General features: G+C 57.8%; 182 protein-coding genes and 24 pseudogenes (2 of these 206 only partly in view). 120 read left to right on the plus strand and 86 right to left on the minus strand.

Annotated features, from left to right (window positions below; genetic code table 11):
• The 17 genes and pseudogenes from J5278_RS18540 to J5278_RS18615 all read left to right on the plus strand — a co-directional run.
• Positions 1 to 1,010: the 3' end of a carbohydrate-binding protein gene (locus J5278_RS18540; protein WP_209185959.1), read on the plus strand. It extends 1,678 nt beyond the left edge of the window; only the last 1,010 of its 2,688 coding nucleotides appear in the window; the start codon falls outside the window, past its left edge; the stop codon is at positions 1,008 to 1,010.
• 4 nt (positions 1,011 to 1,014) lie between these two features.
• Entirely contained in the window at positions 1,015 to 3,270 is a 2,256-nt protein-coding gene (locus tag J5278_RS18545) for a trehalase family glycosidase (protein WP_142831795.1), read from the plus strand.
• 347 nt (positions 3,271 to 3,617) lie between these two features.
• On the plus strand, positions 3,618 to 4,694 hold the full coding sequence (locus J5278_RS18550) for a PotD/PotF family extracellular solute-binding protein (protein ID WP_209185958.1): 1,077 nt from the start codon (positions 3,618 to 3,620) through the stop codon (positions 4,692 to 4,694).
• Positions 4,684 to 5,598 carry an ABC transporter permease gene (locus J5278_RS18555; RefSeq protein WP_142831793.1) on the plus strand — a complete coding sequence of 305 codons (915 nt, stop codon included), beginning with the start codon at positions 4,684 to 4,686 and terminating at the stop codon, positions 5,596 to 5,598. The genes J5278_RS18550 and J5278_RS18555 overlap by 11 nt, the downstream gene beginning before the upstream one ends.
• 14 nt (positions 5,599 to 5,612) lie before the next feature.
• Positions 5,613 to 6,392 (plus strand): ABC transporter permease, encoded by a 780-nt coding sequence (locus J5278_RS18560; RefSeq protein ID WP_142831792.1) that lies wholly within the window; start codon positions 5,613 to 5,615, stop codon positions 6,390 to 6,392.
• Positions 6,379 to 7,428, plus strand: a complete 1,050-nt coding sequence (locus tag J5278_RS18565; RefSeq protein ID WP_142831791.1) for an ABC transporter ATP-binding protein — start codon at positions 6,379 to 6,381, stop codon at positions 7,426 to 7,428. The genes J5278_RS18560 and J5278_RS18565 overlap by 14 nt, the downstream gene beginning before the upstream one ends.
• Complete coding sequence (locus J5278_RS18570) at positions 7,428 to 8,027, plus strand: cysteine hydrolase family protein (RefSeq protein ID WP_142831790.1); 600 nt, start codon at positions 7,428 to 7,430, stop codon at positions 8,025 to 8,027. The genes J5278_RS18565 and J5278_RS18570 overlap by 1 nt, the downstream gene beginning before the upstream one ends.
• Positions 8,028 to 8,082: 55 nt before the next feature.
• Positions 8,083 to 8,565 (plus strand): MarR family winged helix-turn-helix transcriptional regulator, encoded by a 483-nt coding sequence (locus tag J5278_RS18575; RefSeq protein WP_142831789.1) that lies wholly within the window; start codon positions 8,083 to 8,085, stop codon positions 8,563 to 8,565.
• A gap of 51 nt (positions 8,566 to 8,616) precedes the next feature.
• On the plus strand, positions 8,617 to 10,986 hold the full coding sequence (locus J5278_RS18580; RefSeq protein ID WP_142831788.1) for a glycoside hydrolase family 3 C-terminal domain-containing protein: 2,370 nt from the start codon (positions 8,617 to 8,619) through the stop codon (positions 10,984 to 10,986).
• A gap of 396 nt (positions 10,987 to 11,382) precedes the next feature.
• Positions 11,383 to 11,674, plus strand: a pseudogene (locus tag J5278_RS18585) (integrase core domain-containing protein); the annotation flags it as partial.
• A 167-nt stretch (positions 11,675 to 11,841) separates the two neighbouring features.
• Entirely contained in the window at positions 11,842 to 12,252 is a 411-nt protein-coding gene (locus J5278_RS18590; protein ID WP_142831787.1) for a SyrB-like regulator, read from the plus strand.
• 141 nt (positions 12,253 to 12,393) lie between these two features.
• Positions 12,394 to 12,996, plus strand: a complete 603-nt coding sequence (locus tag J5278_RS18595; RefSeq protein WP_142831786.1) for a hypothetical protein — start codon at positions 12,394 to 12,396, stop codon at positions 12,994 to 12,996.
• A 27-nt stretch (positions 12,997 to 13,023) separates the two neighbouring features.
• On the plus strand, positions 13,024 to 13,611 hold the full coding sequence (locus J5278_RS18600; RefSeq protein ID WP_142831785.1) for a hypothetical protein: 588 nt from the start codon (positions 13,024 to 13,026) through the stop codon (positions 13,609 to 13,611).
• A 609-nt stretch (positions 13,612 to 14,220) separates the two neighbouring features.
• The gene (locus J5278_RS30990; protein WP_257623450.1) at positions 14,221 to 14,355 is read left to right on the plus strand and encodes a hypothetical protein; all 135 of its coding nucleotides are present in this window, start codon (positions 14,221 to 14,223) and stop codon (positions 14,353 to 14,355) included.
• Between the two features lie 35 nt (positions 14,356 to 14,390).
• Positions 14,391 to 16,427, plus strand: a pseudogene (locus J5278_RS18605) (Ti-type conjugative transfer relaxase TraA); the annotation flags it as partial.
• An 8-nt stretch (positions 16,428 to 16,435) separates the two neighbouring features.
• Positions 16,436 to 17,179 (plus strand): DUF6118 family protein, encoded by a 744-nt coding sequence (locus J5278_RS18610; protein ID WP_209185955.1) that lies wholly within the window; start codon positions 16,436 to 16,438, stop codon positions 17,177 to 17,179.
• 39 nt (positions 17,180 to 17,218) lie between these two features.
• The gene (locus J5278_RS18615; RefSeq protein ID WP_209185954.1) at positions 17,219 to 17,506 is read left to right on the plus strand and encodes an integration host factor subunit beta; all 288 of its coding nucleotides are present in this window, start codon (positions 17,219 to 17,221) and stop codon (positions 17,504 to 17,506) included.
• A 100-nt stretch (positions 17,507 to 17,606) separates the two neighbouring features.
• Here the strand turns inward: J5278_RS18615 and J5278_RS31615 are convergent, their stop codons facing one another.
• Both J5278_RS31615 and J5278_RS18620 read right to left on the minus strand, forming a co-directional pair.
• Positions 17,607 to 17,945, minus strand: coding sequence for a hypothetical protein (locus J5278_RS31615; protein WP_374109201.1), 339 nt, complete (start codon positions 17,943 to 17,945; stop codon positions 17,607 to 17,609).
• Between the two features lie 681 nt (positions 17,946 to 18,626).
• Positions 18,627 to 19,595 (minus strand): LysR family transcriptional regulator, encoded by a 969-nt coding sequence (locus J5278_RS18620; RefSeq protein ID WP_219258871.1) that lies wholly within the window; start codon positions 19,593 to 19,595, stop codon positions 18,627 to 18,629.
• 131 nt (positions 19,596 to 19,726) lie between these two features.
• Here J5278_RS18620 and J5278_RS18625 point away from each other — a divergent pair, with 131 nt between their 5' ends.
• From J5278_RS18625 to J5278_RS18720, 21 genes and pseudogenes are all read left to right on the plus strand, one after another.
• Positions 19,727 to 20,341, plus strand: coding sequence for an FMN-dependent NADH-azoreductase (locus tag J5278_RS18625; RefSeq protein WP_142831779.1), 615 nt, complete (start codon positions 19,727 to 19,729; stop codon positions 20,339 to 20,341).
• 515 nt (positions 20,342 to 20,856) lie between these two features.
• A pseudogene (locus J5278_RS18630) lies at positions 20,857 to 21,422 on the plus strand (nitrilotriacetate monooxygenase); the annotation flags it as partial.
• A gap of 316 nt (positions 21,423 to 21,738) precedes the next feature.
• Entirely contained in the window at positions 21,739 to 22,323 is a 585-nt protein-coding gene (locus tag J5278_RS18635) for a TetR/AcrR family transcriptional regulator (RefSeq protein WP_142831778.1), read from the plus strand.
• A complete protein-coding gene (locus J5278_RS18640) occupies positions 22,320 to 22,922 on the plus strand; it encodes a 2-hydroxychromene-2-carboxylate isomerase (protein WP_142831777.1) in 603 nt (200 codons plus the stop codon). The genes J5278_RS18635 and J5278_RS18640 overlap by 4 nt, the downstream gene beginning before the upstream one ends.
• Positions 22,923 to 22,981: 59 nt before the next feature.
• Positions 22,982 to 23,731: a sulfurtransferase gene (locus J5278_RS18645; protein ID WP_209185952.1), complete on the plus strand. Its 750-nt coding sequence runs from the start codon at positions 22,982 to 22,984 to the stop codon at positions 23,729 to 23,731.
• Positions 23,728 to 25,104: an FAD-binding oxidoreductase gene (locus J5278_RS18650; protein ID WP_142831775.1), complete on the plus strand. Its 1,377-nt coding sequence runs from the start codon at positions 23,728 to 23,730 to the stop codon at positions 25,102 to 25,104. The genes J5278_RS18645 and J5278_RS18650 overlap by 4 nt, the downstream gene beginning before the upstream one ends.
• 43 nt (positions 25,105 to 25,147) lie before the next feature.
• Positions 25,148 to 27,466: a molybdopterin guanine dinucleotide-containing S/N-oxide reductase gene (locus tag J5278_RS18655; protein WP_209185951.1), complete on the plus strand. Its 2,319-nt coding sequence runs from the start codon at positions 25,148 to 25,150 to the stop codon at positions 27,464 to 27,466.
• A 220-nt stretch (positions 27,467 to 27,686) separates the two neighbouring features.
• The gene (locus J5278_RS18660) at positions 27,687 to 29,339 is read left to right on the plus strand and encodes an ABC transporter substrate-binding protein (RefSeq protein WP_209185950.1); all 1,653 of its coding nucleotides are present in this window, start codon (positions 27,687 to 27,689) and stop codon (positions 29,337 to 29,339) included.
• A 38-nt stretch (positions 29,340 to 29,377) separates the two neighbouring features.
• Positions 29,378 to 30,388 carry an ABC transporter permease gene (locus J5278_RS18665; RefSeq protein ID WP_209185949.1) on the plus strand — a complete coding sequence of 337 codons (1,011 nt, stop codon included), beginning with the start codon at positions 29,378 to 29,380 and terminating at the stop codon, positions 30,386 to 30,388.
• Positions 30,385 to 31,233, plus strand: a complete 849-nt coding sequence (locus J5278_RS18670; RefSeq protein WP_209185948.1) for an ABC transporter permease — start codon at positions 30,385 to 30,387, stop codon at positions 31,231 to 31,233. The genes J5278_RS18665 and J5278_RS18670 overlap by 4 nt, the downstream gene beginning before the upstream one ends.
• Positions 31,212 to 32,942, plus strand: a complete 1,731-nt coding sequence (locus tag J5278_RS18675; protein WP_209185947.1) for an ABC transporter ATP-binding protein — start codon at positions 31,212 to 31,214, stop codon at positions 32,940 to 32,942. Before J5278_RS18670 ends, J5278_RS18675 begins: the two co-directional genes overlap by 22 nt.
• Entirely contained in the window at positions 32,939 to 34,030 is a 1,092-nt protein-coding gene (locus J5278_RS18680; protein ID WP_209185946.1) for an LLM class flavin-dependent oxidoreductase, read from the plus strand. Before J5278_RS18675 ends, J5278_RS18680 begins: the two co-directional genes overlap by 4 nt.
• A 168-nt stretch (positions 34,031 to 34,198) precedes the next feature.
• Positions 34,199 to 35,302: an LLM class flavin-dependent oxidoreductase gene (locus tag J5278_RS18685; RefSeq protein WP_219258873.1), complete on the plus strand. Its 1,104-nt coding sequence runs from the start codon at positions 34,199 to 34,201 to the stop codon at positions 35,300 to 35,302.
• A 119-nt stretch (positions 35,303 to 35,421) separates the two neighbouring features.
• Positions 35,422 to 36,603 carry an acyl-CoA dehydrogenase family protein gene (locus J5278_RS18690; protein WP_209185944.1) on the plus strand — a complete coding sequence of 394 codons (1,182 nt, stop codon included), beginning with the start codon at positions 35,422 to 35,424 and terminating at the stop codon, positions 36,601 to 36,603.
• A gap of 12 nt (positions 36,604 to 36,615) precedes the next feature.
• Positions 36,616 to 37,587, plus strand: a complete 972-nt coding sequence (locus tag J5278_RS18695) for a ketopantoate reductase family protein (protein WP_209185943.1) — start codon at positions 36,616 to 36,618, stop codon at positions 37,585 to 37,587.
• Positions 37,588 to 37,633: 46 nt separating this feature from the next.
• Entirely contained in the window at positions 37,634 to 38,596 is a 963-nt protein-coding gene (locus J5278_RS18700; protein WP_247749390.1) for a C-terminal binding protein, read from the plus strand.
• Positions 38,597 to 38,726: 130 nt separating this feature from the next.
• A complete protein-coding gene (locus tag J5278_RS18705) occupies positions 38,727 to 38,927 on the plus strand; it encodes a type II toxin-antitoxin system VapB family antitoxin (RefSeq protein WP_142831764.1) in 201 nt (66 codons plus the stop codon).
• Positions 38,924 to 39,306: pseudogene (locus J5278_RS30995) on the plus strand (type II toxin-antitoxin system VapC family toxin). The gene J5278_RS18705 and the pseudogene J5278_RS30995 overlap by 4 nt, the downstream one beginning before the upstream one ends.
• Positions 39,307 to 39,575: 269 nt before the next feature.
• Complete coding sequence (locus J5278_RS18710; protein WP_209185941.1) at positions 39,576 to 40,649, plus strand: ATP-dependent endonuclease; 1,074 nt, start codon at positions 39,576 to 39,578, stop codon at positions 40,647 to 40,649.
• On the plus strand, positions 40,633 to 41,376 hold the full coding sequence (locus J5278_RS18715) for a hypothetical protein (protein ID WP_209185940.1): 744 nt from the start codon (positions 40,633 to 40,635) through the stop codon (positions 41,374 to 41,376). The genes J5278_RS18710 and J5278_RS18715 overlap by 17 nt, the downstream gene beginning before the upstream one ends.
• A 544-nt stretch (positions 41,377 to 41,920) precedes the next feature.
• A pseudogene (locus J5278_RS18720) lies at positions 41,921 to 42,394 on the plus strand (FCD domain-containing protein); the annotation flags it as partial.
• Between the two features lie 122 nt (positions 42,395 to 42,516).
• Here the strand turns inward: J5278_RS18720 and J5278_RS18725 are convergent.
• From J5278_RS18725 to J5278_RS18735, 3 genes are all read right to left on the minus strand, one after another.
• A complete protein-coding gene (locus tag J5278_RS18725; RefSeq protein ID WP_209185939.1) occupies positions 42,517 to 44,394 on the minus strand; it encodes an ABC transporter ATP-binding protein/permease in 1,878 nt (625 codons plus the stop codon).
• 74 nt (positions 44,395 to 44,468) lie between these two features.
• Positions 44,469 to 44,975 carry an RES family NAD+ phosphorylase gene (locus J5278_RS18730; protein WP_142832248.1) on the minus strand — a complete coding sequence of 169 codons (507 nt, stop codon included), beginning with the start codon at positions 44,973 to 44,975 and terminating at the stop codon, positions 44,469 to 44,471.
• Positions 44,972 to 45,457, minus strand: a complete 486-nt coding sequence (locus tag J5278_RS18735) for an antitoxin Xre/MbcA/ParS toxin-binding domain-containing protein (RefSeq protein ID WP_142832247.1) — start codon at positions 45,455 to 45,457, stop codon at positions 44,972 to 44,974. Before J5278_RS18735 ends, J5278_RS18730 begins: the two co-directional genes overlap by 4 nt.
• A gap of 359 nt (positions 45,458 to 45,816) precedes the next feature.
• Between J5278_RS18735 and J5278_RS18740 the strand changes: the two genes are divergently transcribed.
• The 9 genes from J5278_RS18740 (at position 45,817) to J5278_RS18780 (ending at position 55,892) form a co-directional block, all read left to right on the plus strand.
• Entirely contained in the window at positions 45,817 to 47,784 is a 1,968-nt protein-coding gene (locus J5278_RS18740) for a methyl-accepting chemotaxis protein (RefSeq protein ID WP_209185938.1), read from the plus strand.
• Complete coding sequence (locus J5278_RS18745) at positions 47,784 to 48,254, plus strand: chemotaxis protein CheW (RefSeq protein WP_209185937.1); 471 nt, start codon at positions 47,784 to 47,786, stop codon at positions 48,252 to 48,254. The genes J5278_RS18740 and J5278_RS18745 overlap by 1 nt, the downstream gene beginning before the upstream one ends.
• A gap of 328 nt (positions 48,255 to 48,582) precedes the next feature.
• Entirely contained in the window at positions 48,583 to 49,509 is a 927-nt protein-coding gene (locus J5278_RS18750; RefSeq protein ID WP_142832245.1) for a LysR family transcriptional regulator, read from the plus strand.
• Positions 49,510 to 49,817: 308 nt separating this feature from the next.
• Entirely contained in the window at positions 49,818 to 50,972 is a 1,155-nt protein-coding gene (locus J5278_RS18755) for a TIGR03364 family FAD-dependent oxidoreductase (protein WP_142832244.1), read from the plus strand.
• Complete coding sequence (gene phnX / locus J5278_RS18760) at positions 50,969 to 51,790, plus strand: phosphonoacetaldehyde hydrolase (protein WP_142832243.1); 822 nt, start codon at positions 50,969 to 50,971, stop codon at positions 51,788 to 51,790. Before J5278_RS18755 ends, phnX begins: the two co-directional genes overlap by 4 nt.
• 106 nt (positions 51,791 to 51,896) lie before the next feature.
• The gene (locus J5278_RS18765; protein ID WP_247749406.1) at positions 51,897 to 53,039 is read left to right on the plus strand and encodes an ABC transporter substrate-binding protein; all 1,143 of its coding nucleotides are present in this window, start codon (positions 51,897 to 51,899) and stop codon (positions 53,037 to 53,039) included.
• A gap of 5 nt (positions 53,040 to 53,044) precedes the next feature.
• Positions 53,045 to 53,962 (plus strand): ABC transporter permease, encoded by a 918-nt coding sequence (locus J5278_RS18770; protein ID WP_161991026.1) that lies wholly within the window; start codon positions 53,045 to 53,047, stop codon positions 53,960 to 53,962.
• A complete protein-coding gene (locus tag J5278_RS18775; protein ID WP_209185935.1) occupies positions 53,950 to 54,858 on the plus strand; it encodes an ABC transporter permease in 909 nt (302 codons plus the stop codon). The genes J5278_RS18770 and J5278_RS18775 overlap by 13 nt, the downstream gene beginning before the upstream one ends.
• Positions 54,855 to 55,892, plus strand: a complete 1,038-nt coding sequence (locus tag J5278_RS18780; protein WP_209185934.1) for an ABC transporter ATP-binding protein — start codon at positions 54,855 to 54,857, stop codon at positions 55,890 to 55,892. The genes J5278_RS18775 and J5278_RS18780 overlap by 4 nt, the downstream gene beginning before the upstream one ends.
• A 767-nt stretch (positions 55,893 to 56,659) precedes the next feature.
• Here the strand turns inward: J5278_RS18780 and fhuB (J5278_RS18785) are convergent.
• The 6 genes from fhuB (J5278_RS18785) to J5278_RS18810 all read right to left on the minus strand — a co-directional run bounded on the left by fhuB (J5278_RS18785) (position 56,660) and on the right by J5278_RS18810 (position 63,915).
• Positions 56,660 to 58,624 (minus strand): Fe(3+)-hydroxamate ABC transporter permease FhuB, encoded by a 1,965-nt coding sequence (gene fhuB, locus J5278_RS18785; protein WP_209185933.1) that lies wholly within the window; start codon positions 58,622 to 58,624, stop codon positions 56,660 to 56,662.
• Positions 58,621 to 59,505 carry an iron-siderophore ABC transporter substrate-binding protein gene (locus tag J5278_RS18790; protein WP_209185932.1) on the minus strand — a complete coding sequence of 295 codons (885 nt, stop codon included), beginning with the start codon at positions 59,503 to 59,505 and terminating at the stop codon, positions 58,621 to 58,623. The genes fhuB (J5278_RS18785) and J5278_RS18790 overlap by 4 nt, the downstream gene beginning before the upstream one ends.
• Positions 59,506 to 59,518: 13 nt before the next feature.
• A complete protein-coding gene (locus J5278_RS18795) occupies positions 59,519 to 60,295 on the minus strand; it encodes an ABC transporter ATP-binding protein (RefSeq protein WP_247749392.1) in 777 nt (258 codons plus the stop codon).
• Positions 60,296 to 60,327: 32 nt separating this feature from the next.
• Complete coding sequence (locus tag J5278_RS18800) at positions 60,328 to 61,257, minus strand: alpha/beta hydrolase (protein ID WP_374108303.1); 930 nt, start codon at positions 61,255 to 61,257, stop codon at positions 60,328 to 60,330.
• 135 nt (positions 61,258 to 61,392) lie between these two features.
• Positions 61,393 to 63,528 (minus strand): TonB-dependent siderophore receptor, encoded by a 2,136-nt coding sequence (locus tag J5278_RS18805; protein ID WP_209185930.1) that lies wholly within the window; start codon positions 63,526 to 63,528, stop codon positions 61,393 to 61,395.
• A 51-nt stretch (positions 63,529 to 63,579) separates the two neighbouring features.
• On the minus strand, positions 63,580 to 63,915 hold the full coding sequence (locus J5278_RS18810; protein WP_209185929.1) for a hypothetical protein: 336 nt from the start codon (positions 63,913 to 63,915) through the stop codon (positions 63,580 to 63,582).
• A gap of 186 nt (positions 63,916 to 64,101) precedes the next feature.
• Here J5278_RS18810 and J5278_RS18815 point away from each other — a divergent pair, with 186 nt between their 5' ends.
• Complete coding sequence (locus J5278_RS18815) at positions 64,102 to 65,241, plus strand: hypothetical protein (protein ID WP_209185928.1); 1,140 nt, start codon at positions 64,102 to 64,104, stop codon at positions 65,239 to 65,241.
• Here the strand turns inward: J5278_RS18815 and J5278_RS18820 are convergent, their stop codons facing one another.
• The 4 genes from J5278_RS18820 to J5278_RS18835 are packed head-to-tail and all read right to left on the minus strand — an operon-like array spanning position 65,242 to position 69,944.
• Complete coding sequence (locus J5278_RS18820) at positions 65,242 to 66,768, minus strand: sugar ABC transporter ATP-binding protein (RefSeq protein WP_209185927.1); 1,527 nt, start codon at positions 66,766 to 66,768, stop codon at positions 65,242 to 65,244.
• Positions 66,768 to 67,727: a sugar ABC transporter substrate-binding protein gene (locus J5278_RS18825; protein WP_209185926.1), complete on the minus strand. Its 960-nt coding sequence runs from the start codon at positions 67,725 to 67,727 to the stop codon at positions 66,768 to 66,770. Before J5278_RS18825 ends, J5278_RS18820 begins: the two co-directional genes overlap by 1 nt.
• A 22-nt stretch (positions 67,728 to 67,749) precedes the next feature.
• Entirely contained in the window at positions 67,750 to 68,736 is a 987-nt protein-coding gene (locus tag J5278_RS18830; protein WP_219258877.1) for an ABC transporter permease, read from the minus strand.
• 8 nt (positions 68,737 to 68,744) lie between these two features.
• Positions 68,745 to 69,944, minus strand: coding sequence for an ROK family transcriptional regulator (locus tag J5278_RS18835; protein ID WP_209185924.1), 1,200 nt, complete (start codon positions 69,942 to 69,944; stop codon positions 68,745 to 68,747).
• Positions 69,945 to 70,055: 111 nt separating this feature from the next.
• Between J5278_RS18835 and J5278_RS18840 the strand changes: the two genes are divergently transcribed.
• Positions 70,056 to 71,297 (plus strand): amidohydrolase family protein, encoded by a 1,242-nt coding sequence (locus J5278_RS18840; RefSeq protein ID WP_209185923.1) that lies wholly within the window; start codon positions 70,056 to 70,058, stop codon positions 71,295 to 71,297.
• A 102-nt stretch (positions 71,298 to 71,399) separates the two neighbouring features.
• On the opposite strand, the pseudogene yghX reads toward J5278_RS18840, so the two are convergent.
• From yghX to J5278_RS18860, 4 genes and pseudogenes are all read right to left on the minus strand, one after another.
• A pseudogene (gene yghX, locus J5278_RS18845) lies at positions 71,400 to 72,286 on the minus strand (YghX family hydrolase).
• Between the two features lie 110 nt (positions 72,287 to 72,396).
• Positions 72,397 to 74,373, minus strand: a complete 1,977-nt coding sequence (locus J5278_RS18850) for an alpha/beta hydrolase domain-containing protein (protein WP_209188153.1) — start codon at positions 74,371 to 74,373, stop codon at positions 72,397 to 72,399.
• A 261-nt stretch (positions 74,374 to 74,634) separates the two neighbouring features.
• Positions 74,635 to 75,777, minus strand: coding sequence for a mandelate racemase/muconate lactonizing enzyme family protein (locus J5278_RS18855; RefSeq protein ID WP_209185920.1), 1,143 nt, complete (start codon positions 75,775 to 75,777; stop codon positions 74,635 to 74,637).
• Positions 75,774 to 77,087, minus strand: coding sequence for an MFS transporter (locus J5278_RS18860; protein ID WP_209185919.1), 1,314 nt, complete (start codon positions 77,085 to 77,087; stop codon positions 75,774 to 75,776). The genes J5278_RS18855 and J5278_RS18860 overlap by 4 nt, the downstream gene beginning before the upstream one ends.
• A 111-nt stretch (positions 77,088 to 77,198) precedes the next feature.
• Here J5278_RS18860 and J5278_RS18865 point away from each other — a divergent pair, with 111 nt between their 5' ends.
• A complete protein-coding gene (locus tag J5278_RS18865; RefSeq protein ID WP_209185918.1) occupies positions 77,199 to 78,098 on the plus strand; it encodes a LysR family transcriptional regulator in 900 nt (299 codons plus the stop codon).
• Positions 78,099 to 78,308: 210 nt separating this feature from the next.
• On the opposite strand, the gene J5278_RS18870 is transcribed toward J5278_RS18865, so the two are convergent.
• Complete coding sequence (locus tag J5278_RS18870) at positions 78,309 to 78,977, minus strand: GntR family transcriptional regulator (RefSeq protein ID WP_247749393.1); 669 nt, start codon at positions 78,975 to 78,977, stop codon at positions 78,309 to 78,311.
• A gap of 128 nt (positions 78,978 to 79,105) precedes the next feature.
• On the opposite strand from J5278_RS18870, the gene J5278_RS18875 reads away from it, so the two are divergent.
• From J5278_RS18875 to J5278_RS18905, 7 genes are read left to right on the plus strand one after another with little or no spacing between them, the layout of a single operon-like run.
• Entirely contained in the window at positions 79,106 to 80,023 is a 918-nt protein-coding gene (locus J5278_RS18875) for an oxaloacetate decarboxylase (protein WP_209185917.1), read from the plus strand.
• A gap of 16 nt (positions 80,024 to 80,039) precedes the next feature.
• Positions 80,040 to 82,682 carry an aconitate hydratase AcnA gene (gene acnA / locus J5278_RS18880; protein WP_209185916.1) on the plus strand — a complete coding sequence of 881 codons (2,643 nt, stop codon included), beginning with the start codon at positions 80,040 to 80,042 and terminating at the stop codon, positions 82,680 to 82,682.
• On the plus strand, positions 82,679 to 84,085 hold the full coding sequence (locus J5278_RS18885) for an MmgE/PrpD family protein (protein ID WP_209185915.1): 1,407 nt from the start codon (positions 82,679 to 82,681) through the stop codon (positions 84,083 to 84,085). The genes acnA and J5278_RS18885 overlap by 4 nt, the downstream gene beginning before the upstream one ends.
• Positions 84,079 to 84,282, plus strand: a complete 204-nt coding sequence (locus J5278_RS18890; RefSeq protein ID WP_209185914.1) for a hypothetical protein — start codon at positions 84,079 to 84,081, stop codon at positions 84,280 to 84,282. Before J5278_RS18885 ends, J5278_RS18890 begins: the two co-directional genes overlap by 7 nt.
• Positions 84,279 to 85,178: an ornithine cyclodeaminase family protein gene (locus J5278_RS18895; RefSeq protein ID WP_209185913.1), complete on the plus strand. Its 900-nt coding sequence runs from the start codon at positions 84,279 to 84,281 to the stop codon at positions 85,176 to 85,178. Before J5278_RS18890 ends, J5278_RS18895 begins: the two co-directional genes overlap by 4 nt.
• On the plus strand, positions 85,163 to 85,699 hold the full coding sequence (locus J5278_RS18900) for a tripartite tricarboxylate transporter TctB family protein (protein WP_209185912.1): 537 nt from the start codon (positions 85,163 to 85,165) through the stop codon (positions 85,697 to 85,699). The genes J5278_RS18895 and J5278_RS18900 overlap by 16 nt, the downstream gene beginning before the upstream one ends.
• Positions 85,699 to 87,045 (plus strand): tripartite tricarboxylate transporter permease, encoded by a 1,347-nt coding sequence (locus J5278_RS18905; protein ID WP_209185911.1) that lies wholly within the window; start codon positions 85,699 to 85,701, stop codon positions 87,043 to 87,045. The genes J5278_RS18900 and J5278_RS18905 overlap by 1 nt, the downstream gene beginning before the upstream one ends.
• Here J5278_RS18905 and J5278_RS18910 read toward each other — a convergent pair.
• Positions 87,028 to 88,107, minus strand: a complete 1,080-nt coding sequence (locus tag J5278_RS18910; RefSeq protein ID WP_111223089.1) for an IS630 family transposase — start codon at positions 88,105 to 88,107, stop codon at positions 87,028 to 87,030. The two genes, J5278_RS18905 and J5278_RS18910, sit on opposite strands and share 18 nt — an antisense overlap.
• Before the next feature lie 92 nt (positions 88,108 to 88,199).
• Here J5278_RS18910 and J5278_RS18915 point away from each other — a divergent pair, with 92 nt between their 5' ends.
• The 5 genes from J5278_RS18915 (at position 88,200) to J5278_RS18935 (ending at position 92,611) form a co-directional block, all read left to right on the plus strand.
• Entirely contained in the window at positions 88,200 to 88,367 is a 168-nt protein-coding gene (locus J5278_RS18915) for a hypothetical protein (protein WP_209186719.1), read from the plus strand.
• Between the two features lie 22 nt (positions 88,368 to 88,389).
• Positions 88,390 to 89,244: a tripartite tricarboxylate transporter substrate binding protein gene (locus J5278_RS18920; protein WP_209186720.1), complete on the plus strand. Its 855-nt coding sequence runs from the start codon at positions 88,390 to 88,392 to the stop codon at positions 89,242 to 89,244.
• 9 nt (positions 89,245 to 89,253) lie between these two features.
• The gene (locus J5278_RS18925; RefSeq protein ID WP_209186721.1) at positions 89,254 to 89,391 is read left to right on the plus strand and encodes a hypothetical protein; all 138 of its coding nucleotides are present in this window, start codon (positions 89,254 to 89,256) and stop codon (positions 89,389 to 89,391) included.
• Between the two features lie 127 nt (positions 89,392 to 89,518).
• Positions 89,519 to 91,198 (plus strand): thiamine pyrophosphate-binding protein, encoded by a 1,680-nt coding sequence (locus tag J5278_RS18930; RefSeq protein ID WP_209186722.1) that lies wholly within the window; start codon positions 89,519 to 89,521, stop codon positions 91,196 to 91,198.
• Between the two features lie 39 nt (positions 91,199 to 91,237).
• Positions 91,238 to 92,611, plus strand: a complete 1,374-nt coding sequence (locus J5278_RS18935) for a DHA2 family efflux MFS transporter permease subunit (RefSeq protein WP_209186723.1) — start codon at positions 91,238 to 91,240, stop codon at positions 92,609 to 92,611.
• A gap of 337 nt (positions 92,612 to 92,948) precedes the next feature.
• Here the strand turns inward: J5278_RS18935 and J5278_RS18940 are convergent, their stop codons facing one another.
• The 7 genes from J5278_RS18940 to J5278_RS18970 form a co-directional block, all read right to left on the minus strand.
• Positions 92,949 to 94,070: a tyramine oxidase subunit B gene (locus J5278_RS18940; protein ID WP_209186724.1), complete on the minus strand. Its 1,122-nt coding sequence runs from the start codon at positions 94,068 to 94,070 to the stop codon at positions 92,949 to 92,951.
• A 21-nt stretch (positions 94,071 to 94,091) separates the two neighbouring features.
• Entirely contained in the window at positions 94,092 to 95,405 is a 1,314-nt protein-coding gene (locus J5278_RS18945) for an enolase (RefSeq protein ID WP_209186725.1), read from the minus strand.
• 1 nt (position 95,406) lies between these two features.
• Positions 95,407 to 96,816, minus strand: coding sequence for a glycerate kinase (locus J5278_RS18950; protein ID WP_209186726.1), 1,410 nt, complete (start codon positions 96,814 to 96,816; stop codon positions 95,407 to 95,409).
• A 185-nt stretch (positions 96,817 to 97,001) separates the two neighbouring features.
• Complete coding sequence (locus tag J5278_RS18955) at positions 97,002 to 98,066, minus strand: ABC transporter ATP-binding protein (protein ID WP_209186727.1); 1,065 nt, start codon at positions 98,064 to 98,066, stop codon at positions 97,002 to 97,004.
• Between the two features lie 12 nt (positions 98,067 to 98,078).
• Positions 98,079 to 98,912 carry a carbohydrate ABC transporter permease gene (locus J5278_RS18960; protein WP_209186728.1) on the minus strand — a complete coding sequence of 278 codons (834 nt, stop codon included), beginning with the start codon at positions 98,910 to 98,912 and terminating at the stop codon, positions 98,079 to 98,081.
• Between the two features lie 2 nt (positions 98,913 to 98,914).
• Positions 98,915 to 99,838 carry a carbohydrate ABC transporter permease gene (locus tag J5278_RS18965; RefSeq protein WP_209186729.1) on the minus strand — a complete coding sequence of 308 codons (924 nt, stop codon included), beginning with the start codon at positions 99,836 to 99,838 and terminating at the stop codon, positions 98,915 to 98,917.
• A gap of 149 nt (positions 99,839 to 99,987) precedes the next feature.
• A complete protein-coding gene (locus tag J5278_RS18970; protein ID WP_209186730.1) occupies positions 99,988 to 101,244 on the minus strand; it encodes a sugar ABC transporter substrate-binding protein in 1,257 nt (418 codons plus the stop codon).
• Between the two features lie 195 nt (positions 101,245 to 101,439).
• Between J5278_RS18970 and J5278_RS18975 the strand changes: the two genes are divergently transcribed.
• The 4 genes from J5278_RS18975 to J5278_RS18990 all read left to right on the plus strand — a co-directional run bounded on the left by J5278_RS18975 (position 101,440) and on the right by J5278_RS18990 (position 106,346).
• Complete coding sequence (locus J5278_RS18975; RefSeq protein ID WP_209186731.1) at positions 101,440 to 103,422, plus strand: cellulase family glycosylhydrolase; 1,983 nt, start codon at positions 101,440 to 101,442, stop codon at positions 103,420 to 103,422.
• Between the two features lie 86 nt (positions 103,423 to 103,508).
• Positions 103,509 to 104,228: a GntR family transcriptional regulator gene (locus tag J5278_RS18980; RefSeq protein WP_209186732.1), complete on the plus strand. Its 720-nt coding sequence runs from the start codon at positions 103,509 to 103,511 to the stop codon at positions 104,226 to 104,228.
• 58 nt (positions 104,229 to 104,286) lie between these two features.
• On the plus strand, positions 104,287 to 105,456 hold the full coding sequence (locus tag J5278_RS18985; protein WP_257623451.1) for a PLP-dependent transferase: 1,170 nt from the start codon (positions 104,287 to 104,289) through the stop codon (positions 105,454 to 105,456).
• 95 nt (positions 105,457 to 105,551) lie between these two features.
• Positions 105,552 to 106,346, plus strand: a complete 795-nt coding sequence (locus J5278_RS18990) for an aldolase (RefSeq protein WP_209188236.1) — start codon at positions 105,552 to 105,554, stop codon at positions 106,344 to 106,346.
• A 527-nt stretch (positions 106,347 to 106,873) separates the two neighbouring features.
• On the opposite strand, the gene J5278_RS18995 is transcribed toward J5278_RS18990, so the two are convergent.
• Together J5278_RS18995 and J5278_RS19000 are read right to left on the minus strand one after the other, a co-directional pair.
• Positions 106,874 to 110,041: a PAS domain-containing protein gene (locus J5278_RS18995; RefSeq protein WP_209185870.1), complete on the minus strand. Its 3,168-nt coding sequence runs from the start codon at positions 110,039 to 110,041 to the stop codon at positions 106,874 to 106,876.
• A 147-nt stretch (positions 110,042 to 110,188) separates the two neighbouring features.
• Complete coding sequence (locus tag J5278_RS19000; protein WP_209185869.1) at positions 110,189 to 110,590, minus strand: response regulator; 402 nt, start codon at positions 110,588 to 110,590, stop codon at positions 110,189 to 110,191.
• A 266-nt stretch (positions 110,591 to 110,856) separates the two neighbouring features.
• Here J5278_RS19000 and J5278_RS19005 point away from each other — a divergent pair.
• The 5 genes and pseudogenes from J5278_RS19005 to J5278_RS19025 all read left to right on the plus strand — a co-directional run.
• Positions 110,857 to 111,270: pseudogene (locus tag J5278_RS19005) on the plus strand (helix-turn-helix domain-containing protein); the annotation flags it as partial.
• Positions 111,271 to 111,595: 325 nt separating this feature from the next.
• Positions 111,596 to 113,248, plus strand: a complete 1,653-nt coding sequence (locus J5278_RS19010) for a bifunctional diguanylate cyclase/phosphodiesterase (RefSeq protein ID WP_209185868.1) — start codon at positions 111,596 to 111,598, stop codon at positions 113,246 to 113,248.
• A 109-nt stretch (positions 113,249 to 113,357) separates the two neighbouring features.
• A protein-coding gene (locus J5278_RS19015; RefSeq protein ID WP_209186540.1) for an IS630 family transposase occupies positions 113,358 to 114,304 on the plus strand; the annotation gives its coding sequence in 2 pieces (ribosomal slippage) (positions 113,358 to 113,697 and positions 113,697 to 114,304; 948 coding nt in all).
• A gap of 959 nt (positions 114,305 to 115,263) precedes the next feature.
• A complete protein-coding gene (locus J5278_RS19020) occupies positions 115,264 to 117,225 on the plus strand; it encodes a methyl-accepting chemotaxis protein (RefSeq protein ID WP_209186935.1) in 1,962 nt (653 codons plus the stop codon).
• Between the two features lie 156 nt (positions 117,226 to 117,381).
• Positions 117,382 to 119,394: a diguanylate cyclase gene (locus J5278_RS19025; protein WP_209186934.1), complete on the plus strand. Its 2,013-nt coding sequence runs from the start codon at positions 117,382 to 117,384 to the stop codon at positions 119,392 to 119,394.
• 258 nt (positions 119,395 to 119,652) lie between these two features.
• Here the strand turns inward: J5278_RS19025 and J5278_RS19030 are convergent, their stop codons facing one another.
• The 3 genes and pseudogenes from J5278_RS19030 to J5278_RS19040 all read right to left on the minus strand — a co-directional run bounded on the left by J5278_RS19030 (position 119,653) and on the right by J5278_RS19040 (position 122,686).
• A complete protein-coding gene (locus J5278_RS19030; RefSeq protein ID WP_209186933.1) occupies positions 119,653 to 120,117 on the minus strand; it encodes an exopolysaccharide biosynthesis protein in 465 nt (154 codons plus the stop codon).
• Between the two features lie 9 nt (positions 120,118 to 120,126).
• Positions 120,127 to 120,397 (minus strand): annotated as a pseudogene (locus tag J5278_RS31000) (transposase); the annotation flags it as partial.
• A gap of 1,434 nt (positions 120,398 to 121,831) precedes the next feature.
• Entirely contained in the window at positions 121,832 to 122,686 is an 855-nt protein-coding gene (locus tag J5278_RS19040) for a chemotaxis protein CheB (RefSeq protein WP_219258879.1), read from the minus strand.
• Positions 122,687 to 122,867: 181 nt separating this feature from the next.
• Between J5278_RS19040 and J5278_RS19045 the strand changes: the two genes are divergently transcribed.
• The 9 genes and pseudogenes from J5278_RS19045 to J5278_RS19085 all read left to right on the plus strand — a co-directional run bounded on the left by J5278_RS19045 (position 122,868) and on the right by J5278_RS19085 (position 133,890).
• Entirely contained in the window at positions 122,868 to 123,371 is a 504-nt protein-coding gene (locus J5278_RS19045) for a MarR family winged helix-turn-helix transcriptional regulator (RefSeq protein ID WP_209186929.1), read from the plus strand.
• Positions 123,368 to 125,104 (plus strand): FAD-dependent monooxygenase, encoded by a 1,737-nt coding sequence (locus J5278_RS19050; RefSeq protein WP_209186928.1) that lies wholly within the window; start codon positions 123,368 to 123,370, stop codon positions 125,102 to 125,104. The genes J5278_RS19045 and J5278_RS19050 overlap by 4 nt, the downstream gene beginning before the upstream one ends.
• 526 nt (positions 125,105 to 125,630) lie before the next feature.
• Positions 125,631 to 126,002, plus strand: a complete 372-nt coding sequence (locus J5278_RS19055; RefSeq protein WP_209186927.1) for a hypothetical protein — start codon at positions 125,631 to 125,633, stop codon at positions 126,000 to 126,002.
• Between the two features lie 229 nt (positions 126,003 to 126,231).
• Positions 126,232 to 127,620, plus strand: a complete 1,389-nt coding sequence (locus tag J5278_RS19060; protein WP_247749920.1) for an MATE family efflux transporter — start codon at positions 126,232 to 126,234, stop codon at positions 127,618 to 127,620.
• 243 nt (positions 127,621 to 127,863) lie between these two features.
• Positions 127,864 to 128,727, plus strand: coding sequence for a site-specific integrase (locus J5278_RS19065; RefSeq protein ID WP_111220930.1), 864 nt, complete (start codon positions 127,864 to 127,866; stop codon positions 128,725 to 128,727).
• Between the two features lie 4 nt (positions 128,728 to 128,731).
• Positions 128,732 to 129,766, plus strand: a pseudogene (locus J5278_RS19070) (IS91 family transposase); the annotation flags it as partial.
• A 221-nt stretch (positions 129,767 to 129,987) separates the two neighbouring features.
• Positions 129,988 to 131,541: an IS21 family transposase gene (gene istA / locus J5278_RS19075; RefSeq protein ID WP_111221723.1), complete on the plus strand. Its 1,554-nt coding sequence runs from the start codon at positions 129,988 to 129,990 to the stop codon at positions 131,539 to 131,541.
• 11 nt (positions 131,542 to 131,552) lie between these two features.
• Complete coding sequence (istB, locus tag J5278_RS19080) at positions 131,553 to 132,329, plus strand: IS21-like element helper ATPase IstB (protein WP_111221724.1); 777 nt, start codon at positions 131,553 to 131,555, stop codon at positions 132,327 to 132,329.
• Between the two features lie 603 nt (positions 132,330 to 132,932).
• Positions 132,933 to 133,890, plus strand: a protein-coding gene (locus tag J5278_RS19085) for an IS630 family transposase (protein ID WP_209230095.1) whose coding sequence is annotated in 2 segments (ribosomal slippage) — positions 132,933 to 133,274 and positions 133,276 to 133,890 — 957 coding nt in all. Because the reading frame shifts where the segments join, the coding sequence is not laid out codon by codon here.
• A gap of 12 nt (positions 133,891 to 133,902) precedes the next feature.
• On the opposite strand, the gene J5278_RS19090 is transcribed toward J5278_RS19085, so the two are convergent.
• Positions 133,903 to 134,982: an IS630 family transposase gene (locus J5278_RS19090; protein WP_111223089.1), complete on the minus strand. Its 1,080-nt coding sequence runs from the start codon at positions 134,980 to 134,982 to the stop codon at positions 133,903 to 133,905.
• A gap of 637 nt (positions 134,983 to 135,619) precedes the next feature.
• On the opposite strand from J5278_RS19090, the pseudogene J5278_RS19095 reads away from it, so the two are divergent.
• Positions 135,620 to 136,742 (plus strand): annotated as a pseudogene (locus tag J5278_RS19095) (IS5 family transposase).
• Between the two features lie 411 nt (positions 136,743 to 137,153).
• On the opposite strand, the gene J5278_RS19100 reads toward J5278_RS19095, so the two are convergent.
• The 6 genes from J5278_RS19100 to J5278_RS19125 all read right to left on the minus strand — a co-directional run bounded on the left by J5278_RS19100 (position 137,154) and on the right by J5278_RS19125 (position 144,731).
• Positions 137,154 to 137,807: a TetR/AcrR family transcriptional regulator gene (locus J5278_RS19100; protein WP_209187012.1), complete on the minus strand. Its 654-nt coding sequence runs from the start codon at positions 137,805 to 137,807 to the stop codon at positions 137,154 to 137,156.
• A 58-nt stretch (positions 137,808 to 137,865) separates the two neighbouring features.
• Positions 137,866 to 139,425: a DHA2 family efflux MFS transporter permease subunit gene (locus tag J5278_RS19105; RefSeq protein WP_209187013.1), complete on the minus strand. Its 1,560-nt coding sequence runs from the start codon at positions 139,423 to 139,425 to the stop codon at positions 137,866 to 137,868.
• The gene (locus tag J5278_RS19110; RefSeq protein WP_209187014.1) at positions 139,422 to 140,567 is read right to left on the minus strand and encodes an HlyD family secretion protein; all 1,146 of its coding nucleotides are present in this window, start codon (positions 140,565 to 140,567) and stop codon (positions 139,422 to 139,424) included. The genes J5278_RS19105 and J5278_RS19110 overlap by 4 nt, the downstream gene beginning before the upstream one ends.
• A 541-nt stretch (positions 140,568 to 141,108) precedes the next feature.
• Positions 141,109 to 141,348, minus strand: a complete 240-nt coding sequence (locus tag J5278_RS19115; protein ID WP_209188262.1) for a flagellar hook protein — start codon at positions 141,346 to 141,348, stop codon at positions 141,109 to 141,111.
• Between the two features lie 60 nt (positions 141,349 to 141,408).
• The gene (locus J5278_RS19120; protein ID WP_209229499.1) at positions 141,409 to 142,644 is read right to left on the minus strand and encodes an HlyD family secretion protein; all 1,236 of its coding nucleotides are present in this window, start codon (positions 142,642 to 142,644) and stop codon (positions 141,409 to 141,411) included.
• A complete protein-coding gene (locus tag J5278_RS19125) occupies positions 142,641 to 144,731 on the minus strand; it encodes a peptidase domain-containing ABC transporter (protein WP_209207899.1) in 2,091 nt (696 codons plus the stop codon). Before J5278_RS19125 ends, J5278_RS19120 begins: the two co-directional genes overlap by 4 nt.
• A 514-nt stretch (positions 144,732 to 145,245) precedes the next feature.
• Here J5278_RS19125 and J5278_RS19130 point away from each other — a divergent pair.
• Entirely contained in the window at positions 145,246 to 145,629 is a 384-nt protein-coding gene (locus tag J5278_RS19130; protein ID WP_209207646.1) for a hypothetical protein, read from the plus strand.
• A gap of 23 nt (positions 145,630 to 145,652) precedes the next feature.
• Here the strand turns inward: J5278_RS19130 and J5278_RS19135 are convergent, their stop codons facing one another.
• The 9 genes from J5278_RS19135 to J5278_RS19175 form a co-directional block, all read right to left on the minus strand.
• Positions 145,653 to 148,787 carry an efflux RND transporter permease subunit gene (locus tag J5278_RS19135; RefSeq protein ID WP_209207645.1) on the minus strand — a complete coding sequence of 1,045 codons (3,135 nt, stop codon included), beginning with the start codon at positions 148,785 to 148,787 and terminating at the stop codon, positions 145,653 to 145,655.
• Between the two features lie 4 nt (positions 148,788 to 148,791).
• Entirely contained in the window at positions 148,792 to 149,970 is a 1,179-nt protein-coding gene (locus J5278_RS19140; RefSeq protein WP_209207644.1) for an efflux RND transporter periplasmic adaptor subunit, read from the minus strand.
• 200 nt (positions 149,971 to 150,170) lie between these two features.
• Positions 150,171 to 150,710, minus strand: a complete 540-nt coding sequence (locus J5278_RS19145) for a DUF3313 domain-containing protein (RefSeq protein ID WP_307877478.1) — start codon at positions 150,708 to 150,710, stop codon at positions 150,171 to 150,173.
• A gap of 375 nt (positions 150,711 to 151,085) precedes the next feature.
• A complete protein-coding gene (locus J5278_RS31620; RefSeq protein WP_374108323.1) occupies positions 151,086 to 151,328 on the minus strand; it encodes a cupin domain-containing protein in 243 nt (80 codons plus the stop codon).
• 251 nt (positions 151,329 to 151,579) lie between these two features.
• Positions 151,580 to 152,155 carry an isochorismatase family protein gene (locus tag J5278_RS19155; RefSeq protein ID WP_209188325.1) on the minus strand — a complete coding sequence of 192 codons (576 nt, stop codon included), beginning with the start codon at positions 152,153 to 152,155 and terminating at the stop codon, positions 151,580 to 151,582.
• Positions 152,156 to 152,340: 185 nt separating this feature from the next.
• Positions 152,341 to 153,705 carry a HAMP domain-containing sensor histidine kinase gene (locus J5278_RS19160; protein WP_209186828.1) on the minus strand — a complete coding sequence of 455 codons (1,365 nt, stop codon included), beginning with the start codon at positions 153,703 to 153,705 and terminating at the stop codon, positions 152,341 to 152,343.
• The gene (locus J5278_RS19165; protein ID WP_247749527.1) at positions 153,702 to 154,436 is read right to left on the minus strand and encodes a response regulator; all 735 of its coding nucleotides are present in this window, start codon (positions 154,434 to 154,436) and stop codon (positions 153,702 to 153,704) included. Before J5278_RS19165 ends, J5278_RS19160 begins: the two co-directional genes overlap by 4 nt.
• Positions 154,437 to 155,133: 697 nt before the next feature.
• The gene (locus J5278_RS19170; RefSeq protein WP_209186827.1) at positions 155,134 to 155,613 is read right to left on the minus strand and encodes a hypothetical protein; all 480 of its coding nucleotides are present in this window, start codon (positions 155,611 to 155,613) and stop codon (positions 155,134 to 155,136) included.
• A gap of 135 nt (positions 155,614 to 155,748) precedes the next feature.
• Entirely contained in the window at positions 155,749 to 156,444 is a 696-nt protein-coding gene (locus J5278_RS19175; RefSeq protein WP_209186826.1) for a hypothetical protein, read from the minus strand.
• A gap of 494 nt (positions 156,445 to 156,938) precedes the next feature.
• Here J5278_RS19175 and J5278_RS31625 point away from each other — a divergent pair.
• Both J5278_RS31625 and J5278_RS31005 read left to right on the plus strand, forming a co-directional pair.
• Positions 156,939 to 157,097, plus strand: a pseudogene (locus J5278_RS31625) (MFS transporter); the annotation flags it as partial.
• A gap of 139 nt (positions 157,098 to 157,236) precedes the next feature.
• Positions 157,237 to 157,494: a hypothetical protein gene (locus J5278_RS31005; RefSeq protein ID WP_247749506.1), complete on the plus strand. Its 258-nt coding sequence runs from the start codon at positions 157,237 to 157,239 to the stop codon at positions 157,492 to 157,494.
• A gap of 388 nt (positions 157,495 to 157,882) precedes the next feature.
• On the opposite strand, the gene J5278_RS19185 is transcribed toward J5278_RS31005, so the two are convergent.
• The 10 genes and pseudogenes from J5278_RS19185 to J5278_RS19230 all read right to left on the minus strand — a co-directional run bounded on the left by J5278_RS19185 (position 157,883) and on the right by J5278_RS19230 (position 167,369).
• On the minus strand, positions 157,883 to 158,356 hold the full coding sequence (locus tag J5278_RS19185; RefSeq protein WP_247749507.1) for a hypothetical protein: 474 nt from the start codon (positions 158,354 to 158,356) through the stop codon (positions 157,883 to 157,885).
• 58 nt (positions 158,357 to 158,414) lie between these two features.
• The gene (locus J5278_RS19190) at positions 158,415 to 159,512 is read right to left on the minus strand and encodes an N-acetylglucosamine-6-phosphate deacetylase (protein ID WP_209186824.1); all 1,098 of its coding nucleotides are present in this window, start codon (positions 159,510 to 159,512) and stop codon (positions 158,415 to 158,417) included.
• Positions 159,509 to 159,706, minus strand: a complete 198-nt coding sequence (locus J5278_RS19195) for a hypothetical protein (protein WP_209186823.1) — start codon at positions 159,704 to 159,706, stop codon at positions 159,509 to 159,511. The genes J5278_RS19190 and J5278_RS19195 overlap by 4 nt, the downstream gene beginning before the upstream one ends.
• The gene (locus J5278_RS19200; RefSeq protein WP_209186822.1) at positions 159,707 to 160,627 is read right to left on the minus strand and encodes an ROK family protein; all 921 of its coding nucleotides are present in this window, start codon (positions 160,625 to 160,627) and stop codon (positions 159,707 to 159,709) included.
• Positions 160,624 to 161,832 (minus strand): phosphosugar isomerase, encoded by a 1,209-nt coding sequence (locus tag J5278_RS19205; RefSeq protein ID WP_247749509.1) that lies wholly within the window; start codon positions 161,830 to 161,832, stop codon positions 160,624 to 160,626. Before J5278_RS19205 ends, J5278_RS19200 begins: the two co-directional genes overlap by 4 nt.
• Positions 161,780 to 162,944 (minus strand): annotated as a pseudogene (locus J5278_RS19210) (ABC transporter ATP-binding protein). The gene J5278_RS19205 and the pseudogene J5278_RS19210 overlap by 53 nt, the downstream one beginning before the upstream one ends.
• 72 nt (positions 162,945 to 163,016) lie before the next feature.
• The gene (locus tag J5278_RS19215) at positions 163,017 to 164,042 is read right to left on the minus strand and encodes a Gfo/Idh/MocA family protein (protein ID WP_209186821.1); all 1,026 of its coding nucleotides are present in this window, start codon (positions 164,040 to 164,042) and stop codon (positions 163,017 to 163,019) included.
• Between the two features lie 29 nt (positions 164,043 to 164,071).
• Complete coding sequence (locus J5278_RS19220; protein ID WP_209186820.1) at positions 164,072 to 164,905, minus strand: carbohydrate ABC transporter permease; 834 nt, start codon at positions 164,903 to 164,905, stop codon at positions 164,072 to 164,074.
• A 1-nt stretch (position 164,906) separates the two neighbouring features.
• Entirely contained in the window at positions 164,907 to 165,827 is a 921-nt protein-coding gene (locus J5278_RS19225) for a carbohydrate ABC transporter permease (protein ID WP_209186832.1), read from the minus strand.
• Between the two features lie 78 nt (positions 165,828 to 165,905).
• Positions 165,906 to 167,369 (minus strand): annotated as a pseudogene (locus J5278_RS19230) (ABC transporter substrate-binding protein).
• Positions 167,370 to 167,734: 365 nt separating this feature from the next.
• Between J5278_RS19230 and J5278_RS19235 the strand changes: the two are divergent.
• A complete protein-coding gene (locus J5278_RS19235; protein WP_209186831.1) occupies positions 167,735 to 168,937 on the plus strand; it encodes an ROK family transcriptional regulator in 1,203 nt (400 codons plus the stop codon).
• A 105-nt stretch (positions 168,938 to 169,042) separates the two neighbouring features.
• Here J5278_RS19235 and J5278_RS19240 read toward each other — a convergent pair whose 3' ends face one another.
• Entirely contained in the window at positions 169,043 to 170,785 is a 1,743-nt protein-coding gene (locus tag J5278_RS19240) for a sensor domain-containing diguanylate cyclase (RefSeq protein ID WP_209186819.1), read from the minus strand.
• Positions 170,786 to 171,763: 978 nt separating this feature from the next.
• Here J5278_RS19240 and J5278_RS19245 point away from each other — a divergent pair.
• The 4 genes from J5278_RS19245 to J5278_RS19260 all read left to right on the plus strand — a co-directional run bounded on the left by J5278_RS19245 (position 171,764) and on the right by J5278_RS19260 (position 175,331).
• The gene (locus tag J5278_RS19245; RefSeq protein WP_209186818.1) at positions 171,764 to 172,600 is read left to right on the plus strand and encodes a glycosyltransferase family 25 protein; all 837 of its coding nucleotides are present in this window, start codon (positions 171,764 to 171,766) and stop codon (positions 172,598 to 172,600) included.
• A 735-nt stretch (positions 172,601 to 173,335) separates the two neighbouring features.
• Positions 173,336 to 173,785, plus strand: a complete 450-nt coding sequence (locus J5278_RS19250) for a hypothetical protein (protein ID WP_209186817.1) — start codon at positions 173,336 to 173,338, stop codon at positions 173,783 to 173,785.
• 114 nt (positions 173,786 to 173,899) lie between these two features.
• The gene (locus J5278_RS19255; RefSeq protein ID WP_209186816.1) at positions 173,900 to 174,079 is read left to right on the plus strand and encodes a hypothetical protein; all 180 of its coding nucleotides are present in this window, start codon (positions 173,900 to 173,902) and stop codon (positions 174,077 to 174,079) included.
• A gap of 220 nt (positions 174,080 to 174,299) precedes the next feature.
• Complete coding sequence (locus J5278_RS19260) at positions 174,300 to 175,331, plus strand: ABC transporter substrate-binding protein (protein WP_209186815.1); 1,032 nt, start codon at positions 174,300 to 174,302, stop codon at positions 175,329 to 175,331.
• 522 nt (positions 175,332 to 175,853) lie between these two features.
• On the opposite strand, the pseudogene J5278_RS19265 reads toward J5278_RS19260, so the two are convergent.
• Positions 175,854 to 176,202, minus strand: a pseudogene (locus J5278_RS19265) (transposase domain-containing protein); the annotation flags it as partial.
• Between the two features lie 250 nt (positions 176,203 to 176,452).
• Positions 176,453 to 177,066: pseudogene (locus J5278_RS19270) on the minus strand (C39 family peptidase).
• A 1,243-nt stretch (positions 177,067 to 178,309) separates the two neighbouring features.
• Between J5278_RS19270 and J5278_RS19275 the strand changes: the two are divergent.
• The 3 genes from J5278_RS19275 (at position 178,310) to J5278_RS19285 (ending at position 182,633) form a co-directional block, all read left to right on the plus strand.
• The gene (locus J5278_RS19275; protein WP_209186814.1) at positions 178,310 to 178,747 is read left to right on the plus strand and encodes a VirK family protein; all 438 of its coding nucleotides are present in this window, start codon (positions 178,310 to 178,312) and stop codon (positions 178,745 to 178,747) included.
• A 234-nt stretch (positions 178,748 to 178,981) separates the two neighbouring features.
• Entirely contained in the window at positions 178,982 to 180,241 is a 1,260-nt protein-coding gene (locus tag J5278_RS19280) for a cytochrome P450 (RefSeq protein ID WP_209186813.1), read from the plus strand.
• 274 nt (positions 180,242 to 180,515) lie between these two features.
• Entirely contained in the window at positions 180,516 to 182,633 is a 2,118-nt protein-coding gene (locus J5278_RS19285; RefSeq protein WP_209188311.1) for a S9 family peptidase, read from the plus strand.
• On the opposite strand, the gene J5278_RS19290 is transcribed toward J5278_RS19285, so the two are convergent.
• Together J5278_RS19290 and J5278_RS19295 are read right to left on the minus strand one after the other, a co-directional pair.
• A complete protein-coding gene (locus J5278_RS19290) occupies positions 182,634 to 183,713 on the minus strand; it encodes an IS630 family transposase (protein ID WP_111223089.1) in 1,080 nt (359 codons plus the stop codon).
• 248 nt (positions 183,714 to 183,961) lie between these two features.
• Positions 183,962 to 184,960: pseudogene (locus J5278_RS19295) on the minus strand (IS5 family transposase).
• 96 nt (positions 184,961 to 185,056) lie between these two features.
• On the opposite strand from J5278_RS19295, the pseudogene J5278_RS19300 reads away from it, so the two are divergent.
• A pseudogene (locus J5278_RS19300) lies at positions 185,057 to 185,188 on the plus strand (IS5/IS1182 family transposase); the annotation flags it as partial.
• A complete protein-coding gene (locus J5278_RS19305) occupies positions 185,158 to 185,382 on the plus strand; it encodes a hypothetical protein (RefSeq protein WP_209186524.1) in 225 nt (74 codons plus the stop codon). The pseudogene J5278_RS19300 and the gene J5278_RS19305, both read left to right, overlap by 31 nt.
• A gap of 307 nt (positions 185,383 to 185,689) precedes the next feature.
• Here J5278_RS19305 and J5278_RS19310 read toward each other — a convergent pair whose 3' ends face one another.
• From J5278_RS19310 to J5278_RS19325, 5 genes and pseudogenes are all read right to left on the minus strand, one after another.
• The gene (locus J5278_RS19310) at positions 185,690 to 186,463 is read right to left on the minus strand and encodes a cyclase family protein (protein ID WP_209186525.1); all 774 of its coding nucleotides are present in this window, start codon (positions 186,461 to 186,463) and stop codon (positions 185,690 to 185,692) included.
• A gap of 780 nt (positions 186,464 to 187,243) precedes the next feature.
• Positions 187,244 to 187,771, minus strand: a pseudogene (locus tag J5278_RS19315) (glutamate dehydrogenase); the annotation flags it as partial.
• 20 nt (positions 187,772 to 187,791) lie between these two features.
• Positions 187,792 to 187,881 (minus strand): annotated as a pseudogene (locus J5278_RS31015) (transposase); the annotation flags it as partial.
• Between the two features lie 357 nt (positions 187,882 to 188,238).
• Entirely contained in the window at positions 188,239 to 190,014 is a 1,776-nt protein-coding gene (locus J5278_RS19320) for an ABC transporter ATP-binding protein (RefSeq protein ID WP_209186527.1), read from the minus strand.
• Between the two features lie 92 nt (positions 190,015 to 190,106).
• The gene (locus tag J5278_RS19325; RefSeq protein ID WP_209186528.1) at positions 190,107 to 190,760 is read right to left on the minus strand and encodes a TetR/AcrR family transcriptional regulator; all 654 of its coding nucleotides are present in this window, start codon (positions 190,758 to 190,760) and stop codon (positions 190,107 to 190,109) included.
• A gap of 1,590 nt (positions 190,761 to 192,350) precedes the next feature.
• On the opposite strand from J5278_RS19325, the gene def reads away from it, so the two are divergent.
• From def to J5278_RS19355, 6 genes and pseudogenes are all read left to right on the plus strand, one after another.
• A complete protein-coding gene (gene def, locus J5278_RS19330; protein ID WP_209186529.1) occupies positions 192,351 to 192,839 on the plus strand; it encodes a peptide deformylase in 489 nt (162 codons plus the stop codon).
• 149 nt (positions 192,840 to 192,988) lie between these two features.
• Positions 192,989 to 193,401 (plus strand): annotated as a pseudogene (gene dnaE2 / locus J5278_RS19335) (error-prone DNA polymerase); the annotation flags it as partial.
• Positions 193,402 to 193,508: 107 nt separating this feature from the next.
• A pseudogene (locus J5278_RS19340) lies at positions 193,509 to 193,850 on the plus strand (LysR substrate-binding domain-containing protein); the annotation flags it as partial.
• A 181-nt stretch (positions 193,851 to 194,031) separates the two neighbouring features.
• Positions 194,032 to 194,244, plus strand: coding sequence for a DUF982 domain-containing protein (locus J5278_RS19345; RefSeq protein WP_209186530.1), 213 nt, complete (start codon positions 194,032 to 194,034; stop codon positions 194,242 to 194,244).
• Between the two features lie 373 nt (positions 194,245 to 194,617).
• Positions 194,618 to 194,911, plus strand: coding sequence for a hypothetical protein (locus J5278_RS19350; RefSeq protein ID WP_209186531.1), 294 nt, complete (start codon positions 194,618 to 194,620; stop codon positions 194,909 to 194,911).
• A gap of 72 nt (positions 194,912 to 194,983) precedes the next feature.
• Positions 194,984 to 195,214: a hypothetical protein gene (locus tag J5278_RS19355; protein ID WP_209186532.1), complete on the plus strand. Its 231-nt coding sequence runs from the start codon at positions 194,984 to 194,986 to the stop codon at positions 195,212 to 195,214.
• 5 nt (positions 195,215 to 195,219) lie between these two features.
• Here J5278_RS19355 and J5278_RS31020 read toward each other — a convergent pair whose 3' ends face one another.
• Positions 195,220 to 195,354, minus strand: a complete 135-nt coding sequence (locus J5278_RS31020; RefSeq protein WP_257623452.1) for a hypothetical protein — start codon at positions 195,352 to 195,354, stop codon at positions 195,220 to 195,222.
• Between the two features lie 306 nt (positions 195,355 to 195,660).
• Between J5278_RS31020 and J5278_RS31630 the strand changes: the two are divergent.
• The 5 genes and pseudogenes from J5278_RS31630 to J5278_RS19375 form a co-directional block, all read left to right on the plus strand.
• Positions 195,661 to 195,810, plus strand: a pseudogene (locus tag J5278_RS31630) (hypothetical protein); the annotation flags it as partial.
• 45 nt (positions 195,811 to 195,855) lie between these two features.
• Entirely contained in the window at positions 195,856 to 196,293 is a 438-nt protein-coding gene (locus J5278_RS19360) for a TetR/AcrR family transcriptional regulator C-terminal domain-containing protein (protein ID WP_257623453.1), read from the plus strand.
• 57 nt (positions 196,294 to 196,350) lie between these two features.
• A complete protein-coding gene (locus J5278_RS19365; protein WP_209186534.1) occupies positions 196,351 to 196,965 on the plus strand; it encodes an O-methyltransferase in 615 nt (204 codons plus the stop codon).
• Positions 196,966 to 197,337: 372 nt separating this feature from the next.
• Positions 197,338 to 198,060, plus strand: a complete 723-nt coding sequence (locus J5278_RS19370) for an alpha/beta fold hydrolase (protein ID WP_219259165.1) — start codon at positions 197,338 to 197,340, stop codon at positions 198,058 to 198,060.
• A gap of 247 nt (positions 198,061 to 198,307) precedes the next feature.
• A protein-coding gene (locus J5278_RS19375) for an IS3 family transposase (RefSeq protein ID WP_219258329.1) occupies positions 198,308 to 199,497 on the plus strand; the annotation gives its coding sequence in 2 pieces (ribosomal slippage) (positions 198,308 to 198,560 and positions 198,560 to 199,497; 1,191 coding nt in all).
• Positions 199,498 to 199,976: 479 nt separating this feature from the next.
• On the opposite strand, the gene J5278_RS19380 is transcribed toward J5278_RS19375, so the two are convergent.
• From J5278_RS19380 to J5278_RS19395, 4 genes are all read right to left on the minus strand, one after another.
• Complete coding sequence (locus tag J5278_RS19380) at positions 199,977 to 200,618, minus strand: NrsF family protein (protein WP_247749522.1); 642 nt, start codon at positions 200,616 to 200,618, stop codon at positions 199,977 to 199,979.
• On the minus strand, positions 200,615 to 201,199 hold the full coding sequence (locus tag J5278_RS19385) for a sigma-70 family RNA polymerase sigma factor (protein WP_209186535.1): 585 nt from the start codon (positions 201,197 to 201,199) through the stop codon (positions 200,615 to 200,617). The genes J5278_RS19380 and J5278_RS19385 overlap by 4 nt, the downstream gene beginning before the upstream one ends.
• A gap of 293 nt (positions 201,200 to 201,492) precedes the next feature.
• Positions 201,493 to 201,756, minus strand: coding sequence for an inositol monophosphatase family protein (locus J5278_RS19390; RefSeq protein ID WP_257623454.1), 264 nt, complete (start codon positions 201,754 to 201,756; stop codon positions 201,493 to 201,495).
• Between the two features lie 489 nt (positions 201,757 to 202,245).
• A complete protein-coding gene (locus J5278_RS19395) occupies positions 202,246 to 203,460 on the minus strand; it encodes an IS701 family transposase (protein ID WP_219258769.1) in 1,215 nt (404 codons plus the stop codon).
• A 113-nt stretch (positions 203,461 to 203,573) separates the two neighbouring features.
• Between J5278_RS19395 and J5278_RS19400 the strand changes: the two genes are divergently transcribed.
• Together J5278_RS19400 and J5278_RS19405 are read left to right on the plus strand one after the other, a co-directional pair.
• Positions 203,574 to 204,352 (plus strand): IS5 family transposase gene (locus tag J5278_RS19400; RefSeq protein ID WP_374108320.1). Its coding sequence is split into 2 segments (ribosomal slippage): positions 203,574 to 203,916 and positions 203,916 to 204,352, totalling 780 coding nucleotides; the frame shifts between segments, so codons are not numbered across the junction.
• Between the two features lie 45 nt (positions 204,353 to 204,397).
• Complete coding sequence (locus tag J5278_RS19405) at positions 204,398 to 205,612, plus strand: IS701 family transposase (RefSeq protein ID WP_219258769.1); 1,215 nt, start codon at positions 204,398 to 204,400, stop codon at positions 205,610 to 205,612.
• A gap of 289 nt (positions 205,613 to 205,901) precedes the next feature.
• Here J5278_RS19405 and J5278_RS31025 read toward each other — a convergent pair whose 3' ends face one another.
• The 4 genes from J5278_RS31025 to J5278_RS19420 form a co-directional block, all read right to left on the minus strand.
• The gene (locus J5278_RS31025) at positions 205,902 to 206,144 is read right to left on the minus strand and encodes a hypothetical protein (protein ID WP_307877484.1); all 243 of its coding nucleotides are present in this window, start codon (positions 206,142 to 206,144) and stop codon (positions 205,902 to 205,904) included.
• A gap of 367 nt (positions 206,145 to 206,511) precedes the next feature.
• Positions 206,512 to 206,634, minus strand: a complete 123-nt coding sequence (locus tag J5278_RS31030; protein ID WP_257623455.1) for a hypothetical protein — start codon at positions 206,632 to 206,634, stop codon at positions 206,512 to 206,514.
• 9 nt (positions 206,635 to 206,643) lie between these two features.
• Positions 206,644 to 207,522 (minus strand): nucleotidyl transferase AbiEii/AbiGii toxin family protein, encoded by an 879-nt coding sequence (locus tag J5278_RS19415; RefSeq protein ID WP_209186735.1) that lies wholly within the window; start codon positions 207,520 to 207,522, stop codon positions 206,644 to 206,646.
• Entirely contained in the window at positions 207,515 to 208,135 is a 621-nt protein-coding gene (locus J5278_RS19420; protein WP_209186736.1) for an AbiEi antitoxin N-terminal domain-containing protein, read from the minus strand. The genes J5278_RS19415 and J5278_RS19420 overlap by 8 nt, the downstream gene beginning before the upstream one ends.
• 666 nt (positions 208,136 to 208,801) lie before the next feature.
• Between J5278_RS19420 and J5278_RS19425 the strand changes: the two genes are divergently transcribed.
• From J5278_RS19425 to modA, 4 genes are all read left to right on the plus strand, one after another.
• The gene (locus tag J5278_RS19425) at positions 208,802 to 209,860 is read left to right on the plus strand and encodes an ABC transporter substrate-binding protein (protein ID WP_209186737.1); all 1,059 of its coding nucleotides are present in this window, start codon (positions 208,802 to 208,804) and stop codon (positions 209,858 to 209,860) included.
• A gap of 77 nt (positions 209,861 to 209,937) precedes the next feature.
• Positions 209,938 to 210,891 (plus strand): iron ABC transporter permease, encoded by a 954-nt coding sequence (locus tag J5278_RS19430; protein ID WP_257623480.1) that lies wholly within the window; start codon positions 209,938 to 209,940, stop codon positions 210,889 to 210,891.
• Positions 210,888 to 211,661, plus strand: a complete 774-nt coding sequence (locus tag J5278_RS19435) for an ABC transporter ATP-binding protein (protein ID WP_209186739.1) — start codon at positions 210,888 to 210,890, stop codon at positions 211,659 to 211,661. Before J5278_RS19430 ends, J5278_RS19435 begins: the two co-directional genes overlap by 4 nt.
• Positions 211,662 to 211,674: 13 nt before the next feature.
• On the plus strand, positions 211,675 to 212,481 hold the full coding sequence (modA, locus tag J5278_RS19440; RefSeq protein WP_209186740.1) for a molybdate ABC transporter substrate-binding protein: 807 nt from the start codon (positions 211,675 to 211,677) through the stop codon (positions 212,479 to 212,481).
• Between the two features lie 409 nt (positions 212,482 to 212,890).
• Here modA and J5278_RS31635 read toward each other — a convergent pair whose 3' ends face one another.
• Entirely contained in the window at positions 212,891 to 213,082 is a 192-nt protein-coding gene (locus tag J5278_RS31635) for a DUF1543 domain-containing protein (RefSeq protein WP_374109202.1), read from the minus strand.
• Between the two features lie 314 nt (positions 213,083 to 213,396).
• Between J5278_RS31635 and J5278_RS19450 the strand changes: the two genes are divergently transcribed.
• The 4 genes from J5278_RS19450 to J5278_RS19465 all read left to right on the plus strand — a co-directional run bounded on the left by J5278_RS19450 (position 213,397) and on the right by J5278_RS19465 (position 216,659).
• Positions 213,397 to 213,921, plus strand: a complete 525-nt coding sequence (locus J5278_RS19450) for a transporter suffix domain-containing protein (RefSeq protein WP_209186742.1) — start codon at positions 213,397 to 213,399, stop codon at positions 213,919 to 213,921.
• Between the two features lie 64 nt (positions 213,922 to 213,985).
• Positions 213,986 to 215,101 carry an HlyD family secretion protein gene (locus J5278_RS19455; RefSeq protein WP_209186743.1) on the plus strand — a complete coding sequence of 372 codons (1,116 nt, stop codon included), beginning with the start codon at positions 213,986 to 213,988 and terminating at the stop codon, positions 215,099 to 215,101.
• On the plus strand, positions 215,091 to 216,143 hold the full coding sequence (locus tag J5278_RS19460; RefSeq protein ID WP_209186744.1) for a DUF2955 domain-containing protein: 1,053 nt from the start codon (positions 215,091 to 215,093) through the stop codon (positions 216,141 to 216,143). Before J5278_RS19455 ends, J5278_RS19460 begins: the two co-directional genes overlap by 11 nt.
• Positions 216,144 to 216,194: 51 nt before the next feature.
• Complete coding sequence (locus J5278_RS19465; protein WP_209187829.1) at positions 216,195 to 216,659, plus strand: DUF2721 domain-containing protein; 465 nt, start codon at positions 216,195 to 216,197, stop codon at positions 216,657 to 216,659.
• Positions 216,660 to 216,706: 47 nt separating this feature from the next.
• Here the strand turns inward: J5278_RS19465 and J5278_RS19470 are convergent.
• A pseudogene (locus J5278_RS19470) lies at positions 216,707 to 217,926 on the minus strand (alpha/beta hydrolase).
• Positions 217,927 to 218,476: 550 nt separating this feature from the next.
• Positions 218,477 to 218,580 (minus strand): annotated as a pseudogene (locus tag J5278_RS31035) (IS6 family transposase); the annotation flags it as partial.
• 377 nt (positions 218,581 to 218,957) lie between these two features.
• Here J5278_RS31035 and J5278_RS19475 point away from each other — a divergent pair.
• From J5278_RS19475 to J5278_RS19485, 3 genes are all read left to right on the plus strand, one after another.
• Positions 218,958 to 219,383, plus strand: coding sequence for a TadE/TadG family type IV pilus assembly protein (locus J5278_RS19475; protein WP_209186746.1), 426 nt, complete (start codon positions 218,958 to 218,960; stop codon positions 219,381 to 219,383).
• The gene (locus J5278_RS19480; protein ID WP_209186747.1) at positions 219,383 to 221,128 is read left to right on the plus strand and encodes a pilus assembly protein TadG-related protein; all 1,746 of its coding nucleotides are present in this window, start codon (positions 219,383 to 219,385) and stop codon (positions 221,126 to 221,128) included. Before J5278_RS19475 ends, J5278_RS19480 begins: the two co-directional genes overlap by 1 nt.
• Positions 221,129 to 221,196: 68 nt before the next feature.
• Positions 221,197 to 223,503, plus strand: coding sequence for an EAL domain-containing protein (locus tag J5278_RS19485; protein ID WP_257623481.1), 2,307 nt, complete (start codon positions 221,197 to 221,199; stop codon positions 223,501 to 223,503).
• Between the two features lie 157 nt (positions 223,504 to 223,660).
• Here the strand turns inward: J5278_RS19485 and J5278_RS19490 are convergent, their stop codons facing one another.
• A complete protein-coding gene (locus J5278_RS19490) occupies positions 223,661 to 224,785 on the minus strand; it encodes an IS5 family transposase (protein WP_219258890.1) in 1,125 nt (374 codons plus the stop codon).
• Positions 224,786 to 225,276: 491 nt separating this feature from the next.
• Here J5278_RS19490 and J5278_RS19495 point away from each other — a divergent pair, with 491 nt between their 5' ends.
• The gene (locus tag J5278_RS19495) at positions 225,277 to 225,879 is read left to right on the plus strand and encodes a PAS domain-containing protein (RefSeq protein WP_247749843.1); all 603 of its coding nucleotides are present in this window, start codon (positions 225,277 to 225,279) and stop codon (positions 225,877 to 225,879) included.
• A 31-nt stretch (positions 225,880 to 225,910) separates the two neighbouring features.
• Complete coding sequence (locus J5278_RS19500) at positions 225,911 to 226,303, plus strand: response regulator (protein WP_247749304.1); 393 nt, start codon at positions 225,911 to 225,913, stop codon at positions 226,301 to 226,303.
• A gap of 241 nt (positions 226,304 to 226,544) precedes the next feature.
• Here the strand turns inward: J5278_RS19500 and J5278_RS19505 are convergent, their stop codons facing one another.
• The 4 genes in view from J5278_RS19505 to J5278_RS19520 are tightly spaced (at most 53 nt apart) and all read right to left on the minus strand, a layout consistent with a single transcriptional unit that may run on beyond the window.
• Positions 226,545 to 227,354, minus strand: coding sequence for an ATP-binding cassette domain-containing protein (locus tag J5278_RS19505; protein WP_209185906.1), 810 nt, complete (start codon positions 227,352 to 227,354; stop codon positions 226,545 to 226,547).
• 53 nt (positions 227,355 to 227,407) lie between these two features.
• Positions 227,408 to 229,372, minus strand: a complete 1,965-nt coding sequence (gene fhuB, locus J5278_RS19510; protein WP_247749302.1) for a Fe(3+)-hydroxamate ABC transporter permease FhuB — start codon at positions 229,370 to 229,372, stop codon at positions 227,408 to 227,410.
• 11 nt (positions 229,373 to 229,383) lie between these two features.
• Positions 229,384 to 230,268 carry an ABC transporter substrate-binding protein gene (locus J5278_RS19515; RefSeq protein WP_247749301.1) on the minus strand — a complete coding sequence of 295 codons (885 nt, stop codon included), beginning with the start codon at positions 230,266 to 230,268 and terminating at the stop codon, positions 229,384 to 229,386.
• Between the two features lie 5 nt (positions 230,269 to 230,273).
• Positions 230,274 to 230,686 carry the final stretch of a TonB-dependent siderophore receptor gene (locus J5278_RS19520; protein WP_209185900.1) on the minus strand. 2,053 nt of this gene lie beyond the right edge of the window, so the window shows 413 of its 2,466 coding nt (coding positions 2,054-2,466); the start codon falls outside the window, past its right edge — the gene reads right to left on this strand; its stop codon occupies positions 230,274 to 230,276.

The raw sequence follows: 230,686 nt of genomic DNA on the forward strand, positions 1-230,686 counted from the left end.
TAAGCGAGCGTGATGTCGCCGATGCAACATTTGAACACGGGTGCCTGCTCGCATCCGGTCTTGCTTTCGACGCGGTTGTCTTGCCGTCCACCACCGTGGTGCAATCGGCAGCGACGATCGAGAGGCTCGATGCATTCCGGAATGCCGGCGGCCAAGTGTGGTCGTCCGGCGAAAGGCTGTCAGGGGTCTGCGCCGGGCAGCAGGCGGTGGGTCCCATCGAGGCAAGCAGGCATCTGGAGGCCATGCCGGATGCGGAGGCAATGTCCGCGCTGCTCTCGACCATCGCTTCATCAGGCCCACAGATACAGGGTGGCAAACCAAGGCACTGGGTCGGCTACGATCGGGAAGGCTGGTGGCGGATGGTTGTCTTCAACGATGGCACGCAAGAGATGCGTTTTGAGATCGCGCTTGGTGAGGGCTTCGCCTACCAAACATGGGATCCGGAACAAGGCGCTGCGGAGACGTTCGCTGGCGTCCGGCGCCTGGCTGTCCTTCTTGAGCCGCACGAGGTCCGTTGCATCCGCCTTTGCGCAGCTTCGCAGGCGGTTGCCGGATCTGGCCGGCTATCGAGCCAGCCGCCGCTTGACCGAAGCCGGACAGTCGCCTTGGCAGCCGGATGGACGTTCTCGGCCGGGCAAGGCCAGGATTTCATATCCATATCCGTCGAAAGCGGCTGGGAGGTGCAAGGCTTTGAGGCCTTCAGCGGAACCGGCATCTATCGCCTCTCCTTCAGCGTGGACGACGAAGGCGACTGGATACTGGAACTGTTGGCGGTGCATACGGTCGTAACCGCTTATCTCGACGGAGCCCAAGTGGGACGGCGCGGATGGCGGCCCTATCGCTTTTCGCTTAGTCGCCTTGCCGCCGGCAGGCATCAACTCGAGCTTCATGTCGCCAATACGGCGGCAAACCGCTACTACCACAACACACCCTATCTCGGCAGCACCCTGGACAAGAGCGGGTTAAGCGCCCCGCCTCGCCTCGTGCCGCTGCGAAACCGACCGGAATGAGATCATGCTGAAACACTCGACAGTTCCCCTGATGCGCGCCTGGAATAGCTGGTCAGACAGACCCGCAGAAATGGTGTTCCTGCCGCTCGGCGTGCGCATCACGCCCGTTCTCTATTCCACGCGCAGCCGCACAACATCCATCATCGAGCCGCGGCGTGACCCCGTGCGCCTGGGCCGCCACGCGCTCGATGGGTCGTTGATCGAGCTGGAAACCGACCACAGCGGCACGACCGTCGCGTTCAGGACCGATAAGGCCGATCCTTTCGCGGTTCGCGGCAGCTGGGAGGGCAAGGCTGCGGGTGAATGGGGCCTGCGCTTCTGGTTGACGCTGGCAGTCTCGGCCGATAGCGGCGAAATGGTCACTTACGAGGCAGTCCGCGGCATTACCCTCGTCAAGATCGGCACGCGCTTCGTGGCAGTCGCCACTGCGGAGGCGCCGGTGCATGTGACGGGCCATGACACAGTAGAGGCGCTCAGGGCCGATTTTGAGGCGAACGGTTATTTCTACACCGCGAGCCGGAAGAACGTTGCGCCTGTCATCGGCCTGCGCTTCAATCTGGAAATGATGCGCCAGGGCGCCTATGCCGCCGCAGTGGCCGACAGTGCGGAGCTTGCCATCGCAAAGGCCGAGGCTTGCCTCGCCGCCGGAAAGGCGGCCGCCGCTTCAAGCGCCCATGACGGCAACTATGAAGGATCGCTCGATGCGATCCGCGATGTGGTTGCCTGGAACACGATCTGGGACGAGACCAATGCGCGGCCCTACACGGCCGTGACACGCATCTGGAATCTCGGAAAATTTGCAGTCTGGTACAACGACCAGCTGTTTGCGGCACTGCTCGCCGGCGTCTTCGATGCCGATCTGGCGCGCGAGAACATGGCGACGGCAATGGCGAGCGCCACGCCCCAGGGCAACATCGCCTGCATCGTCACCTCGAACGATGCCTGGGTGGATCGCAGTCAGCATCCGAACGGCGCGCTCGTCGCCTGGCAGCTCTACCAGCGCACCGGCGAACGCTCGCTGCTGGCCGCAAGCTACGACGCGCTGGCCCGCAATCAACGCTGGTGGCGCGAGCATCGCGATCCCGATACGTTCGGGCTGCTGTCCTGCGGCACATCCGATGTCGGCGAAGGTCTCTATAAGGGCACGCATTTTGCCGCGCGCAACGAGACCGGCATGGACAATTCCTCCACCCATGACGAGGCCATCTACGATCCCGTCACCCGCACCCTGTCGACATTCGATCTGGGGCTGAATTGCGCCGCGGTGCTCGATGCCGAAATGCTGGCGAAAATGGCCGTGGTTCTCGGCAATGATGACGATGCCCGTGAATTCGGAGAGATTGCCGAGCGGTGCCGGAAGCTGATCTCGGAGCATCTGTGGGACGAGAGCAGAGGCATATTCGCCAACCGCCAGCGCCACGGCGGCTTCGTCCGCTCACTTTCGCCCACTAGCTTCTATCCCCTCCTGTGCGGCGCGGCCAGCCCGGAGCAGGCCGAGCGGCTGCTTGGGCACCTCAATGACGAGAGCACCTTTGGCGGCGACTACGTCCTGCCGAATGCGACGCGCGACGACCCGGCGTTTACCGACAACGTATACTGGCGCGGCCGCATCTGGCCGAACGTCAACTACATGGTCTGGCTCGGCCTGCGCCGCTACGGTTTTGCGGCCGAGGCAAGCAAGCTCGCGCGTCAGAGCTATGAACTCTTCATGAAGAACTGGAGCAAGAACCGTATCGCGTCGGAAAACTACAATGCTGTGACCGGCGAGGCGATGGACCAGGGCGATACAGATCCCTTCTATATCTGGGCAGGCTTGCTGCCACTGATGGCCGTCGGTGAGATTGTCGACTTCGATCCGTGGACCGGCTGGACACTGCACAACACGCGTGCCGATCTTTCGATCGGGCCGATGCTGTCTCCTTCCGGCATGATGTCGCTATCTGTTGCCGGCGGCCTGCTGGAGATGACGCTGGACGGACGCCTGTCGCTCACGACCGATCTCCAGACCACCCTGTCGCAGATCGCCTTCAGCAACGCACGTTTTGCCTGCACGATCGGACCGGTGGATGGCGCCGGTTTCATCAGCCTGCCGCACGTCGCTACCGGCAGCATCGTGGCGGCGCGGCTAGGTGGCGAGGAGCTCGCTTTCGAGGCGGTTGCGGACGACGTCCGCGTCGAAATTTCGCCATGCGCCCTAGGCCGGAAATTGAATCTCTTTTTTTTGACAGCGCGGGCGTCAATGGCAGTTGATGGAACTTGACATGTGACAAATACGCATATTACTTTGCATACAAAGTAAAAAGACTGCCGAAAGAGCAAGAGGGTTGAACGGAAGTCTGCGCATCGGGGCGCTATGCTCGTGATGGAGACATCCTACTGACTGTGGCTGATTGATTGCGTTATTTTGGTGCTGTTGCGAACGGCGCTGCGACGACGCTTGCCTTCAGAGACGCATGCCCAGGTTGTTCGCCTCTCCTTTATTAGTTTGTATACAAATCATATGGCGCGTTTTGTGAAACGCGAATTGCCTTTGATTTTTATATCGCTTGGGTCGTCGGCTTCGGCCGTGGACACTGAAAACAGAGAATTTTCATGAGGGGTTACACAATGACTGAAATCACAAGACGCAACGCGCTGAAGCTAATGTCCGGCGCAATGATTGCCGGTGCAACATTCTCGGGCCTGCCGAGCCGTGCCTTTTCGGCCGGCAAGATCACGGTTCTAAACTGGCAGGGCTACGGCACCGACGAAGCTTGGTCGATCAAGGCCTTCGCCGAAAAGACCGGCATCGAAGTCGTCCACGACTACTACAGTTCGGAATCGGAAATGCTGACCAAGCTGCGCACCAATCCGGGCGCCTACGACATGGTCATCCTGAACGCCGCCCGCTGCGCGCAGGCAACGGCGGAAGATCTGCTGCAGCCGATCGATTTCAGCAAGGTTCCGAACGCCGCCACGATCGATCCCAACCTCCGCTCAAACGTCAACTTCCTGAAGGACGGCAAGGGCTATGCGGTTCCGTGGGTCTGGGGCATGACCTCGCTGGCGATCCGTGACGGCATGCCTGTTCCGGACAGCTACAAGGTCTTGGCTGATCCGGCCTACAAGGGCCGCGTTGCCATGGACGACGACGCGATCATCTGCGTTGCCGCCGGCGCGCTGATGACCGGCCAGGACATTAACAATCCCAAGGATCTAGGCGCCGTCCGCGATGCGCTGAAGTCCATCAAGCCGAACGTAAAGCTGCTTTGGTCGACGGAAGACCAGTGGAACAAGTCGTTCGCAGCCAAGGAATTCGACCTCTCGCTGTTCTGGTCGGGTGGCTCCGTGCGCTCAAAGCGCAATTCGAAGCTGCCTGTAGATTTCGTCGTTCCCAAGGAAGGCGGCATCGGCTGGGTGGACGGTCTCGGCATTCCGGCATCCGCGCCGAATGCGGAAGGCGCATTGGCCTTCGCAAACTGGCTGATCGACCCGACCTTCCACCTTGAATGGGCGACCAAGGTCGGCGCGCCGGCATCGTCCAACTCGGCAGCACTGGCCGCTCTTCCGGCCGACGACCTGAGCCGCCAGGTTCACAAGCCGGAATACCTCAAGACCATGGGCATCATGTCGGCTCTCCCGGATGATCGCCGCGAAGCATTCAACAACCTGTGGCAGGAAGTGAAAGCCTTCTATGCGGAATGAGACCGGTACACTGACGTCGGAGCGCAGACCCTCGGGTCTGCGCTCAAGACGCGCCCTTCCATCCTGGGTTTCGACGACGGCCCTGCTGATGCCGACCTATGGCTGGCTGACCCTCGCTGTTTTCCTGCCGTTGCTGACCATGCTGGTCTTCAGCTTCATGTCGGCCACTCCGATGGGCAAGGCGCCAATCGTCTTCACCCTGAAACAGTACCGGGCCTTCATCGACCAGCCCTATCTGGTCGGCATTGCTGTCACGTCGCTGCTGATCGGCTTCTGGACGACGCTTTCCTGCGCCGTGATCGGTTTTCTGGCGGCTGTCGCGCTCACCCGCTCCACCTTCGGCAAGACGCGCGAAATGCTGCTGATCCTCATCCTCCTGCCGTTCTGGACCAACGGTTTGGTTCGCGTCTTTTCCTGGACGATGGTGCTGCGCGAGAACGGCTTCCTCGACACGCTGTTCCACATCGTCTTTCCCGAGGCCGGCTCGATCGGCTTTCTCTACAGTCGTTACGCGATCGTCGTCGGCCTGGTACATGGCTACCTGCCCTACATGATCCTCACCTGCTACATCGCGCTGGTGACTATCGATGAGGCGATCATCGAGGCTGCCTCCAGTCTCGGTGCGCGCTGGTGGACCATTCTCTTCAAGATCCTCGTGCCTATGGCAGCACCCGGCCTTGTCTCGGGCGCCGTGCTGACCTTCATTCCGGTGATCGGGTCCTTCATGGAACCTCGCATTCTCGGTGGCCGCGTCGGCGTGACGATGGGCACGGTCATCGAGGACCAGTTTACGCAGGCCTTCAACTGGCCGCTTGGCGCCGCGTTGTCTTTCACGCTGCTTGCCGTCGTGCTGGCTATCTTTGCAACGTTCTCGGGCGTCCTGCGCCGCGGCACCACAGCCTAGGGAGGAGACACCGAATGAAATCGCTTGGCCGTTTCTATCTGATCGCCATCCTTGTCTTCCTCTACACTCCGATCCTCGTGATGATGGCCATGGGCTTCAACGCCTCGCCGCTCTACGAACTGCCCTTCACCTTCTCCACCCGCTGGTATGAGGCGCTCTGGAACAACAGCATCCTGCTGACCGCAGGCATGAACAGTATCATCATCGCCGTCATCACCGCTATTTTGGCGACCACGCTCGGCACGATGGCATCGGTTGCCCTATCGCGCAGCACGTTCCGCGGCAAAAGCTTCCTGCAGATCATGCTGCTGCCGCCGATCGCCATTCCGTGGCTGATCACCGGCACGGCCATGCTCATCTTCTTCTACTGGACCGGTATCGGTCGCGGCATGCATGCGATCATCATCGGCCATGTCGCCCTTGCCATCCCCTATGTGGTGCTGGTGGTCGGAACGGGCTTCCGGACGATCCGGGCCGACCTCGAGGAGGCCGCCATGAGCCTGGGCTCCACGCCCGTCCATGCCTTCTTCTCGGTGACCCTGCCGCTGCTCTATCCCAGCATCCTGGGGGCTGCCCTGTTCGCCTTCGCGGTCTCGCTCGACCAGTTCGTGATCTCTTATTTCCTCGCAACACCCGGCTTCACAACATTGCCGGTTCAGATTTACTCCTCGATCCGCAAGGGCTTCACCCCTGAAATCAATGCGATCTCGACTGTTCTTCTTCTCGGTTCGATGACCGTGATCCTGATTTTTGCGCGCTTCGCCAAGCCCGGAGACACAAGTGACAAACGTTAACGTCCATTCCGTTGCCAAGACCTACGGCACAACGCCTGTTCTCGCCGATATCACCACCGAATTCCCGGAGGGCTCGTTCACCAGCCTTCTCGGACCGTCCGGCTCCGGCAAGACGACGCTCCTGCGCATCATCGCCGGCTTCATCAAGCCCGACCAGGGGGTCGTGACCATCGGCAGCAAGGATGTCACAAACGTGCCCGTCTGGGGACGCAACATTGGCATGATGTTTCAGTCCTACGCGCTGTTTCCGCACATGACGATCGCCCAAAACGTGGCTTTCGGTCTCGAGCGCCGCGGCATCAAGGGTGCGGTGGCGCGCAAAGAAGTCAATCGCGCCCTCGACATGGTGCGCCTGCCCGGTTTTGCCAACCGCATGCCGAAGCAGCTCTCCGGCGGCCAGCAGCAGCGTGTTGCGCTGGCACGCGCCATTGTCATCAAGCCGAGCGTGCTGCTGCTCGACGAGCCGCTGTCAGCGCTCGACCGCAGGCTTCGCCAGGAGATGCAGGTCGAACTGCTGCGCATCCAGCGCGAGAGCGGGCTTACGACAATTTTCGTCACCCACGACCAAGAGGAAGCCCTGACCCTGTCCGACAAGGTCGCCATCCTCGACAAGGGCCGCATCATCCAGATCGGCGCGCCCGACGCTGTCTACGAAAAGCCGCTGACGCGCTTTGCCGCGGAGTTCCTGGGCGATTCCAACTTCCTCACCGGAACCGTCGAGGACGGCGGAGTTAAGCTCCCGGATGGCACAATTGTGCGCAGCGCCAGCCCCCTGCCGGCCAACGGCACCAAGGCGACGCTGGCAGTCCGCCCCGAGAAGATGTTCATTGCCGCCGGCAATGGCGAAGGCAACAACCTGACGGCACGCATCACGACGGTGATCTATGCCGGAGCGGTGCTTTCCTATCTGCTGGAAACAGCCGATGGCATCCCTCTCAAGCTCTTCGTGCAAAACAGGGACGGCACCTTGCTCAGCGAAGGCGATACGGTGACACTGAACTGGTCGCCGGAACACACCGTCAGCGTACTGGATTGATGATGACGGGCGCGCCGCTGTCCGGCAACGTGTCGCTTTTCATCATCGACATGCAACGGCTCTTTGCCGAAGAGACGGCCTGGTTCACGCCTGGCCTCGCCGCCATCGTGCCGAATGTGTCGAAGCTTGCCGAAGCGCAGCCGGACAGGACGGTATTCGCCCGGTTCGTCGTGCCCCAACAGCCGGCGGATGCGAGGGGACAATGGCAGAGCTACTACGAGCGTTGGAAGGCAGTGACGCTGGACGAACTCGATCCGGCAATGCTGGACCTCGTCGCGCCGCTGGCGTCGCTGGCACGGCCGGGTTCGATCGTCGACAAGAAGACCTATTCTGTCTTCGAGACTCCGGGCTTCGTGGAGCGCCTGGATGCACAGGGTATAGATACGATCGTCTTCACCGGTGTCGAGACGGATGTGTGCGTCTATGCCAGCGCGCTCGATGCCGTGGACCTCGGATACAAGGTGATCCTTGCCAGCGATGCCCTAGCCAGCGGCGACATGGTCGCCCATGAAATGGTGCTGACGCGGCTGGCGCCGAGGTTCTCGGAGCAGATTGAAATTTTGACGACGGACGCCATTCTGGATTGGTGGTCCGCATGACGGCTTTTCATGGGTCGCCGACTTTCGGCAGCCATGAGCCAGGTTGAGAGAGAAGATGGACATTCCACTCAAGGGCAACGCCCGGGAATCGGACGGTACAGCAGCGCCAGCGGCGAAACGCGACCAGGCGCAGTATACGCTGGGCGAGCAGATCGGCTTCTTCCTGCGCCAGGCCAACCAGCGCCACGTGTCGATTTTCGCCAACCTGATCGCCGAGAAGCTGACGACCACCCAGTGGGCGGCGCTCGTCAAGCTCAAGGACCTGCAACCTTGCTCGCAGGGCAATCTCGGCCGCGAGACGGCGATGGACATGGCGACCATCAAGGGCGTCGTCGACCGACTCGTGAAGCGCGGCCTGGTGCATACGGCGCCTGACGCGGCGGATGCGCGGCGTCTCGTGCTGACGCTGACCGAAGAAGGCCGGGCTATGGTCGAGCGCAATCTTTCCATCGCGCTGGAGATCTCGCAGCAGACCCTTGGCCCGCTGACGGCCGCAGAACGCATGATGCTGATGGAACTGCTCCAGAAGATCTGTTGACGGGACTCGCGCGGTCCTTCCCTCCAGCATGCCGACAAAGGAAAATCCGCCATGTCTCCCGCTGACGAAAAGGAAATCCGCTCGCTGGTCGCGGCGATGACGCCGGCAGAGAAGGTCGAGCTCGTCAGCGGCTGCGGCCTCTGGAGGACAGCTGCAATCGACAGGCTGGGGATAAAATCCATCCTGATGACCGATGGAACCTATGGCGTTCGCTACTCGACGACACAGATCGATGCCGGCGACGACGCGGAGAATGGCCTTGCCGCATTTCTGGATGTGGTGAACCAGCAAGCCGACGACACAGCCGGCATGTTCGGCACGACACGCCCTGCGACCTGTTTTCCCAACGGAAACCTTGTCGGCTGCTCCTGGGACCTCGACCTGCTCTACCGGATGGGCGAGGCACTGGCGCGCGAATGCCGAAGCCTCGGCATCCATCTCCTCCTCGGCCCCGGCATCAACACGCGGCGCACGCCGCTTGCCGGACGGGCTTATGAATATTACTCGGAAGATCCGGTGATCAATGGCGAGCTTGCCGCCGCCCTGATTTCCGGCTTGCAGGACAATGGCATCGGCGCATCGCTGAAGCACTTCGCCTGCAATAATTCCGAGATCGAGCGGACGACGACCAGTTCCGACGTGGACGAGCGAGCCTTGCGGGAAATCTATCTCGCGGGTTTCGAACGGGCGATCGCAAAAAGCGCCCCGTGGACGGTCATGAGCGCCTATAACCCGGTCAATGGCGTCCAGGCCGCGGAGAACCCCTGGCTTTTGCAGCACGTGCTGCGCGACGAATGGGGCTATGATGGCCTCGTCTTGTCCGACTGGCACGCCATCAAGGACCGGCCCGCATCTCTGGTAGCCGGCAGCGACCTCGACATGCCGGAAAGCAAGCCCCGCAAGGCCCGCCTTCTCGCCGCCATCGAGGCTGGAAAAGTCGACGAATCCAGACTCGACGAGGCCTGCGCGCGGGTTATCGGCCTCGCCCATCATTGCCAAGCTGGCGCACAGCCGGCTGTGCCGGCGGACCTCGATCTCCACCATGCCCTCGCCCGCCAGATCGCCGCAGAATCCATCGTGCTGCTGCGCAACGAGCATCAGACCCTACCACTCGATGCGACCGCTTCCGGCGATATACTGGTCGTCGGGGACGGCGCCCTACTTCCGACGATCCAGGGATCGGGCTCCGCGACGACCAACCCATTTCGGGTCGACAGCCCGTTCACGCAAATCGCCGCGCGTGCTTCCCCTGATCTGACGGTGCGTCACGTTGCCTTTCCGGGGGCGGAGGACGCGACGCTGGGGTTTGCAACGCAGGCCGTCCTCGCGGCCGCCTCTTCGGCCCAGGTGGTCATCGTCTTTGCCGAGAACGAGAAGGCCCGCAATGGAGAGGGCAACGATCGCGACAGCCTCAGACTGGCCGCCGGCCATGACCAACTCATCCGCGCCCTCGCCGATGCCCGACGGAAGGTCATCGTCGTTCTCACCATGCCGGATGCGGTCGAGATGCCGTGGCTCGATCGCGTCGATGCCATTCTTGCCTGCTTCTACCCCGGACAGGGCGGCGGCGAGGCCGTTTCGCGGGTGCTGTTCGGCGAACAAAATCCGTGCGGGAAACTGACGACGACAATGCCTGCGCGCCTGGAGGATATCCCCGGCTGGCACACCTACCCCGGCGAAAATAGTCGGCATCTCTACAGCGAAGGAACATTCGTCGGCTACCGCTTCTATGACCTCAAGGCCATGCCGCCGCTTTTCCCGTTCGGCCATGGCATGAGCTACACCCAATTTTCCTACGAGGAGATGGTGCTGGACAGACAGGACATCGGTCCCTCGATGACTTGTACGGCCAGCATCACCATCCGCAATTCGGGATCAGTTGTCGGCAAGGAGATCGTCCAGCTATACGTCCGCCCCGTAAAGCCGGGCCTCAGGCGGCCCATCCGGGAACTCAAGGCATTTGCAAAGATCGCGCTCCACCCCGGCGAGGTCACCGTTGTGGCCCTGCCGCTCGCCCCGCGCGATTTCCAGTATTTCGATGTTTCCCGCGGCACTTGGGTGCTCGAAGCGGAGGCCTTTGTGATCGAAGCAGCCGCGTCCTCCCGCGACATCCGCCTGGAATGCCGCCTTGGCTGCGTCTCCGAGACCTTTCCCCCGGTGCCGCTATCGACGCTATCGCCACCGTCGCTTGTCTTTGCAAACGCAAAAGCCTCCCCGGCGCTGACGGCACTGCTGATGGCAAAACTCGATATGTCCGAGCCAAATGCCACTGCGCTCCTGAACAAGCTCGACGGATCGTTCCTCGGCTTCTATGACACGTTGAGTTGGTACATCGGCGACGAAATCGCCGAAGCAGATATCGAGGCACTCTTCACGGCGTTGAATGAGGGCGAACTGGAGGTGCCCAAAACCGGCGTTTAATGAGGCGGCTATGCGAGCAGGCATGTTGTCCCAACAGCGGCCCTTCTCGAGGTGGTCAGCGGAAGTACTCTGACATGGCCATTACGATGTGCCTAATCGTCAACCCGCGATCTTATGGCAACACGCTTTGGCGAGACTGTGGAGGTCATTATTCCGCCGCCCAAGACGGCAGTTCAAAGCTCCTAATCAGCGTTAGAACCATTGATACGCGATCGCCACATCACCGAAATCGAGACCGGAGGCCGGATGGCCTGGCAGTAATCCACTGGCTGTAGAGCCTTAATCAGACGGGCACGTCTAGACCCAACCGATGATGGCTGGACGCCTGAAGATATCAACGCCATGCGCCGGGACAATCTGCCATTTCGCTGCCATCCGTTCGAGTTGGCCTGTGCTGATCTCGAAATAGAACATCGGCTGACCAAACCTCGACATCCATGGACCAACGGCCAAGTCGAGCGGATGAACCGTACCATCAAGGATGAAACGCTTCCACTACGACAACCACGATCAGCTACGTCATCATCTCATGGACTTCATCGATGCCTACAACTTTGGCCGACGACTAAAGGCCCTTCGAGGCCTTACGCCATACGAATTCATCTGCAAAATCTGGACAACCGAGCCGCGGAGGTTCACGATTAATCCAATCCATCAAACCTACCTAAAGAAGCAAGATGTCCCTTAAGCCAGGATGCAATCGCGGCCTACCACCCCTTGTGAAGCAATTCTGCAGATGCGAAATTTCGCTAGATTTCTGCCTCATTGATTGAAACAGACGGTAATGAAGTGCAGTTCTGTTGACACCAGCCGTTCTGAAGTCGAAAAGAATCTCACCCGCTCATGGAGATAGCAATGACTGACGAAACCGAAACAGGCGCGCAGATTGATGTTGTAGCACCGGATGCTCCGCCAGAAGCGCCTAAATCTAAAAAACAGCGCGCGCCTCGTCGTTCTAAGGCCGAAATTGAAGCCGCTACAGCTGCAAAGACACCGAAGGTCCGCCAGATGCGGATTGGCAAGGCTGAAGGCGGACCAGTGCGCGGGACAACTACCGTATCCGCTGCGACGACGAAGACAGAGGCCAAGGGTCCAGCAAATCCCAAGCCTGTCAGGCAGCCGGCAACACCGCCAGCACCTCTCACCGCTAGTGATGACATGGCTGATCTTCTTCAGCTTGAGGAAGACAACAAGAAACTTCGTCACGCCTTGGCCGAAAAGTTGCGCGCTGAAAATGCTGATCTGCGCAAGCGCCTCGGCGTTTGATCTCGCTTCAACTTTGCTCGCTGTTCGCGCAATCTATCTCCGTAACCATCAAATATCTTAGCTTTTAAAATATCTTGGCTCGATTTCGAGCCGGGACGGAGCTGTCAGAATTGTCACATCTGCGGCTCAGAAAGAAGTCCTATGAAACCACCTTGGAAATATCTAGCGCAGCTGCTGTCTCGGCAAAAATCCTCCGAGACAGCAAACGAAGCAGGCGCGCCTGACAGCGCTCAAAAGCTTGTCGAAATAGAACTGCGGCCAACTGCGACTATCCTGCTCTCGTCCCAGGAGGCAATCTCTGGAACCGTGCAAGTGAACGAGGGCAAGCATGAAGACCTAGCACCGGCGCTGGCGGCGATTGAGAACGAAATCGTTCCTGAGACGCCCGATCTGAAATTGGACTACCCCGAAACAGCTAAGGCCGAGGTGACTAAGGAGAAAGCGCAGTCCAACTCCGATCTGTTAGAAGAGCGGCTAGAGGTAGAGGCTGCTGCACAGTCGCCGAAGCTTCGGCAGGCGAGGTTGAAGTCCGCAACGAAAGTCCGCGTCGGCTCGCCAGATGAAATTCCTGGTGCCATCGCGGACTTGCCCATTAATGCCGCATCTTCGACCGCGGACCCTTTTTTTGAGACCCCGACAAGCCTGGATGAAGACATCAAACACCTCAAGGATCTGCTGGCGCAAAAGCTACGTATTCAAAATGCCCAGCTCAGAGAAATGCTCAAGCGCTTCGAACGCTCCTGAGTACGTAGACCACAGTCAGAGAAAAATATGAGAACACAGCAGCGCAGTTTCGTCGTCGAAATCAAATCGGCACGCCGGCGACTAAAAACACAGCCGAAATCCATCTGGGGCAACACCGATTTCGCGGCTCTGGTGAGAGATACCGAGGCAACCCTGCCGTTTCTGCACAACGCCAACTCGGAAACCCCGATCAGTTGTGAGAACCTGCCAACCGACCTGGAAAAGCAGATCGAAGTCGCCGATGTCAGCAAGGTCGGTGGAGAAACGCACAGTCTGTTGCCGGCAATCGATTCCGACCAGATTGAGCGAAATCATCAAGATGCGGTTCCAAATAATAGTCAGGTCGTGAAGGTGCCGGCCAGTGAGCCGACACGCCAGACAGTAAAGGCGCTTAAGCGTCGTTACACACGTCGGAGGTCTGTTGCCAAGGATGCAATCGCAGCGCCTTCTGTCGCGATGGCGGTCGACGTAGTCGAGACCCACTCCGATGACTTGGCATTGCTTTCTGCCGAAAACCTCCGCCTGAAGCGGCTCCTCGCGGAACAACTGAGGCACCAGAATGCACAGCTTAGGCAGATGTTGGAACGTTTTGGGATCGCCTCACGGGCAAATTGAGACCGTGTCGCAGTGCAGTCTTGTTTGGCGCATTAGGGAAATGGTCTTCAAGCACCCGCCGCTGTGACAGCGATCGAGCCATTGCTCTCGCCGGCTCGGGAGGTAGTAGATACAGACGGTAGCGACCCACGATTCTGCCTACGCTTATCCATCAAAGCAGGTTTCAAGGATGATGAATGCCGTATTTCCTGGTCTCCTACACCGCGCTAGTCGAGGCGGATGATGAAGCAACCGCTGCCCAAAAAGTTTATGGAGAAATTTGCGATAACGAAAACATAACCTTCACTGTTACGGCCGATGAGAGCGTCAGGACGAAAATCACGATCCCCACGCGCACGAGTCTAACTCGATGCCTAGCCGCCTTCTAAGAAGCCGCTAAAGGCCGGTAAGCCGGGGCTGGCCAAGGCAGTAGTCGCGTGGGATCCTGATTAACTATCAACAAGGATCCGGTAGCATTTCAAAACGCGTTTGCGTCCTTGATGGACCGCCTGTTCTCATCGAGTTGCAAGCGACGCGGACTGACTTGGCGACGGGGAGATCGCCCTTCCGCGGTTTTCGACGCGCGAAATGGTCGATGTCGAGCACGCCATGGCCTGCCGGGCGGAGGTCTTGAAACATGCACGGAGCCATGGCGTCGACCGACATCATGTCGATCGTGCAATAGACAAGCAGGATATGGCGATCCGCACAAGTCTCATCGGCAACACGGCCGGCAAGATCGAGTGGGCCAAGATGGATCGGTAGATCGCGACCGGCGCCTGGAGACGGCGCATCTTTCCGATGAGCAGCGCGAGGCCTCGGTTGCCTTTGCCACTCATCGCACAGTGGACGGTCTGGCTACCTATCGGGACAACGGCAAGGTTTCGTTCAGCGAGACGCGCGAGGCGGCACGCGCCGAGATCGTTCGCGACTATCTTGCCGATCGGGAGCAGCGGCCGGACGGCAGCCGTGTGGCGATGGCGCATCGGCGTGTCGATGTTCGCGCCATCAACGATGCAATCCGAAGCGAGCTGCAGGCGCGCGGCGCGCTTGCCAAGGTTCGCGACAGTGGCGATCTTATGGAACGAGAGCGTTCCGCCCAGGAGCAGGAGCGGCCGAAGGCCTTCACCTATCAGACCAATGATGGCCGCCGCGATTTTGCCGAGGGAGACCGGCTGGTCTTCCTGGAGAACGATCGCGATCTCGGCGTGAAGAATGGCATGCTGGGGACAGTAAAGGCCGTCGAGCCCGACGCACTACATGTGGAGCTCGACGGCAGTGTACTGTCGCCAGGGGATGGAGTTGGCCTGGTAAGGATAGACACAAATTCCTACCAAAGTTTTGATCATGGCTATGCGACGACGATCCACAAGAACCAGGGTGCGACAGTGGACAGGGCGTTCGTCATGGCGTCCGCGACAATGGACCGGCATCTGACCTATGTCGCCATGACCCGCCATCGCGACGGGGTGCAGCTTTATGGGAGCCAGGACGAGTTCAATCGCAATGGAGGTCGCCTGGTCGCGCATGGCGTTGCGCCGTTCGAACACAAGGCCGGTAACCGCGACAGCTATTTCGTGACGCTGGAAAACGATCGAGGCGAGAAGCACACGACCTGGGGCGTCGATCTCGGTCGGGCAATGGCTGAGGCGAAGCCGGAGATCGGAGACAGGATCGGGCTTGAGCATCGCGGATCGCAGACAGTGCACCTTCCAAACGGCACGACGGCCGAGCGCAATTCCTGGAAAGTCGCTGGCGCTGGCGAACTTGCCTATCGACAGATGGAAAGCCGGCTCAGCCGCTCCGGCGCCAAGGAAACCACGCTCGACTATACCAGGGACTTTGCCGAGCGCCGTGGCGTCGCGCAGCATTTTGGCATCAGAAGCGAGATTGATCTTGCTCCTGCCCCAAAGCTTGTCCAAGAACTGGTCTCCCGTGCGGACCATCCGGCACGGGAGGTTCAGGACCGGTCGGCACTGCGTGCCTCTGATGAGGTGCGACCCCCAATGCAGGCCGGTCCTGAACGCGATCCCGCTCGGGCTGTTTCCGACCACCAGCAGGCTCCGCGTCGCAGCGCATTTGCTGGCTTGAAGCTCGGGCACAGGGGAGCGTCGCAACCCCAGCCATTGCAAGATCGTCCCAAAACGGCGGAGGAGCGCCCTCCGCAGGCGGCGAGCTCGAAGCGCAGCATCTTTGCCGGCTTGAAGCTGAATGCTGCCGCCAGGGAGCGTGAGCCGCTGGACAGGCCAGATATTCCACGATCGCCTGAGGCATGGCGGCGGCCGTCGCAGTTCGAGCAGGCGGTCGACCGGTATGCCCGCGCCTTCACCGCTGCAGCGAGGATGCAGGATCAGGGATTGCCCATTCTTGCGAGCCAGAAATTGGGACTGCATGAAGCCGGCCGGCAGATGGAGCGGGCGCAGCCTGGATCACCGGCACTCATGGCCTCAGCCGCCCGATATGATCCGGATATCTTGAAAGCTATGCGAGCATATACCGGCCGCGAGCGCGTCAGTCATTTGATCGCTGGCATGGAGAAGGAAAAGGCTTTGCAGGCCGATCCAAACGTTCGGGCCGACCGGCTGATCAATCGCTGGCAGGAACTACAGACGGAGCGCCAGGGCCTTCGCGGCTGGACCTATGATGAGGCCCGCGGCAAGGTTGAGGGGCAAATGCGCCAGGTATCTGCTCAGATCGAAAAGGATCCACAGGTGGAGGCTATCGTGCGCAGCCGCGCCCAGGAGCTCGGCATCGGCAATATCCGCCAGGAACAGACTATCGCCCGCGAGATGGACCGACAGATTTCCCGCGGGCGTAGCCAAGGGCTTGAACGATAGGAGTGCCTATGACTGACAGCACCGACGATCAGGAGCGGGGGATGCCCTCCGAAATCGATGAGGCGACCGAAGCCTTCGAGGCCTTGCGCCGGACCGTGGAGAAGCTCGCCCGCGATCTCGGTGGCGAAATGGTGGTCATTCGCAAGGGCGTGGAGGCCGCCTTCGAACGGTTCGGGACGTTCCAGCAGCCGACCGACCACAGCGTAGATATCGGCCAGATCGCCGAGAGCCTGATGCTGATCGGCAAGCACCTGATGGTGATCCAAAAGTCTCCGGCCCTGAAGAACAGCCCCGAACATTATGCCCGGTTGATCGAAATCGCCGCTGATCGCATTTCGGCCAACGCCGTTCGGACGCTGGAGAACCGGGAGCGTGGTCTACAGCGGGTAGAGGCCGATATCAGAGAGGTCGTCAGCGGTGTCCGCGACCGGCAGACCCAGGATCGCTGGCTGCTCGGCGCCCTGGCCGTCGGCATCGTCATGGGCGGAGTGTCCCTGACCCTTGGGCCGCGCCTGCTACCGGGATCGATCGACAAGGCGATTGCCGCCACGGTCATGAATGCCGATCGCTGGGATGCGGGGATCGCCCTGATGCAGTCGGCGAGCCCCGAGGGATGGCGTGGTATTGCCGATGCCAGTGCTCTCGTGCGTGCCAATCAGCAGGCGCTCACGACCTGCGCTGAAGCGGCCGCAAAGGCCAAAAGCGAGCAGCGTTGCGTAATCACAGTTGCCGTGCCAGCTTCCGACAAGTAACCAACATTCGTTCAGCCACCAGATTTTACAGGCCACACAATGACAAGATCGGAACTCGTCCAAATCGTCGCGGCGTGCAATCCCCACCTCTACCACAGAGACGTCGAGCGGATCGTCGACATCATTCTCGAGGGAATTACCGAGGCCCTGGAAAAGGGCAACCGGGTCGAGCTTCGTGGGTTCGGGAGCTTCTCCGTGCGACACCGCCCGCCGAGATCCGGGCACAACCCGAGAAACGGGGAAACCGTCTTTGTCGATGACAAATGGGTGCCATTTTTTAAGGCCGGAAAGGAAATACAAGAGCACTTGAATTCCGGGAATTCGTAAGCCGGGAACGTATCGCGAAGCGAACCGAAGGTCTTATTGCAAGCTATGTGGCGTGCCCAAAAGATCGGCATTAGGCTCCCCTAGGCAGCCGAGCGGTACGTTAAATCGCGTCAAGCGCCCAGGTTTTATCGGCTTGGTAGGCGATGCACCGTTCAGATCCATTCGAGGGTCTCGGCACCAGACCGGGGGATGAAGGCCTGAACTGGATGACAGCCCAAACGATGCCAGCTTCATCGACAATCTCAAACTGCTGACCGCCAACAGGTTTTCCAGACGCGCTACAATCCGCAACGATCTCCTTTACGGATCGTTGCGCGTCGTCGATAGCCGCTTCAAGATCCTTAACTATACTTCCTTCCAAATCCTGGAAGAAGATTAGCCCGTTCCGAACGTGGAAGAAATATCGTTTCATCTTGAGTATGTACCGCCGGGGGATCATAAATCAATAGTTGCATGTTGCGATGATGCAATCAACCTAGATAGCAAGGTTGGATAAGCCCCTCAATTCGCTGGGGACTGAAGGTCTGGGTGGTTGCGCCATTAACAAGAGTTGGACACGATCAAGGCTCGTTAATTGAGAGATACATAATGCGTTTCCATGCGCCCGCCATTTCACGAGCCCGCCTTGAGCAGTTGCTTTCTCTCAACGCTCATTCCAAGCCGATTTCGCCTGGAGTCGACCTGAGAAGCCCCGAGCCAGAACAAACAAGCCTAAACGTTTCCCATCCAACGGAAAAAACCTCGCGCTAAGAGTGAGACGTTTTCCAAGCAATATCATGGAGTTGGCGCGTAAGGGTGATTTATGGAACTTTTGGATTGGTAATGTTGATCGGGCCGCAAAAGTTTACTCATCAGTTGGCGAACCTCGGTTGCGCTGTGTAGATCCTCTGACCCTACTGCACTCATCGCAGAAGGCTAAGTAGGTGGCCGAGATTTACTCCGCCGAAGTGGGACTATCCCGCCACCACCGTGGCCGACTTTTGCACCGCCGTTCTCATCGCTGACCTGAAAAGCGCCAAGATCGAAGATGTCAGCGTCATCGCCATCGGTTTTCACACCTTCAGGCTGGTGCTGTAGAAGCCAAGCGTCGAATCATCCGATGGGCGCCTATGGCGTCCATTCATTCCGCGGCGATGGCGTCTTCCGGCTTGTCAAAGGGCATCCGGCCTTCCATGAAATCGATGCGGCTCGGGCAGGTGGTCAGCCGCGAGCGAAACGCATCGACCATCCAGACGGTCGCCGGACCCGGCGGATGGGCAAGCTTGTGGATCGCATAGATCGGGTATTCGCCCTGCTCGTAGGCTTCAAGGTCGAGATGAACCAGGCGGCCGCTCAAAAGGTACTCGCGGATCAGCGACGCCGGCAACCCGCCCCAGCCCAGGCCGCCCCGCACCAGATGATGCTTGGTGGCGACGTCGCTGACGCGCCAGGTCCGGTAGGACAAAACGTTGAAATCACGACCCTTGGTCATCGCCGTGGAATCGGTGACAACAAGCTGCACCTCTTCGCGGACATCGGCGATCGTCAACGGCCGGTCGATTGCGGCGAGCGGATGATTGGCAGCGGCGACCGGCATCATGAAGGAATGGCCGATGCGCTCGACTACCAACGAATCGTCCTGCTTGAAGATCGCACCGCCGATGCCAATCGTCGATTGACCGCTGGAGACTAGTTCCATGACGGCTCCGAGTTCGCCGACATTGAGACGCATAGAGACGGACGGATAACGGTCGCGGAACTCCCGCAGCACTTCGACCATCAGGCCGGTCGGCACCATGACGCTGATGGCCGCGGCGACCTCGGCCTCGATCCCTTCCTTGAGACTGCCGACGCGGGCGCGCATGACCTCCAAATCGGAGAGGATGCGGCGGGCATCCCCGAGCATGGCCGCACCGGCATCGGTCAACTTCGCCTGGCGGGCGCCGGAGCGTTCGAACAGCCCGACTTGAAGCTGTGCCTCCAGATTGGCGATCGTATAGGAAATCACCGACTGGGCGCGGTTTAGGGAGCGTGAGGCGGCTGAGAAGCTACCAGCCTCGGCGACAGCCAGAAATACCTGCAATTGGTCCAATGTCGGGTTAGGCAGCACGATCCATCCACTTCATCGATAACTGCGATCCATATTATCACAGTTTTTTCGATAGTCATGCTGGCCTATCTGTTCGGGGAACGGCATCGATTGCTGACTGAACCGCCGCCTATCGAAAAAGGAAATGCCTCATGTCCTCCATCCTTCTCCTTACATCCAGCCCACGCTCCGATTCTCTCTCGACCCAGATCGCCACTGAACTTGCCGAAAAGCTCAAGGCACAGACGCCCGGCGCAACGCTTGTGCACCGCGACTTGACCGCGACGGCGCTGCCGCACATCGACGAAGTGTTCACAACCGCCATTCGCACGCCAGCCGACGGCCGCACAGCCGAGCAGAATGAAGTGACGAAGACGTCAGACATGCTGACCCAAGAGCTTCTTGCCGCCGACACGCTGATCATCGGTACCGGTATGATCAATTTTTCCATCTACTCGTCACTGAAGAGCTGGATCGACAATATCGCCCGTGCCGGCCTGACCTTCAAATATGGCGAGACCGGCCCGATTGGCCTGACCAGCGGCAAAAAGGCTTATATCGTGCTTGCCTCCGGCGGGATCTATTCGACCGGCCCGGCCGAGGCGCTGAACCACGCCACGCCGTACCTGAAGTCGATTCTCGCCTTCATCGGCGTCACCGACGTCGAGACGGTGGTGGTCGAAGGCCTCGCCTATGGTCCTGAAGCGGCTGAGAAAGCCATTGCAGCTGCCCGCACCCGTTCTGACGAACTGGCGGCTGCTGCCTGATCCATAGCATTGTTGTGACGAGGGAGCGGCCGGAAACGAATCGGCCGTTTTCTATTGGGCCGCGTCTGACTTGGACCAGTTATTTTTAGCAACTTGCCTTTAATCGTATCCAAAATTTCTTCCGGCAACGCGGGGGGCATCAAGCGGCCTTCTTCGCCGGCCCAAAAGGATGCATCCAATCGCAGCGACCTGTATTGCCGCTGCGCAGAGGAACAGCAAGGTTGATCCGGCGGCATAGACACCGTCAGCCCCGCAGCAGACCAAAAGCTGCCGGCGCAAAGGCATGACCAGCCTAACCGATGGCGACCATCAGCGGCACCACGCGCGCGGTCTCTGCTGGGGGAACTCCTGCTGTGCGATGAGTAGCGGTAGCGATGTGGCGTTTCCAACTCCCAACCCAAACAGCGCGATGCCGAGAAAAAGCCACGGCCCACTGTTACCTACAGCAATAATGACCAGTACCGAACCGATTACCTGCACGCCGTAGCTGGCACAGGCGACAAGCCGGCGGCCGACTGAAGGCACGCGTTGTTGCCTTCGGACGCCGGCCGGAAGACGTGGCCGTGATGCCAGATTTCCTGGCGGTGATCGGCCGCACCTCGACCGAGGCAGCCGAAAAGCGGGCTGGGCTCGATCAATGGACGGACATCAAGAGCGCGATGCCGCGTCTCGAGGAACGGCTGGGCCATAGTCTGGCAGGCCGCGATCTCGATGCTCCCCTGCCCGATCTGCCGATCTCGGATCAGCCGCGCAGCCGCGCCGAATTGCTGACCGAACTGGCGAAGCGGGAAAAGCTGACCATCCGTCAGTTGGCGCTGCGGGTTGCTGCAGGACGCGGCCATAACATGCTGGTCGGAACGCCGGTCGAGATTGCCGACCGGATGCAGCAGTGGTTCGAAGCTGGCGCCGCCGAAGGGTTCAATGTCATGCCGCCCTTCTTTCTGCAGGGACTGGAAGATTTCACCCAGTTGGTCGTGCCCATCTGCAGGAGCGCGGCCTGTTCCGATTGGACTACAGCGGTTCGACGCTGCGAGACCATCTCGGCCTCGATCAGCCCGCACTCCTTGCTGCTGCAGGGTGATAAACCGGAAACGTAGCGCGCCGCAGGTGGCCAAGGCGTTTTCGACTGACGCCGGCAATAGCGCCCCGACGCCGCAGCTTCGACCGAGCAAAACCATTTCCTTAAGGCAGGAAGAAAAAGAACAACCTGTCTTTCTCTGTTGCCGTTTCACGCTTAGATGCATTGCTCTATCCGCGGCGGGGTCATTCGTGAAGCGCGCACCATGCAAATCGATTTGCCCGGCGGCTGGACACGACAAACTCGTATCTACAGGCACGGCAGGCGGATCGACCGGTCTGCCAGACACTATCAACCCCCTCCAGCCCGAAGTCGTTTCATGAAAGAGCCAATATCCGACCAGATTCTCACCGCGGTGGGAGCGCTATTTTATCGCGAGGGCATACGTGCCGTTGGCATTGACCGAATCATCGAGGAGGCCAAAGTTGCCAAGGCCACACTGTATCGGCATTTCCCTTCAAAGGACCATCTTGTCGCCGCCTATCTCGAAGATCGCCACCACCGCGTCATCCGATCGCTTCGAGAGGTTCTTGACGAGGCGAAGACGCCACGGGATCAGATCCGAATGATTTTCGAGCAGCTGCACCAGAAAGCCGACAGTCCGGAATTCCGCGGCTGTGCATTCGCGCTCGCCGTTGCCGAACATGGCGATTCGGTGCGCGTCACGACGGTCGCGCGTATGCACAAAAAGACGGTGAAGGATATCTTCCGCGCCGTCATGGCAAATTCCGATCTGGGCTCCGAACCGGCGGCAGCACATCTTTCCCTTCTCTACGAAGGCGCGCTGGCAACGGTCGCCGTCGAACGCGATCCCGGTGTGGTTCTCATCGCGCGCGATTGCGCCATCGCCGTCTTCGACACGGCCCTTCATTCGAACAGAAAAGCTGCAAAGAGCATTCCATGACCAAGAACATCGACTATTTTTTCGGCATTGGTTCGCCCTGGGCTTTCATCGGCCTTGAGGCCTTTACGGCGCTTGCCGCCAAACACGGCGCCTCGATCCGCCCCTTCGTGATTCCGCTCGTTGAGGACAACGGCGCCATCTATTCGCGCAACCGACCGGAAGCCCGCCGCGCCTACTGGATTAAAGACCTGAAGCGCTGGGCAGCCGTCCGCGGCAAGACCCTAGATTTCGACAACCGCTCCACTCTCTCCGATCCCACGCCGGCCGGTTTGATGGTCATTGCCGCAATCGAGCGTAGCGACAACTGGTTGAAGCTGACGGCCGCGCTACAGGCGGCGTTCTGGGAACGAGGAGAGGATATCGGTCAATCAACTGTCCGCGTTGCCATTGCCGATGCTGCCGGGCTCGATGGCACTGCATTGGAGCAACGGGCCCAGGCCGAAGACGTCAAGGCCACCTGGGAATCAAACCTCGAGACGGCAAGAGCGGGCGGCGTCTTTGGCTTTCCGACCTTCCGCTACGATGGTGAGCTCTACTGGGGGCAGGACAGCCTGCCATTCCTCGACCGGCATCTGAACGGCGACAAGATCGTCGCCTGACGGGTGATGCGGCATGGCTGCCGCCACCCCCTCACCAACAGCACTGCTGGGAGCAATCCATGTCCGCTACATTGCCAGGTTCGCTCGTGTCCACCGAATGGCTGTCGGCCCATCTCTACCATGGGACGCTTCCCCACATGCTACCGTCCAGTGCGGCGTTCGAGCGCCATGCCTCGGATCTCGGCATCGCCAACGACGGCGTTGTCGTGATCTACGACACGCCCGGCCTGATGTCGGCGGGACGGGTCTGGTGGACGCTGCGGACCTTCGGCCACGACAGGGTCGCCATCCTCGACGGCGGACTGAAGAAATGGCTGAGCGAGGCAAGGCCGGTGACCGACGAAGTTACCCGTCCGGCCAGCACCTCGTTCCGTGCCAAATTCGCGCCGGCTGCCGCCCGCTCAAAGGCGCAGCTTCTCGACAATCTGACGAGCCATGCGGAGCAAGTCATCGATGCCCGATCGGTCGGCCGTTTCACCGCAGAGGAAAAGGAGGCGCGGCTCGGTCTGCGATCAGGACATATTCCCGGAAGCCTCAATCTGCCCTTCAACGCGCTGACCGATCCGCAATCCGGCGAAGTCCGCCCGTTGGCTGAGATCCGCGCGGCCTTCGAGGATGCCGGTCTCGATTTCGCCGAACCCGTCATCGCAAGCTGCGGCTCCGGCGTTACCGCGGCGGCACTCGCCTTTGCGCTGTATCTCGTCGGCAAGCAGGACGTCGCGATCTACGACGGCGCCGCGACCGAGTGGGGACAGCACGGCGACACACCGGCCGCCACCGGCGCGGCAAAAACCGGAGGCGGCGAATGACGCACCTCTCGACAGAACTTTCCGACAAACTCCGCGCCATTTTCGGCGATCGCTTCTCGACTTCGCCTGCCCTGCGCGAGCAGCATGGCCGCGGCGAATCCTACCATACGGCAGCGATGCCGGACGGCGTCGTATTTGCGGAACACACTGACGAGGTGGCGCAGACCGTCCGGCTATGTGCGGCCGAAGGCGTGCCGGTAATCGCGTTTGGGGCGGGCACCTCGCTGGAGGGGCATCTGACGGCGATATGCGGCGGCATCTCCATCGATCTTTCGCGCATGTCGCTGATCGTCCGGGTCGGCGCCGAAGATCTCGATTGCACAGTCGAAGCCGGCGTCACCCGCGAGCAGCTCAACACCCATCTGCGCGACAAGGGACTTTTCTTCCCGATTGATCCCGGCGCCAACGCCTCGATCGGCGGCATGGCGGCGACACGCGCCTCGGGCACCAACGCCGTCCGTTATGGCACGATGCGCGAAAACGTCCTGTCGCTGACCGTCGTCCTGCCGAGCGGACAGGTCGTGCGCACCGGCGGACGGGCCCGCAAATCCTCGGCCGGCTACGATCTTACTCGGCTGTTCATCGGCTCGGAAGGGACGCTCGGTATCATCACTGAGGTGACACTTCGACTCTACGGCATTCCCGAGACAATTACGGCGGCGCTGTGCTCGTTTGCGAGCGTCGAGCAGGCGGTCGACACAGCGATCGCTGTCGTCCAGCTGGGCATCCCCGTCGCCCGCATGGAACTGATGGACCGTGGGCTCATCGCTGCGGTCAACGCCTATTCCAACCTGACGCTGAAGATCGAGGACACACTTGCCTTTGAATTCCACGGCTCTCCCGCTGCCGTACAGGAGCAGGTCGACATGGTGGCGGCGATCGTCGACGAGCATGGCGGCCGGGATTTCGAATGGGCCAACGCAGCGGAAGATCGAAACCGGCTGTGGAAGGCGCGTCACAACGCATTCTATGCAGTGGTTTCACAGCGTCAGAATGCCAAAGGCTGGTCGTCAGACGTCTGCGTTCCCGTCTCGGAACTGAGCGACTGCATTCTGAAGACGCGCGCACTGCTGCAGGGCTGCAGCGTCCCGGCCGCCATTCTCGGCCATGTCGGCGACGGCAACTATCACGTCGTCTTCGCCGTCGATCCGGACAACAGGGCAGAGCTCGACGAGGTCGCGGCGATTAACAAGGCGATGGTTCTGCACGCACTCTCGGTCGGCGGCACGTCGACCGGTGAACACGGCATAGGAACGGGCAAGATCGACTACCTGCGCCGCGAACACGGCGATGCCGTCGATCTGATGGCCGTGATCAAGGCCGCGATCGATCCCATGAACATCATGAACCCGGGCAAGATTCTGCCGGAATGAGTTTCTTGGCCTCCGCTGCGTGAAGAATGAAGAGGTATTCCCGATGAACGACTTCCAGACTCACAGCTCTCATTGGGGCGCTTTTTCGGGGCGCTATCGCGACGGCACGCTTGAAATTCGACCCCATCCGGCCGACCCGCATCCCTCGCCTCTGCTTTGCAATCTGCCGGCTGTCGCCGACAGCCCGATGCGCATCAAACGTCCGGCCGTGCGGCGCGGCTGGCTGGAGGGCAAGAAGGGCAATGCGCTGGACCGTGGCGCCGACGACTATGTCGAGGTGAGCTGGGCGAGGGCAATCGAGCTCGTCGCGGCTGAGCTCGAGCGGGTCTATGGCGACTTCGGCCCGACGGCCGTGTTCGGCGGTTCCTACGGCTGGTCGAGCGCAGGCCGCTTCCATCATGCCCAGAGCCAGGTCCATCGCTTCTTGAATGTGCTCGGTGGTTATGTCCGGTCCGTCAACACCTACAGCTCCGGCGCCGCAATGGTGATCATCCCTCATGTGCTCGGACCCTACGATCACTTCGACCGCAAGAGTGTCACCTGGGACGCGATCGAGCGGAGCAGCGAACTGATTGTCGGCTTCGGCGGCATGGCCATCAAGAATTCGGACGTCCATGGCGGCGGTAACAGTCAGCACATCGTGCGTGACAAGCTGATGGGCGCCAGCACGCGCGGCGCGCGTTTCGTCCTCGTCAGTCCGTTGCGAGACGACTTTCCCTTAGAAGCCAACGCGGAATGGCTGTCCATCACGCCGGGCACCGATGTCGCGCTGATGCTCGCCCTTGCCTATGTGCTTGCCACGGAAGGGCTGCACGACCGCGACTTCCTTGATCGCTATGCCGTCGGTTACGAGTGCTTCGAGGACTATTTGTTTGGCCGCAGCGATGGCCAACGGAAAAGCCCTGGATGGGCGTCTGCCATTTGCGGCATCGATGCAGGCGTCATCGAAGAGCTGGCACGGGCAATGGCGGGGGCAAGAACACTGATTACCGTTGCCCACGCCCTCCAAAGAGCCGATTATGGCGAGCAGCCGGTTTGGATGGGCATTGTGCTGGCCGCGATGCTCGGCCAGATGGGCCTCGACGGGGGCGGCTTCTCCTATTCGCTGGGCGCCCTGGGCAACAACGGCAAGCAGCAACTGGCCGTGCCGCTGCCGACCTTCAACCAGTTCCGCAATCCTGTGGCGGATTTCATTCCCGTCGCCCGAATTGCCGACATGCTGCTCAATCCGGGCGAGGCATTTCAGTACAACGGCATTGATGCGCACTATCCCGATACCAAACTGGTCTACTGGGCAGGCGGAAATCCGTTCCACCATCACCAGGATCTCAACAGGCTGCGCGAGGCCTTTCGCCGGCCGGAAACCATCATCGTGCACGAGACGGCGTGGACCGCCTCGGCCCGCCACGCGGACATTGTCCTGCCGGCGACGACGACACTCGAGCGCGAGGATATCGGCGCTTCAGCCGGTGATCCGCTGATGGTGGCGATGAAGCGCCTGATCGAACCGGTGGGCGAGTCGCGCGATGACTACGAGATCTTCGCCGCGATAGCGGCACATCTCGGCAAGGCGGAGGCCTTCACGGAAAACCGATCGTCGCGAGAATGGCTCGCCTTCCTGTATGAGACCACCCGCACGGCGCTGAAGGCCGGCGGCCACGAGGCTCCGGACTTCGAGGAATTCTGGCATCGTGGAGAAATCCGCCTGCCGCTGAAAGCAGACATGGGCGGTCCGGCGCGGGCCTTCCGCGACGATCCGCTCGCATCGGCCCTGCCGACGCCTTCGGGGAAAATCGAGATCTTCTCCGAAACTGTCGAAGGCTTTGGCTACCCCGATTGCCGTGGCCATCCGCGATGGTACCCGGCCCGGCACGCAGGCGACGACCGCTATCCGCTGCACCTCGTTTGCAACCAGCCGCATCAGCGCCTGCACAGCCAGCTCGACTACGGCGATTTCAGCCGTTCGACGAAGATCAAGGGCCGTGAACCGGTCCGCATTCACCCGGCCGACGCTGCCGAGCGCAGCATCGTCGATGGGGACATCGTGAGGCTGTTCAATGACCGTGGCAGCTGCCTTGCCGCCGCGATCCTCAGCCAGGAGCTGCGGACAGGCGTTATGCAGCTTGCGACCGGCGCGTGGTTCGAGCCGGACGACCGGAGCGCCGATAAAGCCATGTGCGTGCACGGCAATCCCAACATTCTAGCACATGATGTCGGCACCTCAAGATTGGCGCAGGGCTCGACCGGGCAAATAACCCGCGTGCAAGTCGAACGATTTCACGGCGACCCGCCCCCAGTTCGAATATTCGAAGAAATGAAGTTTACAGATGGCGCTCATGGCCCCGAGATGAAGAGGGATTGACAGCAATCACCCACGCTTCCTTGCCATCGATTGAAGCTGCCGTCCCGTAGGTCTGATCGCCGCCAATATCGGCGCCCGAAAAAAGCTGACCCCTGCGCACCTCGAAACCGAACAAAATAATCCATTAAATTGATAGAAAAAGAACAACTGGTCTTTCTCCGGTCAGCTGCCCTGCATACTCTAAGCGTATTGATCCGCTTGGAAAAATACAGGACACGATATGACCGAACGCTCCGCTTTCTTTTCCCTTTCCCGACGTCGTCTGCTTGTCGGCACGTCCGCGCTGGTAGCAACTGCGTTTGTGGCGACGGTAGGCTTGACCCCGACTCTGGGTGCCGAAAGCCCGCGTGAAGGCGGCGACATCACCTTCCTCATAGATTCGCTTGGTGACACCTGGATTCCCAATAATAGCGCGATTTCCAGCTTCCAGGGCCATATCTGGGGTCATGTGACGGACAAGCTCATCTACGTCGATGCTGAAGGCAAGGTGAGCCCATGGCTGGCCGAAAAATGGGAGCAGAACGATAAGGCCACCGAATTCACACTTCACCTGAAGAGCGGCGTGACCTTCTCCGACGGCACCCCGCTCGACGCAGCGGCTGTCGTCGCCAACCTCGACATCTGGTACGCCGGCCGGAAGAAGGAAGGCATAAACCCGATCGGTCTCTTCCCCAAGACCTACGATCATTCCGAGGTCGTTGACGCCGCCACGGTGAAGGTCGTTTTCAAGAAGCCAACGCTCGGCTTCATCCCGACTCTTGGCTACCACGGCTCGATCCTGATCTCTCCGAAGACGATCGCGCAGCCGGCAACCGACCAGGCTGACCTGAGCAAGACGTCAGGCAGCGGTCCCTATGTGGTCGACTCCTGGAAGGAAGGTGACTTCGTCAAGCTGGTGAAACGCAAGGATTATAACTGGGGACCTGCCGCCGTCGGTCACAGCGGCCCGGCCTATATCGACTCAATTACCTACAAGCTGGTATCCGAGCAATCGCTGCGGATTTCCGCCGTCCAGTCCGATCAGGCCGAAATTGCCTATAACGCTTCGCCGCAGGAGCTTCAGTCTCTCAAGGCGGATGGCTTCACCGTTTCGACGCCGCGCTATCTCGGCTTCGTCAACGGCTGGGCCGTCAACACCAAGCTTGCACCCTATGATGACGTCAAGGTACGCCAGGCTCTTCAGGCTGGCATCAATCGCCAGGAAATCATCGACACCGTCTATACGCCGGACTGGAAGCTCGCGACGTCCTTCATCCAAAGCAACGTGCCCGGCGCGACCGACCAGAGCCCGCTGCTGGCCTATAATCCGGACAAGGCCGCAAAGCTCCTCGACGAAGCAGGCTGGGTCAAGGGCGCCGACGGCATCCGCGCCAAGGACGGCAAGCGGCTGGTGCTGACACTCTATTCAAACCCCTATCTCGCAACATCGAAGTCGATCGACGAACTGATCGCCCAGCAGCTCGGCAAGATCGGCTGGAAGGTCGATATCCGCGCCTACGACGTGGTCACGTTCGGCCAGAAGGTCGCATTCGGCGGTCCGGCCGTGCCGGCTTACGAGGTGACGCGCAGCTTCATCGATGCGGGAACAGTCGCCAGCATCCTCACCAACGCCAACAACGGCGAGAACTGGTTTGCGCTCGACGAGCGCGACACGAAGCTTAACGATCTGCGTGACAAGATCGCGGGTGCCGCCACCGTCGAAATTCGAAAGCCGCTCCTCGACGAACTGCAGAAATACGTTCTGGAGCAGGGCTACTTCATCCCTCGCACCCAGATGGTCCAGCGCATCTACGTGCAGTCTCCGAAGCTGAAGGGCGAGACCTACAACGGCGTCGCCTATGCCAGTTACTACACGGCTTCGCTGAGCGAATAGCGGTTAACGCAAGTCATGAACGTGAGGATATCAGGCGCATGAGCAACCCCTACCTGAATTACGCTTCAAAGCGCCTGATCCAGGCCGTCGTCGTCGTCCTGCTGGCCTATGTCTTCACGTTCATCGTCGTCAGCATCCTGCCGGGCGACGCGATCACCAACGTTCTGCGCAACCCCCAGAACGGCTTCACCGAGGGCGAGATCCAGGAGATCATCGCAGCCCAGGGTCTGGACAAACCAGTGCTGGTGCAATTGTCCAACTCCTTCTCGCATTTCATCATTGGCGACCTCGGTATCTCGATGAGAACCAACCGGTCCGTATCGATCCTGATCGCCGATGTGCTGCCTTCGACGCTGATCCTTGCGTTCACCGGTCTCGTCGTGGCGCTGTTACTGGCGATAACCATTGCCTATGGAACACGGTTTCTTCGAAAGGAATTTGGCCAGGGGCTGCTTCGCGGCTTTCCATCCCTATTCCTGTCAGTGCCCAATTTCGTGATCGGCCTGGTGCTCATCCACATCTTCGGCTTCCAGCTGGGGCTTTTCCGAGTAATCAAGCCGGACAGCTTCTGGGCGACCTTCTTCGCAGCCCTTGCGCTCGGCATTCCCATCTCGGCACAGATCGCGGAAGTGCTCATCGCCAACCTCGATCACGAGGCCGGGCAAGAATATGCCGCGGTCGCCCGCAGCCGTGGTCTGAGCCAGATGCGGCTCTTTGCCAAGCACCTGCTCAAGCCCTCCTCTCTGCCGGTCGTGACGGTCATCGCGCTGACCATCGGCGAACTGCTCGGCGGCTCGCTGATCACCGAAGCGGTGTTTGGCCGCAACGGCGTCGGCAGCCTTGTCCAGCGCTCGGTCAGCACGCAGGACCTGCCGGTGCTGCAGGCAATCGTCTCGCTGGCGGCAGTGGTCTTCGTGGTCGTCAATCTGCTGGCCGACCTTGCCTACCCTCTGCTCGATCCCCGCGTGAAACTGCTCGGCCCTGCCGAACGGCGGCCGGTCACCGCCGACGACAATTCGGCTGTTCTTTCTCAAGCGGTGAAATCATGACCTTTGTTTCCGGCTATTCCAGTCCACGTTTCACCATGGCTGCTTGGCTGACATCCATCCGGGTGCCGGCGACCGTGGTGTTATCCTTCGCAATCGTCGCGCTGGTGCTCGCGTGGTCACTCGCCCCCGGCCTGTTCACAAGCGAGAACCCGGCCATCGGAACGCCTGCCCACAAGCTACTTGGCCCCAGCGCCGCGCACTTGTTTGGAACCGACCAGCTGGGTCGCGACCTCTATACGCGTGTTGTCTACGGCGCAGCCTCTTCCGTCAGGAGCGCGCTTATCGCTGTCGTCATCGGCGTTTTCGCCGGTGGTTTCATCGGGCTCCTCGGCGGCTTCTTCGGCGGCCGGCTGGACACCCTGCTCGCCCGCATGGTCGACGTGCTGTTGGCGATACCGAAATTCCTGCTCGCCGTCATCGTGGTCACCGCAATCGGCTTCGACACCACCAACGCTGCGATCGCCACCGGCGTCTCGGCCGTGGCGATGTTCGCCCGTGTCACGCGGTCGGAAGTCATCAAGACCCGCCAGGCGACCTTCGTCGAGGCATCTTTTCTGCTCGGCGGCTCGCGCTGGCACATCCTCTGGCGCCATGTGCTGCCAAATGCCTCGCGTTCGGTTTTCCCGCTGGCAGTGCTGCAATTCGGCGATTCCATCATGCTGATCGCCGGTCTTGCCTTTCTAGGATATGGCGACCCGCCACCTGCCTCGGACTGGGGCCTGCTGGTGTCGATCGGCAAGGATTACCTGAAATGGCCGTGGCTGGTGTACGCGCCCGCCTTCGTCACGATCGCGACCGTCCTCTCTATGAACAGGATTAGCCGATGGCTCCGCAAGACAGACTAGCTGCGGCACTCAGCCGTGCCGATACCTCTCCACTGACGTTGAAGCGTCCAACTCCGCTGCTGCAGGCCGACGGGCTTTCGGTTTCCTACGGGCAGAAGGAAGTCGTCTCAAGCGTCGGTTTCGAACTTGGTCGCGGCAAGAGCCTTGCGCTCATCGGTGAATCCGGTTCGGGCAAATCAACCATCGCGCGCGCTGTGCTTCGGCTGCTGCCTAATGGCGGGCGAGCCAGCGGTCGCATCGCGTTCGAAGGCCAGGAAATTCTCGGTCTGCCCGAACGTCGCTTCCGGCCATTGCGCGGGCGGGCCATCGGCTTCGTTCCCCAGGATCCGGGCAATTCGCTGAACCCGGTGCGAACTATTGGTGTCCAGGCAATGGAAGCGGCCGCTCTCCTCGATGAGCCCGACAAGGCCATCCGCAAGGCTCTGGTCCTCGATACCTTCGCGCAGGTCGGGCTTGACAATCCACAGCGTGTCTTTGACTCCTACCCGCATCAGCTGTCCGGCGGCATGCTGCAGCGCGTGCTGATCGGCCTAGCCGTCCTGCCTCGCCCGGCATTGCTGATCGCCGACGAGCCGACGTCCGCGCTTGATGTCACCATCCAGAAAAAGATCCTCGATCTTCTCTCACGGCTGCAGCGCGAGCTGGACATGAGCCTGCTGCTGATCACCCACGACCTGGCGATTGCAGCCGAGCGAACCGATGCTCTGGTGGTGCTGAAGGACGGCGTCGTGCAGGAGGCCGGCAGCACCACCGCCGTCTTCTCTTCACCGACATCGGCCTACACGAAGAAACTGCACGCGGATGTGCCTGTTCTTAATCCAAACCGGTATGCCGCGCTGCGCGACCCCGGTTTCCGGATGCTCAAGGCTGTTGGCGGCAAGTCCTCCAAGATCGAGGTCAGTGCCGTCACGAAGAACTTCACCGTCGGTAACAAGGTGGTGACGGCTGTCGACAAGGTTTCCTTCAGCGTTCCGGCCGGCACCACGCATGCGCTGGTCGGCGAGTCCGGCTCGGGCAAGACAACGACGATCCGGCTGCTGCTTGGGCTGGAGCAGCCCGATATCGGCCAGATTTGGGTGTCCGGCGAGGAACTCACGGGGCGTTCTCAGGCTTCGCTGCGCTCAGTTTGGCGCCACCTGCAGATCGTCTACCAGAACCCTTTCACGTCGCTCGACCCGTCCTGGAAAGTCGAGGAGCTGGTTCGTGAGCCGCTCGACCGGTTCAAGATTGGAACACGCAAGGAGCAGGTCGAAAGGGTTCGCGAAGCGCTGAAAGATGTCGGGCTGGCGGAAGACTTTCTTTCCCGCAAGCCAGGTGCGCTCTCAGGTGGCCAACGCCAACGTGTGGCGATTGCTCGCGCGCTCGTTCTGAAGCCGGACGTCATCGTGCTCGACGAGCCCACCTCCGCACTCGACGTCAGCGTCCAGGCCGGTATCGTCGAGGTGCTGCTCTCGCTGCAGGCCAAGCTGGGCCTGACCTATGTCTTCGTGTCGCATGACCTGGCCCTCGTGCGCCAACTCGCGCACACCGTCTCGGTCATGCAGCGCGGGCGGATCGTCGAACACGGGACTGTCGCCGACATCTTCGACAATCCCCAACAGCCTTACACTGTGTCTCTGCTGGAAGCGATCCCGTCCGGCGCTGCAAATATCGCGCCGGTTCCGCATGTGGAACCGCGACGGGCCTTCCAAAAGGAAAATATCGCATGAACATCACCGTGCCCTCCAGCACTCTGCCAGCATCATTCCGAGCGAAGAAGCGGCTTGGCTTCAACACCAGGGTGTCTTTCAACGACAACGCCGGCCCGGCACAGGGGCTGCGCGACGGGATCGAGCTGTTTAAGGCAGCCGAGCGACTAGGCCTGCAGTCCGGCTGGGCCTACCAGCGGCACTTCGACCACTATCTCTCCTCGCCGCTGCCATTTTTTGCCGCAACCGGCCAGCACACCTCCCATATCACGCTTGGCTCGGCCGTCATCCCCATGCGCTACCAGGATCCGATCCTGCTTGCAGAGGCCGCGGCCACGACCGATCTCCTGATCGATGGCCGTCTGGAGCTTGCCATCTCGACGGGTGCGAACGCCGCGTTCGACGCCGTATTCGGCACGGTCGATACCGACGCCCGCACCGAGGCAAAGCGCCGCCAGTCCCGTTTTCTCGCCGCACTTTCGGGCGAGATCCTGCACACCGTTACCGAGCCGGGCCTTGGTGCGCCGGAAGGCGCCGAACTGCGCGTCACGCCCCACAGCCCGACGCTGCGTTCGCGCATCAGGCAGGGCTCGGGCAGTTTTTCATCCGCAGTGCAAGCTGCGGAAATCGGTATCGGGCTGATCTCAGGCACCGTCCTCCACGACCACGAGGAGGGCGAAACCTTCAGCGAATATCAGGCGCGCAGCATCACGGCTTACCGCACCCACTGGCGCAAGATATGGGGAACGGAGCCGCCACCGGTGATCGTGGCCGCATCCATCCTCGTCGGCAATACCGCGGACTTACGGGAGAAATATGCCGCCTACGACCTGGAGCGGCGCACGCTTGGCATTGCCGCCTCCCGTCCTAAGGGTGCACTTCAGCCCACCGAGCACGTCAACCAGCCGCCTGGAACACAGATTTCCCCCGTATTCCACGGCGGCCCCAACCAGGTTCTCGAAGCGATCTACAACGATCCCGGCCTCAGCGCCGCCGATGAAGTCATTCTTTTTCTGCCGCCGGCATTTGGCCTGCAAGAGAATATCCGGTTGCTCGCCGACTTCACGGACACTGTGGCTCCAAGCCTCGGCTGGTCTCCCAGCTTCTGATCCCAAAGCCTGACCCGACGCAGCGTCGGAATGCCGATCAACTCGATACCGGTGTCCTAGCGCGAATATTTTCTACAGTTTCTATGGAATAAGAATGACCTGTCTTCCTCCCCAGCTTGGCAGGTTCTACTTTTCACCTACCGATAACCCTCAGGGAGACAGGCTCACATGGCCGCAGAATTCATCAGCGTCACGTTTCCAAACGAATCCAACGATCTCAATCCCATTCCCGATGCACCGGTGGATCCGCTCTTCCTCGAGCGCTATGCCCGCTCCCTCGACGATTATGGCTTCAACTATACCCTGATCCCCTACTCATCGTCATCTTTCGATCCCTTCACCATTGGCGCGACCATCCTCGCCCATACGAAGAATATCAAGATCATCGTCGCCCTTCGGCCCAACACCGTCTATCCGACAGTTGCGGCGAAATCGCTCGCGACGCTCGATCAGCTGAGCGGCGGGCGCGTGGTCGTCCACTTCATTGCCGGCGGTAATGATGACGAGCAGGCGCGCGAAGGCGATTTTCTCAACAAGGAAGAGCGTTACGAGCGGCAGGAAGAATATATCCGCATCCTGCGACTGGTCTGGACATCGACCGAGCCTTTCGACTTCGATGGCAAATACTACCAGTTTAAACAGTTCCGCAGTGCCGTGCGCCCGACGAAGGGCCTCATTCCCATATCGCTCGGCGGTTCCTCCGATGCCGCCTACCGGATCGGTGGTTCGCTGGCCGATATCTTTGGCCTCTGGGGCGAGCCGCTGGCCGAAACCAAGCAGCAGATCGATCGGATCTATGCCGAAGCCGCAAAAGCGGGCCGGGTCGATCGTCCGCGCATCTGGGTCACCTTCCGACCGATCGTGGCCGAGACCGATGAACTCGCCTGGGTGAAAGCACACAAGGTCCTTGATTGGCTTAACGAGAACCGCGAGAAGGGTCTCAGCCGCTCTCCACTTTCGGCTCCGCGCCCCGCCAATGTCGGCTCGCAGCGGCTGTTGGACATTGCATCCCGTGGCAATGTCCAAGATCGCGCCCTTTGGTATCCGACGGTGACCGCCACCAATGCAAGCGGGGCCACCACCGCGCTCGTCGGATCGCCGCAGACCATCGCCGATTCCATTCTCGATTACATCGATCTTGGCGCCGACCTGATCTCGATCCGCGGCTATGACAACTACAACGATGCCGTCGATTATGGCCGCTACATCCTGCCACTGGTGCGCGAAGGCATTCGTGATCGGGAAGACTCGAAGAAGAAGGCGGCCGCCTGAATTCTTCGTCAGGCGCGCACAGACGTTTCGCATACCAAGCTTTTGCGCCGAGCGATCGGCGCAATCTGTCTCGCGGCAGAGAAGGCCGCGCTTATCCCATAGTCAGAAGGCCCCAGCCCATGCCCCATGATACAAGCAGTCTCGACGCAACGGTTCGGATTGTTGCAGAAGCCGCTCCCGATGCTGATCGCAGCGGCTCGTTTCCTTGGGCAGGCATTCGCGCCGTTCATGAAAGCGGCCTTCTGGAAACCACCGTCGGCACCCGCTTTGGCGGCAGGGGCGGCAGCCTTTACGATGCTGCCCAGATTCTGGCAGCGCTCGGGCGCGGCGATCCGTCCGTGGCGCTGATCACCGCCATGACCATCTTCAACCATCTTGGCCAGGCCACCAGAAACAATTGGCCGGAAGATCTCTACAAGCGCCTGCTGGAAGAGGCAAAGGACCGCCCGCTGCTGCTGAACGCCGCCCGCGTCGAGCCGGAACTGGGCTCGCCAGCGCGCGGCGGCCTGCCGGCGACCCTCGCCCGCCGAACCCGGAATGGCTGGGCGATCAACGGCCACAAGCGTTTCGTTACCGGTGCCCATGGGCTTACACACTTCCTGGTTTGGGCGCGCACCGACGAAACGACGACACGCGTTGGAACCTTCATCGTGCCAAACGGACTGCCCGGCATCGAGGTGATCGAGAACTGGAACAGCCTGGGCATGCGCGCCTCAGGCTCTCACGACGTCAAATACCATGATGTGGAAATCCCGGCGGAAAACGTGCTGGACCTCGTCGATCCTTCCGTGGCCCAGCAGGACAATCGGGCCCACGCGGCCATGACGCTGGCACTGACCGCGATCTATCTGGGCGTTGCCGAAGCGGCCCAGGCCGAGTTCATCCGCTATGCCCACGAGCGCGTACCGACCAATCTCGGCCATCCCATTGCTCGCACGGAGCGGTTCGTCAACCTCTCAGGAGAAATCGACCTGCTCGTTTCCGGTGCCCGCCATATCATCTTCGACTCGCTCGAAAGCGGCCAGGGCGACCCGGAACGGCTGATCCGCGCCCGGATCATAGCCGGTCGGCAGCTGCGCGATGCGGTCCAGATCGCTGTGCGAAGCCTTGGTAATCCGGGTCTCGGTGGCGATCTGGGGCTTGAGAGGCATTTTCGCGACATCCAGGCCGTTCTCGTCCACGCTCCGCAGGAAGATACATGCATGTCCATCCTCGGGCGCTCAGCTTTTGATCGATGGAGACAGGGCCAGGCCGCCGTATCGCAATATTCCACGGACATCCCCGTCCTCAAGACAGCCTGAAGCAGACGCACAATGAAACGCTACATCATCGTCGGCGCTGGCGCGGTTGGCGCAAGTCTCGCCGCCCAGTTCGAGATCAACGACATTCCTTATGTCCTGGTGGGACGCGGGGCGCAGATATCGCATATCGCGCTTCATGGCCTGTCCTATCGCAGGCCCAGGGAAACGGGAATTGTCCGGCTTAACGCGGTCGATACCACAACGCCGCCCGACCTCTCACCGGACGATATCCTTCTCCTGACGATGAAGGCGCAGGATGTCGAGGCTGCAACCAATTTCTGGGCGTGGCGCGATGTAGAGGGAGGCGGGCTTGCATCGGAACTGCCCCTGGTAACATTCCAGAATGGATTGGCCGCCGAGGACATCGCGCTTCGACGCTTCAGCCATGTCTATGCGGCGAGCATTCTCATTCCCGCACGCTATACCGTTACCGGCGAGGTTGTCGTTGGCGGTGAGCCTAATATCGGCGTGGTGACCCTTGGACGCTATCCGCATGGCCTCGACAACACAGCATCGGCCATCACCTCTGATCTGACGAAGGCGGGATATCCGGCAGAGGCCCGGGCCGACATCCGGCGCTGGAAGGCCGCGAAGCTGGAACACAATGTCACCAACGCCGTCGAGCTTTTTGCTGGAGCACCGGAGGCCCGCGCCAGAGCCGCTACCGATCTCGCAAGTGAAGCACGCACCGTGTTGGAGGCCGCGGGATATGACCCCGCTGCATCTTCGGAACGCGTTGTCGATATATCCGGCTGGCGGGTCGCGCAAGGCAGCGGCATCGAGCGCGGCCAGCAATCGACGTGGCAAAGCTTCGTGCGCGGCACATCGAGCGAAGTCGATTATCTGAACGGTGAGATCGTGCGCCTCGGGCGCCTTCACGGCGTAGCCGCACCGATCAACGCCGCCTTTCAGCAGGCGGTGGCGAAGCTTGCTCGCGATGGAGCACTGCCGGGTTCGGTGGACGTCGCCACCGTATTCGGTTGAAACAATGGGACAGCTGAAGAAATATGTAGTTGGAATTACCGACCACATGATCGGCGCGCCCGATCTTGAGGCGGAGGTCCTGGGAAGCGATGTCGAAATCGATTTCTTCGGCACCACCGACGAGATGCTTTTCGATCCGAACCGTCTGGCCAGGCTGGACGCTCTGATGGTCTGGGGCGCGCGATTGGGTACCCGAAGTATTGCCCATCTGGCGCGCTGCCGAGGCGTCGTGCGCTACGGCGTCGGCTATGAAAAGATCGATCTTTCGGCTTTGGACAGTGCCGGCATCCCCTTCGCGAACAATCCCGACTATGGCACCGAGGAAGTCGCTGACCATGCGATCGCCATGATCATGTCCCTGCACAGGCGGCTATGGGAGCATGATGCCCGCGCTCGCGGCTATACGTCCGGATGGCAGATCCACAGCCTGACACCTCTTTCGCGCTCGAATGAGGCCACCGTGGGTGTCGTAGGGGTAGGGCGAATAGGCACCGCGGTCGTCAATCGACTGAAGCCATTTGGCTTTCGGGTCCTTGGCTACGATCCCGGCCAGGCGCCCGGTCATGAGAAGGCGGTCGGGTACCAGCGCGCCCAAAGACTGGATGATCTGCTGGCGCAATCCGATATCGTTACGCTCCATTGTCCCACGACAACAGAGACGCGCGGCATGCTAGATGCCGACGGGCTTGCCCGGCTCAAGCCGGGGGCAATTCTGGTCAATACGGCCCGGGGCGAACTGCTTGATGACTTCGACGCGCTTGAAGCGTCGCTCAAAAGCGGCCGCCTAAGAGCGGCAGCGATCGACACGCTGGTGCAGGAACCGCCTCGCGACCATCCGCTGCTGTCGGCGTGGCGCAACCGTGAAGACTGGCTCGCGGGACGCTTGGTGATAACGCCGCACAAGGCTTTCTATTCAGACCATGCCGCCATCGAGATGCGACACAACGCAGCGCAAACTGTCAAATTGTTGCTTGAAAATGGGAAACTTCGAAATCAAGTAACGGACTAATGCGGCTCGCATCCAGATGGCTCGCGCTTGAAGGGATCCGGATTTAAGGCCCTGGATTATCGCGCTAGTGAGGCATGGATTTTAGCACCAAATGGTGCTAATTATCCGGTTCGAAGATAGGAGTCAGAGCATGCGATCCACTATCAATCTCGATGATAACCTCATGGAACAGGCGAGGTCCCTGACTGGAACAAAGGAAACAGCCGCACTTGTCCGCCAGGCCTTGGAGACACTTGTGCGGGTCGAATCCGGAAAGCGTCTCGCTGCTCTCGGGGGTACCATGCCAGATGCAGAGGCAGCCCCTCGCCGCCGGAGCGAAGCGGCGAAGTGATATTGGTAGACACCTCGATCTGGATTGATCATTTCCGCCATGGTGACGTGGAGTTGCGCAAAGTTATCGCGGACGACCGGCTACTCTGTCACCCCGTCGTTGTCGGAGAATTGGCGCTCGGCAGTCTTCGCGACCGTGGGGCCGTCATGGCGTTTTTTCGGCGCAGAGAGAGGCACTAGTCGCTAGCCATTACGAAGTAATAACGATGATCGGTCGGCACTCGATTTTCAGCATGGGGATCGGGTACACGGATGCACATTTGCTGGCTTCGATACTGCTCGATAGGCGATCGTTGCTATGGACCAGAGACAAGCGTTTAGCTGCCGCGGCACGAAAAGCGGGTGCCTCACTGTATGCACCCACGAGCGCGCCAAACTAAAATTCGGAAGGATGGCATCCGAATACGTACGCCTTGAAGGGATCTGAACCAACGACCCTGTTATTTGAATAGAGCTAACGCGCTGAGATGCCACAGCGGGGAAAGTCGTTTGACTTAAGGGAGAAAGGCTGATTTTGGGGCCGAGAGTTGACTGTCCGGTTTTAAGCGACTGGACTGCGAAATCTGCCGTTCTACTATTGATACTATTGCGATCGTAAATCATCTCTGCGACGAGCGCTAAAGGCAGACTTCGATCCCGAGAGGTTCCCGTGTCCGACGAACCCGTAGTACGTACCCATTCGACCGCCCCTGCCGCTCCGACCACGGACGTCGCGATCCCGCTCGACGTCATAACGGGAAAGTCCGGCGGCACGGTCACGATCCGCTCCGGCATCACCACCCTTGTCGGGCCCAACGGCAGCGGCAAGACGCGGGCGTTACGGTCCATCCAAAAGGCGCTTCGAAGTCGCGGCGCGGAGGCCGCCCATGTCCGTTTTCTACCCACAGGTCGCACCGGACCGGTCGAGCGGTACCGAGCGGCCACCGATTCACCTGGGGTGGGATCAAGTGCAGGCGAGGCGTTTTACGGACACGTAAGCTATCGTCCCAATTGGCACCAAATCGAGAGCGTTGTTGGCGACGTGATGAACCTCGAGCAGCGCGCGGATTTGCGGATCAAGGTCGAAATGCGGCTGCAACAGCTCTTCGAACGGGGAATCGACTTCCAGTGGAATCAGAATGGGCTCGCGATGTCCTTCACCGCCATGTCCGACAGCGCTCGCTATCAGTCCGGGCTCGAGGCAAGCGGGATCACCCAGCTCGTTTCGCTGCTTGCCGCGATCTACGATGACACGATCGGAACTCTCATCATCGACGAGCCCGAAATCTCGCTTCATCCCCAGCTCCAGGCGTTCATTCTCGAGGAGATGGAAACGATCGCCGGCGACTGGGTCGATTCTGGCAAAAAGCGGATCGTCATCTCGACCCACTCCCCGTCGTTCCTGCTCCTTAGTTCGCTCGCCGACCTTTCCGGCATCGTCTTTTTCGGCGGCAATGCCGATTGCCGCCAGATTCATCCCGCCGACGGCCTGCTTCAATCGTCGAAGCTTAAGGAATTCGTCGCGCGGATCAGCCTGTCTCATCGGCAGGCGCTTTTCGCCGAGCGCATCCTGCTCGTCGAAGGGCCAAGCGACGAGATCGTCGCGGCACGCACCGCCCGGCGTCTCGGCCTTAAAATCGAGGCGCGCAACACCCAGATTCTCCCCGCACTCGGCAAGGGCGAGTTTCGCGAGGCAAGGAAGCTCTTTACGGCAATTTGGTATGCGAGTGACTGTACTTGCTGATCTCGATGCACTCGCCGACGACAACCGCATTGTGAACGACTTCAGCGCAGCGGACGGCGCGAATGCGATCGCAAACGCTATGGGCCATCCCTCGCTTATCGACCTCGACGGCAAACTGCGGTACGAACTCGCCGGGCTGATCGCCGAGAACACCGCGACGATTGACGCGGCGGTCGGGGTGTATCCCTACTGGTCGGACAAGCAGGACCCAGATGTAAAGCGTCGGCGCTGTACGCTCGCCTTGCTCCTGACTGACCCCTCCACATTTACTGGTGAGCTTGGGGTCAAGTTGACGGCGCTGGCCACTCGCTACCGCGTGCTGCTCGACGGGCTCGAACGGCTCGGCTGCTTCTTTCTCCGCCGTGGCGCGATCGAGAACTACTACGCCGACACCTCTACCGGAACACGCAAGCCCGCACGCGCGAGCGCCGAGGCCGATCGCCTAGGCACGATGACGCCCGCGCAGTTGACGGACGAGTATCCCGAACTCGTCCGCGCGCTGCACCCGGACGCGACATTGATGAGAGCGTACTCCTACGCGGCAAGCTGGTGGCGGCGCTGGGCGCCATTTTCCAGTCTATGGAACCTGGCTCGAGCGATGCTCAGATCGAAACCATGGCGATCTCAGTCCCACCGGCAATCGAAGGACTTTTCACCTTTCACAACGCTTCGAGTGTCAACCAGCCTGCGGTGCGCGTCGAACTCCGTTCGAAGATTTTCAACCTGACCGGATTTCCCCTGACGGTTGCGAGGAAGGACAACCTCAACGAAGCGGTCGGACAGATCCAACCCGGCTGATCGTCCGCTCAGTGGCGCTCCTTCTTCATCTCGTGGCCATAGATCGCTCCCAAGCCAAGTTGTTCAAGGTGACGTAGTTGCCGGTTACTGGCGGAGGACAGATGAAACGGGAATAGAAAACCTTATTGCGGTCCACGCTCGGCCAAGTGAACGGCAGCCCTTGGGAAGAGGTAGCACCCACCCGAACGACGGAGATGAAGGCGCAAAGCTGCCATCGGCAACAGCCCTTGTTGAGCAAAAGGTGGAACCAAGATTTCAGGTCTTGAACCAGTTCGAACCACCGACCCGTCAATTCTGAGCACCGAGAACAAGGCCAGCGAGTTGGTAGTTGCATACGCAGCTCAGCGGGGCGTGGCATTAATTACCGGTTCGCGGGTGTCGGAAGTTCTGCCAACACAACTGCTTGCAGTAAAATCTATAAAGCGGCGGACCGCAGCAACGACCCGCTCGTCGAACAGAATGGCAGCTGACCAGAGCCGAGTATCGAGCAGGCAAAAAGCCTGTTCGAGGCACGCCGCAAGATCGAGGGGATGCTGCTTGATTTCGTGGTGGAGCGGACGACGGACGAGCAGCTCGATGCACTGCAGAGGCTGACGGATGAGGAAGAGCACATCCATCATCATGGCGATGAGAAATCCAAGACCGTGCTGTCCGGCAAGTTCCACATCGCCTTGGCGGAAATCGCCGGCAATGCAGTCCTGACCGAGATGCTGGCAAAGATTGTCGCGCGTCTCTCGCTGGTCATGGCCCTTTACGAGGAAGACCGGAAGGACGATTGCGGCGCGGACCATCACCGCATAATCGTGGCGGCGGTCAAGGCCAAGGACGCCGCAAAAGCGAAGCAACTGATGGACTGCCATCTCGCCGACATCGAGGGACGCGTTAAACTGACAGAGGGACAGGGCGACCGGCATACGTTTCTGGCGGTGCTTGAACACTTCTCCTGAGCTATGTCTTTAGCGTTGGTTCTGATGACCTGCTGCAAATTGCTGAAGTCGACGACCTGCCAAAAATGCAAGTGCCCCAAAATATCAACATAGAATGCTTATGGTGATGCCGTGTGAACTCGTCAAATTTTCCGCCTCCTCCCCTGTCGCGCGAGAAGGTTTGATATTACGTACCTTTTGCGGGCAAACGGAGCCAGATCAACATCGCTAACAAGCCGAGCCCCCCCTTCCCGTTTTTCCAGAGTGATTTTACGGCTGTGGAACGCCTCTAGTTCCACCCTGTGGGCCACGCTTAGCACAGTAGCATTCGGCAGTTCATCGATCATCATCTGCATCATCTTGTCCTGCGTTTTCTCATCCAACGCCGACGTTGCCTCATCAAGGACGATGATATCAGGTTTATTCAGGAGAAGACGGGCGAACGCCAGCCTCTGTTTTTCACCGCCTGAAAGGGTGTGATCCCACGGTGCTTCTTCCTCAATCTTCTCACTCAGGTGACCAAGGCCAACCTTCTCCAAGGCAGAATTAATGTCATCAGCCGTCCAGTTGTCTGCAGCTTTGGGATAGGCAACAGCCCTACGAAGGGTTCCCGATGGGATATAGGGCTTCTGCGGGAGCATGAAAAATTCCCTATTGTCGCGGAATCTGACGCTCCCCCCGCCCCAAGGCCACAGACCAGCGATGGCCCGAACAAGGGTACTCTTGCCGGAGCCGGACTCTCCAGACACGAGAACGCGTTCACCTGGCTCTATCTCGACCTGGGTTTCCTTCACCACAGCGGTACCGTCCCCGAGGGATACCGAAAGATCATTCAGGCTAAGCATCGTGTCGCCTTGCGTCTGTCCGCGCTTGATCCGTCCAACATCTTCACTCTGCTCAGCCTGCTCAAGTCCGTCCAGGGAGACCATTAATGAGGCCACTCGACGGGCGCAGGCATTCCAATCGGCAAGCCGTGGGTAGTTATCGACCAACCAGCCGAAAGCACCTTGGACGATGGTAAATGCTGACGCCGCCTGCATGACCTGCCCGAGAGACATGCTGCCGTCCAGAAACTTCGGCGCGCATAGCAAAACGGGCACGACTGGCGCAATCAACATCGACCCTTGCGAGACAAGGGTTGTGCGCATGTGTTGGCGCGCAAGCTGTCGCCATTGCTCTCGAACATTTTTGAAAGTGCGGTCCAGATCGTTGCGCTCTTCCTCCTCGCCACCGAGAAGGGCAATGCTCTCGCCATTTTCCCGAACGCGGGTCAGAGTGTAGCGAAACTCCGCTTCGATCTGGTTTTTTGCCTCTGAGACTTTTACGAAATTTCGACCGATAAACGCGATCGAACTGGATGTAATTGTCGCGTAAACGACTGCGGCAATGACCAGGAACCCCGGGATAGTGACGTAGGCGCCGAACAGCGGGAGCGTCAACGCCCCGCCGATCGACCAAAGAACGACGATGAAGGTCGATGCTGAGACAAAGGCCGAAATCACACCGGCTGTAAAATCCACCGGCGCTTCGGTTGCAATACGCAAATCTTCCGAAATGCGGGCTTCAGGGTTCTGATGATCCCCGCCAATAAGGTTGAGCTGGTAGTATCGTCCATTGGTGAGCCACCGTGCAACGAGCGATTTTGTCAGCCAGGAACGCCAGCGGCGCTGCATCAGCATACGCCCATAGACTTGGACGGTAACTAGAAAGACACTTCCAATCACAAGTGGAGGGAACAAGGCGCCCAAGGAATAGACCTGGCCGGCATTGCGCTGCTCGATCGCATCAAAAAGTTTCCGGTTCCAAACGTTAATCCCGTATTGAAATGCGACATTGAAGCCAATGAGAGAAAGAAGTGCAATCGAGCAAAACCATGCGAGCCTGTCGCCATCACGGCCCCAATAGCCGCGCGCACTGCGCCAAAAACGCTTGAGGAGATAAGCGCGACGCGCCTGTTCGGCTTGTTCAGGCGTCAGTTCCACCGACGGTTTCGGCTCGTCGGGCAATGCGGCTTCTATCATAGATACTCCAAGTGAATTTGCGTGCTGTATAGCGCAAATGATGCCAGGGCGAGAGTGTTTCAGGCCAAAAATGATTATGCTGAGGGTGGGTGTAGCCTCGTGTCGAGCGCGAACGCCTCTTGAAATTTCGGCTCATAATAGCCCGTGGCAAAGGTTGCCACGAAAATAAAGTTCCAACTATGAGAGGAGACTGCGCTTGGGATGGCGACAAATCGGTGCCGTTGCAAAAGATCGTCGCCAAATGCTTGTTGACCGGCGCTTGGAATACCCGGCCGGAGCCAATTTGGATTCGGAATGTCAGCGGGCTCAACAACGTGAACCGCGGAGACGTCTGTGACAACGGCACCCGTAAGGACATGTGGGACGGTATCGAGCGCTCGAAATCCCTTATGAACTGCAACCTCGAGGATTGCGGTAGCTGGGTCGATGGAACAGTATACCGCACGAATGCCCCTACTATTCCACCGGCCACCAACCCGGTATGCGCCTTCGCCGCTGTCCCACGTCGATGCGAACGCCGCCTGATCGAGCCGCCATGCGATTAGCTCGGAGCCTCCAAGCGAGATGGGCAAAAACGTCATGCATAGACGCCGTATTCTAACCGCTGGAGATAGTCCTCGACAAGCTCAACACCGGCGGGCGTCCCCAAAAGGTCGATCGGGCAACGCTGGTCCAGCCCGATTGCCGGACGCTCAAGCCATTGCTCGGCCTCTCCCTGGGTTCCCAGGAGATCAGTCGCCTTTGCCAGTATTTCAGCAAACTTCCATGCCCGTCCGCTTTGTTCCTGGCTGAGCGGCTTTGAAGGCGCATCCTTGCGCCGTTGCCAAGTCCGCAAACTCATGCCGACGGCCTTCTCAAGGGATTGGCTTTTGCCGATAAAGACCAAGTTCCCTACTAGGTGATCGACCGCCGATGCGGGCAAACCGTGGAGCAACAGCTCATGGGCATCCAGCGCGCTGGTTAGGCGTCGCGATAAAACACGCGTTCCGCCGAGTAGGGCCGACACCTTTTGCAGTGCTCCACTTGCTCCATCTTGAATACCCCCTTGGGCCACAATAACCATAGTGCGTCTCCTGCGTCAGATGTCGCGCACAATGTGACAGTTGTCGCATTGCTTTTCAATAGGTTTGAATCGGCGGGGCAATTGCAAATGCGCTTGATCAGATCTGGCCTCTGTCTGCGCGTCCACTTCTGCAGCTACACTCGGGGCGCATGTTTCGCTTTCCTCTGCCATTGCTCTTTCCATATCGGTATAGATTTTGTCGAGGGCGAGACAGCGGACGTCAATTTCACACACGCGCATTTTGCAGCTTTGTATCGTCTCCGTACATTCGCTGTTAAGCACCGGTACAAGGCATCGGGAACCAGATCCACACTCGAGACTTTTGGGTCCGAAAATTAAACCCCCGCTGGATCACGTCTATGAAAAACATACCAATCGTTGGAAAATTCTTAACTATCATGGCGCTGTTCGGCGTCTTTGCGCTTGGAGTTGCAGGCTACGCCGGAACGCGTATTCTAAGCATCGATACGTCCTACAGCAATCTTCTCTCCAACGACGCAGCCGCAGCAATCGCGCTCGCCAGGGCGAACCGTACTCTTCAAGGCGCGCGCACTGCCATTGCCGAACTGACCATCGCGCGCACCGACGCGGATACCGCGAGTTCTGCCAAGGAACTTGAGGCTTCGCGCGCCGTCTTCGCAAAGTTCATGGATGCCGCAATCGCCGGGGCTCCACAGCGCTCCGATCTTGGCGCCATAAAAGCGGAAGGCCTGCGCATTCTCGACACGACTTGCGCGAACACCATCGCGCTTGGCAACGCCAGCCGCTCGGACGAAAGTGCTGCGCGCGCGCAGAAGACTTTCATCGATGAATGCCAGTCGTCGTTCCGCGCCATCACCCCGAAATTCTCGCAGATCGTAGAGGAGGTCAACAAGGGCGCCAACGACAAGAGCGATGAGTTGACTATTGACTCCTACCACACGGCAACGGTGACCGTCGGCGGCATTATCGCCGGTCTTTTGATCGTGCTCGCAATCGGCTTTGTTGCAATCCGTTCTTGGCTGGTCAAGCCTATCCGCGGCATTGCAGACACGATGCAGCGTCTCGCCGATGGCGATCTTAGCGTCGATGTGGCTGGAACGGACCGCAAGGATGAAGTCGGCAGCATGGCTAAGGCCGTCCAGGTCTTCAAGGAAAATGGCCTGCGCTCCCGCGAGCTTGAGCAGGAGGCAGTCAGCATTCGCAACGCCAGCGAGGCGGAACGGGCCCGTGTCGCTGATCTCGACCGCAAGCGGGCAGAAGAGATGGCCGAAGCCACATCCGGCCTGGCAGACGGCTTGAAGCACCTGTCGAACGGAGATCTCAACTTTCGCCTCGGCACGCCCTTCGCCTCTGACTTTGAAAGCCTGCGCGGAGATTTTAACGCAGCCGTCGTACAACTCTCTGAAACCTTAGGCGCCGTTGCCGAAGCCACAGGCGCGATCGATAGCGGATCGCGTGAAATCAGCCAGGCCGCCGAGGATCTCTCCAAGCGGACCGAGCAGCAGGCAGCTTCCCTGGAGGAGACGGCCGCAGCGCTCGACCAGATCACCACGAACGTGGCGAACTCTTCCAAGCGTGCCGAAGAAGCCCGTCACGTGGCGAAAGAGGCCAACCAGTCTGCCCGTCAGTCTGGTGAGGTGGTTTCGAATGCTGTGGACGCCATGCAGCGCATCGAACAGTCGTCGAGCCGGATCTCGAACATCATCGGCGTGATCGACGAAATCGCCTTCCAGACCAACCTTCTGGCGTTGAATGCCGGCGTCGAGGCGGCGCGGGCCGGTGAAGCGGGCAAAGGATTTGCGGTTGTCGCCCAGGAAGTGCGTGAACTGGCGCAACGCTCGGCCCAGGCAGCTAAGGAAATCAAGGAACTGATCCGCAACTCGGCTGGCGAAGTCAGCAACGGTGTGACGCTGGTGCGCGCGACCGGTGATGCTCTGAAGGCGATCGAAGGCCACGTCGTCACCATCAATGTCCAGCTGGATGCCATTGCCCTGTCATCGCGAGAACAGTCTGTCGGTCTCTCCGAGGTCAATATCGCGGTCAACCAGATGGACCAAGTGACCCAGCAGAATGCGGCGATGGTCGAGCAATCGACTGCCGCAAGCTCGTCACTGGCGTCAGAAGCCGTTCGCCTACGCCATCTGATATCGCAGTTTCAGATCGGTTCCGCGCAGGGCAATTCAGGCAATGGCCTCGGGAAGGCCGCTCGGACCCAAAGCAAGCCGACTGTCGTCGGCGAACAGCACAGGCCGGTTGCCTCGCCAGCACGGCGGATGGTGGCGCAAGTCGTCCGGGCCGTGAGTCAGCAGGCGGCCGCAAAGGCCGACAACTGGGAGGAGTTCTGATGCCGAATAATTCAGCCAATCCCGCATCTCTCGAGATCCTTGCCTTTCGGCTGCACGGACAGGAGTTCTGCGTCAGGACAACGTCGATCCGCGAAATTCGCGGATGGGCACCTGTGACGCCGCTGCCTCAGGCGCCAGACGAGGGCGTCGGCGTGATCAACCTCAGGGGAACCGTCATTCCCATCGTTGAGCTTGCCATCAAGCTGGGCATGGACGGTACCCAGGCGAACGAGCGCAGCGCCATTGTCGTTGCTGAGGTCAGCAACGGTGTTGTTGGCCTGTTGGTGGATGCCGTGTCAGACATTCTCACCGTACCCGCCGACCTTCTGCAGCCAGTTCCTCCTGCCACTGATATTGGTGCCGACTATTCCGATGGCATCATCGTCCAGGGCGCAGACATGGTTTGTTTTTTAAATCTCGACCGGATGTTTGTGCGGGATAAGCCCGAACAGTGGTCGGTGGCCGCCTGATACATAGCTTTATGGTACAGGGTCGAGGTTGCGTCTGCACGCCAGCCTCGACCCCATTCGTGAACGGTACCGCGCATCTTGCGCAAACGAAATTGAGAACGGGGCATATAATATTAGCATGCTATAAATCTTAGCGTCTAACTAAAAACGACGCCAACACAACTGGTGGAGGTCGCCTTGGACTGTGTTAAATTGCATAAGTCGCTTGAAGAAAAGATCTAAAAGCTGGTACGTAAGCGACACTGTCATAATTGATAACCTTCAGGTTCCCGCCCCAACGAGCACCGGAAACGCCGCGGGCATTTGCCGATATTGAGGGGTTCTTGCGATGGCGTCTGTCACATTGGCTCAGATGCGAGCCGTCGATGCGTTGGCTCGCACCGGAAGTTTTTCACGCGCTGCTGCGGCGGTGGGTGTCAGTCAGCCCACGGTTTCAACGCAAGTTCAGGCTTTTCAGGATCTCTGCAGCTCACGTATTTTCATCCGTGAAGGTCACGCGATACGGGTCACTCCGGATGGGGAGGCGCTTCTTGCGAAAATCCGAGTTGCGCTTAATTGCGTCGATGAGGTCGATCGGGCCCTTGGTGACAGCGGTCGCCTGGTCGGTGGACAGTTGTCGATCGGCTTCAGCGCCCACAGGCTGATCATGCCGGCACTGGCCACCTTCGTGCAGGCCTTTCCGAAGATGCGGCTGAGTACGCGTGGCGGACCATCGCTGGAACTTGCCGCTGCGGTCTTCAAAGGCGAGCTGGATGTTGCCTCGGTCTCGCAAGCGGGCCCCGATCCGCGCTTTGAAAATCTGGAACTCCGCCGGTGCGGCATCGTCATCTATGGGAAAAAGGGCCATCCGCTGCTCTCAACCGGCACGATTGCCGTTTCCGATCTGCACAGGCAGGACATGATCCTGTGGAACCGTGCGTCCGGTACCCGAATGAAGGTAGAAGCGCTGGCAGCCCAACATGGCGTTATCCTCAAGCCCGTGGTCGAGGTGGCAACGCTCGACGTCGCCTATGCGGCGGCAGCAGCAGGCATGGGTCTCGCCGTGGCGATCGAAGGGGAGGTGTCACAGGACGAGTATATCGACATCGCCCTCCTGTCCGACGCCGCGGCCAATATCGGCCACTATATCATCGCGCTGCCGAGTTGCACGGATCACCTAGCAATCGCCGCCTTTCTCAAGATTGCCGCCCAGCATCGTTTCGTCGCATCCGGCGCAACGCCCCGTGCGCAGGAGCGCGCACGCCCGAAACTGTGAAGGCGTGCGTGGTAGCGGCGCTCAATAGACACAAACGGGAATGATATAATTATAGGTTATATCTATATATATTGCTCATTATTAAAACTGTCACATAATCTGGCTAGCGTGGGTGCACTGCCAGATCAGAGCGGGATCGGACGCCCGGAATAGCGCTCCACCCGCTTCTGGCGAGCGAATATCAAATTTAGTCAGCTTGCGGCCTTTGTTTTTCAAGATCGCGCGCCTTGCGGTACGCGGTGATCGCGCAACCGTGCCGGCGCTGCGCTTACGATGACGGGTCGAATGAGATTTTCAAGGAGCCGTGTGTGCCTTATTCGTATGACGTTGCCGTTGTCGGCGCTGGAATTGTAGGACTTGGGGCAGCCTTGGCCGCTGCCGCACAGGGCCGAAAAGTTGTCGTGATAGAGCGCAACCCGGCCGCAGTGGGCGCATCCATTCGCAATTTCGGCTTCGTCACGGTTACCGGGCAGCAGGCCGGCGCCCACTGGGCGCGGGCGATGCGAAGCCGCGACATCTGGAAAGACCTCGTCGTGCAGGCCGGCATCGCCGTGCATCATCGCGGCCTTGTCATGCCGGCCCGGCGAGCAGAGGCCGCTGCCGTACTCGAGGCTTTCCTGGCGACGCCGACGGGCGAGGATTGTCGCATGATCGGCAAAGCGGAGGCGCTGGATATCGTGCCGTCGCTGCGTTTGGACGGGATCGAAGCGATCCTCCACAGCCCGCATGAGCTGCGCGTCGAATCCCGCGAGGCCGTTGCCAAGGTCGCAGCCCATCTCGAGAATGCGTATGGCGTCGATTTCCTTTGGGGAACGGCGGCCCGGGCGGTGAGCGACCACGGCGTCGAGACCAGTCGCGGCATGGTCAGCGCAGATGCCGTTGTCGTCTGTCCAGGCGACGATTACTCCGGCCTCTATCCCGAACGGATCGCCGCCTACGGGCTCGATGTCTGCACCCTACAGATGCTGCGTGTAGCCCCTGCGACACCAGCGACGCTCGGTGCGGCTGTCATGTCCGATCTCAGCCTTGCCCGCTACGAAGGCTTCTCCGCCCTGCCCGAAGCCCAGGCCCTGGGTGCCCGCCTGGATCTCGAAGACGCCGAGAAGCGCGCGGCCGGTATCCACCTCATTGCCGTCCAGTCGGCTGACGGCTCCCTCGTCGTCGGCGACACCCATGTCTATGGCAACGCCCCGGCGCCCTTCAGCAGCGCGCGCTTCGATGACCTGATGCTCGACGAATTCGACCGCGTCTTCGACATGCCAGGCCGAAAGGTCATCGAGCGCTGGACAGGCTCCTATGCGCACGCAGCAGACAGGACAGTGCTGGTCGACGCTCCTCAACCGAACGTTCGCCTGGTCATTGTGACGGGCGGCACCGGCGCATCCACGGCATTCGCGCTTGGCGAGGAGGTGATCGCGGACCTCTACGGATCGGCACATTCACAACACGGAGTCCTCTCGTGACACACCTCAAGGCTGCAGTGTTCGATTGGGCCGGTACGGTCATCGACTTCGGATCGCGGGCGCCCATGGGCGTCTTCGTCGAGGCCTTTGCGAAATTCGACATCGAGGTCAGCGTCGTGGAGGCCAGGGAGCCGATGGGCCGGCCGAAATGGGATCATATTGCCGCCATGCTCGATCAGCCGCGCATCCGGCAAGTCTGGGCGAACAAGCACGGCACGGAGCCGACGAAGGCCGATATCGACCGCATCTACGCCGTCTTCGTGCCGATGAACGAAGCGGTCGTTCACAAGTTCGCCGATCTCGTTCCGGGCGCCCAACAGATTGCGGCCCGTTTGCGCGACATGGGCCTGAAGATCGGCTCCACCACCGGATATACGCGCTCGATCATGGAGCGGCTTTTGCCGCTGGCAAAGGCGCAGGGCTATGAGACCGACAATCTCGTCTGCGCGGGCGACCTGCCGGAGGGCCGGCCGACGCCGATGAACATGTATCGCTGCTTCATCGACCTCAATGTCTGGCCGGCCTCGGCCGTCGTCAAGATCGACGATACCGGTGTCGGTATCGATGAGGGCGTGGCAGCGGGATGCTGGACGGTCGGCGTCGCCCTCAGCGGCAACGAAGCCGGCGTCACGGTCGCTGAACTGGCAGCAATGACGAAGGCCGATGTCGATGCCCTGCGCGAAAAGGCAACGCGAACGCTGACGTCGCACGGTGTCGACTACGTGATCGATACCGTCGCCGATCTCATGCCGGTCATCACGGACATCGAAGCGCGACTTGCCCGCGGCGAGCGGCCGGGAGGCACAACATCCATATGACGGAGTGATCCGGCTGAGGCCGTGACTTGACCTGCAAGAATTTAACCATCGGGCCAACACCGACCCAAGGGTGCGGCCTTTTCAACGCCCAGGAGAAACCTTGACCATGACTCGTTTTCCGAAATCCCTTTCGACGCCGGCACTGCACCGCCGCGACTTCCTGGCCGGCGCGACGGTCCTTGCCGCCGGCGCAAGCCTCGGCCTGCCGCTCTTCGGCGCAAACGCTGCACGCGCAGCCGCCGATGCCGACTGGTCCGCTCCGGTCGATCTCGCCAAGGCAAAGATCCAAGCCGCTCAGTTCGATAGCTATGGCATGCCCGACAACTGGGCGAACTACGGCGAAGTCCTGAAGAAGATGGCCGAAGCCAACGGCTTCTCGTTGACCCACGTCGATACCGACATGAGCTCGCTCGAGGAGATCACCAAGTTCGACGCCGAAAAGAACAATCCAGTCGCGATCTCCGCCGATATCGGCATTCTCTTCGGGCCGGTTGCCGAAGCCCGCAAGGTGGTGCCCGACTATATGCCGCCGCGCGCAGCCAAGCTGCCGGTCGGCCTGAAGGGCGCCAATGGCGGATGGGTCGCGACCTACACGGGCGTGCCGGCCATGGTCGTCAACACCGACGTCATCAAGAACGTGCCGAAGACCTGGGATGATCTGCTGAAGCCAGAATATAAGGGCAAGATCAATGCGATCAACGCCGGTGGCTCCAGCGGCACCGATGTCGCCATGTTCATCGCATGGGCCTATGCCAACGGCGGAAGCGAAGTCGACATCGAAAAGGGTGTCGACTTCGCAAAGAAGATGCTGCCGCAGTTCTCGTCTGCTGCTTCGAACGCGCAAACGCTGGAACGCGGCGAACTGCCGATCCAGCTGAAATACGATTTCAACTGCATCGCCGCCGCCGAGACCGTGCGCGCAAAGGGCGTCAAGGCCGAAGTCGTCATCCCGACCGTATCGATCTACGCACCGTCGGCGTTGATGATCAACCGCTACAACACGGCTAAGATGAACGCAGGCAAGCTGCTTCTCGATTTCGTCCTGTCCGACGAAGCGCAGATCGCCTTTGCCAAGTTCGGCGCCCGTCCGATCCGCTGGGTGCTCGGCGAATTGAAACTTCCTAAGGAAGCAACGGCCGGATGGTTACCGGATGCCGACTACGCCGGCGTCAAGATCATTCCTGATTGGTCGAAGGTATCCGTCGAAAAGATCGCCGCCGTTTGGCAGGAACAGGTCGCGGAAGGCTGATCCCGATGACCGATATCGGCAGGTCTGTTTCCACCGCCGCATCGCGAGGCCCCACAAGGGCCTCGCCTTGGCGCATCATCAAGCGCTGGTTCGTCGACTGGTCGCTGGCTCTGCCGATCATCATCGTCGCCACTTTCATGCTGTTCGTGCCCTGTCTGGTCATGCTGCGTCAGAGTTTCGCGGACGCGACGGGAGGCGGCTTCACGCTTGCCAACTGGATAAGCGTCTTTTCTGCCAAGACGCTGCGCGCCGCGATGATCAACAGCCTGATGCTCGGCTTCACTGTCGCGACGATCGCGCTTCTCGTCGGCGCGCCGCTTGCCTGGATCGTGTCGCGCATGACCCGGCTGAACCGGGCGATCCATCTCGGCATCCTCAACGTTGCCACCAATTTCAGCGGCATCGGCCTCGGCTTTGCCTTCGTGGCGGCGCTCGGGACCTACGGCATGGTGACACTGTCGCTTCAGGCGCTGGGCTTGCCCGTGCAACCGCCCGCACCCAACACGTTCTGGGGGCTGGTCATAGCCTACGAATATAGCAACGTGCCTCTGTTCGTCCTTCTGTGTCTGCCGGCGATGAGCCTTCTGCGCGATGAATGGTGGGAGGCGGCACAAACCTGCTCGGCCTCCCGTCTGCAGTTCTGGAGCAGGATCGGATGGCCGGTGCTGCGGCCGTTCCTGCTCGCTTGCTGGCTTCTGATTTTCACTTGGTCTGTCGGCATGTACGGGGTGCCGGTCGCGCTTCTCGGTACATCGCCCACGGCTTTTCGTCTCGTCACCGTCGAGATGAGCCAGTCAATGCTGGGTTCGCTGTTCGGGTCGCAGCGCATGCCGGTTCTAGCCGTCATACTGATGCTTCTCGCGGCATTCAGCCTCACCCTTTACCGCATTATCGTTCGACGAGGGACGCAATGGCTGAGTTGAGCCTCCAAACCACACAATCGCCGCATGCCACGCCGACGGTCGCCGTTGTCGGTCTGCTGGCGCGAACGCGGCGGTTACCGGTTGCTGCCTTTCTGCTGCTGGTACTGACGATCGCCTATATCATGGTGCCGATGCTTGCCGTCTTTTTCTATGGCGTGGCCACCCGTTGGTCGACGAGCATTCTGCCGGACGGATATACGCTCGCCCACTGGAGAGACGCCTTCATCGACATGCGGTTTCTGTCCGTTCTCTGGCGTTCCGTATGGCTTGCCGTGCTTGTCGCTGCTATCGACGTGCTGCTAGTGGCGCCCGCGGTCTACTGGCAGAGGGTCCGCAATCCCGCGATCCGACCGGTCCTGGAACTTCTCGCAGCCATTCCCTTCGCGGTGCCGCTCCTCGTCATCGCTTTCGGCTTGCTGAAGGCAACCGGCGATAACGCACCATTCCTGCAGGGAACGGTCGGGCTTGTCGTGGGAGCCCATGTCGCGGTGGCTTTTTCCTTCGTGTACTGGGCCATCGACGGGTCGATGGCTGCTGCCAACGTTCTGGCGCTTACCGAGGCGTCCCGGACCTGCGGCGCCGACCTCTGGACGACGATCCGCCGCGTTATCCTTCCCAATATCGGCCCCGGCATCGCCAGCGGGGCCATCCTAGCCTTCGGCATCAGCTTCAACGAAATCGCCATCGTGCAGGTGCTGGTCGGCAGCCGCTTCGAAACCGTGCCGCTTTACACGCTCAACCTCCTGAAGAGCACGGATGCCGACTTCAATATTCTCGCCGTCATGACTATCATCACCTTCTTCATCACACTGGCGCTATCGATCGGCGTGGTCGCGCTCAAGCTCGGGCGCGCCTCGACCGTCGGCACCCCCATGCCGGGAAAGGCTGGAAAATGAGCACGATCACCATCGACCGCATCTCCAAACGCTATGGCGGCAAGATTGCCCTGGACGATATCAGTCTTCAGGTGGAAAGCGGCGAGATGATCGCGCTTCTGGGCAGTTCCGGGTGTGGCAAGACCACTCTGCTGCGTTGTATTGCAGGCCTGGCACAGGCGGACAAAGGCCGTATTCTGTTTGGTGGCGAGGACGTGACTGACCTGCCAACCCAAGGACGACCGATCGGCATGGTTTTCCAGGCCTACGCGCTGTTTCCAAACATGACCGTGCGCGACAATATCGCTTTCCCGCTTAAGGTGCGGGGAATGGCTCAGGCCAAGATCGCAGCCCGTGTTGACGAACTTCTCGCGCTTGTCGGTCTCGACGAACGCGCCGATCACCATCCGAACACGCTGTCCGGCGGCCAGCAGCAGCGCACCGCGCTTGCCAGGGCGCTCGCACCCGATCCTGCGGTTCTCCTGCTCGACGAGCCGCTATCGGCGCTTGATGCCGTCGTGCGGGATTACCTGCGAGACGAAATCCGCCGCATCCAGCAGAGCATTCGAACCACCGCCATACTTGTCACCCACGACCAGTCCGAAGCCCTGGCCGTCGCCGATCGTGTCGTCGTCATGCGCAGCGGTCGAGCCGAACAGGTTGCGACGCCTGCCGACCTCTACAATGCGCCGGCGACCGATTTTAGTGCCGGTTTCATCGGCAATAGAAACCGGTTTGATCTGCCGGTACGCGACGGTTCTGTCCAGTTGGGCAAGGCTCTGCTGTTTTCGGTCGGCGCCATTGGCGACAGGGCGCAGGTTTTCGTGCGTTCCGAGGACATCCGCATGATGCAGCTCGGTCAAGGCCATCCGGCGCGCGTCGATGCGCGTATGTTTCAGGGGCAGACAACGCGCTTTTATCTGCAGCTTGATCTGGAAGAGGGCCCGGTACGGCTGCGCGTCGATTGGCCGAGCCGTAGCTGCGCAGATGTTCAGGTCGGAAGCCTCGTTCATGTAACGATAGATCCGGCCGATGCACATGTATTTCCAGCCTGAGCCACGACCTCTTCGAGAGATTTTCCTAAAAGGCTGCCTTTCTTGAGATCACTTAAGACCGCTTATCTTGGGTATGCCGAAACTATCAATTCGTGCGGCAAATATTTTGATCCGGGATGGTTCTAGCTTCGGTGGCAGACCAGAATATCCGCAAGACTCGAGAGGTGTGTCCGTTCTCCAGACAACAGACAGGGCGTCAAGACGGATCCGCTTGTGCAGTTTGCGTCGAAGCGATTTCACTGAGCAGGCCATCGCGGCGCTCGAAGAGATTCGAACTGAATTGGAGCCGGCCGCTCGTCGCTTTCGTGGGAGCTATCCAGTCAAAGTATCCGAGTAGGTGGCATCCTCTGGAAATTGGCTGTCTGCTGACGCACCCACGGGCGGCTACGAGACCAACGGCGCCTCAGTGGCGACAACCTAGGCCGTCTTTGCAAGCCTTATCGCACTTGCCATGGCCATCGCCATTGCCGTTGAGGCCAAGAGCATGACAGCTGGATAGATATAGATAAGCCCATTTGAGCTGGTGGGCGCCTTGAGAGGATCTGAACCTACGGCCCACCAATTGAACGCGGAAATTATTTCCGGATGTTGCCGCGCAATGCGTCATTGCGCCGTGACGGTTTGGAACCGTCGACCACATCGCCTGCAAAGACACACTTGTAAATCGCTAAGTTTTTCTGCAGCTTGGAAATATGGCCGCCGCTCATCCGCTGAGCAGTCGCCAGCAGTGATACCGATTTCCCGCACGCAACGGCGCAAACCCTCGCCTAACGTCGTCTGCTCAACAAGAACATCAAGCAGGGAGCGCCGATAAGGGCCGAAACGAGCCCTGCCGGGATCTGATACGGCGCCGCGACCGTGCGGCCGACAAAATCTGCCGCCACGATCAGTCCGCCACCGATGAGGGCAGCGGCCACCATCTGCGGCGTTGCACGGGTCAGACCGGCTTCCCTGGCAAGATGCGGCCCCATGAGGCCAACGAAAGACAGCGGCCCGACAGTCAGGGTTGCTGCTGCGGTCATCAGACCAGCCAGCCCGAACAGCGCCAATCTCGATTTTGCCAGCGGTATGCCGATGGCAGCCGACGAAACCGGTCCGAGCGGCAGGATGTCCAGCCAGCGGCGTGCGGCAAATGCGACGGCAATCAGCGTGGCAGCGATTGCCACCTCCGCCGTGGCTGTCGCACCGGTCACCAGATAGGTTGAACCGCTCATCCAGCGCATCAGCAGGGCTGTCCTTGGGTCGCCCGTCGCGCTCAACACTCCGACGACGGCATCAACCATGGCGCTGAGCGCAATACCGGCAAGGAGAACCCGTTCCGGGGCAAAATTGGAGCGCCGCGACGTCAGCAGAATAGCGGCGAGCACGAGGATTGCGCCGGCGCCAGCGAACAAGAACTGGCTGAAAAACCCCGAAGAGACGGCAAACAGCGCGATAGCGAGGCCAAAGGTCGCGCCAGCGCTGATGCCGAGAACTTCCGGGCTTGCCATCTCGTTGCCGGTCAATCGCTGGAGGATCACTCCCGCCACGCCGAGCATGGCACCGGATGCGAGCGCGGCGAAAATTTTCGGAGCGCGGATTGAAAGGATGTCATCGAAGAATTCGCCGGACAATACAGTCCAGCCCCCCGGCCCGCGACCGACAAAAAGGCTGACACTCACAAGAATGAGGACGGCGACGATAGCAATGGCGACGGGCACCTCGGCACTCCATCGGCGCGGTCGATGCCATGATGCCAATTCTTGGATCCTGTGGCGTATCTTCATTCGCGGCAATAGCGCCAGCAGCAGGGGCGAGCCAAAGATGGCGGTTGCCGCACCGGTCGGAATAAAATCGCCAAGCGCGCCCGACGCCAGTTGCAGAATGGCGTCGGCGAGGAAGAGCAAGCCCGCACCGATCAATGGTGACCAGAAGATCAGCTGGACCGGCCGCCGCGCGCCGGCAAGCCGCGCAAGCGTTGGTGCAACCAGTCCGATGAAGCCGATGACGCCAACAGCGCTGGTGATGAAGGCGGCAAGCATCACCGCGCAGGCAACGACCAGGACACGAAGCCGGGCCAGCTTCACCCCGACGGCCGCGGAACTGCTTTCCCCCAGATCGATGAGCGAAAGCGGCCGAACCAGCAAGGCGCAGATCACTGCAATAGCGGCTATTTTCCAAGACAGCGCCATGGGAATGACCCAGCTCTGCTGGGCAAGCGACCCGGCGCCCCAGATGAACAGGCTCGCCAGATAGCGCTGGTTCAGATAGGTCAGGATCGCCGCCAATCCCCCGCACCAAAGGCTCAGCACCAGACCCGACAGAACCAGGGAATAGGGAGAGAAGCCGCGTCTGGCGCCGAAGCCGACGACAATTGCGGCAGCCGCGGCACTTCCCAGCAGGGCGACAATGTCGCGACCCGCACCGAGAAGGCCGGGCATGAACAGCGAGACCACCACTAGGGCGAGATTGGCGCCGGCCGAAACGCCGAGCGTTGTCGGATCGGCCAGCGGGTTTCGAAGCACCTGCTGGAAAAGCGCGCCGGACAATGCGAGCGCAGCACCGGCAAGCAAGGCCGTCGCCAGGCGGGGCAATGTCGAATAGCAAAGCACCATTCGCTGGATGTCGTAGCCTTGGCCCACCGCGCTTGACAGCGCCGGCGCTATCAGAAACCAGGACGCCAAGCAGCCGCTGCAGAGCAGCAGCAAGAGGACCAGCGCCGGTCCCCGGTTGTCGCGAAAAAATGCATTCATGGCTGTTGGTCCATAAGGTCGGTCACGATGCCGGCAAAACGCATCGCCTCGTTGACCATGCCGAACATCAGCGCCGGCGGAACGATTGACAGCTGGCCGGGCCGGGAGAACGGCAGCGCCTGCCACAAGGGGCTGTCGGCAAGTTTCGGCAGGACGTCGGCGGGGACGGGATCGAAGGCGATGAGCCGCGCCCGCGGATCGGTGACACTGGCAAGCTCCTCGATGCCGATCGTCTCGAAGCCCCAATAGTTCGATTGCCGCGTCCAGGCGTTGCGCAGGCCGATGCGCTCGAGCGTATTGTGAAACAGACCCGGCGCCGAATAGACGCGGGCATGGCGGGCATCCATGAAGGTCACCAGGACGACGGGCGGCATGGCTCGTCCCGCCAACCGCTGGCGGCATGCGTCGAAGAATGTTTCGGATCGCGCCAGAAAGAGCTCTCCCTCGCGTTCACGGCCGAGTGCGGCAGCGAGCTTGCGCGTCGCCGCGATCACGGACGGCAGGATCGGGCCGGAATCGGGCGTGAAAATCTCCATTCGCAGCACCTTGGCAATTGGCTGGAGTCTCGGCAGCAGATCGTCAAGGTAGGGCGTCGTCAGGATGACGTCCGGCTTCAGCTGCATGAGGATCTCGAAGTCCACCTCGTAGGAACTGCCGATATCGACGACCGATAGCGGCATGGCGGGCTCGACGACCCATTTGTCCCAGTCGGCGCGATCCGACATCCCGACGGGTGGCAATCCAAGCGACAACAGCGTCGAGGCAAGTCCGTAATCGAGGCTGACGACCCTTTGTCCCGCGACCTCGGCCAGCAGTGGCGTCGAAGCAAGTATGGCTGCGGCAGCAGCGCCATGCAGAAATGCGCGTCTTGAAATGTCCATTTTCGACCGGGCCTCAGCAGGCATAGGCGAGCGGATGCGACAGGGTCGGAACGGCAATCACATCCATGTTGATCCCGTAGATGGCATGAAGCGTGTCAGGCACGAGTATTTGCTCCGGCGTGCCACTGGCCACGACCCGGCCGCCTTTCAGCGCGTGGATTCGATCGCAGAAGCGGGCAGCCATGTTGATGTCATGCAGGACGACGATGATGCTTCTGCCGCCTTCATGCGCCAGCCGCCGTACGAGCGACAGAATTTCGATCTGGTGCGCGATATCCAGAGCGGCCGTCGGTTCATCGAGCAGCAGGCATTGGGCATCCTGGGCGATCAGCATGGCAATCCAGGCCCGCTGGCGTTCGCCACCGGACAGTGAGCCCACGAGCCGCTCGGCAAAGGCCTCGATATGGGTGGCGGCAATGGCTGCCTCGACCTTTTCCCTGTCACGGCTGGAGAAACGACCGAGTGCCCCGTGCCACGGGTAGCGTCCGCAAGCCACAAGTTCGCGGATCGTCATCTCCGACCCCGTGCCCAGGTCCTGCGGCAGATAGGCGACCGACCGTGCAAAGTCACGTCCTTGAAAATGTCTGAGATCGCGACCGCCGTAAGCCACCGACCCGGCGGTCGGCGTCAGCTGCCGCGCCAGGATCTTGAGGAGACTGGACTTGCCCGACCCGTTATGGCCGACAAGCGCCACGACTTCGCCTGCAGGAAAACTGAGGCTGACGTTCGACAGGATCGCATTTCCGTCAATGGCAAGGTCGATATTCTCCGCCTCGAAAGCCTTCGTCATTTCCAACATATCGTGGCCAAGCTGCATTGAGATCACGCCGTCCCCTGTTCAGTTGCTGAGCGCGCGCCGGGAGCGCGGCTATCCCTCACCCGCGGCCCGCCGCTCCGAAATGCGATGCTGACGGCGCGATTGACTGCCGGCCCGAGCACAGACATATGGGTTTCGCCCATAAATAGTTCGAATTGCGTCTGAATGCCGTCTTCGGACCCGTTCAGACGATCGGCCATTTCCTGTGCCAACGCGACGGTCCGTTCGACTTTCCGCTTCTCCAGACGCGATGCAGCGTCGTCGTTCTGGTACTGGAAGGGGGCCAGTCTATCGCCCTCATATTCGCCGGCCGAGAGATGCAGGAAGGCCGCGTTGCCCGCCGGACGCTGGCGGCGCGCCTCGTTGTTCAGAATTTCGCTGCCTTCCCAATGGATGGAAGGGCTCGCCGCAATCCAGTTGGCAAACAGGCCCGGGCGTTCGAAAAGCGCGTAGAGGGTGAAAAGACCACCGAAAGAATGCCCGAAAAGCGACCGCCGCGTCGCGTCAAGCCGTACCATTCCGTCGAGATGCGGCAAGAGTTGCGTCTCGATGAAGTCGAGTAGTTCCCCCGTTCCGCCGATGCGGACAGCTGGACCGCCCTCAAAATAGGCCGGATAGGATTTGATCGGCGGCGGCCCCAGATCCCACGCTCGTCGGAATGCATCATAAGGCTCGTCCGACGGATAGCCGATTGCCGCGACGACGCCCCAGCCGACATTCGTGCCTGATGGAAAAGGCGCCTGCGTCACCAGGCTGGCAAAGGCGAAGGGAAAGGTCGCATTGCCATCGGTCAGAACCAAAAGCGGCCATCCCTCCGCCGGCGGCTCACCCTTCGGCCTAAACAGGAAGATCCGATAGGGCTCGCTGCCGGCAGTTGGTGCCAGGTCGAAATAAAGGGTCCCGGGCAACCCGCAGGCTGGTTCAGTCATATTCATCTCGTTGTCTTTTTTGAGCCAGGTGACACCGTATCAGACGGGAAGAGTCTCAATGCGCTCTTCCCGAGTAAGAAGTCGTGCTGCCTGGCCACAAGACGGCAAGGCGCGCTGTCCCCGGCGCCAGGATTCGGACAATCACCACTTGTATTTCAGCGTGGCTAAGGCCGTGCGGCCCTGGCCGAAATAGCAATAACCATCGTTGCAAACCTGTTCTTCGCGGTTGGCGAGGTTGGTTGCGCTGAGAGCAAGCGAAAGCCCCTTCAGGTCAGGCGATTTTACCCCGAAGTCGTAGGAGATCGACGCATCGAAATAGACGGCGCCGGCATTCTTGGCGGTGTTGTAATCGTCTGTGTAGGACGTGCTCGTGGCGCGGACACCGCCGCCGATGCTGACGCCGCTCATCGCCATGTCGTCAGGCACATCATAGTTGACCCACAGCGAAGCGACATGCCGCGGCGTCGTTGTCGGTGTGTTGCCGATGATGGCGCTGTCGAGATTGTTAGTGATTTCGCCATGGGCGTAGGTATAGGCAGCGATAAAGCTGATGCCGTTGTCGAAGCTCTTGCGGCCTTCGAGCTCGAAGCCCGTAAAGGTGTTTTCACCGGAGTTCTCGTAGATGTAAATCGGACCGGAGGCACCCGCATATTGCGGTTTACCCGTCTCCACGAGGCGGTAGACCGCCGTGCTGAGGGAGAAATCTCCACCGTCTGGCTGGTACTTGATGCCTGTTTCTATCTGGCGACCCTTTGTCGGATCGAGCACGCCCCCGTTAGCGGAGCGCTGTGTCGAGGGCACGAAAGAGGTACCGTAGCTGACGTAAGGAGCGATACCATTTTCAAAGTGGTAAAGAAGGCCGACCTGGCCCGACAGAGCACCATCGCTTTTCTCGGCGCCGGTGTCTGCAACCTTGTCGGTGGTCTCTTGATGCAGCCAGTCGTAACGCAGGCCGCCAACGAAGCGCCAGTTTTCGATTGCTGCCTGTTCCTGCGCATACAGGCCGGTCTGCCGCAGATCATTGCCGGTGAAGCCGGTGAGCTCCGGGCTCGGCGCGCTGCGGATATCGCCCGGCAAACTAGAGCCATAACCGTCGGCGAAATCGGAATTGACGGCTGTGTAGTCGAGCCCACCAAGCACGGTATGGGATATGGCACCCGTGTCGAACTTGGCTTGAAGCTGATTGTCGATCTGGAAGGCGCGCACGTCGTCAGTAACCGCCGCGGTCGGCCACGCTGCGGTCGGGTCACTGAACATCGTCGTGCGGTCGGCATACCGCGCCTTCAGATGCAGATCGCTCACCCTTGCATTCTGCCGGAAGGTCAGGCCATCGTCGAATTCATGTTCGAACTGATAGCCCAGCTGGTACTGCCGAACTTTCTGATAATCGTATTTAGGATCACTGACGCGATAGATCTTGTCGTCGTTCTTGAAGGTCCAGGCGCTCGCGTCGGTTTCCGTATTCTGCGCAAGACCATAGACGGTCAGCTTGGTGCTTTCATCGGGCTTCAACGTGAAGGACGGCTGCAGCAGATAGCGGTCGTCGGCGATATCGTAGTTGGTCTCCCCCTGTCGGACCAACCCCACCACGCGGTAGAACATGTCGTCGCTCTGACCAACCGGACCGCCGAAATCGAACGCGGCCTGCTTGCGGCCGATCGTCCCATATTGAAGCTCGACTTCGTGGTGAGAATATTCCAGCGGCAGCTTGGAAATCTTGTTGACGATACCGGCGGCGCCGGCCGCACCATACATCACCGATACCGGTCCCTTCAGAACTTCGACGCGGTCGAGCGTGTAGACGTCCGTCGTGAACGTGCCATAGGTCATGACCGGCTGGCGCAGGCCATCGCGGAAATCGCCGTCCGTGGTCGTCTCGATGCCGCGGATGTTGATTTGATCGAAGCGCGGGTCGTATCCGAAGCCACCGGTTCCAATACCGGAGCTGTAGCGTGTCGCCTGGATCAGATCGGTGGCACCACGCTCCTCCATCTCCTTACGCGTTACCACGGCAACCGAGCGCGGCGTCTCGACGAGCGGCGTGTCGGTCTTCAAGGCAGAGACGGCACGGGTTGGAATGATCGTGTCGTTGTCCTCGCTAATTGTCTTCGCTTTTTTGGAACTATCGACAACGATCGGTGCAAGTTGCGTTCCGCCATCAGTGGCATCCTGGGCAAAAGCCTCGACCGGCGGAAATGCGACAGCCATGGCACCAATCAAAATGGTGGAGCTCAAAAGCTGTTTGCTGACAGGGAACTGATTGAACCGATACGTCATTGTTAGATCCTTGAAGGCAAGCGGTAAAATGCAAGAAATGATCCCGAGAGATCACGGATGTGAGACGCAGCGATGAAGTTCGCCGGGCAAGGTTTTCTCGCCGAGCGCAGCTATATGAACTCGAACTGCGCCAATCAATAAAATATGAGAAATTTTGTCATCTTTGACAACGGTGTAGTCAAATTTGCAACGGTTGCCACAGGGAAAGCTAAATAAAGCTGCGGATGTTGGTTGATAGACGCCTCGCGACGCGGTGGCATGCCACGTTACAGCATATTCGGCATCAACGCCGTCAAGGCGGACATCATTTCCGCCTATCGCCGCCCGCTTGAACGTTTTGCGCTTGAAGAGATACGAGCCGTCGACCCGGTTATTATCGCTGAACAATCGTTTTCTGAGTTTTTGCCGAAACACGAATGCTCGATGGCGTGAGATTCAGGACGGCTGGTTCCCTGTCATGTTAGATAGCCGCGCGACCAATTTCCAATCGCTCGCAAAAATCGAAGCAGTTTTCTTGCCAAGACCAATCCACCACCGCTAAAAGGTGCAACGCATTTATTCGGGGGGAACGAAGTGGATCTGCGATACGGCGTCAAGATTTACGATAATGACTGGTATCTGCGCCATAAATTGACGATCGTGGAGGCGACTAATCTGCTCGCCGATTGGGGTGTCACCTATGTCATCGCCCAGAGTAAATTCCTGCCGATGTCAAACTCCGCAGTACCCAGCAGCGTCACAGCAGCCGACAAAGATGCGTATGAGTCTCTTGACGACGTCGCCTTCCGTGAATTGCTGCGACAGCGCGGCATTGCCTATTTTGCCTGCCTCAATATCTGTTTCGACCCGGCCTTTTCGACGGCAAACCCGCAGCTTGCCGCAATTGACCAGCACGGCGATGCCGCCATTCAGCAGGACTGGTACATCGGCCTGCCGCCTGTCAGGCATGAAAACCTGACGCACAAGATTAGTCTGCTGCAAGAGGCGGTTTCCAAGCTCAAGCCGGACGCGGTCCATCTTGGCTTCATTCGCTGGCCGGGGTTTTGGGAGACGTGGCTGGATGGCGACGACCGGACACAGAAGGCGGAATACTGCTTCGCGGCCGAAACGATCGAACTGTTCAATGGCGATACCGGCTTGTCGATCCCTTCCAGCGATCCCGTCGCAGCCGCAAAAATGCTGACAGGCGCGCATCGCCAGGCTTGGACCACGTGGAAATGTGCCAAGACAGTCAAGGCCATTGCTGACATCCGGCACTCACTATCGTCGGTTCAGAGCGGCCTCCAATATTCGATCAACACGCTGCCGTTGTTCAGAAGCGATTTTGACAACGCCGTCGAAGAAGTCTTCGGACAGAACATTGCGATGCTGGCGGAGGTCGTCGATATTTTCGAGGTGATGGCCTATCACCAAATCCTCGCCAAACCGCCGACATGGCCTGCGGCCATTGCGACCGATATTGCCAGCCGCAGCGGCAAGCAGGCGATCTGCACGCTGCAGGTTCGCGCGCTCTATCTCGAAGGCATGCATGCGGGGCGCGGGCGAAATCCGGTGATCACCGAAAACGAATTTGCCTCAGCGCTCGACGCCCTTGCCCCGACGCCGGTGGACGGTGCCTGCGTTTTCACATTCACCGATCTCATCGACATGCGCGAGACGGAAGCGGGACGCTCCATGCTCGCGCATCTTAGCAATTTCCGGCGCGCCGGCTGATCAATTGCCGGCGGTGGACTTGCTCATCGCCGCCAGCAGGCTGGCGCGCGTCAGTTCGCCCTTGCGATAGGTTCCGGTCACTGCGCCGGCTGTCAGCACCAGGACCCGGTCGCTAAGATCGAGCAATTCGTCGAGATCGTCAGAAATGACCATGATGCCAGCCCCCTGCTGGGCCGACAGCCGGATCTGGTTGTGCAGTTCAGACTTGGCGCCGATATCGACGCCGGCGGTCGGCTGGTCGAGGATCATCACCTTCGGCTGCGAAGCAACCGCGCGTCCGAGCAGCACTTTTTGAGCATTGCCGCCACTGAGGTTGCCGACGATTTTCTTTCTGTCCGGCGGTCGGATGACGAAGCGTCTGATCATCTCCATGGCAAGCCGCGGCCGGCTGCCCGGGTTGACAATACCACCGGTCGACATCAGCTTGGCAAGGGCGCTGACCACGACATTCGCCTCGATCGACGACGACAGCGCAAGCCCGGACACCTTGCGGTCTTCTGGCACCAGCACCAATCCGCCGCGGGTCGAGCGCTCAGGATTGCGCCTTTTGATGACCAGTTTTCCCACGGCGACGTCGCCGGAACTGCGGACATCGCCAATGATGGCGCGCGCCAGGCGGGTTCGGCCGGAGCCGACCAAGCCGGCCAGGCCGACGATTTCACCCTGCCCGATGGAAAAGCTGACCTCGGGCCTGCCGACAACGCCGACGTTCTGTACGGAAAGTGCCTCGTCGCGGCCCTCCTGCGCGGCATAATCGACGGCAGCGGCACGGACGCCGGTGGCGTGATCGTTGCCGACCAGCTGCTGGGCCAGGCTCTCCACGGTGTAAGCATTGCCCGGCTTGGTTTCGACCACGGTGCCGTCGCGCATGACGGTGATGCGATCGGCAAGGCTGCAGACCTCGTCGAGGAAATGACTGATGTAGATGATGCCGACTTGCCGCTCGTTGGCCATGCGCCGCATGGTCTTGAACAGCAGTTCGCGTTCGGCCGGTGCAAGCCGCGCCGTCGGCTCGTCCATGACAAGGATGCGCAGATCCTGCGAGCAGGCCCGGACGATCTCGGTCAATTGCTGGGCGCCGACACCGAGGCGACGGACGGCGACATCCATCGGCAGGCTGATGCCGAGGCCGTCGGCCTCCCGCCGGGAGCGCTTGCGCAGCGCAGCGTAGTCAATCGTCCCGCCCAGCTTGCCGCGCGGCTCGCGGCCGAGCGCGATATTTTCTGCGACGCTCAATTCCGGAATCAGCGAAAAATCCTGGTATATGATCGCCACGCCGCGTTTCAGCGCATCGGCCGGGGTCGTCCAGCGAACGGCCTCCCCGGCGACGCGGATATCGCCCTCGTAGTCGGCATAATTGCCGCCGAGGATTTTCATCAGCGTACTCTTGCCGGCCCCGTTATGGCCGACAAGAGCATGGATTTCGCCTGCCTTCAGTGAGAAGTCGACGCCACGGAGGACCTGGACACTGGAAAAGCTCTTCCGGATGTCATGCATCTCCAGAAGCATCGTCTCACCGTCTGACATCAGCCACCCCAAGCCGCTTTGTACTGCTCGACATTGTCTTTGGTGATCGTCGGCAGTTCGAGATAATGGTTGGGCGTCGGGATCTTGTCCGGCGTGCCCGCGAAGAACAACAGTGCATCCTCGATCGCGACCTGGCCCTGAGGTGCAGGATCCTGGTCGACGGTGCCGTAGACGGTACCCTTAACGATGGCATTGCGAACGTCGGCCGGGTAATCGCCCATGATGAATTTTACATCGGTACGACCGCTGGAGGCAGCAAAGGTCGCCCCATTGACGCCTTCAGGTCCCTGGTCGACAATCGCGTCGACAGAACCCTGCGGATACTTGCTGAGATAATCCTGGGTGATCGCCAGCGCCTTAGAATTGTCCCAGTCGGCAGCCTGCTTCTCGATGATCTTGATGCCCGGATGCTTCTTCAGTGCGTCCATCAGGCCGGCTTCGCGGTCGAGCTGGGCCGAGGTGCCGAGCTTGCCGACGATATAGGCGATCTTGCCATTCTCGCCGACGGCCTTGGCGACCAGCTCGCCCTGGGCCTGGCCGAAGGCAAAATCGTCGACGCCGACATAGGTCAGAACCTTGGCGCCGCTGCTGACGTCAGCCTTGGTGTTGACGGCCATGACCGGAATGCTGGCGGCATTGGCCTGCCGGATGATCGGCACGATGCCCTTCGGGTCGCTCGGCGCGATCATGATCATGTCGACCTGCTGGGCCATGAACTGCTGCACGACCGAAATCTGCGTCGACAGATCGCCATTGCCGCTCTGGATGTCGAGCTCGATGCCGTTCTTCTTGGCGGTTTCGGTCGCCGTCTTGATCAGGTTCGAATAGAACGGAACGGATGTGTTCCAGATCATGAAGCCGATCCGCTTGGCGTCGGCGGCATGGCCGAGGGTGGTGCCCATCATCAGGGCAAGGGTCGAGGCGGCAATCAGCACCGACCGGCGTTTGTGATTCTTCATAAGTTTCCTCCTCCGTTGTGGTTCAGCGCAGTTCGCGCTGTTTGCGTTGATAGCTGTCCAGTCCGACGGCGACGAGAATGACCGCCCCCGTTACTGCTGGCTGCCAGAATGGCGAGACACCCAGCAGATTGAGTGCATTGGCGATGATGCCAAGCAGCAAGGTTCCAAGCACGGCGCTCCAGATCTGGCCGACACCGCCGCTGAGCGGCACGCCACCGACCACGACGGCGGCGATCGCTGTCAGCGGCCAGTCGCCGGCGCTGGCCGGCTGGCCGATATTGGTCTGGCCAAGCAGGACGATGCCGGCGATGGCGGCAAACAGGCCGCCGATGCCGTAAGTTGTCAAAAGCACGCGGTCGACATTGATGCCGGCCAGCCGGGCGGCCGCCTTGTTGCCGCCGACGATGTAGATGTAGTGGCCGAGCGTCGTGAAGCGCAGCATCGCCCAGGTGACGATGACGACGGCGGCAAAGATGATCGTCGGCACTGGCACCGGACCGATGCGGCCAAGACCGAGGAAGGTGAAGGATTCAGGCACGCCGTAGACCGGCTGCGCCGATGTTCCGACGAACAGGAAGCCGGTCACCAGCACCTGCGTTGCGAGCGTCGTGACGAAGGGATTGATGCCGATCTTCGAGATGAAGAAACCATTGGCCAGGCCAACGCCGAGCCCGAGCAGCAGTGCGACGATGATGCCGAGCGGCATCGAATAGTTGACGATGACGGCAGCGGCCACCACCGACGACATGGCGCCGACGGCGCCGACGGACAGATCGAAGCCGCCGGTGATGATCATCAGCAGCATGCCGCAGGCAACGATGCCGATAATCGAATTGCGCTGCAAGACGTTGGACAAATTCGCCCAGGTGGCGAAATGCGGCACGGTGAGGCTGAAGCCGATCAGGAGCAGAATGAAGATGATGAAAATCCCGTACGTCGACAGCGACGACCAGGGCAGATTGGCCCAGGGCGATTTCTTATCGGGAACAGCTTCGTTGGTGGATGCCATGTCTGTCATTACGCTCCAATTAACGCGATCGGGCCTGCACCCGTCTTCAATTTGCTGGCCTGGGCGGCCCGGGATTTTTCGCCGGCAAACAGCAAGGTGCCGATCAGTTCGGCCTGCTCGCCCAGGGAGGCGGGCACGACCCGCACATTTTCCGTGGCCCGGGCGATCGAAAAGCGCCGCATCGATTCCCGCAGCGGAACCAGGAGGTTATCGCCGGCCCGCATCAGTTCGCCGCCGACGATGACAATTTCCGGATTGAAATAGTTGCACAATGCGCCGACCGAGCGCCCGACCAGGGCACCGGCGTCCGCAAGAATCCGGTTGGCGCCGACATCGCCGGCCACGGCCATCTTCAACATCTCGTCGGAGGAAATCTCGCCATGCGAGGCGCTCAGCGCTTTCGACAAGGCGTTGACCGAAACCTTGGCTTCCAGGCAGCCGCGGCTGCCGCAGCGGCAGACATCGCCGTGCTCGTCGACGACGACGTGACCGAGTTCGCCGGCGATGCCGCTTGCGCCGCGAAACACCCGGCCATTGATGACAACTCCAAGCCCGACGCCAACGGAGAGCAGCACGTAGAGCGCCACCGTCGTCTCCTTGGCCGCACCATAGGTGCTTTCGGCTAGCGCGCCGAGATTGGCGTCATTGTCCATATAGACAGGCAGCCTCAGCCGCCTGGCAAGGCCACCGGGCACATCGGTGCCGACCCAGCGGGCAAGGATCGAACCGGCATGCAATTGGCCGGTCGCCGCATCGACGGGACCGGGAACGCCGATGCCAACGCCCCTGATCTGCTCGCGGTCGGCGCCGGCCGCAGCAATGATCTGCTCGACGGCCGCAGCGGCGAGATCCAGCGCAGCGTCGGCCGGAACTTCGATGTCGAAATCGCAGGAGATCTGCTCGATGATCCGGTAGTTGGCGTCGGATATGGCAGCCTTGATGAAGATGCGGCCGAAGTCGATGCCGATGAAATAGCCTTTGCGGCCGGCAAGTTCGATCAGCGTTCCGGGCCGTCCGGCCACCTTCTGGCCATCGCTGACTTCAGTGCTTTCGAGAATGATTTCATCGGCGACAAGCGACGAGACAAGCGAAGACATGGTGGAGCGGGAGACGCCGAAGAGGCGGGCAAGTGCCGCCCTCGATTGCGGGCCGCCATGGGTAAGCGCATCGATCACACCAGCGCGAAGACGTGTCTGTAGTGGCGTCATTGAAGAGCTCCTCCTTCCCTAGACCTCGTTTGACACAGGCAAATACATCTGTCAAACCCGTACAAATAAATAGCTTTATATGTCCAAATTTGGACAAATGGGGAGATGGATGTGAGTGTATTGCGGATCAAGGCCGGGCGAATTCTCGCCGGCGCAAAACTCGATTCGATCGAGAACGCAGCTCTCGTCGTCGCTGCCGGCAAGATCGTCGCAATCGAAACCGAAACGGATGCTGGTGGCCATGTCATCGATCTCGGTACGGCAACAATGATGCCTGGCATGATCGACTGCCATATGCATACCTTCGGCGTCGACAGCATGCGGCTGAACACACTTGCGACCGAGCGGGAAGCCTATCGCGCGCCGCGGGCGCTGTTCGAATTGCGGCAGATGCTGGAAGCAGGCTTCACCTCGGCGCGCTGCCTCGGATCCACGATTGGCACGGAAGTGCGCCGCGCAATCGACGAGGGCTTTGCGACAGGACCACGGTTGAAAGTAGCCGGCGCCTTCATCTCCTCGACCTCAGGCACCTGGGATTCCAAGGAAGTGCCGCTCGCAGCCGCTCGGCGCAGCGGCGAACTGGCCGATGGCGTCGACGGTGTCCGTCAGGCTGTCCGTGAACGGGTGCGCGACGGTGCCGACTTTATCAAGCTTGGCCTGTCGAAGGGCGGAGTGCACGACCGCTATCATGCCTGGGGCGACGATCCGCTGGCCCAGATCGCGACGTATAGCGCCGACGAAGTCCGGGCCGCTGTCGATGAGGCCCATCGCAATCGCCTGAAGGTCAGCGCCCATGCCATCGGCGAGGCCGCAGTCGCCCTTGCGCTAGAATGCGATGTCGACATTGTCGAGCACGGCTACGGCATATCCGAGGCGACACGCGAAAAGCTGGTCAATACCGGTACCATCGTGGTCTCGACCATTTCGCAGCTGCATTTCCATCGCCTTGCTTACGATCTCTTCCATTATCCAGACTGGGAACGGGCGGTTTACGAGCGCCATTGGGATATCATGAAGCGGGATTTCCAGCTCGGGCTGAAGGCCGGCGTCCGCTTTGCCCTTGGCACAGACCTTGTCGGCGCGCCGACCCATCCTCTGAAGGAAGCGGCGAATGAGTTCATTCTGGCTGTCGACTGGGGCATGACAGCGCTTCAAGCGCTGCAGGCCGGAACCGTGCTGTCCGCCGAAGTGCTGGGAATTGCCGGCGAAACGGGCACCATCGAACCAGGCAAGGCCGCCGATCTTGTCGCCTTTGCCGGCAATCCGCTGGACGATATTTCGGTCGTAATGCAGCCTTTGTTTGTCATGAAGCAGGGTGTAACGATCATTCAGCCCTCTCGGCAGCCGCAATAGCGGCTGCATGCCTTCTTCTCGCCGGCTGATAAATCTTTCTCCGGCAGGCCTCCTTTGCGATAGGCTGAGGCGGTTGGATAAAATCTGCTCCTGGCCCCGAGATCAGGCGAGATAGCGGTTGAACCAGGCAATGGTCCGCTCCCAGGCAAGCTTGGCAGCAGCCTCGTCGTAGCGCGGTGTCGAATCATTGTGAAAGCCGTGATGGACGTCTGGATAGATGTAGGCCTCGTAGGTCTTTCCGGCTTGTTTGAGGTCTGCCTCATAGGCCGGCCAGCCGGAGGTGATACCTGTGTCGAGGCTGGCGTAATGCAGGAGCAGCGGCGTCTTGATGCGGGCGACATCCTCGGCGCGCGGCTGTCGACCGTAGAACGGTACGGCAGCGCTCAACTCCGGGAAGGCCACGGCCGCCGCGTTGGCGACGCCACCGCCATAGCAGAAGCCGGTGATGCCGACCTTGCCGGTCGTCTCGTCGTGATGCATGAGAAAATCGACTGCGGCAAAGAAATCGTTCATCAGCTTTCCCGGGTCGATCTGCTGCTGCAGTTCCTTGCCCTTCTCATCATTTCCGGGATAGCCGCCGACGGCGCTGAGGCCATCGGGTGCCAGCGCCACGAAGCCGGCCTTGGCGACGCGACGTGCGACGTCCTCGATATAGGGATTGAGACCCCTGTTCTCATGACGACGACGATAGCTGGCACCTTGCCCTTGGCATTGACCGGCCGCACCATGTAGGCGCGGATCTGGCCGTTGCCTTGGGGGGACGGATAGCTGATGTACTCGGCGAGAATGTCAGGATCGGTGAATTCGACCTGCTGGGCGAGCGCATAGCCCGGGCTCATCGAGGCGAGGATCGCCGCCGCTGTCAGGCCGCCGATGGCAAATTTTGCGGCGCGATCGAGAAACTCGCGCTTGGTGATTTTTCCATGGGCATAGTAATCGTAGAGTTCGAGCAGCTCTGGCTGAAAGTCCTTTGCGGTCAGGCGGGTCATTGCACTCTCCCTTGGTTCGAACGATCGATGGGGCCATCGCCGGTGTCAGTCAATGCCAGGTCGCAGGACATGGCGGAAACAGCCACTGGCGTCGCTCCCGCCCTCCGATGTCAACGCCCAACGTTGCTGTCTTCTGCCAGCGTGATGTAGCGATCAGCGTCTTCCTGCAGAAGCACATGCGCCTTCAGCGACGCCGTGGCAGCCGTTGACACCGCCTTCACATAGGCGGCATGTTCCTCCAGTGACGGACGCGGATCGTTGTTGGCGATGCGCTCGGCCTTGGTGGCGGCAAAGGGCAGGAAGCTGCCGAAGCCGTCGCAGCCATCGAGTATCGGGTTAGCGCGATTGTTCCAGCCGGTGTAGGTGCCGATCGGTGCCGCGATGTCGGGCAGCCGCATACCGGCGATCGCATTGCCGTCGGCGTCCACCGCTGGCACCATCGTCGGGTATGGCATGCTCACCAGTTTCGGCGGCCAGGTGGTCAGGATGCCGCTGGCTGCCTGTGGGCCGTAGTCGAACAAGTCACCGGTGTGCATCCGGCCTGTCAAGGTGACGCCCGCGATATGCGGGAAGGCAGCGGCTGCTTGCGTCGGCGCGATCAGCGTGCCGTTGTCCTTGCGCGGCACGAGGCTTGGCGGCGGCGTGGTGCCGTTCGAAGTCCATTGGTCGAGCGCCGTCAGCAGCGCCCGTACCGCCTGGTTGCCGACCAACGGATTGCGTTCATAGGCACACACGGCCTTGCCGGTCACCGGAATCCCATCGCCATGTGGCGGGCCGGTGATGAAATAGATGCGGACGCCGTCTATGTCGGCAAGGTCGTTGCCGACGGTGTCGGTATGCGCCAGCGCACCGTCCTTCGCCCAGTACTCATTCTCGGAGTTTGCATCGATTACCAGCGGACAGGTTTTGCTCCTGGTGCAGGCGTCCAGCCAGCCTGCGGTCTTGCCGGTCACCGTGTCCTTCGTATCCTTGTAGGTAAAGGGGAACTCGAATTCGGGGAACCAACGATTGATGCGCTGGCGGTGTGTCCGGTAGGGCTGGGCAAAGCGGTAGTTCAAGTACAGGCCGCTACCACCGCCTTCCCAGTTGAGGACGCCATCGATGGCCCGGATGCCCGTCTCGCTTTGGTTGAACCCCAGTTCGACGTAGTCGTGCAGAAAGCGGCAAGGCTGGGAATCGCAGGTCGCCAATATTTTGTCGACCTTGGGGATCGGCGAGCTCTTGTCGCTGCGCAGGAAGACGGCAAAATCGCGCACGGCGGCGTAGCCAAGGCCCGCGATCTTCGGGTTCTTGGCCTGGTAGACCAAATTGAAGAGTTTGCCCGCCTCGAATTTCGTGCCCGATGGCTTGAGGCTGATGCTCATGCCATCCGGATCGAACTGCCATTTGTCGGCAGCGATCGTCGTCGGCTGGTCATCGACCAGGGTGCGCACCATCAGCGACGCCGTGGCGGTGTCGCTGTCGGCCGTCTGATAGGTCAGCCTGCCCTTCTCGGTCTTGCCATCGTCGACCGCATATTCCTCCATGGCCGGCCCGACGATCGGCGAGCCGTCGGCATTGACGGCAATCGGGACCGTCAGCTTGAAGGGGCCGGCGCCGATGCCGGGCATGTCCGGTGAAACCGAATCCCAGCCGCTGACGGCAATCGTATAACCCTGGCGCATCAGAAAACCGTTGCCGGCATCGGCCTTGCTCAATGGATCGTTGTTGTATTTCGGCGCATCATTGAACAGGCCGAAGGTCAGCATGTTGCCACGGTTGTTGATGTCGTAGACGACCTTGTGGTTGCCCTTCGACGCATCGACGGGCCGGAAAATCATGAAATTCGCCGAATAGCCAACCGGCCCTCCGCTCTTGTCAGCGCCTATATCTACGATTTTCGAATTCAGCGGATTTTTTGGATCGACTGCGCCCTTGATCGTTCCCTCGACCCGCTCATAGGCACCGGCGCTGCCGAACGACTGGCCCTCGAAGGCCGGTTGGACTTTGGTAATGGTGATTTCCGTGACCGCCGCATATGCCGGTATCGCAAAAGATCCAAACGACAGAAAGGCGGCGCACAAGGCCAGCCACTGCAACTTCTTCATAAAATCCCCCCGCTGGGCCAAACCCAGGCATTATCAATTTCACTTCGGACGGCGCGGCTTCTTTCCCGAGGGAAGGTGCGCAAGCCGGCCCAGCGACACTCCTCTATCGCTGTCCGTTAACCTTACTTTGGCGGACCAGGCCCGCAACACACTTTTTTGGCATAGGGCAACGCGCCCAATGACAGTGCCGAAAGTCACGGCAGGATGATTTTTTAGGGCCGGCTTTGCCAACGGTTTCCGGCAACCGAACGCGTGGGCGCACTACCCCTGCGACGGGCCAATGGTGATATGGGCGACCCTCCAACGTTCGATGACCTTGGCGTCGAGCGCGATACCGAGGCCCGGCCCAGTCGGGACGCTGACCGTGCCATCCGCGTTGAGGGCCGGATGGCCGGCAAGATCAAGCAGCGGGTTGGGGCCGACGTCGTATTCCAAATAGGGAAAGGCCGATGTCGGTCCGGCCCGGTGCGTCGCCAAGGTCGACAGCAGATGCAGCGCGGCGTGAAAATTCACCGTGCTACCCCAGATATGAGGGATGACCGGTCGATCGAAAAGTTCCGCGAGGGCGACGACACGCAGCACGCCGGTCAGGCCGCCGCAGATGGCGATATCCGGTTGCAGCACATCGAGGGATCCCCGCTGCAGGAACGGCAGGAAGGCTGCGGCGGAACGATAGGTCTCGCCGCCGGCCAGCGCCGACCGCACTTGTTCGGACACCAGACTGTATCCTGCGACGTCCTGTGGGCTGGCCGGCTCCTCGATCCACAGCAGGTCGGCTTCCTCCATCCGCAGGGCGGTAGCGATGGCATTACGCGGCGTGACCGACTGGTTGAAGTCGACCATGAGCGCGGCGTCCTCGCCGATCTGGCGCCGCGCCGCGATGGCAGCGGCCGCATCGTCAACCGGACTAAAACCGCTACGCATTTTGAAGGCACGGAAGCCGCTGGCGAGATAGCCGTCGATCTCCGGCTCGAAATTGCGATAGGGATGGCCGCCCGGCTTAAAGAATGGACCGCTGGCATAGGCCAGCACCTGTTCGCGCACCGCGCCGCCGAGCAGGGTCGACAGTGGCACGTCGTAGAGGCGGGCGGTAAGATCATGAAGCGCCATGTCCATGGCCGCCACCGCCGTCATGCCCGGCTCACCGCCGGCCGCATCCCGCAGGGTCTGCCAGAGGCGGCCGATATGCGACGGGTCCTGGCCGATAACGCAGGCCGCCAGGCTCGTCTCGATCAGTTTTGCCGCCACCACCGGCGCCACCCAGGCCTCGCCCCATCCGGACACGCCGTCCGCAATGATCTCGACAAGCAGCGTATCGCGGCTGGCGAAGAACATCAGCGCGTTACCGATCGGCTCCGACAGCGGCGCCGACAGAAGATGGAGTTTGACCTGGGTGATTTTCATGCGGTTGCTCTGATGTGACGAGGATCCGGTTTGGGCTTCAGCAGGTCGCGCATGCTATGGCCTAGAACCAGAATGGCGACGGCCGTGACCGCCATGGAGACCGCCAGGAACAGCAGCGATCCCGTAAAACTTCCGGTGGCATCGCGCACCCAGCCGATGATTGACGGGCCGAAGAAGCCGCCAGTGCTGCCGACCGAGTTGACCAGGGCGATGCCGGCGGCAGCGGCGGTGCCGGTCAGCAGCGTCGACGGAAAGATCCAGATGTTCGGCGATGCGCCACCGATGCCGGCAGCGCCGATCGTCAGGCCGATCAGCCCGAGGATCGGATTGCTGGAAAAGGCCGCCAGCGCAAAGCCGATCGCACTGGCAAGAAAAGGACCCGCCGCATGCCAGACGCGGTCGCCGGTCTTGTCGGCATGGAGTCCGACCAAGATCATTGCCAGCACGGTGAACAAAGCTGGAATGGCCGTGACAAATCCCGTCTGCAGGTTCGAAAGGCCAAACTGTTTGACGAATTGCGGCATCCAGACCGCGACCCCGGTCGTACCCATGACCAAGCCAACTGCAATGAGGCACATCAGCAGCACCCTTGGATCGAACAGGGCTTTTTTCACGGAAAAATGCTCGACCGTCTCCTGGGCCTGACGCTCACTGTCGATCTTCGATGCCAGCCAGCTTCGCTCGTCGGCGGTTAGAAAGCTGGCTGTCTTTGGTGAGTCTGGCAGGTAGAAGAGCACGGCCAGTCCCATGATGACCGCCGGAAACGCTTCGATCAAGAACATCCACTGCCATCCAAAAAGTCCGCCTGCGCCGTTGAGGCCCTCTATCACCAGACTGGAGACCGGCGCGCCGATCATCGAGGCAAGTGGCACGGCAATGTTGAAAGTCGCGAACATGCGGGCGCGATAGGCTTTGGGAAACCAAAGCGTTAGAAAGAAGATCATGCCGGGGAAAAACCCGGCTTCTGCAGCGCCCAGCAGAATCCTGACAATGTAGAAGCTGGAAGGATCCCAAACGAAGGCGGTTGCGGCCGACAGTATACCCCAGCTGATCAGGATGCGGGCGATCCACAGCCGGGCGCCGACGCGCGCCAGGATCAGGTTGCTCGGCAGTTCGCAGAGCACGTAGCCAAGAAAGAAGATGCCGGCGCCGAAGCCGAAGGCCGTGGCCGAAAAGCCGAGGTCCTTGCTCATCGTCAGCGCTGCAAAGCCGATATTGACGCGATCAAGAAAGGCGGCGAAATAGCACAGCATCAGAATGGGCAGGATGCGTCTTGCCGCCTTGGCGATAATATCTTTCCGGTCGTCCATAATTTCGTCCCCCCTCAAGGCCCCTCCAGGCCGTTCCTCGTCGACTCGTATGCAACATTGACTTTGACAAACCAAATGAGTTTTTTAAGCGAGTTCACATAGGAATTTCCAATGACGCGCATAACGCTCGCCCAGATTGAGGCTTTCGTCTGGACTGTCGAGCTGGGATCCGCGCAGAAGGCCGCGGACCATCTTCATCTGGCGCAGCCATCCATTTCGCTCCGCCTCAAAGACCTTCGCGATGCGGTCGGAAGCGAGCTCCTGCAACGGACCGGCAAGGGCATGGTTTTGACAGCGGAGGGTCGTGCTTTTCTGCCGAGAGCCCATGTCATCATGACCGAGGTAGGGTCGATGCAGAACAGCGACGCCTCAAACGGCGTCGCCGGCACGATCCGGGTTGGCTTAGCCGAAGGTTTTGCTGTCAACTGCCTGGCACCGCTGCTTGCGGGCCTCCTGGAAGACCATCCGAAACTATCGCCCGAATGGGTGGTATCGACGAGCACGACTCTTGAGACGGCGTTGGTCGACGATGGATTGGATGTCGCCATTCTCCTCAATCCCATCGGGCACGAGAAGGTCACATTGAAGCCGCTCGGGCCGCAGCCGACGAGTTGGGTCGCACCAGCAGCATGGAAGATCGATCGCGCCGTCTCGCCGAAAGACCTTTGGGACAAGCCGATCATCTGCAATCCCTCGCCTTCGGCGATGCATCGGCAGATGAGCTACTGGTTTGCGAACGCCAACATACAACCTGTCAATGTCAGCAGTTGCACAAGCGTGGCGGTCATCGCCGAACTGGTGGCCTCCGGGCTGGGAGCGGCCATCCTGCCGACGCGCATGGCGGCCCGTCATCTGTCAGAAGAAACGATGCAACTGCTGCCGTCCAATCCCGGGATCGAGAACGGCAGACTGTTCGTCGGCTTCCGGAAAGGCACCATCGATCCGAAGGGCATCGCCGTGGAAACCACGACCGCACGGATTCTGGACAAAATCGGATACCATTTGGCCTGATAAGAGCAGGAACAGACAGAAAGCTGGATCCACCGCGACCGCCGCAAAGGCCGCGAAGTCCTCGCGCAGGCCCAGGTCCGCATCGTGCCTCGCCGCCGCCGCTCAGCGTCGTGGAAGATCGAGGCTCGAAACTCCTGATAGTTGCGGATGTCCGCTGGCTTGCATTAATTGAGCGAGTACTGGCCGTTCTAGGGTAGGCCCCCTTGCCCGTCAGCCTTCTTTTAGCGCTTCCGTTCGTCTGCTACGCGCTGCCAGGATATGCCGCCGCATTAAAATTTCGGCGAGCTCCGCGTCTCGGTCAGCGATTGCGTCCACAACGCGGCGGTGCTCGTCGATTGCCCGCAATCTGAGCGGCTTATGCCCAACCGGGGTCCCCCTGTAGAGTTTCAGCAGCGGATAAAGTTCGCCGCAAAGCAAACCGATCAGCATGGGATTCCGGCTGCAGTTTGCAACTGCCACATGAAAGTCCCGATCCAATTGTTCATAGGCACCGTCGGTGGTTTCCATGGCGCCGTCGGATACCGATGTTGGACCAGCGACGGCGGCACGCAAAGCAACAATCTCGGCCTCGGTCGCATTCAGTGCCGCCATGCGTGCTGCCATGCCTTCCAGCGCCTCGCGAACGACGAAGAGTTCCAAAAGCGCCTGTGCTGACGGCTTGATGACGCGCGGTCCCTGGTTGGCCGATCGGGTGATCAGTTTCCTCTCCTGCAAGCGGTGAAGCGCTTCCCTCAGCGGACCGCGGCTAACGCCGTAAGCACGTGCCAAGGCAGGCTCAGAGATCTTTGATCCAGCCGCGAGCTCACCGTCAAGAATGGCAGCGGTAAGGCGTTGGTAGACCTGTTCAGCCAGCGTCATCTCTTTATTGGTTGTTTCCATATCAGTTCCAATCTGTTGACACTTTTGCTCACGAACGGCTAATTACGCCTCAACACTGAACGATTTACCAAGAAGTGTTGACAACTCAAATCCTGGAGTAGAATATGACCTATCATTGGGAGGATACAATGACGACACCTAAATCATCGACGCCAGCGGCACGACTGCGGGCTCTTTTGGCAGAGCCGGGCATCCTGGTCTGCCCAGGCGTCTTCGATGGCTATAGTCTCAGGCTCATCGAGCAGATGGGATTCAAGACCGCGAATATTACCGGCGCAGGTCTCAGTGAAAGCAATCTCGGTTGGGCTGACGTCGGCATCATGGGCTACGCAGAAAATGTTCGCGCTTCCGGTGCATTGGCTGCGATCAGCACGATCCCGCTGTCTGCAGACGGCGACACTGGATATGGCAATGCACTTAACGTGTATTTCACCGTCCAGGGGTTCGATCGCGCTGGCATCGCCTGCTTGCTGATCGAAGACCAGGTATGGCCGAAGCGTTGCGGCCACATGGAAGGCAAGCAAGTCATTTCCGCAGAGGAGCATGTCGAGAAAATCCAGGCGGCTGCCGAGGCTCGCATAGATCCCGACTTCGTTATCAAGGCCCGCACAGACTCGACCGCTATTTACGGTGTCGGTGAAGCTATCCGCCGCCTGAACCTCTACGCGGAAGCCGGTGCCGACATGCTTTTTGCCGATGCCTTGCGTTCTGCCGAGGACATAGCGACCGTCGCGCGGAACGTCAGCAAGCCGCTTTCCGTCAATATGGGTTTTGGTATCCGTCAGCGATCCACAACACCACTGCTTTCAGCCCGCCAGCTTGAGGACATGGGCGTTAAGGCAGTCTCTTATCCCCGCATGCTGACGGCTGCCGCGATTCAGGGCATGAAAAACGCTCTTGATGTTTTCGGCCAGTCTATCCGGGAAGAACGGGTCATCGAGCGGCCCGATCTGCTGGTCCCCTTCGACGAGCTGAACGATCTGATGGGAATGACCCATCTCGAAGAGCTTCAGAAGACCTTCGCACCCGTCGGACTCAAGCCATAACTGAGGGAGCGGCGACGTGGGAAATTCCTTCGAGACACTCCGTAATCTTAGTGCGGACATACAGTATCACAGCCTCGATGCGCTTGCTGAAGCGCTTGATGTCGATCTTCGCAGAATGCCGGTATCGCTCAAGGTACTTCTGGAAAATCTGGTTCGTTACGAAGATGATGTCACTGTTTCCCGTGAGGACATTTCGACGCTCGCGCGCTGGCCTGCAAACGACGCACTGACGCGAGAACTTGCCTTCCATCCGGCGCGCGTTCTGATGCCGGACTCATCGGGTGTTCCGCTGCTGATCGATCTGGCCGCAATGCGGGATGCCATGGTCGCCCGGGGTCTCGACCCTCGCCGTGTCGATCCGGTGGTGCCGACGGAAATGGTTATCGATCATTCCGTGCGGGCAGACTTCACCGCATCGGCCGACGCGTTCGGCAAGAACCTTGCCAATGAGCTTGAGCGCAATAAAGAGCGGTATGGCGTGGTGCGTTGGGCCATGTCGCAATTCAAGAACCTTCGTGTCGTGCCGCCGGGCAACGGCATCGTCCATCAGGTGAATATCGAATATTTCGCCCAGGTGGTGTCGCTTGCGCCGCATGGAAATGGGCGGATTGCCTTTCCCGACAGCTTGGTGGGAATGGACAGCCATACGCCGATGGTCAATGGCATGGGCGTCTTCGGATGGGGCGTCGGCGGCATCGAGGCAGCAACGGCGATGTTCAACCAGCCGGTCGGCTTGCAGACGCCGAGGGTGGTCGGTTGTCGCTTGGTTGGCGAGCCGCGCCCCGGGGTGATGTGTACCGATATCGTTCTGTCCCTGACCCGCTTCCTGCGGAACGCCAATGTACTCGCGGCAGTCGTCGAATTCTGTGGTCCGGCAGTCGGGCACCTGACACTGCCTGACCGCGCGACGATCGCCAATATGGCCGCAGAATACGGGGCGACGATGGGATTCTTTCCTGTCGATGCCGAAACCCTCCGCTATCTCAAGCAAACCGGCAGGACTGCCGAACATATCGATCTGGTCGAGCGCTACACCAAGGCCCAGGGCCTGTGGCGTTCGGAAGAACCGCTGTTTCAGGACATTTTGGAATTCGACATCTCTGGCGTCGAGGCCTGCCTCGCCGGGCCCTCGCGACCCGAAAGCCTCGTTCCGCTTAGGGATGTTCCGGATCGCTTTCGCAGCGCCTATAGCGAGTTCGGCGCGGGAGAAACACCGCCTCCGAGCCCGAGCATCGCGCGGCGGCCGCTGCAGCATGGTGATATCGCCATAGCGTCGATTGCATCCTGCACAAACACCGCAAATCCGCATCAGGTCATTGCCGCCGGTCTTCTTGCCCGTAATGCGGTCGCCCGTGGCCTGGCAGTCAAGCCGTGGATCAAGACGTCCTTTTCGCCGGGTTCGCGCGTGGTTCCGGCGATGCTCGACAAAGCAGACCTTTCGTCGTCTCTTGATGCACTCGGATTCAACGTCGTTGGCTTCGGCTGCATGAGTTGTGGCAGCAGCGCCGGCGCGCTGGCAGCCGATGTGGCGGCCGAAATTGCCGACAGCAAATTGGTGATGGCCGGCGTCATATCGAGCAACCGCAATTTCGATGGGCGTCTCAGTGCTTCCGTGCGCGGCACGTTTCTGGCCTCCCCGCCGCTTGTCGTCGCCTATGCGTTGTCGGGCTCGGTGCTTGGCGATCTGACGACGATGCCGCTTGGAGAAGATCGATCCGGCATGCCGGTCTACCTTGCCGATATCTGGCCCTCGGACTCCGAAATTCAGCGTGTCGTTGCAGCGTCTTTGACCGAGGACCTGTTCCGAAATGCTTATGATGTCTTTGCGGATCCAGGTCCGGAATGGTCGCGGATCCAGTCCGGAACGGAAAACGTCTTTCCGTGGGATCCGGAAAGCATGTTTTTGCGGGCGCCACCCTTTCTGGATTTGCCCGGTGAAACGGACGCGCCCATCCTGGATGCGCGCATCCTGCTGCTGCTCGGCGACGACATCAATACGGATCACATATCCCCCGGCAATCTCATTCCGGCCAACACGGATGCCGGTGTCTATCTTTCCGAACATGCCGTCGCGCCGGAGCGGTTTGGCACCTATATCAGCCGTCGTGCCAACCATGAGGTCATGGTTCGCGGAACCTTTGCCAATCTCAGGCTCAAGAATGAGATGCTGCGGGGGCGCGAGGGTGGCTTTACGCGCCATCAGCCCGACGGCGAGATCATGACCGTGTTTCAAGCGTCTGAACGCTATGCCGCCGAGGGCCGGCAGGTCATCGTCGTTGCAGGCCGAAATTATGGTTGCGGATCTTCCAGGGATTGGGCGGCGAAGGGCACGCGCCTGCTTGGGGTGCGTGCGGTCATTGCCGAGAGCTTCGAGCGAATCCATCGGTCCAACCTGGTGGGAATGGGTGTCTTGCCGCTGCAATTTCCGCTCGGCATGAATCGCAAGACGCTTAGACTGACCGGCGCCGAGAGCTTCGATGTTCCCGATATCTCCGTCGCCTTGATCCCGGGCGGCAGGGTGCCGGTAGTGATCCATCGCCCAGGTGGCGAAACGGAGACCATTCATCTTGTTTCACGTGTTGACACCAAACGGGAAGCCGAATGGGTTTGCCATGGCGGTATCCTTCCCTATGTTCTCAATCAGTTGGTAGCAGCATGACCACGACGCGTCCCAGTCTGACTTCCCGCATATGCGACGAGATCGTCACTGCGGCTTCGGCTCCACTTGCGGGAGACGTCCAGCGAGCTGCCCGGCAGCTTTTTCTCGATGGCATTTCGGTTGCCGTGGCTGGTGCCCGCCTGGAGGAAGCGCCGCGCCTGCTCCTCGATCATTTCGAAGATTCGTTGACCGGCAACGGCGGCGGCAGCACCGCGAGCGTGTTTGGGCTCAATACACGGCTTGGCACAGTCCCGGCAGCGCTTGTCAACGGCGCGTCGATGCATGTGCTGGACTTCGAGCCCATGTGGCTGCCGGCGACACACGCCCTTTCGCCGGCACTAGCCCCGACGCTCGCCCTTGGGCAGGCGCTGGGTGGCGATGGTGCCAAGATGCTGAAGGCCATCGTCCTCGGTATCGAAATCCAGGGCCGCTTGCGCCAGGCCGCCGGCAAGCTGCAGTCGCACGAGCTGAAATTCCATCCGCCGGGCTTTGTCGGACCGATCGGCGCTGCCGTTGCGTCCGGTTTTCTGCTCGACTTTGACGCCGGGCAATATGCCAATGCGATCGGCATAGCTGGGTCCCGTTGCGGTAGCCTATTCGCCAATCTCGGCACGATGACAAAGTCCAGTCACACTGCATATGCCGCAGCGATGGGGCTCGAAGCGGCCCTGCTGACGCGCCGCGGCTTTACCGGCACCAAGACCTTGTTCGATCCTGCTCCGCAGAGTTATGGGGAAGCCTTCTTCCCGAACGGGTTCAATGCGGAGCAACTTCTTGATTTTGGAAAGCCGTTCCGCGTGGTCGATCCCGGCTATGCGATCAAGATCTTTCCGGCAAAATTCTCGACGCATTATGCGATCACAGCTGCGTTGATGGCACGCCCGCAGGTCCCGGCTATTGAGGCAATCAAGACCGTGCGGATTCGAGCAGCTGACGTGCCGTCCAGTGATCGGCCCAATCCCGCTTCTGGGCTGGATGGCAAATTCAGCCTCCAATATACGGCAGCTGCCGCTTTGCTGGATGGCAATGTCGGCCTTGCCAGCTTCACCGACGACATGTTGAGAAGACCGGACATGCAGGCATTGCTCGGCAAGATGCAGGTGACATTGTCGCGAGAGATCCCAAGCATATACACCGACGGCCGATACCTCGATCTTGAGGTGGAGTTGGAAGACGGCCGCATCATCGCGACGCGGTGCGACAGACCACGCGGCTCCTGGGGTGCGCCGCCGATCACCGAGGAAGAACATCACGGCAAAGCCCGCGATTGTCTCGCAACCTGGTTGGACGCTCAAAGCGTAGAGCGTTTCGTTGATGGTTGCGACCGCATTGCCGAGCTTGATGCTGCCGAAGTGTCGATGCTTCTGGACCTTGCGAGTACGGGAGGTCGCGTCGCATGCTGATGATCGACAATGAAGTCGTCGCCAAGGTGCTGACCACCAGGGACTGCATCGACATCCAGGAACGCGCTTTTGCGGGCATTCTGACCGGGGCCTCGGTTTCGCGTCCGCGGCTCGACACCTTCATGCCGGCAGCTGACGACGATTCTTACTACCGTTTCGGATCAGTGGAGGGCGCTGCGGAAGGTGTCATGCCGTGAGACTGAAATCCGACGTGATGAGCTGGCCGCGCCGCCCGGATGGTAGCTGGTCGGAAAAGAAATATTGCATGCAGCCCGGCACTTACTGTGGGCTCGTGCTGCTGTTCAGCACGGCAGACGGAGAGCCGCTGGCAATCATAAGCGATGGCCACCTTCAGCATGTGCGCGTGGGTGCTGCTGCCGGCCTTGGCGCGAAATTGCTTTCTCGGCCGGACTCCCATCGTCTTGGCCTGATCGGATCAGGCGGAATGGCCGAGACTTTGCTGGAAGCCATGCTCGCCATCCGACCGATCGACACCGTCCGTCTCTACAGCCGCACCGAGGCAAACCGCCAGGCATTTGCGGCGCGAATGGGTGAAAAGCTCGGCGTACGAATAGATGTTGTCGATAGCGCGCAAGAAGCGGCACAAGGCGCAGACATCCTGGCCGCGGCGACCGACAGCATGTCACCGGTCATCGAAGCCGAATGGTTGGAACCCGGCATGCATGTCGTCGGGATTGGTCCAATCGATCTCGCCCCGGCCTGCGAGGCCCGTATCGATCTCGTAGTCCGCCAGGGCGAGGAAGCCTTTGATATGCCGGAGAGCGGAGCCTTCCGTCGAGATCTGGGCCACAGCCGAAGCGCCTTTGTTGGCGGCAGTCCGGAAGAGCAGCGCCGCCTGCCGCCGGTTATGCCAAAGCAGCGATCCCACCGAACCTGGCCATTTTATGCTGATGTAATTTCAGGTCGGGCAGATGGACGGACGAGTCCTGACCAGATCACCCAATACCGACCGGTTGGCAACTGGGGCATCCAGTTTGCAGCCTGCGGTGCGCTCGCCTATCGCGAAGCCAAGGCCCGTGGCCTTGGACGCGAATTGCCGACAGAATGGTTTGTGCAATGCATAAAGAACTAGACCCCGCCACGGCCACGTCCCTGCCTGTTATAACGATTGGCCTGCGCCGTGTTGCCGTCGATATAGCGCATCTCGCTTTCGCAACCGCAATCGCCGCCTGGTGTGGCTGGTACGCATTCGATGCATGGAGCGCGCAAAAAACCGTTGCAAACCTGATCATGATCGTGCCGTCCACGGTCGGCGGCATCATCCTCTATGTGTTTGTGGCGGTTGGCTGTTTTCACAGCCTCAACTTGCGGCAGCCTGAGGTCCTTTGCGAGCGCAGTCCGCTGGAAAGGGGCAAGGGACTGAAGATTGCCGGAACGATGGCGATGCTGTTCGGCTTCGTCATCGTCAGCCCTACTGTCGGGTTCGACGTTGCCTGTCTTCTTTATGTCGGCGGCATGCTGATTTTCCTGGGTGAGCGGCGCCCGCTTCCGCTGATCCTCATTCCGGTCATCTTCTGCGCTATTGCCATCTACTGCTTCAGCCAGATCCTCTACACACCTCTGCCACTCTTCTTCTTTGGAGGAGACAACTGATGATCGATTTCAACGCGCTCATGTCGGCGTTCCATCTCCTCGGTGGCTCATGGGAACCTTGGCTTGTTGTGGTTCCCGGCATTCTCATCGGCTTGGCCATCCATGCCGTTCCGGGCCTGACCACCTCTATGGCGCTGGCCATCTGCCTGCCGCTCATTCCGTACATGGATTTCTTGCAGGCGCTGATCTTCATGACGGCCATGTATGGCGGCGCATTGTTCGGTGTGGCCATTCCAGCGGTGCTCCTCAACGTTCCGGGTTCCGCCGCGGCGGTTGGTACGACGTTCGACGGCTTTCCGATGGCACAGGCCGGCAAGCACAACGAAGCGCTTGGGCTGGCGCTATGCTCGTCCTGCCGTGGTCAATTGCTCGCTTATCTGATCCTGCTCGTCCTTGCCGAACCGATCGCCAATTTTTCGATCAAACTCGGCCCTCCTGAAATGCTGGTGGTCTCCATTTGGGGGCTGACACTAATTGCCCGCCTGCGCGGCAGGCATCTTGCCCGTGGCCTGTTTGCCGGCATTTTCGGATTGCTGCTCGGCACCGTGGGCATGAGCGCCCAAGGTGCTGCACGCGGCACGTTCGGTATTGCGGAAATGCTGGACGGCGTTCCCCTCGTACCCGCAATCGTCGGCCTGTTTGCGGCAGCCGAGCTCTTCAATCTTGTCGGACGCGACTACATCATCACGGACACCACGCGGCGCGGTGTGAACGCGCGGCGGATCCTCGCCGGCGTAGCGGAAACCTTTCGGCATCCCGGCACCGTTCTTCGGGGCGCGTTGCTGGGTACGGGCATCGGCATATTGCCGGGCGGCCACGCGATCGCCAACCTCCTGTCCTATTCCGAGGCGCGTCGCGCCGCCAAGGATCCGGAAAGCTTCGGCACTGGCGATCCGCGCGGCATCATTGCAGCCGAGTCCGCCAATGCCAGTTCGGAAGGAGGTTCGATGGCAACGCTGTTGGCCCTCGGCATCCCGACCGGCGGTGCCACAGCGGTGATGCTGGTGGCTTTTGGCATGCATGACATTACCGATGGCCCCGCTTTCATGCGTGACCACAAAGACATCGTCTACGCTGTTATTCTCTCAAGCCTGGCGCAGGTCTTCATTCTCGGCATCCTTGGTTTCTGCTTCATTTTCGTCGCTGGTTTCATCGTCAAGGTCCGACTGCGCGCATTGGTGCCGATTGTTCTGGCACTTGCGGTGATAGGGAGCTTCGCCCTCGCGCAAAACATGGCAGGGCCCATCACACTGGCGATATTCGCGATCATTGGTTGGCTGATGCAGCGGTTCGACTATCCAGTTGCGGCCGCCGTCGTGGGACTGCTGCTAGTGGATGGAATCTAACGCTTGGTGCCCGCGTTTAACGGCGGCGATGATTTTGTCGGGATCGGCGGTCCAAGTGAAGGGCTTTGGCTTTTTGTTGTGCTCAACGAGGAAACGGTTGATGGCGGCCTGGAGATCGACGACGGAATGGAAAACGCCGCGTTTCAGACGCCGCTTCGACAGCCTGGCGAAGAAACCCTCCACCGCGTTGAGCCATGAGCTTGAAGTCGGAGTGAAGTGGAAGGTGAAACGCTCGTGACGGTCGAGCCAGGCTCTCACCTTGGGATGCTTGTGGGCAGCATAGTTGTCGAGGATGACGTGGACGGCCTTGTCGTCCGGCACCTGGGCGTTAATGGCGTTGAGGAAGCGGATGAACTCCTGATGACGATGACGCTGCATGTTGCGACCGATGACGGTGCCGTCGAGCACGTTGAGGGCGGCAAACAGCGTGGTTGTGCCGTGCCGCTTGTAGTCGTGGGTCATGGTGCCGAGCCGACCCTTCTTCATCGGCAGGCCCGGCTGGGTGCGGTCGAGCGCCTGGATTTGGCTTTTCTCATCGACCGACAACACGACGGCGTGGGCTGGCGGATCAACATAGAGGCCGACAACGTCTCGCAGCTTGTCGACGAATTTCGGGTCGTTGGACAATTTGAACTGCCGCCACCGATGAGGTGCGAGGCCATGCGCTTTCCAGATACGCCTGACTGCGCTGGCGCTGATGCCGGCGGCCGTCGCCATCATGTCGGCCGTCCAGTGCGTCGTCTCGCCCGGCGGATCAGCCAGCGTCAGGGCCACCACACGCTCGGCGACATCGGGTCCGAGCCGCACAATACGCGACGGCCGCGTCTTGTCGCGCAGGAGACCCTCGACGCCTTCTGTGGCGAAGCGCTCTTGCCAGCGCCATACGCAGGTCTTCGATTTGCCGGTCTGGCGCATAATCTCGACAGTCCCGACGCCATCGGCACTCAGCAGGATGATCTCGGCCCGCCAGACGTGCTTTTGGGGCGCATTGCGATCCCTGGTCAAGGCCATCAGGCGTTGGTGATCTGTTGGCGAAACGGTGAACGATATTCCTGTGCGCATGCGCCAGACTCGCATGCCAACCCAGCAAATGGAATCCCATACAGGACTCTTATGTCAGGCGGTAACCACTAGGACGGCTGACGGAAGGCGCCATGTTGAGAAGCTATCAGATGAGTGGCGGCGATGCCGGGTTCTTTCTGACCCGGCCCATCGCGCTCGTCATGCTGGCCTTGCTGGTCGCGCTGCTGGTCTGGCCCGCAGTCCGCGCTGCCATCTCAAGATCACGACACACGAAGGTCAATAGCAAGACGACTTCATAAGAACCAACGGGAGGAGGACTTTATGATTATTAATCGCAGAACTTTTTTAGGCATTAGTGCGACCGCCTTGGCAACGCCCTACATGATGCGCAACGCTTCCGCTTCCGCTGCCGCTCCGTGGCCGCGCCGTCCTATTTCGATTCTGGTGCCATTCGACGCCGGCGGTAGCGTTGATCGCATGGCGCGTGGCTTTGCGCAATATATGCCAAAATACCTTGGTCAGCCGATGACAGTCGTAGACCGCGCCGGCGCCGGAGGCATGATCGGCACAACTTGGTTTTTGCAGCAGCCCGCTGATGGCTACAACGTCATGCTGACGCCAGCAACACCGTTCATTCCGGTCAATATCCTTGTGACGAAAGCACCGTTTACGCTCGACTCCTTTACCTTCGTCAACGCGCAATGGTCGGACGACACGATCCTGCTTGTTCCAAAAGACAAGCCGTGGAAGACCGCGAAGGAACTCATCGACGCCATTCGCGCAAACCCTGGCACCATCAGCACCGGGGTCGATTTCGGCTCCGTTGGTCACATCACGACCATGGCGCTACTGAGTTCACTTGGATTGAAACCAGATGCGGTCCGCATCGTCACATTTGACGGCGCAGGTGCAATGCGAACGGCACTCGCAGGTGGACAAGTCGACTTCAACATCGGCCAGGCTGAGGGTGCCGACTTTATCCGAGAGTTTATCCGACCCTTGGCAGTGTTTCTCGATCATCGCCGGCCCGACTTCGATGCGCCGCCGATCAACGAAGTTCTGAAGGAATACAATACCTCTGTGCCGATCATCCCCGGTTCGGTGCGAACGTTTGTTTTTCCGGCGGCCTTCAAGACGAAGCATTCGGCCGATTACGACAAATTCATCACCGCGTAGAAGGCGACCATGGCGGACGAGGGTTTCAAGAAATTCCTGATCGACAACAAGATGGGCGACGATTGGGTCGGTGAAGAAGAGACAACGAAATTGATGCATGCAAGCTTTGATATTCTCAAACAGTACAAAGACTTGATTCAACCGTAAGGTTGGCCGGCCTTGTCTTGACGGACTGGCTCACGGCGGGGCGTTCCTGACGAGGGATGCCCCGCATCACTGTCTGATTGGCCGCTCCAATGGCCGCCACTTTCCAATTCCCAAGGAGCTGAATTCCATGGAACTGCGCCAGAACACGATGACCGGAGCGCGACTGCTGGTGAACGCACTGGTAACGCAAGGTGTTGACAGGGTTTTCTGTGTGCCCGGTGAAAGCTATCTTGGCGTGCTGGACGGTTTGGCGGATGTGCAGGATGTCATCCAGACCATCACCTGCCGGCATGAAGGCGGTGCTGCAATGATGGCCGAGGCGGATGGAAAACTGACCGGCCGGCCCGGGATTTGCATGGTAACGCGCGGGCCGGGAGCGACCAATGCCAGTGCAGGCGTCCACGTGGCCTTTCAGGATTCCACGCCGCTTATTCTGTTCATCGGTCAGGTCGGCAATGACGTCATGGAGCGCGAAGGCTTTCAGGAGATCGACTACCGGCGGATGTTTGGCCAGATGGCCAAATGGGTGGCGCAGATCGACCACGCAGACAGAGTTCATGAATTCGTTGGGCGCGCTTTTGCCGTGGCGACGTCCGGCCGCCCCGGCCCGGTCGTCTTGGCGTTGCCGGAAGACATGCTAGTTGCGGAAGCACCCCAGCCGGCGACCAAGCGCGTACGCCCCTTTGAGATATCACCATCCGTTGCCCAGATGCAGGATTTTTCCGGGATGATTTCCGCTGCGGAAAAGCCCGTGATTGTCATTGGCGGCAGTCGGTGGAGCGAACCCGCCAAACGTGCCGTTGAGGAGTTCGCCGAACGGAATGCGCTTCCTGTCATCGCGGCTTTCCGGCGCCAGGATAAGTTCGACAACGATCACCCCTGCTATATCGGCGAGATCGGCCTCGGCGTGAACCCCGCCTTGCGCAAGACTATTGATGACGCAGACCTTGTCATCCTGTTGGGAACGCGAATGGGGGAAGTTGCGTCCAGCGGATATGCGATGCTCGACGTGCCCTCGCCCCGTCAGAAACTCATTCACATTCACGCCTCGGCCGACGAACTCGGTCGGGTGTACGCGCCCGATCTGTCAATCAACGCTACGCCGCAAGGCTTTTCGTCGATGCTTTCAGCCTTGCCGCTTCTGAAACATAACACTTGGCCAGAGCGCACTGCAGCGGCGCGAAGCCAGTACGAAGCGTGGCAGCTTCCAAAGCCGGTCCCGGGCGCGTTCAATCTCGGCGAGGCAATCCTGTGGCTGCGGGATTACCTCGGAGAGGACGCCATCCTGACAAACGGCGCCGGCAATTTTTCGGCCTGGCTTCACCGCTTCCATCGCCACCGGCGTATCGGCACGCAATTGGCGCCGACAAGCGGCTCCATGGGATATGGCGTTCCTGCTGCCGTTGCAGCCAAGCTGCGCTTCGCCGACCGCCAGGTCGTCTGCATCGCCGGCGACGGTGATTTCATGATGACCGGTCAGGAACTGGCGACCGCCATTCAGTACAAGATCGCGCCCATCTTCGTTGTGGTGGACAACGGCATGCTTGGAACGATCCGCATGCATCAGGAGAGCCGATTTCCCTCGCGGCCGATGGCGACGGATCTCGTCAACCCCGACTTCGTGCTGCTTGCTAGGGCTTACGGCGCGCACGCGGAATATGTCGAGCGGACCGAGGATTTCACCGCTGCTTTCCAGCGGGCCGAGGCGGCCGGGCGGGTTGCGCTCATTCACGTCAAGGTCGATCCCGATGCATTGACGGCCAATCGTTCCCTGACGCAAATACGGAATGCCGCGCTCGGAACATGATGCAGATGGCGATTAAATCATCCGGCGGGAAATAAGACATTGGAAACACGAAAATTTGTGCCGCTGATCGTGGCGTGTGCCATCATTATGCAACAGGTCGATTCGACGGCAATCACCACCGCATTGCCGTCGATGGCCAAAGCTCTGAATGTTTCCGCGCTCAGTCTTCACTCGACGATTACCGTTTATCTGCTGGCGCTCGGCATCTTTCTGCCGATCAGTGGCTGGCTCGCGGATCGCTTTGGCGCCAGACAGCTGTTCATTGCCGCCATCGGTATCTTCACGCTCGCTTCGTTGCTGTGCGCGGCAACGAGCAGCCTGACGACATTGGTAATCGCGCGGCTGATTCAAGGTTTCGGTGGCGCGCTCATGCTGCCAACAGCTCGCCTCATCATCGTGAGATCAGTGCCGCGCACCGAATTGGTTTCTGCCATGCTGTTGATGAGCATGCCTGCTGTCATAGGGCCGACCATCGGTCCACTCATCGGGGGATTTATCGTCAGTATCAGTTCCTGGCGCTGGATATTCTGGATCAATCTTCCCTTTGGCATTCTCGGGATACTGCTAACGTGGCTGTTTATCGAAACCATTCCACTTGGCGATCGGAAGCCATTCGATTTTATCGGATTTGTCCTTTCAGGCTGCGGCATCGGGGCCGTCATCCTCGGCTTTGATCTTTTCTCTGACGGTAGGGGTTTCGCCTCGCTTCTGCTTGCAGCCGTAGGCATGCTGTTGCTCGTCGCATACATGCTTTATGCCCGAAACCGAAGGGATCCCATCCTCGATCTGACGCTGTTTCGCTATCCAACGTTCCGATCTAGCCTGTTGGGAGGCTCGCTGTTCCGTATGGGCTTTGGGGCAATACCTTTCATGTTACCTCTCATGATGCAGGAGGTATTTGGTTACAGCCCGCTGCAATCGGGCGTTGTCACGTTCGTATCGGCCATAGGCGCCTTTGGCATGCGAACAATCACGAAGCGCATCTTGCACCGTTTCGGCTTTCGCAGAGTTCTGTGCTGGAATGCAATCATTGCCAGCGCCTCCATAGGTCTTTGTGCTCTTTTCACGCCAATGACCGCACTAGCGTTGATGATGCTCGTCATTCTGCTCGGGGGCGTGTTCCGGGCATTGCAGTTCTCAAGCATCAACACCCTGGCTTTTGCAGATGTCGAATCGTCCGAGATGAGTCACGCCACAACATTATCACAGATGGCACAGCGGTTGGCTCAAAGCATGGGCGTGGCAGGCGCCGCAGCAATGCTCAGCATTTTCTCCGACCAGTCAGGCGGTCTGACTGGTTCAGCGTTCTCAAAATCTTTCGTTATCGTTGCTGTTTTCTCAGCCCTATCGTTTTTCTCGTTCTCTATGATACCGAGAAGAGCAGGTGACCTTCTCGCCGGGCGAGCTAGTTGACGGCGGAAAGACTGGTGTTCAATAACTTTGCTCGGAAATACGCTGCATCAATCACGCATTCGCCAATGTATCCGGATACGCTCGGGCATCCAACTCACTTGCGCTTGATTGGATTCGAACCTGCGGCACCTCACCCAAGAAATGTGATGGCGACCCGATTAGTGTGCGACTTGAGGGGATTGCAACTTCTGGTGCCAAGATTGTAGCAGACCAGACAAAATCAAGCAGGTGCATGGCAACTCATGCTTCTGCCGCCACCGGCAACAGAAGCATGAGTGGATGAATAGGCGTGGCGACGACCTATCGTAACTATTAAGACTTTAAGCGCGTCAAGGGCTCAGCCTTGTTTTGGTTGTTCCCAAAGATTCAGCGACTGGCCAATGTCTCTCCTCATCGCATTTTCGTAAAGCTCGTACCCCCAGCTAATATCGAATACAGCCATGCCGCAGGCGATGAAAATAATGCGATCGTCCGCCGCTTCGCGACCGGACTTTTGGCCGTTTACGACATCACCCATTCCTGTGGACTCATGTAGCTGTGGCAGCTTAGCGGCGTCTATTAGGCGATAGAATGGGCCGCCGATGACCCCGCTATAGTAGGCCTCCTTGTCGCCTGATCCGATCGCGTCTTCGACGTAGGCCTCATGGAGAGGGGTATGATCGTATACAATCTTGCAACTGGTCAGGAAAGATTCGTCAGTGTTGACTGGGCCAGAAACGAGGATTGTTGCTCCCTTCTTGATCCACCTGTCTTCAAAGAATAGCGGTTTGAGGCGAGAGGCCGCGACCGTAATGACATCCGCGTCGCGGAAACCGGCCTCCGCATTGTCAACTCCGATGGCTGGTATCCCATATTGCTGACTTACCCAGCTGGCAAACTCGTTGGCCCTTTCGAGGAAGAGGTCGAAACAGATAACCTTCTCGATCGACTTCATCTGAGTCATCATTGCAACGAAGCAGGCCTTGTTGATAGGGCCACAGCCGACAACCGAAGCGACCTTAGAATTCGGATTTGCTAGATGCTTTGCGGCGACGCCCGGCACGCCGCCGGTCCTGGCCGCGCTTAGAAGGTTTGCCGACATCAGCGCGAGCGGTGCGCCCGTTTCCTTGTCATTGAGCATCATCGTCAGAATCGAGCGCGGCAATCCCTTGCCGGCATTCGCATGGTTGGAGCCGTACCATTTGTTACCGCAGACATCGAAGCGTCCACCGAGATAGCCTGGCATGGCAGCGAAGCGGCGGTCGGGGCCGGCTACCGGCATGTTTGGGAAACGTGTCTGCTTCGGAAACATGATATTCAGGCCGTGACTGTTGTGATTGGCACCACCCATGAGGTAGTCGCCTTCACCCAGCAGGCTGAAGGTCTCTTCGCAGACGCGAACGCATTCTGCCGCGTTGAGAACGCCAGCTTCGATCATGTCAGGTTCGGAAAGATAGAGAAAATCAATTCTGGGATACATGTTATTGCCTTGAACTCGGAGTTAAGCGCTTGCTGTCTGAAGGTTTGAACTTGACGCTTTTGCAAAGCGGAGAAGCGGTGAGATGTCGAAGAGCCGGCAGCCGGGACTGCGGGCATTGGCGCGCATCAGGAAGTTGAGCTTTTCGATGCGTTCGCCAGAGCGCGGCGCGCCGTTCTTCTGGAACGGCACCTGCAGGCCAACGGAAAAGTCCATGACCACGTCGTCAACGACACCGCCCGAGCGGCCCGACGGCACGGCAATCATCCCGTGATCTGTAGCGAAGCGGTAAGCATCCATGGCTTCCGTGATGGTACCGACTTGGTTCGGCTTGAGGATAAATCCCTCGACGGCGCGCGTCTGATGGGCACGGCGTAGCAGCGGCAGGCTTGTCACAGTCAGGTCGTCGCCGAGGACCAGCGTGCGCGGCAGCGCCTTGACGGCACGACTATAGCCGTCCCAATCGTTTTCATCGAGAAGGTCCTCGATGAAGACGAAATCGAAGGTTTCTGTCAGGCCCTTGACGTAGGCGATCAACGCATCGGCCGAAACACGTTCGCCCTTGAGCAGGTAGGTGTCGCTATTCTTGTCGTACATTTCGCTGGAGGCGCAATCGAGAGCAAACGCGACGCGACCGGCATAACCGCAGGCATCGATGGCCTTCTTCATTAGCGAAAGGACGATCGCTGGATCGTCGGAGGGCGCGGCGTAGCCATAGGAGCTTGCCACCTGAGGCATGTGGCCAAGATAGTCCGTGAGAATATCGGCGAGCTTGTGGAAGATCGCCACCGCCATCTCGATCGACGTGTCGATGCTGTCAGTGCCGTATGGCACGATCATAAATTCGTTGAACGGCTGCACCATGTTCTCATAGCGGCCGCCGTTGATGACGTTGAAGCAAGGCACAGGTACGGTCTTGAGGTCGCCACCGGCAATATGCCGGTAAAGAGGCATGCCGCGCGACGCCGCCGCCGCCCGGAACACGGCGATCGATGCGGAGTAGATCGTATTGCCGCCGAGATTGTGCTTGTCCGGCGTGCCGTCCAGCGAAATCATAGTCTCGTCAATCGCGCGCTGGTGGAAGACGTTCATGCCGATCAGGGCGGGACGAATAATCTCCAGCGCCTTCTCGACCGCGTTGTGAACGCCCAGTCCCTTATAGGAGGTCGGGTCGCCGTCGCGTAGCACGAATGCCTCGTGCATGCCGACGGAAGTGCCTGTCGGCGCGGCGCCGAGCCCTATGGACCCACTTTCCGTCCGGACCTCGATTTCGATGGCCGGACGGCATTTGCAGTCGATGATCTGTTGGGCGTGAAGGGAAACGATCTTGTCTTCCATTTTAGTTCTGACCCTTTGCTTCCGGAACGTACATGATCGTGAGATCGCACAAATTGGTGCCGGTATTGCCGGTGAAGACGGCCGACGAGACCGGCTGCAGCGCTTCGAAGCAGCTGTGCTCGCGAAGACTGTGGAAGAGGTTGATGCCTTTGGCCGCCGCGGCGCCCATTGTGGTCGAATCAGCAATCCCGCCGGCCACCTTCGTCGTGCCATCCGTGCCCTCGCTGTCGATGGACAGGAGGCAGGCGCCCTGCGTCTTTGCCGCGGTGATGGCGAAGCTGACGGCCATCTCCTGGCCGGGGCCACCATGGCCTCGGATCAGCGAGCTGTCTTCGATCAGCGTCGTCACCTCGCCTGAACTCAGCAACACGCATGGCGCCTTGATCGGATTGCCATAGGTTTGGATTTCGCGCGCCATCGCGGCAAAGAAGGTTCCGGCATCGCGTGCCTCGCCTTCGAGGAAGGACGAGACGATCATCGCCGGAATGCCCATCTCGTCGCAGATTTCCTTGGCGTAGATGCAGGAATCGGGGAGCGTGTTCAGCAGGAAATAGGTGTTGTCCGGAAACGCCTTGGGCGTCTCTGCTTCCGGCCCGGCATTCATCAGATGATTGACGATCGTTTTCGGCAGGCGATCGGCCAGATTGCGGTTGTTGATGGTGGCGCGGGCATCGTCCAGCGTCGTCGCATCCGGTCCGATCGGCGTGCTCTTGTAGGCGGCGTAGGGGACAGATATGTCGGCCGTCGCCGGATTGCCGACCGCATCGCTGATACCGAAGCCAATAAGTTCGGCGCCGACGTCCTGGATGCGCTTGGCAAGCATGCCGCCGTTCAGCGCTGATATGTGACGGCGAACAGCATTGATCTCATAGATTCCGGCGCCCGATTTCAGAAGAACATCGGTGGCATCGATCTCGTCCTGCAGCGAAATGCCATCGATCGGGCAGGACATCAATGCGGAGCTTCCGCCACTGATGACGCAGAGGAAGAGGTCGTCAGGCCCGGCCTGATCAATGATCTCGATGATCTTGCGCGATGCCCGGTGACCCTCTTCGTTGGGCAGCGGGTGGCCGCCGATAAAAACTTCGGTGCGATGAAAGCGGTCTGCCTCTTCCGCGACCTTGACGATCGCGATTCCCTTGGTCAGGTGGTCGCCGAGTACATGATCGACGGCCATGGCCATGTGATTGCAAGCCTTGCCGGCACCGAATAGATAGACGTTCCGCTTTTTAGAAAGGTCCCACGAGGCGGCGCCGATGTGGAGGACACTGCCCTCCATGCGCATGATCGCCCGCATGCGCTTGTAGCTGTCGAGCCGATCCAGTGTTCGGTCGGCGATCTCGAGGACGATCCGCCTTGAGGCGACGTCACCTCGCGAACATACCTCCTCAGAGTTCCTGATTTTTTTCATGACGAATCCGCTTTGTCTGGTTGAGGTGCCTGAGCCCACCCATTCTATAGAAATTGGCCAATGTCGATTGTCGCCAATTTCAGACCGTATGGGTTTGCTTGCAGAGTGCTCGTTCGAGGTTGAGATAGAGGCGTTCGCCGTGTTCGGCTCACAATCCGCTGTCGCTATCTCGAGATGGACCGTGGCTAGTCGATACGCTGACCATCCGCTCCGAAGAAATGAAGATGCGCTGCGGGCAGTTTGACGCGCAGCTTGGATGGTGCTGCCAGGACCATCTCGTTCTGAGTGAAGATTTTGAACGGCACATCGTGGAGCTTCAGGTGAAGGATGAAACCGAGGCCGGTCGGTTCGACAAGATCAACATCCACCTCGAGGCTGGCCTCAGGGTCGAGGATAACGCTTTCAGGCCGGATGCCGACCGTGAGTTTCGAGCCGGCCGGAAGCGGCAATGGCTTTTGAATTGGCAGCGCCGTTCCGTCCTTGAGGACGACGCAACCGCCGTCATTCAACGAGTAGGTCGCGTCCATGAAATTCATGCCTGGCGATCCGATGAAGCTGGCGACGAACAGGTTGGCGGGCCGCCGGTAAAGATCGAGAGGGCTGCCGACCTGCTGCACCCTGCCCTCGTTCATCGCCACGATGCGATCGGCCAGCGTCATTGCCTCGATCTGGTCGTGGGTGACGTAGACGGACGTTGCCTTCAACTCCTTGTGAAGGCGCTTGATTTCCGACCGCATCTGTTCGCGCAGGCGGGCGTCAAGGTTCGAAAGCGGCTCGTCGAACAGAAAGGCCGCCGGATCACGGACGATCGCTCTTCCCATGGCGACGCGCTGTCTTTGGCCGCCTGACAGTGCCTTGGGCCGACGATCCAGAAGTGCCGTCAGGCCAAGGACTTCGGCCGCGCCGGCGACAGCCTGGGCGATCGCGTCCTTCGGGCGCTTGCGCAGCTTCAGGCTGTAGCTCATGTTGTCGGCGACCGACATATGCGGATAAAGCGCATAGGACTGGAAAACCATGGCTATGTTGCGGCTCTTGGGTGCAAGATCATTGACGCGCGTGCCGCCGATCTTGATCTCTCCATCGGAGACATCCTCCAGCCCGGCGATCATCCGCAGCAAGGTGGATTTGCCACAGCCGGAAGGACCGACAAGCACGATGAACTCGCCATTCTCGATGGAAAGGTTGATTTCGTGAAGGACAGTGTGGTGGCCGTACGATTTACGGACGGCGTCGATGGTGATGGATGACATGTTCTAATTCTTTCAGCCTTTGACGGCGCCTGCAGTAAGGCCCTGGACGAGGAAGCGTTGAATGGCGAAGAAGAAGATCCCGACCGGAACGAGTGCCATCACGGAGGCAGCCATCATCTGGCCGAAGTCCACCGAGAACTTTGACACGAAGGTCAGGAGGCCGACCGGGAATGTCGATACCGACCCTTGCGAGATGAGCATCAGGGCGAGCAGCAACTCGCTCCAGGCAGCCGTGAAGACGAAGCCCAGGGTCGCGGCGATCCCCGGCAAGGTTAGCGGCAGGATGATGTGACGGAATGCCGTGAAGCGCGTCGCACCATCGATCATCGCGGCTTCCTCCAGATCCTGCGGCACGCCGTCGAAGAAGGACTGCATCAGGAAGGTGGCGAAGGGAATGTTGAAAGCGCTGTAGACAATGATAAGGCCAAAAAGACTGTTAGTTAGGCCCAGCGTCGAATACATCTTGAAGATCGGAGCAATCAGCATAGCCAGGGGAAACATCTGGGTCAGCAGCATCAGGGCGAGCATGGCGGCTTTGCCTCGAAAGGTGAAGCGCGACATTGCGTAGCCCGCAAGTGACGCGAGGACGGTAACCACAAATGCCGTCCCCAGCGATACGATAAGGCTGTTTTTGAAGAAGATCGGGAAATCGCTGTTGGTCAGCACATAGGCGTAGTGCTCGAACGTTGCCCGAGAGGGCCACAAACGAACGCCTTCGGAATAAAGGAGGTTGGTCGGCGTGACCGAGACCTTGATAAGCCAGTAGATCGGAAACAGGGCGAAGATCAGGTACGGCAGGAGCGCCAGCCTGTGCAGGAGGGTGAGGAGGAGCTTGGGTGTCTTCATTGTCAGTGACCTTTCAACAAGCTCTTCCGCAACACCATGATCAGTGCGGCGTAGATGAACAGCAGCAGCACCAGCACCACCGCGACGGCTGAGGCGTAACCAAAATCCAGCTGTTTGAACGCGATGGTGAAGATGTAGCTCGACAGGATTTGTGTGTGGTCAGCCGGTCCGCCATTTGTCATGACGACGATCAGATCGGCGAAGTTCGCGACCCAGATCGTTCGAAGAAGCACGGTGATCAGAATGGTGGGTGCCAGGAACGGCACGGTGATCGAGAAAAACCTCTGGATCGGCGAAGCGCCATCGATGGCGGCGGCCTCATAGAGATCGCGAGGAATGGACTGGAGGGCGGCAAGCAAGGTTATCGCGAAGAAGGGTATCCCGCCCCAAACGTTGGCGATGATCGGTCCCCACATTGCGGTCGCCGGATCGGAAAGGATGTTCTTGGGTTCCGACAGCAGGCCCAGCGCGCTCATCCAGTGCGGCAGCGGGCCGACCACCGGATTGAACAGCCATGCCCAGGTCAGGCCCATCAGCAGCGAAGGAACGGCCCAGGGCAGGAAAATCAGGGCCTGGGCAAGGCCACGGCCGAAAAATGGCTTGTCGAGCAGAAGCGCCAGAAAGAGTCCGAACATAAACTGCAGAACGACGGAGGCCGCCGTCCACCAGATCGTATTGAACAGAGCCCCATAGAAGATCTTGTCTCCAAGAATTTCACTGAAGTGTTGGAGCCCTATGTAGCCGCCGGAAAACGGATTGAGGATCTGCACGTCCTGAAAGGCGTAGGAAACGCCAAGTGCGAGAGGAACCAGGATGAGCGCGATAATCAGCAACACTGATGGTGCGGTGTAGAGATATGGCTCTATCATACGGCTCAGCCGCATGGACAATGGCGGCGTTCGACCGTTCGAGAACTGGGACGTCATGCGGATAACCTTTCTGAATGGCATCCTCATCGTGGCGGCTGGGTGCTGCGCTGGGAGTGCGCCGCCGCCTTGCCGCCACGACTTTGGAGCCGGAACGGAACCAAGGCAAGTACGTGTGCCCTGTCCCCATTCATGGTCGATCATCGAGCTTATTTAGTGGACAGGAACTTCTTCTCGGCTTTGGTCATGTAGTCCGCCCACTGATCTGCCATCGCATCACCAGAGATTTCGCCAAGCAAGGCTTGCTGCGACGTCTTGAGCGTCAGCACGTCCTTGAAGTAGGCAAACTCCTGCAAATACGTGGGCATCCGCATCGGCGTCATGTTCGGGTCTGCAAGCTCGTCGAACCAGCCCTTGAACTGGGGCGAAGCATAGAAGGGATCCTTCTGGGCCGACTTCAAAACCGGCAGAGTGCCGACCCGCTTGTTCCACTCCATGTTGCCCTCTGGGCCTTCAAGCGTGGAGAGCAGCTTCCAGGCGAAATCCTTGTTCTCGCTTTTGGCCATCATCGACCAGCCGACGTAACCGATCGTCGGGAAAGCCTTGCCGTCTGAACCCTTTGGCATGGAAGTCACGCCGAAATCCTCAGGCTTCATTCGATCCGCGATTGCGATGAGAGCGTCCGGATCCTGGTCCAGCATCGCGCAGGTGCCGGAATAGAAGCCGGCGACGACTTCGTTGAAACCCCAATTGACGCTGTCCTTCGGAGCAAGACCCTTCTTGTAGTAATCGACGAGGAAATTCAGGCCCTTTTTCCAGCCTGCATCGTTCAACGTCGAGACGCCATCCTTCGTGAAGAAATCGGATGAGCCGGCGTTGGAGGCACCAAACATCATCCAGCCGTTGAGGCCGCCAGGACCGCCACGCAGGCAATAGCCGGACTTGCCGGTCTTCTCGACAATCTTCTTGGAGACGTCGAGGAACTCATCCATGGTCTTCGGCGGCTCGCTCACACCCGCCTGAGCGAAAAGCTTCTTGTTGTAGAACATCGCCCGCAGATAAAGGCCGTATGGCAGCGTGTAGGCGGTGTTCTTGACATCGCGGCCCAGTGCAAGCGCCTGTTCGGTGAGATCGGACGTGTACTGCCACTTGGCAAGGTATGGCTCAAGGTTCTCGAGCTGGCCGTTGTTTGCGTAAAGCGACAGCCAATTGTCAGGCATTTCGACGATGTCCGGCACATCGCCTGCCGAAACCATGGTCGCAAACTTCTGGAATGCTTCACTCCAGGGCAGCGAGGTGATCTCGACTGTCGTTCCCGGGTTGGCCGCCTCGAACTTCGAGACGATGGACTTCAATGTGACGGTCCGTTCCGGACTTGTCAGGACTTCAACAATCTTAAGCTTCGTATCCGCGAACGCGGTGCTGGCCAACAACGACATTGCGGCCACAAGAATTAACCGTTTCATGCAATCCCCTTTTATTAGTATGATCTAAGCATGCTTGATGGCCAGGGGTCTCCAGGACATCTGAAAACTTTGTAAAGACGATTGGCGACAATTGTCAATCGACAATCTTGCGCATATTTATAAATCCGCTTATGCATTTGCTAGCGGGCCTCACCACGCCGGGCCCGCCACTGAAACAGCAAGCAGGATAGAATTATGAAGCTACTGCCTCTTACAGTCCGCGGCGCCTCCTTTCGCGATAGCGCAGGCCGAGAAGCTCTGTTAAGGGGCGTCAATCTTGGTGGCGATTGCAAATTCCCCTATCCCCACGGTGGCACCAATTACCCGTCAGATTTTTCCGACCATCGGACTGTCAGCTTCATTGGTCGGCCTTTTCCTCTGGAGGACGCCGACGAGCATCTTGGCAGGTTGAGGCACTGGGGGTTCAACGTGCTTCGCCTGCTGACCACATGGGAAGCGGTCGAGCATGAAGGCCCGGGCATCTATGACGAGGCCTATCTGGATTATTTCACAGCCCTTTGCCGCAAGGCCGGAGAATACGGGCTGTATGTCTTTGTCGACTTTCACGAAGATGCCTGGAGCCGCATGACGGGCGGTAGTGGCGCTCCAGGCTGGGTGTTCGAAGCTGTTGGACTTGATTTCACCCAGTTCCACCCGGCGGGCCTGTCGCACGTCATGCAGCTGAAATACGATTACGCCCTGGGCGGTCGGCAGGACAGTTATCCCCAGATGACCTGGGGCTCCAACCATCGGCTTTCGCCCGGTGGCATCATGTGGACCCTGTTCTTCACGGGGCGGCTCTTTACGCCGGACTTTCTAATCGGCGGCGTCAACGTTCAGGATTTCCTGCAGTCGCACTACATCGGCGCCATGAAGGCGGTCGCAGCGCGGGTCGCCGACTTCCCGAACGTGTTGGGCTTCGACACGTTGAACGAGCCCGTGCCCGGCTGGATCGGCAAGCAGATCAGCTATCGCCATTTGCGGCCCACTGCCGACAATCCCTCCAACCCGCGCATCGGCCTGGCTCTGTCGCCACTCGACAATCTGCTGGCCGCACAGGGAATCCCGATATCGGTTCCGCGCATCCTGCGCGACCCTGACACAGGTGCGTTTTCGGTCGGCGATGAGGAGATCATCAATCCCGACGGCATATCGATCTGGCTGCCGGGAAAAGCCTGCCCGTTCGAGGCTGCCGGCGCCTATACGGTGAAAGATGGCAAGGTTACCGCGATCGATGAAGATTTCTTCTGCGGTAGCAAGATCCGCCCGGTGAGTGCCGCCGAAGAAGCCTATGCACCGCTTTTCGACGGGGTTTCAGAGGCCATACAGGCCTTCAATCCGTCGTGGGCAGTGTTTGCCGAACTAGAGCCATACAGCATCTATGTCGGCGGTCCCTTCCCTAAGACCATGCCATCGCATTCGGTAAATGCCAGCCACTGGTACGACAGCTCGACGCTGTACACCAAGAGCTTCAATGCCGAGCAAGCCTATGACTTCACCACGCGCCAGATACTTTATGGCCGCGAAGCGATCAAAGCCAGCTATTTGAAACAAATGCAGGACATCGCCGATCTGTCCAAGACTTTAGGGCCCGATGGCGCTCCAACGCTGATTGGCGAATTCGGTATCCCGTTTGACCTCGATGGCGCGGCCGCATACCAAGCTTGGGAAAAAGGCGATCGAAGCAGCGCTCCCTGGCAGCAGCACATCGATGCATTGACGCTGACATATGAAGCGTTTGATGAACTGAAGCTGCATGGCACGCTGTGGAACTATACGGCGTCGAATCGCAACGCCTTGGAGATCGGCGATGGCTGGAACCAAGAGGATCTTTCGATCTACTCAGTTGACCAACGGGAAAATCCCGAGGATCCGAACTCGGGCGGTCGGGCCGTCGAGGGTTTCTGCCGCCCCTTCGTGCGCTTTGCGCAGGGAAATCTGATTGGACTGTCTTTCGCCGCCGACCAGCGTGTTTTCCATGCGGAGATCGAGGTCAACGGTGACATCGAGGCGGACAGCGAAATATATCTTCCGCGGCTCCATTTCGGCAACCAGCCAATCATCGAAACGAACGGCCCGTCGGCAAGCGTCGTCTACGACAGCGCGACACAATGCGCACTGATCCGCGCCGCACACGGATTGCTGCAAATCCGGGTGAAGCCCGAAACCAACTTGTAACACCGGGGCAGGTGTCGCAAGAAAGAGATAGTCATATCAGCCCGTTCGCGTCACTGAGACCGGGGATCGTGGAGGAGACAAATTCGATGGCACTGCGTTCTATTTCGCCGATCGTGAAGATGCCTATCGAGGTGCAGGCAACGGATGCCCTGCGCGACGCCATCGTCAATGGTGGCATCGCGCCGGGCGAACGCATCACGGAGCTCCAGCTATCGGAAGAAATGGGTCTGTCCCGGGCGACATTGCGCAGCGCTCTGCACCAGCTTGCCAAAGAAGGTCTGATGACCCTCATTCCCTACACAGGCTGGAGTGTCATCAGCATGACCTCCGTCGATGTCTGGGAACTTTACACGTTACGATCGGCTGTAGAGCGGCTCGCAGCCCAACTCGTCGCAAGAGCGATTGACGATCGTGGCACGAACGTCGTCCAGACCGCCTTCGCAAGCCTCGTCACCGCCTGTGAAACGGCGAACGGCAGTGCGATTGCCGCTGCGGACTTTGCCCTTCACAAAGCCATCATAGAACTGACCGGACATCATCGTTTGATAGCGCAATATGGCCTTATCGAGCAGCAGATACGGATATCAATCCGGTCCAGTGACGCGCTGATCGCCAGCGGCCACGAAATTATCGAGCAGCATAGACCGATCGTCGATGCCATCCTCGGCAAAAATCCGGAGCTGGCTGGGGCGCTCTCGGAGCAACATAACCTTACCGAGGGGCAGAAATTATCGGATCATCTCCGGTCGCGGGAGGAGACAACACCTCCAGCCGGCGAGCGGAAGCAGTTCATACGCGAACGGTAGAGCCCGTTCGACCATCCCAGACGGCAACGTCGTTGGCGTTCTTTCAAAGGAAATGCACGTGGATTTTGAGGATAGCACTCTCCAGCAAGCTTCCCGCATCGTCGCCCATGATGCGGCCCACGCTTACGATGCCGTGGTCCCGCCCATTGTGCAGACTTCGCTGTTCACATTCTCCAGCTATGAAGAAATGGTCTCGACATATCGCGGAGAGCTAAGCCGTCCTGTTTATACGCGAGGCCTCAACCCGACGGTTCGTGCCTTCGAAGACATGCTGGCAAAGCTGGAAGGTGCCGAGGACGCGCTCGGTTTCGCCAGTGGAATGGCGGCGATTGCCTCCACGGTCTTGTCTTTCGTCAAGCCCGGAGACCGGATCGTCGCAGTGCGACATATCTATCCCGATGCATTTCGGCTTTTCGGCACCTTGCTGGCCCGCATGAACGTCGCGGTGGACTATGTGGATGGGCGCGACCTCAGCGCAGTCCGCAAAGCTTTACCTGGAGCCAAACTGTTTTACATGGAAAGCCCGACGAGCTGGATCATGGAAACGCATGATGTCGGCGCACTCGCGGCGCAGGCCCGCGAATTCGGGGTTCTGACGGTCATCGACAACAGCTGGGCCACCCCGATCTTTCAGCAGCCGTTATCGCTCGGAGTGGATCTGGTTCTTCACTCGGCCTCCAAGTATCTCGGTGGCCACAGCGACGTCGTCGCCGGTGTCGTTGCCGGTTCCAGCGAACTCGTCGGGCGTATCCGTTCAGAAGCCTATCCCTATCTCGGAGGCAAGCTGTCGCCGTTCGACGCGTGGCTCATCCTCAGAGGCTTGCGCACCTTGCCAATCCGCATGAAGGCGCACGAGTCCTCGGCAGTCACCATTGCCCAACGGTTGCAAGCGCATGCGCATGTGGAGCAAGTCTATCATCCCGCCTTAGCCGGGGGCTTGCCGGCCGGTCTGACGGGCACATCAGGGCTGTTTTCGCTTGTTTTCAAGGAAAGCATCGATGTCAGCATGTTTTGCAATGCGCTCAAGTATTTCAAGCTTGGCGTCAGTTGGGGCGGCCATGAAAGTCTGGTCGTGCCGGCGGAAGTCGTCCTTCAGCAAAAAGCACTACCGAACTCAGCCCAAACTTTCGGCATCAATCCGCGGTCCGTTCGCCTGCACGTTGGGCTTGAAGGCACCGAGACGCTCTGGGCTGATCTCGAAAACGCAATCGCGACCGCGGCAGCCTGACCCGGATGGCGTCACCTGCTCTGCATCCGACAGCATAGGTACTTCGACAAGATCTCGAACTAGGGCCTTCTCGGCCAAAAGGCTGGAGCATCCATATGGCAAACTCGCTCAATCACCCTCCACTGTCGCCATATAGTGGGCCGAACCAACCCGACCTCGATACCGAGGAAATCTGCGCCGCCCGCGTCGATCTGGCGGCCTGCTTCAGAATGGCGGCGCGATATGACATGGAGGAAGGCATATGCAACCATTTCTCGGCTGTCGTACCCGGTTACGACGACCTGTTCATTGTTAATCCGTATGGGTTTGCCTTCAATGAACTGACAGCATCGATGCTGCTCATCTGTGACTTCCATGGCAATGTGATCTCCGGCAATGGCGCACCTGAGGCTACTGCCTTCTTCATTCATGCACGAATCCACAAGAATATCCCGCGGGCCAAAGCCGCTTTCCATACCCACATGCCCTACGCGACGGCGCTTTGCATGACCGAAGGCGACCCTCTGATTTTTGCAGGCCAGACGGCATTGAAATTCTACGGGAGAACGGCGGTCGACAGCGCCTATAACGGATTGGCCCTCGACGTCCGCGAGGGAGACCGCATAGCCGGCGCAATCGGCGATGCCGATATTGTCTTCATGAAGCATCATGGCGTCATGGTGTGCGCGCCCAATATCGCTGAAGCATGGGACGACCTGTATTACCTGGAGCGAGCATGTGAAGTGCAAACGCTGGCGCTCTCGACCGGACGGAAGGTCGAGCCGGTAGCTCCGGATATCGCGCAGGCCGCCTATCAACAGATGCGAGAAGGCGATCCGGAATCAGCCAGATTGCATCTGGAGTCGATTAAACGGACTCTGACAAGAGAGGAACCACAGTTCAGGGAATGAAGTTGGGTGCGAAGAGAATAACTCGCCGCCGTCATTTGCCCCAACAAGGTGTGATTTCGAACCTCCGGCTCGCCCGATCAAACCCAGCCGCTTTGATGGAACGCGAACCTCTGGTACCAATCGCAACCGGAAATGATTTCCGCGTACGGCCATTTCCGGGCTCCGACGCCTTGATACGATCTGCACCCTTGACCACTCACGCTGTGAGACGTTTTCCGAGCAATATCATTGAGTTGGCGCGTAAAGACGATTTATAGAACTGGCCTTCATGCTGGTCCGATCGATAACGGCACTTTAAGGGCTGCTCAAAAACAAACTCTCATAGATCCCACGTAGCGTACCACATGAGGCGAGACGTGCGTTAAAGATGGGGTGAGTTGGTTGCATCAACGCGTAAAGCTCACGGATTTCACCATCAGTTCCCTGATTGCTTCTTCCATTCCTCGTAGCGCGGCTTTCATTCGGCGTTGGCGTGGATCTCAGGGATGTCGGTCAAATTCGTGCCTTGTCCTTCTTCCGGACGTCCATCACGCGTCGGTCTGGTCAGCGGAGACTATCGAAGGTTCTGGCGAATCAGCTTCGCTCCTCGACCTCGAAACCGCGGACCATTTAGCCCCTATAACAGCAATCAACGCCTCAGCATCGTATGGTTTTCCCAGAACACCCGATTCAACTTCATTTTTGACGCTGGAGGTGTCGCCCGTCGCAAACACGATGGCCGCTGAAGGGCGCAGATTTCGAGCGCGGTCGGCCAATTCAAGACCGGAGGCACCCGGCAGATTGACATCGGTGACGAGCACATCGAACGGCACAGTTTCGAGCGCGGCCATCGCTTCTTCAGCACTGCCGGCTTCAACGACGATGTAGCCGGCATCCTGCAAAATCTCCGAGGTGTTCATGCGGATCAACGCGTCATCCTCGACCAGCAGAACCGTCAGCTGTGAAGTCACCAGCGGCGAAGCCTTGTTGACGACCTGGGCGGTCTGTGTTTGCGTGGTTGGTTGCGTCTCTGCTCCCGCTGACACAGCCCTTTGCTTGTCATTTCCCAGCAACGACCGGAATTTTCGCGCAAGCGCCTCACGCGTATAAGGTTTTGACAGCAGGTCGACGCCAGCATCGAGCTTGCCGCCGTGAACGATCGAGTTCTCGGTATAACCCGACGTGAACAGCACGGCGATGTTGGGCAGCCGCGCGCGGGCCTTGCGAGCCAGCTCCGGGCTTTTCAGCGTTCCGGGCATAACGACGTCGGTAAACAGAATGTCGATGGGAATGCCGCTTTCGATCACGTTGAGAGCACTCGATGCATCGACCGATTTCAAGACGCAGTAACCCAAGTCAGAAAGCATCGCGACGACCGTCTCACGGACCGCATCGTCGTCCTCGACCACAAGAACCGTTTCCGTACCGCCTGAGATCGGACCGGTATCGATGGCGACCTCGACGTCTTCGGACTGCAGGGCACGCGGCAGGTAGAGTTTGATCGTCGTCCCCTCGCCAACCTCGGAATAGATTTTGACGTGACCACCCGACTGCTTGACGAAACCGTAGACCATCGACAGCCCAAGCCCGGAACCCTTGCCCTCGGCCTTGGTCGAGAAGAACGGTTCAAAGACCTTTTCAATGATATCGGGCGACATGCCGGAACCGGTGTCGCTCACCGCAAGCATGACATATTGGCCGGGCGTTACTTCCTCGTGGGAAAGCGCATAGGCATCGTCGAGATGGGCGTTGGCCAGCTCGATCGTCAGCTTGCCTCGTCCGTTCATGGCATCGCGAGCGTTGATCGCAAGATTTAGCAAAGCATTCTCGACCTGTGCGGAATCGATGAATGTATTCCAGAGACCGCCGGTGACGACGGTTTCCACCTCTATCGCCTCGCCTATCGCCCGGCGCAGCATGTCGTCCATGCCGCGCACGAACCGGCTGACATTGACGACCTTCGGCTCAAGCGCCTGGCGCCGCCCGAAGGCGAGCAACTGGCTGGCCAGCTTCGAGCCGCGCGAAACGCCAGCCATCGCATTCGCAACCCGCGTTTCGGCACGCTGATTACCGGCAATATCCTTGACAAGCAGTTGCAGATTACCCGAGACGACCTGAAGCAGATTGTTAAAGTCGTGGGCGACGCCGCCGGTCAGTTTGCCGACGGTCTCCATCTTCTGCGACTGGGCGAGCTTTGCTTCGGCCTGACGCCGCTCGTCAATTTCGGCAATGACCCTGGCCTCTAGATTTTCATTGACGTGGCGCAGCTGTGCTTCGGCTCGCTCACGATGACGCACCTGACGCGCAAGTGCTTCGGCCTGCTCGCGCAAGGCGGCTTCTGCTGCACGCTGGTGGGTGATGTCGGTATGCACGCCGACCCACTCGATGATTTCGCCAGCCGTATCCAGAATGGGCAGGCCTCGGATAGCATATTCCCGCCAGGCACCATCGTGACGCATCACCCGGTGCTCATGAACGAACATGCTTTTAGCTGCGACAGCCGCCTGCCAGGCTTCGACCGTGGCGGCAACGTCACCTGGATGCACGGCGCTAGACCAGCCATAGCCTTGATATTCTTCCGGCGTTTGGCCGGTCAATGTCGCCCAGCCATGCTGTTCACCGATCATTCGGCCGTCGGCGCTATTGGTCCACAAAACGCCATGCACCGCATCCATGGCGGTGCGAAACCGGCCATTGCTGGCGGCCAAGGCCGCTTCACGCTGAGCACGCTCCTGAACATCAATGCCGAGAATATGCACGCCCGGGACTGAACCATCTGGCTCGATATGTGGCACATAGCGAACCTCTACTTGGCGCACGCCACCATCGCTGTGCGGTAGCTCAGTTTCAGAAACAATCGCTTCCCCGGCGAGAGCCCGCACAATAGATTCCCTGCGTTCTTCATAAGCAATCTGGCCGATGACATCGCGCACATGGTGACCGATCATGGTCTCTGGTTCAGCGCCGAACCAGTCTCGATAGGCGCCATTGGCAAAGCGATAGACGTGATCCCGATCAACATAGGAGATCAGCATCGGTACGGCATCTGTCACCCTGCGCAATTCTGCTTCGCGGTCGGCAAGCCGAGCTTCAGCCAACACGCGGGCGCTGGTGTCAACGATAGTGCACATCACGCCACCGACATCGCCATCGCCGTCATAGACCGGCGTGTAGAAGAGATCGAGGTAGAGGGTTTCTGGCCCATGAGCCCGGTTGAAAACGATCGGCTGGTCCCGATGGGACACCGTTTCGCCTCGCAAACCGGCTTCAAGGATGGGGCGATTCCAATCCCAGACTTCCGGGAATGCCGCGGAAACAGGGGTTCCCAGTGCCATCGGATGGCGCTCGCCGGCAATTTCGCGATAGGTATCGTTGTAGATCATGACATGGTGCGGACCCCACATCAGAACCTTGGCAACCGGCGAATTCACGATGTTGGCAACCGTCGTCCGCATCGCGGCGCTCCATCCATCGATGGAGCCGGCGAGACTTTTGCTCCAGTCTTTGGAACGTATAAGTTCGCCGCACTCACCACCGTCGATCAGCCACGGTTTTCCAATCGGAGATGGTGCCACAGCGCCTGCGGCGCGCAAGCTGCACAAAGCAGCGCGGACAACCTCGCTAGCATTGGCGTAGTCGCCTGTTGCCAGGCTGTCGTTGATGAAACCCTCCAATTCAGGGGTCAGCGAAACATTGCGAGATTGACGTTGTGCCATGTCGTCATCTGACAGCAACATTTGACTGTGTCAACAAATGTCATGGTGCAGAGAGACGATTAGCTGAACGTTTGCAAGCGCACATGCTTAGGCACGATCGACTGCAGGCAAACAACATTGAGGATGGACCGTTGATCGATGCAGCCGTCAGTCCCGTAAGTATGGGCCATTACGATGATCTCGCTGTACGCGATGGACAAGCGCAGATGAAAATGGCTTGGGGATAAAGCTAGCATTGTCTGGGATATCGCCTGGCGCTGGGCTGGCCACTCCAGATGCCACGACGACGCAGATGTGCGGCCAGCGCTCATTTACTGGCCGAGCCAACTGGAACCCGTCCAGCTCGCCCGGCATTTGCACGTCGGTGAACAGCAGTTTGAAAGAGGAATGATTCTCCAAGATTTGAAAGGCATGATCCGCCGTCCTTGCCTCAACGACTGCATAGCCTTCCTTGGAGAGGAGGTCGGCCGTGTACATCAGGATTATAGGCTCATCATCAACCACGAGCGAGATTGGTTGCTTGAGAATGTCGAAGTGTGCGTTTTTCATGGGTGGCAAAGCTACTCAATCGCCCATTGTTCTAAAAGCTTATAAAATAGTATTTTTTGGAGGCATCAGCACACCACGAAAAGCTGGAAATGCTATTTTTCCGATATGGGGGCTCAAGAGAACCTAAAGCGCAATGACAAAGGCCGACCTTGCGACCGGGCTTCCGAAATATCATTGATCAGTTCATTTAAAGTTTGTTAAACAGAGCCTCGAGTTGCGAAAAATTCAATTTTTGACCTCAAGGCCATTCGTTTACCGCTAGCATGCTGCTTTACCGGTCGCTACAAGGTCCACGGGGACAATTGCTGCGTCAGATCGCTCGCCCTGAAGGTGCATTGGAACGCGTCCGGCGCGCCGTGACGTGGATCAGGGATTACCCCGACACGCAGCTCCGCATCGATGCCCTTTGCGATGCCAGCGGCATGAGCCGTGCAAGCCTGCATCGCCATTTTCTGGCGATAACCGGTTTCAGTCCTCTCCAGTATCAAAAGCATCTCCGGTTGCAGGAAGCGCGCCAACTGTTGCTGGCGGGCGGCCATCGTGCGTCTAATGCCGCGTTCGCGGTCGGATACGAGAGCGCCTCGCAATTCAGCCGTGAATATCTTCGGCAATTTAGGGCGCCACCTGTGCGGCATGTCCAGGAGACACGTCAAGCGATTGAACGACGAAAGGCGGCTTAGCTTGTTGCGCCTTGACAACATCTGAACTGGCACCGAGCTCAAATGAGCTAAGTGTTTGGTGGATCGGACTTCGCGGCGCAAAGCTGATTTACCGAACTTGTAGAACCATCAGATTTAGGCCGCCGGCATTGTCTTGGCGATCGGACTGGTCAATCAATGATGTCTTGGCAAGCAGGTTGGTGTTATCGGCCGCTTAAACAATATTCTCTATAATTGGTGGTCAGGACATCAGATGGATACGCAATCTGATTGCATGACGCAGGTCCTCAGCTCTTGGCATCTGTGCTGCGGCCTATAGGGCGTTCGCGGCTGGCAATTCCTGAGCATGGCATTGAAATCGCAGAATGCCGGCGTTTCAGGCCGCATTCTCGTTCCAGACATTCCAGGCGGTCCGATGAACAAAAAGCTCGTTGTCATTTCTTTGGTTCTGACCGTCCTATCCGTCTTTTGTCTCTCAGTACTATGGGAATATGGCTTCGAGAAGATAATATCAGAGGCTATCGGCGTTTCGTATCATGAGCAATTCGAAGATGAAGAGAGATGGCGTTTTATTTGGACGACCACCCTTTTCGCAGCTCTTGCGGTCTTGGCGCCCACGGGGTTGTTGCTATGGCTAGAAAGTCGACTTTCTTTGTCGTACGAACAACTGAACCAAGCACGGTGGCTCGCAGAGGATCTGGCAAGAACGGACAGCCTCACCGGCCTGCCAAATCGCCGCGCTTTTTCTGAGGAACTCGCGAAGCTTTCTCACCGTAAGGCGTTTGAATTTTCCGTTTTGATTGTAGATCTTGACGACTTCAAACCTATCAATGATCTTTATGGGCACGCGACCGGCGACGCTGTTTTGATTGCCTTGTCCGAAAAGCTACGAGCGCTGCTTCTTCCAGGTATTTCCATTTCTAGAATTGGGGGCGATGAATTCGGCGTCATTTTAGATCCTAGTCAATCGTTATCCAATTCCGACGAGCTTGCGACCACCTTTCTAGAAACAATGAAACAGCCGCTTCTAACTAATAACCGACAGTTCAATTTGACTGCAACTATTGGCATTTCATCATCACCAGCGGACGGCAAAGATGCTGAAGCAATTCTTCACGCAGCTGATACAGCAATGTATTTTGGAAAACGTACCGGGAGCGGTAGAGCTCATCGATTTAATCAAAGCATGGACGACGACATCCGGGGCAGCGCCGCACTAGTTCAGGATTTGCGCGAGGCCATCGCTGACGGTGACATACGACCGCATTACCAGCCGCTGATGTCACTGCACACCGGCTTGGTGACCGGCTTTGAGGTGCTTGCTCGCTGGTATCGTAAAGATGGTACTATAACGCCACCCGAAAGTTTCATCAGTGTGGTAGAAAAGACAGGCTTGATGGAGGCAATGACGTTCTCGATTTTGCGGCAGACTTGCGTCGATGCTAAAAGGTGGCCATTACATCTAAAAATGGCGGTGAACATATCGCCTTTACAGTTTGCTGATCCTGAGCTTCCTGAAAAGCTGACAACTCTCCTCGACACAGCTAATTTTGCAGCGGAACGAATTGAGATCGAAATTACTGAAAGTGCGCTGATTTCTGACATGGATGCCGCCCTCGCGAACGTTTCCTCACTCAAGAAGCTGGGCATGAAGATTGCTCTTGACGATTTTGGAACTGGTTACTCCAGCCTTGGGCATTTGCGCGAAATCCAGTTTGATAAAATCAAGATTGATCGTTCGTTTGCCACGACGATGCTAAGCTCTCCCAAAAACGCTTCGATCGTCGCAAGCATAATAGAGTTGTGTCACAGTTTAGGGCTAGAGACCGTTGTCGAGGGCGTGGAAACAATTGACCTCATGGATAGGTTGACCTTAATTGGCTGCGAATACGGTCAAGGGTATTTCTTCAGCCGGCCTCTACCAGCGGACGGCGTACAGGCTTACCTCGAAATTTCGCAAGTCCACTTGAAGCGAAATGAGGTGCACGCGGTCTTCTGATCATCTTGCCTTACGCCACTAGAGCGGTTCCCTGACTGATTGAATCTTTGGGGCTTTGCAAATCGGTCCGGGTCTGATTCAAGCTATCTGCCGATGGAGGTCGGCGGATATGTCAAAATTCCTTTCTGTCGATCTGCGCGTTCGTGTTGTTGCTGCGGTTTCTGCTGGTGCAACGCATCGAGAAGCCGCCGAACGTTTCGGTGTGAGTGCCGCAAGCGTCAGTCGCTGGCGAAATTTGCAACTGCGGCAGGGTGATGTGCGGCCTGGCCCGCTTGGCGGGGATCGCAATTCCCGCAAAACCGAGGCGCATGGGGAACAGATCATGACCTGGCTCGCCGAACATCGGGACGGAACCCTGTTTGAACTCCGCGACGCGTTGGCGGAGCAAGGCATCACGATCAGCAAGTCGGCCTTGCACCGCTTCCTTGTCCGGCACGGCCAGACGCGTAAAAAAAGACTGGCCACGCGATAGAGCAGAGCCGGCCCGATGTCTTGGAGCAGCGCCAGCGCTGGTTCGACGACCAATTGGATCTCGATCCCGCCAAGCTCGTCTTTATCGACGAAACCTGGACTGCGACGAACATGGCTCGCAGCCATGGACGCTGCAGGAAGGGAGAGCGCCTGCGAATGGGCTTTCCTCACGGCCACCGCAAGACGACGACGCTGGTGGCGGGTTTGCGCAGCACAGGCATGGTTGCACCGCTCGTGATCGACGGGCCGATAAACGGAGACTGGTTCGAGGCCTATGTCGCACAGGTGCTGGTTCCGACATTGAAGCCTGGCGATGTTGTCATCCTCGACAATCTTTCCAGCCACAAAAGGCCCGCTGCCCGCGCGTTGATCGAGACTGCCGGTGCACGCATGCTTTTCTTGCCGCCCTACAGCCCCGACTTCAACCCTATAGAAAAGGCATTCTCAAAGCTGAAAGCACTCCTGCGCAAGGCGGCAGAACGCACTGTGGCAGGCCTTTGGGACAGGATTGGAAAACTGATCGACCTCATTGAACCTCAAGAAGCCCGAAACTTCTTCACCTCCTGCGGATATGATCCAGAATGAAAGGGAAACGCTCTAATCGTTAGTTCTCTCTTGGAGATATTCATGAGTTGTGGATCCGTGCTGATTGACGCATCGCACGGCTTAGCCTGGCTTGACACAACGATCCAGCTGACTAGCCAAAGAATGAAACAACCTGAAGTAGAGACGTTAGGCGGTTCGTCTTGCGTGAAATCCGCGATTGGGGCGCCGGGGCAGCCCGTCAAGGGTAGTTCGATAGGCGGCTATCAGAAGTAACGACAGATGCGCGGCGACGAGGTCAGTAAACTTCCGCGGGCCATTCCGCTGCGCAGTGGCGCCTGGCGTCGCTACCCGAGAGTTTGCCAACAGCCCAGATTTACGCGCTTTTGGCGTCGTTCCATGCGGATCTGCTATTTGGTCGATGAGTCTATGCCATTGCCAGACGCGTCACCGATCTTGGCCCTCGCTGTGCGGATGTGGTCAAACTGCGCATTGAGGACATCGATTGGCGGAACAGAACAGTCATGATCGCTTGCCCAAAGACGCATTTCATAGACTGCCTGCGTTGCCCGGGGCAATAGCCGAATACCTCAGGTACGAGCGGCCTCAGAAGGTAAGCCAGGCGATGTTCATTCGTCTTGTCGCGCCATATGATTGGCCGGTGCAGACAGGCATAGCCAAGCGTGCAGTCATCTCCGCGTTTCGCCGGTGCGGTTGCGATCGGTGCGAACTGAGTGTTCTGCGCCGCAGCGTTGCAAGCCGACTTGACGTACGCAACCCCCGATAACTGCATATTGTGAGACGGGTCACCCAGTCCGTGTGCGAACATTTAGTCTAGTACCAGACCTTCCAATGTTGGCCTCGATCTCGAAAGACGGCGTCAGGCTGGAATGTATTGGATTATCCTATTGGCAATTCAAATAAACCTATTCTTCATTCAAGTCATGTAACGTTTACCAAGATTATTACATTCCTCACTGCGCAGATGATGGGCCTTCACCATGCAGAACATCCCGATTATAGGTAAATTCCTGTCCATCATGGCCTTGTTTGGGCTATTTGCGATTGGCGTCGCCGCTTATGCCGCTTTCCAGATTAAAGCAACCGATACTGCTTACAGTGATCTTCTAGATCACGAGACAATTGCTGCGATGTATTCCGCTCGCGCAAATCGAGCCCTGCAGGGCTCACGCGCCGCCATCGGCGACCTATTGATAGCGCGATCGGATGAGACCAATAATACGGCAACAAAAGAATTCCAGACGCAACATGACAATTTCATCAAGTATATGGATCTGGCCATTGCGGCCCTTCCCTCCTACGCGGACGCCCCTTCGCTAAAGGCGGATAGCCTGGCGTTGATCGATAACGCTTGCAGCAACACGATTACTCTCGCCAAGAAATCAACGACGGCAGAAGACATCACGGCGAGCCAAGGGGTATTTCTGAACGAATGCCAGCCAGGTTTCGCAACTTTGGCGCCACGATTTACGAAAATGGTCGACTCCATCTCTGCTATCAGCAGCCAAAGCAGTGACGGCCTCACCGTATCCTCCAATAACACAGCAGTTCTTACCATCGTCGGGGTTGTCGGCGGACTTCTGGTTGTCCTTGCAATTGGCTTCTTTGCAATCCGTTCGTGGCTGGTGACGCCGATCCGGGGCCTGGCTGAAACTATGGGCACGCTCGCCGGCGGCGACCTGTCTGCAAACGTTGCCGGTACCGAGCGCCGTGACGAAGTTGGAACGATGGCAAAGGCCGTTCAGGTCTTCAAGGACAACGGCCTGCGCAGCCTCCAGATGGAGCAGGAAGCAGCCACCGTCCGCAATACAAGCGAAGCCGAACGTGCGCGCACTGCAGAGGCAGACCAGAAGCGGACGAGCGAGATGGCTCAGGCTACGTCCGGTCTTGGCGAAGGCTTGCAGCATCTCTCCAGCGGCGACCTCACCTTCCAGCTCAACGAACCGTTTGCGGCTGCCTTCGAAGGCCTGCGGTCGGACTTCAACAACACCGTCGAACGCCTTCGCGAGACACTTTCGTCTGTGAGCCAGGCAACCGGCTCAATCGACAGCGGCTCCCGCGAACTGAGCCAGAGCGCCAACGACCTTTCCAAGCGGACCGAGCAGCAGGCTGCGGCCCTTGAAGAAACTGCCGCGGCGCTCGACCAGATCACCACCAACGTCGCCAATTCCTCCAAGCGTGCCGAAGAAGCTCGCTCGGTGGCAATCGAGGCCAATCAGTCAGCCCGTCAATCCGGCGAGGTCGTCTCCAATGCTGTCGATGCCATGCAGCGGATCGAGCAATCCTCCACCCAGATCTCGAACATCATCGGCGTCATCGACGAAATTGCCTTCCAGACAAACCTCCTGGCCCTGAATGCAGGCGTCGAGGCGGCACGTGCCGGCGAGGCCGGCAAGGGTTTTGCCGTTGTCGCGCAGGAAGTGCGTGAACTGGCTCAACGCTCGGCGCAGGCAGCAAAGGAAATCAAGGGCCTGATCCGCAATTCGGCGACCGAAGTGGAAAGCGGCGTCAAACTGGTGACCGCAACAGGCGAGGCCCTCAAGATCATCGAAGGCCAGGTCATTTCGATCAACACCCAACTCGACGCGATCGCGACCTCCTCGCGGGAACAGTCGATCGGACTTGCCGAAGTCAATACGGCCGTCAACCAGATGGACCAGGTTACCCAGCAAAACGCGGCGATGGTCGAGGAAGCCACGGCGGCCAGCGTCTCGCTAGCAGACGAGTCCGACAAGCTTCGCCAGCTGATCAGTCAGTTCCAGCTCGGACGTAGCGCTCCATCCACGACAAGCACCAAAAGCAGAATCACCAGCCATGCTCCAACCCCGATCCACGCAGGGCAGAAGCCTGTCGCCTCCCCGGCAAGGCGCATGGTAGGCCAGGTCGCAAAAGCATTTGGCCTCAACACCGCCGCCAAAGCCGAAAGCTGGGAGGAGTTCTGAAGTAGGAAATCGGCGAACGGCCCCCCGGGCACGCTGTGTAGATTGTCAGAATCGAGAGCAATAGTTTGCTTATAGGAGAGCTTGGAAGAGACCGAGCTGCTGGCAGTCGACAATCCTCTCTGGTAGAAAACAAGAAAACCAGAATAGAAAATGGTAATGAATTCAATTGAGCGACTTGGTGTAAGTTCGAGGATGATGTTGCTGATTGCAGTAGCAATCTTTCCGTTTGCAGCATTGATTGGAATTGGGGTTTTTTATTCCTATGGCGAGGCCGACAAGGATGCGCGTGAGACTGTCTCTTACGATGCGCAGATAGGCGCGGCGCGGTTTTCCCGTAGTTTTGCTGATGCTGCTACAGTACTTGCTACATTGGCAGCCGTCCCACAGCTCAAGACCTCGGATCGGGCGGCATGCGACGCCGTTCTGAGCGAGGTAGTGAAGACATCCGAGGTATTCACTACCGTGGGGGTTGTAGGCGCCGACGGCAATATCCTTTGTCACAGCCGCATTCACGATGCTGCAAAATTTGGCGACCAAAAGCTCTCAACCAAAGCGGCAGCCTCTCCGCCGGGTAATCTGATCGTCGGTGATTTCATGATTGGCCCAGTCAGTAAGCGTCCTGTAGTTGCTGTTGCAATGAGATTGCATAATACGCAAAATGATATTCCTCGTGTGGTGTTCGGTTCGCTTGATCTTGCCGGATTTCAAACGCTGGCCGAACTGGTATCCGGTCCAAAGCATCACTCCGTAGCGCTGATAGACATTAGCGAAAATCGCGTCCTGGCGCGTTACCCGGACGTGTTTGCTTTCGGCGAACAGTTTACCGGCCATCCCCTCATTAAAGCTATTTCGGAGACACCGACAGGCGGGACTCTTGACAGCGTTGGCTTCGACAATGTTAGGAAGTTCTTCGGCTACGCGCCGATAACGGCCGCGCAAGGTAAAACGTTTACTTTGGCGATAGGCCTTCCCGAGAAAGAAGCGTTCATGAGCGCAACTGAGCGAGCGAAATGGGCAATCGGCCTTTCTGTGACCGCATTTGTAAGCGCGCTGATATTCGCAGCTTTGCTAGCCTATCAGCTTCAGGTGCGACCCATAGCACAGCTCACCCAATTCGCGGAAGGGATCGGGCAAAGTAGCAATGATCAGCACGAGTTTGTGGCGGCTTGGCAAGCACCTGAGTTCAAGAGGTTGGCCGTTACCTTGCAGGAAAGTGCTCGGCATGTTGAGTTGCGCAATGAGGCACAGTCCAGGATAATTGACGGCGAAAAGAGATTCAGGCTCGTTGCGGACAACACTGCGGACATGATCAGCGCTGTAGATAACACGGGCAAAACTACGTTTGTGTCGGGAGCCAGCAGAGAAATACTCGGCTACGAGCCTGAGGAGCTAGTCGGCACACAGGCCGGAGCGTTGGCCGTGAGCACGGACGTGGAACAGCTCAACACCATGTATCGTGTGTTGGCCGAAACTGGCGGAACCGTGAAAGCTAGATACCGAGTCAGACGAATGGATGGCAGCATTATCTGGGTGGAGGTCGGTGGCAAAAGGATGGCCGATGAAAGCGGCTTTGTGTTTACGATGCGGGACATCTCAGAGCGCAAGGCCATGGAGGACGACCTGGAGAGCGCCAATTGGGAACTTGCCCGCTTAGCCACGACCGATGCGCTGACTGGCCTCGCAAACCGCCGACGTTTCGATGAGGTCCTGGTGGAAGAGGTCGGTAGAGCCAACCGCGAGCGACTGCCGTTGTCTATATTGATGATCGATGTCGATCGCTTCAAAGCCTTCAACGACCAATTTGGTCATCCTGCCGGGGACCACTGTCTCCAACTGGTTGCCGAGGCCATCAGTGTAAGTGTCAGACGACCCGGCGATCTCGCAGCGCGATATGGAGGCGAGGAGTTCTCCGTAGTTCTTCCAAATACATCGGCCGAGGGTGCCGCTACCGTTGCCGAGAGCATACGCAAAGCAATCGAAAGTCTTGGCTTGCCGCACCCGCGTTCAGAATTCTTGACGGTGACTGCAAGCATCGGTGCAGCGAGCGTAGGCCACCAGTTCCCCAAGGAAGCGTCAGTAATCTTGGGAAAGGCGGACACCGCGTTGTACTCCGCCAAATCGTCCGGCCGAAATCGGTTCATCGCCATTCCAGAATCAGAGGTAGGCTAGTGACCTTCTTGCCCTGCACCAATGGCGCTAATTGCACTGTTGACCTCGGCGACAATCTTGTGTTTTCAACTATTTGTTGATTTCCACTGAGAAGTGACCAATGTTTAAATCCTCCCATGCTTAACTTGAGGGACTATCCAGTAATCGACACGGCATAATTATGCGTCGATCCGACGCTGGCTCGGTGAACTCACCAACAAAGATCACATCGCAATAGGTAACGTTTCGTTTCACAATCATTGTGCCTTTCGCCAATATCTAATTTGCTACGCCGCCCAGGACCGATACTGCGCCGTAGAGCAGGACACCTGTAACTGCAGCTGCTATGATACTGAGGACGATACCGACCAGAGTGATCAGCCCATCCTTTTCCATAAGACCTATCGCGAGAACCACCAGCGATATGACTGGCAGGAAGTTACCGAGCGGAATTGGTAGAGCGATTGCGACTGCCATGACCAAAACTGGTGAGCCAATCAACGTCTGTGCAAACGGACCTGTTAAGGGTTTCAGACGATCCGTTTGCACCAGACGCTCTATCCGGAATACGTGGGGTGCCGCGTATCTGACAACGAGTTCTAGAACTTTTGAGGAGAGCCTGCGATCATTCAAAAAGCCAGGAAGCCATACAGACCTGCGGCCAATAGCGATTTGTGCTGCGACGACTGCTAATGCAGTTCCGAAGACAAGACCTATCGGACCGGGAATGGGGGTTATACGCATCCTCACTGACTAGAACCCATTTGCCCATTCTCTGCGCCCAATTGACATTATGCGCCACGGCTGGGTTTCGAGCTTTCGCCAAGCATCGAAGCAGTGAGCGACAATGTCGTCGTATGATTTGGTTCGACAGCCAGTTCTCGCGCATGAAGAGCCAGAGGTTCCCAACCGGGTTAAGCTCGGGCGACTTCGCCGGCAATGGCAAAATCGAGATGTTGGCAGGCACGACAAGGTTGTTGGACATGTGCCATCCCGCCTGGTCCATGATGAGGACGGCATGCGCGTCATCGTTTCAAAACTGGGGCGGCGTTTTTAGCGCCGCCCCGTCGAGATTAATCAGTTGCCGCCGGCCTTGTCATCGGCCGAACGATTTCCGCAGGTGGATCCGTCGCTGGCCTTGTCATTGTGATGCTGGCAGTTCCCAGCAAATGCGCTCGTCGACGACGCAACCGTTAAAAGCAGCGCCAATACAATCTTTTTCATGTCCCCCCCATCGCTATCGACATCGATAGCGTGAGTCTAATCAATCAAATCTCTCCATGGTTGTCTAACGATGAAACTTATCGCGGTGTTCTTGTATACGGGCAAATATTCCCTATGCGTGCCATATCTCTTCTAAGCTGGTCACTGGTCGAGGAGGCGCGCGATCCAAAGACCTGCTATCGTTAGGCTACTCACCCAAATGGCTGCGACGAACGCCATAAAAAGTATGCTGCGGATCGTTCTCATTGCTTCAGATATGCCCAGGAACCAACAATGATCAGGACTTCAGAGGCATCTACGTCGCTGTCGGAACTGTTGCAACAGGACTGACGACATCAGCGCTTCTGTGGGCCGGTGCCCACGAGTAAGCCCAATGGACTCCAACTGCCACAGCGGCCCAAAACGCGAAAACAAACGTCACGGCGGCAATGACTAAAAGCTTGGTGTTTTTAGTCATTGATCTTTTGCGGCTAACCGCATTGCCCGCAGTCGATTTGTCTTCTCCACCCTTGCCTGTCGGCGCTTTTCGGTGTCATCCAATGCAAACCGAGTGGCCTCTTCTGCAAGAAGTCGTTTCTCTTCCTTCGTCTTTACTTCGCGTTTTTTTCCATCGGTCATTGTCGGGTCAATACACTGACGTCGTCGAGACGAGCCTGTACCACGGTCGAAAAATTGTGTGTTCCGGTCGACAGGATACAATCAACGGCACTCGCAACCGCGCGACGGCCATCGTCACTTTCGATTTCAACACCTCTCTTCGTGCACCATATTCTGACGGCGCCTAAGACAAGCTCGATTTGATGGTCATCTAGGGACATAAGTAGTTGGAACATGCCATGCCTCGACCCCGGTAGACGGCGAGAGCAAAACGAAAACCCCCAAGCGATCCCGCCAAGAATATCTCTAGGATCGATAATAAACAGGGGTAGTTTAGTCTAGCAAGGAGTTAAGTGTTAAGTAGAGAAATACATATTTGCAACCTAGCTATCCAATTATTTCCTCATGAATAGCGGGCCGCGAAAACTCCATCAATTGGTGCTGGCCAAGCAAGTTGCAATGGCGATGCTCATCACCTTAGCAACCGCCAGCATCTCGAGGCCGGAAAGCATCAGCTATGCCGAAGCGGTCACCACTCTTTCAAATGATTGCGGAGCTGACATTCAGAATCTCTGCAAGGGACTAAACCTAGGCAAAATAGGCCGAAGCGCCGATGGATGCGCCTTCCAAGCGTACTTTACTTATAACTTCGAAAGTCGGGCCCACCTTGAAGCCGCAGGAAATCGATCACCTGCCCAAGACTTGTCTGATCGCCTACGGAGACGGCAACATTGCCAAGCGGAGGCGATATGTAGCCGTGACCGATATAGGCCAGCACTGTCCTTGGCATCTCTTCCGGTGGCAGGATATAACCAATCAATCCGGCTGCAATTGCACTTATTGGCATGCCGTCGAACTTCGCGGTCTCCGGGAGCTGGGCGATGCTCATGCCACCTTCAGCCCGAATGTCTTTCAGGCCGTCCGTGCCGTTGCTTCCCGTTCCCGACAGGACGATCGCTATCGACCTCTCCTGTTGCTCGCGGGCGAGCGATCTGAACAGAACATCAACAGGGTGGCGCAGGCCGCGGGGTTTGCCAGGTTTCGATACGCGAAGAATGCCGTCACGAACTTCGACATCTGTGTCTGTAGCAATGACGAAGACCTGGTTTCCAACGATGGGCATGCCGTCGGCGATCTGGACGACGCTCATAGCTGTATGGACGCTGAGAACATGCGCCATCTCGCTCTCACGGTCAGGGTCAGGGTCAGGGTCGAGGTGGAGCACGACAACAAATGCACAATCACTTTCGGTAGGCATCGCTTCAAAGAAGATGCTGAGCGCTTCTATGCCCCCCGCAAACGCCCCAACGCAGATGATCTGTAACGCCGCTTCGCGGTCGAATTTACCCTTGGCACCGACCGAGCTGCTGTCCGATGGACATGCTTTTGACGATCCGTCTAACATGTCGGCCCCACTGACGGAGATGAAAATTCCCTCCCCGCTGAATCTGCATTCTACTGTAGGAATCCGCGGCAGCCTCAACAGTATCATGTCAACGGTCTTCTATGCGGAGTTCGACTTAAAGTGGGGTGCCAGACGAAGTGTTGCGAAACTCGCGTGGTCCTAACAGCGTTTGGTCGAAGCTTCGAGTCATCTGGCTGCATCAGTGCTTAAAGTCATTTTCCCGAACCTGAGTATTGACAACATGCTGTCATGATCCAGTTACGACGGCATGAAGAGAGATCCCAGCTTCCCCCTCGTTCGCAACCTTGTCATTACCGTGTTCGAGACGAACGGATACCTGACAGACCTCGGCAACAAGTTGGTTCGGCCCGCCGGACTAACCGCCGCATGGTGGCAGGTGCTGGGCGCACTCGGCTATTCCCTGGTGCCGCTCACGGTCGCCCAGATCGCCCGCAACATGGGCCTAACCCGACAGGGCGTGCAGCGGGTCGTGGATCTATTGGCAGCGCATGAGTACATCGCTCTCGAACCAAACCCCCATCACCAGCGCGCCAAGCTTGTCACATTGACCACCCATGGCCGGGCCGCATTGGACGCAGCCGAGGACGCTGCTGCGCCTGTCGACCAGCGCTTCATCGAGCGGATCGGATCCGAGCGGCTGGCGAGCGCGCTCGCTGTTCTCAGCGAGATGAAGGATCTCATCGCCGAGGAACTTGCACGATCTGCCTCTTCCGCAAACACCGCCCAAATTGTCCCGAAGGATCAACAATGACCGGACCTACCCAGAACGCCTTCGACACCGATGTCCTTATTGCTGGCGGCGGCCCTGTCGGCCTTGTACTCGCCTGCGCGCTTGCACATCACGGAGTCAACTTCCGCATCATCGAGCAGCGCCAGACGCCGAAACCCTATTCTCGGGCCAACAACCTCTGGGCGCGGCCGCAGGAGCTACTGGCCAGCATCGGTATTCGCGATGCGATTGCGGAGAAGGCCTACGCCATCACCAGCGTCAGCACCTTGATCAACGGGCGGCCTGTCGACCCAGTTGAGATTGCCGATGTCGACAGCCCTTACGGCAAGGTGCTCTACAGCGGTCAGGATGTCATCGAGACGACGCTGACGGAGCAGATCGAAGCGCGGGGACGAAGTGTGGAGCGTGGCCGGAAGCTTCTCACCTTCGTCCAGGATGCAGAAGGCGTCACGGTCACCATCGGCGTCTCGCCTGACGAGAACGAAAGCTTGGGCGATACCCCTGAGGACCCACAAAGCCACGGTCCCGTCGAAACCCTGCGATGCCGTTATCTGATCGGCGCGGATGGCGGGGACAGCATGGTCAGAAGCATCCTTGGTCTCGATTTCGAGTCGGAGCAGTTGCCGGACTGCATGAACCGGCAGGTTGATGCAAAACTCTCCTGGCGTCGGTCAACGGATTTCAACCAGCTTTGGTTCTTCTACTACCCGAAAGGTTTCTGCGGCGTGCTGCCGGTCTGGGGTGGCTATCATCGTCTGTTCTTCCTGGCCGACGACACCGGCATTCCCGATCGCGATCCAACGCTTGAGGAAATGCAGGCGATTGCGCGCGAGGTGACAGAGGACGAGACATTGACGCTCAGCGATCCGATCTGGTTGACGCACAGCCGTTTTCAGCACGGTGTGGCCGCACACTACGCGAAGGGCAGGGTCTTCCTTGCGGGTGATGCGGGTCATCGGACGCTGCCGATCGGCGGACAAGGCATGAACGCTGGTTTGCACGATGCTGTTGGTCTCGCTTGGAGGCTCGCCACAGTGCTCCACGCAAAAACCTCACCGACGCTGCTCGGGTCCTATGACGCGGAGCGCGGAGGCGAACATCGCGGGCTAGATGAGCGCCAGACGAAAGGCTTCCACAACAGTGTCTACCGTGGCCGGTTGAAGGATGCAGCAATCGACGTTGCAGCCAGGCTCCTGCCGAGCATTGGGACCCTGCTCCAGGGCAGCGACGACCTGCAGCAGCTCTCGGTTTCCTATCCCGAAAGCCCGTTAAGCGAAGATCATCTCCGCGGCCTTGGCGACATCCTGCACCGCCACGGACCGCAAGCTGGAGACCGCGCACCCGACAGCGAACTGATCACGGCGCAGGGGTCATCGACCACGCTGTTCGCGCAGATCTACAATCCCGACGGCATCAGCTGGGGCTGGACGCTTTTGGCCTTCGACGGGAGAAAGGCCGAGATGCTCGGCGCTCTGGAAACTGCCATCGCCGCGGTGGAGAAGTGGACCTGGGTCCGGCCAAGATTGGTGCTCGGGGCCGCCACGCCTGCTTCGGAAAGGATCGTCAGCCTCTCCGATCTCGATGACGTGACGCATGCCGTTTATGGTGTTTCAGGTAAACCGGCGCTGATCCTCATCCGGCCGGACGGTCACATTGCCTTCCGTGGACCGGCCGATGCGCCGAGGCTTTTGAGCGATTACTGCAATCGAATATTCGATGGCGAGAGGACCTCAGAAGCTAGTTTGCTAGGCTGACTGAGGCACCGTAAGTGAGAAATAAATGTCTGCGCGACAAGCAACCGCTTGTGCCAGATTGGCCAGGCGTCAGGCTTGGAATGCTAGGCCCATTTAGGACGGCGGAAGTTCTTCGCCTAAGCGAATCTTGAACTTCGAACCCATTATGCGTCGAATTTTAGGGTGAATCAACGGATGTCAAAGCGTAAAGGACATTTATGGAACACTCAGTTCCAGCGACAGCTCTATGTTCAATACCAATTCACCGTAAGAACACTATATAGCAGGTGCACGTTGCCACGCATGTGCGCCACCGCAATTCCCACTTCCTGTCCTCGTGATTCGAACGACAGTCGACAAGGGGACCACTGCCGTACTGCCGCAGTTTGATCCGTAAAAGTGGCTCCAACATTTTGTAACAACAAACGACACACTGCGACAGTAGCAAGGCGCATAATGTCATTGAGCTTCGCATCGCCTCCAAACATTGATCTAACTTGGTCGCAAAATAGGACCGGGTAGAGCGTTTTAGTCAAAGGGAAAATTCATGACACGTTATGTCATCGCGTTCACCGCGGCCGCTGCTCTAACCGCTATCGCCGCCGTACCAGCCTTCTCGCAGGTCGTAATATACGATGGCGAGCCCTCAGATCCCTACTCGGTCGACGGGAACACCGAATCCAACTTTCTAAACTCGTGGAACCGCCATCATGACAATCGGAACCGCTCGTCCGGGCAACAGTCTAGCTTTGGACCGGATGACGTCATCACCTTGCTTGAAGGTCGCGGCTACCGAGTGAGGAATGTTCAGGATGTCGGCGAACGTTATCTAGTCAAGGCAACCCGCGGCGGCGACAACCTGCTTGTGAGCGTATCGCGGACTGGCGATATCATGGGTGTTGTGCACGACCAGAGATAAAAGTAACACGGGATTTCGCACCATTAAGAGCTAACTCACATATTGATTCCAGGGTCATAGCGTGTCAGCTTTGATTTCCGAACGGCTCAAAGCTCAGATGCGTCCTAACCTTGAAAACGTTTCAAGGACGCTGATCCGATGAGCGTGACTTGGGCTTGAATGGGCACTAAGATGAGGGTGCCATCCATGGATAGATTTAGAGATTAACGCGTAGGGACAAGGGAACCCGATGACAACGGCAACGGACGCCATTGCCCAACCGCCGCCTATGAATCCACGCATCCGGCGCATGCTAACAGATCCGATCCTGCCCATGCTTGTTCGCCTAGCCTGGCCAAACGTTCTTATCATGCTGGTACAGGCGTCAACTGGGCTCATAGAGACTTGGTGGCTATCCCATCTAGGTACCGATGTGCTCGCCGGAATGGCGCTCGTGTTCCCTGCAGTCATGCTGATGCAGATGATGTCTGCCGGTGCATTCGGCGGAGCAATTTCGTCAGGGATTGCACGAGCGCTCGGCGGAGGTCGAAACGCGGACGCAAATCAACTTGCGACCCACGCCGTCATTATGAACGTCATTCTTGGCTTCATATTTACAGCGATCATGCTGACATTCGGACGGCGTATTTATCGGGCGCTGGGCGGCGGTGGCAGTGAGATCGAGGCTGCTCTCATCTATTCCAATGTTGTTTTCAGCGGGATGGCATTGGTTTGGCTGATGAATGGCCTAGCTAGTATCGTGCGTGGTACGGGCAACGTGCTTGTACCGGGTATCGTCACCTGCGGCGGTGCGATTGTGCTTGTTTTTGTGTCGCCGGTCCTCATTTTTGGCTTCGGGCCAGTCCCCGCCATGGGGGTTGCCGGTGGAGGATTGGCGTTGGTGCTCTACAACTTTTGTGGCGCCGCTATTCTCGGATGGTATATTTTGTCAGGCCGGAATGCCGTTGTTTTCGGACGTGATGCCTTGCGCTTTGATCACTTGCGAGACATAGCGCGGCTGGGCGCCGTTTCATCTGTCAACTCTGTGCTCACGAATGTCACGATAGGCGTGGCAATGGCGATTGTGGCTGCTCATTCAAGCGTGCAGGCAGTCGCAGGCTTCGGTACCGCTGCACGGCTTGAATACCTTCTCATGCCCGTAATATTCGGGATCGGCGCGCCGATGGTTGCGTTGATAGGGACCAATATCGGCGCCGGTCAGTGCGATCGAGCCATCAAGATTGCGTTAACGGGCGCTGCTCTATCGTTTGCAATTACGGAAACGATTGGTATCATCGCGGCGATATTTCCTCATGAATGGATTAGTCTGTTCAGCCATGCTGCCGGAGCTATCGATACAGGCGTCAGCTACCTGCAGGTGATCGGGCCCGTCTACGGGTTCTCCGGGATGGGCATGGCTCTTTACTTTGCTTCCCAAGGGGCAGGCCAGCTGCGTTGGCCTATGTGTTGCGGATTGCTCCGGCTGGCCGTTGCAGGAGTTGGCGGATGGCTTGCGGTAGAGATTTCAGGCTCGCTACAAGGATTATACGCTGCCATGGCAATCGCACTTGTTGTCTATTCCACACTTTTGGCGCTGGCGATACGCTCTGGCGTTTGGTTTCACGCCTCCGCCGGATGAGGGCTCGGGCTCCCTGAGGCCGCCGTCGTCCCACGGCCAGCATTAGCCAAGTTCGCCCTTGTAGGCGCACAACGAACTGCACACCCGAACCAAACTCTAGCCAACTAGAGCGTCGGGCGGTTTCTGTGAATCTGACGATTGAACTAAGCCGCTGATCGCGGCGATTTGCGGCGGGCTTTGACGAGAGCGCCCTGACTGAGAGGATGGTTGTGTTGCAACCCACCCTTCAGACAGGAGGCCCCGATGGCTGAGATAAGCCCTCTTCGCCGCCGGATGATTGAGGACATGACGATCCGCAATTTGTCCCCGGCGACCCAAAGATCCTACATCAGTGCAGTCCGGAAGTTCAGCCGCTATTTCTCCCGATCACCTGATCGGCTTAATCTCGACGACATTCGCACGTTCCAGGTTCACCTTGTCTCGACGGGGATATCGTGGGCATCGTTAAATCAGATCGTGTGTGCTCTCCGATTTTTCTATGGCATTACCTTGGCCCAAGACGATGTCCCTGAGCGGATTCCATACGCGCGCAAACCCCGCAAGATCCCCGTTGTTCTGTCGGCGGACGAGGTGGCCCAATTTCTTGAGGCCGTCTCCAGTCTCAAGGCGCGTGTAGCGCTGACCACAGCTTATGCCGCTGGCCTCAGGGTCGGCGAGGTCTGTGGTCTGAAGATCGAGGATATCGACAGTTCCCGGATGGTGATCCATGTTCGTCATGGCAAAGGCGCCAAAGCCCGATACGTCATGCTGTCAAACGAGCTGCTGGGCATTTTACGCAGTTATTGGCGTCTATCGCGACCCACCGGGTTCCTTTTTCCAGGGCGCGATGCCGACAGGCCGATCGAACCGACCGTTTTGAACGCCGCCTGTCGTTCAGCGGTTGCCGCTACTGGCCTTTCAAAGCGGGTCACCGTCCATACGTTGCGGCATTCCTTTGCAACGCACCTTCTGGAGAATGGCACCGATATCCGGATCATCCAGGTCTTGCTTGGCCATGCCTATCTATCCAGCACTGCGCATTATGCACAGGTGTCCACCGACACCATCAGGTCGACCGCCAGTCCCCTTGACCGTTTGCGATTGGAGGTGACCCCGCCGGAAGCGTAGCAGGTTGCGTCCCGCCTTCGAAGTCGCCGACATCTTTCGGTGGCATGGTGGCCCTTACAGACGCGAGAACGCCGGTCATCTTGGCCGCGGCGAACGACGTGTCATGGGAGCGATAGAAGCCTGCCGGACACCCAGGCTTGGCGGTCACGTCAATGCCTGCGATAAGTGCGGCAAAACCCGCATCTCCTATAACTCCTGCCGCAATCGTCATTGCCCAAAGTGTCAGGGAGCTGCTCGCAAGGAATGGGTCGATGCTCGCATCGCCGATCTCTTGCCGGTCCCCTATTTCCATGTGGTCTTTACGATGCCACGTGGTGTCGCTGAGATCGCCTTCCAGAACAAGGCGGTCGTCTATGCATTATTGATGCGGATCTCGGCCGAGACCCTGCAGACCATCGCAGCTAACCCCAAGTGGCTGGGCGCAGAGATCGGTGTAACCGCTGTGCTCCACACCTGGGGCCAGGCCATGACCCACCATCCCCATGTCCATTGTGTCGTACCGGGTGGAGGCCTCTCACCCGATCGAACAAGGTGGATCAATTGCCGATCGGGCTTCTTTCTGCCCGTTCGCGTGCTGTCACGTCTGTTTCGCCGGCTTTTCCTGACAGCTCTCGCTGATGCCTTTGCCAAAGACGAGCTGCAATTCTTCAACGAACTCGCTCATCTCAACGATAACAAGACATTCGCCCGCCATCTTGCCCGCGCTCGCAGCATCGAATGGGTGGTCTATTCGAAGCCGCCATTCGGTGGTCCGGATCAAGTGCTCGCCTATCTTGGCCGCTACACCCATCGTGTTGCCATCGCAAACAGCCGCATCGTCCATGTCGATGACGACCATGTCGCCTTCCGATGGAAGGATTATCGTGGAAACGGTCGCGACCGTGAGAAGATCATGCGTCTTCATCCCCACGAGTTCATCCGGCGCTTTCTCCTTCATGTGCTTCCGGATGGCTTCCACCGCATGCGCCATTTTGGCTTTCTCGCCAATTGTCACCGGCGCGATCGTATCGCTCTCTGCAGAAGCCTCCTCGGCCAACTATCACCGATAGGCGAGCGATCCCATTCGACAAAATCTCAACAGGCCCATTCTGCGGGTTTCACAAAGTCCCGGACAAAGATTTCAGTAAGTCGCGGACACCGAATTCAGAAAGTTCGGGACAGCAAATTCAATAAGTCGCGGACAGAAGCGACAGCGGATTTAGATCGAATCTCGTGAGCGCCGATCTGGCAATTTGTTCTCGTGTTTTAAGCGAGGATCTAATGCCTAGACGGAAACAAGCGAGACATACTGATGTGAAAGACATTCGATCGATACTGCGGCTGACGTTCGAGCAGGAATTGTCGATACGCGCCGTTTCTGAGCGGCTGAAGATGAGCAAGACGTCGGTCTCAACGTATCTGCTGCGGGCGCGGGAGGCGGGGCTTGCAGCATGGCCACTTCCACCCGGTCTGGATGATGACGAGCTCCTGGAGCAGCGACTATTCCGGCGGATGGGGCGACCTCCTCGAGACAGCGAGGAACCGAACTGGCCGAAAGTGGCCAGCGAGTTGAAACGCAAAGGCGTGACGCTCAACCTGCTATGGCAGGAATACCGGGAGGTCCATCCGGATGGATACGGCTACACCTGGTTCTGCTGCCGATTTGCTGATTATGAGAGCCGCGCCAAACCCACCTATCGCAGTCGTCATGTGGCTGGTGTCGCGATGGAATGCGACTATGCCGGCCATACGATCCCGATCATCGATCCGTCTTCTGGCGAGATCCGGGCAGCACAGATTTATGTGGCCGTGCTGAGTGCATCGCAATTGGTGTTCTCCTATGCCAGCTTCAGTCAGAAGCTGCCGGATTGGATCGAGGCGAACCAGCGAGCCTTCAGTTACTTCGGTGGGGTGACGAAGACAACGATCTGCGACAACCTCAAATCCGCGATTGCCAAGGCTCTCTGGTTCGAACCGACGTTGAACGCGACATTTGCTGCCTTCGCCGAACACTACGATACGACCGTATTGCCAGCACGGCCGCGGCGTCCTCGGGATAAACCATCCGCGGAGGGATCGGTTTTAATCGTCGAGAGGTGGGTTCTGGCCAGACTTCGAAACGACCGTTTCTTCAGCCTTGTCGATCTCAATATCCGCATCAGCGCTCTGATCGAGGACCTTAACACCCGTACGATGCGTCGGTATGGAAAATCCCGGCGAGCCCTGTTCGATGAGGTCGAGCGCTCCCAGCTCAAGCCACTGCCGCCAACGCCGTTTGAATACGCGGAATGGAAGGTCGCCAAGGTTCATCCCGATTACCATGTCGACGTCGACAAGACGTTCTATTCCGTGCCGCACGGTCTGATCGGCAGGAAGGTCGATATCAGGCTGACGTATCGAGCGGTCGAGATCTTCTTTGACCACAAGCGGGTCGCCAGCCACATCCGAAGCTCCCAGCGTTCCGGCCATATCACTGTCAATGAGCATATGCCGAAAGCTCACCAGCGCTATGCAAACACGACGCCTCACACGTTGCGCAAGGAAGCGGCGAAGGTTGGGGCCAATACTGCGATATTTATCGAGCGTCTGCTTAGCGATCGGCCGCACCCGGAGCAAGGCTACAGATCCGCTCAGGGCATTCTCTCCCTGGCGCGTCGTTACGAAACCGATCGGCTGGAATTGGCCTGTGAGCGTGCGTTGGTCATCAATGCGCTGACCTATTCGTCTGTCGCCAACATTCTCAGATCTGGTCTCGATCAGGCTCCTGCCGCAAGCGAGACCGTGAAGCCGGCACCGCCGCACGGCAATATCCGCGGCAAAACCTACTACCAATGAAAGGACATCTAATGCTGACACATCCAACACTGGACCAGATGAGTGCGCTTGGTCTTGCCGGAATGGCAACCGCCTATCGCGAACTTATCGAGCAAGTTCATGGAAATGATCTTAGCTTTGACGAACGGCTTGGCCTGATGCTCGACCGCGAGATCGCACTACGAACCGACCGACGGCTGACCAATCGGCTCGCCACAGCAAAGCTTCGATTTGCCAATGCCTCGATCGAAGACATCGATTTTAGATCTCACCGCGGCCTTGATCGTCGCAATGTCTTGTCCTTGGCGCAGGGCGCATGGCTGAAGGCAAACGAGAACCTGATCCTGACAGGCCAAACGGGCACTGGAAAAACTTGGATCGCCTGCGCCTTTGCGAGACAGGCGGCCCGCCTCGACTACTCTGTCCTCTACGTTCGTATGCCGCGGCTCTTCGAGGATCTCGCACTTGCCAGGCTCGATGGACGCTTTCCGCGCCTCATCGACAAGCTGGCACGTGTTCAGTTGCTGGTGTTGGATGACTGGGGAACCCATACCCTGAATGACCGACAGCGCCTCGATTTGCTCGAAATCTTCGAGGAGCGATATCGAAGGAAATCGACCCTGATCACAGCTCAGCTTCCGGTGGCCGCCTGGCACGAAATGATTGGAGAAGCCACTTTGGCCGATGCGATTTTGGATCGCATTGTTCACAACGCCCACCGCATCACTCTCGAAGGCGACAGCATGCGCAAACGAAAAACGCCGACGCTCTTGACCGGCGACGAAATAACCGAACACAATCACGCGTAACAGCAACAAGGCAACCGGGATTCGATCGCATCCGTTGTCCGCGACTTAGCGAAACGCTTGTCCGCGACTTGCTGAAACCGCTGTCCCGATTTAGCGAAATCCGCACCCATTCCTTCGAATGCCCCGATTGCCAGCACCCCATGCGTCGAACTGGCGTCACCGTCGCGCCTGTTTCACCGCCTCGGCCATCATCCTTCTGGTGCGATACTTCATGATGTCAGACAACCGCAAACATTACAGCATATTCCCACTCGCTCGCCGCTGTGCCGGCGATCGATATCGCTCGACCCCAGCAAGACCGAACCGCGTCAGATCCCGGTACATTTGGCCCACAGGTCTGCAAGGTCTCCGGCAAAACGCTCAGGAATGTCGATTCTCAGGATCAGCGACACCCTCGGAGCAATCGGGACGGCATGGTTCCGGCTCTGCCGACATCGGGCCACTTCTCAATTCCCCATAGCAGCGTCAAACAACCCGCGTCTTAGTTCAATCCGGCTTACATGAGGTCGCCCGAACCCGCCGCACCGTCCCATGCGACCTCAAATAACCCTCCAGATTCCCTTGGCTTCGATTTTATGATTCAACATGGCAGGAGGACTTGCCATGTCTCGCGCCTATTCTTCGGACCTTCGCCAGCGGATTGTTGATGCGATCACGCAAGGCGAAACGCGTCGGGGAGCCGCTGCTGCTTTCAAAGTCTCGCCCGCCACGGCTGTTCGGCTTAAGCAGCGGGCGGATCGAACGGGCTCGGTCGAGCCGTCCCGGCGCGGTCGGCCCAGCGGCGGCGGCAAATTGGGCCCTTTCCAGGATGCCATTATCGCCAAGGTAGAGGCGCAACCGGATATAACCATGCCCGATCTGGCGATTTGGCTGGAAGAGCATCATGGTGTGAAAGCTGATCCTTCGAACCTGTCAAAGCTTCTTTGCCGGGCGGGCTTCACCTTTAAAAAAAACACTGCTGGCATCGGAACGCGAACGCGCCGACGTGCGCCGGGAGCGCGATGAGTGGCGCAAACGTCGCCAACCCGCTATGCAGCAGAGCCCCGGACGTCTCGTCTTCGTAGATGAGACTTCGGTCAAGACCAACATGACACCACTGCGTGGCCGGAGCATCAAGGGCAAGCGCCTGCAGGCGGATGCGCCTTTCGGCAAATGGCACACCCAAACCTTTATCGCCGGTCTGCGCTGCGATGCCATCACGGCACCCTTTGTCGTCGATGGGGCCATGGATGGAGACAAGTTCGACACCTACGTGCGAACTCAACTCGCACCGACGCTTGAACCAGGCGACGTGGTGATCTGGGATAACCTCAACGTCCACAAAAGCCCCCGAGCAGCGGCGGCCATCGCCGAAAGGAAGGCATGGATACTCTTCCTGCCGCGATATTCGCCAGACAACAATCCGATTGAAATGGCCTTTTCGAAGCTCAAGGCACTCTTGCGGAAAATGAAAGCAAGGACTTACGACGATCTCTGGAAAGCCGTCGGAAAAGTCTGCGACCTATTCACACCGCAAGAGTGCTGGAACTATTTCCGCCAGGCCGGATGCGTTGCACATTAATCGCCCGACGCTCTAGTGGATGGAATCTAACGCTTGGTGCCCGCGTTTAACGGCGGCGATGATTTTGTCGGGATCGGCGGTCCAAGTGAAGGGCTTTGGCTTTTTGTTGTGCTCAACGAGGAAACGGTTGATGGCGGCCTGGAGATCGACGACGGAATGGAAAACGCCGCGTTTCAGACGCCGCTTCGACAGCCTGGCGAAGAAACCCTCCACCGCGTTGAGCCATGAGCTTGAAGTCGGAGTGAAGTGGAAGGTGAAACGCTCGTGACGGTCGAGCCAGGCTCTCACCTTGGGATGCTTGTGGGCAGCATAGTTGTCGAGGATGACGTGGACGGCCTTGTCGTCCGGCACCTGGGCGTTAATGGCGTTGAGGAAGCGGATGAACTCCTGATGACGATGACGCTGCATGTTGCGACCGATGACGGTGCCGTCGAGCACGTTGAGGGCGGCAAACAGCGTGGTTGTGCCGTGCCGCTTGTAGTCGTGGGTCATGGTGCCGAGCCGACCCTTCTTCATCGGCAGGCCCGGCTGGGTGCGGTCGAGCGCCTGGATTTGGCTTTTCTCATCGACCGACAACACGACGGCGTGGGCTGGCGGATCAACATAGAGGCCGACAACGTCTCGCAGCTTGTCGACGAATTTCGGGTCGTTGGACAATTTGAACTGCCGCCACCGATGAGGTGCGAGGCCATGCGCTTTCCAGATACGCCTGACTGCGCTGGCGCTGATGCCGGCGGCCGTCGCCATCATGTCGGCCGTCCAGTGCGTCGTCTCGCCCGGCGGATCAGCCAGCGTCAGGGCCACCACACGCTCGGCGACATCGGGTCCGAGCCGCACAATACGCGACGGCCGCGTCTTGTCGCGCAGGAGACCCTCGACGCCTTCTGTGGCGAAGCGCTCTTGCCAGCGCCATACGCAGGTCTTCGATTTGCCGGTCTGGCGCATAATCTCGACAGTTCCGACGCCATCGGCACTCAGCAGGATGATCTCGGCCCGCCAGACGTGCTTTTGGGGCGCATTGCGATCCCTGGTCAAGGCCATCAGGCGTTGGTGATCTGTTGGCGAAACGGTGAACGATATTCCTGTGCGCATGCGCCAGACTCGCATGCCAACCCAGCAAATGGAATCCCATACAGGACTCTTATGTCAGGCGGTAACCACTAGTGCCAGCGATCAGTTTCGGTGTTTCGGTATTTACCAAGCTTCTATAGCCACCGAGGGGATCGAAAGTCTTCGGCTTCTCAAGCCTCTGGTCCGGCGTCGTGTTAAAGGACGCGGTCCGTCGCATCGACCTGCGGCTCTCGGCGACTGAATCATTGCCAATGGCCTGGTCCGCGTTCGCTCGCCACTACTTGCGGAGTCTCGGTTCCATATCAACGACTATTCGAGCCGGGCTCGTACGCATTGTTCAACTAATAGTGAGGTTGCCAGTATTTAGAAACAGCCCCTTGATCTCAGTCTGGCCGAACACCGGTGTTCCGTCCGGCGTCATCGGTCGTTGGCCGCAACAGAAGGTGACTTCGGATATCGCCGCCGGTAAAAAGGCTGGCGACCGTGGGTTCGAATGTGGCAGAGCGTCCTTCGACAAGATCCGTGGCGTAGCCGGAGATTTCGGCCATGCCTCCGAGCCGGATCTGATCGCGAACTTAGCAGGATGCGGAAAAAGGCCCTTGCTGTGAACGGACTGCCATGATTCCATGCCTGAGTGATTGGTCGGCAGGAGCAGGACATGCGCGGTAATGATATCCAGACGGCGGGTTTGTTTTCTTATGTGAGCTGCGAAGCCCGGGTTCCGACAAGCCATCCGCTGCGGGCGATCCGCGCGATTGTAGACGAGGCGCTGGAAGTTTTGTCGCCGGATTTCGAGGCGATGTATTCAGCGATCGGCCGTCCGTCGATCCCGCCGGAGAAGCTGCTGCGCGCTCTGTTGTTGCAGGCCTTTTACACGATCCGCTCGGAGCGTCAGCTCATGGAGCAGATGGACTACAATCTGCTGTTCCGCTGGTTCGTCGGCTTGTCGATGGACGCGCCGATCTGGGACGTCACCGTGTTCACCAAGAACCGTGAGCGGCTCTTGGCTGGCGATATCGCCGCCAAGTTTGGCCGCGTTGCTGAGCCAGCCGCGGGTGAAAGCATTGCTGTCAGACGACCACTTCTCGGTGGACGGCACCTTGATCGAAGCCTGGGCCAGCATGAAGAGCTTCAAGCCCAAGGACGACACAGATGGTGGCGACACCGACGGCAGCGGCTCTGGCGCTGAAGAGAAACAGCCGCCAGAAGCCAAAGGCCGCAACTCTGAGCGCGATTTCCACGGCGAGAAGCGCAGCAACGCAACCCACGCATCGACCACCGACCCGGACGCCAGGCTTTATAAGAAGGCCCGTGGCCAGGCGGCCAGGCTTTGCCACATGGGCCACGTCACCATGGAAAACCGCAATGGTTTGGTTGTTGACGCCACGCTGACCCATGCGACCGGAACCGCCGAGCGCGAGGCGGCACTGGATATGGTGGGCCGCATGGATGGTCGTCATCGCATCACATTGGCTGCAGACAAAGCCTACGATACGGCCGATTTCGTTGCTGCCTTGCGGGACGCAAAGGTGACGCCACACGTCGCCCAAAACACGACGAACCGACGCTCGGCAATTGATGGTCGCACCACCCATCACCCTGGCTACGCTGTCAGTCAGCGCATTCGCAAGCGTATCGAGGAAGTGTTCGGTTGGGCCAAGACCAGCGGCGGAATGCGTAAGACCCGCCATCGTGGAAAGGATCGCGTCGGCTGGATGTTCACCCTAACAGCCACCGCTTATAATCTGGTGAGGCTGCCAAAGCTGCTGGCGACAGCCTAATCGCGCCCGGAATCCGCCGAACCAGGCGGATGACGACAAAATGGGCCGACAACGGCCGCTGAAAAAGCCTCATCACGGCCTGTCTTCGAGCCGTCTAGCCAGGATCGGCGGAAAAATCGGCGCTATTTCCGCGACCTGTTAGATGATGGCGATCCTGTGCGGTTTCCTCGGGTCAAAAGTGACAAATGGAAAAATCGCATGCAGCACCGGTGTGTGATCTGTCTTGTCGATAGCCGCTTCCAAGCAAGGATAGGGGCTCACTCACACAGCTTCAATGCCGAAACCGCACGCTCGGGAAGCCTGTTCGCCAACATCGTTACCTCTGGCGACATCCTTTCCCGCGAGCCCGGCAAGAAACGACGCCGCTCAAGCGACTACCATTATGACTAAATCTAGAGCTTGCTCAAAACCTCAAGCGAACCCGCATCCCCGGAGAAAGAAATCGACTGATTTCCTGGCCCGGGCGATCGCCGCGTCCCTATTCGGGGCGCGTCCGCCGAGTGTATCCTGAATCATCGGCCCTTGGATGAGGTAATAGAACTGATCCGCTAAAAAAACCGCGTCCTCGACGCCGCCGTTGTATAGAAGAGAGCTTAGCCGATCTCGGGAGTACTTTCTTCCAGCAGCTTCCGCGATTTGCATCAGTTCGGGAAACTTTCTCGCCTCGCTGTGAACGAGGAAATAGAGGGCCAGCACTTGCGTATCCAGAAACGCGTCGACCAGCTTCTCGGCGACCGTATGAAGCTCTTCAGAAAGCGTCTTGCCTCCAAGCCGCGACAACTCGGCCGGGGGACGCCGCTGTTTTGTGAAGTCGATGATAACCGCTTCGAATAGGTCGGCTTTCGTGGCGAAGCGCGTGTACAGTGTTCTCTTAGAGCATTTCGCCAGCGCGGCAATGTCATCCGTGCTCGTGCCCTCGTAGCCCCTGTCAAGGAACAGGACCTGAGCCGCGGCGACGATCTCCGCCGTTAAGGCCGCCTCGTTTCCCTTAGCGGGACGCCCTCGTGAACGTGGGCTTGACTGGGAGGTCTTAGCGTCGTTGCCATTATTGACTGTAATTTTCATCGTCTCCTGTTCGTCTCGACATCCTGAAGGTTCCTCATCACAGCACCGATCGCACTGCTCAGTGCATCACCACTGCAGGTCCACGCTGAATCGGTCTCAGGATAAAAACCAGCGGTGTGATGACAAGAAGGGAGATGGCGAAGAAATAGAACATGTCGTTGAACGCCATGACGGTGGCCTCACGAATCATTACCTGAAAAATATTGACGATGGAGAGCTGGACAGATTGCGGATCACTCCCGGACTGAAGGACACGCTCCTGGGCAATGAGGGAATTGGCGGTTACCGACTCCATCAAACGCTGCGTGTGGAGCGAGGTTTGACGGTCTAGCATGGTACCGATCAGGGCCAGACCAACAGAACCACCGAGGTTACGGGCGGCCGTGTAGATTCCTGCGGCGTCCTGCGCTTGTTCGCGGGGCACGGAACGCGTCATGGCCTGATTAAGGAAGATAAGTGTGAACGCCTGCCCGAACCCGCGAAGTAACTGCGAGAAGTTGAAGTCGCCGCCATCGGCACCCGCGGTTAGGCCCGTGTCCACATAACAGCTTACGGAATAGCAGATCAGTCCGAATACGATCGCCACCCTGAGGTCGAGCTTTCTGGTCAGAAGCGGGAAGAACGGGATGATCGCCAGCATCGGAAGGCCGCTGAGGAGGACGACCATGCCCGACTGGAGTGCATTGTATCCGCTGATACGTGCAAGAAACTGCGGTATTAAATAGGTTATCCCATAGAGCGAGGCACCGGTCACGACCGCCATGACAACGACACTCCCAAACGATCTCTGAAACAGGATGCTGAGGCGAATGACGGGTCTGTTAGCGGTCAGCTGGCCCACGACAAGCATGAACAGTCCAACTAGCGCAACTCCCGTCAGCAGTACGATAACCGAGGACTCGAACCAGCTTTCTCTCTGCCCGTCTTCGAGAACGACGGTAAGGCATCCCAGGAACAACGGCAGCCCGACGATACCCAGCCAATCTGCCTTCAGGAGCAATTCGAGATTGGTCCTCGCAGGCGGTAGTCCAAGGGTGAGAAGCAGAAGCAGGCCGACGCCTACGGGCAGATTGAGGAAGAACGCATAATGCCAGCTGGCGTTCTCTGTAAGCCATCCACCAAGGACAGGACCCGCAATGGGGCCTATGACGGCCGTGACCCCGAAAAGTGCTGTGCCAACAGGCTGCTGGTTTGGCGGCAGGCGCAAGGCGATGATGGTCAGGGCGGTCGGTATCATAGCGCCTCCGGTAAAGCCCTGGCCGACGCGTCCCGCCACCATCATTCCGAGAGACGTTGAAAAACCGCAGACCATCGAGAAGCAGATAAACAGCGACGTCATCACCAGCAAGAACTTGCGGAGGCCAAGAAGGTTGGTGAACCAGCCCGAAAGCGGGATCATGACGATCTCCGCGACGAGGTAGGCCGTGGCAATCCATGTGCCTTCCGATCCACTCGCTCCGATTTCACCCTGTATTTGGGGCAGAGCGGAGTTGGTAATCGACACGTCCAGGGTCGCCATCAGCGCCCCGACGATACCCGCGGCGACCGCGGTCCATGCGGCTGCATCTGCTTTTTCGAGCGGATTAACGGCCTCGCCATCCACTGTCATGGCGCTCATTGTCCGACCTCGACCGCTTCGTCTTTCTCATGGCGGCTGCCGCGGGTATCCACCTCGACACTGACGGACAGACCGGGAGTTAGCAACTTTCGCGTATTTGCATTGGCCTTAATCTTGATGCGAACGGGAATGCGCTGAACGATCTTTGTGAAGTTGCCTGTGGCGTTCTCGGTCGGGATTAGGGCGAACTGCGCGCCCGTTCCAGGCGAGAAACTCTCGACTTCCCCATCGAGGGCGCCGGAGCTGATGGCATCCACGCTGATAAGAGCGGGTTGTCCGACACGCATCAGTTCGACCTGCGTCTCCTTGAAGTTGGCGACCAGGTAGATGTCGTTGACTGGAACAAGCGTCATGAGCCGCGTGCCTACCGAAACATATTGCCCGACAGTGACAGACTTGTCGCCGACAACACCCGTAATCGGTGCGGTGATCTCGGTAGCGTTAAGATCGAGCTGGGTTGTGGCCAGCTGCGCTTCGGACTGCCGCACAGCCGCCTCCGACTGTTTGACAGCGGCTCCGGTAGTGTTGATGGCCTCATTAGCAGAGTCCAGTGATGCCTCGGAGACCTTAACCTGCGCAGCCTGCTGGTCGCGCTGACTTGTATAATTGGCTATCTGCTCGTTGGACGTCGCGCCTGAGCGGCCGAGCGACTGATAGCGGTCGACCTGGCTCTGGGCGAACTGCGCCTGGGCCTTTGCCGAGAGGAGCTGGGCTTCCGCTTGACCGACTGACGATATCTGCTGCTTTGCTTCTGCCTGAGCTCTGATTAGGTTCGCCTTGGACGACTCGACACCCGCCTGCGCCTGCGCGACCTTGGCTTGATAGTCTTGGGGTCTGATCTTCAGGAGCTTGTCGCCGACCGCGACCCTCTGGTTCGCGACGACATACAAGTGTTCGACATATCCCTGCACCTTAGGGGACACCGCCGTCTGGTCGGCCTGTAGGAACGCATCGTTGGTTGACTGCAGAAAGCGGCCGACTGTCCAGTAGTTGAAGAACCAAATGGAGCCGCCGACAACCGCCACGAGGGCGACAATCAGGAGGATGCGTTTAATCCGCCGCCTCTCTTCCGGCGATTTAGTCGGCGTGGAGAGGTCTGCGGCCTGTTCCTCGGAAACGTCGCTTTCCTTTTCGACGCGCATTACAATCGCTTTTACCACTACCTGATTACTCCACCACTTTAATGGTACTATATAGTTTATTTAATCGCGATGGATAGTCCCGCTTGGCGACATGCAGCATTCTTGAGAGCTTTTTGGGAGGATACGCGAAAAAAGCCCGGCAAACTGCGGGGGCAGAGAAAGGCGCGAGCCTTGAGGTTGAAGCTGTCAGCCGCCGTGTAACGCTATCCAGTATCCAGCATGTGCTTTACAACAACGAGACTCAGCAAACACGCTCTGCAGATTGATGCTGACGCTGGCGTCGAGAGGCACTGACGAACTTCATCATGCGCGAATCGCTGCCCGAACTTGCCGATGACCGGTACGACAATGGGATCATCAGCAGCCTGATGCTGCAAGCCGGAAGCGGCCTCGAAGTCAGGTGCTTCGACCCGGACTAAGGCTATATGCGGTTTTTTTGTTAAACCTATGTGAGTCTGCTTGCGGGTGGCAACAGCCCTACCAAACCAGGATGGACCGGCAGCCGGGAACCGGCTGCCGGATTTATTGCGATCAGAGACGTTTAGCTAGCAAACGAGCTATTGAAGTTGAAGCCGCCAGACGCGTTGCTGAACGAGAATGTTCCCGCCTTCTGGACGACTTCAGCCGGCAGCGATGCCGAAAACGTGCCCGACTTCGAACCGAAGGTGTAGCTGCCGCTGACAGCACCATCAGCACCGATGGTGACCGTGGAAGCGACCGAAGAGGCGCCGCCGCTCACGAGATCCAGCTGGGCGATGTCGAGTTCGAAGATGTTGTTCATGGTAGTCTCCTTTCAGGTTGGGTGGGGGGTGGCCTGCCTGGCCTTCCCCTCCGTCAGTCATCACCGGCTGCCTATGGCCATCAGAGGGTCCATTATCCAGTCGGTGAAGTGTCGGCGATCTGTCACGATATCGCCGATTAGGGTCATACCGGGGGTCAGCGGACGCTCTTCGCCATACGCGGCAATGCTGGTGCGCTCGAGGCTGACTGTGACCCGGTAGACGGGAGCTGTGAGGGCGATGGGAGCCAGAAGCTCACCCTCGCGATAGGTTGCGCGGGAGACCTGAACGACATGGCCCAAAAGCATCCCGAAACGCTGATATGGAAAGGCATCGACCTTCAGCCGTACCTCCTGCCCTGGCTGGATAAGGCCAGCAGCGCGCGGCGGAACCAGCAGATTGGCTTCCAGGTTGCTGCCACCAGGCACGAGGGCTGCAAGAGGCGATTGCGCGATGGCAGTCTGCCCCGGCTGAGCCTGTAGCGCCGCAACCCGGCCGGCCACCGGCGCGACGACCACATAGGCGCGGTTGACCTGCAATTGCGCAAGGGATTGCTCAAGCTCGCTGCGAAGACCTTGTAGCTGAGCGAGCTTGTCGTCCCTGTCCGCCGGCAGGCTGGCCAATTGCGAGCGGGCATCGACAAGATCGCCTTGCCGCTGTTCCTTCTGCCGCTCGAGTTCGTGGATGACGCTCTCTTGGGCAAAGATCTGCTGCTGGCGGCGCGATAGTTCAAAACGCGTCCCGCCACCGTTAACCTGGAGCTTGGCGTAATGGCCGGTATCGTCTGTTTGCAGGGCTTGTAGCCGGCGTTCAGACTCCAGACGTTGCTCCTGGCTCGCCAGTTCGCTGCCCAGCCCTTCGACACGGGAAGACAGGCGTCGCTCCTCCTGGTCAAAGCGGGCGTTGGATGCCTTGATCTGTGTATCGATGGACTGAATACGGGCTTGCGTCTCAATCCGTAGTTTTTCACCGACCGTGCCGTCTGCGCCGGTCGTCTCCAGCGACAGTTCCACCATCGGCTGGCCCTGGGTGACCAGGTCTCCCTCATGGACAAGGACGCGGGTAACCGTACCGCCCTTGGCGGCGTAAATCTGTGCCAGGCCACCAGTCGGGGCTATGTAGCCCTGCACCGTTTCCTTGCGCGCATAGGTACCGGTCATGAGATAGGCTGCACCGACCACCACGAGGCAGCCGAGGACGGTGGTCATCACCCCATGGCTCACCGGTTGTGCGATCATCACCTCCCCGCCAATGCGGCGACGATGTTCAGTGGCTTCGCTACGGAACAGGGTACTCATGGCACCACCTGCAAAGGGTGGGCCGGCACATCGCGCTTTAGCTCGCGTATATTGCCGTTTTCCACTGCAAAGGCGCGGGCAGCACCTTCGATGGCTCCGGGGCGATGGGCGACCATCACTTGGGTGATTCCGAGCTTGCTCAGCGATTGCATGAGGCGGCGCTCCGACAGGACATCCAGATTGGCCGTCCCTTCGTCGAGAAACAATATGGACGGCTTGCGGTACAGCGCACGCGCCAGGAGAGCTCGCTGCTGCTGCCCACCTGACAGCGTAGATCCGAGGTCTCCCACCAAGGTCATGTAGCCCATTGGCATACACATGATTTCGTCGTGAAGGCCAACAAGCCGGACAACCTCCTCGACCCGAGCGATATCGATCTCAGGATCGAAAAAAGCGATATTGTCGGCAATCGTCCCCGCAAAAAGCTGGTCGTCCTGCATCACCACACCGACCTTGGCTCGGTACGCCCGCATCCCGAAGACGCCGAGCGGGAGGCCGTCCACAAACACCTCGCCCTCACCCGGCGGATAGAGGCCCATCAACAACTTCAAGAGGGTAGACTTGCCGCCGCCAGAAGGGCCCACAAAGACGACGGACTGCCCCGCCTCTATGGAGAGGGATACATCCTTCAGAACCCATGCCTCCCGTTCGGCATAGCGAAAGGAGAGGTTGCGTACGAGAAGTGATCCGGCAAGTGGACGATCCCCCCGGGCTGCGGCATTGAGGGCGGGCTCTGGATCCTGATGCACGACATCGGCCAGGCGCTCTAGATGAAGGCCGATCATGCGAAATTTGAAATACTGGTCGACGAGTGAAAACGCCGCCGTGCTGAACTGGCTCCGATAGGAAAGGAAAGCCAGCAACATGCCGAGCGTCATCTCTCCGCGGATGATGCTGCCGGCTCCGAAATAGAAGACGAGGAGCATCTCGGCGCCCGTCAGGAAGGATAAGCCTGCCGAACCCTTAAGACTGATTTTCTGGACGCGTACATTGTTGTTGATGCTGTCGGCATAGGCATTTTGCCAGACACCGTGGCGTTCCAGTTCACGTCCGAACAGCTTGAATGCCCGCGCACCACGGATCGTTTCAAGCAGGATACCATCCACCTTGGCCTGGTACTGGATACCCTCGTTGGTCAGGCTGCGAAGCCACGGAAAAGTCCCCAAGCGTATGCAAATGACCAGCGCCAGCGAGCCCAGCACAATGCTTGCCAGATAGGGCGCGTAGATCACCATCACGACCAGCGTGATGATCGCCATTAACCCGTCCAGCGCGCCGGACACAAAGCCACCTGTCAGCAGATCCTGAACCGGCTGAAGGGAATTAAAACGCGATAGGATATCGCCGAGACGCCGTTTTTCAAACCACGGGACAGGCAGGCGCATGGCATGACGCAACAGATTGCCGCGCATCTGAAAGGTAAGAAGCGTGCTGAAATGCATCTGCACGTATCCGCGCAACAAGGTCGTGGCGCTCTGAACCAACAGCAGCAATGCCGCGCCGATGACTATGACGTTCAGGAGACTGAAATCACCCTTTGAGATTGCCTCATCGACAATCATCTGGTTGACGAGCGGCGACAGCAGAACAAAGAATTGCAACAGGGCGGAGAGCGCCAAGATCTGCAGCAGGCTCGGAATGAATCCGGCGCTCCTGGACCACAGGTCGGCCAGGCGCACCCGCTCGACCACCTTGCGTTTTCGGAAGGTAGTCGCCGGTGTCAGTTCCAGCGCTATCCCGGTAAAATGTTTCGATGCCTCGTTGAGCGAGAGCCGCCGCTGGCCGCTCGCCGGATCGTGCAAGTCCACCCACCGGCCAGAAGCATGCGTCAGCACGACGTAGTGCGACATATCCCAGTGCAAGATGCAGGGCGTCTTCAGCTTGCCGATATCTGCCATTTCCAGCTTCAGCGGCCGACTGGTCAGACCGAGGTCGTCAGCGACGGCAATAAGCGTTTTTAGCGTCGTACCATTCGCGGATGCGGCGTGGCGGCGACGAAGTTCTGACAAAGTCACCCGATGACCGTGAAAGCCGGCTACCATCACCAGGCACGCTAGCCCGCATTCAGCGGCTTCGGATTGGAGCAACGGCTCAATTCCGTAGCGTTTATGGAGGGCCTTGAGAAACAACTGACTATCTCGCTTTAACGGTGGTGAACGATAAGAAATGGGATGCGATTTCCAACGACCTCACGGGCGCTAGTCTGGCCAACGACCGTCCCGCCAAGACTGGGCCGTCGAGAAGTATTCTACAAGCGGTGGTTAAGTTCTGGGGAGTTGGACTTTTAAATCCAGTTCAGAGCTCGCATCGGACCAAGGGCACTGACTGGTCCCGAGTTCCGTGAAAATGAGTGATGTAAGACATACGACAAAGCTCCCTTGGATCGTTGTCGGCGCTTTATTCCCGGCACTCGTAATTCGTGCGTGGCAATCAAGCTGCCGTGTCCAAAGGTATGGCATGCCTCACTATTGAGTTGGGTCTAGTTATATTGGGAGATGTTGCGGCGGCGCACTTTGCTGCCACAATCAAGATGATATCGGGCTCGAAGGAGGGGCCGAAGGCTCTGGCCCAGATGGATCTGCAGGGGGCGGAGAAGGCGACGTGACGGCCTACCTGCTCCGCATGCGCTACGGCCAGAAACATTGCAGCAAGATTTTCAGCCTTTTGCTTCGGCATCTTCAACTCCGAAGCCTTGCTGGCCCGCTCATTCTCGGCCGCGCACCGATCTCTGGCATTCATATGACTGTGTTGGGATTGCCTTTGGCATTGGCGGCGTGGTCGCGGCAAGTTTGCTGCTTCTGGCCAGCGGTTCCCATAGCTCGGGCGAGCAATGGGAAGGACAGATGCGAAGACGTTCCTGATTCTAGTCGTTTGCCGATGCTTCGGCTGGCATTGTTATCGACAGCGGAGCAGACTAAAGTGGAAGTCAACGGAGGCGTCATCGAGGACCGTCGCCGTTTTTCCATGAAGCTTATCCAGGACTGACCCCTGACTATGTGCCTAAGCCCTCACTCTCCTGCAGACATTTGTAGGCCCTCAACAGCCTGGTCTTGCTTTCGGCTTGTAAACTTCATCACGTAGACAAAGAAGACCGGTACGAAGAATATTGCGAGGAGCGTCGCCGATATCATACCACCGAGGACGCCCGTGCCAATAGCAGTCTGGCTTGCCGACCCAGCCCCAGTGGCTATAGCTAAAGGGACAACGCCAAGTGAGAATGCAAGCGACGTCATCAAAATAGGCCTGAAGCGGAGATGTGCTGCCTCGACCGCCGCGTCAAACGACGATTTTCCAGCAGCCCTTAGGTCTTTAGCGAACTCGATAATTAGAATAGCGTTCTTCGCTGACAAACCCATGATCGTAATCAGGCCGACCTTGAAGTAGACGTCGTTCGGCATATCGCGCAGCATCACCGCGCCAACAGCCCCGATAATCCCGAGAGGGATGACGAGAAGCACTGATATTGGGATGGTCCAGTTCTCATAGAGTGCGGCCAGGCAGAGAAAAACCAGTAGAACTGAAAGACCAAGAAGCATCGGAACTTGCGACCCCGACTGGATCTCTTGCAGGGACTGGCCGCTCCACTCGTATCCAAAGCCCGCTGGAAGCGTCTGCGCGATGCGCTCGACTTCCGTGATGGCGTCACCCGACGAATACCCGTTTGCCGCCTGCCCGCTGAACCGGACTGCGGGGAAACCGTTGTAGCCGACGATCTGTGCGGATCCCTTCGTGAATTCGTATCTCGCAAATGCGGAGATCGGAACCATCCCGCCCGCGGCGTTTCTAACGGTAAGGTTCATAACATCGAAGATAGTTCCACGCTTGTCTGCGTCCGCCTGCACAGTGACACGTTGCATGCGTCCAGAGTTTGGGAAATCGTTGACGTAGGACGAGCCAAGGTTTGTGCTAATTGTCTGATTGATATCGGCGAATGTCACGCCATAAGTATTTGCTTTCTCCCGGTCGATTGTCAGCACAGTTTGCGGCGCGTCCGAAAGGCCCTCAACCATCACGCCTTCGAGAACGGGGCTTTTATGGGCCTCTGCCATGAATTGGTCGCGCGCCTTATTGAGCGCTGCAGTCCCCAGATTTCCTCGGTCTTGAAGCCGGAAAGCGAAGCCGTTGGTGCTACCCAGGCCGGAAATCGCTGGTGGTGACAATGCGAAGGCACTTGCATCCTTGATCATCTGGAAGCCGGCATTAAACTTTGCCGATAGTGCCTGTGCCGACTGCATGGACGTCCTCTCGCTCCAATCCTTGAGAGTGATGAACGCGAGCCCCGCGTTCTCTCCTGATCCGGAGAAACTAAACCCGCTAATCGCTACGATACGCTCAACAGATGTTTCTGAGGTGACGATTTTCTCCATGGCCTTAATGGAATCAAGCGTCCGTTCCGCTGTCGCGTCGGCGGGACCCTGAACTTGGGCCAGCAGCGTTCCCTGGTCTTCATCGGGTAGGAATGACGAGGGCAGATGCAGGAACATCCACGCCGTCACCGCCGCCACGACGGTGTAAATCAGCATCACCCTTCCTGCCCTTCGCAGGAGACTTGCTACCCATCTGCTATACTTGTTCGACCCACGATCAAATCCTCGGTTGAACCAACCAAAGAAGCCCCTCTTCGTGTGAGAATGACCTTTATCGACATGCTTGAGGAACGTCGCGCAGAGTGCAGGCGTCAGTGACAAGGCTAGGAACGCCGAAAAAAGAATAGAGGCGACCATTGTTAAGGAGAACTGCTTGTAAATCACACCGACAGCGCCAGGGAAGAACGCCATCGGTACGAAGACGGCTGTTAAAACCAGTGTGATGCCAATAACGGCCCCGCTGATCTGTGTCATCGCCTTCTTTGTCGCCTCCTTTGGTGAAAGCCCTTCTTCGGTCATGATCCGCTCGACATTTTCAACAACGACAATCGCGTCGTCTACCAAAATCCCAATGGCAAGCACCATCCCGAACATGGTGAGAACATTGATCGAGAATCCAAGGACGTACATGACGCCGCAAGCGCCAAGCAATGCGATCGGCACCACGATGGTTGGAATGACAGTATATCGAAAGTTCTGAAGGAAGAGGAACATCACGGCGAATACGAGAATCATAGCCTCGACCAGCGTCATCAGCACCTGTTCGATTGAGATATTTACGAACGGTGTGGTGTCATAAGGTATTGAATACTCAATGTCACTTGGAAATGAAGGAGCAAGTTCGGTCAGGCGAGCCCTGACTGCGGTGGCTGTCTTCAGTGCATTGCCGCCAGGGGCAAGTTCTATGGAAGCGCCCGCGGCAGGTTTGCCATTGATGCGAACCGATGTCGCATAGCTGTCGGCACCCACTTCAATTCGCGCCACGTCACTGAGTCGAACAGTCGAGCCGTCAGTTTCTGCGCGAAGCACAATCCTACCGAATTCCTCCGGCGTAGTGAGTTGGCCTTTGATCAATAAGGAGCCTGTCGTGCGGCGATCCGGCAAAGATGGGGACGTGCCAAGACGGCCAGCAGCGACCTGCGCATTTTGGGCCTGGATGGCTGCTGTAACATCGGCGGGTGTCAGGTTAAGGCCAAGCAGTTTGTCTGGATCAAGCCAAACACGCATGGCGCGCTCGCTACCAAAGAGTTGGGCGTTGCTGACACCAGTAACACGGCGCAATTCATTGGCAATGTTTCGGCTCATGTAATCGCCGAGAGAAATTCCGTCGGTCGAACCACTTTTAGAGGTTAGCGCCACCAAAAGCAGCGTCCCGCCTCCCGCTGTGTCGACATTGATCCCTTGTTGAACAATCGAAGCCGGGAGCCTGGCTTCCACCCTTTTGATGCGGTTTTGGACATCGACGGCCGCTGTTTCGGGAATCGTTCCCGGTTCGAAGGTCGCCGTGATCTTGATGGAACCAGCCGCGTCGGATGTTGATTCATAGTAGAGGAGACGAGGAACGCCGTTGAGTTCCTCCTCCATCAGGCGCGTAACACCTTCGTAAGTATCTTCCGGGGAAGCGCCGGGATACGTGGCCGTTACGGTGATTTGGGGCGGCGCTACATCTGGATACTGCGAAATAGGAAGTAGGAAGAGCGAGATCGCCCCCCCAAGCATAATCGCGATGGCGAGAACCCAAGCAAAGACTGGACGTTCGATAAAGAAGGCTGGCATAGAATTATCCCTCCTTCTTTGCGGCGGAGCTTGTCGAGGCTATCCCGGGCCATGGCTCTGCCTTGACAGACGTGCCGGGGGCAATCTTCTGAAATCCTTCCACCACGACCCTGTCGTCAGTTGCCAAACCCTTGACGACAACCCAGCGGCCTTCAACAATCCAGCCGAGCGTCACGTTGCGAACTTCGACTTTCCCTTTAGCGTCGACAATATATAGCTGAGGTTTTCCGGCAGTATCGCGTTGCACTGCTTGCTCCGGAACAGCGAATGCGCCTTCCAGGGAACCCTGCTGGAGTTTTGAGCGAACATACATGCCTGGAAGCAGATTGTGTTCCGGATTTGGAAACTCGCCTCTGAGGATCAGTTGCCCAGTCTGGGCGTTCACGCGTGCCTCCGAAAATAACAGCTTGCCTTCGTGTGGGTACGCACTGCCCTGCTCCGTCACGAGCTTCATGGCTACCCTCTCCCGACCCACCTCCTTAAGATGACCCGTCTTGATAGCATTTCGTAACAGTATCAATGTGTCGGCGGGCTGGGTGAAGTCAGCGTAGATCGGATCAATCTGTTGGATTGTCGCCATCACGTCTGAGGTTGGGCTGACCAACGTGCCCTCGGTGATGAGAGCGCGACCGATCGTGCCGGTGATGGGAGCCTTGACCTGCGTATACTGAAGGTCGAGCTCGGCCGAGCGCAAATCCGCTTCCGCTCGGGAAACATCTGCGTTGCTCTGGGCCAGCGACGCGATTGCCGTTTCACTGTCATCTGCGCTGGTAACGCCCTTTTGCTGAAGCTGTGTTTGCCTGTCTGACTTTTGGGAGGCCAATTTTCGAGCAGCTACCGCGCTGTCAACAGCTGCCTGAGCTGAATCAACCTTGGCCTGAAATGGAGCCGGGTCAATCACATAAAGGAGGTCACCTTGTTTGACACCAGCTCCCTGCTCGAAAACCCGCCTCAGCACCAGCCCAGTCACGCGCGGGCGGACGTCAGCAGTAACCATCGAGGCAACCCGCCCCGGCAATTCACTGACGACCGGTAGAGTTTGCGGCCTCACCTCTACAACGGACACAGGCGTCGGTGGCGCCGCGACGGCTTTCTTAGTGGCATCCTCATTGCTGCAGGCCGTTAACGAGAGGGCGACGCACGCCCATAATGCAGTCCGCGTTACTGACATAGATAAAGACATGGAATGTCCCCAGGTGAAACTTTATGAAGAGAATTCAGGCCACATCAACCAAAAACAAGACAAACGAGACAGTATCGTTTTCTGGATGAGAAAAAGGTTTCTGAATTCAGCGGGTGGAGGCACCAGGACGCCATATTCAAACAAACACTATCGCTGGCGATTTCAAGTACGACCATCAACGGCTTAACGATTAGCCGCTGCTAATTCTCAGGCATCACTAGCGGCTTTGCCATTTGATCAATTAGAGAGTCTGCGCCCCTTTCGATGCCAATTTTTGAACCCTTCAAGCGCACAAACGTCGCACCAGCGTTCATTGCCATCGGATATTGCTTGGTGACGTAAGAAGACAACAGACGATTGGTCCTGGATTCGTAAATCTCAACGGCGTAGCTCACTGACCCAGCCATTGTCCCTTCCCGGCCTCGAACGGCTTGCGCAGTGTTTACCACGACGCCGCCGACATCCAAATGTGAGAGCGGTCCGAGAATGGGTGTGGTGTCCTTCGCCCCGGTCAGCGTCAGGTGCAGTCTAACGGTTTGGGGACCAGGGCTCTTGACAACTGCAAACCTCGTCTTGAGTCGCGCCGTAAAGACATTCTGCATGTAGTCGGCAAGGACCGACTTGTCAGCGTTTGTGAGCTTGACGAACTGATTGTCTTCACCCCGGTAAATCGTGACCGGATCGATGATGATCTTGGTGTACTGTCGCCAGTCAACGGTGGTTGAGAAGCGGTACGGCACCCGACCAGATTTGTCCTCGGTGTTTGTGCGAAGCTGGGACCTAGATGCAAGTCCTGTGTAGGGCGTCGGATCTGCTGTGGTGCACCCAGATATGATAGAAGACAACGCGGCTAGCGAAATGGCGAATAATAGGGTTTTCAAATGTTGGCTCCAAGGTCGATGGCATCTCTGCCGTTGCCAACTTATTTGTCTGAATGTTGCGGTGTTATTTGAAATGTTCAAAAATGTTCGACGGAAAGTTTGTGCATTTCCCGGCAGTCCGGGTGCGTGGCAGCACGACACCGTAATCTGTTCAAAACGCCGAGCTACATACGTTGGGAGTAAGATGTTGCCCACTACGGGGGTATGTATCCCCAGCCTCAGCGTGCGCCTTGCCTACCCTTCGTAGTACTTCCCCATGTCCTCTGGTGGCGTGGTGATAGCGAGATAAACCAAGGCTCCCTCTCCAGTATTTTCAATACCATGAACGACGCATGGCGGTGTCCTAACGATTTCACCGGCACTGAGAGGGATGGATTGGTCGCCTTCAAGCAACAGCATTCCTTGGCCAGCTTCTATCAACCAAGTCTGTTCTGAGTTGGGGTGACTATGTCGAGCTGAAACTGCGCCTGGCTTCATGGTCACTCTGGTGATGGTCACTTGCGCGTCTGGGGCATTATCCTGACATAGGATTTGCTCAGATTCTTTTCCCGGATTTCGCAAAACTACAGACTTTTCGGCTGCGAGAATTTGAACTTTCAGTTTGATCTCCTGTCAAACGCCTAACCTGTTACCCGCATTACCTTAATCGCCGAAAGACTAGATGCTTTCTACACATTGGTTCGTCCTCCGTAAATCGCGAAAAACGCCTGATCACGGGACGGAGGGATTTACCGCTGCGCTTCGTTGATCGAGTGAATGATTTCCCCTGTTGATCGCACACGCGCGATTACTGGAAAGATTCGGTGGACTGCAAACTCGTGCATTTCTCTACTTAGGCTTGAGCATCCGTCCTCCGCAATAATGACTGAGTACCCGTGCTGCCACGCCTCGCGTGCTGTGCTTTCGACACCAAAATTTGTTGCAATCCCAGCTATTATGACGGCTGTGATACCGCCCCTGTTTAGCAATATATCTAATTCAGTGTCGTGAAACGCGCCCCATTGGCGCTTGGTCACGACAGGTCCGCTCAAGCTGCATACAGCCGACGAAAATTCGGTAAAACGTAGTGGTAGCGGGTCTGGCATCCGACTCTGCGCGTCTGTCGGTTGGCCCGGCAGTTTGGAAAAGTCCATTTTGACGCGAACCGTCAAACCGCCGAATGACGCGACCGCCTTGGCGAGAGCTGCAGCATTTGTCACCACAGTTTCAGAAGAGTGCGGCGCAAGTGCTCTTTGCAATATGCCTTCCTGCAGGTCGATGACCAAAAGCGCGGTGGTCGACGGCGCCAATACAATGTGCCTCAAGACTGACTCCTGTTAAAGCAATTATCCGGTCGCCAATCGTGTGAGTGCGAATCGTTACCTGTCAATACAACCTGTTTGTCATGGCAGGAATATATCACATCGTGCAACAGCACCCCCTCAACCCCAAATTCAGCAAAGCCTGCCAATCTTAATCCGAATTCGCCCAAGCCTCTCGCGAGCGCCTTTTATTCGGTCGCAGCCCCAACTGTATGGTAGCTTCTATTTGGGACAACCGGAAGGCATATAACAACCATTAGGCCGTGCGGCACGCCGTCCGAAAGAGAGAAGCGACCGGAGTGGCCTTTAACCACGATACCTTGAGCGATCGTAAGACCAAGACCAAGCCCTCTTTTTGCGCCAATTTGGCGGGATTCATCTGCCTTAAAGAATGGTTCCAACACTTTTCCCTTGAGTTCGTCCGGTAGGCCGGGGCCGTTATCACAAACGAGAATTTCAACCTCACCCTGATCATTCGTATTGAGTTTCAGTTCTATGCGTGCCGCGTAGCGGGATCCATTCTCAATTAAATTTGTCAAAGCGCGGGTCAAAGCTTGAGGCTTGCAGGTGTGGGTCAATTTTCTGGGACCTATATAATCAACATCAATCCCTGCATCTTGAAAGTCGGAAGCGATTGTTTGTAGCAGACTGGACAGGTCGACTTTACGCGCTTTCTCCGTATCGGACGGATCATTAAAATATGCCAGGCATTCGTCCACCATAAACGCCAATGTGGTAACATCGGCCAGCATAAGATGCCTGAGTTCGGGCTCGGAGCAACGCTCGATACGCATCTTCAGTCGGGTCAGCGGCGTTCTTAGATCATGCCCTACGGAGCTGAGAACGCGGGTACGGTATTCTACCATGCTTTGGATCCTGTTACGCATTACGTTCAGCGATTCCGCCAAGCTGCGGATCTCCAATGCGCCGTCCGCTTCAAACGGCTCATGAGTATCGTCATCCATACTCACACGCTTTGCCGCGGCCGCGAACCGCCGCAAAGGGTTGGTGATCAGCAAGCCGCTAAAATAGGCAAGAACAAGCAAAGGAACTACAATCTTCAAAAGCCCGCTGGCGACGGCCGGCGCAAACCAGACTTCAGCGGGAAACACTGGTATCCGGAAAACCAGAACACGCCCATAATCAACGCGCACGGCCAGCACATTCGGCTTGGCTTGCCCGGAGAACAAGTGCTTGATTGATGTCAGTATATTTCCGGCCGTTAGCGCTTTAGCTCGCGAAACGAGTTCTTCATGGGAAGAGATATTTCCTTGCCAGGTTAACTGCTCTTCCGCGGGCAAACTTTCGACAGCAACATCCATGCTCGCCGCCGCAGCAAGAACAGCATCCTCTTGCTGCAGTGTTTTAGCACCTTTGAACTGTAGGAACAGTGCTTCTGCTCGCCCGGCGAACAGCCCATTCTGAAACTCGCGATCTTGCCGGCCGTAAATGAAAGGCTCTGTAAACATGGCAACTATCGAAACCAAAATAACGAGCAAAGTCGCTAGAATGAGTATCTGCCGTTGTATGGAGGCTCTTCGAAGGTTTCTCAAATTACCCGCTCAACCCGAGATGCGAATAAATAACCGCCAAGCCGGACGGTCTTGATAAAGGTCGGATCTTTCAGGTTTGGCTCAATCTTCTGTCGCACGCGACTGATGTGTGCATCAATGCTGCGCTCAACTGGCCCAGCAGATCCTGCATGTGTCATTGAAAGGAGCTGTTCGCGATTGAGCACCTTGTTTGGATGGGAGCAGAATGCCAGAAGGATTTCGAATTCGGCTGTCGTCATGGATACCTGCACCCCATCCGGATCTTGTAGCTGTCGACTTTTCGGGTCGATGCGCCAGCCTGAAAACGTCATTGGGGCAAGATCGGGCTCAACCTCCCGTCCGCGTGCGCTTCGCCTCAAGATGCTTTTGATCCGCGCCATCAGTTCACGCGAATTAAATGGCTTGGTAACGTAGTCATCAGCTCCAAGCTCTAATCCCAGAACTCGATCAATGTCTTCCCGCATCGCTGTTAGCATCAGTATTGGCAGAGAACTTGACGAACGGAGCCGTCTGCAAATGCTAAACCCGTCCTCACCGGGAAGCATTGCGTCAAGCACGATAAGGTCGAAAGAATGGTGAAGCAAAAGCTTGTCCATGTCCGCGCCGCTGCCTGCAGACATTGCTTCGAAGCCGCCTCCCCTAATCAGCTCAACAAGCATGTCGGCGATGGCTAAGTCATCTTCAACGACGAGCACGTTGGTCTGATCAGAGATCGCCATTTCATATGCCATATTGGGGTATTCTGCCTTTGACTGAATTGCGAGTCCAGCATTATGCCACCAGGCACGCAGCTAGTCATTTCGTTTTGTTTTCCGCGCCCGACTGCCCTTGTCGCGCTCGATACATCAGGAGCGTTAACGATCCGACGCCTCAAGCTGCATGTACAATCTCAGCGTATTTCTCACTAGTTACCGCGAAAGCCGCCGGCTGTTGCATGAAATTACATTTGAAGATGTTGAGATATGTTGTTGGAGGTGGGGAGGATGCCTCGAATTACGACGATAGATTGATCTCGCCGCTTTTCTCAATGCCGATGAGAACCGTTGATTGTCGTAAGCTCTCCCGACCACCAGGCGGAAGAATGCAGTGAGTAGCAGCGCTGACGCGTAGCGCCGCAACAGGACGCTATCATTAATTCCGCTATAGAAGGCAAAACCAGCATTTGCCGACGTGCCCGACGGTGACAAGGAGAAATAGTGCCGTAATCACGTATCCACTTATTGATGCCGCTCCTATCGCCCAGAACACAACGATACATACCCCATACAGTAGAAACTCCCGCTTCAGTGCCGAAATCGGTAACGTATCCAAAGTCGAAGGAGACGCAAAATCGATTTTCTAAAGCTTCTTGATGCTTCGCCTAAAGCTGCACCTGCGCAGTATGTTCACCATGGTCGTTTTCCGCCAGCATCTTGTTTCTGATGCTGTTCATTGCTTCTCGCCGACAGGTGCGCGGTTGCAGAACGAAGATTTTGCAGCACGCCACCATCTAACAATTGTCCTTCGAGCTTTTCTGAGGTTGCGACCCGATTTAGAAAGATCAGGCTGGGAGCTTTTTCGCGTGGACCGAGGAACGTTTGAAATTCGAATACGCTCCATGAACGCTTTGCCGTCGAATTGCTTTGAAGCGTGGACACTGCCGTCACCAAGGATTACATCGTAGAAAAAGACCTCCAGGTTCAACACCGGGGTGAGCTTTATATTGCGAACCATTGCTATGCCCGGACGCGTTGTCACGACCAGAGCATAACCGCCAGAGCGCAGTGCGTCGAATAGTTCGGGGATGGTGTAAACAGCAACGGCCATATATCCATGGGTCTTCAGCTGCGATAAAATTACATCCGCCCCATTTCTAGCAAGAAAGACGAGGATTGGGTTACGGTATTTAACATCTGAGTGCAGCGTCACAGACCTACTCCTTTTTATGAAATGAGCTTAGCTGTTCTCAGCTCAACGGTGTGTTCGATCTTATTCGGTTTTGTTTCGAGCTTTGCGGCGGCGGTGCAACGCGACGGATTGTGGCGCTGCCAATCCGCGCGCTGCTCAATCCAGATCCGCGATAGACCTAATGGCGTTGCGACCCGTCTCGATCGCCAGCCAAGGCACAGCAGCGGTTTGCTCCAGCACATATTGAGCTTGCTGAAGAGGGCGAAAGCCTCGACCGGCCTCATCGCCCTTCGTCAGTAGCGCGTTGTTGGAAACCTGACCGTGCCGGATTGAACCTACGGCTTGGTGATCTCGCCTTTGACATTTTGAACCACATTCCTTGAGTACCTCGAGATTAGAAGGTCTCTTGATCGGGGAAGTTGGTTTATTGGCGCGTGGAGAGGCAATTTTGTCGTAAGCGTAGTTCGCCGGTTTTGAAAATGGAATAGCGACCACAGGCGCCAGGGGGAAAGGCGAGGTGCTGGCCCCGCGCGCTGGCGAAGAATCGATAGCAGCCATCAGCCCTGTAGGCTTGACGCCCCCGTGCAGCGAAGCAGTGTGGATGCTTGGTCTTGCGGCAGGCGGATTGGCGGCTCCGTGCCACTGAGTGGTATAGGCCGCTGCGGACGATACGCCAATGATAAGAGCACAGGCGCTTAACCTGATCCATGTGCCCGAAAGTGCGAAGCGCGGATGCTGTCCAAGATCGATCGTGTGTTGGTACGTCCAAACTCTTTCCGCGTTTAAGTCGAGTGCATTTACCCGTGAAAGACTTCCTTGAACGGGTAACTTGGCATCTGGCTCGAAAGTCATTTTGGGAGTCCTCTTCAGCCTCGGGATGGGCTTGCTTGGATCGTATCAAGGACACCTGTTTTCGAATGTTCTAATTTGTTGGGTTATGTTGCGGTAGAGATGGCACATGCGTGTCTAACCCACGTTGTCGCTGAACCGGTGGCTGTTTCTTGCATCGCATGACTTGAAGACGTCTGTTTGTCTGAGAAGCTCATCAGGCGCTCACGACGTCAGAAGTTCTCGATCCCAATTCTTCGAAATTTGTACCGGATTCTGTCACTACAAATCCGGGGACAGAACCTCCAGCGCCTCGTCTACGATGGCACGGATCGGCCGCAGCGGATGGTTTGCTGGAACGCGGGCTTCTGACTTATTTCGCGCCCAGCCAACATCCGCGAGTCTCGCAGTCCGAGCTCGACTACATCAAATCGCGGGGCGCCTTGACCGATGTTGGTGCGAAACCGGCGGCCGACGCCCCGCCGCCGCTCGCAACCCGTCAGGCCATCAAGCAGATTTTGACAAACCGGATGCTTGTTGGGATCTTCTTGGCGCAATATTGCATCGCTTCCCTATCGACCTTCTTTATCTCTTGGTTTCCAAGCTATCTTGTTGAAGCTCGGCATTTTTCGATGCTTCACGCCGGCTTCGTGGCATCCCTGCCAGCGATCTTCGGCTGTATAGGCGGAGTAACGACGGGGTTCTTTTCTGATTGGCTGCTTCGTCGGGACCGGATCGCTGAGCCTTGCCCGCAAAATACCGATCACACTCGGGCTCGGACTGAGTGCGAGCATCATCCTCTGCAATTACACCGAGGTGAATTTCATCGTCGTGGCGATCATGTGCGCAGCGTTCTTCGGAAAGGGGTTCGGGGCACTTGGTTGGACAGTCGTGGCAGACACCGCGCCAAAAGAGGCGATCGGACTGACCGGGGGGCTGTTCAACGCAGCGGGCAGCGTGGGGGGCATTATCACTCCCGTTGCCATCGGCTACATCATCCAGGGCACAGGCTCGTTCCACGGAGCTCTGCTCTACGTCGGAATTCATGTGATTTGCGCTGTGGTCAGCTACTGACTGCTGGTCGGCCCCATCGAACGTTTCGCGCTTTCACCGCCGCCGCCCACATCGGTTGTCGTGGCCAAAAAGGCATCGTTGGCCGATGCCCGGTAGAGGACCTGGGCTTTGTGTTGAAAGGACGGCCTTAATGCCCAACTGGTGCCGCCAGCTACCCAACAGGAACATAGGGTTTGCAATCATTCGTCTCTCGTCCGCGTTAGCGGCTTCGCACGGGCGCGGAGGTAAACGCATTTGCGGTTCCTAAGTCGAGGCGTCGCTACCCTGATCTGGGCGTTTGAGCAACCGGGAGGAAGTAACCGCCTAGATCGCCCTGAGAATGTAGGCGCAACTGCGTTCCGCCTAGATGCTCGAGCGTTAGTGCGGCGACTTGGGCACGGTCAGCAGATCAGAATGGCAGGAAGCCAATAAACCCCGTAATTTTCCACATGCCAAGGGTTTTCGCGCAGAAAAAGACGGACTGCCAGTTGAGCGTCTCCGAACCACCATGGACCATTGCAATGGCGTCGTCGAACGTCTTGCGGGCAATTGCGGTTGCGCCATCGACGCGGATGTCGAGCATGTTGGTAGCGCGAAAGAGCGCGAGGCACCGATCTTCGGCATAGGCCGTCGTAGCCGATCGGAGGGCATCTTCGAGCCAGGCAACGCGGTAGGCCTCGACCGTGGGGAATCGCAGGGCCCAATCAGCGGGGTCAAGTGAACCTTTGGCATCCAAGCCGGCAAACCCGTCATACTTGAAACAGTCGGTGAAAATCGACCAGTCTTGTGCGACAAACCCGTCAATATCTTTTCGCACCAGCATCTCCCATATCGCATGGCGATCAGAATCGGATGTTGAGAACGGGTTGGTGTCGTAGCTCATGGAACTGATCCTCTGGAAAAGTACGGCAGGTTCATGGGAAAGACCTGCAGAATGGCACTCACAGCGCCTGACGTTGCAGCTGTTCGTCGAGGGCTATGACCTCGGTCACTGGAACGCCTGCCTCAAGGCCCGGTCGTGCCAATTGCATGACGTCACGCGGCACCATCGCGGCCATCTCATATGCCTCTGCAAGCGGCAATCCGACCTCTCTGACGCCATTGGCAAGGCATGCTGCAAGGTCGATATGAGCGCCGGCGAGAGAGCCGGCAGCATTGACCAGCGCACCGTCCCGCACATAAATGGTCTCGCCATAAAGCTCGAAGTGATCAGGTCCGTCGATGGTCGCCATCGCATCCGAGATCATGAACATGCGCCCATTGCGCGGACGCGCCCTGCAGGCCAGAGCGACCATACTCCAATCCACGTGATGGCCATCGACGATGATGCCGGCGAACCCATCGGAATTAATGGCCGCGCCAACAATTCCAGGCTCTCGCGACTGCATCGGGGGCATGGCATTGTAGAGGTGGGTGAAACAACTAATCCCTGCGGCCAGCCCTGCACGTGTTTCCGCAGCCGTTGCCGCGCTATGACCGGCGGAAACGACTACACCCATATCGGCGATGCGACGGATGGTGTCGGCGTCAACACATTCCGGCGCCAGCGTCAGCATAACGGGTATGCCGGATGAGCGTAGCAGCGCAAGGAGTGACAGTGTTGCATCATCGATCGGCCGGATGCAAGCGGCATTGTGCGTGCCCTTGCGCTCGACGTTGAGATGCGGACCTTCGATATGAAGTCCGAGAAATCCCTCCACGCCCCAGGCATCTACAGCAGCGTCTGCGGCTTGTGACATGACCTCGCGCTCGCAGGTGATCAGAGTCGGCATCACCCAACCTGTCCCGAGCGAGCGTTGCGTTTCCACAATATGCGCAATTGCTTTGGCTGTCGGGTTCGAATTCAGCATCACTCCGCCGCTTCCATTGACCTGAAGGTCGGTCAGTGCTGGACCGAGGAAATGTATCCGCAGATCGGGGGTCTCACCGTCATTGAGCGGACGCATTCGCGTTATTCTGCCGCCTGAGATTTCGACCGCCATGCCTTCGCAGAGCTGACTCTCGTGCCAGAGGTAATGCGGCGCAATCAGCCGCGTCATGGGATGACCCCTAAACTGCCGTGCTGTCTTACTTCATTGCCTGTTGCTCCAACGACAAGCGGCAGCTTCATTGCTCCGGCAAGAGAGATCGACGCCTCCCGGACATCTGGATGGGCCTCGCAGACACTCGTAAACGCGAAGGACTGGGATAGCCCGTTGCGACCAATGCCGCGCTTCAAATCGATGGATTCCATTTATGCCTCGTCCATAATTTTTTTTGCTAACATCGCGGCGCCGCGGGCCCCCGAACTGTCGCCATGACGCGCGATGCGGAGCGCTGGCGGCCGCATCTCGCCCAACCGTAGGGCACCAAGAGCGTCCGACAGTTGCTCCCCAAGGCCCTGGATCGCCGAAAGACCGCCGCCGATGACAATGCAGTCCGGATCGTGGTTAAGCTGGATCAGGAGCAGCAGTTCTGCTGCGATCTCGATGAATTCGGTGAGCACGGCCGAGCAATTTGCTTCACCATTGTTTGCCCGCTTTACAAGTTCTGGCGGTGTCACGTGCTCCCCAAGCCGAAACTTGCTGAGCGCGACCAAACCTGGTCCAGAGACATATTGCTCGAAACACCCCTGCTTGCCGCAGCCGCAAGACCACAGCGGCAGGCCTCGCGGCGCAAGCGTGCGCTGGGGCACGCCGGCATGGCCGATTTCGAGGGCGGAACCGTTGAGCCGTTCGGCGAGCGCGCCCCCCGACACCAGTCCAGCACCGACACCCGTGCCCATGATCAGACCCACTATGGTCTTGAACCCATCGCCGGCACCTCCATTTGCCTCAGACAAGGCAAAGGCCTGGCAGTCGTTGATCATTGGAAGGCAGCGACCGACCTTTTCAGCAAGTATGTACTCAATGGCGTGTCCACCAGCGGGCAAGTTCGAGGTGAAGGCGCGTTTCGTGCCGGGGTCAATCAACCCAGGAAACGCGACGCCAACTGCCAGCGCCTTCGAACGAGAGACGTTCTGAAGCCATTCGACCTGGTCGACAAGAACCGCCATGAATCCAGCAAGATCATCTTTTGGCGTCGCCAGGCGGCGCCTCTCGATTGTGGTAAAATCGGCCGCAAACAAACGCGCCTCGATTTTCGTACCACCAATATCGATGCCTCCCGATATCATGGCTGCACCGGATACAGGGTCACGCCGGAGACCACACGGGAAAGATTGCCTTTGCCCGCGAACGGATTGTCGATGTTAAGGTCTAACGCACCTGACCAAGTGACGGCCCAGACTTGGGCTGCGAGAACATGCAGGACGGCCTCCCAGCGCGCATCTTTAAACTGCCGCACGACGAGGTCGCATCCATGACCGCCGGATGTTAGCACCGTCGCATCGGGGTATTGCTCTTTGATTTCTTGCGCAACGTCCCAGTCATACAAAGCGGTGTGGGGGTCCGGATGGATCATGACCACAACGAGGTCGTTGCCGCCAAGGATAGCCTTTGGACCGTGGCGAAAGCCAAGCGTGCTGTCCCAGGACGTGACCGTGCGGCCCGCCGTCAGTTCAAGGACCTTGAGCGCCGATTCTCGGGCCACACCCTTTAGGGCACCCGAACCGAGAAAGACGACACGTTCTGGCCTTGGTGGTGTCGAAGCGGCCAACCCCTCCAGGATCTTGCCAGCTGCATCGGAAAGCGTGGCCAGTGTCTCGCCGATCTCGTCTTCCGGAAGAATGCAAGCCAGCGCCGACAATAGCATTGTCGTGAAGCTCGATGTCATGGCAAAGCCAGTGTCATGGGTTGCCTCAGGCAAGACGATGCTTTGGTGCTCGCCTTGCCCTGCTGGCTTGCGAGTTGCAAGCGCACCAAGCGGATTGCAGGTGATATTGAGGCGCTGGACGCTGGGAAACTGGCCATCAAGCAGATCGAGCGTGCCGATGCTTTCGGAACTATCACCCGAGCGGCCGAACTGCACCACCAAGAGCCGTGGGTCATTGCGCAGGCTTGAAGATGGGCACGCGACAATATCGGTGGTCGGGATAGCCCCGAGCCGGATTGGACCGGGCTTGGCGACCGAAAGGATCTCACCGATGAAGGCTGAGGTGCCGGCGCCTGCAAATACGATTTCATTGATCTGTAACCGGACGATCCAGTCGCGGATCTCTTTGGCGCGTGGCGCCAGGTCCCTGCCCCATTTTTCCCAGATCGCTGGTTGGGCGAAGATCTCGTTCCAGGTTTGGCTATCCTGCGGTCGTGACATCGCAATACCTCTTGGTGTCCTCACCGCGCCAAGCGGAGAAGAGTGTCTGTTACGATTTTGAGTGGGCGTCTGATCAGTCGTGGATCGCGAGACCAGTAGACGGATCAAACCAGTGAAGCTTGCCAAACTCGACAGTGAGCGGCAGCCGTTCTTTAGGCTGCGGGGTCATTGCCGGCGGAATGCGGGCAACCAGCCGGTTCTTGCCTTTGGCCGTCAGGCTCTCGATCTCGGACGCCTCGTTGACATCCCGGTGGTGAGTCGATGTCGAAGAACACAAACGTGTCCGCCCCGAGCGCTTCGGCTACAGGCACGGCCTCGTTGAAGATCGCTTCTTGCGGTTGACAGACCTGAAACATTTCCGGCCGGATGCCGACAACAATCTGGCGCCCGATATAACTGGCCAGTGCCACGCTGTCCGGAGCCTTGATCCTTGCCCCGGTCCCCACAACCGAGGCAACGAGGCCGCCGGTTTCTTTCGAGAGATCGACACGCACGAAATTCATCGCCGGGGAGCCGATAAAACCGGCAACGAACAGATTGGCAGGACGGTCGTACAGCATCTGCGGGGTATCGATCTGCTGCAGGTTGCTTTCGCTTGCATCTCCGACCGGCTTCAACACTGCGACACGGTCGCCCATGGTCATCGCCTCGACCTGATCATGGGTAACATAGAGGGTCGTTACGCCGAGTCGTTCGTTGAGCAGCTTCAGTTCGCCGCGCATCTGGACGCGCAGCTTGGCGTCGAGATTGGACAGCGGCTCGTCCATCAAGAAGGCGAGCGGATGGCGCACGATGGCGCGTCCCATGGCGACGCGCTGGCGCTGACCGCCAGACAAGGCGCCGGGCTTGCGCTGAAGATAGCGTGTGAGATCGAGCATTTCGGCTGCCTCGCGCACCAGCTTTTCGATCCTCTCCTTTGGCATCTTGCGTTGCTGAAGGCCGAAAGCCATGTTGTCATAAACGGTCATATGCGGGTAGAGCGCATAGTTCTGGAACACCATGGCGATATCGCGATCCTGGGGTTCTTTGAAGGTGACATCGGTGTCATCCATCATCAACCGGCCGCTGTTGAGCAGCTCCAGCCCTGCGGCCATGCGCAGCAAGGTCGATTTCCCGCAGCCCGAAGGCCCGACGAGCACGACGAATTCACCATTCGCAATCGTAAAACTGACATTGGCGACGGCGACTGTTCCGTCCGTATAAGTCTTGCCGACCCCGTCGAAGGCCAAGGATGCCATGACTGAAAACTCCTGCGTCTCATGATGGTCTGGGTCACGTCCTTAAAAGCGCAGACCTGACCTAATGTGATTTTAGGCGATATCGACAGCCTGTCCCGACGATGCCGACTGCTCAATGGCTGCCAGGATCTTGGTATTGGCAAGTCCGTCCATGGCATCGGCCAGAAGCGGTTCCCCACGCACGACCGAATCAACGAAGCGGCCGATCGATTCCAGCACGAAGCCGCCGATGCGGGTGGAACCGGTCGGCGTCATGCCGATATAATCGGAGTAGCGCAAACCGCCCTCGACCATGCGTCGCAGGCCGCCATTGTGGGTGGGATCGGCCTGGATCTGGCCTTTTTCCCCAACCAGCTCCAGCTTAAAATCGACCAGAGACGGGTTGTCGCGCGAGAGGATCCAGCTGTTTTCCATGGTGACCACCGTGCCCTTGCTGAATTCGAGGATGCACAGATGGAAATCCTTGGTATCGACGCCGCCGGCCTTCAGCGTGCCGTCCCGGGTGACCGCATAGACGCGGCCGACCTCATCGCCAAGTACAAAGCGCAGAATGTCCACGAGATGGCTGCCCAGAAACCAAAGGGCTGAGGATTTCGACGCCCAGCTCAACATGTCGAATGGCACGAAGGTGGTATTCGACAGGCGGGTCATGCCGTGCTTGGGCAAACCGATCTCACCGGATTCGACCATGGTCTTGACCTGCGCCAGAATCGGGTTGACGCGGTTGTGGAAGTCGATCATCAGCTTGCCCTTGGAGGCGGCGGCGGCTTCGACGATTTGCTCTGCTTCCCCGACGGTGGTTGCTAACGGCTTTTCGCTAAGCACATGCTTGTTCGCCTTCAAGGCGGCAAGAATGATCGGTGTGTGGGTGAAGTCGGGCGTGGCCACAGACACTGCGTCAATGTCATCGCGGGCGATCAGCGCATTGTAGTCGGTCAAGGCCACCGATGCGCCTGAGCTTTCCTTCATTTTTTGTGCCCGGCCTTCGTCGATATCACATACGCCGACAAGTTCGGTCTCGGGCAGCACGTTGAAAGTATGAGCGTGATTGTTGCCCCAAAGGCCGGCGCCGATAACGCCCATTCGCAGTTTGGTCATGTCAGTTTTTACTCCATTGAAGGTGGCAATCAGCCCTTCACCGAACCAAAGGTGAGGCCTCGTACCACGTAGCGATCGAAAACGAGGAAAATGATCATCGGAGGAATCATCGCAACCACGGCAGCGGCGGCGATGTAGTTCCAGGTCACCCCGCTGGTCGCAAAGTATCCCAGAGTTCCGATGGGAAGCGTTGCCGTCGACCGTGAGCTCAACACCAGGGGAAATGCGGCATTGTTCCAGGCGAAGACGAAGGCGAACATAGAGGTGACGATGATGCCGGGGCGAACAATCGGAAGCGTGATGCGCCACATGATCGTGTACCACCTGGCACCATCGACGCGCGCTGCCTCTTCCAGTTCTACCGGCACCTCATCGATGAAACTCTTCATGAGCCAGACCGAAAAAGGAATGGTTATGGTCTGCAGGACGAGCACCATAGAGAGATAGGATCCCGTCAGCCCGATGCGGTTCATGAGGATGAAATAGGGAATAAGAAAGGCGATAGGCGGCGCCATCAACAAGCCGAGATACCACAACATGATGTTCTTCTTGCCCTTGAGCCTGAAGCGCGACAGCGCATAGGCTGCCGGGATCGAAAACGGCAGGTTGAGAAGGACAGCGCCAATGGCGACAACCAGGCTGTTGAAGAGCTGCGGTGCGTTTGTGCCAGGGTCAACGAGAATGTGTCGGAAGGCATTAAGGGTGGGAGAGAAGGTAAACTGCGGCGGCATTGCAAAGGCACTTTCTGGGGGACGGAGCGCCAGGGCAACGAACCACAAAATGGGACCGATGAAGACCGCAAGGAAGAACAGTCCAGCCGCGTAAGTTAGGAGTGTGTAGAGAATGTTTTTGCCGGATGTCATTTTACCACTCCTCATTTCGGAAGGCGAAGAAGACGTAGAGCGCCACGATGATGTTGACGATCAGGACCGTGATCCAGGTCATCGCGCTGACGAGGCCAATGTTGAAATTGATCAGACCCTGTTCGTAAAGCGAATAGCCAAGAGTTCTGGTCGAGGTACCGGGGCCACCGCGGGTCAGCACGAGGACCGTGTCGAAAGTGTTGAAGAGCTGCATGAAGCGCAGCATTACAATGATGATAGCCGTGCGCTTGATCAATGGCAGCTTGATCCGCATCAAAATTGTCCATGCAGAGGCGCGATCAAGCCGCGCTGCCTCAACGATCTCCTCGGGAACCGACAGGAGGCTGGCATAAAGGACGATGGCGAAGAAGGGCGTCCATTGCCAGATATCGGAAAACAGGACCGCGGACAGTGCGGTTGCCGGCGAGCCCAGCAGTCCTTGTGGTGGGATCGGCAGGCCCACGGACGTCAACAGCCATGTCAGGAGGCCACCGCTCGGGTCATAGAGATAGCGGAACAGGAAGCCGACAACGATAGGGGCAATTGTCGTCGGCAGGATGAGGAGCGCGCGCACGACGTTCATGCCGGGCAGCGCCCGAAGCAGGATCAAGGCAATCGACAGCCCAAAGATGAACTCCAACGCTGTGCCGAGGAAGGACAAGATCAGCGTGTTGACTAGCGCGTCGCGAAAGTCGAAAGCGTTCAGCGCCTGGACATAATTTTCGAAGCCGACAAAAGCTTGCGGTTCCGGCCCGATCTGGAGGTTCCAGAAGTAGAAGCTCGAACGTAGCGCAAACAGAAGCGGATAGGCTATCAATGCCAAAAGCATGATGACCGAAGGCGCGATCAGCAGGTATGGAAGGTTACGGCGGACGAAGCTTCGCCGCCCGGCAGCCGCTGCGGCTGGCAGATTTGCAGTCATCGTGGTCATCTCAGGGTCCTGTGTCAGAGCGTCCACGTCTTCCGACATCATGCTCGTGATGCCGGAAGACGAAAGCTATCAGCTTTTGCCGAGCTTTCCGATCAGGGCTTTGGCGCTATCCAGGGTGTCGTCGTAGCTTTCCTTCTGGTAAGGGATCATGAAATTCCCCTTCGAGATGCTGGCAAACAGGCTGTTGGTCCGTTCCAACGCTGGCGCCGCCGCGTCCGAACCCGTCAGAAGCTGGTTGAGGGTCAAGCCAAAGACGCTCTCAAGTGCGGTATAGCCGGGGACCGGAGGACGCGTGACCTTGCCGTTGCCCTGCTTCATCATTCGGAATTGCACATCGAGATACGGATAGACCGCCTTTAGATCCTTATCCTCATAGAGCGATGCGCGAGCGAAATCGGAGAACTGATAGTTGAGGTCGGGCCAGAGGGCCATTTTCTTCTGGGTGGCCTTGGAGGTCGCCCATTTGATGAAGGCGTAGCCTGCAGCCTGCTTGACCGAGCTTGCCGGTACCCCGAGGCTCCACCCGCCGACACTGATGGTCTGCTTGACGCCATCGGCTTTTGGCAGTGCCGCGGCCGCGTATTTATCCATCACATCGGATTTTGTGCCGGTCATATAACCGGAGTTCTTGACCAGGTAGAAATAGGGCGTCCACCAGTAGAACATGCCGATATCGCCCTTGGCGAAACGCGTGCCAGCATCGAACTAGACATAGTTGATCGCTTCGGGTGGAGAGAGCTTGTAGAGCTGGCGGTAGACATCGATGGATCTCTCCCAAGCCGGGCCCGACAGCGTCGGCTCGAAATTCCAGGGCTGACTCGGAAAGGACTTGAACCAACCAGCGCCATGACTGGTCGAGATCTGAGTGAACATGTGAACGATAGGCGACGGCTGAGAACCGCACACGACCGTCGGATAGACCGGCTTTCCAGAAAACTGCTTGCCTTCCAGCTTCTTTAGAGTGTCGATATAGGCCGTCCAGGTCCAGTCTTCGGACGTGTCCGTCGGTGGAGCGGCAATACCGAACTCATCGAACATGTCCTTGCGATACATGACCCCCTGCGCATAGGCGGCCACCGGAAGCGTTGCGATCTGGCCGCGCCACATGTTTGAGGAGTAAAGCACCTCGGGGATGAAGTCCGTAAGGTCGATATCTTTGTCCTTGGCGATGTAGTCGTTGAGAGAGACGATCCAACCGTTGTCGAGATATTGCCCGAGCCACATCTGATCGACCGCTATGACGTCAGCATCGGACGTCTTGGCGACAAAGGCCGAGACCAAGCGAGCTTGCAGCGCATCATAGGAAAGACTTTCGAGCTCCACCTTGATGCCGGTTTCCTTCTCGAAATCTGGGATCATCGCCTTCATCGAAAAGAAAAAGGGATCTTCGACCGACAGCACCCTGACGCTGGTGACGTCCTGTGCCTGCGCCCGAGGAGCTGCGAGAGAACCAAGCACGCCCGAAACAAGTGCTGTTGCCGAAACGCCCTTGAGCAGATTGCGACGAGACACTGACATAGTATCAAATTTCATGCTTCTCTCCACAGTGTTTATTGGTGCGGTTGAGCGCGCGATCATGCTCCTGCATGATCTGACGTCGCAAAGCCGCTATGATCCCGCATTATCTTGTCCGCACTTCTTTGAGTGCCATATGTTTGGACTTCGCACAAACATATGATATGTGTCAATGGTGATTTATGTGGCGCCCCCGGAATGTACGTAGCCTCCGTCGAAGAACTTCACGATTTTATTTTGTTCGGTCTTTCATCTAGAAGTCTGATGAAAACGGCGAAACGAGCTGCGCAACTTCTGTAACCGCAGCCATCAACAGGGACTATAAAGTGGCGTTGGAAAACCAGAGCAAGAGCCTGAACGGATTGCGCGCGTCTAAGTCGGACATGCCGGATCAAGGAGCATCAGCAAATGGTATGATGCTTGTTTCGTCTTCGGACGTGGGTGCCATTAACCGGGGTAGGATTCTGCAGGCCCTCTACGATAATGGCCCTACGAGCCGCGCTGATCTGGCAAGAAAAGCCGGCGTCAACCGAACGACGGTCACTGGCATCGTGCAACCCATGATTGCCGAGAGCCTTTTGGTGGAGGGCAGGGCCACGCGCTCACCCGCCCAAGGTGGAAAGCCGGCGCGTCCCCTGTTTTTTAATCCAGGAGCGCCGATGCTGGTTGCTGTCCTACTTCTGCCTGGCAGGATACAAACGTGCCTTGTAACACTGACGGGCGAGATTTCCGCTCTTCAGAGGGCAAGCTTCGACGTCGATGGTAAGGTGGAGGCCTTTACGGCGACCATGATACAAACACTGGCGAAGACGCTAGCCGAAACAACTCAACCGCCGTTCGGCATTGGCATTGCTGCCGGGGGTATGATTGACAGCGACAACGGCATTATCATTACGGTAAGTCTTGCGCCTGTTCTAACCGGGCTACCGCTCGTGAACATCCTAAGCGCTCATTTTGGCCTGCCGGTGGTGATTGATCATCATCCCCGTGCGCTGTTGGTCGGCGACCGGTGGTTCGGCCCAGGACGAGGGCAGCAAAATTTTGCGGCAATTTACACCGGAGAGGTGTTGGGCGGCGCATTTTACATCAATGGGCAGGTTTATCGCGGCTTGGCCGGCTCCGGCGGCGAGCTTGGTCATACGATCGTCCAGTTTGACGGACTATTTTGCAATTGCGGCAAGCGCGGATGTTGGGAAACGATCGCCGCTCTCTCCTGGCTCCGGGACGAAGCTGCCAGAATGAAGATGGACAATCCTCAAGAGATAACGAGCGCCCGGCTCGTTTCCGAGGCGGAGACCGGCGCTGTGCCCGTACGTGAACTCCTGGATCGATACGCGCGCAACATCGCCGTGGGAATAGCTAACCTACAGCAGACGATGTCGCTCAATTTCTACATTCTTCACGGGGATGCGGCGACCGGCGGGTTGCATCTATGCGACTTGATAAAGCAACATGTTCAGGACCTCGTCCCCAAGCGTCCCAACCAAGAAATAACAATCGTCTCCAATGGGGTCGGAGAAGGCTTCACCGCTCTGCGGGGAGCTGCCGGCCTCGTGGTATCGGAACATCTCAAATTAATCATTTGAATGTTCGGGTTCCGCAGGTTTATCGAATGGTCGTCGCGCCGTATGTAGCGTTAGGTGGCAATGACTGCAGCTCCTAAGGCACTTCGCTACACCCCCGCCGGGCTTTTACGAGGCTGTTTGCAGGCCGGTCGACAAGGCCAACCTACACGCGCTTGCTTGGAAAACATCGCGCGAAGAAGTCCGGAACCTACCCTTACCGTCACGCTTTGCTTGGTACATCGCCTCGTCCGCATTGGAAAGCAGCGTTTCAGTGCTGTCCCCATTATCAGGAAAAATCGCGATGCCGATGCTGGCAGATACGAGCAACTCGCGACCGAGCACGATCAGGGGTGCGCGAAGGCCAAGAAGCAGGCGTTCCGCGACCTCTTCGGCTTTGGAACGGTCATCAATTTTGTCAATGAGAATAGCGAACTCGTCTCCACCAAGACGCGCCAGCATGTCGCTTTCCATAAGCCCTGCCTGCAAGCGGCTCGCAATTCCCACCAACAACTCATCTCCCGCCGCATGCCCAAGCGTGTCATTGACTACCTTAAAGTGGTCAAGATCAATCATGAGTAAAGCGAATTTGGGTGAGACTTGTTGGTGCGGACAGGTCAAAGCGGCAAAACGCTCGGAAAACGATGTGCGGTTCGGCAAGCCTGTCAACGGATCTGTGTAAGCCATATGCCGGATACGGTCGCTGCTCTGGGCTCTCTCCGTAATGTCGTGTGTGACGGCGAGAACATGCTCGACGGCGCCTGCGCTGTCGAACTCAGGCGACATCTTGACCTCCGCGAGGCCATCAGATCCGGACGGCAAAGTAAACCGGATTTCAAACGAAATACTCTTTGCTGTGTCAAAGACAGATCTTAGATGGCGCTTGTAAGCGGGCAACTCGCGTAACGTGGAGACTTCGTCTAGGGTCGTTCCAAAGAACCGATCAGCCGAGGCCCCCTTGAAAAACCCCATGGGCTGGTTGATGAACACCCTCCGGAAATTGCAGTCGTAGCGGACAATGCCGTCGGCCGTATGTTCGACTAGCGAGCGGATTTCTCGCTCGCGGCGTACCAACTCCTCCTGAGTGGTTTTTAACGCCGTTATGTCATTAGCTTCCGGCATAAGGAAAGCGACCGTACCATCCTCATCGAAAATTGGCGTCAGGGAAAAATCACTGACATAGAGCTTGCCGTCGCTCCCCCGCTGCGACACCTCGAACTGGACATAAGCGCCGGTCGCTGCCGCTTCCACTGCTGCTTTGATGCGCGTCCTTTCTTCGTCATTGGCCCACCAGTGACCCTCCCAAAAATACAGTGCTCGCGTCTGCTCCGCGTCAAGGCCGGTGAAGGCATAACCGATGGGGTTCGTTTCCACATTGCGGCCGTCGGGTGTCAGTATCGCCACAAGACGACGGGTTGAGTTGAACAATGCCCGAAATTTCGCCTCGCTAGCGGCGATTGCTCGCTGATCTGCCTTTCTCCTCGAGGCATCGCGTAGCACAGCGTTTATATAGCGGCCTTCTGCCAGCCGAAGATGGGTCAGGCAAAGTTCAACATCGATCACCGTGCCATCCGACCTTCTTACGACGGTGTTCACATGGACGCTATCGGATACGGCGCATGCGTTGGTGACCAATAGGTCGCGCGAAACATCCTCGAGGGAAAATGAACAGAAATCGAGAAGACTTTTGCCTCCAATGTCCGCGATTGCACAGCCCAGGAGGCGGGCGAAGCTTGCATTCGCTTGGAGGATCGTGAACTCGGAAACTGATAGCAGAGCGACGCTTTCGCCGCAGGTGCTGGACGCAGGCGATATGATTTGGTCGAAATTGCTCCGTATCGATTCTTTTAATATGGAAAGCTGGTCAATCATGTTGTTTCGCACCTACGGTTATTAGATCCGGAGCTTAGTAAATTCAGGTTGATGATCTCAACCTCAAGAAACGCATCATAGGCGACAATCCTCTAATTTATCCTCATCGAAATACTTAGTTTTTACACAAACATTCCATTTTATTGTTTATGCAGGCATAATCGAAACAAAAGGGTTCGGCTTCAGACTTCAAATCTTGCGGCGACATGAAGCGCATGCTGGATGCGCCTAGGTATCGCATTCGAAGCATGCGTAGCCGACCGGGTCAGACTAAACGCGAGCGTCTTGGAGGCCAGCTCGCCACGAAGGTACGTGTGCCAAGCGAGAGCCGTCTTTGTGAACAACGCGGGTTTGTAAAGGGTCGTCAGCACGGAATGCCCCGAGCTACTTATCCCCGCCATTTCAAGAGCCCGCCTGAGCAGTTGCCTTCTCTCGACGCGATCCAAGCCCATTTTGACCGAGCATTGGCCAGCGGCAAATAGCAAACACAGGAAAGGACCATTTGATTGATGGACCTCCGCTGCATTCGCGACGGTTTGAGTCTCTAGGTTCAACGGTTTCCAGCGCCCTTCATTTCGTGCCATGGCAGCTCGAAATATATGTGCTGCAACATTTTTGAATATAACGCGACCCAAAGCAACATTGGCGTCTGATATAACCAATGAACAAAGCGAGACGGAAAATTTTACCGATTTTCCATAGGAAAACAGGACATCACAAATGACCACGATACAGCTCGCATTAGCGGCAACTATATTTCTCTCGTGGCTGTGGGTCACGCTGTACGCAGTGAAGAGGAACATCTTAGGGATAGACAAAGCATGGTAACTACGCAGTCTGTCTAGAACACCTTTCGTCTATATTTGTGAGCGAACGCGATTGATGCCAACGGCGTTGCACTGCGAATAGCACAGGCGTAGACGCCTTCGCATGTGCCGGTAAAAGGCTGTGCAATTGCACAATATTTTTTAAGAAGCGATGTCCCCGCAACATTTGGCGATTTACCTTATCAATATTGATCGCGCCGCCGATAGGCTGGCGGAGATGAGGCGGCAGAGTGCCGAATTTTCGATTGAACTCAATCGCGTCGAGGGCGTCGATGGGCAGGTCCATCCGAGTGAGGACTGGATCGATGTCGATGTGCGTCTCTTCCTAAAGCGAAATGGGCGGCATATTTTGCCGGGGGAATATGGTTGCTATCGCAGCCATCTGCTTGCGCTCGAGCGGTTCCTTGCCGGCGGTAGAGACGCGGCGATCGTCGTTGAAGACGACATCTTGCTCGACGATACGTTTCTAGCGCGAGCGGTTTCCGCCATGAACGCTGCTCCAGATGCCGACGTGATCAAATTCGTGAACCATCGGTGGAAGGGCTTCCGAACTTTTACCACAACCGCAGAAGGCGATATTCTAGGCCGCTGCATATTTGGGCCACAAGGCTCCACGGCAGGCTATCTGGTAACGCTTAGCGGGGCGGCAAAGATAGTCTCCAAGTTGCGGATCATGTCTTTGCCCTGGGACGTTGCTATTGAACGCGGGTGGGACAACGGGACATCCCTTTACAGCACTCGGTCCAATTTGGTCGGGTTCACTCGCTTGCGAAAGAAGACGATGATCGGCAACCGTGAGACTTATTTCTCTGCCAAACTGCCTACCTGGCGCCGGATCCCTGCACATTGCTTTCGGACGATGGATTTTTTTCGGAGGTTGCATTATGTGCTTGTCCAATCCCGGACGTCCAGATGCAACATCATTGACGCTTTCAAGGGCCGGCGTCTCGTTGAACGGTTTATGATCGCTTTGACTTGGCACCGATAGGCAAACGTTGAGGGCATTTATGTCACGCTGGTGCCAGCCGAGTGGCCATAACAATTTGCGTCAAGTTGACCGAACCGAGCGCGTGGAACAGTTCGTCGCTGATCGATCTCAAGGCTCTGATAATGCAGGCTAAAGGTGACCGAGATCCCTAAGATGGCCGACTGACCCAGTCGGCCTTAAGCCAACATATTGCACATCCCAATTCCGCGGGTCTGGTTCGGTTTCATCGAACAAGCACAGTGTAGATATTGTTCATGCAACCATCCAGGGGTCCGCGAGTAATTGTGGGTTATGGCTGAAATTAATCAAAGAATACCAGCGGAGACCGATCACTTTTAAATCTGCGTTCAATACAATTATGCAGCGTCGTCGTTGACCGGTGCTCGTAGATTTCATTGCGCTCCCCCGTGGCGGCGGTATACGATTAGGACTCGAGCCTCTGAAATTTCTATTAACGGCGGGATTTAGCAGCTTTCAATCGTAGGGATCTAGACCGCAACATTTCTCAACAACAAACGACACACCGCAATAGCAAAGCGGCGCATACAGATCACGCTGGCCCATCCAAGGCCTGACCAAAGGGCGAGGCGCCCCGCACCTGAACAGAGTGGGCGGGGCTTCCAGGTTCAAGCTTAAGCTCCATGAACCAAAGTCAGAGCCACCCTCGGATGCTCAGAGCCTTAGCAGATTGACGAAGACATCAATCTCTTTGGAGATGCAGTCAGGAGTATTCGCATGGCGAAAGTTTTCAAATTGATGCGACGGCGTCCGGTTATCGTTTTTCTGCCGGCAGGCAGGTCAGCCGCTGTGGTCTCGACGCTGGTATCGAACCGGTTCCAGGTCTCTGAAGTATGCTCCATTCCACACCTTTTCGACGCTGTTCGATCGGGCCGGTTCGCCGCTGTAGTCACCTTGGACACCTCTATCGCCCTCGTCCTCGCGATCGGGTCAATAAAGGTTATGGATGCCAACGCCTATTTTGGCATATCGAATGCCAAATCGACTTTCGACGCTGTAGGGTTCTTGAAGCGGATCACCGTGTTGGTCAATGCTGACGGAAGACAAGACACTCCCGTCGGCGGCGGCACACTGAAGAATCGCTTGGGGAGGATCTCGGGCCGTCCACTCGGTCGGCTGTGGAGCGCACTGATCCTCGGTGGCCCGCGGCCCCGAGATCCCAGCTAGCGGCAATGCCTTTTACCCAATTCATCTTGCCGAATAGACCGCCGGCGTGTGCTCTGGCGGCCGGCGAGGTAAAAGGCGCGTGTGAATTCGTTGAGCGACACAAGGAACAAAAAGATGAAGGCGATGATCAGCCCGGGGACGGAGGAGATATTTGCTGGGCAGGTAGACAGCTTTTCCACCGGCAACTGCCCGCGTGGGCTTTCGGAATACCTTCGTGGCGATCTTGGGATGCAAAAAAGAGAGAAGCTCGGCAAATATGCTGCTTTACGGCAAAAATACGACAAAAATTCATAGCAGTCCGCGATCAAAAACACATATTTAGTCTAATATTTACAGAGACCTAGGGCGTCACAAAAACATCATTTGGCACATCACGGATTTGTGATCACGGTCGGTCGAGACCTCAACGAGAGATAGCCGGAGCAAGTACGACACCCAATTGTGACAGCTTGGCCCGGCCAATGAGATACTTGCCCGGTTAAACCTGAACGGAAACCGAAACCAAGGAGCAGACATGAAACGCAGGACTTTTCTGATCGGAACGACGGGTGCGATATTCGGCGCATCCCTCAACGGCATCCCGTCGGCGATGGCGCAGGACGCCAAGCCTGAAAAGACCGACGTCTCTATCGGGGTGGGCGGCAAGCCGCTGTTGTACTACCTGCCGCTGACGATCGCGGAACGCAAAGGCTTCTTCAAGGAAGAGGGACTGAACGTCACGATCAACGATTTTTCGGGCGGCTCGAAGTCTCTAGAGGGCCTCGTCGGCGGGTCGCTCGATATCGTCGCTGGTGCCTATGAGCACACGATCCGCATGCAGAACAAGGGACAGGATATCGTCGGGATCTGCAATCTCGGCCGCTTCCCCGGCATCGTCATCGCCGTGCGCAAGGATCTCGCCGGCGAGATCAAGTCGATGGCCGACATGAAGGGGCGCAAGGTCGGCATCACCGCACCCGGCTCCTCGACGGCGCTGATGTTCCAGTACGCAATGCTGAAGAGCGGATTGAAAGCCGACGATGCCTCGCTGATCGGGATCGGCGGAGGTGCAGCGGCGCTCGCAGCCTTCAAGAGCGGTCAGATCGATGCCATATCGCATGTCGATCCTGTCATCGCGCAGCTGCAATACGACAACGACATCGCCATTCTTCTCGATACGCGCACAGAGGCCGGCACCCGGTCCCTCTTCGGCGGCCCCAACCCGGCTGCGACGGTCTATCTCAAGCAGGAGTTCACTGTCGCCAATCCGGTGACGACGCAGCGCACCGTCAACGCGTTCATGAAGGCGTTGAAATGGATTGGGCAGGCCAGCCCCGAGGATGTGGCCAGCGTGGTGCCAACGGAATACCAGCTGGGCAACCGCGATCTGTACATGCAGGCCTTCAAGAACTCGAAAGAGATGTACTCGCTGGATGGTCTGGTCACCAAGGAAGGCTACGACTCGATGATGGGCGTGCTGAAGACGCTCGATCCAGGACTTGCCAATGCCGATGTTCCCTTCAGCAAGACCTTCGATCCGACGTTCGCAAAAGCTGCGAAGAGTTAACAGGCGCTGTGGTTCACAAGCAGGAACTCCTCGTTGCAATCACGGAGAAACAAACATGCAAGGAAAGACGACCCCAGATCTAACGGTACAGCACTATTGCTTAAGGCAAACAATGGACGGTGAGTCAGCAATTTCATTCGAGCCCGACAACTCCGTCGGGACAAACATCGAATGGGGAGAGGAGATAATAATGTCACCTGATAGTGACCGATACAGACGAACGGTCAGGCAGTCTCTTCAAGCAATCTGGTTGGACTATAGCGCGACGATCAGGATGAGACGCCGTGAAACTGAGAGGTCGCTTTGATTGTCGTGAATGAACGGGCCTGTTGCGTTGGCGTTTTGGCCTCTATGGCGAAACGCCGCCGATAGCTTGGCATCGTAAAAAAGGCCAGCGAAGGACGCTATCCGCAGATACCTCTCATGCTCAGGCATTTTTTCCCAAAGAGTCATCGCCGCTACGCGCAATTCGCGATGGTGGCCGGAAGAGATCTCGTGGCCACTGACGAGTATCTGGCGACCTCACTGTGAGGCCTTGATGTGGGCGGCATAGGCCATCAAGGCATCGATGTCTTTGGCGAGGTGGCCGTTTGCGAGGCGGCTGAAGAAGTCGCAAAGATAGGCGTAAGGTTCAACGCCGTTCATTTTGCAGTTGCCGATAACACTGGCAAACCGAGCCCAGTTGCGGCCCCCTTCATCGTGCCCTGTAATGGCCGGGCGGCGGATCGCGTTTTCCACCAGGTTGGAGTCAAGATCGACATGGCCGTCGTTCAGGGACAGACGGAAGCCGTCCTGTGGCGTCAGCACATAGGCCAAGCCTTTTCCGAGATCGGAGTGGGACGCGCGCGGCCTGCGTTGCCAGCCAGGTGAAACAGTTGCTTTCTCTCAACGCTCAATCCAAGCAGATTTCGCCGGAAGTCGAGCTGAGAAGCCCCGAGCCAGAACAGACAAGCTGAAATGCTTCCGGCTAAGGCACCTCACGCTAACAGCTGAAAAACAGCAGAAATACTCATAAAATCAATTATTTATCGGACAATACACAAGGGTGATTTATGGAACTTTGAGATGTGCTCCGCACATTTTTCTCGTTAGTGCTCCATGCTTAATCACCGCCTCCAACTCTACAAACTCACGGCGATCCCGCGACCGGCGAAGAACTGATCGAAGACGTCGAGCGGCAGGACGACGTCTGTCTGGCTGGCTCGATCATGGCCGGATGGATTATGAAAGCAGACAGCTTGCGGAGAGGCTGACGTTATCAGCACCAGATGGCCGCCCTTTGAGGGCGGACCCTGATCGGGCCAGCGGATCGAGTGATGCACCGATGCGATAAAAAACTACCAGCGCGATAGGAGCTTCGGAATGGCCACCACCTCGACACCTGTCATGATTTCGGCTTTCAGACCGAAACGGATGGAAACCAGTTCGACAAACGGCGCGTAGATCAGTCCTTTGATGGAGGCTCCGTCTTCACTGACGACATAGCCGCCATGCTGGGTGCAAGCGCGGGCAAGATCAAGCGTGGGGTGAGCCTCGCCCCGCGTTGCGAGGATCATTTTCAGGCATGCCATACCGCAAAGATTGGGAGCCCAACGAGCGTACTCCTCGACCGTTTGCGCTCCAGATTGCTGCCAAAGCGGATCATCCAGCAGGGCTGCGGCTCCCTTTGCAACAACAGGCAAGTCATTTCGGGCGTTTCCCACTGACTGAAATACGGCACGTTGTTCGTTGGCATTCCCATCCTACTTCGTCTAGTTCGCCGGCAGCGGCTACCTTCCACCCGCCTTGGCTCTCACGAACGGAAGAATACCGATTTTTGCAACGCAATCCAGAGCATTAAGCCAGCGCACTGCAGGTCGGGCTATATCTGATGATGTCCTTATTCATATTGGGTTTTAAAGGTTCGAACTTTGCAGTTCGGGTTTTGTTCGAGTGTCCGCCTTCGGGAATCGAGCCGTCGACCGATCCCGGACCTCAAGGCGGCTCACCTGTTTACGGTCTCTGATAATGTCCATGGCTACAACACCGGATATATTGACGTCGATATAGCGAGTGCTCTTCCATATTCCTCATCCGTACAAGACGGCCTTCCTCGGATGCGTACGATTCCTCTTTAGATCGGCCTCGAACTGCTCAATCGTTACCCCATCTACACCAGCTGCGCCTCCGTTGGATCGCACCTGCAGATAAGCTTCGTACACCTTCTGCTTACTGATATTGAACAGTTTGCCTTGTATATCCATCAACGTCATCCTGTTGCCAGTTGTGTTGATAATACGACCACCTGATCCGACCTATTCGCTCCAGCTCCATTACGAGCCTTCATCGCTACTACAAATCGGTCCGTCCCAGTGCCCCGCATCGGTACTCTCGCCTTACGGTCTTCTCCGCTTGTGCTTCTCCCTTTGCATCGGAGCGACTGTTTCTGCAGTTCCGCGACAACGCCTGCATCCGCTTCACGCCCCCTCAACGCCGGTCGCCGCTTGCCCGGTCACCAGGCGTCTGACAGCTGATCCCAGAGAGACGACACACCTCTGGTTTGACGACAGGTTTCACGTTACGACGCTTCATCGGAAGGTTCATTTTCATTCGTTTCTTGGATGCCAGACGAGATTGGCCAACAATATGTATTAGGGCAGAAATAAGGCGATCTTTTTCGGCCCAACATTACACGGCAAGGAAATACTCTCACAAAATCAGTAAATTAGGCCGTTATAAAATTTTCATTTGCCAGATCACGGGTTTGTGATCAGGGTCTGCACGTAGCCCATGATTTGCGTTGGTGAAATATGCAACGAATAAAAGTCCATTAACGAATGGTATTGGGCGCCTAAGTCTTGCTTTAGGGCTTCTGGCATCACGATCAAAGTTAATACATCCTCATCGGCTTTCCGCTGAGCGCAGTGTAAAGTTATGTAATACCAATCCATTTGACGCCGCTTATCGAGCCATGCGCCAAGAGTTCCAAGGAGTAATGCATGAAGCGCCTCTTCGCTATTTTCCTCGCGGCCTTGCTACCCGCCGCAGCGGGTGCAACCGAGCATCTCCAAGAACCCCTCGCCCTGCCAGCTGTTATTCGTATGCTTGGTAAGGGGCAGCCGGTCGCCGTCACCGTTGATCTCAGTCTTTGCAGCCCAGTACCAAACGGTGCAAAGCCGAGCAAAACACGCGGTGGATTACGGATTAACGCTTTTAGATTGACGGACGATGGGACGCTTGCCTTTGCTGACGAGCATATGACCATCGATCTCGATGGAAAGCCGATCGTTCAGTTTTTACGATACAAAGTCCTCCCAGACAACAGCGCTCAATTCTCTATGACTGTGTTTAGCCTTCCCGCATACGAACAAAAGGGTACGACACTCGAATTTAATTGTGCATTGGACCGTGGATTAAGTTTCTTCCCAACGCGCTAATGTGGGCGCACTTAGATGTTGGTGGGGTGACAGCCATATGTAACGATCCAGGGAAATTCGCGCCAAAGTCGTTGCGCGCATTGTTTCACGCGTGTTTCCCGCCAGTGTTGTCATCACGCAATGCAACACTTCTGCCGTAGCTAAAGAACAGAATGCCCTGCTGAAGCGCCGGATGTGTCTCGCTGGCTGGCCGAAGTTTGGGCGACGGGTGGACCGAATTAAAGGTATTGATGAATGAATCTGAACAACTCCGCAGAGCGCGACCCGAACTTTCGAGTTCCGGTGCTGCCCATTTCAACCCTGAGTTCGGACCCTCATGGCGTCTACCGTCACTACCGAAAGGAGATCCCCTTCATCTTGTCGGAAGCGGGGGTATATCTCATCTTGCGTGCCAACGACGTTCTCAGCCTGTGCAGCGATGCTAAGACACGTCAGGTAGAAACAGAGTTGGTCACCCTGCGCGGTGTTGAAGATGGACCGATCTGGGAATTCGTGCAAAACGGGATGCTGACGTCGAATGGGGATGTTCATTTGCGCAGACGATCTCCCCTGACCAGGACATTCGCCTTCAAGATGATTGATGCATTGCGACCTCTCATTAGAGAGACTGTTGCACAGATCGCAGATGCCGTAGCGCTCGATGGTGGCATGGATTTGCTTGAGGACTTTGCCGCTCTTATTCCGGCCAAGATCATTGCGTCGATCTTAGGCCTCCCCCAGGACGATGTGAATAGATTTACAGAGATCGTATACCGCTTCAGTCCGCTCCTGGGCGGATCTTGGCGTGCGCAAGATGTACCGCAGCTTCAACGAGCAGCCGGCGAGCTAAGATCATATGTTGCCGACGTCGTGGCTAGGCGCAGTTATAAAAAGAACAATGACTTTGTGAGCAGACTTCTTTCCGATGTGGAAAGCGACGGCTCCTTGTCCGCCGAGGAAGTGATTACTCAAATCATGACTTTGATAGTCGGTGGTAGCGACACCACGCGATCTGCCATCGTCATCCAGCTCGCAGTGCTTCTCCAGCATCCTGATCAATGGAATGCAGTTTTGAAGAATCACGACCTGGTTCCAAAGGCCGTCGTGGAATGCCTGCGTTATGAGCCCGCGATAGGCTCAGTTCCGCGCGTCACCACCACCGATATCGAGTTAGACGGGATGCTCCTCCCCGCCAATAAAGCTTGCTCCCTCGTGACCATGTCCGCCCTCAGAGATGAGCATCTGTATAGCGACCCTGATCGACTGGATATCACAAGAGAGCAATTGAAATGGCATCCGGTATTTGGCGCTGGAGCACACCGTTGTCTGGGCGAAGCACTGGCAAAGGCTGAGCTGGAAGAGGCATTGACCGTCCTAGCAGAGCGTTTTCCGACCATCAGAGCCGGTGGTGCTTTTCCAAAGGTCAATGGCTTTTCGGGCATACGAACAGTTCAAAACTTTCCCGTGACTTGGGACGCAGATCGGCATCGAAAGCGCTGGACACGAACTTCTTAGCAAGTTTTGCTTCGAACCGTTCTTGGCTCTGATAACAGTCTTGGATTGTTCGGCGTCTCTGATCGGGTGGTGATGCCAGCGCAATCATCGCGGCGTGCATTATGTGCCATAAAGCAACAGCGTTCCAGCTTTTCTCCCGCGATAAGCGGCTGGATGCGCGCCCTCACGCCAACAAACTAAGGCGAAGGTTTTAGCATGGCTGCGAACGCGTCAAGCCGCAAACTATGTCGGTATGTTCTCTTTAGCCCAAATCAGGTGAGATAAAGGGTCTTCAATGAAGCTAGAATTTCCTCTTACGGCGTCGCTCCTTACAGCCGTGACCCAGTCACCGAAAGAGGTGGACATTCAGGCACTGCGCCTTCGCTCGCCCATCGCTCCAACGACGAATACTGCCGAATTCGGCAGTCCGATTAGCCCTTCTGACATCATGCAGTTACACGACATGCGTCATCTGGAAATGTCGCCTGATGGTAAGACAATATTGTTTGTCGTTCAACGGCAAGTGGCGACCTTCGGCTCTGACCAGCAAAGGATATGGTTCGTGCCGACCGACGGCAGCGAGCCCGCGCGTGAGCTCCTCAACGGTGCTGGTGTTGACAACACACCGCGCTGGTCTCCTGACGGTGAAATCATCGCGTTCCTGTCGAACCGCAGGAGTAAAGGAATGACGGGAACTGATATGTCGACCGCAGGAAAGCCCGACGCATTCAGCCGGCCTGAAGGCCAAACCGACGCATCGCCGCCAGCTGTTTTAGACGCCGAGGGCAAACAGACCCGGCAGCTCTGGAAAGTTGGGCGCAATGGTGGCGAACCAGTGCCGCTCATCGCAGTGCCATGTGACATTACTGATTTCGCATGGTCGCCAGACGGGACAAAGATTGGCTTCCTAAGTGCTGATCCAGATACACCGGAGGAAAAGGCAGATCGTGAGGCCAAGCGTGACTGGGTCGAGATGGACAAGACTGGTCACATGACCCCCCTTTGGATCCTGGATCTCTTGAACCACAAGGCGCGACCTGTCTCGCCAAAAACTGTCAACGTCAGCAAAATGGCGTGGTCTCCGGATGGAAAGCGCATGGCGGTCCGTATCGCGGATACCAGCGCGATCAATGATTATTTTTATCATTCGCGGATCACCACTTTTGATTTCCAGAACGGCACATTCGGCAAGACGCTCATTGAACATGCCGCGGAAGGCCCGTTATGGGCACCCGACGGCACTGCCATCCTCGGTTCGGAAATTCTTACGCCGGGCTTTATTGGCACGGCCCCCCGCGTTTACAACGTTGCGACAAATACACTCATAAAGCTCGCCGACGACCACGCGGGGTTGTTGACTCGGTTGCAATGGGCTGCAGATAGCCGCTCCATCCTCGCCTTGTCATTTGAGGAGACGCAATCCAGATTAGTGAGAATCGCAGCGACCGGGAACGGGCGTGTCACGCGGCTTGCCACTTTGGAAGGTGAGGCTTTCGACCTCACGACTAGTCAAGATGATCGCCTCGTCGCGGTTGCGCTGTCAAGCCCTGAGCGACCTGCCGACGTTTGGACCATCGCCGGCAAACAGATCCGTCCAATCACAATGATCAACCCGCAAGTCGCCCACTGGAAATGTGGCAAGGTGAGCCAAATATCTTGGACCAGTAGCCATGACGGAAAGCGGATCTATGGTGTCCTCGTTACGCCGCCGGACTACACCCCTGGGAACCCGATCAAGACAGTCATCCAAATTCACGGCGGTCCCGAATGGGCGTGGTGGGCGGGGTGGCTTGGGAGCTGGCACGAATGGGCGCAGATGCTGGCGACGCATGGCTATGCCGTATTGCTACCCAATCCGCGCGGCTCGGACGGTCAAGGCACGGCCTTTGCGCGAGCGATTGGGCATGACTGGGGCGGAATGGACTATCAAGACGTGATCGACGGCGTTGACATGCTCGTCGCAATGAAGATTTCGGACCCTTCGCGCCTCGGCATCGGCGGCTGGAGCTATGGCGGGTTCATGGCGGCCTGGGCGGCGACGCACAGCGAGCGCTTTAAGGCAGCAGTGGTCGGTGCTGCTCCAACCAACATGACTACGATGGCGCGCATTACCGACACGCCCGACTACACCACCGGTTATTTCGGCGAGCCATCCGCGCACCTTGCTGATCTAGATAGGGTATCGCCCGTGCGAATGTTGGAAAACGTTCATACGCCAGTGCTGGTACTGCACGGCGAGGCAGATACGCGAGTGCCGATAGCGCTTGGTCTGGAGTTCTACCGAGCACTAAGACTTCTTGGCAAACCCGTTAAGATGATCAGCTATCCGCGGGAAGCTCACTGGTTTAGCGAGCCTGAGCATCAGGCCGATATCCAGCGCCGCGTTCTCGATTGGTTTGATGCCTACCTCTAGCTAGTGGATGGAATCTAACGCTTGGTGCCCGCGTTTAACGGCGGCGATGATTTTGTCGGGATCGGCGGTCCAAGTGAAGGGCTTTGGCTTTTTGTTGTGCTCAACGAGGAAACGGTTGATGGCGGCCTGGAGATCGACGACGGAATGGAAAACGCCGCGTTTCAGACGCCGCTTCGACAGCCTGGCGAAGAAACCCTCCACCGCGTTGAGCCATGAGCTTGAAGTCGGAGTGAAGTGGAAGGTGAAACGCTCGTGACGGTCGAGCCAGGCTCTCACCTTGGGATGCTTGTGGGCAGCATAGTTGTCGAGGATGACGTGGACGGCCTTGTCGTCCGGCACCTGGGCGTTAATGGCGTTGAGGAAGCGGATGAACTCCTGATGACGATGACGCTGCATGTTGCGACCGATGACGGTGCCGTCGAGCACGTTGAGGGCGGCAAACAGCGTGGTTGTGCCGTGCCGCTTGTAGTCGTGGGTCATGGTGCCGAGCCGACCCTTCTTCATCGGCAGGCCCGGCTGGGTGCGGTCGAGCGCCTGGATTTGGCTTTTCTCATCGACCGACAACACGACGGCGTGGGCTGGCGGATCAACATAGAGGCCGACAACGTCTCGCAGCTTGTCGACGAATTTCGGGTCGTTGGACAATTTGAACTGCCGCCACCGATGAGGTGCGAGGCCATGCGCTTTCCAGATACGCCTGACTGCGCTGGCGCTGATGCCGGCGGCCGTCGCCATCATGTCGGCCGTCCAGTGCGTCGTCTCGCCCGGCGGATCAGCCAGCGTCAGGGCCACCACACGCTCGGCGACATCGGGTCCGAGCCGCACAATACGCGACGGCCGCGTCTTGTCGCGCAGGAGACCCTCGACGCCTTCTGTGGCGAAGCGCTCTTGCCAGCGCCATACGCAGGTCTTCGATTTGCCGGTCTGGCGCATAATCTCGACAGTCCCGACGCCATCGGCACTCAGCAGGATGATCTCGGCCCGCCAGACGTGCTTTTGGGGCGCATTGCGATCCCTGGTCAAGGCCATCAGGCGTTGGTGATCTGTTGGCGAAACGGTGAACGATATTCCTGTGCGCATGCGCCAGACTCGCATGCCAACCAAGCAAATGGAATCCCATACAGGACTCTTATGTCAGGCGGTAACCACTAGTCGCGACTAATACTTTAACAAATAGGCGTTCGACTGCATTCCCTCGGGCGCCGTCAACGCGTTAGTTACACGGCGGGAGGCGTATGAATTATTAATCGCTCTACAACGCTCACATCCTGATCGGCGTTGGTGCAGGGATCAGCAACAGTGCGAAATTTGGTCTTTGATGGCCTTACTTATTTGCCTTCTCCTGTCAAGGCTTGGCGACGAACGGATTTCGCGCGTCCGCAAGCAAGCATTCGGTTCAAAATGGCGACGCCGCTTGCAGCCTCTGTCTGTTGAGAAAGGAATGACCGCGCACGCAAACGCGGTCCAATTATGCGTTTGTATCGACCCATCGCCGTTTCGATCAGCGCCCGTTTACCATAGCCAGTGGACGTCTGCCATTTCAGCCGACCATCAATCCGGATGGATGCGATGTGGATCTCTCTCTGGCAGGACGGCTGGGCGCTGGGCCGCGCAACCGCGTTTGAGCGCGGTGGGATGACGACCCCTCGCGCCTGCGCTGTGACGCAGAACAGCGTCGTAGGTGGGAGTGCCTTCGTAGGCTCCATCGGCGATGAATTGGCCGCTCCCATCATCGATCTGATCAAGCAATGGCTCCAGCTGCGAGGCATCGCCGGTTTCCTGATCTGTCGGGCCATGGATAATTATCTCGCCACTGTCGGCGTCAACCGCCAAGTGCAGTTTGCGCCAGCCACGCCGGGACTTTGCCCCATGCTATTCTTCCAGCCATTGGCCCGCGCCATAGACCTTGAGCCCGGTACTGTCCACAAGCACGTGAAGGGGGCTAATTGCCACAGACTTGTGGTCGTTGCTTCTGGCCGATGGCTTCCAGGTACTGGCCCTCCTGCTCAGCGTGGTGTGATCGGGCACAGCCAAGTCCAGCGCCATCATTTCTAAAACAGAGTTCAAAAAACCCTCGCTCTGGCGCAACCGCAACCCAAACACCATTCCCAGCATGAGCGTGGTTTCGATGGCCAGATCAGTATAGCGCGGCTGGCCACAACGCGTTTTGCGACGTGGCACTGCCCAGCCCGCCAGCGCTTCCGGCGTTATCCAAAGGGTCAAAGTGCCCGGCGGCGAAGACACGCTTCATACTCTGCCCAGTTCGTCACTTTGAACTTCATCTTACCGATATGATGGCGGTGCGCGGCGTTATCTTTGTGCGGCATGTTGGATCAATCAACCTAGTTTCGATCCTGGCCGCATAGATGCAAAACATTGACATCTGGTCCGTGCACCAATTCTGGTCTTAACCTGTTTGATCGCGTTTGCGCGCTCGGTCATTCCTTTCTCAACAGACAGAGGCTGCAAGCGGCGTCATCATTCTTAACCGAATGCTTGCCTGTGGACGCCCGAAATCTGTTCGTTGCAAGATACCGACGATAGCAATGAAATAAGCGGCCTATCAAAGGCCGAATTCCGCTCAAATGATAATCCACGCGCCAACGCCTCCACAATAGTGAATGAAGCCCAGGAAGGCGAAGGTCTCGGGTTTTCGCGCGCCACGTCACTGCCGGCTCAAAGCCGCGAACCGGCCAAACTCGATCAGCCGCGTCTTGCGTTCGTGAAGCGCCACGCTAAAACTGCCTAATCGCTCCTTGAAGAGCGAGAAGCACTTCTTCCGCATCATCCTTCTTGTCGAAGCCAATAACGAAATCGTCGGCATTGCGCACGATCACAATTCGGCCGCGTACATAGCGTCGACGCCATTGACGAACTCACAGATCGAGGATGTAGTGCAGAAAGATGTTGGCGAGGAGCGGGCTAATGCCAGCTCCTCGCGGGGTATCCGCGTAATTTCCCCACGAGTCTCCATCATCGAAAAGCGCTGCGTCCGCATTGAAAAAACAGCCCCTGCTTGCAGCCGGCTGTACCGAGGCCAAGCAAGAGGAACGCTTTCAATCAAGTATAGCGACTGCTCGTGTCCATCCTGCCGATGCCGCCCGGATTTTTACCGGGAAGCAGGCGATGATGAATCCCGTCGCAGGCAGCTTTTCAAGATTGTGAAGCTTTTCGAGATGGCAGTAACCTATTTCGCGCCCGGCCTTGTGCCCCTCCCAAATGAGGTTTGCGTCGCCACTTTCGGAGTATCGTCCCGCCGTTTGGACGAAAGGCGCGTCCCAACTCCAGGCGTCGGTACCCGTCACGCGTACACCGCGTTTTGTCAGATAGAGCGTCGCCTCGCGCCCCATCCCACAGCCTGATGCGACGTAGTCAACATGTCCGAAGCGTTCGCCCGCGCGCGTGTTTACAACGACGATATCTAGCGGCGAGATAACATGGCCGATACGCTCCAGTTCGGCCTCAACGTCAGCAGCTGATGCCACGTATCCGTCAGGGAAATGCCGAAAGTCGAGTTTGACACCGGCTTGAAAGCACCACTCTAAGGGAACCTCGTCTATCGTGATAGCGCGGTGCCCCCCGTCCATCGTAGACGCATAGTGATAAGGTGCATCAAGATGCGTGCCGTTATGCGTCATGAGATTTACCCGCTCTATGGCCCACGCTTCCCCATCTGGAAGGTCGCCAGCCGTAAGCCCCGGGAAAAATCCGAGCAATCCCGGCAGCGCTGCCTTGTGGTCAATGTACTCGATACTTGGTCCATACCCAGGGGGATCGGACATCACATCGTTTTCTAGGCAGACCGAGAGGTCAACTATTTTCCGTTTCATACGCCAATCTCCACTATCGCTAATTAACTTGCAATTGCAACATCTTCCGCCGACAGTTCCTTTCCGCGGCACTTCGCTCGACATGCGTCGGTTGCGTGATACCGACCGGCACCCGTGTTTCTTCCTGGTCGAACTCACGACCAGTCAGCGCCTGGGCTTTATGAATTGCCGACAGTGGCGGTATCACAGGGTGATGGCATCCCCGGCAATAACACAGTCGCTGAGTTGCTGTCTGATCTAGCTCTGGCCCAAGGGATCGGCGCCGATGAAGACGATCTCTTGCCGACGATCTCCTCAACTGTATCAAGAGAACATTCCATCGCCTTACTCTCGCCACATCGCCTGGCCAGCGGTTGCGCGGCACTGCCGACCGCCACAAGCCCATTCTCGAAGTTCACACCATCGCGGCCGCTTGGCTGATTTTCCGACATGCTTCAGTTGCATAGCAAACCAGAAAATTCTTTCAACAACCACACCACGGGCCATCAAGAATAGCCTGGAACTTGATCGGATTGAAAGTGCGCTTTTCGCGGTCGAGAAACGATCGGATGGCCGCTTGCGTTCAGCGCGCCGATCGTCTTCGCGCACGTGGCGTTGCCGCGGATCGCCGCTCCCTTTGCGGCAGCCTACCCAGAGGTCCAGCTCGTGATAGTCGCCGAGGACCGAAAGAGCGATCCGTTGAGGACGGATACCAGCTGCACTTTACCTGCGTGCTGCCACGTAGTCGGTTTCCAGGCAGAAAGGCGGCTGGCAGTGGCACAGCAGCCGCCTTATGCGATGTCAAATCCCGATAGCCTGATAAGATTCAGCGATCTTGGTGAGGGATATGAGATAGGCAGCCGTCCGGTAATCGGTAACCCCAGGATGGGTGCGGAGAACCTCCGCCATTTTGTCGTAGGCGTTCCGCATGATGTCCTCCAGACCCGACCTCACGAGGTCGATCTCGCTCCCGCCTTCGAGGAAATTATCCCGATGGTCGGCGGGGAACGACTGGCCCGTCATCGTCTCGAGGACATTGGTTATCTGATGGTTGCGACGCTCGCGCCGACGTCGCTCCATCAGGCCAAACGGGATATGGGTGATGTTCTTGACCCACTCGAAATAGCTGACAACGACGCCGCCAGCATTGACGAAGAGGTCCGGAAGGATAACGATGCCGCGCTCTAGAAGCTGCGCCTCGGCCTCGAACGTCGTTGGCCCGTTCGCACCCTCGACTATAAGCCGTGCTTGGATGGCCCCTGCGTTTCGGGCGTTGATGGAGCTCTCGATGGCGGCAGGAATGAGGATGTCGAAGGGTCGTATCAATCCTTCGGATGCCCGGACGTGGCTTTGCGCCTACGGCCAAGACGAGGCTGCCTTGGCATGAACGGCTCTAACACACTCCATTCGCGATCAGTCAGATCGCTTGCATAGCGCATGCGGCTTCTGTCATGGTGACGCCGGGTGAAGGGTGTCTAGGCCATTCGATCTCTCCGTATTTGTCGCAAAATACAAAGAATCTGATTGCCGCCCTTCACTTAACCCCGAGCACGCACGCCATTCTTGAACAGACACTAACAATTGGGAAGTGAAAGGGCCTCTTCGAAGAGGAGCTCTCCAATGCCTCCTTACGAGGTGCCAATACATTCGGCATGAACACGCTGGACAACCACGGCATGGAAATGCGAGGAAGAGTCCCAAGGATCCTGACGTCCTCCACTATTCGGACACAACAATCCTCCGCCATCAAGCCTCAATGCTGGGGCGGATTATCGCAAGCAGTGAGCACCGGCGACCTATATTGGATTCTTCTGTCGGTCAAATAACCGGTGATAAATTCCTTGATCGAGCCGCATGAGCTCATTGTGATCGCCTTCTTCGACAATACGGCCTTTGTCGAAAACTAATAGCCGGTCCAGCATCCGCACCGTAGATAATCGATGCGCGATCACCAATGTGGTGCGGCCGACCATCAGTCGCTCCATAGCCTGTTGGATTTGTATCTCACTCTCGCTGTCGAGGTTCGAGGTCGCCTCATCGAAGATGAGAACCGGCGCATTTGCAAGAAAGGCACGAGCGATTGCGATCCGCTGGCGCTCTCCGCCCGATAATTTTATTCCTCGTTCTCCCACTGTGGTTTCATATCTCTTGGGCAGCGTCATTATAAGGTCATGGATGCTAGCTTGCTGTGCTGCCCGCTCAACTTCGTGACGCGTGGCTCCAGGTCGACCATAGGCGATGTTCTCCGCTATGGTGCGGTGGAACAGGACCGTTTCCTGCTGCACAATGGCGATCTGACTCCTTAAACTGGCTTGCGTTACTAAGGCAATATCCTGACCGTCAATAAGTATTTTCCCTGAATTCACGTCGTAAAGGCGTTGGATAAGTTTGACAAAGGTTGTCTTCCCGGAACCGGACGGGCCCACCAGGCCCACTCGCTCACCGGGGCTGATAGCAACCGAAAGCTCTTTATAAAGCGGGTCGGGTTTGGCGCCATATCGGAAGGTGACGCGATCAAAAACGATTTTCCCAGAGCAAATTCTTGCAACCGAGGCGTTGGGTAGGTCTTCGACACCAAGGGGCATTTTTTCGAGGAGAACAAGCTCTTCCATGTCGTTTACAGCACGTTGCAAATTGCGAATATCCTGGCCGACATTTCGCAAGTATCCCTGGAGGACAAAATACATGGCCAGTACAAACGCAACGTCACCCGGTGTTGCGCTGCCGCGTCGCCACATAATAAGGCCAGTTCCCAAAATGCCTGCTTGCAAGCTGACCATCATGAAGCCCTGGGCTGCATTGCCCAAGACGCCGCGTTTCCAAGTCCGATGCGTGCGGTGTTTCCATCGGTCAAGGATTTGGCTCAGGCGCGCCTCTTCTCTGCGCTCGGCGCCGAATGCTTTAACGACCGCGTTGCAACCGATAGCATCTGCTAGCGCTCCGCCAAGCTTAGTATCCCAGACATTGGAAAGTCTCGCCGCCGGCGACACCAACCCAACTGAAAGCGCTACGGTGACGCCAATGTAGATAGCCGAGCCCGCGCCTGCGAGTATTCCCATGATCGGCCAATAGCTGGCAAGGACGATACTGGCGCCTATCAGCATCACCATGGAAGGCAGGAGGGCTATCAACAGCAGGTCGTTGAGTGCGTCAAGCGCCCACATTCCGCGAGTAACTTGGCGGACAGTCGAACCTGCGAAACTATTGGCATGCCATTCGGCGGAGAACCGCTGCACTTTATAGAAACCATCGTTGGTAAGTTTTACCATGGTGCGCAGGGTGAGCTTGACGATGCTGCTGGATATGAAATAGCGAAGTACTACGGTGGTCAGCCCTAACGCCACAACGATTACAAACGCGCGCAAGGGTCCCTCTCTCGATTTGCTCTCGGCGATGGCATCAATAATTTGACCGGAAAACACCGGAATCATTACTTCAGCAACGGTGCTCGAAATCACCAACGCTATAATCAGGAACACCAAACCAGGCAGATGGCTCCAGTGCTTAAAAACAAAACTTAAAAGGTTGCGGTAAGCATCGGCACGAAAATCGATTTTTTTCCAAGTCGTCAACAAAGATACCCTTTTTTGAACAGCCCGTTACGTTAAACTAGCGCTGCAAAGGCGGAGCGATAAGCAATCCCATCAGAGAAAGCCTTGCCGCACTACGTGCGCTTAGAGCCGTAGGCTGCAAGGAATGTCTTCACGGCGCCCGTGATGACTCGCTCGATCTCGACATCATTAGGCGGCGCATTCATGTTGCCGAACAAACGAAGTTTAAAGAAGCTCCCACTACAGAGATCAAGATACTGACCAGCAGCAAGATCTAGATCGTCGATTTCGAGACCACCCCCATTGGAATGCCGTAAGAGAAAATCCTGCAGAACGCTGCGTAGGTTCTCAGGTCCTTTAAATAAACGCGTGCAAAGAGATGGCATTCGATCTCGCACGCCAAGCACGGTTCGCAAAGCTGTTATCACTGTCTCATCCGTTATGTGTTTCACGAAGGTTACACCGAAATCATAGAGGCTGCTTTCCAATTGGCCATGTTCGGCGAGAGTCATCCTCATGGTCGCAATGAAGGTGGCTCGCTGCCTTTCAATAGTTGCAGAAAATAATTCTTCCTTGTTATCAAAATACACATACACCGTACCCTTGGAGACACCTGCTTGGCGCCTTACGTCGTCCATGCTCGCCGCGTCGAAGCCAAGGCGCATGAAGACTTGATCGGCTCCGTCCAGAATTTTCTTACGCTTAATAGGGTCTTCGCCTGCCGGCCAGCGCCCGGGGACTGGAACCGTAGTCTTTTCTTGTTTCAATTTATGTCGTCCGCTAAATTTTCTAATGTTTATGATTTAATTTCGCCCTTGAAACCGCGCCATTCGGCTCAGACGGGATCATTGTCATCCTAAACCTTTCATGTCAAAATACCGACAGACACATTGCCTAAACAAGCCAATTAAGGAGCGCTACGTTGGCCAGATAGACCGTAGTCATCACAGATATATGAAAACCCTCGCCCGTGAGATCGCTCTTCAACAATCCGAAAGAAAAATTCGCGTCGCTTCAATTTGAACTGGCAGAGCACGCTTCAGTTGAGAAGTCCGACTGATCGGAAGACTCGTTAGAAGATATTAAAAATTCCGCATTTACGAGGCGGCGTTCTTTCGTCCTGCGGAATGACAACACCCTTTGCTTTAGCGACTGTTGTTTGTGGAATGAATGATGTCATTAGACCCTAACTCCGAACGATGTGCACTGTCGCAGAATTCCAATTCGAGCATAAGTGGCGCGCGCTGACCGTAGCCACTCTTGGTTTCGGCAGGACCCCGTGCCCCATCCCGATAGTGGTTCAACCTGACGTAAGCCACACCATGACTCACTACATTCTCCTGGCACAAAGCGCCCTCTCGGCTTCAGTTCGCGGAAATATTCTAGTCTGCGATGGGTGCCCGCTGAATCCAGTGGCCAGATAACCATTTCGCAACAAAACAACACCCACCGCAACATGGAGATCAGGCATGTATCTTGTGCCCGACACGGCGTCTTTTCAGGTTGCAATGAAACGAAACTTGCGTGCTCATTAGAAGGAGTTGGCCAATGACACCTATGTTTCAAGTGCCGCTTGCGGCCAAGCTATCCACACTTCGGAAACGACGGATTGGCGCTCACAAACGCCAATGACACGCCGACAGTATGGGCTCGCTCGGACTGGCCAAAGGCCAGGTAGCTGACTGCGCGCAAAAAATTTGAGACAAGACATTGCAGTCTACCGTGAGGCAATTCATCCTCGTAAAAAATTATCCAAAGAAACCAATCATATAAAGCTTCATAAAATCTTCATTTGCCAATTCACGAATTCGTGATCACGGTTGAGAGGTTGCAGCGCAACATAATGGCGGATGAAATATGCGACAAAATTGGGGTTTATTAGCCAGTGGCGTAAGACGACTGATGACTGGCTCGGGGTTCCAAAAAAGTACGAAGATCAAGTGCAGCAAGTTGCATCCTGATCAGCTCACCAATGAACGAAAGCGAGATCTCGGCTTTCTTGATGGACAACCCTGTAAAGGCAGCGCTGAAGAAGGGCTAGCGAGCGGAAATAGATCATTCGATCATGAATGTGCCTTCCATCTCAAGTGGTGAGGTTATCCTCGTACTACATGGTCAAAAAATCATTTTGTAAAAGAGCCGAATCCCCGCCGCTTTGTCTAATACTTCCGGCGCTGGTTTGAACATTGTGACCTAAAATATGGCGCACGCAGTGCCTAAAACGAACGGATGCCGGGTCAGTCTGTCGTGTGACAACCAAACCGGGACAAGGAGCATATCTTAGACCCACAAGAAATTTACCCTCTCCATCTCCTAATTTTAACACACACTTTGATCGATGACGATTGGAGATTCAAATGACTTTAAGAACAATAATCACAATACCTGACCCAGCACTACGTCAGATTTCTGATGCGGTTGCCCCCCAGGCCGCAGAGACGGCCGTTTTAATCGATGACATGCTGGAAACCATGTACAACGCATTTGGTGTGGGGCTGGCGGCTGTGCAGATCGGCATTCTGAAACGCGTTGTAGTCGTCGACGTCGGGGTCGTCCAGGAGGCGCGTCGGGATGCCCGGGTTCTCATCAATCCAGTGATTGTCGATACGTCCACGGAATGTTCGACTTTCAGGGAAGGCTGCCTTTCGCTTCCTGGCACCATGGTCGACGTCGTCAGGCCAGCGAGGATCACCGTCGAATACGACACGCTGGGTGGCGGCAAGGAGACTCTCGAAGCCGAAGGCCTCCTTGCCACATGTCTTCAGCACGAGATCGATCATCTCAATGGGACCTTGATAACGGACCATGGTGAGCCAGTACCCCGCGAACCGCAGGAATCTGCGTGACGCAGAAGGCCTGCTTGCGCGTGTCAAGATCCGCCCCCTATCTCTGACGGTATGTTCCGCGCAGTCTCCCTATGGTCAGGAGAGGCGCCTGACATGTATCGTCGGCCGTGAGTGGACCCGCACAGAGCCAATTTTACAGCCTTGCACGCTCAGCGCTCTGCTCTACCGTCACCCACTATCGCGCCAAGGGCGCGTTGCGTGATGTTGGCAAGGTGTTGGGGCTGCCTGAGATCTGATCACCCAGCTTTCCTCGGGAGCCTGGGGCTGGTCGGAAGGCATCGGTGAAAAACAGCTCAAAGAAAACAACATGAACGCCGCCGACCATCGCCTGAAGCGGGCATTGGATCTTAGCGCCCAGCTGATGGGCGCGCGCCGCCATCTTGGCCAGCATCCGGGCGGCTTCGTTCTGCCGCAGGACAGGCTGGATGATCTGGTGCCGATCGAGCCGGCATCGACGAAGGACCGTCATATGGTGGAATGGGACAAGAATGACATCGAGGCCCTCAAATTCATGAAGTTCGATGTTCTGGCGCTCGGGATGCTGACTTGCATGGCGAAATCGGAGACAGCAAAGCACTTCAGAAAAACTAAAGAGGAAGCCGTCCGCACCAGCCTTGTTGGCCGACTATACCGCCGGTACTCATGGTGACTGTGAGTGGAGGGCTGACGCCACCCGACCTGATCGGACACAACTGCATCAACCTACGCCTGCCGACCTGCGGCGGGCTCTATGCCTCGGAATTCGAGAAAGACGGCTAGGCGCTCAACGTGCGCCTCGACGGTCAGCTGACCTTCAATACCGGGAGTCAATCGCTGAAAGCCGCCATCTCAGGGCTTGGACTTGCCTTCGTCACTGCGGATATGGCGGTACCGGCGATTAGCGAAGGCAGTCTCATTCGCGTCCTTGAAGAGTGCCCCCCCTTCCCCGGTTACCATCTCTACTACCCCAGCCGGCGCTTGCCCTCACCCGCCATTGCCGTCCCGCTGGAGGCGTTGCGTTACCGAGGGTGAGCTGCGTGCACCTTGCCCGCCTTGAATGGATCAGGACCGTCAACTCCGATCTCGTAGAGAGTCGGCAGGGGCGGTTGCGAACTAGATCACCACCAAAGCTTAGAATTTCAACCGATCCTTATGTCTGGTATCGAACGCTTCTTTAGGTGGTGACGGAACAATATTCGCTTGGAATAGCTGTATGGGCATGGAAAATTCCAAATGGAACGTGCCTGTTGTTCTCTTACCCAGTGCTCAAATCGCAAAAGAGCGTATGATATTTGATGCACGTGATGCTGCTCAAGTTCTCATTTCCGAATGGCCATGGATGCGCGGCCGGCATTACGACAACGCGTTGCGAGCTTGCGCGCTGGTTTTGGGCGGCTTCATCGAGCCTGATGCGGCGAGAACCTGACTTGTGCGAGCGGCGCGTGAAGCATCAGTAGAAATTGCAAGAGTTGATGACGTTGTTCGCATTCACATCAGCCGCGAATAAAGTTGTCTTTCTCGCGTCGAGGATAGACGTTCCAGAAAGCTAGGTCATCCTACGCTCTTCCCGGCTAAAGGTGATGACAATAGGCCCGACAATCCGAGGATTCGCCGCGCATAACCATAGTATCGCGCTTAAAGATATACGAAGGACACCCCCGGTCGTTACGCTACGCCAAGGTATTGAGTAAGAGAGACATCGGGCATCTCGACTGGGCTATCACACCGAATCTGCACCGGTCGCCGGGGATGTCGAAGGCGCGAACGGCTAGTTGCAGACTGGCGAAAGGCCAGATACCTTGAAGGTAGACAAGGTTCAAGTACTCCCTCAATTCGCTGGGGAACAGAAGGTGTGGGTGGTTGCACCACCAGCAAAAGTTGGCCAGGATCAAGGCTCTTTAATCGAGAGATATATAATGCGTTTCCCTGCCCCCGCAATTTCCCGAGCTCGCCTTGAGCAGTTGATTTCTCTCAACGCTCAATCCAAGCCGATTTCGCCAGAAGTCGAGCTGAGAAGCCCCGAGCCAGAACAGACAAGCCCCACATTCCAGATTTTTCCAACCCGCATCGCTTTTTATTTTTTTGGTACTTGAAGCGTATCATTATTGTTTGCTATCGTCCGGTGATCGTTTTCTAATTCCTTTGGCAGAAAAAGGACCGTACTCATGGCGAACGTATCCAGGCTAGAGTTTCTGGCTGTTGAAGCGGCAGTTGCGGGCGTTTTGAGTTCGGTGGTTCTGTATGCGGAGGAAATTAGTGCTGTGGAGACGAAAAATACGGCTTTGACAGCGTCCCCGGTCACGCTGGAAACCTGCATCGGCTCAGGTGGGCGGAAAGCAAAAGTGCGAGGAATTCAGGGCATCTTCGCGGTTTGCGAAGTCACCCGTGGTGGCTAGAAGGTTTATGGAATTGCTGCGGATACGACGCTGATATCGATGCCGGCAGCCTTGGCAAACGATATCTGCTCCACCAGCGTATTTCCCGCTGCCCGAGGTTTCTTCCCGGGAATGGCAAACGCGCCCGACAAAAACGTCACTACGGAACCCCCCGAACAAAAGGCCGTGGTGGCTATCTATACGAATGCCGAGCCGGAGCTCCGCTTCGACAGTACAGGCGTCCCCGGATCACATGGGGTCGGCGTGAAAGTTCTTTTACATCAAAGCAGCAAGGGATTGGCTGTTGACGCATGCGAAGGGCTAGGCATGCTTGCGCGATCAGCTTCATGCGATCGTCTCGGGAACAGCGATACCGAGCCGTCCGAATTGAAATAAATCGTCGTTCTTCAAAGGTCGAACGAAAAGTCGGGAACATCGGATTGTCAATCGAGGAAACAGACAATGGTATGGCCGGCCCGCCGCGTGGACGACGGGGGCGCCCCAGGGTATTTTCCGAAAACGAGCGGCGCAAAGCCATCCTGGGTGCAGCCCAGGAAGCTTTCGTTGAACTCGGCTTCTCCCGAACGACTACACAGGTGGTTGCGGCCAAAGCAAAGGTCTCGAAGCGATCGATCTATGAAGTCTTCACCGACAAGACGGCAATGTTTGCGGAGGTCATTCGGAACGAGGGCGCGATCTTTCTTGACCTGCCAAGACCCTCGCGGGAGCAGTTGCCCCTGCTCGACACCCTGGTGCGAATATTCCGGCTCGATATCGATGAAGCCGCAGAGCTTCGTCGAGAGGCGCTGCTGCACCTGATCATGCGTGAATCGCTGCAATTCCCCGAGCTTTCCGATTACCTGTACGACAACGGCATCATCCGCGCCCGCGAGGATCTGATCGAGTGGCTAAGGTCCCAGAATGAAGCCGACCGTTTGACAATCGAGGATCCAGCAGTCTGTTCGGGAATGCTGATGGACATCGTTTTCGGTGCATTGTTGCCACGCCGGCGCCTGAAAGCGGCGGCGGACCGGGAGCTTCGAAAACTGCATATCAAAAAGCGATTGGAAATTTTCCTGAATGGAGTGAGGCGAGCATGAAGATGTTCGAAGTGCTGCGGCGCTGCTTGAGGTACCGATATTTACGGAGAAAAAGATATGGATGACAAAGTCCGGGCTGTCCTCGACCACTATCACGAAGTGATCCGCAAACAGCAGAACGAGCCGCGCGAAATGCCTCCGGGCGGGCGCGATGGTGGGCTGGACCAGCGCATGCGCGCTGTCGGGCCTGCAACCGGTCAACTGCTGAACGTCCTTGCGAAAAGCATCAAGGCACCGACCATTCTCGAAATCGGCACGTCCTTTGGTTATTCCGGCATCTGGCTCGCAGAAGCAGCGAGGGCTTCCGGCGGCCGGCTTATCACCATGGAACTGCACGCGTACAAGACCGACTATGCGCGCAAGATGGCCGAAAGGGCAGGACTTGATAGCTTCATCGACTTCAAAGTCGGCGATGCCATCGAGATGATTTCGCAGCTGCCTGACGGGATCGATTTGATACTGCTGGATCTTTGGAAGGATCTTTATGTGCCCTGCCTGGAAGTGTTCTATCCAAAGCTGAATCGCGGCGCGATCATTGTCGCCGACAATATGGTACGCGGTGGCGACGGCAATGTGAAGGAATATGCAGCCCGCATCCGTGCCATGCCGGGCATCAGTAGCGTGATGCTGCCGGTCGGCAGCGGCCTCGAAGTCAGTCGCTACGACCCGTGAAGCACATGACGCTCTTTATCAAGTCGTGACGCGGTGCTGGTGCTGAAGCCAGCCATGCTGCTGCCGGCTCGTTGCGATGCGTTTTGGTCAATCCCATGTACAATCCTGCTTGCTGGTTAGTGATCGTTTGCCGGGCATCCAGGGTCCTCTGCTGGCGTTTTCTCGCCGGTACGACCAGTGCTTATGCCTGTCTCATGATTTGATATGCGGGTTACGGATATTATCACGTTCGCGTGACGGAGTAACGAACAGCAGGTGCGCCCCGAATACCATTATTGGAGTATCCCACTCCATGTGACTATAAGGATCAGTTCATTGAAATCTTGGATCAAAATAAACCGCTTCGTCGCTTCGACAGCCTTTGTCGCGCTCATGGCGGTCCCGGCCATGGCCGAAACAAAGGCTCCTATCAAGGCTCACAACGTCGTTCTTGTGCATGGACTCTATGCCGACGGCTCAAGCTGGTCCGAGGTGATCCCGCTTTTACAGAAAGCAGGCCTGCACGATACTGCGGTGCAGAACCCCCTCACCTCGTTCAAGGACGACGTGGACGCAACTGATCGCATTCTAGCACAACAGGATGGCCCTACGGTACTCGTTGGACATTCCTATGGCGGTGCTGTGATCAGCGAAACTGGGGATGATCCGAAGGTCAGCGCGCTTGTCTATATCGCTGCTAGAGCACCGGAAGCTGGCGAGGACTTCGCTGCATTAGGTAAGACTTTTCCGGCCACTCCAGCGAGCCAGGGTACGATCCATGAAGGTGGGTTCGCGCAGTTGAGTGAAAAAGCGTTTATAGAAGACTTCGTCGGTGATTTACCCGTTTTGCAGGCAAGAGCTCTTTACGCAGTACAGGGACCAGCTTCGGATTCTCTTTATACGGTTAAGACGACAAAGGCTGCTTGGCACAGTAAGCCTAGTTGGTATGCCGTTTCTCAAAATGATAAGACGAGTTCGCCAGACCTCGAACGCTTTCTTGCTAAGCGTATGGGCGCAACAACGGTTGAATTAGCCTCCAGCCATGTCTCAATGCTGTCACATGCCCAGAGTGTCGCAAACCTCATTTTGGAAGCGGCGGGCTATCGGACGAAATAGCGGCTTCCCCGCCCTTGTGGTATGCGAATGATTGACAGCGGTTTGTTTGCCTGTCGAAAGGGCCGTCGATCAGTCACTCAAGCGAGGACTACGATTTGCCGGAACATGTGGTGATTTTGAAGCCACATGCGATCGAACATTCACGGGAGAACTGGCTGCCAATCTGGCATGTCCCGGCAAATTGTGACCTGCCACTGAGAATTTCCTCCAGAATGGATTAGAGTCCGGCCTATTAAGGGACGGACGAATGAAGAAGCAGAGATTTACGGAAGAGCAGATTATCGGTGTGCTTAAGGAACAGGAGGCTGGCGCGAAGGCGGCCGATCTCTGCCGCAAGCACGGGATTTCAGAAGCAACGTTTTATAACTGGAAGGCCAAATACGGCGGCATGGAAGTCTCCGAAGCGAAGCGGCTGAAGGCGCTTGAGGACGAGAATGCCAGGCTAAAGAAGTTGCTGGCCGAGCAGATGCTGGATGCGGCCGCACTCCGCGAGCTTCTTGCAAAAAAATGGTAGGGCCCGCCGCCCAGCGTGACGCCGTCACGCATCTGAAGACCGTCATGGGTCTTTCGGAACGACGGGCCTGCCAAATCATATCCGCCGACCGCAGGACGATCCGCTATCAGTCGAACCGACCCCCGGAAACCGAGTTGCGAGCGAAGCTGCGCGACCTCGCCAATGAGCGTCGACGTTTCGGATACCGCCGACTGTTCGTCCTGCTTCGGCGGGAGGGAGAGCCCTCCGGGATCAACCGCATCTATCGCCTTTATCGCGAGGAAGGGCTTTCCGTTCGCAAGCGCAAAGCCCGGCGGCGTGCGGTCGGCACGCGTGCACCGATCCTGGTCGAAGCGAAGGCCAACGCCCGATGGTCGCTGGATTTCGTCCACGACCAATTCGCCTGCGGGAGGAGGTTCCGCGTGCTCAACATCGTCGATGACGCGACGCGCGAGTGCCTGGCGGCGATCCCGGACACCTCGATTTCCGGTCGTCGCGTCGCTCGCGAACTGACGACCCTCATCGAACGACGCGGCAAGCCAGGAATGATCGTCTCCGACAACGGCACCGAACTCACCTCGAATGCCATCCTTGCCTGGTCGAAAGATCACAAGGTCGAATGGCATTACATCGCGCCGGGAAGGCCAATGCAGAATGGATATGTCGAGAGCTTCAACGGACGCATGCGCGACGAGTTGCTCAACGAGAGCCTCTTCTTCGGCCTCGATCATGCCCGCAGCGCCATCGCTGAATGGGCGGAGGATTATAACCATTTCCGGCCGCACTCATCGCTCGGATATCAGACCCCGGCGGACTATGCCGGGCTCATCGCCGCAACCGGCTCCAACGCTACGCAAGATGAAAGCTTCGCGTTTCCGCCGGTTGCTCACACCGCGCCATTTGGCGTATTCAAAGCCGCCGAGGCTCTAACCGCCGCTGGATGAAAGTTCAGTGGCAGGTCAATCGCTCTACGTTACATCAACAGATCCGTTATCTATTTCGCCAGCATTTTTGCCGCTTCAACGTCCGGCTGATCTGTAAATTTCTTTGAGAGGACAAGTAGTAGATGAACTTGCCGGCCACCCAGTATCCGTGAGTCAAGGATCTGCTACGATATCCACCACGGCGTAGTTGCGTCTACCTTTATATCGGTTGGCTCCGGCGTCTTCGCCCACCCAATTTGCATCCTTTGACGCACCCTCGACGCTTCTTCAGTTGATGCCGCGGTCCAGTTCGGCGCATGCTGAGCTAACTGTTGCCCACAGTAAGATGCCTCATTTTTGTCCGAGTAGAGCCGGCCACAGCACCTTTGGGACCAAAATCGGAGTTGTGTGAGCCAGAAGAAATTTATGCTCGTCTGACCAACCAGATTCGATTTGACAACGAGGTTTTGTAACTTGAGATTGGCAGGCGGGATATGTTTTTACCAGGCAAGCCACCTGCGTCCAACAAGCGCGCCGATGAAAGTGACCGCCGTGACTGCAGTACTATACCAAATGGCAACAAACAGGCCGCCATCGTTTTTGCAGGCGAGCGCGTAGGCCGCTGCACCAAGGGCGCCGGCCAGAAGACCAGCTGTCGCTCCGGCAAGGGAGGGTCGCGTGGTGACCCCGCACGATCGTAGCGCGCCAATGTTCACCGCCAGCGCAGGGACTGATAATATAACAATCACAATCACGCACCCCGGAGCAGAGATGCCCGAACGGCCTAGAACTGGAAGTCCTGATTGATCGGCAATGGTGCCATAGGCCAGCAGGCTTAAACCTGGCAGCAGACCGGCGATCCAGAGGGGACTTCCGTCGGGCCGTCCAGCGGCAATGACAAGAAATATACTTCCACAGGCAAGCAGCAGCATGCTGGCAACCTTATGGAGGAAAGGCCCACTCGCAATCGTCGCCTCTACATCGGGTTGAATACCATATATGAGTAGGACTAGTGCCACTGACATAACGAGCGAGGCTACGGCCGCGAGTACCATCGCCGTTACCAGTCGCATTGGGGCACGCCCAGTGCCGGCCTCGCGGGCCATGGTTTTGATGACTGTGTCGGTTTCTAAGCTATTCATAATTTTTTCTTACCTGGAACGGGTTTTTCAAGGTTGGCTAGCACCGTCAGTCGCTGGAAAGCACGATGCAGGGTTACTCGGACCGCGCCTTCGCTGGTCCTGAGTTTCTGCGCTGTCTCACGGACGGAGGCGCCATCAATCGCTAGCGCTCGTACGACATCACGTTGACCAGCGGAAAGTTGACGGATTTGGCGGTCGATATCGACGCGCGATGAGTTGCGATCATCGTCTTTACTGTCGGCGATGGTCAGCCAGTCCTCAAATTTCAGGTCGCAACGGAAGCGCGCTTCGCGTCTACGCTTGCGCATGGCATCGGACAGCTTGTACCGAACAATTGCATGCAGCCAGGGCATAAACGGGCGAGTGGTATCCCAGCGATGACGCATTGTGTGCAGTCCGATTAGCACCTCCTGGACGATATCTTCAGTTTCATGGCCTTGCATTCCGAGCCGTGAAAGGCGGCCTCGAATCATAGAACGTAGCGTCTTTGCAATATCGGCAAGCAGTCGCTCATAAGCTACCACATCACCGCGCCGTTCGGCGCACATCGCATCTGCCCATAGTTTTTCGCGCGGGTTCATATGATACCGTTTCGTTCAAACGCTACAGTTCGTTACTGCATCGCAGAAATATTTTTTCAATTGGCAGAATTTGAGTTCACGATGGTGTAATTGTATCGGGCGGTCGAACAGCAAATCGGTTCGTTGTGCGCCTTGATCCGTCGACCACTAGAGCATCAAAACCGGTCCCAACGAAATCAACAGATGGATAGGTGACGCTTATTTATCAAACTTCGTTGAGGGTGGTGAAGCCACTTCACCGCATCGCCCTTGCGATTCTACACTCCGCCAAAATCGAAATGTCAGTGCGAATTCTACACTCCGTCAGCGCGGATGAAACTGTATAGCCTCGCTTTATGCGGCATGATTGGGGGGACGCCGCGCAGACGCTCGATCAGATAGACCTGTGTCGCAGCATTGGCCACAATCAGCGTGTAGGTCCGTTCATAGATTTCAGGTCCCCGCCCCAACCAGTCGATGACGAAGCCGCCGGCCTCCTGGACAATCAAAATGCCGCTCGCCATATCGATGAAGCCTGTTTCCTCGAAATACCCGAGGCCCATCCTGCCCAATCCCACTTGCTCAGGTTTCCTGGCTCTGCGGCAGGATGCCGATATCCCTTACCATGACTTGGCGCGGGCGTGTGAGCATGAAGACGACGGACTCGACAATGTGTTCCGTTGGCAACCCGCCGTTGCTCTCAGCCAGCTTTTTGAGATTTCGGTGGCCAATCGTTGAGCAGCGGTGTGATGGCAATACCGGGCACGTCGGTGGTTGTCCTATGCCAGCTGAAATGGTCGCCATCCCCTCGCTGACAATACACAAGCCGCTCTTCAAGGCTGAGGCGGTCCAGACCCGACCGCCTGTTTAACCGAAATCGGCCATCCACCCTCAGGATGTCGAGAGCCCCTAGCATTACAGTTGCAATTTTGATTTCAAGTGAGCGCGTTGGGCGACAGCTTGATGCGCTCGTCTCCAACATGACCATGCGATGATGTGGGCGGGCTTTATACGCCGCTGGGCAAGCTTATTCGCAATGCGTCGGACCTCTTGGATGGACCAGCGGATCAGATCGTGATGGTCGGCATCCTCGGTCTTTTTTGGGGTGCCGCATTATTGGCGCGATATCGGATCACAGCCATCATTGCGAAGGCGAGCATGACGAGCGAGACATGGCGATGCCAGCCATGCCACGAGCGGGTCTCGTTATGATCGAGGCCGAGTTCGTTCTTGGCTGTCTCGAAGCTGTCTTCGATTGCCCAACGGTGACCTTCGACGGATACGAGCGTCTGAATGCCTGTTCCGGCCGGGCACCAAGTCGTGAAGAATGCGAGGTCGCCATCGCTGATATTGCGCCGGATCAACAAGCCGCGCGTCCAAAGCCCGGTTTGCGTATCACTGTATTCGTCGGCATCGAGATCGGCCAGTTCGCAGTAGGCCCAGTCATGAAGCCGCGCGCCTTTTGTGCCATCGCCAGCGGAAAGGCGATGCCATGCAGCCGGATCGAGATCACGGGCAATCTCAAGAGCGGTTCCTGCGACGAAAGGCTTACCAGACCAAGCGCCAAAATGATGGTCGGATTTAACCCCAAGAACGTAACCTTTGCAGGCTCGGCGCAGCGCTCCTTCGACGTCTCCGACGCCATACACAGCATCTGCTGCCACCCATGAGAACGGCACTTTGGCTGTCAGCGCCCGCCGAATCATATCGACAGCGAGGGCAGGCTTGGTAGCGAAGGCTACAGTTTCAGGAACATGAGCGGCGGCAAGCCTTGCCGGATCGCTGGTCCAACTCTTTGGCAAGTACAAGGCTCGATCGATAAAGGCATGACCACGATCGGAAACATAGGCGGTGAACACACCGATTTGGCAGTTCGTTACCTTGCCCGCCGACCCTGTATATTGACGTGAAACACCGCAAGATGTCTTGCCCTGCTTGAGGAAGCCGGTCTCATCAATGACCAGGACCGCATCATCTGTGGCTAGGTGCTCCACAACATACTCGCGCACAATGTCGCGAAGTCCGTCTGCGTCCCAGCGTCCACGACCCAAGATGGCTTGCTGTCGCCACGGACCGGGATCGCCAGCCGCCTCAGCGCGCATCCAACCTGTCTTACGGCGCTCATCACCTAATAAGCCGTCCAGGAAAAGGTTCGCAGATGCTGCAACGCGTTCCTGCGTAAACAATCCGCGCATACGCGCCTTAACTTCACGCAGCGACGATGCCCAAAGTTCCAACGTTGTCTCGATCGATGCACCCATCATCCATGACCTCCGAATCATGGGGGCCTATGGATTCAGAACTTGTAAAAATACGCAACTGTAATGCTAGGCAGTGTCCCCATAAACGGGGTTCATTTTATTGACGGTGTATGATTCAATTTCCTTGAAAGGAGATTGCTATGCGCCGTCACGAATTGAGCGACGAAGAATGGGCTATCATTGCACCTCTTTTGCCGAACAATAGCCGTGGAATTGAACGTGTCGATGACCGCCGGGTGATCAACGGCATCCTCTGGCGTTTCAGGACTGGTTCGTCTTGGCGAGATGTGCCGGAGCGTTATGGCCCGCGCACGACGCTTTACAATCGGTTCTCCCGATGGCGCAAGGCGGGCGTCTGGGATCGTCTTCTGGACGCCGTTTCAAAGCGTTACGATGGAGACATCGTGATGATCGACAGTTCTTGTGTTCGCGTTCACCAGCATGGTGCCAACGCTAAAAAGGGGGATCTGCCGATCCTTGCATGGGACGTTCGCGCGGCGGCCTGACGACAAAGATCCACGCTCTTGTCGATGCAGATGGCAGACCGGTTCGGCTCGAACTCACCGCCGGCCAAGCCGGCGATGCACCGATGGCTGAAAAGCTGTTGAGCGACCTGAGGCCCGGCGCGACGATCCTCGCCGACAAGGCATATGATACCGATGCAATTCGTAACTTTGCCAAGCAACGCAAGTGTTGGGCGAATATCCCTGCAAAGGCCAATCGAAAGCAGACATTCAGCTTCAACCGCTGGGTCTACCGTCAACGCAATCTCGTGGAACGGTTCTTCAACCGTATCAAGCAGATGCGAGGCCTCGCGACGCGATACGACCGGCGCGCTGATAACTACATGGCCGCCCTCAAGCTCGTCGCGACGAGGATATGGATCGCCTCAACTAATGAGTCCGTGGCCTAGCATTACAGTTGCGTATTTTTACAAGTTCTGAATCCATAGGCCCCCATGATTCGGAGGTCATGGATGATGGGTGCATCGATCGAGACAACGTTGGAACTTTGGGCATCGTCGCTGCGTGAAGTTAAGGCGCGTATGCGCGGATTGTTTACGCAGGAACGCGTTGCAGCATCTGCGAACCTTTTCCTGGACGGCTTATTAGGTGATGAGCGCCGTAAGACAGGTTGGATGCGCGCTGAGGCGGCTGGCGATCCCGGTCCGTGGCGACAGCAAGCCATCTTGGGTCGTGGACGCTGGGACGCAGACGGACTTCGCGACATTGTGCGCGAGTATGTTGTGGAGCACCTAGCCACAGATGATGCGGTCCTGGTCATTGATGAGACCGGCTTCCTCAAGCAGGGCAAGACATCTTGCGGTGTTTCACGTCAATATACAGGGTCGGCGGGCAAGGTAACGAACTGCCAAATCGGTGTGTTCACCGCCTATGTTTCCGATCGTGGTCATGCCTTTATCGATCGAGCCTTGTACTTGCCAAAGAGTTGGACCAGCGATCCGGCAAGGCTTGCCGCCGCTCATGTTCCTGAAACTGTAGCCTTCGCTACCAAGCCTGCCCTCGCTGTCGATATGATTCGGCGGGCGCTGACAGCCAAAGTGCCGTTCTCATGGGTGGCAGCAGATGCTGTGTATGGCGTCGGAGACGTCGAAGGAGCGCTGCGCCGAGCCTGCAAAGGTTACGTTCTTGGGGTTAAATCCGACCATCATTTTGGCGCTTGGTCTGGTAAGCCTTTCGTCGCAGGAACCGCTCTTGAGATTGCCCGTGATCTCGATCCGGCTGCATGGCATCGCCTTTCCGCTGGCGATGGCACAAAAGGCGCGCGGCTTCATGACTGGGCCTACTGCGAACTGGCCGATCTCGATGCCGACGAATACAGTGATACGCAAACCGGGCTTTGGACGCGCGGCTTGTTGATCCGGCGCAATATCAGCGATGGCGACCTCGCATTCTTCACGACTTGGTGCCCGGCCGGAACAGGCATTCAGACGCTCGTATCCGTCGAAGGTCACCGTTGGGCAATCGAAGACAGCTTCGAGACAGCCAAGAACGAACTCGGCCTCGATCATAACGAGACCCGCTCGTGGCATGGCTGGCATCGCCATGTCTCGCTCGTCATGCTCGCCTTCGCAATGATGGCTGTGATCCGATATCGCGCCAATAATGCGGCACCCCAAAAAAGACCGAGGATGCCGACCATCACGATCTGATCCGCTGGTCCATCCAAGAGGTCCGACGCATTGCGAATAAGCTTGCCCAGCGGCGTATAAAGCCCGCCCACATCATCGCATGGTCATGTTGGAGACGAGCGCATCAAGCTGTCGCCCAACGCGCTCACTTGAAATCAAAATTGCAACTGTAATGCTAGTAGCGACAGGTTCAAGCGGGCGATCACGACCTCCCATAGTTAATCTGCGACGGAACGTTTGACATCCTGCGCCGCGTTGGTCCACGTGGAAGCGACGATAGACCCAGCAGCGTGGTCGCCCTGCGCTTCTATCACACAAGACCGCCGATGGAATTCAACGGTTGCAGCACGATATCGGAGATCGCCGACACGCCGATCTTGAAGGCCGCTTGGTTTTCAGGATCGGAAACCATCGCCCGGAAGGCGGACCGGCTTGGGTACCGTACCAGCGCCACGGCATCCCATCCTGCTTCTTGTCCTGCTGTGAGAACGCGTAAGCCGTCGCCGCCGAACAGGACTTCCGCGCCGAAGCGAGCCAGGATCGGCCTGGCGATCCGATGGTATTCGAGGTACCGCTACCTGCCGCCGTTGGGTTCGAAACGAATGAGGTTCAACATCACGACGGCGGTATCGATTTCCTCGGCTAAGAAGGCGTCGAGAGCGGCGGGTGCAAGTGAGACTATCAGTTTTTCCTTGGATTAGGTACTGTATTTGAGTGCGGCCGCAGATAGGTAGCGCACCTACGTGTCAAAAACTGTCAGCAGCCAGCGATCGTTGCGATGGAGTTCCCCGATCATTTACTACGTCGCTGGAAGGCCGCGGTGCTCCATTTCTAGGTTCGCGATATAAAGGCCGCGTCGTGAAATAGCGAACGCTCGCGGTTGATCCGACAACTACGGACTTGAATTCGATAAATTGGCCTTACGCTCCCGCCGCTTGTAGCGCGAGGCGCATGTAATTGTGGATGACATCACCGTGGGCCTCGAGGTTGCCGCGCAACTCGCTGTCGAAAGTTTCGAGATCGCAGACGTCAATGACGCCCAATACGCTCGGTCATGTCTTATTGTCGTTTCTTGCTACGATCCTCGCGCATGACGGGCCGATCAACTCCCAAACCCGTCCAATGATCGATTCCAGCGAAACAGCTTCTAGTTCGAGCGATGCAGCATAAGCACGCCATTGCCGCTGCTTCCCTTCGTCGCTAAACATCTCGACCGAGAGGCCTGGTGGACGTTCTCTAGGGATTGGGGTCCGACGGCGTTCGAACGTCACGCGGATGGCGGCATCCAAATCATCAGCGGGAATGTCGATCGCGCGCGGTATCGCCCACAGGTCATAATAGTCCTTCATGCGCCCGTTAAGGACGCCAAGCGCCACCATCGCCTGGAATTTCTCGGCGATCACCGTAGCGGGCGGATAGGAACGAACCTGCGGAGCGGGAAAATCCAGCAGGGCTGGATAGTCGAGCCGTTGCGTCGCATCGGCCATAGCGTCTCCGAAGCCAATGTCGATTGTAACGGAGATGCGGGTCCTTTCGAGATATGCTGCAGTCCTGAGACGAACGCCGCCATATTCCATTTCTTCTCGAATGGTTGTCGCAGCGAGCGCATCAATGTCGAAGGCGAGTCCGTCGTCGCTCTCAATCGCCATGATCTCACCGAAGTCGGCGATCAGGCGGGCAGGATCTGCGTCTCCATGTCCGAGAAAGTCCGCATCCCGCGTCACCCGATTATCGTCGGCCACCCAAACCGTTACCAACATACCGCCTTTCAGGACGAAGCGGTCCCGATGTGCTGAGATTGACAGGCGATACAGCAGCCGTTCGAGCGCGAACCGCACCAGCAAGACGTCGAAGGCGCGACTTTCTTTGCGGGCTATATTGAGAAGCCGGTCCTTGACCGACTTCGCCATGTTCGCTGGTGTTTTAGCCATTGGAGGTGAGCGCCTCAAGATAGGGTTGCATGACTTTCCAGGCGCCGCCGGCCTTCGCGGCCTGGGCGATTGCGCTTGGAGTTGCCTTGCGTTGCTGAAGAGCAGCGCGCAGGCCTTCGACGGCGACCGATCGATCGACCAGTTTGGGGTTTCGGAACATGTCAGCAAGGGTTTTCGGGATCGAATAGACCGGAACGTCAATGCCTGCGATTACTTGATGTTCGATGCCCTGACGCAGATATGGTTCCGTGAAGCGGACCATACGCAGCGGGGGATAGGACTGTACGGGCGCCCAATCGGTCGTCCCGATCGCTATCCAAACGCGCCGCGGCATTTGGTCGGTTAGTCCGTGGAAGGCAAGCGCCGAGACCAGAGCGATGACGCCTTTGGGCGCACGCATGATGGCTTCAGCAAGGATCTGGTTCTCTTCGACTTCTGCGCCACGCTTCTGATAAACGCCGCGCGAGATACGATCGATTTCACCGCCTTCGACGGCGCGCGCGATTGTTTGCGCGCTAATACCAGCCTCGCGCAGTTCATGCGCATGCATCATGCTGCGCTCATTGAGCAGGCTTCTGAGCTTCAATTTTTGCGAATCTTGCGCCGATGGCATGTTACAAAACCTCTAATAGATCGCGATGTTATCAGAGGTTTTGTAACGCGTCATCCCTGTATGGCTGGCTGGCTTGCCGCGAGTTCAGATTCTGCCGGAATGTCTTAGGCCCTCGACCGGTGTTATGGGAGCGTCCATCCTGTCGCCCACGATTACAAAGCGCTAGCAGTACTAGGATATTGAACACCAAAATCGATAGAAACGGTGGGCGTCCCCTTTCGTGATCCGTCGCACCGCTTCAGGCCGTTGCCAAATATTTCTCACATGCCCTATGTAATGGGGCTGTCACTATCTCTCTAAATATATAACGAAAACAGGCGTTTAGAAAACATCCGTAATAGTATTTATGGAACTTCTGGTGACTTGGTTAGGATTTCACGGGGTGTAAAGGACGACCTACCGGCTTTACCGGTCACAAACCGTCATCTCGTCTCCAAACTAAATTGTCTGGATGCGAAGACTGCTGCTCGAGCAGTATGACCGGTATGAAGGTCGAGGTTAAGAGCGTCGCTCGCACCCAGCAAATCGCGACAGGCAAGCCAAGCTAATTATCGTGAAATCCCGCGGCTTGTTCTAGGGCCACAGAGGACATGCTGTAATAGCGTTGTATCCGCAGAAACATAATGATACGCCCTATCAAAGACCTCGCATCCGAGTACTTTCACCATGTCTAGCCGTTTACCAACATATTTTCGTCTTACATTTTTCTTTCTGGTCATGCTCTTTTCGGCTCCAGCATGGGCAGATCGTGTCGTCGTCGACCAGATTGGCAAGACCGTCCACTTGCCAGAGGTGGTCACTCGGGTTGTCATCCTGCAGCACCAGAGTCTCAACATCGCAGTCCAGCTTAACGCCATGTTCAAGGTCGTGGGTGTGCTGGACGAATGGCAAAAACAGCTCGGAAAGAACTATCTGCGCCTTGCTCCGGAACTGTCAAAGATGCCAATGCCCGGTGGCCTGACGAAGGTCAACATCGAGGAGTTGCTGAAGCTGAAGCCCGACGCGGTGATCGTGACAAACTATGCGCCTCCCGAGATGATCTCTCAGATCGAGGGAACGGGTATCCCCGTTGTTGCGATCTCGCTTCTCGACGTGCCGCCATCGGAAGCTACCAAACTTAGTCCGTCGGTGGCTGATGAGCCGAAAGCCTACGATGCAGGCTTTGCTAACGGTGTCAGGGTCATCGCCGATGTCTTGGACAAGAGACAGCAGGGCGAGGAGTTGATCGCTTACGCGATGAAGAACCGGAAGCTGGTCGCAGATCGGCTGGCAGGGCTTGATGAGGCGATGCGCGTTCCGGTCTACATGGCAAATCCTGACCTGACCACATACGGCCATGGCAAGTACACGGGACTGATGATGGCCAAGGCCGGTGCCCGCAATGTAGCCGACAGCGTTGCCGGCTTCAAGCAGGTCACTATGGAGGACGTTCTGTTGTGGAACCCGGCCGTGATCTTCGTCCAGGAGCGTTACCCCGAGGTTGTCAAGGATATCAAGACTTCCAACTCCTGGCAGACAATCGATGCCGTTAAGAACGACCGGATCTACCTGATGCCGGAATATGCCAAGGCCTGGGGCTATCCGATGCCGGAAGCGCTGGCTTTGGGTGAGCTTTGGATGGCGAAAAAGCTTTATCCCGACCGCTTTGCCGATATCGATATGAAAAGCGAAGCGGACGCGTACTACCGTAAGTTCTACCGCACCGACTATCAGTCGGCCTTGTGAGCGGAAGACTAACAGCCGCGTTCGCAGCACCAAGATTGGTGTTATGCGGCCTAGCCGCTCTGTTCATTGCGGTGGCAGTGTGCTCGTTGGGCGTCGGCCGCTACGGGATTTCTGCAGCACGGGTCGTGGCCATCCTGATTGATCCCATCATCTCGGCAACCCCGACAGTCTCGGCGGTGGAGCGCAGCGTCGTGTTCACCGTACGCCTCCCGAGGGTCCTTCTGGCGATGTTCGCCGGAGGTGGGCTGGCGCTTGCAGGTGCCACACTACAGGGCGTGTTTCGCAATCCTCTTGTTGGACCGCAAATCATCGGCGTATCTTCGGGCGCAGCTTTCGGGGGCACTCTGGCAATATTGTTGAGTTTCCCCAGCTATGGCCTGCTCTCAAGTGCTTTTCTGTTGGGACTGTTAGCTCTCTTTCTCGTCTATGGCTTGAACACCCTTGTCGGAAGGAAAAACATTCTCGCGCTCGTTCTTTCTGGCGTTGTTGTCAGCGGGTTTTTCGGCGCGCTGGTAAGCCTCGTCCAGTATCTGGCCGATACCGACGAGAAGTTGCCGGCAATCGTGTTCTGGCTTCTCGGCAGCTTTGCAACCGCGAACGCTTCAAAGCTTGAATTAATCGCTATCCCAGTTTTGGTGGCCTCCGGTTTCCTCCTCGCGCTTCGCTGGCGGATTAATCTACTGTCGCTTGGCGACGAAGATGCAGCGGCCCTCGGTGTGCGGGTGGAGTTGCTCCGCTGGCTGATCCTTTGCCTCGTTACCGTTATCGTCGCAGCGCAAGTGGCGGTGAGCGGCATTATTGGCTGGGTCGGCCTGATCGTCCCTCATATGGCCCGGACCGTTGTGGGACCCGACCACCGGTTTATGCTTCCTGCTTCTTTGATGATCGGTAGCATCTACGTTATCTTCATCGACGACGTCGCCCGAACCCTGTCAGCCACCGAAATTCCCCTCGGCATCCTGACGGCGTTGATCGGAGCGCCAGTCTTTGCCGTTCTCCTGCGCCACAGCCGATCGCAAGGTTTCAGATGAGCCGTTCCATTGTAACGATCCGGGATGCAGGGCACAGCTACGACGGTCAGCGTTGGCTGTTTCACAATCTCGATTTTGAGCTTCGTTCAGGCGAGATCCTGGCCATCCTCGGCCCAAACGGGCGTGGGAAGTCGACGTTGCTTCGCGCACTCGCTGGCCTGATCAAGCTGACGGTCGGCAGCATCCAGCGATCCGGCTCAATCGGCTTCGTCCCTCAGGATTTTGGAGGCTCATTTCCCTATTCCGTGCTCGACATCGTCCTCATGGGTCGCGCTCGCCACATCTCGACATTCCGAAGCCCCAGCAAGGCCGACGAAGCGATCGCTTTCGACGCCCTGGCCACCACGGGCATGCAGTCATTTTCGCAAAAGAGCTTCAATCACCTCTCAGGTGGCGAGAAGCAACTCGTTCTCGTTGCCAGGGCATTAGCCGGACAAAATGAGTGCCTCCTGCTTGATGAACCCGCGTCTGCGCTCGATCTCAAAAATCAGGCAGGCGTGCTGGACCTCATGCGGGATGTTGCCCTGAGCCAAAACCTTGCGGTGGCTTTTACAACCCATCAGCCCAATCATGCGCTCGCGCTCGCCGATAATGTTCTGATGCTGTTCGATGAAACCGAAGCGGTTCTGGGGCCGGTAGAAAACATAATGACGGACGAAAATCTTGCGGCGCTATACGGTATCCCGGTACGATCCATAACTTTTACACACAATGGAAATCGGCACACTTCCATCGTGCCCATATTTAGAGACCGAATTTCACAGGTTTAGACAGGAAACAACCATGCGGACCAGGATCCAACCGAAGCCTCTCATCGTCCTGGCAGCGGGAAGTCTTCGCAACGTCTTCGTCGAAATTATTTCGGAGTTCGAACGTCAGTTGGGAATACCTGTGCACATTGAACACGGCCCGGCAGGCCTACTTCGAGAGAAGATTGAGGAAGGTGCTATGTTCGACGTCTTCGCATCCGCCAACATGACTCATCCGGAAAAATTGCATTCTCTAGAGCTAACCGGCCCGGTCCTTTGCTTTGCGCAAAACCGTCTATGCGTGATCGCTCGCCGAAGCCTTGCAGTTGACGAAGAAAATCTGATCGATGTGCTTGCGGATCCAGAAGTGAGGCTGGGAACATCTACTCCGAAGGCTGACCCCTCTGGAGACTACGCTGTCGAGTTCTTCCAGAACGTCGAGCGTCGTCATCCCGGCAAAGGAAGATTGCTTGCTGGCAAGGCCCAGGCGTTGGTGGGCGGGCGAGATTCCGCTCCGATCCCGAAAGGCAGGACACCCGCCAGTTACCTGATCGGACAAGGAACAGTAGACACATTTATCAGCTACGCATCCAACGGATTGCTCAGTGAAGGTGACCCGGACGTCGTTGTCGTTCCGCTTCCCGAACCTTTGGGACCGACCGCACAATACGGTGTTTCGTTGCGTCGGAACGCAGCGGGATCGGCCGCGCTGTTCCGCAATCACTTATTCACACCGACGACAAAACTCGCCTTGGCCGGGCATGGATATGTGGCGGATGGCTATTTGTTATCCGATGCGCCGGTAAACACCAGACCACGGAAGTTCCGCTCAGAAAGTTGACTCGACTACTTTGCTGTTTTCGTTGAGTACGTCGGCTAATCAGCGGTACGTCGTCAACGCGCCCACCTGGCGTGCCACCTAGAACGGCCTAAACCCCAATTCGAATATAAGCACAGGTGAACCCAAATGGCTTTACGCTTGTCGCCTCAGTCAGCTTGAGACGATATCCATATCGGCCCATCAATTCTGTAACATCGACCGCCTTCTCCACCTCAAACACGTTGTCCTTGTGTGGGAGCTTCCAGCTTCTGATTTGCTGGAGGGCCTTCTTGGTTGCTGCCTTGGCATCCGATGCAACGCGCAGAATATTACGGTGCAGTTCGCCGAATTCTGTTGGATCGTATCCGCCTAGATTAACGAAAAAACAATTTTGTCGCAGGCGCTTGTTCCAACAGTTCGGTCGTCAGTGTCACATCGTAGCCATCGGCCTATTCGACCGCGCCCAGCAATCGAGGTGCAAGCTCTTTGGATCGCCCCACCATTGCTTGCGCAGATCGTCGCGGCAATCTTCCGCAGTCTCACCGATCGAAAACCTCACATCGTGCAATTCGATGTTCGAATTCCCGCAATCGCCTCCGATATAAAACATAAACAGCTTCATCCCAATGGGGCATTGAGAATATTAGTTATATTTGATTTACCTGAAAACCAGACCAAGGTAGACACGGCGAGAAGTTTGAGGAATTGGTGTCGATGTGACTGATGCCGACGATTTTCCGCCCCGACGGAATATGGCTAAAAGAGAAGTTTCGTCGCCATGGCCTGTTGGCATCGCTCGGTAAAACAGGGTGATTATGGGTTTCCAAGGGGGATTTCCAGGTATTGACAAGAGCAAAGCAAACGCTGCAGTTGTGCTCGAACCTGAAGATTTAGGACAGGCAGCAGACACAGGCGAAACGGGTAAAGGGTAGGACTATGGATGCAAAAGCTGGGGTGACGGTCGTACATCCGGTGGGTTGGCGGTTCAAATGCGGTGTTGGCATCTTCATCCTTAAGGTCGTCCTGGCTCTCTTCATTCCGATACTGGCGTTCTCCGGGCTGTCCGTCACTTTGGTGGCCGCGATCACCGGAACCATCTTCATCGTCAACAAGCTCCTCATGATCCTGATGATCGCGGTCATGGGCAAGCCCGGCTTCGTCGAGCTAAAGCGGATCATCGGGCAGTATCTGCCGAACATGAGCCCCGATGTCGTAGTCGGCCCCATCCGGTATGGGATCGGCCTTTTCATGTTCTTCTTGCCGATTGTTTCGGGCATGCTCGAACCCTACGTCGACACGATATGGCCGGGTCTCAGACCGAATATCTGGGAACTCCAGCTTGCCGAGGATGTCATGCTTATCGTCAGTGTCTTCGTGCTTGGCGGCAATTTCTGGGAAAAGGTTCGCGCGCTGTTCGTGCGTTCCGCCCGCGTCGTCGACACTGGCGGCCGCCCCGCCTGATAGCGGATCAGAAGACCCTCTGCTCGACATTCAATTTTGGCATACTTGAAAGGAAAAGGCGTCGATGGCGTCCGACACGGTTCCCGAAGACTATATCCCCGACAACGCCGCGCCCACCAAACAGCGCAACCCGCTGCGAAGGATCGCGCTGGCGGTCTTGCTGTTCGCCTGCATTCTCTTCGTCTTTGCGATCTTCATGGAGCGTCGCACGCCATCCTCATCGCAGGCGACCGTCAACGCCTATATCATCGGGATCGCGCCCGAAGTCACTGGCCGCGTCATCGAAGTGGGCGTGGCCGACAACACCGCAGTAACTTCCGGGCAGACGCTCTTCCGTATCGACCCTACCCAGTATCAACTGGCGGTCAACCAAGCCGAGGCCAAGCTGGCCCAGGTCGGCCAGTCCATCGGCGCGTCCACGGCGAATGTCGACGCGGTTCAGGCCAAAGTCGTGGCGGCAAGAGCGAACCGCGACCTGAAGCAGGAACAGCACAACCGCGCGGCTGAACTCGTGAAACGCGGCGTATACTCGCAGGCGAAGTACGATCAGGCCAAGTCTTCCCTGGATCAGGCGGATGCCACGGTCGTCGCTGCCGAAGCAGACCTGCGCAAGGCTGAGGAGGAGCTTGGAGCCAAGGGTAACGACAATCCGCAACTGAAGGAGGCTCTCGCCTCTCTCGAGCGCGCCCAACTCGACCTTCTTCGGACAACTGTCGCCGCTCCCGCGGACGGCGTCGTCACCAACCTCCAGCTCGCCGTTGGCGGAATGGTGGCGACGGGGCAGAGCGCCATGACGTTCATCGACGCCGGTACTGTATGGATCAATGCAGCCTTCAAGGAAAACAGTCTCGAGAAGGTCAATCCCGGCGATCGTGCCGAAGTGCTCTTCGACGTGCTTCCCGGACAGGTGTTTGCGGCCAAGGTGGAAAGCATCGGGATGGGCATCGCGACAGGTAGTGTCGATCCGACCACGGGGCTTCCGAAGGTCTCCACCGATACGGGCTGGGTGCGGACGCCGCAGAGCTTTCCCGTTCGCCTGATCCTCGACAGCGGCAGACCGAAGGGCGTGCGATACGGCTCGCAGGCGAACGTCGTGATCTACACGGGCGACCATCCGATCACCAATGCGATCGGTCATCTGTGGATGCGCTTCATGTCGGTCCTGACCTATGCAAGCTGACGGGCACCTCGTTCACCAAGACCTGCGCCTTACGAACGTCCGGCGCAAGGGGCTGCGGATCGCGCTGGCCGTCGCCGTCGGCTTCACGTGGGCGGTCTATACCGGTGCGATAATCCCGTTTCTCGCACCCTTCTTCGCGGCCCAATTCCTGATCGCCAATCCGCGACCGCTTGCGCTTAGAAAGGCGGTTGGCCTTGTGATCGTCATGCTCGTCACTGGCGAGGTCCTGCAGTTCGTCACTGCGATCGCCGGCCAGCGCCCTGTTGTACTTCTGCTCCTGCTCGGACTTGTCTATTTCGCCTGCTTCTTCCTTCAGGCGAGCGGCAAAGTCTCCGGGCCGACTATCTTCTTCGTGCTGGTGGTCGCCGTCATGGTGCCGCTGCTCGCGATCCTGAACAACGATCTCGCTGCCTCCATCATGTCGATCTTCATTCAGGGCACGGTCGGCGGCCTGCTCCTGATGTGGATCGCCCACGCCCTGATACCAGACAGGGGCGGCACCGAGACCGAAGCGGCCTTGTTGGCTCCAAATCCTGACGCCGTCAGGTTCGCGGCCTGCAATGCCATCATCCTCGTGATCTCGGTGGCGTCATGTCTGACGCTCGACGGCCTCTCCACGGCGACCGTCATTCCGATCACGGTTTCCCTGCTCCTGTCGCAGGCAGACTTGGCACGCAGCTCGCGGGCGGCCCTTGGACTTGTCATGGTCAACCTGTTCGGCGGCGTGCTGGCATGCGTCGCGTATGCCGCATATCAGGTCAGCCCGACCGGTCTTTTCCTGTTCCTCATCGTCCTCGTGATCGGCCTCATGCTCGGCGGTCGTGCGGCCCAGAACGATCCGGCTGCCAAGCTCTATGCCGGGGCTCTGACGATTTTTCTTACCGTACTCGGGAGCGGCGTGTCGCCCCTTCCGGGATCGGCGGCGGAATCGTTCTCCACCCGCATCGTCTTTATCTTCGGAGCGATCTCCTACACGATCTTCATGGCGGCCCTGCTGTGGCCACGCGTGAAGATCGAAGCGCCGGAACCGGTAAGCGCGTGATCGAAGCATCGGCAAATCGGTCATAAACTTTCTGCCTCACGGAGACGACGCATGGACACACCGCCGATCGTGAACGACCTCGCAACTGTTATACAAACGTCCCTTACGCCGGTCTTCCTGCTGGCGGGTACCGCGGGTTTCGTCAGCATCTACACCACGCGGCTCGGAAAGGTTTCCGACCGCCTCAACGAGTTGCAGGACTCGGACAAGAGCGGCTCTGTGCTGCGGATGCAGTTGGCGTATCTTCGCCGTCGGGCGCTTGCGCTGGAAATCGCGGTTTTGCTTGGCGCGCTTGCTGGCATCTGCACCGGAGGGGCGATCCTGAACCTGCTCGCGGGCTCGCTGGCGTTGGGGTTTCGCCAGGAAAATCTGTACTGGTTTTTCGGTGGAGCGATAATCGCCCTGATCGCATCGCTGGTGGCGTTCCTGGTCGAGCTGCTCATGGCCGCCCGTAACATGGTGCGGCAAATACGGCTGGACCGGAAAGCCTCCCTGGAAAGCTGGCGAATAACCTGACATCTCGAACCCGGTCTTTTCCACCAACCCTAGTTTAGCTTCTATGCCTACTGGGTCAGAGGCTCCGACTGCTTGTCGACCTGCAGGCTTTCTCCGATATCCTGAGCCTTGGTGTTCTGCGTCTCGCGGACGGTCGGCTTCTGCAACATCGTTATTGGCGCGCTCGCCGCGGTCTCGGCGACCGTACCGACCGTCTTGACCGCCCCGCCGACCACGGCAGCCACGCCTTCGCCGAGAGAGACGTTCGAATCCGTCAGCGGCTGTCCCGTCATCAGCCGTTGGCCGATGAGCTGGACGATCTCCGGACTTTCCGCGAATTTGCCATGGTTCAAGCCGTCGTTGGTTTTCACCTTCGTGAGGTCGATGGCCGTGATGCCTGCCTGCTCCAGCTTGCTCCGGTAGGGCTCCTCCGTCGGGTTGATCCTTCCGAGCCGGGCGACGTCCCCGGTGATGAAGCTGGAGACCGCAAGCGCCCTGTCGTCCTGCGAGACGAAGATCGTGAATTTCGGTTTGGGGGTGCCCATCTCGACGTACTGTTTGGCGAAGACCTGGATGTCGATGTCGGGCGACGCGAGGATGACGTTGTGGATTTTCGAATTGACGTGCCCGTCGCGTATGCCCATCTGCCGGAGAGACTCCATGGCCAGCCACGTTCCCATCGAATGGGCGAGGATGGTGATGTCCTTGACCTCGGGGTTGGAGGCGAGGATGCGGAGCGACTGCTCGAGCGCCGTGCGGGAGTAGTTGGTGCTTTCCTTGTCGTATTCGTACCCAAACAGGCTGGCCCGTGACGGCCAGGTGAACAGGATCGGTGTCGCCTGCATGCCTCCGTCATGGACGATCTGCGCGAAACGGAAGACGGAATCCTCGTAAGTATTGTTAAAGCCGTGGATGAAGACCAACGCGTGGCCTCCCGCGATATGGGCTTTGAACCATGCCCGGCCTTCCGGGAGAGTGTCGACGGCTTTCACTCGGGTAACCGCGAAATCGGTCGCTGGATTAGCGCGAAGCTTTCGCGGCCACTGCACGGTTCCTGCCGCCCTCGTCGGGGGGATCGATACTGTAATGTCAGTCATGTACGGCTTAGGGCTTCTCCGTTGAAAAGTGTCGCAGCAACGCCGGACGGCTGCCTGGTTGTCGCCACCAGCATGCTGACCTCGGACGTCCTTGGAGCCGCCGCTGTCAACGCGACGGGTGTCATGACGCCAACAGGATGCCCGCAGCCTGACAAAAGAGGGAGAACGGCAATGAGTAATCTTTTCAGCATAGGTGCTCCTGCTTAGAAACCTCACCATAGGGAAGAGGACATTCTTCGTATGTGCATAATTGCTGAATTTCAGGCGATGTAACACCTGTTAGTGAGTCGCCGTTGCCGCCCGGCCACATGGGGCGACGGCGACTACGGATTGCCTCTGATCGAGAGCCTGTAGAGCACATTAGCATCCGTTCCTTGCGTTACTTCGATTGGAACTGCCTCTATGACGTTACGAACAAGAATCCGTTTTTATGGCCTCAAGAATCCGCACTTTGCGGGTGTCAGTCCGTTTTTATGTCACGGTGAAGAGATACTTTATGAGGGGTATGGAGTGATTGACATCGCATAATTAAGCGTGACCCGAGTTAAACATCGCGCATTGTGACCTTATCGCGCCAAGTGGCCGTATTCTCAAATTTGGACGGCTTTAGATCCACCTTGCACCAATGCTCGCATCAATGATGGATGTTACGATTCCAAAGTTTACAGCGATTGCTTCATAAGCTAACACCGCCGCTTTAGTTCGAAGTGTCAAAGTTGTGTTCCATCGCGCGGACGGCCCCACTGTCGGGCGAGAGACGTTAATGCCACGCGCTGCCAGCAAATCCTCGACCATGCAGGCTGGTTGGAAACCGGAAAATTCAGCCGCACGGCATGGGCGATCATGCCCCTTGGAAATCGGTGGCGACGATAAAGCGGCCCCCCTTGCCGAATAAGGTCATGCCGCCAGATCCCACATCTTGATCGAAGTTTGCCTAATTTGACGATGCCCCGTCACCAGTAATTTTGCAGCACAAGCAGTCTCTTTCAAAAGACGGACTAATAAATATTTCCATAATAAATGGTCGCCCGCAATCGATGTGCATATCATATTTCTATATAATTTAGAATTACTTAGCAGACAATTTTGGCAGCCTCATTTAGCAATTTTGGTAAGGACATAAAACAAACTACCAGAATTATTCATAAATCGTTAACTTTTGCGATGCAACCTGACGGTGCACCAGGAGGTTTGGTTCATTCAATAAAACACGGGGTTCGTGATGCACATGCTGTCGCGCTTCTCGCGCAACACCCATGGTGTTGCCGCGGTGGAATTTGCTATAATTTTTCCTTGCTTTATTTGCATGCTGTTCAGCATGGTAGGATGGGGCTTATATCTAAACGTAAGCCACTCGATCCAGCAGATTGCTGCTGAAACAGCGCGGGCGGCAGTAGCGGGACTTTCGGCGACCGAACGAACAACGCTTGCCACGGGCTACGTTTCATCGCAGGCGACTGCCGGGTTTGCTCTGATCGATAAACAGAAGCTCACGGTTCAGGTTGCCGACGACAACCTTCTCCCTAACCAGTTCACGGTGAAACTCACATACGACGCGAGTGGTCTGCCGATCTGGAACCTGATGACGTTCGCCATGCCGGACGCAATGATCGTCCGCAGCACAACGATCCGTATCGGTGGCTTATGATGGTTCACAGATTGCCAAGACTTGCTATCGATCTTATCTCGTGCCGTGGCGGCAACATTGCAATCATGGCGGCCATAGTGCTTCCAGCCTGCATTGGTGTCATTGCCATTGCTGTCGACTACGGCCAGTTGACACTGGAACGCCGAGAATTGCAGACCGTTGCTGACCTCGGGGCAATAGCTGTTGCATCCGACATGACGCACTCGGACGAGGCGATGTTGGCCCACCTGCGTAACAACAATCTCAAAATGGTGCTTGATACACCGCAGGGCTGGAAGAGATCGGACGGTTTGCTGATGCAGGAAGCGGCTATCAGCTCCAAAAGCGGTAAAGTGAGTATCGAGAAGGGACTATACACGCCCGACCCGGCTCTCAGCCCCGACAACCGCTTTAAGCAGACGTTGCAGGATGCGGACGCCGCGCGCGTTCATGTGCAACAGCCCGGTACACTCTTCTTTGCGAGCATGTTCACCGCGCCGCCTCTACTGTCTGCGACGGGTACGGCGGCCATTTCGAAGACGGCGGCCTTTTCGATCGGATCCCGCCTAGCAAGTCTACAGGGTGGCCTGCTCAACGCTATTCTCGGTAAGATGTTGGGAGCAAATTTGTCGTTCAGCGCTGTCGATTACCGTGCGCTCGCCGCAGCCGATCTCGACATTTTTCGTCTGGCGAAAGGGCTTGCAACTGACCTGAACCTCACCGCCGTTACCTATCAAGAGGTTCTTCAGACCAAGATTACTCTACCGCAGCTTTTGACTGCGGTTTCGAAGTATGGGGGCCTTGCGCCCGGAGCGACTGGACTTCTTAGTGAGTTACGTCGGGCTGTTCCGGCAAGCGGTACGAAGATTTCGCTCGCCCAGTTTATAGACCTCGGCCAGAGGGGGCGTCTGAGCGTCGACGCAAGCTCGAACATCGCAATGAAGGTCGGCTTGCTCGATCTCCTGCAATCAAGCGCGTCTCTGGCAAACGGATCGAATCAAGTGTCCGTACAGACGCAGACGGCTGTGCCGGGTCTTGGCACTGTTGATCTGAATCTGGCAATTGGCGAACCAGCTGTCGACGTCCCGCCGTATCGTATCGGTGAAACCGAAAAGAGTGTCCGAACAGCTCAAGTACGGCTTTCGGCCACAGTGCGGATTGACGGAGTTGCCGAATTACTCGGCACGAAGATCACTCTGCCCCTCTATGTCGAGGCTGCCCCTGCAGAGGCTAAGCTCGCTGATATCCAGTGCCGTGGCGGAAGGCCCGAGAACGCAACGGTCATGATTGACGCAGCACCTGGTGTGGCCAAGGTATCGATCGGCATTATCGATCCGACTGTACTCGGAAACTTCGGATCCAAGCCGCGAGTCAATAGGGCTCGTCTCGTCGATACACCAGCGCTCGCCATAGATGGAATGTCATCGACGACAATCGGCGGCACGCAGGTCAAGAGGACCTCCTTCGCAGCAACCGACATCACCAGTGGTTTGACCAAGTCCGTGGCAAGCACCGGTCTTACCACTTCGGCGACGCAGTCTCTCATTAGCGACCTGGACATCACCATCCAGGTGAAATTGCTCCTCGGTCTATCTCTATCTCCACCAAAGACACTACAGGCGGCATTGGCAAAGACGCTCGGAGCCGTGACACCCAGTCTCGATGCGCTGCTCGACAGCATCTTGGCCACTGCCGGCGTCCGCGTCGGAGAAGCAGACCTCCGCGTCACAGGCGTAGACTGCGCGAACCCGGTCCTTGTGCAGTAGACGAAGCGAAGGAATTTAGCATGTTCACTGTTCTCGAATGCGTAACAAATCGCCACGACACCGCGATCATGGCTATTTCCGCCATCATCGCACTTGTGGGAATGGCTGCATTCTTTCATCTTCTCCTGCGATCGGAAGAAAGCACATTGGGACGCCAGCGCAACTGGCGGGCAGTCGCTGCCTGTTCGGCCGGCCTCAGCGTCTGGGCTACGCACTTCGTTGCCATGCTCGCTTATCAAGGCACGATCACTCTTCGCTTCGACTTTTTCTTTACCGCGCTTTCAGCTTTGATCGCCATCGCGGGCTTCTGGCTCTCCATCCAAGGGGGCTTTCGCGACGCGCGTATGCCTGGCATGGCTGCCTTTCTGATCACGCTTACCGTCGCGGCTATGCACTTCGTCGGAATGGCAGGTATCGAGGTGGCTGCACAACTTAGTTTCGCATGGGCACAGATCATTGTCGGAGCCTTGGTCGCCCTCGCGCTGTTTTTTCTTTCGCTCTTTGCGTTCAAACATTTTCGGGGCCGTATACGGATCTTAACCGCTGCGATCGGCGCTGTACTCGGCATCTGTGTCCTCCACTTCACGTCGATGTCCGCAACGATCATCACGCCTGATCCGTCCCTGGCTCCTGTGGTTACGGGGACATCGGACGTGATCTGGTTGACTAGCGCCGTTACGATGGTAACTTTTTTGATCCTCGCTTCGTCTGCCGTTGCAGTGGTCATCGACCGCCACCTCGTTGACCTCAAAGGCTTCGCCAACGCGACACTTGACGGCCTTGCCATCGTGCGCGATGGCGTGATCGTTGAGGTCAACGGGCGGTTTGCGCGTCTTCTTGAAAAAGATAGTAGTGATCTCGTCGGAATGCGCCCAGACGATCTGCTGGCTGCGTCGGACGGACATCGCGTAGACGCAACCCGAGAAAGTGCGTTGGAAGCGTCTCCGCTCGTGGGCGACCCCGCGCGCATCTTTGAGATCGCTGTTCATACCATTGAATATGGTGGACGTCCTTCCCAGGTCGTTGCACTGCGCGACTTGACGGAACGGCGTATGGTGCAGAAAAAGGTGGAATATCTCGCGCGCAACGACATTCTGACCGGGCTGACCAACAGATCCACGTTCCAAGATAATCTCCACGCGCAATTGGCGCGCGGCGCGGAAACGGAAGCACCGTTTGCGCTTCTCGCCCTCGACCTCGACCGCTTTAAGGCGGTCAACGACCTTTTTGGTCATGCCGAGGGTGACAGGGTTCTGCGGGATGTTGCAGCGATCCTGCGAGCTTGCTGCCGCGGCGGCGATACGGTCGCTAGGGTCGGCGGCGACGAGTTTATGATCCTGACTGCGGAAGGTATAGGCAGCGCAGGCGCGGGGGCGTTGGCGGAACGTATCCGCACAACATTCCGGGAGCGGATGAATGTCTCGATTGATCCGACAGCGGTTGGTATCAGCATCGGTATCGCGGTCTATCCGAAGGACGGACTTGATGCTGATGCGCTCACGCAAGCAGCCGATGTTGCACTATATCGCGCAAAAGCAGGTGGACGGGGGATGCATGCATTCTACGATCTTGCGATGGACGTTGAACGTCGCGACCGTCGTTTGCTGGAAAGTGATCTGCGCCAGGCCGTCGCTCGAAACGAGCTTCATCTCGTCTTCCAGCCGATCGAAGCGATAGAGCCGCGAGCGACGGTCGGGTACGAGGCCCTTCTTCGCTGGACGCATCCAACGAGAGGAAGTGTCTCCCCGGAGATCTTCATCCCGATTGCAGAAGAGAGCGGTATCATCCTTTCAATCGGTGAATGGGTGCTAACGGAGGCCTGCAGGCAAGCGGTCAACTGGAGCCAGACGCTCAAGGTAGCGGTCAATGTCTCCGCCATCCAGTTCCGTCTTGCCAACCTCGCCTTCGTTGTCGGCAGCATTCTCGATGAGACTGGACTTGCGCCGGAGCGACTGGAACTGGAGATCACCGAGACGGCCCTGCTTAAAGATCGGACGATGACGCTGGAGATCCTGACGCAGATCAAGGCTCTCGGGGTGAAGATCGTTATGGACGATTTCGGAACTGGCTACTCGTCGCTGAGCAACCTGCAGTCATTCCCCTTCGACAGGCTGAAGATTGACCGGAGCTTCATTGCCGGCATGGCAACTGATCCTAACGCCCGCGCCATTGTGCGCTCGGTCATCAGCCTCGGCCGCTCGCTCGGCCTACCCGTTACCGCGGAAGGCATCGAAACGCCGGCCCAATACCAGATCGTCGTTGATGAAGGCTGCGCACACGCTCAGGGATATCTGCTCGGCAGGCCTTCGGCGGGGCCAAAGACACTCACAGCAAGATCCGAGGAGCGGATCACGTCGTCCATTCAAAACATATGACGGAGGACGCCTATGTTTAGCAGGCTGCGGAAATAGCGACAATTTTCCCGCCGATCCTCGGTAGATGTCTCGAAAACGAGCCGTTATGAGGCTTCTTCAGAGGCCTTGTCGGCCCATTTTGTCGTAATCCGCCTGGTTCGGCGGATTACGGGCGCGATTAGGCTGTCGCCAGCAGCTTTGGCAGCCTCACCAGATTATAAGCGGTGGCTGTCAGTGTGAACATCCAGCCGACGCGATCCTTTCCACGATGGCGGGTCTTACGCATTCCGTCGCTGGTCTTGGCCCAAGCGAACACTTCCTCGATACGCTTGCGAATGCGCTGACTGACAGCGTAGCCAGGGTGATGGGTGGTGCGACCGTCGATGGCCGAGCGTCGGTTCGTCGTGTTTTGGGCGACGTGTGGCGTCACCTTTGCGTCCCGCAAGGCAGCAACGAAATCGGCCGTATCGTAGGCTTTGTCTGCAGCCAATGTGATGCGATGACGACCATCCATGCGGCCCACCATATCCAGTGCCGCCTCGCGCTCGGCGGTTCCGGTCGCATGGGTCAGCGTGGCGTCAACAACCAAACCATTGCGGTTTTCCATGGTGACGTGGCCCATGTGGCAAAGCCTGGCCGCCTGGCCACGGGCCTTCTTATAAAGCCTGGCGTCCGGGTCGGTGGTCGATGCGTGGGTTGCGTTGCTGCGCTTCTCGCCGTGGAAATCGCGCTCAGAGTTGCGGCCTTTGGCTTCTGGCGGCTGTTTCTCTTCAGCGCCAGAGCCGCTGCCGTCGGTGTCGCCACCATCTGTGTCGTCCTTGGGCTTGAAGCTCTTCATGCTGGCCCAGGCTTCGATCAAGGTGCCGTCCACCGAGAAGTGGTCGTCTGACAGCAATGCTTTCACCCGCGGCTGGCTCAGCAACGCGGCCAGAAACTTGGCGGCGATATCGCCAGCCAAGAGCCGCTCACGGTTCTTGGTGAACACGGTGACGTCCCAGATCGGCGCGTCCATCGACAAGCCGACGAACCAGCGGAACAGCAGATTGTAGTCCATCTGCTCCATGAGCTGACGCTCCGAGCGGATCGTGTAAAAGGCCTGCAACAACAGAGCGCGCAGCAGCTTCTCCGGCGGGATCGACGGACGGCCGATCGCTGAATACATCGCCTCGAAATCCGGCGACAAAACTTCCAGCGCCTCGTCTACAATCGCGCGGATCGCCCGCAGCGGATGGCTTGTCGGAACCCGGGCTTCGCAGCTCACATAAGAAAACAAACCCGCCGTCTGGATATCATTACCGCGCATGTCCTGCTCCTGCCGACCAATCACTCAGGCATGGAATCATGGCAGTCCGTTCACAGCAAGGGCCTTTTTCCGCATCCTGCTAGAATCTCGACATCAAAGCTTGATCGAGCTTTCAGTGAATTCAATAATCTGCGAGATAGCCTTTGGGTTGCACCGACCCCATGCGCGTGATTGGATACGAACCATCGACAGGTAGGACCTTTGCAAAAAGCAACCAGGCCACATCCCTGCACTTCCCATCCAATCGTAGGTTTGGTGGCAGCGGCAGCGTCTGGGCACGCGGCAGATGACCAACCTCATGCACGCCGATGATTCTACAATCTGAAAGTAGATCGTGGAACTCGGGCATCGGGACGGAAAGAAGCAGGGTAGTTCGGCTCGGCCGACCGGGAAATCCGAACAGTTGTGAGAGACCCTATCCGACGCGACATGCCGGTGCTGATCTGCTACCAAGCTTGGTCAGTTGCCTCCGCCGAAAGATCAGAGTTGAGATGAACGAGCTAAATGACGGCGTTATCCTCCCACCCGTTACGCGGGATCTCAGCGCCGATGGTATCGATGCGAATAGCTTGCTCAGTGCAGTTCTCGGCTTAAGCGACGAGTGTATCAAGGTCCTGGATCTTGAGGGTCGGTTGCTGTTCATGTCGGAAGGCGGCAAGCGAGTGATGGAAGTCGACGATTTGAGCACTTTAAAGGATTGCCCGTGGCCGGACTTTTGGTCTGGAGAAGCATCCGCCGATGCAATAAAGGCAGTAGCAATCGCTGCCGCCGGAGGGAATGCCCGTTTCACGGGAGCTGCTAACACCGCCAAGGGCAACCCCCGCTTCTGGGATGTACAGGTTCGGCCGCTGACCGACGCTGATGGAAAGCCGACACATCTGCTCTCGATCTCCCGTGACATCAGCAGCGAAGACGCGCTCGAATTTGTCTGGCGCGAAACCGGTGGTCCCGTCGTCAGCGAACCTACTAGCAAGGGGTTTGGCTCGCGCCTCATCTCCCGGGTCCTGGCGGCAGACTTTAATGGTCAGGTGCGGATCAATTACGCGGTTGAAGGCGTTGTTTGTGCACTGACCGCTCAACTCTCAAATTCGTAAAACAGACTTTCCGTCGCCGCCGTCGAAGGCCATGACCAATCAGAAAACTCATCAGATGATCATTGTTCGGATAGCTGTTCTGGTAGTGGAAGATGATGCGCTTGTTCGAATGGGCATTGTCGATGAATTGGAAGTTGCGGGTTTCGAGGTCTTTGAGGCTGCCAATGCGACCGAAGCAATTGAACGATTGATTGCTAACGTTTCTATTTCGGTGATGTTCACCGATGTAGACATGCCCGGCGGAGTAGATGGACTGAAGCTTGCTGCAGCCGTTCGTGACAGATGGCCTCCGATCAAGATCCTAGTGACTTCAGGTCACCGTAAGGTTGATGTGGATGCCCTTCCTGTCGAGGCGCGGTTTATTCCAAAACCTTACAATCCAAACCACGTGGTTCGCTCGATCCGAGAATTGATCGCCGCCTGAGGCGCGGGCGGCTCTAGGGCCGGGGCCTGTTTCGATCCGATCTCCTTGGAGAGTTGTGAACAGCTGATCCCGTAAAAAAAGATCATTTCCCAAACGAATTCAATGGTTCGAAGATATCGTCCAAGGCTGACCGGCCTGCACAGAGTATGTTAACCTAATTAATCACGCTGCATGCTTCATTGTGCGCCGACAGCCGGCTATACGCAGAGCCCGATTTCCGGGCCAGGCGCTCGAAAGTTGCCTATCGGACGTAGGCAAGTGGAATACCGGTGTCGGGATGGCGCATCACGCCCATTTCGATGCCGTAAATGGCCTGCAGTTGGGTTGGCACTACGATCTGCGCGGAAGGACCGTGTGCAATGAGCCTTCCTGAATGAAGCGCTAGGATCTCGTCGCAAAAGCGTGCTGCCATGTTGACGTCGTGGAGAACCATGAGAACACCCAGTCCACGCTCCTTTGCAAGCCGGCGAACGAGCGTTAGCACTTCGATCTGGTGCGCGACGTCGAGAGCCGAGATCGGCTCGTCCAGCAGCAGGCATTCGGTTTCCTGCGCGATCAACATGGCGAGCCATGCGCGCTGTCGCTCCCCGCCAGAAAGAGTATCGACGAGGCGGTCCCGGTAGATGGCAACATCGGCCAACTCCATCGCCTCTTCCACTATGCGCCGGTCTTCCGGTCCAAACCAGCCCAGAGCGCCATGCCACGGATAGCGTCCGAGTGCCACCAGTTCGCTGACGAGCATGCCCGAGGCGCTTGGCGTTTGTTGTGGAAGGTAGGCCACCTTGCGGGCAAATGGCCGGTCTCCCCAGTCCTTGAGGCTCTTGCCCAGGAAGGAAATCGCGCCGGTCGATACCGCATGCTGACGCGCCAGCAGCTTCAGCAAGGTCGATTTGCCGGAGCCGTTATGGCCGATCAGGCCAATCACACGTCGCGCCGGCAGATCTATCGTCAGTGGTTCCAGCAGGGTGCGCTTGTCGACGGAGAAACCGGCGCGATCGAGTGCGAATAAGATGGAGGTACTCGCACCGGCGGGCAAAGAGGCCTTCGACATCTTGTCGGTCCCACGGTCTTCGCTCCCGTCAATCATCACATATTCCTCTTTTTTCATGAACGGGACGTGGCTCTGCCCTGCCCGCGGATGACCCACAGGAAGTATGGTCCGCCGATGAAGGCCGCCATGACGCCAGCCGGGATTTCATAAGGGAAGTCGGCCGATCGACCCAGCCAGTCTGCCGCCATCATCAGCGTCGCGCCGATCGCGCTCGCCGCGAGAAGCGTGTGGACCTGGCCGCGTATGCCGGCCATCCGGGCAATGTGCGGCGCCATCAGTCCAATAAAGCTCAATGGTCCGACCATCATCGTCGCTGCACCCGTCAAGGTGGCAACGAACAGCAGCAGAACGACACGCGACCGGCCGGGATTGACCCCGAAAGAGCGTGCCGCCCCATCGCCGAGTGGCAGGACTTCCAGCCAACGGCGAAAGAGCGGTGCCAAGGCCAGCCCGATGACGGCGAAAGCGGCCGCGATCAGCGCGACGATGCCCGTGGCACGAAACGTCGGGCCCATCGTCCAGGCGAGGATGTAACTTGCACGCGGATCGCCGCTAGCGATGATGAAGGAGATGATAGCGGTGGCGAGCGCGCTGACGACGATGCCAGCCAGAAGGACCGGTCCCGGCGCATAGTTCCGTCGCCGTCCAACCGCCAGCACGAGTGCGAAGGACAGCATTGCGCCAATCATGCCGCCGGCGAGCTGCGCCATAGGCGATGCCATGCCGGTGACAAAAAACGCGGCAATGATCCCAAGTCCCGCGCCGGCACTGATCCCAAGCCCCTCGGGGCTTGCCATCGGATTGCGCGTCGTGACCTGGATTATGGCGCCTGCAAGGGCGAGCATGGCGCCTGCACTGGCCGAGGTCAGGACACGTGGCCACCGCCCTGCGAAGAGAATTGTCGGATCGATGCCGTGTGTGAAGATCTGCTCGGTCAGCGAAAAGATTGCGATCGTCACGGCGATGACGAGGCATACCGGCATGAGGAAACGGCTCGACAACAAAGGCGACGCTTGCGTGCTTTCCACCGCGGTCACCTCGTCGATAGAATGCGGCACGCCCTTGAGGAGGACAAGCATCAGGACAGCACCGGTGATCGCCGTCACCGTGCCTGTCGGGACCTCGCCCACAAGCGGAGCACTGACGAGAACGATGCCATCGGCCAGAAGCAGCAGCAAGGCACCCATCAGCGACCCCCAGAATAGGCGCTGGCGGAATGTCCTCGCGCCTGCAATCCGCGCAGCGCTGGTGGCCGTCAGGCCCACAAAGGCAATGACGCCCACGCGGGCGACGACGACAGCCGAGAGAATGGTGGCAATCAGCAATATCACGGCGCGGAGCCTGCCGGCGGAAAGGCCGAGACTGCGGGCATTCGCATCATCGAGGCCGGCGACCGCAAGCGGTCGATAGAAAAGCAGCAGTGCCGGAACGAGCACGACCACGCGCAACGCCAGAGCCGCGGCATTGGAATAGTCGTTCTGGATCAGCGAGCCGCTGCCCCAGATAAATACTCCCCGCAGATATTCGTGGTGAAACAGTGCCAGGATGACGGAGGCCGAGCCGGCCGAAAAGCTTATGATCATACCGCAGAGCAGCAGTGTCATCGGTGCGAAATTCGCCTTCTTCGCAAGGCTGGCAACAATCGCCACGGCTGCGAGGCCGCCCGCAAGACCGGCTATTTCGCGTTCGCTCGCCGATACGGTGACGGCTAACAGCGAGACGACGGTGATGGCGAGCTGCGCGCCTGAGAGGATGCCCAGCGTCGACGGTTCGGCGAGCGGGTTCTTCAGGAGCTGCTGGAAGATCGTGCCGGCAAAGGCGAGAGAGGAACCGGCGAGGAGGGCAACGATCATCCGCGGCAGAAGCGAGAAGTGGACATAGACCTCGCCGAAGGAGGCGGGGTCTGGCTGCCAAAGCGCATGCCGCAGGTCGGTAACCGGAACATAGCCAAGTATGGCACTGACGTAGAGCAAAAGTGCTGCCAAGGCGATTATGAGGCTCAGGCGGGCAGGTGTCATCAGGGGAGATATCATGCGATGCCGATGCTTTGTTGAATGACCTCGGCAAATCGCATCGCCGACGGAAATGCTCCAAAAACCCAGGTGGGTGGCAGCATCGCGACATGGCCCTTCTGCACCGCCGGCAGGGATTGCCACAGCGCACTGTGCAGCAATGTTCCGGGCGGTCCCGGCTCGATGATGATCACGCGTGCATCCGGATATCGGGCAATCGCCTCCAGCCCAGCCGTGGCAAAGCCCCAGTTGTTTGTCGGGCCGTCCCATGCATTTTCGATGCCGATATGTTTCAGCACATCGTCGAACAGGCCGCCGGCGCCATAGATGTCGACAAGCCTGTCGTCGGCGAACTTGACGATCAGCAGCGGCCGTCCGTCGTAGATCTTTGCCTTCAGCGCTATGGCGTCCAGCCGGGCATAGCAGCGCTGCAGGTAATCCGCTGCAATCCGGTCTCTGCCGATATGCGCGGCGACTGTGCGGAGGCCAGTCTCGGCGGCCTTCAATGGCTGGCGCCCGGCGCTGTAGAGCGGCATGGCAAGAGTTGGAGCAATGTCACTGAGGCGTGCAGCGGAGGCGCCATAGCCGGCCTGGGAAAGGATCAGGTCGGGCTTGAGGGCACGGAGCAGCTCCATGTTGGGCCATGACCTCAAGCCGAGGTCGATCGTCACATCCGGGAGTGTCGGCACGACGACGCGGGCGCCGTAGAGCGGCGCCTCTGCCACTGCGAACGGCGGAAACTCGAGGGCGAGAAGGCTTTCCGCCCATCCCCAGTCCAGCGCCGCGATCCTTGGCGCCGTAGGTTCTGCCATCGCTTGGGCTGGCAGAAAGGCGGCCGTCAACGCAGCGGCAAACTGCCGCCGCGTCAGCCAGTGGTTATTGTGATCGGACTGGTATGCCAAGGCTTTTACCAGCTGTATTTGAGGGTTGCATAGACGCTACGGCCTTCGCCCCAGTAGCATCCCGTGGCCGCGATGCAGGTAGAGACATACTTCCGGTCGAACAGGTTGCTCACGTTGAGCGATGCCTTCAGGCCCTCCATCTTCGGGCTGGCCTTGCCGAAATCATAGCGCACGGCGGCATCGAAGACTGTGTAGGAGGGTATGTCGAACAGGTTGGCGTTGTCGCCATATGTCTGTCCGGTATAGCGCGCGCCGCCACCAAGGCTCAGGCCATCCCATGCGGTGGATGTCTGCAGCGTATAGTCGAGCCATAGCGATGCCTGGTGTCGCGGCACGAAGGCGAAACGATTGCCCTGGTTGCTGACGCCGGCAGCGTTGGCGTTGGCCTTGGTGATGTCGCTATCCGTGTAGGCGTAGG

The sequence above is a fragment of the Rhizobium sp. B21/90 genome, assembly GCF_019355815.1.
Taxonomy (GTDB): Bacteria; Pseudomonadota; Alphaproteobacteria; order Rhizobiales; family Rhizobiaceae; genus Rhizobium; species Rhizobium rhododendri.

Bases quoted from the DNA above. Each gene is read 5' to 3' on its own strand.
- J5278_RS18545 (WP_142831795.1), top strand. From the start codon at position 1,015: ATGCTGAAACACTCGACAGTTCCCCTGATGCGCGCCTGGAATAGCTGG.
- J5278_RS18550 (WP_209185958.1), top strand. From the start codon at position 3,618: ATGACTGAAATCACAAGACGCAACGCGCTGAAGCTAATGTCCGGCGCA.
- J5278_RS18555 (WP_142831793.1), top strand. From the start codon at position 4,684: ATGCGGAATGAGACCGGTACACTGACGTCGGAGCGCAGACCCTCGGGT.
- J5278_RS18560 (WP_142831792.1), top strand. From the start codon at position 5,613: ATGAAATCGCTTGGCCGTTTCTATCTGATCGCCATCCTTGTCTTCCTC.
- J5278_RS18570 (WP_142831790.1), top strand. From the start codon at position 7,428: ATGATGACGGGCGCGCCGCTGTCCGGCAACGTGTCGCTTTTCATCATC.
- J5278_RS18575 (WP_142831789.1), top strand. From the start codon at position 8,083: ATGGACATTCCACTCAAGGGCAACGCCCGGGAATCGGACGGTACAGCA.
- J5278_RS18580 (WP_142831788.1), top strand. From the start codon at position 8,617: ATGTCTCCCGCTGACGAAAAGGAAATCCGCTCGCTGGTCGCGGCGATG.
- J5278_RS18590 (WP_142831787.1), top strand. From the start codon at position 11,842: ATGACTGACGAAACCGAAACAGGCGCGCAGATTGATGTTGTAGCACCG.
- J5278_RS18595 (WP_142831786.1), top strand. From the start codon at position 12,394: ATGAAACCACCTTGGAAATATCTAGCGCAGCTGCTGTCTCGGCAAAAA.
- J5278_RS18600 (WP_142831785.1), top strand. From the start codon at position 13,024: ATGAGAACACAGCAGCGCAGTTTCGTCGTCGAAATCAAATCGGCACGC.
- J5278_RS18610 (WP_209185955.1), top strand. From the start codon at position 16,436: ATGACTGACAGCACCGACGATCAGGAGCGGGGGATGCCCTCCGAAATC.
- J5278_RS18615 (WP_209185954.1), top strand. From the start codon at position 17,219: ATGACAAGATCGGAACTCGTCCAAATCGTCGCGGCGTGCAATCCCCAC.
- J5278_RS31615 (WP_374109201.1), bottom strand. From the start codon at position 17,945: ATGATCCCCCGGCGGTACATACTCAAGATGAAACGATATTTCTTCCAC.
- J5278_RS18625 (WP_142831779.1), top strand. From the start codon at position 19,727: ATGTCCTCCATCCTTCTCCTTACATCCAGCCCACGCTCCGATTCTCTC.
- J5278_RS18635 (WP_142831778.1), top strand. From the start codon at position 21,739: ATGAAAGAGCCAATATCCGACCAGATTCTCACCGCGGTGGGAGCGCTA.
- J5278_RS18640 (WP_142831777.1), top strand. From the start codon at position 22,320: ATGACCAAGAACATCGACTATTTTTTCGGCATTGGTTCGCCCTGGGCT.
- J5278_RS18645 (WP_209185952.1), top strand. From the start codon at position 22,982: ATGTCCGCTACATTGCCAGGTTCGCTCGTGTCCACCGAATGGCTGTCG.
- J5278_RS18650 (WP_142831775.1), top strand. From the start codon at position 23,728: ATGACGCACCTCTCGACAGAACTTTCCGACAAACTCCGCGCCATTTTC.
- J5278_RS18655 (WP_209185951.1), top strand. From the start codon at position 25,148: ATGAACGACTTCCAGACTCACAGCTCTCATTGGGGCGCTTTTTCGGGG.
- J5278_RS18660 (WP_209185950.1), top strand. From the start codon at position 27,687: ATGACCGAACGCTCCGCTTTCTTTTCCCTTTCCCGACGTCGTCTGCTT.
- J5278_RS18665 (WP_209185949.1), top strand. From the start codon at position 29,378: ATGAGCAACCCCTACCTGAATTACGCTTCAAAGCGCCTGATCCAGGCC.
- J5278_RS18670 (WP_209185948.1), top strand. From the start codon at position 30,385: ATGACCTTTGTTTCCGGCTATTCCAGTCCACGTTTCACCATGGCTGCT.
- J5278_RS18675 (WP_209185947.1), top strand. From the start codon at position 31,212: ATGGCTCCGCAAGACAGACTAGCTGCGGCACTCAGCCGTGCCGATACC.
- J5278_RS18680 (WP_209185946.1), top strand. From the start codon at position 32,939: ATGAACATCACCGTGCCCTCCAGCACTCTGCCAGCATCATTCCGAGCG.
- J5278_RS18685 (WP_219258873.1), top strand. From the start codon at position 34,199: ATGGCCGCAGAATTCATCAGCGTCACGTTTCCAAACGAATCCAACGAT.
- J5278_RS18690 (WP_209185944.1), top strand. From the start codon at position 35,422: ATGCCCCATGATACAAGCAGTCTCGACGCAACGGTTCGGATTGTTGCA.
- J5278_RS18695 (WP_209185943.1), top strand. From the start codon at position 36,616: ATGAAACGCTACATCATCGTCGGCGCTGGCGCGGTTGGCGCAAGTCTC.
- J5278_RS18700 (WP_247749390.1), top strand. From the start codon at position 37,634: ATGATCGGCGCGCCCGATCTTGAGGCGGAGGTCCTGGGAAGCGATGTC.
- J5278_RS18705 (WP_142831764.1), top strand. From the start codon at position 38,727: ATGCGATCCACTATCAATCTCGATGATAACCTCATGGAACAGGCGAGG.
- J5278_RS18725 (WP_209185939.1), bottom strand. From the start codon at position 44,394: ATGATAGAAGCCGCATTGCCCGACGAGCCGAAACCGTCGGTGGAACTG.
- J5278_RS18730 (WP_142832248.1), bottom strand. From the start codon at position 44,975: ATGACGTTTTTGCCCATCTCGCTTGGAGGCTCCGAGCTAATCGCATGG.
- J5278_RS18735 (WP_142832247.1), bottom strand. From the start codon at position 45,457: ATGGTTATTGTGGCCCAAGGGGGTATTCAAGATGGAGCAAGTGGAGCA.
- J5278_RS18740 (WP_209185938.1), top strand. From the start codon at position 45,817: ATGAAAAACATACCAATCGTTGGAAAATTCTTAACTATCATGGCGCTG.
- J5278_RS18745 (WP_209185937.1), top strand. From the start codon at position 47,784: ATGCCGAATAATTCAGCCAATCCCGCATCTCTCGAGATCCTTGCCTTT.
- J5278_RS18750 (WP_142832245.1), top strand. From the start codon at position 48,583: ATGGCGTCTGTCACATTGGCTCAGATGCGAGCCGTCGATGCGTTGGCT.
- J5278_RS18765 (WP_247749406.1), top strand. From the start codon at position 51,897: ATGACTCGTTTTCCGAAATCCCTTTCGACGCCGGCACTGCACCGCCGC.
- J5278_RS18770 (WP_161991026.1), top strand. From the start codon at position 53,045: ATGACCGATATCGGCAGGTCTGTTTCCACCGCCGCATCGCGAGGCCCC.
- J5278_RS18775 (WP_209185935.1), top strand. From the start codon at position 53,950: ATGGCTGAGTTGAGCCTCCAAACCACACAATCGCCGCATGCCACGCCG.
- J5278_RS18780 (WP_209185934.1), top strand. From the start codon at position 54,855: ATGAGCACGATCACCATCGACCGCATCTCCAAACGCTATGGCGGCAAG.
- fhuB (WP_209185933.1), bottom strand. From the start codon at position 58,624: ATGAATGCATTTTTTCGCGACAACCGGGGACCGGCGCTGGTCCTCTTG.
- J5278_RS18790 (WP_209185932.1), bottom strand. From the start codon at position 59,505: ATGGACATTTCAAGACGCGCATTTCTGCATGGCGCTGCTGCCGCAGCC.
- J5278_RS18795 (WP_247749392.1), bottom strand. From the start codon at position 60,295: ATGACGAAGGCTTTCGAGGCGGAGAATATCGACCTTGCCATTGACGGA.
- J5278_RS18800 (WP_374108303.1), bottom strand. From the start codon at position 61,257: ATGAATATGACTGAACCAGCCTGCGGGTTGCCCGGGACCCTTTATTTC.
- J5278_RS18805 (WP_209185930.1), bottom strand. From the start codon at position 63,528: ATGACGTATCGGTTCAATCAGTTCCCTGTCAGCAAACAGCTTTTGAGC.
- J5278_RS18820 (WP_209185927.1), bottom strand. From the start codon at position 66,768: ATGTCAGACGGTGAGACGATGCTTCTGGAGATGCATGACATCCGGAAG.
- J5278_RS18825 (WP_209185926.1), bottom strand. From the start codon at position 67,727: ATGAAGAATCACAAACGCCGGTCGGTGCTGATTGCCGCCTCGACCCTT.
- J5278_RS18830 (WP_219258877.1), bottom strand. From the start codon at position 68,736: ATGGCATCCACCAACGAAGCTGTTCCCGATAAGAAATCGCCCTGGGCC.
- J5278_RS18835 (WP_209185924.1), bottom strand. From the start codon at position 69,944: ATGACGCCACTACAGACACGTCTTCGCGCTGGTGTGATCGATGCGCTT.
- J5278_RS18850 (WP_209188153.1), bottom strand. From the start codon at position 74,373: ATGAAGAAGTTGCAGTGGCTGGCCTTGTGCGCCGCCTTTCTGTCGTTT.
- J5278_RS18855 (WP_209185920.1), bottom strand. From the start codon at position 75,777: ATGAAAATCACCCAGGTCAAACTCCATCTTCTGTCGGCGCCGCTGTCG.
- J5278_RS18860 (WP_209185919.1), bottom strand. From the start codon at position 77,087: ATGGACGACCGGAAAGATATTATCGCCAAGGCGGCAAGACGCATCCTG.
- J5278_RS18865 (WP_209185918.1), top strand. From the start codon at position 77,199: ATGACGCGCATAACGCTCGCCCAGATTGAGGCTTTCGTCTGGACTGTC.
- J5278_RS18870 (WP_247749393.1), bottom strand. From the start codon at position 78,977: ATGGAAACAACCAATAAAGAGATGACGCTGGCTGAACAGGTCTACCAA.
- J5278_RS18875 (WP_209185917.1), top strand. From the start codon at position 79,106: ATGACGACACCTAAATCATCGACGCCAGCGGCACGACTGCGGGCTCTT.
- J5278_RS18885 (WP_209185915.1), top strand. From the start codon at position 82,679: ATGACCACGACGCGTCCCAGTCTGACTTCCCGCATATGCGACGAGATC.
- J5278_RS18890 (WP_209185914.1), top strand. From the start codon at position 84,079: ATGCTGATGATCGACAATGAAGTCGTCGCCAAGGTGCTGACCACCAGG.
- J5278_RS18900 (WP_209185912.1), top strand. From the start codon at position 85,163: ATGCATAAAGAACTAGACCCCGCCACGGCCACGTCCCTGCCTGTTATA.
- J5278_RS18905 (WP_209185911.1), top strand. From the start codon at position 85,699: ATGATCGATTTCAACGCGCTCATGTCGGCGTTCCATCTCCTCGGTGGC.
- J5278_RS18910 (WP_111223089.1), bottom strand. From the start codon at position 88,107: ATGCGCACAGGAATATCGTTCACCGTTTCGCCAACAGATCACCAACGC.
- J5278_RS18915 (WP_209186719.1), top strand. From the start codon at position 88,200: ATGTTGAGAAGCTATCAGATGAGTGGCGGCGATGCCGGGTTCTTTCTG.
- J5278_RS18920 (WP_209186720.1), top strand. From the start codon at position 88,390: ATGATTATTAATCGCAGAACTTTTTTAGGCATTAGTGCGACCGCCTTG.
- J5278_RS18925 (WP_209186721.1), top strand. From the start codon at position 89,254: ATGGCGGACGAGGGTTTCAAGAAATTCCTGATCGACAACAAGATGGGC.
- J5278_RS18930 (WP_209186722.1), top strand. From the start codon at position 89,519: ATGGAACTGCGCCAGAACACGATGACCGGAGCGCGACTGCTGGTGAAC.
- J5278_RS18940 (WP_209186724.1), bottom strand. From the start codon at position 94,070: ATGTATCCCAGAATTGATTTTCTCTATCTTTCCGAACCTGACATGATC.
- J5278_RS18945 (WP_209186725.1), bottom strand. From the start codon at position 95,405: ATGGAAGACAAGATCGTTTCCCTTCACGCCCAACAGATCATCGACTGC.
- J5278_RS18950 (WP_209186726.1), bottom strand. From the start codon at position 96,816: ATGAAAAAAATCAGGAACTCTGAGGAGGTATGTTCGCGAGGTGACGTC.
- J5278_RS18955 (WP_209186727.1), bottom strand. From the start codon at position 98,066: ATGTCATCCATCACCATCGACGCCGTCCGTAAATCGTACGGCCACCAC.
- J5278_RS18960 (WP_209186728.1), bottom strand. From the start codon at position 98,912: ATGAAGACACCCAAGCTCCTCCTCACCCTCCTGCACAGGCTGGCGCTC.
- J5278_RS18965 (WP_209186729.1), bottom strand. From the start codon at position 99,838: ATGACGTCCCAGTTCTCGAACGGTCGAACGCCGCCATTGTCCATGCGG.
- J5278_RS18970 (WP_209186730.1), bottom strand. From the start codon at position 101,244: ATGAAACGGTTAATTCTTGTGGCCGCAATGTCGTTGTTGGCCAGCACC.
- J5278_RS18975 (WP_209186731.1), top strand. From the start codon at position 101,440: ATGAAGCTACTGCCTCTTACAGTCCGCGGCGCCTCCTTTCGCGATAGC.
- J5278_RS18980 (WP_209186732.1), top strand. From the start codon at position 103,509: ATGGCACTGCGTTCTATTTCGCCGATCGTGAAGATGCCTATCGAGGTG.
- J5278_RS18990 (WP_209188236.1), top strand. From the start codon at position 105,552: ATGGCAAACTCGCTCAATCACCCTCCACTGTCGCCATATAGTGGGCCG.
- J5278_RS18995 (WP_209185870.1), bottom strand. From the start codon at position 110,041: ATGGCACAACGTCAATCTCGCAATGTTTCGCTGACCCCTGAATTGGAG.
- J5278_RS19000 (WP_209185869.1), bottom strand. From the start codon at position 110,590: ATGAAAAACGCACACTTCGACATTCTCAAGCAACCAATCTCGCTCGTG.
- J5278_RS19010 (WP_209185868.1), top strand. From the start codon at position 111,596: ATGGCATTGAAATCGCAGAATGCCGGCGTTTCAGGCCGCATTCTCGTT.
- J5278_RS19020 (WP_209186935.1), top strand. From the start codon at position 115,264: ATGCAGAACATCCCGATTATAGGTAAATTCCTGTCCATCATGGCCTTG.
- J5278_RS19025 (WP_209186934.1), top strand. From the start codon at position 117,382: ATGAATTCAATTGAGCGACTTGGTGTAAGTTCGAGGATGATGTTGCTG.
- J5278_RS19030 (WP_209186933.1), bottom strand. From the start codon at position 120,117: ATGCGTATAACCCCCATTCCCGGTCCGATAGGTCTTGTCTTCGGAACT.
- J5278_RS19040 (WP_219258879.1), bottom strand. From the start codon at position 122,686: ATGATACTGTTGAGGCTGCCGCGGATTCCTACAGTAGAATGCAGATTC.
- J5278_RS19045 (WP_209186929.1), top strand. From the start codon at position 122,868: ATGAAGAGAGATCCCAGCTTCCCCCTCGTTCGCAACCTTGTCATTACC.
- J5278_RS19050 (WP_209186928.1), top strand. From the start codon at position 123,368: ATGACCGGACCTACCCAGAACGCCTTCGACACCGATGTCCTTATTGCT.
- J5278_RS19055 (WP_209186927.1), top strand. From the start codon at position 125,631: ATGACACGTTATGTCATCGCGTTCACCGCGGCCGCTGCTCTAACCGCT.
- J5278_RS19060 (WP_247749920.1), top strand. From the start codon at position 126,232: ATGACAACGGCAACGGACGCCATTGCCCAACCGCCGCCTATGAATCCA.
- J5278_RS19065 (WP_111220930.1), top strand. From the start codon at position 127,864: ATGGCTGAGATAAGCCCTCTTCGCCGCCGGATGATTGAGGACATGACG.
- istA (WP_111221723.1), top strand. From the start codon at position 129,988: ATGCCTAGACGGAAACAAGCGAGACATACTGATGTGAAAGACATTCGA.
- istB (WP_111221724.1), top strand. From the start codon at position 131,553: ATGCTGACACATCCAACACTGGACCAGATGAGTGCGCTTGGTCTTGCC.
- J5278_RS19090 (WP_111223089.1), bottom strand. From the start codon at position 134,982: ATGCGCACAGGAATATCGTTCACCGTTTCGCCAACAGATCACCAACGC.
- J5278_RS19100 (WP_209187012.1), bottom strand. From the start codon at position 137,807: ATGAAAATTACAGTCAATAATGGCAACGACGCTAAGACCTCCCAGTCA.
- J5278_RS19105 (WP_209187013.1), bottom strand. From the start codon at position 139,425: ATGAGCGCCATGACAGTGGATGGCGAGGCCGTTAATCCGCTCGAAAAA.
- J5278_RS19110 (WP_209187014.1), bottom strand. From the start codon at position 140,567: ATGCGCGTCGAAAAGGAAAGCGACGTTTCCGAGGAACAGGCCGCAGAC.
- J5278_RS19115 (WP_209188262.1), bottom strand. From the start codon at position 141,348: ATGAACAACATCTTCGAACTCGACATCGCCCAGCTGGATCTCGTGAGC.
- J5278_RS19120 (WP_209229499.1), bottom strand. From the start codon at position 142,644: ATGAGTACCCTGTTCCGTAGCGAAGCCACTGAACATCGTCGCCGCATT.
- J5278_RS19135 (WP_209207645.1), bottom strand. From the start codon at position 148,787: ATGCCAGCCTTCTTTATCGAACGTCCAGTCTTTGCTTGGGTTCTCGCC.
- J5278_RS19140 (WP_209207644.1), bottom strand. From the start codon at position 149,970: ATGTCTTTATCTATGTCAGTAACGCGGACTGCATTATGGGCGTGCGTC.
- J5278_RS31620 (WP_374108323.1), bottom strand. From the start codon at position 151,328: ATGAAGCCAGGCGCAGTTTCAGCTCGACATAGTCACCCCAACTCAGAA.
- J5278_RS19165 (WP_247749527.1), bottom strand. From the start codon at position 154,436: ATGGCATATGAAATGGCGATCTCTGATCAGACCAACGTGCTCGTCGTT.
- J5278_RS19175 (WP_209186826.1), bottom strand. From the start codon at position 156,444: ATGACTTTCGAGCCAGATGCCAAGTTACCCGTTCAAGGAAGTCTTTCA.
- J5278_RS19185 (WP_247749507.1), bottom strand. From the start codon at position 158,356: ATGAGCTACGACACCAACCCGTTCTCAACATCCGATTCTGATCGCCAT.
- J5278_RS19190 (WP_209186824.1), bottom strand. From the start codon at position 159,512: ATGACGCGGCTGATTGCGCCGCATTACCTCTGGCACGAGAGTCAGCTC.
- J5278_RS19195 (WP_209186823.1), bottom strand. From the start codon at position 159,706: ATGGAATCCATCGATTTGAAGCGCGGCATTGGTCGCAACGGGCTATCC.
- J5278_RS19200 (WP_209186822.1), bottom strand. From the start codon at position 160,627: ATGATATCGGGAGGCATCGATATTGGTGGTACGAAAATCGAGGCGCGT.
- J5278_RS19215 (WP_209186821.1), bottom strand. From the start codon at position 164,042: ATGACCAAACTGCGAATGGGCGTTATCGGCGCCGGCCTTTGGGGCAAC.
- J5278_RS19220 (WP_209186820.1), bottom strand. From the start codon at position 164,905: ATGACATCCGGCAAAAACATTCTCTACACACTCCTAACTTACGCGGCT.
- J5278_RS19225 (WP_209186832.1), bottom strand. From the start codon at position 165,827: ATGACTGCAAATCTGCCAGCCGCAGCGGCTGCCGGGCGGCGAAGCTTC.
- J5278_RS19235 (WP_209186831.1), top strand. From the start codon at position 167,735: ATGCCGGATCAAGGAGCATCAGCAAATGGTATGATGCTTGTTTCGTCT.
- J5278_RS19240 (WP_209186819.1), bottom strand. From the start codon at position 170,785: ATGATTGACCAGCTTTCCATATTAAAAGAATCGATACGGAGCAATTTC.
- J5278_RS19245 (WP_209186818.1), top strand. From the start codon at position 171,764: ATGTCCCCGCAACATTTGGCGATTTACCTTATCAATATTGATCGCGCC.
- J5278_RS19250 (WP_209186817.1), top strand. From the start codon at position 173,336: ATGGCGAAAGTTTTCAAATTGATGCGACGGCGTCCGGTTATCGTTTTT.
- J5278_RS19255 (WP_209186816.1), top strand. From the start codon at position 173,900: ATGAAGGCGATGATCAGCCCGGGGACGGAGGAGATATTTGCTGGGCAG.
- J5278_RS19260 (WP_209186815.1), top strand. From the start codon at position 174,300: ATGAAACGCAGGACTTTTCTGATCGGAACGACGGGTGCGATATTCGGC.
- J5278_RS19275 (WP_209186814.1), top strand. From the start codon at position 178,310: ATGAAGCGCCTCTTCGCTATTTTCCTCGCGGCCTTGCTACCCGCCGCA.
- J5278_RS19280 (WP_209186813.1), top strand. From the start codon at position 178,982: ATGAATCTGAACAACTCCGCAGAGCGCGACCCGAACTTTCGAGTTCCG.
- J5278_RS19285 (WP_209188311.1), top strand. From the start codon at position 180,516: ATGAAGCTAGAATTTCCTCTTACGGCGTCGCTCCTTACAGCCGTGACC.
- J5278_RS19290 (WP_111223089.1), bottom strand. From the start codon at position 183,713: ATGCGCACAGGAATATCGTTCACCGTTTCGCCAACAGATCACCAACGC.
- J5278_RS19310 (WP_209186525.1), bottom strand. From the start codon at position 186,463: ATGAAACGGAAAATAGTTGACCTCTCGGTCTGCCTAGAAAACGATGTG.
- def (WP_209186529.1), top strand. From the start codon at position 192,351: ATGACTTTAAGAACAATAATCACAATACCTGACCCAGCACTACGTCAG.
- J5278_RS19345 (WP_209186530.1), top strand. From the start codon at position 194,032: ATGGGCATGGAAAATTCCAAATGGAACGTGCCTGTTGTTCTCTTACCC.
- J5278_RS19355 (WP_209186532.1), top strand. From the start codon at position 194,984: ATGGCGAACGTATCCAGGCTAGAGTTTCTGGCTGTTGAAGCGGCAGTT.
- J5278_RS19360 (WP_257623453.1), top strand. From the start codon at position 195,856: ATGTTTGCGGAGGTCATTCGGAACGAGGGCGCGATCTTTCTTGACCTG.
- J5278_RS19365 (WP_209186534.1), top strand. From the start codon at position 196,351: ATGGATGACAAAGTCCGGGCTGTCCTCGACCACTATCACGAAGTGATC.
- J5278_RS19370 (WP_219259165.1), top strand. From the start codon at position 197,338: ATGGCGGTCCCGGCCATGGCCGAAACAAAGGCTCCTATCAAGGCTCAC.
- J5278_RS19380 (WP_247749522.1), bottom strand. From the start codon at position 200,618: ATGAATAGCTTAGAAACCGACACAGTCATCAAAACCATGGCCCGCGAG.
- J5278_RS19385 (WP_209186535.1), bottom strand. From the start codon at position 201,199: ATGAACCCGCGCGAAAAACTATGGGCAGATGCGATGTGCGCCGAACGG.
- J5278_RS19395 (WP_219258769.1), bottom strand. From the start codon at position 203,460: ATGATTCGGAGGTCATGGATGATGGGTGCATCGATCGAGACAACGTTG.
- J5278_RS19405 (WP_219258769.1), top strand. From the start codon at position 204,398: ATGATTCGGAGGTCATGGATGATGGGTGCATCGATCGAGACAACGTTG.
- J5278_RS19415 (WP_209186735.1), bottom strand. From the start codon at position 207,522: ATGGCTAAAACACCAGCGAACATGGCGAAGTCGGTCAAGGACCGGCTT.
- J5278_RS19420 (WP_209186736.1), bottom strand. From the start codon at position 208,135: ATGCCATCGGCGCAAGATTCGCAAAAATTGAAGCTCAGAAGCCTGCTC.
- J5278_RS19425 (WP_209186737.1), top strand. From the start codon at position 208,802: ATGTCTAGCCGTTTACCAACATATTTTCGTCTTACATTTTTCTTTCTG.
- J5278_RS19435 (WP_209186739.1), top strand. From the start codon at position 210,888: ATGAGCCGTTCCATTGTAACGATCCGGGATGCAGGGCACAGCTACGAC.
- modA (WP_209186740.1), top strand. From the start codon at position 211,675: ATGCGGACCAGGATCCAACCGAAGCCTCTCATCGTCCTGGCAGCGGGA.
- J5278_RS31635 (WP_374109202.1), bottom strand. From the start codon at position 213,082: ATGAAGCTGTTTATGTTTTATATCGGAGGCGATTGCGGGAATTCGAAC.
- J5278_RS19450 (WP_209186742.1), top strand. From the start codon at position 213,397: ATGGATGCAAAAGCTGGGGTGACGGTCGTACATCCGGTGGGTTGGCGG.
- J5278_RS19455 (WP_209186743.1), top strand. From the start codon at position 213,986: ATGGCGTCCGACACGGTTCCCGAAGACTATATCCCCGACAACGCCGCG.
- J5278_RS19460 (WP_209186744.1), top strand. From the start codon at position 215,091: ATGCAAGCTGACGGGCACCTCGTTCACCAAGACCTGCGCCTTACGAAC.
- J5278_RS19465 (WP_209187829.1), top strand. From the start codon at position 216,195: ATGGACACACCGCCGATCGTGAACGACCTCGCAACTGTTATACAAACG.
- J5278_RS19475 (WP_209186746.1), top strand. From the start codon at position 218,958: ATGCACATGCTGTCGCGCTTCTCGCGCAACACCCATGGTGTTGCCGCG.
- J5278_RS19480 (WP_209186747.1), top strand. From the start codon at position 219,383: ATGGTTCACAGATTGCCAAGACTTGCTATCGATCTTATCTCGTGCCGT.
- J5278_RS19485 (WP_257623481.1), top strand. From the start codon at position 221,197: ATGGCTATTTCCGCCATCATCGCACTTGTGGGAATGGCTGCATTCTTT.
- J5278_RS19490 (WP_219258890.1), bottom strand. From the start codon at position 224,785: ATGCGCGGTAATGATATCCAGACGGCGGGTTTGTTTTCTTATGTGAGC.
- J5278_RS19495 (WP_247749843.1), top strand. From the start codon at position 225,277: ATGAACGAGCTAAATGACGGCGTTATCCTCCCACCCGTTACGCGGGAT.
- J5278_RS19500 (WP_247749304.1), top strand. From the start codon at position 225,911: ATGACCAATCAGAAAACTCATCAGATGATCATTGTTCGGATAGCTGTT.
- J5278_RS19505 (WP_209185906.1), bottom strand. From the start codon at position 227,354: ATGTCGAAGGCCTCTTTGCCCGCCGGTGCGAGTACCTCCATCTTATTC.
- fhuB (WP_247749302.1), bottom strand. From the start codon at position 229,372: ATGACACCTGCCCGCCTGAGCCTCATAATCGCCTTGGCAGCACTTTTG.